The sequence below is a fragment of the Brucella lupini genome (assembly GCF_002252535.1).
GTDB classification, from domain to species: Bacteria; Pseudomonadota; Alphaproteobacteria; order Rhizobiales; family Rhizobiaceae; genus Brucella; species Brucella anthropi.
Genome location: NZ_NNRN01000046.1, coordinates 1 through 228163 on the forward strand (window position 1 = coordinate 1; position 228163 = coordinate 228163).

The window sequence follows — 228163 nt, forward strand, 5'->3', positions numbered from 1 at the left end:
CGAACCAACCTGCCGCTAGCAGCGTCGCCGCCCTCGTTGTGGAGGCGTATATAGGGGTGACACCTCATATCTGTCAACAGCGACAATGAAGTTTTTTGATGTTTTTTTGACAACTTTCCACAAGCCGTCGGATTTCCACGTATTTGCCTTATATTATAGTGCACTCATTGCACCAACCGCACTTGGGAGGGCCTTAAACCGGCCTTATTGCCCTAATAATTTCCGCGAAACTTTTGAAACCGACAATGAACCATACTTTGCAAGCGATTGTGGAAATCGTTGTCTGGCAGGCTTGTCGTTGACTTACGTTTCTTCGGCAGGCAAAACTCACATGCCCGTTTGGGAGCCTTCCGACAGAATGGAAGACACCTTAATACCGGATTGGCGGTTTGTCCGCTTTTCCGACAAACGATTTCAAGCACGTTTTGTGCGGTCAGTTATAAAGAAGGACCGGCTACAGCAGTATGAAAGAGATGGGGCCGAACAATCTCGATCCGGGTGACGAGCCCCCGCTCAGTGTAGGCGGACGGCGGCGGCCACCAGATCGTCGTGAAGTTTCTGCCCGCTGGCTCGCTGGAACCTTCCTGACCGGCGTTACGTCCTGCATGCTGATCGGCGTTGCATTGTTTGCCGCTCTGGACGGGCGCGAACAGCTGGCGACCCCGCCTGAAATCCTTGCCCGTAACGACATGCCCGGTGCGACCGACGAAGCCGCTGTTACCAAGGGCGGACGTCTTGTCAGCACCGTCTCTCAGCAAAAGGCGCGCGACCGACGCCGTTTCGATCTTTCGACGATGCAGAAAGTGGGTGAACGCGAAGTTATTCGCACGCGACCATTCGAATTTGTCCGCATGGCTCTCGCCGTCGATCACCCGACCAGCCGCAAATATCCTGCTTTCAACGCCCTCACCGTGTTTTCGGAAGGACCTGCGGCACCGCAGCCTGCCGATGCCGGTCAGATTTACGGCGCCAAGGTCGAAAGCGAAGTCAGTCTGCGTGTTGTCGATTTTCCGATGAACAGCACAACATTCGATGCATCCAGCGACCTGACAGTGGATGAGGTCGAGAAGGTTGTGCGGGATACCGGTGGTCTTCTGACCGACGGCGACGTGCAGGTTGCATCGCTCCACTATGTCGATCCTGCTCGTTTCGGCGGCACGGACTCGCCTTTCGCGCTTGGCCCAGCGCTTGGCGTGAAGATTACACAGGAGAATGTCAGTGTCGCACAGCGCGGCGATGACGAGACGGTTGGCGAAGGCTTTTCGGAAGAACTGATTCCTTTCCGCCAGACAGCCGATATCAAGCAGGCGCTCGAAGACGCCGGTTATACCGGCGACGATGCCGAAAACATGGCCGACTCGCTTGCCAAGCTGATGAACTCGCCGCGCCTCAAGGAAGGCAGCGTTTTGCGTGTCGGCACCGAGACGCAGGATGGCACGGACCGTATCGTGCGCGCCAGCATCTATAATCGCACCACGCATCTGGTGACGGTCGCCCTCAACGACAGGGGACAATATATTCCGTCCGACGAACCGGAACAGACCCCGCTTCTGCAGACGGCGTTTGATGGTAATGCCCTGCCGACGGCCATTCGGGGCAATCTGCCGAGTGTTTATGACGGGATCAGCCGGGCCGCGCTCGCTTATGGCATGTCGGAGACGATGCGCGAACAGCTCGTCAAGATGCTCGCAAGCGATGTTGACCTGCAGTCACGGCTTGCGCCGAGTGACCAGATCGACGCATTCTTCTCGCTGCCGGACGATCCCGACAAACCGGAAGCCGATTCGCAGCTTCTTTATGTTTCGGCCAATTTCGGCGGCACGACCCGAAAATTCTATCGCTATCAGGCTCCGGACGGGAGCGTCGACTACTTCAACGGCGACGGCAAAAGCGCGAAACAGTTCCTGCTCCGCAATCCGGTTCCCAATGGTGTCTTCCGCTCACCGTTCGGCATGCGCCGCCACCCGATCCTTGGCTATAGCCGCATGCATACCGGCGTGGACTGGGCCGCACCGCGCGGCACGCCGATCATCGCTTCCGGTAATGGCGTCGTGGAAAAGGCAGGCTGGACCAATGGCTATGGCAACCAGACCCTGATTCGTCATGCCAATGGTTATGTGAGCAGCTACAGCCACCAGAACGCCATCGCCCGCGGCGTTACCGCCGGTGCGCGTGTGCGGCAGGGACAGGTGATCGGTTATGTCGGATCGACGGGTCTTTCGACCGGTCCTCATCTTCACTACGAAATGATCGTGAACGGCACCAAGGTCGATCCGCTGCGCATTCGTCTGCCGGATAACAAGGCGCTTTCGGGCAAGGAGCTCGAAGCCTTCAAGCAGGAACGGGATCGCATCGACACTCTGTTGAACAGTGATGACAACGGCACCAAGCTTGCCTCGAACGGATCAACGAAGAGCTGATAAAAAGAAAGGCCGGGGGAAACGCCCCGGCCTTTCTCTTTGAATTCGCTGGAATGCTTACTCGGTAAACTCGACCGTTACGCCAGCTTTCACCAGTTTTGCCAGCTCTTCCGCATCCCAATTGGTCAATCGCACACAGCCATGGCTTGACGTCTTGCCGATTCTCGATGGCTCGGGCGTACCGTGAATGCCGTAGGTCGGCTTGGAAAGCGCGATCCAGACTGTTCCCACCGGCCCGTTTGGCCCAGGCGGAATGGTCAGCACCTTATCATTATTGCCCTGCTTGAAGTTGATCTTCGGATTGTAGGTGTAGTTCGGGTTGATCGCGATACGCTCGACCTGAACAACGCCGGAAGGTGACGGATTGTCCGACGAACCAATGGTCGAGGGATAGGCAACGACCAGCTTGCCGGCTTCGTCATAGCCACGAACCTGCTTGCGTCCCTTGTCGGCGATGATGCGGGCCACCTTGGTCCGGACAGGCTTGCCGAGGTTCGGAATCTTTACGATCGAACCCGGCTGATTGAAGTTTACGCCGGGATTGATCTCTTTCAGATAGGTCTCGTCTATATGAAATTTTTCACCGAGCATTTCGGTGACCGAGGTATACGCCATCGCCGGAAGCTGCGCCTTGTGGGCGTAATCTTCCGGGATGGAAGCAACGTATTGCCGTCCCACGTCTTCGTTGGTGATGGTGTATTCGGTGAAGGCTGGGCCACCTGTGGCTTCAAGTTCCGCATTGACCGCCGCTTCGTCTGTCGGATTGATCGATTTTCCGGTCAGCTCGCCATAGGCGGCAGCCGCCTTGTCGACATTGCTGCCCGAACGACCGTCAATGACGCCGGGCGATGCACCGGCGCGGTCGAGCAGTATCTGATAGGCTGCGATCTTTTCCTTTGCACCCTGCCCTTTCGGCATTTCGATTGCCGGAGCCATGTCGCTCGGATTGGGAACACCCCTTGGTTGTTCGTAACCCGGCTGGCCATAATCCTGCTGGCCATCATAGCCGGGATTGGCGTTGGCTGAATTGGTGTTGGTATTGTCAGGATATTGATCGCCTGCCGGAGGCAGTTCCGACCGTTGCACCTGTCCATCACGGTTGCCGCCATATTGCGGTGCCGCTGGAGCGTCCGGGTAATAGTTCGGATCTTCGGGCACGTTGCCGAAACCGTCATAGGGAGCCCCACCGTCGACTGGACCATCGAGCGTCCAATTGTCGTCTGGCTGCGGTGCGCGGCGAACCCGACGGTCATAAGCGTTCGGGTCATAATTATTGGCGTCCTCGACACTGAGAATACGCCCGCGACGATCCATGGTAACGCGGCGGCCATACTGGTCGATAAAGACCCGTACCCGGCGATCATGATAGATTTCTTCACCCGGATCATAAAGCTGTGCAAGCTGTACCGGGCGTTCGGTAGCCACTGCAGAACTGCCTTCCCCCGCGCGCGCTGTACCGTTGACGGCAGTTACCGCGACGGAAGCAAACAAAGCGAAACGAAGCATGCGTGTGTAATGCGCCATGAAGAATGCCCTGGGTGATCGAGAGACCATGGATGCCGCGAATATGGTTAACAACTGATTAGCTGATAAAGCAGATGCCAGATGAACTGGACATGAAAATGGCCAACATCGAAGGAAAGCTGGAAAACTTGTCACGCCAGACATGAAAATGGCGCCGCAACCTATCCGGTTGCGACGCCCAATGACCTCAACTCTTGAACGTTCAGGCGTTCTCGTCGATCTTCTGGCCTTCATCCTCAAGCGCACCGCGAATCGGATGGAAATTGAGCCTGTCCGAACCGGCGGTAATCTTGACGATGGAACCATCCAGAATGTCGCCCAGTAGGATGCGCTCGGCGAGCGGATCCTGAACTTCTTTCTGAATGACACGCTTCAACGGACGTGCACCATAGGCCGGGTCGTAACCCTTGTTGGCCAGCCATTCGCGTGCATCTTCTTCCAGCTGCAGCACGATCTTGCGATCGGTCAGAAGCATCTGGAGACGCTGCATCTGGATATCGACAATCGCACCCATGTCTTCACGGCGCAGCCGGTGGAACAGGATGATTTCATCGACACGATTCAGAAATTCCGGACGGAAGGCAGCCCGCACCACGCCCATTACTTCCTCACGAACCGACTCGACATCGTCCTTCTCGCCAAGATTGACGAGATATTCAGCACCGAGGTTCGAGGTCATGATGATGACCGTATTGCGGAAATCGACCGTGCGGCCCTGTCCGTCGGTCAGGCGTCCGTCGTCCAGCACCTGCAACAGCACGTTGAACACATCCGGATGCGCCTTTTCGATCTCGTCGAACAGGATCACCTGATAGGGCCTGCGCCGAACGGCTTCCGTCAGAACGCCGCCTTCTTCATAGCCGACATAGCCGGGAGGTGCGCCGATCAACCGGCTCACGGAATGCTTTTCCATGAATTCCGACATGTCGATACGAACCATGGCCGTGTCGTCCTGGAAGAGGAACGCGGCGAGCGCCTTGGTCAGCTCCGTCTTACCGACACCGGTTGGGCCGAGGAAGATGAACGAGCCGATAGGCCGGTTAGGGTCCTGAAGCCCGGCGCGCGCACGGCGAACCGCCTTCGAGATGGCCTGGACAGCTTCGCCCTGCCCGATGACCCGCTTCGCAAGTTCGTCTTCCATGCGCAACAGCTTCTCACGCTCGCCTTCCAGCATCCGGTCAACCGGAATACCGGTCCAGCGTGAGATAATCTGTGCCACGTGGTCGGGCGTAACAGTCTCTTCAAGCAGAGAGCCCTTGTTTTCATGGCTTTCGGCTTCGACAAGCTGCTTCTCCAGCTGCGGAATCTTGCCATAGGCCAGTTCGCCCGCTTTCTGGAATTCACCGCTTCGCTGTGCAATGGCGAGGGCATTGCGTGCCTCTTCAAGCTGGCGCTTGAGATCAGCAGCAAGTCCGAGCTTCTGCTTTTCAGACTGCCATTTCGACGTCAGTTCCGCCGATTCTTCTTCCAGATCGGTCAGCTCCTTTTCGAGGCGCTGGAAACGATCCTTGGAAGCAGCATCGGTTTCAACCTTCAGCGCTTCGCGCTCGATCTTCAGCTGCATGATGCGACGGTCGATTTCATCCAGCTCTTCCGGCTTGGAATCAACCTGCATGCGCAGGCGCGATGCCGCCTCATCGACAAGATCAATGGCCTTATCGGGCAGGAAACGGTCGGTGATATAACGGTTCGACAAGGTTGCCGCAGCAACCAGAGCCGAATCCGAAACACGCACCTTGTGATGCTGCTCGTATTTTTCCTTCAGGCCACGCAGGATCGAAATCGTGTCCTCGACGGTCGGTTCATCAACGAATACCGGCTGAAAACGACGGGCAAGCGCTGCGTCCTTCTCGACATATTTGCGGTATTCTTCCAGCGTCGTCGCGCCAACGCAGTGCAATTCACCGCGTGCAAGAGCAGGCTTCAAAAGGTTCGATGCATCCATCGCGCCATCAGACTTGCCTGCACCGACAAGCGTATGCATTTCATCGATGAAGAGGATGATCTGGCCGGCAGCCGTCTGCACTTCCGAAAGTACTGCTTTCAGACGCTCTTCGAACTCACCGCGATATTTGGCACCGGCAATCAGCGCGCCCATATCGAGCGCCATCAACTGCTTGTCCTTCAAGGATTCGGGCACATCGCCATTGACGATGCGAAGCGCCAGACCTTCCGCGATTGCGGTCTTGCCGACGCCCGGCTCGCCGATCAGAACCGGATTGTTCTTGGTGCGGCGCGACAGAACCTGAATCGTGCGGCGGATTTCCTCGTCGCGACCGATCACCGGATCAAGCTTGCCTGCACGCGCATCCTCGGTCAGATCGCGGGCATATTTCTTCAACGCATCATAATTGCTTTCAGCGGACGCCGAATCGGCGGTGCGGCCTTTGCGCATATCGTTTATGACCTTGTTGAGCGCCGTCGGGGTCACACCGGCAGCGGAAAGAATTTCAGACGTCTTTGCGGATTTTTCCATCGCCAGCGCCATCAGAAGGCGCTCGACGGTGACGAAACTGTCACCGGCCTTGCTGGCAAGCTCCTCGGCAAGCGAGAAGACCTTGGCAAGCGGCTGCGATAAATAAAGCTGATCGTTGCCACCCGACACTTTGGGCAGCTTTTCGAGCGCACTCTGCAAGCCGATGCGCACATCGGCAATGCGCCCGCCCGCGCGTTCGATCAGGGACGAGGCAAGTCCTTCGTCATCATCGACGAGAACCTTCAACACATGTTCGGGTGTGAATTGCTGGTTGCCGGACGACAGCGCGAAAGTCTGTGCAGACTGGATAAAGCCCCGGACGCGTTCCGTATATTTTTCGATATTCATGATGTCTCCTTTGCCTTCCGGCCCATCAAGCGGCACCAGAAGATGTATGGTGACGAAGCCCCCACACTGGGCGGACTTCTTTCCAAGACAGCATATGGGACGATGGCCGGGTTTCGGCAAGGGTTACAGACACGTGAAGAATCAAATAAAAATGGCGCGGAAACCGCGCCATTTTTAACTTGATACACAGGGACGATCAGGCGTCGGAATCCGCAGATTCCGTTACCGGCGTCTCATCACCGCTATCCTTGGCGGCGCGGCGCGGACGACCAGGACGGCGCGTGGCGCGACGTGGCGCGGCCTCATCCGCAGAAGATGCATCGGCAACAGGAGCGGCCTCGGCGGCCACTGGTGCTGCCTGCTCGACCACGGCTGCAGCCGGAGCTTCTTCAGCCACCGGCTGAGCCTGTTTTTCCTGCGGCTGTTCGTCAGAACGCTCGTCAGCGTTGAAGCGCTCACGCTGCGGACGGCGGCCACGACCCAGACGACGATCGCGGTTGTCGCGCTCGCGCGGCTGCTGGCGACCTTCACCGGACTTTACCGGCTCGCCACCATCTTCGCCATAAACGACCTCGGCAGGCGTGCCCTCGATAACCGGCTGCGGGCCGGAACCGTTGACGGGCTGTGGTTGTGCTGCGACAGGCGTGAAACCTGCTTCCTCATCATCCGCACCGTCATCGTCGAAGGTTTCCTCGCGCTGGAATGGCACCGGATTCTGCGCCATGGCCGCCATGATGATGCGGTTGTAATGTTCAGCGTGCTGAAGATAATTTTCTGCCATCACGCGATCGCCAGATGCCTGTGCGTCCCGCGCAAGTGCCGAGTATTTTTCTGCAATATGTTGCGCATTGCCGCGGATCTTCACATCCGGGCCATTGCTTTCGTAATTGCGCGACAGAGGATTGGGGCCCTTGCGGTTGTTGTTGTTATTATTGTTATTCCCCCGTCCGCGCATGCGCCTGTTCTGCTGTGCTGGCCTCATATTCATCTCTTTTCAGATTAAAGGGCGTAGAAACTCCACAGCCAAAAAGCTGCCGGTTTCACGCTATCGAGCCATGGAGGAAGTACGCCCTAAAAACTTCCCACAAATCGACTGCTCCTGAGTTAGGTACCTCTATGGGTCACCGAAACTCCGCGGTTGCATTAATGCATAACCATTCCGAAAAGCTCTGCTCTTCGAGATTATGCTTGAAAGTCGTGTACTTCCGCACAAGCCATCCCCAAAGAACCTTCGGGGAGCATGACCAAAAATCGTCATGGAGCATTTCCGCCACCGCCCATCAGCGGGCAAAACCATTCTGGCTGTATACGGTGGCCGGAAACTAAACGGCTTCGCCGCAAATTCCAAGTGTTTTTTAGCGGTTCGCCGCATCAAAATTACGTATTTGATTTGTACGCGAAAAGCATGGCCCTTCTGTGGCCGCCAAGGTCACTCGCATGTCCTGCGAGGGAAAAACCTGCGCTTTCGAACAGCGCTTCAACATCCTGGAATTGTCCGGCGCCGATCTCTACGGCAACCATTCCTTGTTTATATAGGTGATCTGCTGCCTTCTGTGCAAGGGCTCTGTAGAAATTCAGTCCATCAGACCCGCCATCGAGCGCAGCCAATGGGTCATGTTCGCGCACTTCGCGTGACAGTCCCGCAATGTCTTCATGCGGAATATAGGGCGGGTTTGAGACGATAAGATGAAACCGCCCGCTCACATTTTCAAACCAGTCGCTTTTGAGCGCTGCGAACCGGTCACCCACACCATTGGCGACAGCATTGATTCGCGCCATTGCAAGCGCCCCCTCCGCCATGTCGAGACCAATGCCGTGTGCGCGCTCGAAGCGATGCAGAAGCGAGATGATGATCGCGCCCGTTCCCGTCCCCATATCGAGGAGTTCAAGCGTGTTTTTCTGCACCGCAAGCGCTTCCAGCGCCGGAATGACCAGCTCCACCAGCACTTCCGTATCGGGACGCGGTTCAAGCGTAGCAGCGGAGAGCCGGAAAGGCAGGCCGAAGAACTCGCGAACACCCATGATCCGGTGAACCGGCTCACCCTTTTCACGGCGGTCCAGCGCATCGGAAAGCGTCTCGATTACCGCAGAATCAACCAATTGCTCAGGTGCGGATATCAGATCGAGCCGCGTCTTGCCGGTTGCCCATTCGACCAGAAGCCGTGCATCGAGGTCTGGCGTATCCAGTTCTGCCGCACGAAGCCTCGTCCGTGCATCAGCCATCAGGCGGTCGAGACGCATTTCGCTCACCCTTAGAGCGCATCCCGAAAAGTGTGAAACGATTTTCGGAAAAGATGCGCGGTTCAAAACAAATATCTAGAGCGCCGATCTGGCCAATCTGCTTGAATCAGATCGAAACGCGCTCTAATGCCCCAGTTCCGTCAGAAGTGCGGTCTGGTGATCGGAAATCAGCGCATCGACCAGTTCGTCCAGATCACCTTCCATAACCCGGTCGAGCTTATAAAGCGTCAGATTGATGCGATGATCGGTGACGCGTCCCTGCGGGAAATTATAAGTGCGGATACGCTCGGAGCGATCGCCCGAACCGACCTGGCTGCGACGTGATTCAGAACGTTCGGTGTCTGCCTTCTGGCGCTCCATGTCGTAAAGGCGTGCACGGAGAATCTGCATCGCGCGTGCGCGGTTCTGGTGCTGGGATTTTTCAGCCTGAACGACCATGATACCGGTCGGGATGTGCGTAATGCGAACCGCCGAATCGGTCGTGTTCACGTGCTGGCCACCGGCGCCCGATGCCCGCATCGTATCGATGCGGATATCCTCATTACGGATCTCAATGTCGATATCCTCGGCTTCAGGCAAAACCGCGACGGTTGCCGCCGATGTATGGATGCGTCCGCCGGCTTCCGTTTCAGGCACACGCTGCACGCGGTGCACGCCCGATTCGAACTTGAGCTTGGAGAACACACCCTTGCCGGAAACGGTGGCGATGATTTCCTTATAACCACCAGCATCGCCTTCACTGGCCGAGACCAGCTCGACCCGCCAGCCTTTTTCGGCGGCATAACGCTCATACATGCGGAACAGGTCACCGGCGAACAGTGCCGCCTCCAGCCCCCCCGTACCGGCACGAATTTCGAGAATGGCGTTCTTCTCGTCGGCAGCGTCCTTCGGCAGTAACAGAATCTGGACTTCCTGCTCCAGTCCTTCAATCCGCTTTTCCACGCCCGGCAGCTCTTCCAGCGCAAGTGCACGCATCTCTGCATCCGTGGAGGCATCGTCACGCATGGCCGCCAGATCGACAGCTTCCTTGCGGGAGTCGGTCAGTTCGCGAATCTTGCCAACCACCTCCTGCAGCTCGGAATATTCCGATGCGAGCTTCACATAGGTTTCCGAATCCGGATTGTTGGCCATCTGGCTTTCGATCATTGAGAACCGCTTCAAAAGCTGGTCCATCCGGTCCTGCGGCAATGCGATCATGTCATGTCCTAAAAATTATCAGCGGCGTGCAAGAATGCAAAACGGGACGCCGCGCAATCCTGCACCGCGACCGTTCAGTCAGTTAGAGCATTTCCTATTTTTTTGAACCGTTGGAAATGCTCCAACTATTTGTTTTGTCGCATTATCCGACGCAAAACCGCTTCGCACTTTTGCTGGAAATGCTCTAGATCTGCTTCGCTATAACGGAATATCGTTGTCTTCCGCAAATCTCATCAGCATTTCGCGCAGCGAATGCGCACTGTTCGGCTTATCCAGCTCTTCCGCCAGCAAGGCCGTAAGCTTGCTTGCGTCCAGCGCATCAAGCATGGCCTTGACCGGGCCGATTGCCGCCGCCGACATGGAGATCGACCGAAAACCGATGCCTACCAGCGCCATGGCTGGAAGCGGCCTGCTGGCCATTTCACCGCACAGGGTAACCGATTTACCGTGGCGATTGCCGGTTTCCACGATGAAGCGCAACGCCCGCAGGAATGCAGGCGAAAGCTGATCGAAGCGACCCGACATCAGCGAGTTGCCGCGATCCGTCGCCATCAGGAACTGGAACAGATCGTTGGACCCGACGGAGATGAAATCGACAAGCGACATCAGCTCCTCAAGCTGCCACAGCAGCGACGGTACCTCGATCATCGCTCCCAGTTTCAACCCCATGGGCAACTGATGAGCGAACCGCGACAAATGACGGACTTCACGATCAATGATCTCGCGCGCGGCCTTCACTTCACTGACTTCCGTGATCATCGGCAGCAGGATTTTCAACTCGCGTCCGCCCGCCGCTTTCAGAAGCGCCCGTAGCTGGGTGCGCAACAGCCCCGGACGGTCGAGCGTCAGGCGGATCGCGCGCCAGCCGAGCGCCGGATTTTCTTCCTGCACGGTCGAACTGAAGTAAGGGAGAACCTTGTCTCCACCGATATCAAGCGTCCGGAAAGTCACCGGCTTGTCGCCTGCCGCCTCGATGACCGAGCGATAAAGACGTTCCTGCTGCTCGGCACGTGGGAATGTCGAGGCCACCATAAACTGAAGTTCGGTGCGAAACAGACCGATCCCCGCCGCACCCGAAGCCGACAATTGCGGCAGATCGACGAGAAGCCCGGCATTCATCAGAAGCGAGATATCGACGCCGTCCTTCGTGACGGATGGCTTGTCCCGCAATTCCCGATAATGGGCCTGACGCCGCGCCCGGAACCGAACCTTTTCGGCATAAGCCGTTTCCAGATCGGACTGCGGGCGCAGATGCATGATGCCTTCATCGCCGTCGACGATTGCCGCATCGTTGTTTTCGGCCATGGATACAATGCCCTTGGCCTGGCCGACCACCGGGATACCCATTGCACGGGCGACAATCACGACGTGGCTCGTGGCGGCGCCGTCCTCCAGAACAACACCGCGCAAGCGCTCGCGAGGATAATCCAGAAGTTCGGCAGCCCCCATGGAACGCGCGACAATGATGGCATCCTTGACCAGCGATTCGGCGATGGTCTTGATGTCGCGTCCCATGAGCTGGCGCAGCAAACGGTTCGCGAGATCGTCAAAATCCGACAGGCGCTCGCGCATATAGGGGTCGGTCAGATGCACCATGCGCGCACGCGTGTCGCTCTGCACCTTTTCGACTGCCGCCTCGGCAGTCAGACCGTTGTGAATGGCTTCTTCCAGACGCCGCACCCAGCCGCGATCATGCGCAAACATGCGATAGGCTTCGAGCACTTCGCGATGCTCGCCCTCCACCGCCACATCGCGGCGCGAAAGCATGTCGTCGATGGATATGCGCAGGCTGCCAAGCGCTTCATCCAGCCGGTTCAGCTCCGCCTGGCTATCCTCGTTGAAAAGATTGGTGACGACGATGCGCGGCTCATGCAGCACCACATGGCCAAGGCCGATACCGTCGTTGAAAGCCTGTCCTGTCACACTCATCGGGCGACCGAGATCAAGCTCTATGCCCGGACGGGCCAGACGCAGACCGTCACCGGTCGCGATGATTTCGGCAAGGACCATAGCGGTGGTTTCAAGTGCTTCGACCTCGTCTTCCCGATATGCCCGCTTGGTCTTGTTCTGGACGACAAGAACGCCCAAAGTGCGGCCAGCGCGTAGAACGGGAACGCCGAGGAAGGAATTATAGGCTTCTTCGCCCGTTTCCGGCAGATAGGCGAAAGCTGGATGGCTTTGCGCATCGGTCAGATTGAGGGGACGGGCGCTTGCGGCAATCGTGCCGACCAGACCCTGACCGAGACGAAGCTGGGCAAGGTGGACTGCCTGCGGATTGAGACCTTCGGTAGCGTAAAGCTCAAGGACGCCGTCAGCGCGCAATATATAGAAGGAGCAGACTTCCGCGACCATATTCTGGGCGATTTCACGAACGATCCGGTCGAGGCGCGCCTGCGGTTCCAGCGGCTCTGCCATCAATTCGCGCAACCGCTTTAGCAGTACGCGGGGACCGGTTGTCAGCTCACGCATGATCGTCGGGGGCTCCTTCAAAATTGCTGACGTGCGTTCCGCCAGCCGATTCCCAATACCCGCCCGCGAAGCGTTACGCCAATCCCTTTGTGAGCATTTTTGACACCCGCGTCCAGAACAAATAGTCGCTGCTCGCAAAATGTTGCAGGGCCGCGCACCCTTTCGGCTGCGCGGCCCTGCATATAATTATGTTTCAAAATGGAATCTGAGCTGGCTGCTTACTTGTCGAGGCCATAGACCGCGTGCAGCGTACGCACGGCCAGTTCCGCATAGGGGCCGTCAATCAGGATCGAAATCTTGATTTCAGACGTTGTGATGGCGCGGATATTGATGCCCTTTTCGGCCAGTGCCTTGAAGGCAGTGGCGGCAACGCCTGCATGGCTGCGCATACCGATGCCGATCACCGAAATCTTGGCAAGGCCGGTTTCTGATTGGATATTGTCGAAGCCGATCTCGCCCTTGACCTTGTCCAGCACCTTCAGCGCCTTGTCGACATCGCCGGTCGGAATGGTGAAGGTCATGTCGGTCTTGGAGCCGTCTTCCGACACGTTCTGCACGATCATGTCGACATTGATGTGCTCTTCGGCGAGCGGCCCGAAAATGGCTGCCGAAACGCCCGGCCGGTCGGCCACGCGCCGCAGCGAAATCTGAGCTTCATCCTTCGCAAAGGCGATACCTGTGACGACCTGCTGTTCCACGATTTCATCCTCGTCGCAAATAAGGGTTCCGGGCGGGTTGATCGGATCACCCATGCCCGGCGCATCTGGGTCCGTAAAGCTCGAGCGCACGAAAGTGCGCACCTTGTGCACCATGGCGAGTTCGACCGAGCGCACCTGCAGAACCTTGGCACCAAGCGATGCCATTTCCAGCATTTCCTCGAAGGAAATCTTCGAAAGACGCTTCGCCTTCGGCTCTACGCGGGGGTCGGTGGTGTAGACGCCATCGACATCTGTATAAATATCGCAGCGATCCGCCTTCACACCGGCAGCAATGGCGACAGCAGACGTATCAGAACCGCCACGCCCAAGCGTTGCCACACGGTTGTCAGGGCCGATGCCCTGGAACCCGGCAACGACGGCAACCTGACCCATTTCCATGCGGCGGATGATTTCCGAACCGTCGATGTCCTGAATACGGGCCGCGCCATGGGCGTTGTCGGTCTTGATCGGAATCTGCCAGCCCTGCCACGAACGCGCATCAACGCCTATGGATTGAAGCGCAATCGCCAATAGGCCGCTCGTCACCTGCTCGCCGGAAGCGACGATGGTGTCATACTCGCGGGCATCATAGAAAGGCGAGCTTGCGCCGCATACTTTCGGCATGTTCTGCACCCAGCCGACCAGCTCGTTGGTCTTGCCGGACATGGCCGAAACGACAACAGCAACCTGATTGCCTGCCTCGACCTCGCGTTTGACGTGGCGCGCCACATTATAGATGCGTTCCAGATCGGCTACCGAAGTGCCGCCGAATTTCATCACGATGCGCGCCATTTAAGGTTACGTCCCGCTGTTTAGAAAAATTACACTCACACCTGCCCAAACATTATATTGTTGCGACAGGCAAACCCGGGGTCACATAGCTAAAATGCCGCGCTTCCGCAAGGCCGCGATTCGTATCGGGCCGCTTGAGAGCGAAATTGATTTGTTCCTTGACTTTGGAGTACTACCTTGAGAGCAGAACTGTACGCTTCCGCCGCTGGAGAATGAAATGACCGAGACCGCCCGCACCACGATCGACGCTTCGGAAATCGAGCATTTTTCGCGCATTGCCGCGGAATGGTGGAATCCGCAGGGCAAGTTCCGTCCCTTGCATAAATTCAATCCGACGCGGCTTGCCTATATCAAGGAAAAGATCTGCGCCAAATTCAACCGTGATCCCAATGCGCCGCGCCCCTTCGACGGTCTGCGCCTGCTCGATATCGGCTGCGGCGGCGGGCTTCTCTGCGAGCCGATGGCGCGCCTTGGCGCAACAGTGATCGGAGCGGATGCCTCCACGACCAATATCGAAGTGGCGAAAATCCATGCCGCACAAAGCGGTCTCGATATCGACTACCGCGCCACGACAGCGGAAGCGCTGGCCGAAGCCGGTGAAAAATTCGATGTCGTGCTCAACATGGAAGTGGTCGAACACGTTGCCGATGTGGACCTGTTCATGTCCGCGACCAGCGAAATGGTGAAGCCCGGCGGGCTGATGTTCGTCGCCACGATCAATCGCACGCTGAAAGCCTATGGTCTGGCAATCATCGGCGCGGAATATGTCCTGCGCTGGCTGCCGCGCGGCACGCATCAGTATGAAAAACTGGTTCGCCCGGAAGAACTGGAAGCTGCACTTGCGAAAGGCGGCCTGCGCCTCATCGACAAGCTTGGTGTGACCTATAATCCGCTGGCCGACAGCTGGAGCCGCTCCCGCGACACCGATGTGAACTATATGGTGCTTGCCGAACGGCCTGCCTGATCTCAACCTCTTTGCGCGCGTGTTGTCATGGCAACGCCTGCGCAGATGACCAGCGCGCCGATCCAGGTCAGCGGTGGATAATGTTCGCCGAGAAATAACGTCCCAGAAATAAGCCCCAGCGCCGCTGCGACATAGCCGATCTGGCTGAGATAGACCGGCCCGCCAACCGCCTGCAGCCGGAAGAACAGGGCAAACATGCCCGCCGATGCAATCGACTGGGCCAAAGCAGCCCATGGGGCGAATGCAAGTGTCTCGATCGGAAACTGGCCGGTGAATATGAGTATCCCCGCAGAAAGCATCAGCGCCGATGCGAGATGGCTTCCGGCAGCAAGCTCGGTCGGATCGGAGTTCTTCGGCCAGTCGAGCGTGCGATAGACATTGCCGATGGCGAGAAACACCGAAATGAGCAATGCCGCGGCGATCCACAATGGATCAGCAGGTTTTCCCACTTCGCCGCGCGTCATTGCCACCATTACTGCACCGATAAACCCGGCAGCGATACCGCCGATCCCAAGTGCATTGGGACGCCGCAACCCGAACCCCATCGACAGAACAAGCGTGATGACCGGCGACAGCGTGTACATGATGCCGGTAAACCCCGCGCCAAGGCGCGGAATGGCGGAAAGAATGAGGAGATTGGGCACGGCATAGGAGATAAGCGCGGTACAGATATAGTAACGCAGTCTTCCGCCTGAAAAGCCGATCTTCTTTCCCTGCAGAAGAAGAACAGCGAACAGAATGATTCCGGCACTCGCCGAGAACAAAAAGGTCCAGATGGCAGGCGGAATACCAGCCTGCGCAGCGATCTTGCCGAGTGGCAGGATGAGGCCCAGCAAGGTGCCGGTTGCGATCAGCAAAAAAGGCGCAGAATCCGTCAGTTTCATGCGCCTTGTCTCCTGTACGGCAATCAGTTCTTGTCTTCTGGAAATACCGGCAACGGCAGAACGTCGACACCGTCTTCGAGCAGCGAATGCACATCCTCGCGCGACGCTTCGCCGTAGATACCACGTGTTTCGGTCTCGCCGAAATGGATCTTCCGGGCTTCCTCGGCAAATTTGTCGCCGACATAATCCGCATTCTCGCGAACCTTGCGGCTCAATTCCCGCATTTCGTCCAATATCTGCTTTTGCGTATCGCCCAGCGCCATGGCAATCTTTTCCTTGCCACGGCTTGTCGAGACCGCCGGCGCCATCAGCGACTTCTGAACGACTTGCGAATTGCACACGGGGCAAGCGACAAGCTGCATTTCCGACTGACGGTCGAAATCAGCATTGTCGCGAAACCAGCCCTCGAATTCATGGCCCTGATCGCAATGAAGCGAAAAGCGGATCATGGAATTTACGCGTCCTCTTTCTGCTTCGCGGAAAAAGTCCGGACATCGAACTCCCGCGCATTCTTCAGGTTCGGTATCTTGCCGCGTGCAGCAGCGCTTTCCGCCACGTCGATATCAGCCAGGATGACGCCCGGCTCGTCGTGATCGGCTTCGGCGAGAATCTTGCCCCATGGTGAGACGATGATCGAATGACCGTAGGTTTCGCGGCCGTCCTCATGCAGACCGCCCTGTGCGGCAGAGATCAGGAATGCACCATTTTCGATAGCACGCGCACGCTGCAAGATGTGCCAGTGGGCCTCTCCGGTCTGTTTCGTGAAGGCGGCCGGACTGGTAATCACATTGGCACCGGCGAGAGCCTGAGCGCGGAACAATTGCGGAAAGCGGATGTCGTAACAGACAGCCATGCCGAACTTTGCGAAAGGCAGGTCGACAACGACAGTTTCCTTGCCCGGAATACAGGCATCCGATTCGCGCCAGCTCTCACCATTGTCGAGATCGACATCGAACATATGGATTTTATCGTAGGTCGAGACCTTCTCGCCCGACGGTGCAAAGATCGCGCCGCGATTATAGGATCTTCCGTCATCGCCCTTGATCAGGGTCGAGCCTATATGAAGGAAGATACCATGTTTCGAGGCGAGCTTCGCCGCAGCAGCCATGACAGGATCGTTGGCCTCATCGCGCAATGACTGTGCGAGCAATGGCCGGTCACGCTGCATGATCCCGGTCACTTCCGGCGTCTGCACATATTGCGCACCTTTGACCGCCGCTTCCGCGACCAGTTTTTCCATGGCTTCAATATTGCGGGCCACGTCTGTGCCAGACCGCATCTGGACGGCTGCTGCGCGGAACATGCTCATCGACCTCTCCCTGTCCGATCGAATTCTAAACCAGTTCGCCAGTCTTGAGCAGGCCATCCAGCTTGCCCTGATCTTCCAGCTCGAAAAGATCATCACATCCGCCGACATGAACGGAGCCGACGAATATCTGCGGGAAGGTGTTACGGCCCGAACGTTGCTGCATTTCGGCGCGCAGTTCCGGCGATGCGCCTGCATCGATTTCATTATACGCAACGCCCTTGCGGGTCAGAAGATCCTTGGCCCGGGTGCAATAAGGGCAACCGACACGCGTGTAGATCGTTACATCAACCATCATAAACTCCAATCGTTTTGGCCACTATATAAGCGGCAAAGACGTTATCTGGAAGCCCCGACGCTTTTCACGAGCCTGTGTAGCCGGTTATCCGGCTCAATCCGGTAGAACGCGGCTGAACGTCAGCACATCCACGCTTTTCGCGCCGCCACGCAGCAATGCCCGCGTTACCGCCTTGACCGTAGCGCCGGTCGTATAGACGTCATCGATGAGCAGAACCCGTCGCCCGCGCACATGAATCTCGTGTTCCTGCGGCACGCGGAACGCACCGTCCACATTGCGCTTTCGCTCCTTGATACCAAGGCCGATCTGCTGTTCGGTCCGACGCACACGCTTCACGCCTTGCGGCGCAAAGGGTTTCGATTCCAGTTTCGCCAGGGCGCGGGCAAGTTCCGCCGACTGGTTGAAACGCCGCTGCCAGAACCGCCAGCGATGCAGAGGCACCGGAAGAATGACCTCGCATTCATCCAGCAATTCGCGACCCGCGCGTTGCATCCAGCGCGCCATCCACGGGGCCAGATCGGTCCGGTCGTGAAACTTGAGCGAAACCGCCATGCGCTGCGCTGCGCCTCGATGCAGGACGGCGGATCGGAGACGCCGGAAAGGTGGCAGATCGGCAATCGCCTCAGCACTCGTGAAATTGTCGCCGAAATCATGGCTGAAAGGAATGCCCAGCACGGGGCAATAAGGCTTTTCTATAAAGCGTAGCTCCGGCCAGCATTTCGGACACAGCGTCCCCGGTTCGGATACATGCGCCCGGCAGCCAATGCATGTCGGCGGAAACAACATGTCCGCAGAGGAGCGAAAAGCCCTGCCGGCAAACCGCCGAAGCCCTTCGCCCGCGCTGCGCAAAAAGGTTTGATGCGTTCTATCGTCATCCGCCATTGCATTCGCCCCCATTCGAATGCATCTATCCCCGCAACGATTGTACTGAACCTTGCTCGAAAGAGAAGACGGATTCCATGCCTGCGCCGACCGATGATAGCGCGATTTTCGATCGCGATCTCCTGCTCTCGTTTCGCCGTCGCGCCTTTGCGCGCGCCGAACCCGGCGCGGATTTCCTGTTGCAGCGCATTGCCGACGATCTCGCTGATCGTCTCGACGCTGTGGAGCGGCGTTTTCCCGTCGCCGTCGATCTCGCTGGCCATACCGGCGTAGCTGCAGCAGCCATCGCGCAGTCTGGCAAAGCCGACCTGATTGTCCGCATCGAACGCGACAGTGATTTCCTGCGAGGTCCTTTCCCGGCTATTGTCGGTGACGAGGAAATGCTGCCGCTGAAAGCTGGCAGCACCGATCTGATCGTGTCGCTAATGGCTCTTCACGCGACCAATGATACACCGGGCACAATGGTGCAGATCGCCCGCGCCCTAAAGCCGGACGGACTTTTTCTGGCAGCCCTTAGCGGCAGTGGAACACTCGGTGAATTGCGCGAAAGTCTTCTTCAGGCGGAAATCGAACTGACAGGCGGCGCCTCGCCGCGCATTTTCCCGTTCCCGGACGTGCGCGATGTGGGCGGCCTTCTGCAACGTGCAGGTTTCGCCCTGCCCGTAACCGACGTCGACAACATCACGGTGCGCTACGATTCGCTGTTCAACCTGATGGCCGATCTGCGCGCCATGGGCATGCAGAACATCCTGCGTGACCGTTCCCGCAAGCCGGTTTCGAAACGCCTGTTCCTGCGGGCCGCTGAAATCTATGCCGAGCGGTTCTCCGATCCGGATGGACGCATCCGCGCCACTTTCTCGATCATCTGGCTATCAGGCTGGGCGCCGCATGAATCGCAGCAAAAACCATTGAAACCGGGCTCTGCAAAAGCATCGCTGGCAGAAGCGCTAAAAAAGGCTGCGAAAGACAGCTAACAGTCGCCGTGGTGGCTGCCGTTTGTCTCGATGATGCAGACGGAATTGGGGCTCGGCTGAAGCACGCTCTTGCGCACTGTATACGTCTGGCCTGTTGCATGCGGCTGGGCGCTGGCATCGCGCTTGATCGAGCCGGTCATGGTGCGGTCTATCCCGACCGGGAGTACTGACTGGGCTGCAACCTTGTTTGCCTGATCGTTGAGAACCGGCACAATGATGAGAGCCAGAGCGACAACGGCAGAGCCGAACAACAGCACAACGCGCAGGATTCCGCGACCAGCCTTCGTTAGCGGCTTGGCCGTATATTCGTTGTGATCAGCGCTAAAATAATTGTTGTCGAAACTCATGCTTCAAGACTCCGGGGCAGCTCCCAAACGAGAATGCCTCAACGGAGTGAATCATAGATTAACCAGCCAGCGGAATCGTAAGAAATTGCCAACCTTTTTCCACGGTTGTGGACAGGGGCCGGTCTACAGCAGATCAAGCAGAAACGGGATCAGCGGTTCGTCGGCTGGCGGCATCGGATAGTCGCGCATATCCTTCGGACGAACCCATTTCAGCGCCTGCCCTTCGAGCCCCCGCGCGATACCTTCATAACGGCGGCAGACATAGAGCGGCATCAGCAGGTGGAAGTCATCATAGGTATGGCTCGCAAAAGTCAGCGGTGCAAGGCAGGCCGCTTTCGTCGTGATGCCGACTTCTTCCTGCATTTCGCGGATCAGCGTTTCTTCCGGCGTTTCGCCCGGTTCCACTTTGCCACCGGGAAACTCCCACAGCCCGGCCAGCTGCTTGCCTTCCGGGCGCTGCGTCAGCAGAACCCGGCCATCCGAATCCACCAGTGCGCAAGCAGCGACCAGAAGAATGCGGCGTCCCTTTACCTCGGTCATTTCTCGTTGCTCTCCCGATAGGCATAGCGATAGGCTTCCCGAAAGCCGAAGCTCTCGTAAAGAGCAAGTCCAGCAACGTTGTCCGCCTCGATCTGCAGCCATGCCGTCTTTGCACCGAGCTTTACGGCCCATTTGAGTGCAGAACCGACAATCGCATGTCCATGCCCCTTGCGCCTTGCGTCGCGCAGGGTTCCGACATCGAATAGACCCGCCATCACGCCATCCTGTACGCAAAGCAGGTTGGATACGGCGCGTCCGCCCTCCTCCAGCACGAACATGCCCTTGTTCGGGCGAACGCTATTTAGAAGTTCGGAAAATCCGGGCCGCATATCCTCCGGTCTTTCATGGATGGAAAGCGAGGCATCCACGAAGCGCCCAATATCCTTCAGGGGTATCTGGTCGATGGCGTCCGACAAATCGAGTTCCTCGAGCTTCGCCGTCATCACGATGGTTTCGTCCCGGCGCTTCCAGCCAAGCCCTTCAAGATAATCCTCAAGCTCGCGCGGTGCGAGCGGCGAAAGCCTGAAACAGGGAACACGGCCATAGGCGCGAAAGCGCTGCGCCGCCAGTTCCACACGTGTTGGAATATCGCGCGTGTCGCCGGGATCGAGCGGATTGATCGAGTTGAGACGCCGGGATGGATGCGCTGCAGTCATGCGTATCGCCCATGTGCCGTCATAGTGAACCGACGTGGCAGGCCAGGCACGGAAGCCGACGGCTTCAAGCTGGCGAACGATGGCAAGACTTGGGGTGCTGGGCTTTTCCATTACTTCGATCAACTTCTGTAATCGCCATTGATGGCGACATATTCCTTTGTGAGGTCGCAGGTCCAGACAGTTGCCTTGCCCTTGCCTATCCCCAGATCGACGCGAATGCGAATATCCTCGCCCTGCATATAGGTGGACGTCGCTGCTTCCGAATAGGCCGGATCGCGCTCGCCTTGATGCGCAACACGAATATCGCCGAACCAGATCGCGAGCAGGTCACGATCGGCAGGTTCACCAGCCTTGCCTACGGCCATGACCACGCGGCCCCAATTGGCGTCTTCACCGGCAACAGCCGTCTTGACCAGCGGCGAATTGGCGATGGAAAGCGCGATCTTCTTGGCAGAGGCTGCGGATTTTGCGCCCGTCACTTCCACTTCCACCATTTTGCGTGCGCCCTCACCGTCGCGCACGACCTGCAGCGCCAGCGATTTCAGGAGGCGACCGAGCGCCTTCTTGAATTCGCCAAGGCGCTTGTCGGCAGGATCGGTGATTTCAGGTGCACCACGTTCTGCCGCCGTACCAGTGGCGAACAGCATCAGCGTGTCCGATGTAGAAGTGTCGCTGTCTACCGTCACAGCATTGAAGGTAGAGCCAACACCCTTGGAGAGCAGGCTCTGCAACACGTCAGCCTTGATCGGTGCATCGGTAACGACGAAGGAAAGCATCGTTGCCATATCCGGCGCGATCATGCCCGCGCCCTTGGCTATACCGTTGATCGTGACCGGCACCTGACCGAGCAGCACCGTTTCAGTCGCGACCTTCGGATAGGTATCGGTGGTCATGATCGCCTTGGCGGCTTCGGTCCAGAAATCCTCGACCGCATCCTTGTTCATGTCGCCGAGCAGATGCGCGAATTTGCTTGCATCAAGCGGTTCGCCGATCACGCCGGTTGAAGCCAGAAAGACATCTGTTGTGGCGCACCCGACCGCCTTGGCGGCAGCTTCAGCCGTTGCTTCGGTCGCTTCACGACCCTTGACGCCGGTAAAGGCATTGGCGTTGCCGGAATTGACGACGACCGCGCGGGCCTTTCCGTACACGAGATTGCGGCGGCAAAAATCGACTGGCGCCGATGGACAGAGCGAACGTGTAAAGACTCCTGCGGCTTCAGCCGGTCGGTCGAACACCATCAACATCACATCCGTTCGCCCTTTATACTTGATCCCGGCAGCAGCGGTGGCGATGCGCACGCCATGGACGACCGGCATTGTGGGGTAGTGTTTGGGAGCGAGCGGAGAAACAGACGCGGACATATGTGCCTCGATGGATGCGGTTTCGTAGAAACCCGAAAATCGTGATGCCCAGCAAACGGCGTTACGCGAATTTCGGATTCAAAATATGACGCGCGCATTGGAAAGGTTTGCGGTTTAAAATCAAGCGGGAAACGCAAGATCGGAATAAAAAACGCCCCGGCAAGCCGGGGCGTTGATATTTGAAACCAGTTTTTACTGCTGTGGAGCAGCTTCTTCCGGCGCGTCATCCTTGTCCGCACCTTCCTGAGCTGCGGCCGCATCCTTCATGGCTTTCTCGACAGCCGGATCCTTGTAGTCGATCTTCATGCCGTCACGCAGCTTCTTGACGGTTTCGACATAACGCTCGCGCATGATGATCGAACGGATCTGGTCCTTGACCTGATCGAATGCCGGTGGCTGCTTGGTGCGACGATCTTCGAGCTGGATCACATGGAAGCCGAACTGGGTCTGGACCGGCTCCTTGGTGTATTCACCCGGCTTGAGCGCAAAGGCGGCCTTTTCGAACTCCGGCACCATCTGGCCTTCGGCGAAATAGCCGAGATCGCCACCATTGGCTGCCGTGCCGTCGGTTGAGCTCTCCTTGGCGAGGTCCTCGAACTTGGCTCCGCCTTCAAGCTTCTTGATGATGGCTTCGGCTTCTTCCTTGGTCTTCACGAGGATGTGACGAGCGCGCACTTCCACCTGCGGCGGCATGGCTGCGATTTCCTTGTCGTAGCGCGCACGTACATCGTCATCGCTGATCTTGTCGACAACAGCATCCTTGAAATATTCGTTATGGAGCGCGCGTTCGCGCAGGAATTCCATGCGATTCTTGAATTCCTGGGACTGATCGAGCTTTTCCTTTTCCGCTTCACCAGCCATCGCCTTGATGTCGATCAGGGCAGCAAGCGCAGCCAGACGGCGCTGTTCGGCAGGAAGGCGCGAGAACTGCGGATCGAGATCGCCTGCAGCCTGATCGACTTCACCGACCGTGATGTCGTTGCCGTTGACGGTCGCCAGAACCTTGGACGGATCTTCCTTTTCTGCAGGGGCTGCAGCCGGTGCAGCAGCAGGCTTTCCAGCATCCTGTGCGAATGCGGCGCCTGAGTAGCTTGCCAGCGCCACCGAGGCCGCCAGAGACATGCCGACGACAGCGAGAGCCTTGCGATAAGGGGCTTTCAGAATGGCTTTCATATGGAATTCTCTCCTTCGTGGCCGCTTACCGGCCCGATGAATGCGGCGGAATTTGGCCCGGATCTCCCCAATATTGCAACAAAGGAAAGGTTTTCCAGCCCATGATGTAGCGAATCCGAAATTCGCATCACTTTGGAACAGTGTTGCTAACGAATTTCGGATTCAAAGCCACACAGCAATATATAGAATCGAGTGCGGTTTACAGATTTGAAGTTCATGAACGCAGATGCCATGCAAATGACAGGAACTTCAAATCCACCACACCGGAGCAACGTTGACATCGCCCGAAGCCCCTCTTATCTGTCCTTCGGCTTTACGTCCAGTAAGGGGCGGGGGAATTGCGCCGGAAATGCGCCGTAACGGGCAGCTTTCGCAGCGCAGTTTTCTTGCAATTGTTTCAATACGCGTGAATAAAGCATTCGACATTGCCGGAAGCGCTTCCGGCTGAACGGACAGGAAAGGACCAGTGATGGTCAGCTTTGGCGGTTTCGCCCGCAAGATATTCGGTTCATCCAATGACCGCCGCGTTAAAACCCTGCGCCAGCGGGCAAATCAAATTACTGCTATCGAGAAGAATTACGAAAATCTTACCGATGAGCAATTGCAGGCCAAGACCGCCGAATTTCGTGCGGCGCTGGCTGGAGGCAAGACGCTCGACTCTCTTCTGCCCGACGCTTTCGCTACGGCACGTGAAGCTGCGAAGCGCGTACTCGGTATGCGCCCGTTCGACGTGCAGCTGATCGGCGGCATGGTTCTGCACGAACGCGGCATCGCGGAAATGCGCACCGGTGAAGGCAAGACGCTGATGGCGACCCTGCCGGTCTACCTCAATGCGCTTGAGGGCAAGGGCGTACACGTGGTGACGGTCAACGACTACCTCGCCACCCGCGACGCCGAAACCATGGGCAAGCTCTATAACTTCCTCGGCCTGACCGTCGGCGTTATCAAGCACGGCCTCGACGACGATGAGCGCCGCGCGGCCTATGCCTGCGACATCACCTATGGCACCAACAACGAGCTGGGCTTCGACTATCTGCGCGACAACATGAAATATGAGCGCGCCCAGATGGTGCAGCGCCCGCACAATTACGCCATCGTCGATGAAGTGGACTCGATCCTCATCGACGAAGCGCGCACGCCGCTCATCATTTCCGGCCCGCTGGAAGACCGTTCGGACTTCTACAACCTCATCGACACCTTCATTCCAGCCCTTGAGCCGGAAGATTTTGAAATCGACGAGAAACAGAAGACGGCAATCTTCACCGAAGTCGGCACCGAGAAGGTTGAGCAGCTCCTGGAAGCCGCAGGCCATCTCAAGGGGGAAAGCCTCTACGACATCGAGAATGTCGCGGTCGTGCACCACCTGAACAATGCGCTTCGCGCGCACAAGCTCTTCCAGCGCGACAAGGACTATATCGTCCGCAATGACGAAATCGTCATCATCGACGAATTCACCGGCCGCATGATGCCAGGCCGCCGTTATTCGGAAGGCCTTCACCAGGCGCTGGAAGCCAAGGAACATGTGACCATCCAGCCGGAAAACCAGACGCTGGCTTCGATCACCTTCCAGAACTACTTCCGCATGTACAACAAGCTGTCGGGTATGACCGGTACGGCTGCGACGGAAGCGGAAGAATTCGGCAATATTTATGGCCTCGAAGTGCTCGAGATTCCGACCAATCTGCCGGTCCAGCGCATCGATGAAGACGACGAAGTCTATCGCTCCGTCGAGGAAAAATACCGCGCCATCGTGCGCGATATCCGCGCCTCGCACGAGAAGGGCCAGCCGATCCTCGTCGGCACGACCTCGATCGAAAAATCAGAACAGCTGGCCGAACGCCTTCGCAAGGAAGGTATCAAGGAATTCCAGGTTCTGAACGCTCGCTACCACGAGCAGGAAGCCTATATCATCGCACAGGCAGGTGTGCCCGGAACCGTCACCATCGCCACCAACATGGCTGGTCGCGGTACCGACATCCAGCTTGGCGGCAATCTGGAAATGCGCGTTCGTCAGGAACTTTCCGATATACCGGAAGGTCCCGAGCGCGATGCCAAGATCGCGGAAATCAAGGCTGACATTGCACAGCTGAAGGAAAAGGCTCTGGCCGCAGGCGGGCTTTACGTTCTCGCCACCGAGCGCCACGAAAGCCGTCGCATCGACAACCAGCTGCGCGGTCGTTCGGGCCGCCAGGGCGATCCGGGCCGTTCGAAGTTCTTCCTGTCATTGCAGGACGATCTGATGCGCATCTTCGGTTCCGACCGCATGGACAGCATGCTGCAGAAGCTCGGCCTCAAGGAAGACGAAGCCATCGTCCATCCGTGGATCAACAAGGCGCTTGAAAAGGCGCAGAAGAAGGTCGAAGCCCGCAACTTCGAAATCCGCAAGAACCTTCTGAAATACGACGATGTCATGAACGATCAGCGCAAGGTGATCTTCGAACAGCGTCTGGAAATGATGGACGAAGAGGACCTGACCGAGACTGTTGGCGAAATGCGCCATGAGGTCATCGAGGACATGGTCGCGCTGCGCATCCCCAAGGACGCCTATGCGGAAAAGTGGGATATTGCCGGCCTCAAGGAAGACATCATCTCCAAGCTCAATCTCGACCTGCCGGTCGAGGATTGGGCCAAGGAAGAAGGCATCGCGGAAGAAGAGTTCGAGAACCGCATCAAGGAAGCCGCGGACAAGGCTGCTGCCGAGAAGGCCGAACGCTTCGGCCCGCAGATCATGACTTACGTTGAAAAGTCCGTGATCATGCAGTCGCTGGACAATCTCTGGCGTGAGCATCTGGTCAATCTCGACCATCTGCGTTCGGTCGTCGGTTTCCGCGGTTACGCCCAGCGCGATCCGCTGAACGAATACAAGACCGAAGCGTTCGAACTGTTCCAGTCGATGCTTGCCAACCTGCGCGAAGTCGTTATCTCGCAGCTGATGCGCGTCGAGATCGTTCGCGAAGCACCGCCGGAACCGGAACTGCCGCCGATGACCGGCCGTCATATCGACAGCACCACCGGCGAAAACGATTTCGACGAAGCGAGCTGGTCCGACCATCAGCATGACGAACGCAATGTGCCTGCTGCCGAACGCGATCCGGCCGACCCGCGCACATGGGGTAAGGTCAGCCGCAACGAGGCTTGCCCATGCGGCTCCGGCAAGAAGTACAAGCACTGCCACGGCGCTTTCGAGTGATGTGAGCCGAGCTCATCATCGCATCTATCGAACAAACCCCGGCAAGCCATTTGCCGGGGTTTGTGTTTTCTAGCACACGATGGACATCGATATGCACCGCGAGCAGTTGTATGACTTGCTTTATTTTAGATGCTTCAAATATAGATGTCGTTTAGGAAATACTCACCATTCCTTGAAGTCTTGCGACCTTCGGCAGATTAGACTTTTTCTTTTTCTCTTTATAAAGAACTCCTGTCTAAGGTTTTCATGCGCCTCATGACCAACAAAGCATAGGCGTGAAAGCCGGGTTATCCGGTGCTAAACAAGCAGGCCCCAAGAGGCTTGCAAAGACAGGGTTGGCAAACAGTGCGGTTTTCGGCAGCTGAAACAGCGAGCCGGTTTCTACCCGGCAGGATCGCAGCCAGGCTTCGTCCCGTGACGGAGCGGCTGGATGCCGTGCTTACGGATAGCGGACCGCAGGCAAGCGCGCAGCGCTCTTCCCTCGTCGCCTTTTCCGTGCGCGTTGCGAGCGCTGCTATTGCTCTCCTGTCTCAGGTTATTCTCGCCCGTTGGATGGGGGAATTCGAGTACGGCATCTTCGTCCTCGTCTGGCTGACCATGATAATTATCGGCGATCTGGCCTGTTTCGGACTGCACACCACGATTATCCGCTTCGTACCGGAATATATGCAGCGCCAAATGTTCGGCCTCGTGCGCGGGATCATCGGGACCGGACGCGTCTTCGCTTTTGCAGCCGCTACATTTATCGCGCTTCTGGGTGCAGGCCTGCTGCTCCTGCTCAAAGACCATGTCACAAGCTATTATCTCGTGCCGTTCATCCTCGGCTTCATCTGCCTGCCAATGATTACGCTCGGCAATATGCTGGATGGCATTGCGCGCTCGCGCACCTGGGTGATGATGGCGCTGACGCCAAGCTATATCGTCCGCCCACTTCTGGTTCTCCTGTTCATGATCATCGCACATGAAGCGGGATTACCTTCCAGTGCAACTATCGCGCTGGCAGTATCGATTGCCGCAACGTGGCTGACCACCGTCGGACAATTTCTGACCGTCGACCGCTCACTGGAAAAAGATATTCCCGCCGCAACGCGTGACCAGCGTCTTGGCGAATGGATGAAAGTTGCCCTGCCGATTTTCCTCGTGGAAGGCTTTTTCTTCCTACTCATCAATGTCGATGTTCTGATGGTTGGCCACGCGCTCGACCCCGAGCATGTCGCGATCTATTTTGCGGCAACGAAGATCATGGCGCTCGCCCATTTCGTCTATTTCGCAGTAAAGGCCAGCGTCGCCCAGCGTTATTCGGACCTGCTGCACAGCGGTGATCGCGCCGAATTTGCAAGTTTTGCCGAGGCCTCCGTACGCTGGACATTCTGGCCGACGCTGTTCCTCGGCGCCGTCATTCTGCTGGCGGGCTATCCGCTTCTGCGGCTTTTCGGTCCGGCCTTCACAGCGGGCTATCCGCTTCTGTTCATCCTGATCATCGGGGTGATCGCACGTGCCAGCGTCGGCCCCGCAGAAAGCCTCCTCAACATGTCGGGAAAGCAGAATATCTGCGCGCTCCTTTATGCCGTGACACTTGCTGTCAACGTTATTCTCAATCTCGTTCTGATACCACGCTTCGGCCTGACAGGCGCCGCCATTTCGACAGCTATTGCCATGCTGATGGAAGCGGCACTTCTTTCGGCAGCCGTATCACGCACCTTGCACATAACTATGTTCATTCTCATTCCACGAGACCGTACCAAGACCTCGGAGGGGACTTTGTAATGGCCGCGAAACCTTTGCTTGAAGAATCGGCAGGCGGAAATGCAGCTCACATCGTTTCGGAACTCTCCGAGAGCGGTATGGCGCACGAAGCTGTCAAAAAGCTGGAGGAAAGCCTTCACAGCCGCGATATACCGCGCAAACTCGCAATCTACGGCGCCGCAGCAGGCTTCGAACTGCGCGACGAGCTCGATCACTTGAGCAACCGGACCGTCGAACCGAACGTGTTCTTCAATGCACGGTTTCTGGCGCCAGCCATGCCGCGCCTAGAGGATCGCGAAGTTCGCTTCATGGTCATGCGCGACGAAAACGAAATCCGCAGCCGCCTGCGCTTCGTCATGCCCTATACGATCGAACGCCCTGGCTTGCCGCTTTCAACACCGGTAATCCGTGCATGGTCGACACCGTTCGGGCCGCAGGGCACGCCACTGATCGATCACGATGACCCTGTCGGCGTGCTGGAAGACCTGTTCGACATTCTGGCGCGCAGGCATCTCAAATTGCCTGATGTGCTTGTGCTGCCGGAAATGCGGGCTAACGGCCCGGCGGCAAAACTGATCCGTTCTGTGGCGGTGGGCCGCCAATTGCCTTTGGTCGCCATAGAGCAGAAGGAGCGTCCCTTTCTCGAGAGCGATCTGGACGGCGACGCCTATATCAAGCAAGCAATCGGTGCACACCATCGCCGGGATTACAATCGCCTATGGCGCAGGCTGGCCGAAAAGGGCGAGCTTGCCTATCGCGTCGCCCGCACGCCCGACGATGTACGTCACGCGTTCGAACATTTCCTGACGCTGGAAGCGAGTGGCTGGAAAGGCAAACGCGGCACCGCCATGGCAGTCGACCGGTTTCGCGCGGCTTTCGCCCGCGAGGCAGTCAACAATCTTGCTGAACGCGACTGCGTGCGCGTGCACACGCTTGAGCTCGACGGACGGGTTATCGCCATTTTGATCGTCTTTACGGTTTCAGGAGAAGCCTGGACCTGGAAAACAGCTTATGACGAAAGCCTGAACGCCTGGTCGCCCGGCGTACTTCTCATGATCGAAGTCGTGAAGAACCATCTGAACGATCCGAACATCAACCGCACCGATTCCTGCGCCGTCCCCGATCATCCGGTCATGATGCGGCTCTTCGACAAGCGTGAGACAATCGAAACGCTGGTGATTGGCCTCAACCCGTCCACGGATAAGCTCGTCCGTCAGGCTGCCTCGCAGATTCATCTTTATCAGCGAACCCGCAATCTGGCCCGCATCGTGCGCAATCGCATCCGCAGCTTCACCGAGAGGAAGTAGGGGCAAGTTTAAGCGACCTTAAAAAAGCCCAGAAATCGCTGTCCTGAATCTCCGATGCTGGATTATCCGGCAAGAATGTTGCGATTGCAGTTTTGCGGAAGCCCTGCGAAGCTCCATCCTCAACAGCCACTTCGGAATTTTGAAGGTTCAGGAATGCGGTTTCCACGCCCGACTATCGCCAGCGGCACGCTTTGCGTCCTGACCGCATTTTATCTCCTCGCTTTCACCAATAGCTCCTTCTGGCAGCGGCTGATCGCCTACTTTTCCGACCATCCGCAAAAGCTGGTTGTTGGGGCAGCGGCCATCCTTCTCATCCATATTGCTGTGCTGATGGTCTTCTCGGCGAAATATATCATCAAGCCGGTTCTGATTTTCGCAATATGGGTTGCAGCAGGCGGGGCCTATTTTACGGACACGTTCGGCACCATCATCGACCGCAACGTGGTCGAGGCGACACTCACGACGACAAAAGCCGAGTCGGGTCATCTGATAACAACGGGCTTTCTGCTGCATATGCTGCTTTACGCCGTCATTCCCTCGCTTCTCGTCATCTGGGTCCGCGTGAGGCACCGGCCTTTGCTGCAGAAGCTTCTGGTCAATACTGTCTCGATCATCGTCTGCCTGGCCGTCGCAATCGCACTTATCGGCTCCGATTACGGCAGCTTCTCCTCCATGTACCGCGAGCACCGCTCCGACATCATGGAACGGCTGATGCCCGGCACACCGCTCAAGAGCACCGTGCAATATATCGTGCGTGACCTGAATGACAGGCAGATCGTCATGCAGCCGCTCGGCCTCGATGCAAAACAGGTGCTGCCGCCGATTGCGTCGGGCAAGAAGCTCCTGACCGTTATCGTGGTGGGCGAAACGGCACGCGCCCAGAATTTCAGCCTTTACGGCTACCCGCGTGAGACCAATCCCGAACTGAAGCAGCAGGATATCGTCACCTTCACGAACACAACAAGCTGCGGCACGGACACCTCCGTTTCCGTGCCATGTATGTTCTCGCCCTTTCCGCGCGAGGAATATTCGAGCTCCAAGTTCCATAGCTCGGAAAATCTGATGGACCTCCTCAATCATGCCGGCGTGCAGGTTGCGTGGTACGAGAATAATACCGGCAGCAAGGGCGTTTCGGACCGCATACCGACGGTCGACCTGCAGAATTCAAACAATGCGCAATATTGCGAAGGCGGCGAATGTCTTGACCAAATTCTGGTCGACCAGCTCCGTGACCACCTGAAGGACGTTAATGACAATGCCACGATTGTCCTGCACATGACAGGCAGTCACGGACCATCCTATTATCGGCGTTATCCGCCGGAATTCGCCAAGTTCAAACCAGAGTGCCGCACGAGCGAATTTTCCGATTGCACGACGGACCAGATCGTCAATGCCTACGACAATTCGATCCTCTATACTGATCATATATTATCGGAGATCATCAACGTCCTGAAGGCAAGCGAAGACCGTTTTGCCCCCGCCATGATCTATATGTCCGACCATGGCGAATCGCTGGGCGAAGATGGTCTTTATCTGCATGCAGCGCCCTATTTCATCGCGCCTGACGTCCAGACACACATCCCATTCGTCGCGTGGTTCTCGCCGGACTATGCGAACGCCACCAGGCTCGACACGGCTTGCGTCAAACAGGATGCTGCCGCCCCTTCTTCGCACGACAATCTGTTCCACACGGTCATCGGCATGATGGGCGTGAAAACATCAGCCTATGATCAGGCGCTCGACCGCTTTGCCAACTGCCGGAAAGCCAATGTCGCAACGTCGAACTAGGACATTTGGCATCGCGCGCAGATGGCTGATTATATTAGCCAAACCAATAATTTGAGCCATACGACAAAGCGTGATACACTTTGCCTTGGGAGAGCGCATGGACAGGCGGAAGAGGAGGTCCGCACCGGTGCAATCCGGCACTTTGAACAAGTGTCCGAAGCCCGGATAATTATAAAAGCTTCCGTCTGGCTCAAACGCTATCGCGCCCTCCCGGGGAAGGAGATGCGCCATGGAATATTTTCACTATGTCAGCACGCTGGATTACGTCCTGCTGGGCTTCATAGCCTTGCTGGTCTTCTGGAATCTGGTTGAAGCGAACTTGCGCAGATAGATGACGGCGGCTTATCTCAAAGCCGCGCAACCACATAAAGCCTGCTGCGCCTGACACGATCAGGAACGGGCTTGTTGACTGGAACGCTGCCGTGACGATGAGCGGTTGATTGAATCACACGTCGTTACTTCTTACCCTTTCAGCCGTCTGTCTGAAGAGGAGTGAAAGCTGCACTTTTGAGCAATTGACCTCGTTTCGTTTAGCCGGTATATCCCAACCCGCTGTCCCTTTGGACCATATCGAACTGCTTCGGCAGAAATGTGCGGGTGTGGTGGAACTGGTAGACGCGCCGGACTCAAAATCCGGTTCCGAAAGGAGTGTCGGTTCGATTCCGACCACCCGCACCATTCATTCCACCACAAATTTTCTTGTCACGCCGCTTCGAGTGCTTGCGCCAGATCGGCAATCAGATCGTCGGGATGCTCGATGCCGATGGAAAGTCGGATCGTTGATTCCAGCACACCGATACGCTCTCTTACATCGACGGGAACGCCCGAATGGGTCATCGCGGCAGGATGGCTTGCAAGCGATTCCGTACCGCCGAGACTGACAGCAAGCTTCAATATCTGAAGCGCATTCAGGAAGCGGAATGCCGCCGCCTGCCCGCCTTTGATATCGAAGGAGAAGGTCGACCCCGCACCACTGCACTGGCGTTTGAACAAAGCACCAACGTCCGAATTCTCATCCTCAAATGGGAGATAATGCAGTTTCTCCACTTTCGGATGATCGCGCAGGAATTCCGCAATTGCCTGCGCGTTGTTGTTGGCGCGTTCCATGCGAAGTCCGAGCGTTTCAAGCGAGCGACCCAGCATCCAGCATGAATGCGGGTCAAGCTGCGTGCCGATCGCACCACGCAATGCCTTGACCTGCTTTACAACAGCCTTGGCACCCAGCACTGCCCCGGCAATCAGATCCGAATGTCCGCCGACATATTTGGTCAGCGAATAGACCGAAAGATCAGCACCGTGGTCGAGAGGCTTCTGATAGACCGGGCCGAGCAGGGTATTGTCGCAGGCAATGATCGGACGATGCCCCTGCTTTTGTTCAATCTTTTCCGCGACACACCGGATGGCGGCAATATCGACAATGCTGTTGGTCGGATTGGCAGGCGTCTCGATCAGAATCACCGAAACACGTCCCTTGCGAACAGCCTCGTCAGCTGCTTGTTCTATCGAGGCTTCGTGCACGCCATCGGCGAAAGCAACGGCTTCAACGCCGAAATTGAGAAACGTTTTTGCAAGGAGCGTTTCCGTGCCGCCATAGAGCGGTTGCGAGTGCAAAATGACATCGCCCGGGCGTGCAAAAGCAAACAGCGTCGTGGCAATGGCCGACATGCCGGAAGAAAACAGCGCACAGCTCTCGGTGCCTTCATAGACCGCGAGGCGATCTTCAACGATCTCGCTGTTGGGATGGTTGAAACGGGAATAGACGAGACCAGCACCGACACCGGCAGGCGGTTCCTTGCGACCGGAAACGAAATCGAAGAAATCGCGTCCGTCTTCGGCAGTCTTGAAAACGAAAGTCGACGTCAGGAATACCGGTGGCTTGACCGCTCCTTCGGAAAGCTCCGGATCGTAGCCATAATTGAGCATCTGCGTTTCGGGATGAAGCGGATGATTGCCCAACATGGTCTTTGAAGGCCGTGGCGCAGTCATGAATACCTCCTTGAGAAAATCCTCCCGTCCGTATTCGGACAGGAGGAGCTTAACAGAGGTATTCAGGAATCTTCTTGCGTTGTTATGCCTTTTAGAGAAATCGCTGCGATGCCGGAAGAGGCGCGCATAGCCGTCGATTACTTGATGACCAGCACCGGCACGGTGCTAAGCGACAGCACCTCCGCTGCCTGACTTCCCAGCAGCAATTTGTTCACGCCGCGACGGCCATGCGATGCGATGACGATCAGATCGGCATTCTTGGCATTCGCAGCCTCGACAATGCCCTGCGCCGGAGATTGATTTTCGACATGCACGGCCTCAGCACTAACGCCGATTTCCATTGCCTTGGCTTTGGCCTTCGACAGAATTTCGGTGGCCGCTTTGGTGATGGCCTCGCGATATTCCTGAAATGCCGCCGGGCTCGACGCCCATTCAGCCGCAACCACAATGCCATAGGATGGCAGAAGCTCTGTCACGGACACGAAAATAACCTTTGCGCCTGTTTCCTTGGCCAGCGCAACGCCTTGGTCGACGCCTTTCTCAGCGAGTTCCGATCCATCGGTTGCGATCAATATGTTCTTGTACATTCATCTTCTCCTGGCTGCCTGATACCCGATGATGCGCGCCTCCCCGTCGCAACGCATTGACGCGGATCAATCAAGCTTTACCCCAAGCTAATACGCTCCCTCCCAATTATGATGGAATTTACTTCCAATTTATTCAATTATAAAGAATAAATTTCTAAACTTGATGTGCCGGGCGCACGTACCCAACTATGCTTTTGCGCAGTTTCCACTTAAACTTTGCGCGACAAATAGGGAGATCACGCCATGAACAAGCCCCTGAACGAACCACAAGCTGGTAAGACCGCAGGCCGTGGCCGCGTTTACGATTCCATCCTCGACACAATCGGCAATACACCGCTCGTGCGCATTAACAAGTTCGCCAAGGAAAAGGGCGTGGAAGCCAATCTTCTGGCCAAGCTGGAGTTCTTCAACCCTCTGGCCAGTGTGAAGGACCGTATCGGTCTGGCGCTGATCGAAGCTCTGGAACGCGACGGTCGCGCCGTGCCGGGCAAGACAGTCTTCGTCGAGCCGACTTCCGGCAATACCGGTATCGCGCTGGCTTTTGCTGCTGCGGCCAAGGGTTATCGCCTCGTTCTCACCATGCCGGAAACCATGTCGGTGGAACGCCGCAAGCTTTTGAAGCTTCTCGGTGCCGAACTGGTTCTGACCGAAGGCGCAAAAGGCATGAAGGGCGCTATCGCGGAAGCAGAAGCCATTGCAGAAGGCAACCCGAACGCAATCATCCCGCAGCAGTTCGAAAATCCGGCCAACCCGGAAATCCATCGCCTCACGACGGCTGAGGAAATCTGGAACGACACCAATGGTGAAGCAGATATCCTGATCTCCGGCATCGGCACCGGCGGCACGATTACCGGTGTCGGTCAAGTCATCAAGGGGCGCAAGCCGTCCTTCAAGGTGATCGCCGTCGAACCGAAGGATTCACCGGTACTTTCCGGTGGCGCACCCGGCCCGCACAAAATTCAGGGCATCGGCGCAGGCTTCGCCCCGAAGACGCTCGATACCAGCATCTATGATGAGGTCGTTCAGGTCTCCAATGAAGACGCTTTTGCCAATGCGCGCCTATTGGCCCGTCTCGAAGGCATTCCCGTCGGCATTTCTTCCGGCGCGGCTCTGACCGCTGCTGTTGAAATCGGCAAGCGCCCGGAAAACGCTGGCAAGAACATCGTCATCATCATTCCGTCCTTTGCCGAACGCTATCTTTCGACGGCATTGTTTGAAGGTCTGGAATAATCCGCACTCACACGCGGTGGCCAAAAACAAAAGCCAGAGCGGTGAACCGTTCTGGCTTTACTTTTTTAAATGCCGGTCCGTTCGCCAAGCAAACGGAGGCTTTAAGCGCTCATATCAATGGTGCGTGCGTGCGGCGCAAGCCGGGCCTGGCCCGCGCATATAATGGCGCTCGGGCCTGTAGCTCGGTGCAACGAACTCGCGGATGACATTAACGCTGTCACGCAGCTGAACAAGAATGCTCATCGTCTTCACCTTCGTCAAAAAACATGCTGTTCGGAATGGATGCCCGTCCTGTCCCGACTAACCGGGCTCTGAAACGTTGTTCATTTCCGAACATCTTAATGAAAACTTTAACAATCAAAGATGAATAAGCTCTGAACCCTTATGGTTAAGGGTAAGTTAATGGTAAGGATGTTGAAGCTTTTCCACAGGTCGCGAATTATCGCCACAATTGAAAAAGGCCGGTTTTAACCGGCCTTTCATGCTCAAAAATTCAAGCGCCTTACCGCGTCGGAACCGGATGCTCACCACGATAATCGTAAAAGCCGCGACCCGTCTTGCGTCCCAGCCAGCCTGCTTCGACATATTTGACCAGAAGCGGGCACGGGCGATACTTGGAATCCGCTAGCCCGTCGTGCAGAACCTGCATGATGGAGAGGCAGGTATCGAGGCCAATGAAATCGGCGAGCTGTAGCGGCCCCATCGGGTGGTTGGCGCCTAGCTTCATGGCTGTATCGATAGCTTCGACGCTGCCGACCCCTTCATAAAGCGTGTAGATGGCCTCGTTGATCATCGGCAACAGAATGCGATTGACAATAAAGGCCGGAAAATCTTCGGCAACGGTTATCGTCTTGCCAAGCGCGGTCACGAAATCGTTCGACTTGCGGAAGGTTTCCTCATCCGTTGCGATGCCGCGCACCAGTTCGACAAGCTTCATCACAGGAACGGGATTCATGAAATGAATGCCGATAAAACGCTCTGGACGGTCGGTCGTGGATGCGAGACGTGTGATCGAGATCGACGACGTGTTGGTTGCGAGAATCGCTTCGGGGTTCAGAACCGTGCAAAGCTGCGCAAAAATCTTGCGCTTGACGGTTTCGTCTTCCGTTGCCGCTTCGATGGCTAGATCGACACCCGCCAGATCCTCCATGGAATTTGCCGGACGGATAAGCTTCATCGCCGCTGCGCGTTGGTCTTCCAGCAGTTTGCCTGAGGCAACCTGACGCGCCATGTTGCCATTGATGGTGGCGATGCCCTTTTCCAGCCGGTCCGCTGCCGCATCGTGAAGAAGCACATCGAACCCGGCCAGCGCGCATACATGAGCAATACCGCTGCCCATCTGTCCTGCGCCGACCACCCCTACCGTCTTGATTGCCACAGTCATAACTCCTTCATTCAGCCGCTCCACAACAGAGCCGAGGCCGAGAGCATATGCTCTAACTTTTGTTCTTACATATTACCCCCAGCAAAACCGCTTCGCACTTTTGCTGGAAATGCTCTGTCTTTGTCTTTTCGCATTGTCCAACGCAAAACCGCTTCGCACTTTTGCTGGAGATGCTTCACTATACCAATTCTGCCCGAGACGGATACAGCCCTCATTCAGAGAAAGGCAAAACAGCGCTTTCGTATCAGAAGGCTTTCCAAATGAAAAAGCGGCGGGACTAGCCCGCCGCTTTCTGATCGATTAAAGCGCTTTTTGCAGTTCCGGCAGGATCGTAAAGAGATCGCCGACGAGGCCGTAATCGGCCACCTGGAAGATCGGCGCTTCCTCGTCCTTGTTGATCGCCACGATCACGCGACTGTCCTTCATACCGGCCAGATGCTGGATCGCACCGGAGATTCCGACGGCGATGTAGAGATCCGGGGCAACCACCTTGCCGGTCTGGCCAACCTGCCAGTCGTTCGGCGCGTAGCCCGCATCGACTGCAGCACGGCTTGCGCCGACCGCTGCACCAAGCTTGTCGGCAACCGGCAGGATCACTTCCTGGAACTTTTCGGCAGAACCGAGCGCACGACCGCCGGAGATGATGATCTTGGCCGAGGTCAGTTCCGGACGGTCCGAATCCGACAATGCATTGCCGACGAAGCTCGACAGCGCCGGATCGGCTGCTGCATTGACGCTTTCAACTGCAGCCGAACCACCTTCGCCCGTTGCCTGGAACGACGCGGTACGCACGGTGATAACCTTCTTTGCATCGGTCGACTGGACCGTCTGGATCGCATTGCCCGCATAGATCGGACGCTTGAACGTATCAGCCGACACGACTTCCATGATTTCGGACAACTGCATCACATCGAGAAGCGCTGCAACGCGCGGCAGGATGTTCTTGGCCGAGGTCGTTGCCGGAGCAATGATCGTGTCGTAATTGCCTGCCAGTTCCACGATGAGAGCGGCCGTTGGCTCGGCCAGACGGTTTTCCAGTCCATCGCTTTCAGCAAGCAGAACCTTACGCACACCCTTGAGCTTGGCGGCAGCATCGGCTGCAGCCTTCGCGCCCTTGCCTGCAACCAGAACATCCACGTCGCCGCCGATCTGGGCAGCCGCCGTCAGCGCCTTCGCCGTCTGGTCGGAAAGGGTTGCATTGTCATGTTCGGCAATAAGAAGAATAGCCATTTATATCGTCCCTTCCGATTTCTTTAGAGTACGCCGTCGGCCTTGAGCTTCTCGACCAGTTCAGAAACTGAACCGACCTTCACGCCAGCCTTGCGGCCACCCGGCTCTTCAGTCTTCAGGACCTTGAGACGCGGCGCAATGTCGGCGCCGAAATCGGCAGGCGACTTCTCGTCCAGCGGCTTCTTCTTGGCCTTCATGATGTTCGGCAGCGACGCATAGCGCGGCTGGTTCAAACGAAGATCGACCGTAACGATAGCCGGAAGCTTCACGTCGATGGTCTGGAGACCACCATCAACTTCGCGCGTTACCTTGGCCGAACCGTCGCCCAGTTCCACCTTCGAGGCGAACGTCGCCTGGCTCCAGTTGAGAAGGGCCGAAAGCATCTGGCCAGTCTGGTTGGAATCATCGTCGATTGCCTGCTTGCCGAGGAAGACGAGATCCGGCTTTTCCGCATCGACCACGCCCTTGAGAACCTTGGCAACGCCAAGCGGCTCAACCGTTTCGTCCGACTTCACCAGGATCGCACGATCGGCGCCCATGGCAAGTGCGGTACGCAGCGTTTCCTGTGCCTGTGCCGGGCCGACCGAAACCGCGACGATTTCCGTCACCTTGCCCGCTTCCTTCAGACGGATCGCTTCTTCAACCGCGATCTCATCGAAAGGGTTCATCGACATCTTGACGTTCGCAAGCTCAACGCCCGAACCGTCTCCCTTTACACGGATCTTTACGTTGTAATCGACAACCCGTTTCACTGCGACAAGGACTTTCATCCGCGATTACCTCTTCAATGACTCTTGCAGCACGACTATGCCGCCGTGAACTCCCACCCGCATGTCAAAATCCGACATGAAAGCGGCACCAGCGCAACTTGGGTTATGACGCAAATGCGCTGCCTATCCGCCGGGAACCGGCACGAAACCTAAAGGCGGTTGACGTGCACGTCAATCAGGCACAGGCCGCTATATCGATTAAAATCAATTTATTCTGACAAGAGGTCATTCCAAAACCGAGCAACCCGACACCTCCCGTTTTCATGTCGTTTACAAGCGATGCGCCATGCTTTAGGTAACGCCTCGCAATCCGGTCGCAGCCTACCCGGTCAAAACAAGGAACCCTGACTTATGAAAACGCTCGTCGTCTGCTCCGGCGGACTCGATTCCGTTTCGCTTGCTTACAGAATTGCAAGCGAACACCAACTCACCGCCCTCCTCTCCTTCGACTATGGCCAGCGCCACAAAAAGGAACTGGATTCGGCCAAAGCCTGCGCCGAAAGGCTCGGCATTCCCCACCAGATCATCGATATCACCAACATCGGCGCCAGCCTGACCGGCTCCGCACTCACTGACAATATCGATGTGCCGGACGGACACTATGCCGAAGAAACGATGAAGATCACCGTCGTTCCGAACCGCAATGCGATCATGCTGGCAATAGCATTCGGCGTGGCCGTTGCCCAAAAAGCTGAGGCGATAGCCCTTGCCGTCCATGGCGGCGATCACTTCATTTATCCCGACTGCCGCCCCGGTTTTATCGATGCCTTCCAGACGATGCAGAACCATGCATTGGACGGTTACGCGGACATAAAACTGCTCGCGCCTTATGTGCATGCATCCAAAGCCGATATCGTTATCGACGGCGCAAAATACGGTGCGCCCTTTGCCGCGACATGGTCCTGCTACAAGGGCGGCGAACATCACTGCGGACGCTGCGGCACCTGCGTCGAGCGACGCGAAGCCTTCCATCTCGCCGGCATCCAGGATCCGACCCTTTATGAAGATGCGGATTTCTGGCGCTCGGCAATCGAGAAGAGGAACGCCTGATGTTTCGCATTACCAAGGAATTTCATTTCTCCGCATCGCATCAGTTGACCGGGCTGCCGGACGATCATCAATGCGCCCGCCTGCACGGCCACAATTATATTGTTGAGGTCGAGCTCTCGGCTGACGATCTTAACCAGCACGGCTTTGTCCGTGATTATCATGAGCTGGCGCCGTTCAAGCGCCACATCGATGATTGTTTTGACCACCGCCATCTCAACGATGTTCTGGGCCACGACCAGAGCACGGCTGAAACCCTCGCCCGGCATTTTTTCGAATGGTGTTATGCGCGCTGGCCGGAAATTTCCGCCGTGCGGGTCAGTGAAACGCCCAAGACATGGGCCGAGTACAGACCGTGACGCAAATACGCATCGCAGAGATTTTCGGCCCCACGATACAGGGCGAAGGTGTGCTGATCGGTGAGCCGACCGTCTTCGTGCGAACCGGTGGCTGCGATTATCGCTGCGTCTGGTGCGATAGCCTGCATGCCGTCGAAAGCCGTTTTCGTCGCGAGTGGAAAGCGATGAGCGTGGAGGCAGTTTGGGATCAAGTGACGACACTTTCCCGAAATAAGCCACTAAAAGTGTCACTTTCTGGCGGCAATCCGGCCATTCAACCGCTGGGACCCTTGATCGAGCACGGCAAGACCGATGGCTATCGCTTTGCACTGGAAACCCAAGGATCGGTCGCGCAAGACTGGTTTTCCGCGCTCGACACACTGGTACTGAGCCCAAAGCCGCCTTCAAGCGGTATGGATGCCGATTTCGATGCGCTTGCGGTCTGTGTCGAGGCTGCAGGCAGAACGCCGCGAACGGTGCTGAAATTCGTCATCTTCGACGATGCTGATTATGCCTTCGCGAAAGATGTAGCCAGTCAATATTCCAGTCTACCGGTCTATCTCCAGCCCGGCAATCACACACCGCCGCCGCCCGAAGCACATGATGCCGCAATCGATATCGACGGCATCATGCGGCGAATGGAATGGCTGGTCGAAAAGGTAATTGCGGATGGCTGGTACGAAGCGCACGTCCTGCCCCAGCTTCACGTGCTGATCTGGGGCAACAGACGTGGCGTTTAGAGCGCGTATCGATCTGATTGAATCAGACCGGCGCTCTAAATGTTTGTCTTTTCGCATGTCTTTATCCCGAAACCGGTTCCCACTTTCGGGAGACATGCTCTAACGGTTGGCGCCGGGCACCCAGAGAACGTCCTGCGCGCCGTTATCGTTGACGGTTCGCGACGCCACGAACAGGAAATCGGAGAGGCGGTTGATATATTGCAAAGCCTCCGCCGAAACGACCTCTCCTTCGACGCGAGCAAGCGCAACCATCAGGCGTTCAGCCCGGCGTGAAACCGTGCGAGCGAGATGCAACGCGGCAGATGCCGCCGAGCCGCCCGGAAGAATGAACGAACGCAGCGGCTGCAAATCGGTATTGAGGAGGTCAATATCGGCTTCCACACGCGAAACCTGCGATGCGACGATGCGCAAAGGTTCGTAGGCGAGCGGCTTGCCATCATCCGGCGTCGAAAGATCCGCGCCAAGGTCGAAAAGATCGTTCTGGATACGGCCCAGCATGGCATCGATTTGCGCATGAGGATTATCTTCGCCGCCGGTGTGAAGGCGCGCCATGCCAATGCAGGCATTGGTTTCATCCACCGTACCATAGGCTTCGACGCGCAGGTCCGACTTCAGCCGCCGTGGTCCGCTGGCAAGTCCGGTCGTGCCCTTGTCGCCCGTCCGGGTATAGATCTTGTTGAGCTTGACCATATTTACTGGCCAGTTTTCTGGCGGGCAAAATAGATCGCACCAACGATCAGAACGATGGCAATGAACTGCAGGAAAACACGCAGCTGCATCATCTTGTTCGAGAAATTGCCGTCACCGCCGCGCATCATGTTGCGCAGACCGATGATCAGAACGACGGCCACAGCAAACATGGCCACCATTGCCGCGCCCTTGAACAGAACGTCCATTTTATTTCCTTCCCACGCGCACTGTTCCTGACCTCATGACTGGTCGGACAGCATCCGGTAGAGCCAGCGTGCCGGCATCAGGCGCCGTGCCAGTGACCCAAGTTTCGCCGGTCTCGTCACCACATAATGCGGGCGGGGACGCGGCGCCTCCAATGCATGAAGCAGTACAGCATAGACGGCTTCCGGTCCAAGCTTGTTCTTGGATTTTGTACCGCCGCCTTCCAGTTTCGCCATCTGGCGCTGGTAAAGCTCGCGATGCACCGAAGCTTCCATGTCGATATTGGCTCTGGCGTGGCTGGCGGCGTTGTAAGTGAAGCGCGAAGCAATCGGGCCAGGCTCGATCAGCGACACATCGATACCGGAGCCTTCCAGCTCCATGCGCTGCGCAAGCATCAGTCCTTCAAGCGCAAACTTTGACGCCACATAAGCACCGCGCCATTTCATCGGTACGAGGCCGAGGATCGACGAGCAATGCACGATGCGCCCATGCCCTTGCCTGCGCATGACCGGAACCACGCGTCGGGTAAGGTCGTGCCAACCGAAGAAATTGGCTTCGAACTGCTGGCGTAAGGCTTCGACCGGCAAGTCCTCTATCGCGCCGGGTTGAGCATAAGCACCATTATTGAACAGGGCATCGAGCTTGCCGTCCGTCTGGCGCAGCACCTCATCGGCTAAGACCGCGATCGACTGCGGTTCCGTATAGTCGAGATAATGCGCTTCCATTCCCTGCGCCTTGAGTGCCGCAATATCCGCATCCTTGCGGGCGGTCGCAAAGACGCGCCAGCCTTGACTGTGCAGTGCTTCGGCACAATAGGCACCGATACCGGAGGAACAGCCGGTGATGATGATATTACGCTGTCGGTTCTGACCGGTTTGTGCCGGAGCCATATGTTCGTTTCCCGCTGTCATTTCGCCAAGCTTGCTTGATTCGGCTCCGGTTTAAAACGGGTCGCGCCCTTGCAATCCGCAGACCAATGCTAGATTTAAGGCCTTGAAACACCGGCTGAACACTATCGAATACCGATCAGGGCTTTGAGGGACAAATCTGCGGATGCGAAAAATCAGACGTTTTCTCCGTCAGATCACCTATGATGTCATCGGTCATTTCAGTTCGGACGATGGCTGGGCCTTCGCTAGCCATATAGCCCTTTCCGGCCTGATGGCATTGTTTCCGTTCCTTATCTTTGCCACAACGCTTGCAAGCTTTCTCGGCACCAAGGAATTCGCCGATACGGCGGTGCATGTCATCTTCGATATGTGGCCGTCGAACATCGCAGCCCCAATTGCCAACGAAGTGATGAACGTGCTGACCGTGCAGCGCAGCGGACTTCTGACATTGAGCGTTATTGCAGCGGCCTATTTCGCCTCCAACGGCGTGGAGGCGCTGCGCATCGCGCTCAACCGAGCCTATCGCGTCACCGACCAGCGCTCGATCATTTTCTGCCGCTTGCAAAGTCTGGGCTTCGTTCTCGTCGGCACTCTGAGCCTGATGGCAATCAGCTTTCTGCTGGTTCTGGCCCCGCTTGCCGTGCGTCTTGCCGAACAATGGTTTCCCGATATAGCGCCGTTCACAGGCACGATTGCGTTCTGGCGCTATACTGTGGCAGTGGGGGTTCTGGTTCTGGCACTGTTCATGGTGCATATCTGGCTTCCAGCCGGACGCCGCAGCCTCGGTGACATACTGCCCGGCATATTGATCACGCTCATCGCCTGGCTTGCCGCCGCGATGGCCTTCGCAAAATATCTGGAAACTTTCGCCACCTATGTGACGACCTATGCGGGCCTCGCCTCCATCATGGTGGCCATCGTCTTTCTCTATATGCTCTCGGCAATTTTCATCATCGGTGCGGAAATAAACGCCGCGATCATGATTTTTCGCAAGCGCGAACAACAACCCGAGCTCATCGACGTAAAGTAGTCAGTGCAACGCCAAGCGTCGTCACCACCATACCTGCAATCTGGATTGCCGATAGCGTTTCACCAAAAATCAGATAGGCCATGATCGCGGCGGTGCCGGGCACCAGATAGAACAACGATGCGACTTTCGACATGGCGCCTTCGCGGATCATGACGAGAAGCGCCAGAATGGCACCGATAGAAATAGCAAGCGTCAGCCAGACCAGAGCAAAAATCAGCGATGGCGACCAGATCATGACGCGTGTTTCGAAAGCAAAGGCACAGATAGCAGTCAAAATGGCCGCAGCGATGTATTGCACCGCCGTCCCGGCCTTGAGATCACCAGCCGTGCCGAACCGCTTCTGCCAGACTGTGCCAGTGCTGATCGCCACCACAGCCAAAAATGCCGCCGCCAGGCTTTTCGGATCGACACCGCTGCCAGCCGAAAACTTCGGCCATACCACCATGGCGACGCCGCAGAAACCGATCAGAAGCCCCGTCCATTGCCGCCCGCTCGCTCGTTCTCCCAGAAGAATGGCCGCAATCAGCGTGGTCAACATCGGCTGAAGGCCCGCCACCAGACCTGACATTCCCGCAGGCAGGCCGTGGTGAACGGCCCAGAACAAGGCGGAAAGATAAACACCGTGGATGAGACAACCGGCAATCGCCGCATGAAGAAGCACATCGCCTTTCGGCCAGATACTCCGGCTCGCCAGCGCCCAAAGTGTCATGATGACAGCCGCGATGGAAAAACGCACCGCCATGAAAGTAAATGGTTCGGCATAAGGCATGGAAAGCCCGGCTCCGATAAAACCGGTGGCCCAAAGCAGGACAAACATGACGGGGAACAAACGGGCGGCCATGGCAGAACTCTCACTTTCGCGGCCCGCCTTATACCGCTTTGCGGCGAACGCCTATCGCATAAAACTGATCGCAGCGTTGAATTTGCCAAACAGCCGCCCGCATTTTATGAAGCGGCATGAACATTGAACCTGAAACCATCCGCATTCTCGTCGATGCTGACGCCTGCCCGGTGAAAGCTGAAATCTATCGCGTGGCGGAACGGCACAATCTGCCGGTCATGCTGGTGGCCAACAGTTTCATTGCCATTCCCCGCGATGCGGAGCGTGTGGAACGGGTTATCGTATCGGACAAGCTCGACGCCGCCGACGACTGGATCGCCGAGAATTCGCGACCGGGTGCAATCGTGATTACCGCCGACATTCCTTTGGCAAGCCGCTCGCTCGAAAAAGGCGCTTCGGTGATCGCACCGAACGGACGCGTTCACACCCAAAGCACCATCGGCAACACGCTGGCGACGCGCAATCTGATGGATAGTTTGCGTTCCGCAGGCGAAGTTACAGGCGGACCCGCTCCATTTTCGCCCAAGGACCGCTCTGCATTCCTTTCCGCACTTGATCTTGCCATCGTCCGGCTAAAACGCGCGGGTTTCGTCTCAGGTTGATCGCATTGAGGCAGTCGCGACGCCAGCACCGATCAGCAATGTTCCGCCAGCCCGATTGAAAATGCGCAGCGCGCGTTCGCTTGAGAAGAAGCGGCGTGCCCGGGTCGCCAGAAGTGCATAGGTAAAAGCATTGAGGAAAGCGAGTACGAGGAACGTGCTTTCGAAAACCAGCATCTGGGTGAGGAAATCCCGGTGCGGGCTAAGAAACTGCGGAAGAAAAGCAACGAAAAAGGTGATGCTCTTCGGATTGAGCGCTGTCACGAGCCACGCATGAACCAGCATCCGCGCCGGATGCACCTTGTCGTGTCGGGCACTGGCATGAAGTGTTCCACCAGCGCGAAACAGTTTTATGCCGAGCCAGATCAGATAAGCGGCACCTGCCCATTTAACGGCGGTGAACACGGTTGCCGACGCTGCCAGCAGCGCACCCACACCAAGCATGGAAAGCGTCATCGCGGTAAAGTCGCCAAGGGCGACACCGACAGCCATCGGGAAAGCCGCTTTCCAGCCCTGCCCCAAGGCATATGAGACGACGAGCAAGACGGTCGGCCCCGGGATGACCAGAAGCACGATGGACGCGGCGGAAAATGCAAGCCAGACTTCAAGGCTCATGGGCAGCTCTCTCTCTTAAAAAGGGAGCAAGCCACTGATTTCGTCGTTTGTCGAGGCTAAAGATTCTTTGCCGCTTCGATGAGTTTAGCCGCTTCCGGGCTATCCCATGGCGCCGGACCGTTCATGGATGCAATCTGGCAGCCGTCCTTGTCGACCAGCAGCGTCACTGGAAGGCCGAAGGCCAGATTCTTGCGCTTCAGTTCGTTGAAGCTCGACATGGAAGCGTCCCGGTGTAGCGTCAGATTCTTGATGCCGATTTCGTTCAGAAAGCCTTTGGGCTTGTCATCCGAACCAGTGTCGATGTTGATTGCGACGACTTCGAAATCGTCGCCACCCTTATCGGCTTCCAGTTTGTCGAGGGCGGGCATTTCCTCGCGGCAAGGCGCGCACCATGTTGCCCAGAGATTGACCAGCAGTGTCTTGCCCTTGAAATCGCCGAGCGTCATCTGCTTTCCATCCGGACCTGTGAAAGCAATATGCGAGACGGAAATCGGCTTTTCAGCGGCACGCATCGCCGCCACGCCCCCGGTGGCAGCTGTATCAAGTGCCTTAAGCTTATCCGCTTTCAATACGCATTGTGCCGAAGCTTCATCGCTTTCCGCTGAAACATTCGTCGAAACATTCTGGGCAACCACATTGCCAGAAGGGCGCTCCATCACGTATACCGCCCCGATACCGGCAATGACACCGGCAAGGGCGGCAAGAAGGACGATCTTGCGATTTCCCGATTTCGCCTGCTGTTCGGAATTCGCCTTTTCGTTGTCTTCTGCCATGTCGCGTTACTTCTTTCCAATATTCCGCCAAACCGTCACTCGGGGCATATGAGCATGAGCGAACAAAAATCAAGCAACCAGATGTGGGGCGGCCGTTTTGCCTCAGGGCCCGATGCGATCATGGAAGAGATCAATGCATCGATCGGCTTCGACCGCAAGCTCTATGCGCAGGATATTCAAGGCTCGCTCGCCCATGCAGCCATGCTGGCAAAGACAGGCATTATTGCGGCAGAAGACCATCGACAAATCGAAGATGGTCTGAAAACCATCCTCAAGGAAATCGAGGACGGCAAGTTCACCTTCTCGCGCAAGCTTGAAGACATTCATATGAACATCGAGGCGCGGCTTGCCGATCTGATCGGCCCGTCCGCCGGACGGCTCCACACCGCCCGTTCGCGTAACGATCAGGTGGCCGTCGACTTTCGCCTCTGGGTGAAGCAGGAACTGGAAAAGACCGCCGCCGCCCTCAAGAATCTGATCGAAGCGTTTCTGGAACGTGCCGAAGAACATGCGGCGACGGTCATGCCGGGTTTCACCCATCTCCAGACCGCGCAGCCTGTCACTTTTGGTCATCATTGCATGGCCTATGTCGAAATGTTCGGTCGCGACCTGTCGCGCGTGCGTGACGCAATCGAACGTATGGACGAATCGCCTTTGGGTGCTGCAGCCCTTGCAGGCACGGGCTTCCCGATCGACCGCCATATGACAGCCAAGGCGCTCGGCTTTCGCGAACCGACCCGCAATTCTCTCGATAGCGTTTCCGACCGCGACTATGCGCTGGAGTTTCTGTCGCTTGCTGCGATCTGCGCCGGTCATCTGTCGCGCCTTGCGGAAGAAATCGTCATCTGGTCGACGCCGCAATTCAATTTCGTGCGCCTGTCCGATGCTTTCTCCACCGGCTCGTCGATCATGCCGCAGAAGAAAAACCCGGATGCAGCAGAACTGGTTCGCGCCAAGACGGGCCGCATCAACGGTTCGCTGGTCGCGCTTTTGACCATCATGAAGGGACTGCCGCTCGCCTACTCCAAGGACATGCAAGAAGACAAGGAACAGGTTTTCGATGCAGCTGAAAACCTGGAACTCGCCATCGCCGCCATGGCCGGCATGGTGCGCGACCTGACGATCAATGTAGCGTCAATGAAAAAGGCGGCCGGTTCAGGCTATTCCACTGCGACCGATCTCGCCGACTGGCTGGTGCGTGAACTGGGGCTGCCCTTCCGTGAGGCACATCACGTCACCGGTCGCGCAGTCGCTCTGGCTGAAAGCCGCAAGGTCGATCTGGCAAAGCTTTCACTTGAGGAACTGCAGTCAATTCATCCGGGCATCACGGATGCGATTTTCGGCTATCTGACGGTCGAGAAATCAGTGAAAAGCCGTCAGTCCTTCGGTGGCACGGCCCCGCAGGAGGTGCGTCGCCAGATTCGTTACTGGAAGAAGCGCATCACCAAGGCCTGATAATCGATCAACATGACGTCATGTGGAATCATCTGTCGAACTGATGATTCCACTTTCGGGCATTATGAGTTAGACCTAGAGCATGTCTTCCAAAAGTGGGAACCGGTTTTGGAAGACATGCGTAAAGACAAAACTTAGAGCAAGATCATATATTTCGGGAACCAACGCTGATGACAGGCCGCTCCGCCATTTCTTCCGTGCTTCTGATCGCCGCGCTTGCGGCAACGCTCGCCGCTTGCGGTCGCAAGGGCCCGCTGGAGCCGCCGCCATCCGCCGTCGTGACGGACGAACAGGGCCACACCAAGCCGAAACCGAAGGAAGACAAGCCGATCATCCTCGACAAGCTGTTGTAAGTTTCTGCTGCAGGGCATTCCCGTGAACCATTTCGAACATCGCAACGGCGTTCTTCACGCCGAAAATGTCAGCCTGCCTGAAATCGCACAGGCCGTTGGCACCCCTTTTTACGTTTATTCCCGCGCGACCATCGAGCGTCATTTCCGCGTGTTCAGCGAAGCCTTCGCCGGCATGGAAACGCTCGTGACCTACGCGCTGAAAGCCAATTCGAACCTGGCCGTGCTGAAAACTCTGGCGAAGCTTGGCGCCGGCGCGGACACCGTTTCGGAAGGCGAAATCCGCCGGGCGCTTGCTGCAGGCATCCCGGCCAACAAGATCGTCTTTTCAGGCGTTGGCAAGACTCCACACGAAATGGACTTCGCGCTTGAAGCGGGCATCTATTGCTTCAATGTTGAATCCGAACCAGAGCTGGAAATTCTTTCCGCTCGCGCCGTCAAGGCAGGCAAGGTCGCATCCGTATCGCTGCGCATCAATCCCGATGTGGATGCGAAGACCCACGCCAAGATTTCAACTGGCAAATCTGAAAACAAGTTCGGCATTCCGCGCGTCAAGGCGCGTGAGGCTTATGCGCGCGCAGCGAGCCTGCCCGGTCTCGACGTGGTCGGCATCGATATGCATATCGGTAGCCAGATCATCCACCTCGAACCCTTCGACAATGCATTCGCCCTGATGGCGCAACTGGTCAAGGAACTGCAGGCCGACGGTCACAACATCCGCCACGTCGATGTTGGCGGGGGACTCGGCATTCCCTACCGCACAGACAATACACCTCCGCCGCTACCCGTCGCCTATGCGGAAATCGTCGCCAAGCACATCAAGCCGCTGGGCCTGAAAACGGTGTTCGAACCGGGCCGCCTGATCGTCGGCAATGCCGGGCTTCTGGTAACGGAAGTGATCTTCGTCAAGGAAGGCGACGCCAAGAACTTCGTCATCGTGGATGCGGCAATGAACGATTTGATTCGTCCGACGCTTTATGATGCGTTCCACGACATCAAGCCTGTCACTTTGCCGAAGGATGATGCGCCGCGTATTCGTGCCGATTTTGTCGGTCCGGTCTGCGAAACAGGCGACTATCTCGGCCTCGACCGGGAAGTGGCAAAGCCTGCTCCAGGCGATCTGATTGCCGTCTGCACGACGGGTGCATATGGCGCGGTGCTTTCCAGCACCTACAACAGCCGTCTGCTCATCCCCGAAGTGCTGGTTGACAGCGACCGTTATCATGTCGTGCGTCCGCGCCGTACCTATGAAGAACTGCTCGCGCTCGATTCCGTACCGGAATGGTTATAGGTCTCGCGACCATAATTATTCATGGCCCACATTTATCATGGCCCATAAATCTCGGGGCAAAGCCTCGCCTTTGCCATGATGCGTGTTATCCTGTCAGCCGAACCGAAATCGGCTGACGCGAAAGACGAGACCTATGACTGCCCCTAAGGCGGCCCCGCAGACAGATAGCAGCAACGACAGTAAAAACCCGCCGCGTCATGCGTGGGATGTTTTTCTGCGGCTGTTTTCAGGCGATGGCGCCAGCCTGCGCCGTCTGCGTCTGCGTGCCTTTCTTTCGATCAGCTTCGAGCGGTTCTGGCCGCTGATCCTGCCACTAATCCTCATCATCGGTCTGTTTGCCAGCCTGAGCTGGTTCGGCCTGTTCGGCATGATGCCCCGTTGGCTGCATATCGGCGTGCTGACGCTATTCGGTACTGCCAGCCTCATTGCGCTTTATCTGCCGTTCCGGTTTCGCACCCCGGCGGAAAGCGACGTCACAAGCCGTATCGAGGCGATCAACGGTCTCGTTCACGAACCCCTTTCCGTCCAGACAGGCCATATGGCAACAGGCGAACATGATCCATTCGCTGTCGCCCTGTGGCGGGAACACCAGCGCCGCATGGCGGACCGGCTCAAGAACCTGCAATCCGGCCTGCCTTATACGCGTGTTCCCGAACACGACCCCTTCGGCATTCGTGCGGTGGTCGCCCTGCTCTTCGTGACCGCCTTCGCCTACAGCCTCAGCCCAAACAGTGGGCGCATTGCCGACGCCTTTCATATCCGTCCAAGCGATGGAACCGCCGTTGCCCGCATCGATGCATGGGTAACGCCGCCGCGCTATACTGGCCGCGCTCCGGTCTTCCTGACCACGACGAACAACAGCGAACAGGCCGCAATCAATGTACCGCAAGGCAGCATTCTGTCGGTCCGCGTGATCGGTGGCGGTTCCGAGCGCCTGACTGCGACCGATGCGAAGGGCGAGCGCCGCGACGTACAGCCGGTAAACGCGAAGGAAGACCAGAAGGAGCCTGCAGAACAGGCCGTCGTCGATGGAAGCCGCAACTTCCGCTACGATTTGCAGCAGGATGAAACCATAGCGCTTTCCGGCACCGATGCCCGCTGGAAATTTGTCGTCACGCCGGATAACCCGCCAACGATCCGCTTCACGAAAGAGCCGGGACACGCGCTGAATGGCACATTGCAACTTTCCTATCAGATCGAGGACGACTACGCGCCAGTAAAGGCCGAAGGTGAGATCATCCCGCTCAACAATGATGAAGATGAGGAAGCCGCACCGCTCTACGATGCACCGGAACTGCCGCTTGCACTGCCGCGCCGCGGTGTGAAGGACGCCACGACGTCGAAAGACCTGACCGAGCATCCTTGGGCAGGTGAAAAAGTTGCGCTCACGCTCGTTGTAACCGACGCTGCCGGACAAACCGGTCGCAGCGAAACCAAGATCATCACCTTGCCCGAGCGCCCTTTCAGCAATCCACTTGCCCGCGCCGTTGCGGAACAGCGCCGTATCCTCGCGCTCGATGCGACGCAACGCGATCATGTGCTCGACATGCTGTCGGCAATCACGCTTCGCCCGGACGAAACCATCAAGAATGCAGCCCATTATCTGGGTCTGGTCACGATTGGTACACGTCTTCGTCTCGCCAGGAGCGATGACGCCTTGCGCGATGCAGCGGATTATATGTGGCAGGTGGCCCTTGGCATCGAAGATGGAAATCTGTCTGCCGCCGAAAAGCGCCTGCGTCAGGCACAGGAGGCCCTGAAAGACGCTCTCCAGAACGGCGCCTCACAAGAGGAGATCGAAAAGCTTTCGGCAGAGCTACGCAAGGCGATGCAGGATTTCCTGCGGGAATTCGCCCAGCGCCAGCAACAGAATCCCAATGCACGCCAAGCCGCTCCCGATCCCAACGCGCGAATGCTGACGGAAAAAGACCTCCAGCGCATGATGGACCAGATCGAAAATCTCGCGCGTCAGGGCTCACGCGATCAGGCGGAAGAACTGCTGTCGCAATTGCAGAACCTGATGAACAATCTGCAGATGGGACAGATGCAACAGGGTCAGCAAGGTCAGGGACAAGGTCAGCAGGGCCAACAAGGCCAGATGCAGCAGCAGATGAACAAGCTCGGCGAGCTAATGCAACGCCAGCAAAAGACGATGAACGAAACCTTCGATCTCGATCAGAAGATGCAGCGCCAATTCGGTGGCAGCGATGGTGAGGGCGAATTCGGCGACAACATGTTCCCGGGTGATGACGGTTCCATGGGCGGCGGACAGCCGGGCGGTGAAACCGAAAACGGCCAGAGCGAGAACGGTCAGGGCGGGAAAGGCGATGTGCCACCCGATATGGCGGAAACCATGCGCAAACTGCAGCAGCAGCAAAAGGACCTTCAATCCGATCTGCAAAAACTGATGGACGATTTGAAAGGCATGGGTATTGAACCCGGCAAGGATTTTTCGGATGCCGGAAAATCAATGGGCAACGCCACTGATGCGTTGGGCCGCAGCGAAGGTGCCGAAGCAAGCGACCAGCAGGGCAGCGCACTCGATGCACTGCGTCGCGGTGGACGCGACATGATGCAGAAAATGCAGCAGGCCATGGGCCAGCAAGGTCGGGGGCAAAGTGGCGCCAATGGCAGTCGGGGAAGGGATCCGCTTGGGCGCCAGCAAGGTACCGGCGACAGCGGCCTCAACGATGACGTCAAGATTCCAGGTGAAATCGATATTCAGCGCGCGCGTGAAATTCTCGATGAAATCCGCCGCAAACTTGGTAATGCCCTGACGCCGCAGATGGAAAAGGAATATCTGCAGCGTCTGCTGAAGTTCGATTGAGAAGCAGGCCGGAGCCTTAATCCATCACACGACCGACAAAAGGCAACTGGCGGAAGGCGTGCCCAACGTCCATGCCATAACCGACGACAAAATAGTCGGGGCATTCGAAAGCCACGAAATCGGCATCAAGATCGACCTTGCGGCGCACGCTCTTGTCGAGAAGAACAGCAATGCTGACGCTCCGCGCTCCGCGTTCCAGCATAAGTTCGCGAACGAATTTCAGTGTCTTTCCAGACTCCAGAATATCATCGATCAGCAGTACATCGCGGTCGCGAACATCGCTGTCGATATCGCGCAGAAGACGAACTTCGGCGCTTGTCGTGCCCTTGCCGTAGCTTGAAACCGTGATGAATTCGACATCGGGCTCCACGCCCGCATCATGCATTGCGCGGATGAGGTCGGCTGCAAAGATGAAGGAACCCTTCAGGATCGAAATCGTCAGCAGGTTGTGGAACTTGCGTTCAGCAATGGCCTTGGCGAGCTCGAGATTGCGACCGGCAATCTCGTCCGGGCTAAAGAGAACTTCGATTGTCTTGCCACCGACTTCGGGCATCTGCTGCTTCTCCTGATCGTTCGCTTTCGCGCAGACTTTGGCGCGATCAAAGGCGCCGGAAAGGCACGCTCTATAGCATGGTTTGAGGAAATTGCACCCCACCAGATGAAGATGCTCCGGCTTCTCCATTTCCCAGCGTCAAGATTTCATATAGCGTGACATTCATGCATCCAGACATCATCGAACTGCGATCATTTTACGACACCACGCTGGGCCATCTCGCGGAACGCGCCATTCGCATGGCGCTTGCCGGCCTATGGGGTCACGTGCCGGGAGAGCGGCTTGTCGGCATGGGCTACAGCCTGCCCTATCTCGACCGCTTCAGCGCCGATACGGAGCGGACATTCGCGTTCATGCCTGCCGGTCAGGGAGCCGTCGCCTGGCCCTCAGTAGAGAAAACGGCAACAGCGCTTGTTTTCGATGAGGAACTGCCGCTACCCGATTCCTCGATCGATCGGGTGCTTATGGTGCATGCGCTGGAGTATGCGGAAAATCCGACAGAAACGCTGAAAGAGATGTGGCGCGTCCTCGCCCCCAATGGGCGGCTCGTCATCGTGGTGCCGAACCGGCGCGGTGTCTGGGCCCGCTTCGAGCATACACCTTTCGGCAGCGGGCGACCTTATAGCCGCACACAGCTGACGACCTTGCTGCGTGAAGCGAATTTCACCGTGAGCACGGTGAGCGATGCCCTGCATTTTCCGCCCGCCACGCGCCGATGGATGATGCGGCCCTGTCTGGCGCTGGAAGGCATGGGGCGGAGACTGTGGCCGGTCTTTTCAGGCGTTCTGGTGGTGGAAGCGCAAAAGCGTCTTTATCAGGGACTGCCTGTCGCACAGCGCTCCTCGCGCCGTGTCTTCGTTCCGGTTCTCGCACCTCAGGGCACACCTGTTGGCGGATTACGGAAAGCACCGGCACGGACAAGCAAGACAGATCAAAAGAGTTAGGGCATTTGCGCATCATCGCCCGGGAAAACGTACAGTTGCTGCGGTCTGCAAGTATTACCGAACAAGGTTTTTCTCGACTTGGACGCAATGGCGGGATATGCCGCCATCGTAACTTTAACCCATCGTAACTTTAACATTGACCTTTTGGCGGAGCCAAAATCATGACCGATACGCAGAACCTTACCCGTCCCCAGCCCAAGGCAGGCCTGCTCGACATCGCAGCCTACGTACCCGGCAAGGAACATGTGGAAGGCGTTGCCAAGGTCTATAAGCTCTCCTCCAACGAAACGCCAATCGGGCCTAGCCCGCATGCGGTCGAAGCCTATCGACACGCAGGCGAGAAGCTGGAGCTTTATCCCGATGGACAGGCCCTGGCGCTGCGTGAGGCAATTGCCGAAACGCAGGGGCTCAACATGGCCAACATCCTGTGCGGCAATGGTTCCGACGAGCTGCTTGGCCTGATCTGCCAGACCTATCTTGCTCCGGGCGACGAAGCCATCATCACGGAGCACGGTTTTGCCGTCTACAAGATCCAGACGCTGGGTGCCGGCGCGACGCCGATCACGGTGAAGGAGAAGAACGAGCGTATCGACGTGGATGCCATTCTGGCTGGCCTGTCGCCACGCACGAAGATCGTCTTCATCGCCAATCCGGCCAATCCAACCGGAACCTATCTGCCTTTCGAGGAAGTCCGCCGCCTTCATGCCGGATTGCCGAAGCATGTGCTTCTGGTTCTCGATGCGGCCTATGCAGAATATGTTCGTCGCAATGACTATGAATCGGGCCTCGAACTCGTTTCATCCAACGAGAATGTTGTCATGACGCGCACCTTCTCAAAAATCCACGGGCTTCCGGGTCTACGTATTGGCTGGATGTATGCGCCGCTGCATGTGGTCGATGCCGTCAATCGCATCCGCGGGCCATTCAATATGAATTCGGCCGCCATTGCCGCCGGTGCTGCGGCCATCCGCGATCGCGCCCACGTCGAAAAATCGATCACCTACAACGACAAATGGCTTGGCTGGCTGACCGAAGAGTTCACCAGACTTGGTCTTCGGGTTACGCCGTCAGTCACGAACTTCCTGCTGATCCATTTTCCGGACAATGGCGCGCATTCCGCCGACAAGGCCGACGAGTGGCTCTCCGGGCGTGGCTATATACTGCGTCGCGTCGGCGGTTACGGGTTCCCCAATGCCTTGCGCATGACGGTCGGACCGGAGGAAGCCAATCGTGGCGTCGTCGTCGCCCTGACCGAATTTTTGAAGTAGTACAATGTCCACGATCCATTTCAACAAGATCGCCCTGATCGGCATCGGCCTTATTGGCTCATCGCTGGCGCGCGTCATTCGACGCGAAAAGCTCGCCGATCATATCGCCATCGCCACGCGCAGCAGTGAAACACTGAAGCGGGCCGATGAACTGGGTCTCGGTGACAGCTACACCACCGACAGTGCTGAGGCCGTCAAGGATGCCGATCTGATCGTTGTATCTGTGCCGGTCGGCTCGTCAGGAACGGTTGCACGCCAGATCGCGGCAAACCTCAAGCCCGGTGCCATCGTCACCGATGTTGGCTCCACCAAGGCTTCCGTGATTGCGCAGATGCAGCCGGAATTGCCGGACAATGTGCATTTCATTCCCGGCCACCCGCTCGCAGGCACGGAATATTCCGGCCCGGATGCCGGCTTTGCAGAGCTTTTCACCAATCGCTGGTGCATTCTGACGCCCCTGCCCGACACGAGTGAAGCAGCTCTCGAAAAGCTGAGCGAGTTCTGGGTCGCCTGCGGCTCACGACTTGATCGCATGGACCCGCAGCACCACGATCTGGTGCTGGCCATTGTCTCGCATCTGCCGCACATCATCGCCTACAATATCGTTGGCACAGCCAGTGATCTGGAACAGGTGACCAAGTCGGAAGTCATCAAATACTCGGCTTCCGGTTTCCGCGATTTCACGCGACTGGCCGCATCCGATCCGACGATGTGGCGCGATGTATGCCTGCACAACAAGGATGCCATCCTCGAAATGCTCGGGCGTTTTTCGGAAGATCTCGCCTCGCTTCAGCGCTCGATCCGCTGGGGGGATGGTGAAGCGCTGTTCGACCTTTTCACGCGCACGCGCGCTGTCCGGCGCGGCATCATCGATGCAGGTCAGGAAGTGGATGCGCCTGATTTCGGCCGTCAGGCTGCAACGCGTACCAGCGAGCAAAAATAGGGCGCATATTGCGTTACAGCGCAGGCAACCGCCCGAGCGGAATAAATCCAGCGCTGACCTTACCCTTGCGAACGGCAATCTCCATCACGGGATTGCCGTTTTCATCTTTCGGCATGGCCGAGAGAGCAAACAGAACGGTAGCGATATTGCCACCCTGCTCGGGAAACACTGTCTGACCAGCCTGCGCCAGCGATTGCGGGTTAACCAGTGTCAGCTTCACATCGGCATTGATCAGCCCGTCAGCATCGACCGAAAACGGTCCGGCTACCGAAACCATCGCTCCATTGGGCATGGACAGGAAAGCCTGATTGACGGTACCGGAATGCCCGCGCAACCGTTCATGAAAGGGAGCGTCACCCCTTGCGAGCAACGTCGCGGCATCGGACACATCGATATCCGCCACACCGTCGATTTCAGGGCTGGTGGCTGTACCAATCGCTGCCTTGGCAAGTTTCAGACCGGCAAAGCGACCATTGACCTTCAATGTGTCATCCGAGGCGCTCATGCGGAAATCCATCTGCTCAAGCGTGCTGAGTGGCACTGTCGTGGTGGCTTCGGTGCGAAGACCGACAGCTACTTCACGCGCAGCGAGCTCAATCTCGGTCGGGAACGGACGTGCCAGCCGGGTGTTGGAGGTAAACTTGCTCCAGTTGACTTCCAGCGGTTCCAGCCCCGGAAATTCGATGAAGGCGGGTCCTGTCAGATCGTTCGAGAGGGAACGTGGCGCATAGACCGGGGAACCCGAGGTGAAGCGCCCTGCGCGGAACGCCATGCCTTCAGAAGGACGCTGCCAGGAAATGCTGTCGCAGACGACATTGACGCGCAACGGATAGCCGCCCATGCGCAAGTCTTCGCATTTCACGCCGACGCCCTGAGAGGCGAGCTTGGCCATGTCGGCCTTGGCTCGTGCCTCTAGCCTGTTTGCGATATAGAACCAGCCCGCTGTATAGCCAGCGATCAAGACAAGCAGAATGACAATGAGCGCGATGGGACGCTTTCTGGACTTCGATGCGTTCATTCCAGTATGCGCCATTTCAAAAGCCTTACATTAATCAGACGGTTGTTTCGAAGAGCCTCGCTCCGGGGTCAGACTGAACATTCCAAACCCCGATATGTTTTGCTCCTCCCGACTGTTGGCCATATTATGGCAGGAATGTGCCTTGTGAAGCGATTGAGAAGAAAAATCGAGGGATATCCGTTGATTACCGGTGGAAATCGGCGTCCACTGATCCATTATGGACACCCTTCATGACCACAGCTCTCAATGACAGGCGAATGAACGATTTCTGGGTTTTCGGCTATGGCTCGCTGATGTGGCGACCGGGCTTTGCACATGTGGAGACCGTCCGGGCGCGCCTTTACGGCTACAGGCGCAGCCTGTGCATCTATTCGCATGTCCATCGCGGAACGCCGGACCGACCGGGTCTGGTCCTGGGCCTGGACACCGGTGGCTCATGTCTCGGCATCGCTTTTCGCGTGCCTGGTGACATGACTGGCGAAGTGATGACCTATCTGCGCGAACGTGAAATGTCGAACCAAGTTTATCACGAAAAGCATCTGCGCCTGCGCCTCGCTGACGGTCGCAATGTCGATGCGGTCACCTATGTCGCGGACCGGCACCACATTCAATATGCCGGATCGCTTTCACCTGAGAGTGCCGCAGCGATCGTCGCATCTGCTCGCGGCGATTCCGGTGCCAATGTGGATTATGTCGCCAATACGCTCCAGCATCTGCGCAACATGCGGGTACGCGATCATTGGTTGGAACATGTCAACGATCTCATTCACCACACTATCCAACATCAAACGGGCGGTTCCAGCGGTTAGAAACACACACCGCGCGCCTCAAAAATACCGGCGTTCAATCGCTCGGCCCTTGTTCTCGCCCGATGCAACCGCTACATCTCGGCCAATTGCCAAGGAGGCCTCCATGATCGCATTGTTCCGCACCATTGATTTGGCGCTCGATATCTACACCTATATCATTATAGCGAGTGCCATCTTCTCGTGGCTCTATGCGTTCAATGTCGTCAATTCCGGCAACCGTTTCGTGGCTTCGATCGGTGAGTTTCTCTACAAGGTGACGGAACCCGTTCTGCGGCCGATCCGCAATATCTTACCCAATCTCGGCGGCATCGATATTTCACCGATCGTCCTGCTGCTGATCATCTTCTTCATCCGCCAGTTCATGTGGACGACGCTGCTGCCGCTTTTCCTGTAAGCGCATCACTCGCAAGCCTAAAAACAAAAGCCGACCGGAGTGAAACGAGGATCGATAAGATTATGCTTAAAATAGAAAAAGTAAGAGCGCCGATCTGATCCAATCAGATCGGCGCTCTAAACGGAACGGGAAGCTGTTACTTACTTGCCCTTGGCGCGTTCGATAGCTTCGACGATGAACTTGCGTGCGTAATCTTCGTCACCCCAGTCACCGATCTTGACCCACTTGCCGGGTTCCAGATCCTTGTAGTGTTCGAAGAAGTGCGCAATCTGCTTCAGAGTGATCTCCGGCATATCGGTATAGTCGTGAATCTTCTCGTAGCGGCGCGTCAAGTGCGGCGACGGTACTGCAATAATCTTCTCGTCCTTGCCGGAATTGTCTTCCATGACCAGAACGCCGATCGGGCGAACATTGATCACGCAGCCGGGAACCAGCGGACGGGTGTTGCAGACGAGAACGTCAATCGGGTCACCGTCTTCCGAAAGCGTATGTGGCACGAAGCCGTAATTGCCCGGATAGGTCATTGGCGTATAGAGGAAGCGGTCGACGATGAGGGCGCCGGCCTTCTTGTCCATCTCGTACTTGATCGGCTGGCCGCCGACAGGCACTTCAATGATGACGTTGACGTCTTCAGGAGGATTGGAGCCGATGGAGATGGCATCAATATTCATGATGTGTCCTTTCGTGTCGGGCTCTGATAACGGGTTTCAAGGTTGCGCGCAAGAAAAACGAAAGTTCTAGAAAACGCGGCGAATTGTCGTTCTCGCAACGCAATTGAGCGTGATCAGGCCGTTAACATGCTGTGAGGGTTAGGCGCCGAGCTCGTTCAGTCTTTGAACGGCGGTCGGTGGCATGGGTGGTGGATTGGGATCGCGGCTGGCGGCGACCAGAAATTCGTCGCAGGCCGTCTCGGTCGTTTCAATCAATCTTTTGAGAAATTCATCCTTCGGAAGACCTGCCGGAATTGGCGGCAGAATACGGGCGCGAATGGTTCCCGGATAACGCAGAAATTTGCGGCGCGGCCAGTAGAGGCCTGCATTGTGCGCAATCGGCAAAACCGGCAGATTGAGCGCTTCGTAAAGATGGACGATGCCATATTTATAGTGCGGTGGAGCACCAGGCGCCCGACGCGTTCCTTCTGGATAGATCAGAATCTGGCGGCCTTCCGCGATCGCCTTTTCTGCGCCCTTGGTGATGGAATGCAGTGCCTTGACGCGAGAACCGCGATCGACCGGGATCATCTGCATTTTCGCGATATACCAGCCGAAAAGCGGAATGCGCATCAATTCCCGCTTCAGGATCAGCACGGGATCGTCAAGATAGGGCAGGAAAGCATAGGTATCCCAGGCAGACTGGTGCTTTGGCGCACAGATATAAGCGCCCTCAGGAATGTTCTCCAATCCTTCAACCACATAGTCGGTGCCGACAATATGCTTCTGGAGCCAGAGATTGACCCGTGCCCACAGCTTCGGCACGATCCAGGCCTTCTTGCGGGGCAGAAGAAAATAGAAAGGCGTATAGACGATCATCTGAACCAGTGTGCAGATATAAAACGCCGCATTGAACAAGATTGAGCGCAGATAGAGAAGCATCAGTCGGTGGAGACCCTGGCTAAAGCATTTTCGTTCCCGACTTCCGGTAAACGATCACGCACGAATTCTGGACTTTCTGCAGAAAGTGACGGCATCGATATATCAGGAAGAACGGCCATTTCCATCAGGAAATCGTAATCCGGCAGCAAGATCAATTCTCGGTCGTTACACTCTGATTGGTCTGCGTTCCGAACAGTTCGGTCGTACCCACACGGACAGCGGCGCCAAGATATTTCACATATTCGATGAAGAGCACGCGCAATGTGTCGCCTTCGGAAACCCAGCTATGTTCGCGGCGGTCCCCGTTCACGACCGGATAGGGAATGAATTCCACATCCTTCATGCGATAGGACATTTCCAGCGTGCTGCGCGGAATATGGTAGTTGTTGGTGACCAGGATCACGCGACGATAGTTGTTGGTACGAATCCAGCGTTCGCTTTCGGTCGCGTTGCCAATGGTGTTGAGCGCCGACCGGTCGAGATCGACACAGCAATCGAAGAGACTCTGGTCGGCATGGGTCGCACGCTGCAGTGCCTTTTCATTGGTCGCCGGATGAACACCACTGATCAGAAGCCGCTTTCCTCGCTTGTCCTTCAGAAGATCAACCGCAGCCTGAATTCTGGACTGGCCACCGGTGAGAACGATGATGGCATCGGCAGGCTCATCGATAGCCGGCGGCTGCATGCTGGTGACCTTTTCACCGAACGCGACGAAGCCGACGAGAAACGCCAGAAGAATAACAAATAGAACGATGGAAACGGGCTGGAGACGTCTGAACATGCGCATCATGACAGACCATAGGAAATTGCCGGAGGCAAGTGCAAGAGATTGCAGGTGAGCGCCATTCCGGCTGCGGCGCCAGACCACATCTCCTGAAGAAAACCCGTTTGCTGTCTGCCTCTGTGCCACTGCATCGTCACTCGACCGGTGCCCGCCCGATAGCGCTTGCGGGATTCGCATACCATCTCTTCTTCCATCATAGCCAGCATTGCGGCGAGAAGTCGGAGAAGCGGACGAAAATCTTGTCCGGAAAGCGCCTATATCGGAAAAGGTCTTCATTCGGAGCGCACTCCCGGACCGTCCATGGTTGCAAGCTGGCGGATCACCGTCAGGCGGCTGGTCAGCATGGTCAGGAAACTGACCAGAATAATGATGACGGCAGCGCCGATATAGCCATCGCGCCCGATGGCGAAATTGCCGAACATGGCGGCAGCCTGATCGCCTTCAGGTGTAGCCATATGGCTCGACGCCCACCAGGAAAACATCAGGAAGACTAGCATTGCCGCCGCGCCACCGCACAGTGCGCCTTTCAGTGCTGTGCGGAAGAAGTGCCATTCAAACTCGCGCGCCACGAATTTCGATTCCGCGCCGATGAAATGCAGAACCTCGATAATATGGCCATTGCCGGACATCGCACCGCGCGTGGCAAAGATAACGGTTAGAACGGTCGCAGCGATCACAAGCGAGAGAACGCCTGTGCCGACGAACACCGTCGTATGCGCCATGGAGACGAGACGGTCGACCCAGGTGCGGTGATCATCGAAGGTCGCAGCCGGAATGGCGCGGGTGATTTCAGTCCGCATGGTTTCGAAATCAGGTGGCGCATTTTCATCGATCGTAACGACGACAAGACGCGGCACAGGCAATTCATCGATGTTAAGGCCACTACCGAGCCATGGTTCGAGCAACCGGGCGGTCGCATCCTTGTCGATGATGCTGGTGCCTTTCACACCGGCAAAACCACGCGCGATTTCGCTGGCCTGAGCCAGCGCCTTTTCCATATCCTGCCCGTCGACAGGCCGGATCTGGATCGTGGCTTCGCGAGCTATCTGGCTCTGCCAGGCAGCGGCCGAGGCGCGAACGAGCGTCACGCCGCCCATCGTCAGGCAGGCAAGAAAGGTCATGATCGCGATCACGATGACAAGTGCGGTTCCCGTTACGCTGCCGTCAGGCACGATGGGACTCGGTCCCTGACGCTTCCGGCGTTTGCCGATACGAACGAGCAGCATGTCCTTGAGGTCTTCGAAACGGACCCGGATGTCATCCAACGTACGTCGCCAGGCGTTCTTTGCATCAATCATAGATGTCCAGCCGCCCATGTTCGAGGATCATGCGTCGCGCATCCACCTGCTCCATCAGGGAAAGGTCGTGGGTCGCGATAATCACAGCCGTGCCCGAACGGTTCAGCTCGGTGAAAAGGCGCAGCAGACGCTTCGCAAGCGGCGGATCGACATTGCCGGTCGGTTCGTCGGCCAGAAGAAGTTCCGGCTGATCAATGAGCGCGCGCGCAATCGCTGCGCGCTGCTTCTCACCGCCTGAAAGAACCGGCGGCAGAACATTCATGCGGTCGCCGAGCCCGACCCAATGCAGAAGTTCCTCCACCTCATGACGATAGGTTGCCTCTTCCTTTCCGCGCACGCGCAGTGGAAGCGCCACATTCTCATAGGTGGTCATATGGTCGAGCAGGCGGAAATCCTGGAACACGATGCCAATACGACGGCGCAGAAGCGGAATTTCCGCATGATTGAGCCGCGCAACATCCTTGCCGAAAATATTGATAAGACCGCGTGTCGGCTTCAGGGCCATGAAAAGAAGGCGCATGAGCGACGTCTTTCCTGCCCCGGAAGGGCCGGTCAAAAACTGGAATGAACGCGGCGGAATATGGAAACTGACATCGCGCAGGATCTCAGGACCCATTCCATATCGCAGGCCGACATTCTCGAAACGTATCACCGGGCTGTTTCTCTTCAATTGTCCGCACGTTGAACGACGCACGGATGACATCGATATCAAATCGACCTTTATCCTCTATGGTTAATGTTGCGTTAATTCCGCTCGAACGAGCCTTAAAAAATGCGTGACCGAGGCTGTGGCCATGAAGCATTAACCATTATGAGCCAGTGTGTGGCACCGGTCGAAGGGGCGAAAAACGCAAAGGAAGATGACGGCATGATGGCGAAACAACCATCGACAGCGCAGATGTCGCGCGCGCCTTCGCGTGAAAACCATCGCGCGACATGGTTTGCTTCCGATGCTGGACTGATTGAAGACGCCGAATTCGAAACCATCGTTCCGGGGTCATCACCCCGGAAATTCCTCTCGTACGGCATTCCGCAGAAGCCGCTCGCCCCACGCAAGCTGATGTCCGAAACAAGTCTTCCCAGCGGATGGCCGGGATTCGGATATTGGGTTTTCGTCGCTCTTTGCGCGACAACCGCTTTCTGGATAGCGGGCGGATATACACTGCTTGCTGGCAAACCTCTTTCCGGCGGGCAGCCAACCTTGCCGCTCATTTCGGCACTTCAGCTTACTGATCTCAAAACCAGCGTCGGAATGCATGACAAGGGCAAGATTCTGAGTGTCGGCGGCCGCATCCGGAACACCACATCCGAAGAACGCGCCACGCCGCCGCTGATCGTCATAATCACCTATAGCGACGGCAGCAAACGCGAACGCCGTCTGGCTCCTGGTGAAGCAATGCTGAAACCGGGTGCATATATCGACTTCGAAACGATGCTTCCGGCGCTGCGCGGCACCATCGAGAAAGTCGATGTGCGATTGGCCACCCCGGCCTAGCAAGGCCGATCCAAAAAACTAGCCTGGCGCCTCCGGCTACTGCCAGCAACCGAGATTGCGCCCTTTGAGATTATGCGCATCGATATCGACCACAAGGCGCGGGTCTTCGCGTAAAAGAACCAGCGTCGTGCGCTGTTTGAGATCGATCTTCTGCCAGCCCGTGCATTCGGTTGGCATTGGCGTGCTGTCGATCTTCACCTTTTCCGTCCACGCAGTTGCCGTGCAGCCGGATAGCGCCGCAACAATCGGAACGACCCTAACGACATTTAGAACAAGCCTTTGTGTTTTCGTCCCACGATGAGTGTTCAAGGCTGGCAACTCCAATCTGCCCCGCGAAATCCCTGCCAATCGATCTTGCATTGGCCAGCGTCGCCCGTTCGACATCTGCGCTTATAACGTGCCGCCGCCCTTCTCCGCAATATAGCTGAGCGGGATCGACAGCTTTTAAAAAAACCCAGCCGACCAACTCTTACTATCCATCGAAACCCAATTTAGAAGAGATATAAAAGCAAACACGAATATACGAAGAATAGCTTTTTCGTTTACTGAAATGACGGGAAAAATCCACAGAGAACAAAAGCCTCCAATCAAGTTAAACATGATTGTCCGAAGAAAAAGACGATTATATGCTTCTTGCTAAATGATTCGCATATGGCATTTTTCACTACACCAACCCTGGGGATTTCCATGCTGAACAAATTGTCGGCTGAATTTTTCGGAACATTCTGGCTTGTTTTCGGGGGCTGCGGCAGCGCAATCCTCGCCGCAGCCTTCCCTGAACTGGGCATCGGCTTTCTCGGCGTTGCTCTCGCCTTCGGTTTGACTGTCCTGACCATGGCTTATGCTGTGGGCGGCATTTCCGGCGGCCATTTCAACCCGGCTGTCTCCTTGGGCCTCATGGTGGCTGGTCGTCTTCCAGCCAAGGACCTGATCCCTTACTGGGTTGCGCAGGTTCTGGGAGCCATTGCGGCTGCAGCAGTTCTCTTCCTTATCGCCTCGGGCAAGGAAGGCTTCTCCGCCGGCGGCCTCGCTTCCAACGGCTATGGTGAACTTTCACCGGGCGGCTACAGCATGATGGCGGGCCTGCTCATCGAGGTTATCCTGACGGCCTTCTTCCTTATCATCATTCTGGGCTCCACCTCGTCGCTGGCTCCAGCTGGTTTTGCTCCGATTGCCATCGGTCTCGGTCTCACCCTGATCCATCTGATTTCGATCCCGGTCACCAATACGTCGGTAAATCCGGCCCGCTCGACCGGCGTTGCTCTCTTCGCCGATACAGCAGCACTCAGCCAGCTCTGGCTGTTCTGGGTTGCGCCGCTCGTCGGCGCGGCTATCGGCGCGATCATCTGGAAAGGCCTGCTCGGCAAGGATTGATCCAGAACGACAACAATGAAAGGCCGGTTCATTCCGGCCTTTCTTGCTTTCAGAACTCTTTTGCAATCGTCTCGAACAGAGCCGCACAAAAAATGGTTCCGATCATGGGAAGGATGCTGTAAGTAACATCTATCTTCTTGTTGTAACGCATTATCCGACGCAAAGCTGCTTCGCACTTTTGCTGGAAATGCTCCAGATGTTATGAGCAATGTCCCCCTCTACCGATGCTTCTTCTGCGGATCGTTACGCAGCTTTCCGGCACTCTGCCTTCAAAAAATACTGGGGCGCCCGTTTCCTGAGCGCATTTGCGGTGCAAATCGTGAGTGTGTCAGTGGGCTGGCAGATTTATGACCTCACCCGCGACGCCTTCAATCTGGGCATGGTCGGACTGGTGCAATTTCTACCGGCCCTGTTGCTGGTTCTCGTAACCGGTGCTGCTGCCGACCGCTTCGGCAGACGCTTCATCATGGGCTTGTCACTTATCCTGGAAAGCGTGGTGACAGCACTGCTGCTCGGTCTGACGCTCGCCGGTCTGTTCGAGCCCCTGACGGTCTTTGCCTCACTCACACTTTTCGGCGTTGCGCGCGCATTTCTCGGACCCTCCTCAGCATCGCTGGTCGTCAATCTCGTGCCGACCGAGGATTTCGCCAACGCCGTTTCGTGGAATTCATCTGCATGGCAGGTGGCAACAATCGTGGGACCTGTCGCAGGTGGTCTGCTCTATGGCGTTTCGCCGGTTGCAGCCTATTCCGTCGCCACACTGTTCTTGCTGATTGGCTCCGTGCTGATCTTTTCCATTCCAAAGCCCAAACAGCACACGCTTGCCGAGCAGCGCTCGCTGACAAGCATGCTCGCTGGCTTCCGCTACATCTGGAAGGAAAAGATCGTCCTTGGCGCCATCTCGCTCGACCTCTTTGCCGTTCTCCTTGGCGGAACGGTGGCGCTGCTGCCGATTTATGCGCGCGACATCCTCGATCTCGGTCCTTGGGGCCTCGGCCTGCTGCGATCCGCTCCCGGTATCGGCGCTGTTCTGACCGCCGTCTGGCTTGCCGGACACCCGATCCGCGACCATGCAGGTCGCGTGATGTTCATCTTCGTCGGCCTGTTCGGTCTATTCAATATTATCTTCGGTGTCTCGACCCTGACATGGCTGTCGGTCATTGCTCTGGCACTTGCAGGTGCCGCTGACATGATCAGCGTCTATATCCGTGAAACGCTTATGCAGCTCTGGACGCCCGATCACGTGCGCGGTCGTGTCAATGCCGTCAACATGGTCTTTGTCGGTGCATCGAATGAACTGGGCGAGTTTCGCGCCGGCCTGATGGCTGCGGCCATCGGCGCTGTTCCCGCTGTCGTCATCGGTGGATTGGGATCGATCGCCGTTGCTGTTGCCTGGGCGGCAATGTTCCCGCAATTGCGCAAGGCCCGTCACCTGCAGGGACGGACTTGATCTCTCAAATCAGAGGTGATCAGGAGGCGGACGTGCTACGATTCGCCTTGTCCATGCGATCCTGAATGGCATTCCGGTCGTCCTGCCGGATGCCAACGAGTTCCGCCACGCGCCACATTACGTCGGCCTCGACTTCGCTCACTTTGCCGTCGGCGTAGACCATTTCCCACATCAGTCCGATCAGGTCGAGGCGAGCCTGATAATCAAGCTGCCGCTTCAGAACCGAAGTGAAATCCGAAAGGTCAATAGCTTCCTGATCGGCCTTTTCCGCCGCCTGTATGAGTTGTTTCAGACTGTCGCCTTTAAGGCCATATTTCTGCGACAGCATCGAAGAAAGCTTCTTACGCTCGCTTTCCCGCGTTTCGCCGTCGGCATCCATGATGTGATAAAGCAAAGCGGCGGCGGCCAGTCGTGGATCATCATTGGAAAATTTTTCGCTCCGGTCACGAAAACCGTTGGCGGGAAGCTCTTTTAAAAAATCCAGAAGACGATCGAACATTCACCCTCGCTGCCATGTTTGCGACTTGCCAGCCGTTACGGCGATTCCGGCATCTTTGTTAGCAACATCGAAGGTAACGAGCTGAATGCGCCACGCAAGACGGTAAACAGTCTTGCGCGACCGTTTACCGTCCAAGAGATGGGCTGCGTTGTTTTTCGGCAACGATTTCCCGGAAGCCTGATCAGAAAAGCCTCAATCCGCTCTGGGCTTTTTGCGAAGGCTTGTTTTCGTCGACACCCGGATCGTCCACCACCAGATGCGCACGACGCGGCTCGTCCTCCATATCGTCATCAGTCGCGACCACATTTGGGACAGGCGGCTTCACCTCCTCGATCTTTTTTACCGAAGGGGCTGGCGATACCTTGACCGGCTCGGCGGCAGGCACGATGACTTCAGCCTCCTCAACATCGCGAACAGGCGACTTTCTCTCCACGACGGCTGATGCATCCACTACGCCAGCCTTGTCTTTCGGCTCTGCAAGAACCAGCGGATTGCCCGGCTTTGCTTCCACCGGGCCTTTGATTTCAGGTTTTTCCGCTTCAATGGCTGGAGCAAGTTCCACGACGGGAACCTTCCACTCGAAGCTGTTGAGGCGTCCCGTAACCGGCGATACAGGCGACCATTGTTCTGAAACATAACCGTCGGCAGTCCACGCGGGATCACGCGGCGCCTTGACGGCCCGCGCCAGCCATTCACGAACCTTGCCCTGATCACCCGTTTCAGCTTCTTCAATATCGGCAAGCAACAGATAGGCGCTTTCGCGTGGCGAAGCGCGCAGAACCTGTTCGGCATTGTCGCGGGCAAGGCGATAATCACCCGCCTCATAGGCAGCGCGTGCCAGAGCAAGACTGCCCTCGGCATTGTTGGAACGCAACGAGACGAGATGCCTTGCGCGCTTCAAACGGTCCTGAGCCGTATCACCTGACCGGGCGTAGACATACGTCGAAGCAATGTCTGGATGCGGAAACCGTTTCCATGCCGCTTCCAGAATTTTCGAACCTTTTCGCATATCGCCATCGGAAAAAAGCGCACGCGCGGCAACCACGGCAGCAGGCACCAGATCGGGTGTCAGCTTGTTTGCCTCCAGTGCCAGCGCCTTTGCCTGCGCATGATCAACATCAGCGACTGCCATCGCCTTGGCGGTCAAAAGCGCAGCGCGTTCTTTCTTCACCACATCCTTGCTATGGGCGAGTGCCTGTTTGCGTGCATCGACAAGCTTCAGCGCCGCATCCCAGTCGCCCTCGGCACAAAGCTGGCCCATCATGGCTGACGAGGCCCATTCAAGCTGCGGCGCTTGGCTCGCGGCTTCGGCGGCATAATGGCGTGCGGCATCGAGAGCGCCAACGCGCTGGGCTTCGATGTAAAGCCCGCGCAAACCGAGCAACCGTGTCTCGGGATCATCCACCATCGCTTCGAAGCCTTTGCGGGCATCTTCCGTGCGCCCTTCCAGCATAGCGGTCTGCGCTTCGAGAAGCTTTATCAGCGGCTCCTGATCGGAACTCAGCAATTTGCCGGCCTGCTTGGTCATGCGGCGCGCTGCTTCCGCATCGCCGGCCCCGGCTGCAATCAATCCGGTTGAAAGCGACTGATAACCGCGATCACGCTTGCGCGCACGAAAATGCCTGCGCAGCGTGTAAGGTGACTGGATGATGCTCTTGACCAGCCACCACAGGATCAGCATGGCCGCGACGATGGCAACGATCCCCGCAACAGCGGTTATCAGCGGCACATTGTAATGATTGCCCGCAAAAGTGACATCAAGTTCACCCGGACGGTCCGCAAGCCAGGCAAAGCCGAAACCAAGCGCGGCAACGACGACGAAATAGAACAGGACACGCAGCATCGGCCCGCCTCCTACTGACCGGAAGAGGCCGGAGCCTCGCCGGTTTCGCCCATAGTCGATTTGGGTTTCAAGCTGTCGGCAACGAGGCGCTGCACCAGTGCATCAGCGTCACGCCGCGCCCGAATCTGATCAGCGAATTCCTGCGAGGTAGCCTTGGCATCAGCAGGCAACTGTTCCCATTCGCTGAGAGCACGCTCCAGATCACCCGCCTGCAAGGCGGCCTCCATTCGGGCCGTGATCGGTCCGACACCAGTGCCGGTGACATTGCCCGCAACCGGGCGCACGCTTACCAGTCCTCTGGCGCTGGCGACAAGCTGATCCCAAATTCCGGCATCGGCAGGCAGCTTGTTTTCCGTCGCGACGATCCGGTTCGCAACAGCACCGAACCACGCATTCAGGTCGGCAACGGTCGGAACGCCCTTGTCAGCGTGGGCGCGCAGCTGTTCGATGGATGCCTCGTTCGGTGTAACCGAAGCGTAAGTGTCCAGTTCCGCTTTGAAAGAACCACCACGATCAATCGCCGTCTTCAGCGCATTGGCCGCTATAAGCGCCGTCGCATCGGGCTGGCGTGAAGCCTGGGTGACCTTCTCCTGCAAGGAGGTCAGCTTCGATTCGAGCGATGAAATCGTGCCGCTGTTTCCCGAAACTCCGGCTGTCGCCTCGTCCGCCCGGTTCTGTGTCGCTGAAAGCTTGCTTTCCAGCGCGTCCAGCCGCTCGGTCAGAGCAGTGGTATCGACTGCCGCGTCCTGCTCAGCCTCTTTCGGCAAGGCGGCAAATTGCTGCTGAAGATCGGCGAAGGAACCTGCCACCGCCTCTGCCTTGATCTCGGCTGCCTGAACATTCTTTTCCAGAGCCGCAAGCTGCGCGCGGCTTGTATCGTCAAGCGGCGCCGGTGTCGGATTGGTCCGCAAGTCGGCGATCTGCTGTTCCATATGCGCAAGCTGTTCCGCTGTCACTCTCGCGCCCGGAGAGGGGATAACATTGCCCCATTGCAGAGCCAGCAAACCGCCAAGCCCGATTACACCACCAGCAATACCGGCCAGAAGATGCGACGCGCCCGCACCGCTCTTTTGCGCAGTCTGCTGGGTTTCTGGTTTCACGCCCGAGGTAAAAGGAGGTTTGGTATAAGTCGAACTTTCCGGCGTTTCCGTCTTCACGGTCTTTTCGGCAGCCGTCGCTTCGGGTTTGGGTGATGCAGGCTTCGGGGTTTCCGGTTTTGGGTTTTCAGATTTTGAGAAATTTCCCACCGGCTCCGCATCTGGCGTCGCCTTCGCCGGTTCGTCAACCCGCTTCACATCCGATGGATCAAGATTGATTGTCACAGGATTACGGGCCGTTTTGGAATGTCGCGGAGTGCCGGGTTTCGCCATGGATCCTCTCGTAAATGCCGATTGGTTGCCTCAAACTCTAACAGATAAAATCGCCAGATGAAGGAAGGTTGCGCCGAAATGAGTCAAAGTTTGGCAAACAGCCGGAAAAGTCCGCCTTCATCCGGGTGGTCTGCGACAAGCGCATTTGCCCGCCAGAGCGACGGCAACCGGTCGGCCACACGGGCAGAAATGCATAAAAACCGCGTTTTCTCGTCAAAAGGCGGCGCGATTTCATGCATCGCTTCGACGAAGCTCGTCGCGGCAACGCCGGAATAGAGCATGACCGCGACAAAAGGCGCGCCGTCAAGCACATTCCGAAGTGCTGACGCAGAATAAGGAATTGTCTCCGTGTCATAGACATCGGCAACATGCATATCGAGTTTGGCGGCCTGTATCTCGTCCTCGAACACCGGTTGGCGCACCCGTCCGGCGAGATAAAGAACACGGGATTGTTCGGGAAGATCGCGCCGCATCGTCGCTGCAAGACGAACCGCATCACCGCCCCCGTCGATCACATGACCGAACCCGGCCTTCTGCGCTGCCTGCGCTGTTCCCTGTCCCACAGCAAAGAGCGGCAGGCCAAGAAACGGCTTCAGCCGCTCCGTGTCGATATGGTGAAAGGCATTGGCGCTCGTCACTGTCAAAGCCGCAAACGGGCCATCGGGCAGAGCAAAGGAAAGCGCAACGGTTCGGCTCAGTGGAAGGAGAACCGGCTCATAGCCCCTCGACGCCAGTTTGGCGGCGGTTTCGGAGCCAGCCGGCTGTGGCCGCGTCACCAGAACGCGACCAAGAGATGCGATTTGTGCTGGCCCCGCCAAATCTACTCCCAGCCCTCGAAGAATTGGGGACCAGCCTTCGCGCGCAGATGCTCCGCGGCTTCCGTGCCGATGGCGGCAGCATTCGATGCCGGACCTTCCGTCTTTATCTCGTGCGCTTCAGACCCGTCCGGCTTCAAAATCATGCCGTGGAAGGAAACCGTATCGCCGTTCACGGTTGCAAGACCGGCAATCGGCGTGCGGCAGGAACCGTCCAGGGCAGCCAGAAATGCCCGTTCGCAGGCAAGTGCAATACCAGTCTCGCGATGCGCAAGGGGCGCCAGCAGCGTGTCGATACGCGTATCGCCGATACGGGTCTCGATGCCGATGGCACCTTGTCCCGGCGCAGGCGGGAAGCTTTCCGGATCGGCCAGGTCGGTAATGACATCGCCTAGCCCCAAACGTCGCAATCCCGCACAGGCGAGAAACGTCCCGTCGACTTCTCCGGCTTCCAGTTTGCGAAGGCGAGTATCGACATTGCCGCGGAAAATCACCACTTGAATGTCGGGACGAAGACGGCGGATCAGGGCCTGACGGCGCAATGATGACGATCCAACAGTTGCACCCTGCGGCAAATCAAGGAGGCGGGAAGCCGTACGACCGATAAAGGCATCGCGCGGATCTTCGCGCTCAAGGAAAACAGAAAGATGCAGACCATCGGGCAGAACCGTCGGCATATCCTTGGTCGAATGGACTGCGAGATCGATTCGACCATCCGTCAGCGCCTGCTCGATCTCTTCGGTAAAAAGCCCCTTGCCGCCGATCTCGGAAAGCGCGCGATCCTGAATGCGGTCACCTGCCGTCGACATGGGAATGATTTCAATAGCTTCTTCCGGCAGACCATGTGCCTCCATAAGGCGACGACGCGTCTCGTAAGCCTGGGCGAGAGCAAGCTTGCTGCCCCGCGTGCCTATCTTCAACGTGCCATTCTTTAAGGATGCTGTTTGCATATTGCGCTGTCCATGGTACCGGATTTTTCAATGAATTATGAGACAGGCAGGGTCTAACCGCAAATGCGCATTCTTGGAATAGAAACAAGTTGCGACGAAACAGCCGCCGCAATCGTCGAACGTGACGGTCAAGGTGAAGGACGGATTCTGTCCAATGTGGTTTTGAGCCAGATCGCCGAGCACGAACCCTATGGCGGTGTGGTGCCGGAAATTGCCGCACGCGCCCATGTCGAAGCGCTAGACCGGCTGGTTGCGCGCGCGCTCGAAGATGCCGACATGAAGCTTGCCGACGTCGATGCGGTGGCCGCCACGGCAGGACCGGGGCTGATCGGCGGACTGATCGTCGGGCTGATGACCGCCAAGGCACTGGCCATGGCGGCACAGAAGCCGTTTTATGCCGTCAACCACCTGGAAGGCCATGCATTGACGGCACGTCTGACCGACGGCCTGCCGTTTCCTTATCTGCTGCTGCTCGTTTCCGGCGGTCATACGCAGATGGTGCTGATACGCGGTATTGGCGACTACGAACGCCTCGGCACCACTATTGACGACGCGCTGGGCGAAGCCTTCGACAAAACGGCAAAGCTTTTGGGTCTGCCTTATCCGGGCGGTCCAGCAGTCGAACGTATGGCGCTTCAGGGCAATCCGAAGCGATTCGCCCTGCCGCGACCGCTGAAGGGCGAAGCACGGCTCGATTTTTCCTTTTCCGGTCTCAAGACAGCGGTGCGCCAGACGGCAACAGAACTGGTTCCATTGTCGGATCAGGACGTGGCCGATATTTGCGCCTCTTTCCAGGCTGCAGTCGCCGACACGCTGTCCGACCGGGTGGGCCGGTCACTTGAACGTTTCAGAAACGAATTTCCCGATTGCGAAACACCGGCGCTTGTCGTTGCGGGCGGGGTCGCGGCCAACAAGACCTTGCGCGCCGCGCTCGAAACTCTTTGCGCCCGGCACGGTTTCAGCTTCATCGCTCCGCCGCTCGATCTATGCACCGACAATGCTGCAATGATTGCCTGGGCCGGTGCCGAACGGGCCGCAACGGAAGCTCCTGATTCGCTCGATCTTGCACCACGCTCGCGCTGGCCGCTTGACGAGAAGTCGGCTCCGCTGATCGGAACCGGACGACGTGGAGCCAAGGCATGAGCGAAAAGACTAGCAAGATTGCTATTCTGGGTGGCGGCGCCTGGGGCACGGCCCTTGCGGCTATGGCATGCAGCAGCGGCCATGATACATGGCTATATGCCCGCGACGAGGCGATGGTCGAAGCCATCAACCGGACACACCGCAATCCGCGCTATCTGGGCGAGATCGAACTTCCCGGCGCTATAAATGCAAGCACGGACGTGGCTGCTGTCGCCGAACATGCGGATGCCGTTCTAGCCGTCATTCCCGCGCAGGCCATGCGCGCCGGGCTTTCGCAGTTGAGCAGTCTTATTCCGCAAACCGCACCCGTCGTGCTCTGCGCGAAAGGGATCGAACGCAGCACCGGACGGCTGATGTCGGAAATCGTAGCTGAAGTTCTGCCGAACCATCGGATCGCAGCGCTATCCGGTCCGAGTTTTGCAACAGACGTCGCCAAAGGGCTTCCGACCGCCGTGACGGTTGCCTGCGAGGAAGCAGCAATTGCCGATCGGCTCGCAGCACTTTTGTCCGGTCCAGCCTTCCGATGCTATTCGACAACCGATCTCAAAGGGGTCGAAATCGGCGGTGCTTTGAAAAATGTCCTCGCTATTGCTGCCGGTGCTGCCGTCGGGCGCGGGTTCGGCGCAAGCGCGCAGGCCGCTCTCGTCACGCGCGGGTTTGCGGAACTCCGCCGCATCGGTCAGGCCATGGGTGCCAGACCCGAAACCATCATGGGGCTTTCCGGTCTCGGCGATCTGATGCTGACCTGCTCTTCGTCGCAGTCACGCAATTACTCCTACGGGCTGGCACTCGGACGAGGCGAAGACCTGACCAATCGACCGCTTGCCGAAGGCGTGGCGACCGCACCGATTGCCGCCGAACTATGCCGCAAACATGCTATCTCCGCACCCATCATCGATGCGACGGGTGCACTGCTTGACGGCACCATCACCATTGACGAAGCCGTGACGGCTCTGCTCAACCGACCACTCAAGACCGAGGACTAGAGCGTGATCCCGAAGGTGGGAACCGGTTTTCGGACAAGATCATGCTCGAACGGAAAGGATAATTGACAATGCTTTTTGCTCTTCTGTGCAACGACAAGCCGGACCATCTGCAAGTGCGCCTCGATACGCGCCCTGCACATCTCGACTATCTCAAGGGTCTTGGTGACGGGCTGAAGTTCGCAGGCCCCTTCCTCGGTGAAGACGGCAAGCCAAACGGCAGTCTGGTCGTTGTCGAAGCTGCCGACAAGGCCGCAGCAGAAAAGATCGCTGCCAATGATCCTTACGCACTGGCAGGCCTGTTTCAGAACGTAACCGTGCGTCCGTGGAATTGGGCGATCAACAATCCCGCCAACGCTTGAGGCTCATGACTGATGGCTTACTGGCTGTTCAAATCCGAACCGTTCAAATGGTCATGGGAAATGCAGAAAGCCCGTGGCGAAAAAGGCGAGCAATGGGACGGCGTGCGCAATTATCTGGCGCGCAACAACATGCGCGCCATGAAACTGGGCGACAAGGGCTTCTTCTATCATTCCAACGAAGGGCTGGAAGTCGTCGGCATCGTCGAGGTCTGTGCGCTGGCGCATCATGACAGCACGACGGACGATCCGCGCTGGGAATGCGTGGATATCAGAGCTGTGCGCGACATGCCGAAGCCGGTAACGCTGAAAGATGTGAAAGCCAATCCGAAGCTAGAGAAGATGGCGCTCGTCACCTCGATGCGTCTTTCGGTGCAGCCAGTGACGGAAGATGAATGGATCGAAGTCTGCCGCATGGGCGGACTGGACGCAAAGAGCGCTTTGGCATGAGCATGTCTGCATCCCCAAACCGGTTCCCGCTTTAGGGAGACATGCTCTGATGCTCGATCCGGCACATAAAAGCGCGCGTGATTTCATTCTGGCCAATACCAGCCTGCAAGCGCCGCCGCACGTGCCGGAAATTCGTCTGCATCTGGCCGATGAAGCGCACGACCTTTGGCACAAGACCGAGGAAGAGCTTGCTACAATCGGCCTGCCACCGCCCTTCTGGGCTTTCGCCTGGGCTGGTGGTCAGGGTGTGGCACGCTATATCCTTGATCATCAAGAAACGGTGAAAGACAAGACGGTACTCGATTTTGCATCCGGTTCCGGCCTTGTCGCCATTGCCGCCATGCAGGCAGGCGCGTCGAGCGTGCTGGCGTCGGACATCGACCCCTTCGCGCTTCCGGCCATCGAGATCAATGCATCGGCCAATGGCGTGTCGGTGCTCCCCTCATTGGATGACCTCATCGGGCAGGACGGTGGTTGGGATGTGATCCTGGCAGGCGATGTCTTTTATGAAAAGCCGCTCGCCGAGCGGCTTATTCCCTGGTTTTCAAAACTTGCCGAACGTGGCGCCCGTATCGTCGTCGGCGATCCGGGACGCGCCTATCTACCGAAAGACCGGCTGCAGCAACTTGCCGTCTATACCGTGCCCGTCACCCGCGCCCTTGAAGACGCTGAAGTGAAGCGAACGACCGTCTGGGCGTTTATTTAAGCAAATTTCTTCGCACCCGCCACACACACGACGACCACCGCTGCCGTCGCGACCATACCCATACTGACGGGTTCCCCCGCAATACCGGCAGCCAGCATAAGGCCAAAGAAAGGCTGGAGAAGCTGTAACTGGCCGACAGTGGCGGCACCGCCCTGCGCAAGGCCGCGATACCAGAAGAAGAAGCCGATCAGCATCGAAAACAACGAGACATAGCCGAGGCTTATCCAGGCTGGCGTACCGATGCCCGCCCATGTCTCCGGACGCGTCAAGACACTCAGCGGCAGCATGACCGGCAGCGAGAACACCAGCGCCCAGCAGATAACCTGCCAGCCGCCGAGCCTGCGCGAAAGCTGCGCGCCTTCGGCATAGCCCAGACCGCAGACGATAACGGCAGCGAGCATCAGCACGTCACCCAGAAGCGTGGACTGGCTTCCCTGCCCATAGGCATAGGAAGCGACAATGAGGCTTCCAACCACTGAAAACAGCCAGAACATCGGGCGCGGATGCTCTCCACCGCGCAGGACAGCGAAGATTGCCGTGGCGAGCGGGAGCAGCCCGATGAAGACAATCGCGTGGGCAGACGTCATGTGCTGAAGGGCAAGCCCCGTCAGAAGCGGGAAACCGACGACCACGCCAAGCGCCACCACAATCAACGAGATGGCATCGGTGCGGCGGGGAAAAGGTTCCCGAAACGCCAGCAGAAGCGCCATGCCAAGCAGTCCCGCGATAGACGCTCGCGCCATTGTCAGAAACGTCGGATCGATATCGATCACCGCCAGCCGTGTTGCCGGCAGCGAGCCGGAAAAAATCAATACGCCCAAAAACCCGTTGACCCATCCGGCGGTCTTATTCCCAACATTCTCACGCATAGTGTCTTTTCGACTTTCTCTAAAATCGTATAAGGATTCGTGAGATAATGCCGCGGAACTGCCCGAATAATCAGAGACAGTTTTGGGACAATTCTGGCAAACTGTACTGGTACAAGGGATAGTACAGATGATTTCGACGGGCCTTCTGCGCAGCCTCGAAGCTGTAGAAGCTGCTTACGCAAGCGGAGAAATCGAGCGTGGCGATGAAAACGCTACGGCCGACAGGACGCCGCTCGTTGAAAAGGTGATGGGCATTATTCGCGGACGCATTACGGCGATGAGCCTTGCGCCGGGTGCGCGACTGCCTTCCATCCGTCGCCTCGCCGAAGCGATGAATGTCTCGAAATCCACTGTCGTTGAAGCCTATGACAGGCTGGTGGCGGAAGGCATAATTCAGTCGCGCCGCGGTGCCGGTTTCTATGTTTCGGAGCGCGCTCGCCAGCCATTTTCGCTGGCCATCAACACACCGCACAAGGAGCGCCAGATCGATCCTTTCTGGGTCATGCGACAGTCACTTGAGGCAGACGACACCGCACTTAAACCGGGGTGCGGATGGCTACCCGACACGTGGCTTCCACAGGAAGCGATCCGCCGGGCGATGCGCGCGGTTGCTCGCGACGAGGGGAGCAATATTGCCACCTATGGCGAACCGCTCGGTTTCCGCCCCCTGCGCCAGCACCTTGCTCACCGACTCGGTGAACAAGGCATCGACGTTTCGAGCGGAGAAATATTGCTGGCCGATTCCGGCACGCAGGCCATCGACCTGATCTGCCGTTATCTGTTGCAACCGGGCGATACGGTTCTGGTCGATGATCCCTGCTACTTCAACTTTCAGGCCGTGCTTCTGACACACCGTGTAAAACTGGTCGGCGTGCCCTATACCCATACCGGCCCGGACCTCGAAGCCTTTGCGAGAGCAGCCAGCGAACACGCGCCGAAACTCTATATATCCAATGCCGGATTGCATAACCCGACCGGCGGTTCGATGACGCCAGCCACGGCCCACCGGCTGCTGAAGCTCGCCGAAGCGCATGGCGTCACGCTGGTCGAAGACAATATCTTCGGCGACTTCCACCCCTCGCCTACCCCGCTTCTTGCCGAACTGGACGGGTTCGACCGCGTCCTGCATGTTGGCAGTTTCTCCAAGACGCTGTCCGCCGCAGCCCGCGTCGGCTATATCGCCGGACGTCGCGACTGGATCGACGGGCTGACCGACCTGAAGCTCGCCACCAGCTTCGGGGGCAATGTGTTGTCGCAACAGATTGTGCATGCGCTTTTGACCGATGGTGCCTATCGCCGCCACGTGGACAGCCTGCGCGCCAAACTGGCCGATGCGATGACGCTCATCGCCAGCCGCCTGAAGGCAGAGGGCCTCACGCTGTGGACCGAGCCGCAAGGCGGCATGTTTCTATGGGCTGAATTGCCGGATGGGCTGGACTCCGGCCAGATTGCGCGGCATGCTCTGGACAAAGGCGTCGTGCTTGCGCCCGGCAATGTCTTCAGCCCGTCACATACGGCCAGCCGTTTCCTGCGCTTCAACGTTGCGCAATCGCTGGAGCCGTACATTTTCGCTGTGCTGCGCGATGCGATGAGAGACGCGCGCACCAAAATCGACAGCTGAAAAACTCCCTCAACATTAGCACTCCCGTATCGAAAACAATTTCAAGCAAAAGAGACACAGTCATCTAGACGGCTGCGGTTATACTCCTGCGACATGTCTTTGGAGGAGACATCGCGCATTTCGTCGTCAGTTGGGTGTCGAAAGACATGCCGTCATGACGATCCAGCGCAGGGAGAACGGAGAGAGCAGGCTGGCGTTATGTTCGCGCCTGCTGGGAGGGAGTAGCATTGAATACGCACCAGTCCGGGGCGGATACGCTTTCGCGTCCCGAAGATGAAAAACTATCTGTCGCTGCCAATCTGGCATATGGTTTTCAGCATGTGCTGACCATGTATGGGGGCATCGTGGCAGTTCCGCTGATCATCGGTCAGGCGGCTGGTCTCAGCCCAACCGAAATCGGCCTCTTGATCACAGCATCGCTTTTTGCCGGTGGCGTTGCCACCGTCCTGCAAACCGTCGGCATACCTTTTTTCGGCTGCCAGCTGCCTCTGGTCCAGGGCGTCTCTTTTTCGGGCGTCGCCACCATGGTGGCCATCGTCACATCGAGCCAGACCGGTGAAGCCGGCTTGCAGGTCGTGCTGGGAGCCGTCATTGCGGCAGCCGTCATCGGCCTTATCATCACGCCGATATTCTCACGCATCACGCGTTTCTTTCCGCCGCTCGTCACCGGTATCGTCATCACCACCATCGGCCTGACGCTGATGCCTGTTGCGGCGCGCTGGGCAATGGGCGGAGACAGCAACAGCCCCGAATTCGGCAGCATGGCCAATATCGGTCTTGCCGGCCTCACACTGGTCATCGTGCTCATTCTCAGCAAGATGGGCAATGCCACGATTTCGCGACTTTCGATCCTGCTCGCGATGGTCATCGGAACCTTTATCGCCTGGGCGCTCGGCATGACCGATTTTTCGCGGGTGAGCGAAGGTTCAATGGTGGCGCTGCCGGAAATCTTCCACTTCGGCATGCCGATATTCAGCCTCGCCGCAACGCTCTCTATGTTCATTGTGATCATGGTCACGCTCGTCGAGACTTCCGCCGATATTCTGGCGGTCGGTGAAATCCTCGGTACGAAAGTGGATTCGCGACGTCTCGCCAACGGCCTGCGCGCGGATATGCTTTCAAGCATCCTGTCGCCGGTTGTCGGTTCCTTTACGCAAAGCGCCTTCGCACAGAATGTCGGCCTTGTCGCTGTGACAGGCGTGAAGAGCCGTTATGTCGTGGCAACTGGCGGGCTGATCCTCATCACGCTCGGCCTCCTGCCGGTGATGGGTCGGGTGATTGCCTGCGTTCCTCCGGCAGTTCTGGGTGGAGCGGGTATCGTCCTGTTCGGCACGGTGGCTGCAAGCGGCATCCGCACACTCGCCAAAGTGGACTACGAGAACAATATCAATCTCATTATCGTGGCAACCTCGATCGGCTTCGGTATGATCCCGATCGCCGCACCCCAGTTCTATCATAACTTTCCGACCTGGTTTGAAACCATTTTCCACTCCGGCATCAGCTCGGCAGCGTTGATGGCCATTGCGCTCAACCTGATGTTCAATGAAATCAAATTGGGCAACAGCAACCAGATGTCAGTCTTCGCGGAAGGTACGGAACGCATCATCCGCCATCACAACATCTCGGAGCTGCATGACGGAGATTATTTCCTGAACGGCAAGCTCTACGATGCCAAAGGCAATGAAGTCAGGGTCGTTGCTGCTGCCGCCGCACACTGAGACGATTATCTCAGGACACGGATCATGGTTCGGTCCGTCAGATGAGGCAAGAGGCGCGCCATGTCGGCGCGCCTCAATGCTATGCAGCCTTCTGTGGGCGTATAGCCGGGTCGGGCAAGGTGAAAGAAGATTGCACTGCCGCATCCGCGACGGCGCGGCGCAATATTCCAGTCCATGACAATGCAGACATCGTAGAGATCATCACGCCGCCACATATCCTCGTGGCTTGCCGCATAAGGCAGCCTTACCGGGCGGTTGTAATTGGCGTCAGACGGTGCATCACACCAGCCATCCAGACGGCGGATGCGCCCGAGCGGCAACCGCGATGACGGCAGCATACCCTTGTCGCCGCGCCGGTATCCATAGAGCAGCCGCATGGTTGCCAGAGGCGTTGCTCCGTCGCCTTCACGCTTGAAAGCGCTGATTCCCCCCTTGCCAAGAGCGCATTCCAGCACCAGATTGCCGGCAACAAGCAAGCCGCGAGTCTTGTGGCCCGGTTTGGCCCGCACATCGATAATGCCAATTCCCCGGCTAATTTCGTGTCTGGCCAAGCCCCCGCCTCCGTGTCATGCATGTTTCAAACCGTTGTCGGCGAGAGCAAAAATCTCTTTCGCGTTTCGCCGCTTCAACTTGTCTCCATTAAATGTCATAAAACACCAAGAGCCATTTAAATCAAAGAGTAACGAGGACAGGCATGACAGGCCGTACGATACTGATTGTGGACGATGACGAAGATCTCCGTTCTATCCTCGTCGAACAGCTGGAGCTGTGCGAAGAATTCCAGATTTTGCAGGAAGACAATGCCACCAAGGGCATCCAGACTGCACGAAACGGCATTGTAGACCTCCTGATCATGGATGTCGGCCTGCCGGATATGGATGGACGTGAAGCCGTAAAATTGCTGCGCAAGGGTGGTTTCAAGGCACCGATCATCATGCTCACCGGCCACGATACGGAATCGGATACGATTCTCGGCCTCGAATCGGGCGCCAATGATTATGTCACCAAGCCGTTCAAATTCGCAGTGCTTCTGGCGCGCGTGCGCGCGCAGCTGCGTCAGCACGAGCAGAGCGAGGACGCGACCTTCATCGTCGGCCCTTATACGTTCAAGCCCGGCCAGAAACTCCTCATCGACGAGAAGGGCAGCAAGATTCGCCTCACCGAAAAGGAAGCGGCGATCATCAAGTATCTCTATCGCGCCGGCGACAAGGTTATCGGCCGCGATGTGCTTCTTGAAGAAGTATGGGGTTATAATTCAGGTGTGACCACGCATACGCTGGAAACCCACGTCTATCGTCTGCGCCAGAAAATCGAAAAAGATCCGTCCAATGCGGCGCTTCTGGTCACAGAAAGCGGGGGATACAAGCTTGTCCCATGATGGACAGCGCCCGATGCAGGTGTATTGACGACCCATGGCGCTTGATGACGATATTCGCATTCTCGGCACGGTAGGCCTGTTCGAGTCTTTTACGCCCGAACAGTTGCGGTTGCTTGCTTTCGGTGCGGAACGTCTCGTTCTCAGGGCCGGGCGTGAGCTTTTCCGTGAAGGGCAAAGTGCCGACTGCGCCTATATCGTCGTATCGGGCAATATCACCCTGTTTCATGAACAAGACGAAGGGCGGATTGCGATCCGCCCTGTCGGCCCTGGCGCCATGATTGGCGAAATGGCGTTGATCGCACAGACATCGCGTCTTACCGGTGCAGTCGCCGAAGCGGAAACCGAGGTTATCCGCATCAGCCGCGCAATCTTCCGCCGCATTCTGGAAGAATATCCCGAAGTTGCGGCGGCACTCCATGCGCATGTCAGTCGCAATCTGCTGGAACTGATCGGCGAAATCGAAAAGGTCGCACCCCGCCTGAATAGCGATTGACCCTTTTCAGAGTTCAATCACCCTTTCCATTCCGATGGCATTGAGAAAAGCCTGATCGTGGCTCACGATGATCAATGCTCCCTCATAGGCATTGAGAGCGGTTTCCAGTGCCTCGATGGAATCGAGATCGAGATGATTGGTCGGTTCATCAAGGATCAGAAGTTCGGGAAGCTCTGTTCCACCCAGAACGCAGGCAAGTGCCGCCCGCAACAATTCGCCTCCACTGAGACTGTTGGCAAGCCGAGAAGCCCCCTCGCCGCGAAACGAAAAACGCGCCAGTGCTGCACGGGCATCATTGTCGTTCGACCCCGGATTGAGACGCCGATAGTTTTCATAAAGGGTCTGGCCGCGATCCATCAGGCTCATCTGCTGGTCAAACATCACCATGCGCTCCGGGCGCATGACGGTTCCGGCCAAAGGTTGAAGTTCCCCCGTAATCAGCCGCAACAGGCTGGTCTTGCCTGCGCCATTCGGCCCTGCGACAACCACACGCTCGGCTCCCACGATCTTCAATGACAGGTCGCGGATCACCGGGTAGTCGGCTTGCGGTCCGCCCGAGACACTTCGCATATCGAGCATGACGCGACCGGAAGGCGGAACCGCACCAGCCACATTGAAATGCATCGGCCTTACTCGCTCGACTTTTGCTTCCGCCTCCTGCAACTGCTCGTTGGCCCGGCTAGACTGGCGTTCCGCCAGTGCATCGCCCCGGCCTTTCGATTGCTGCGCACGGTCCTCCCGGGCATCGAGCAGCATTTTGCTCATTCCTGCATCGGCGCGTGATTTGCGACCGCGCGCATCGCTGCGCGCCTGTCTTTCGGCTGCAGCCTGTGCCTTGCGCTCCACCTGCTTGACTTCACGCCGTGCCGTTACGAGATCGCGCACCGCCGTCGCGCGCTCTTCGGTCTTTTTTGCGTGATAGAAGTCCCAGTTGCCGCCATAGAGCCGAAGCCCGTCCGGAGATAATTCTGCTATCGCATCCATGGACTGCAACAGTTCGCGGTCATGGCTGACCACCACGGCTGCACCGCGCCAGGCGGTCAGCAAATCGACAACTGCCAAACGACCGGCACGATCGAGATTATTGGTCGGTTCGTCCAACAGAATGAGATCAGGTTTGCGAAATATGAGGGCTGCAAGCGCCGCGCGCGTCTGCTGACCTCCACTCAAGGCCGAAAGGGGTGTCTCGGAAGCCATATCAGGTAATCCAAGCCGCTGCAGCGCGTCGGTAAAGCGCTGCGGCAGAAGCCAGTCGGCCTCACTAAGATCGCTGTCACTGGCCAAGCCCTGTTCGACACGTACCAGTCTGTCGAAATCTGTGTGCGCATCGAAAAGATCGGCCAGCGTCTCGGAATCATCGCCGCCGACGTTCTGCCGCAACACACCGATAGTCCCGTTTACGGTCACATTTCCGCTTGTCGGAAGCATCGCGCCACTCATCATACGCAACAGCGTTGATTTACCCACGCCATTGCGCCCGATCAGACCGATGCGGCCTTCGGCTATGCTGAAATTGATGGATTCGAAGAGAGTACGGCCATCAGCCGTAACGCAGGAAACATCCTGAAGTGTAAGAAGAGCAGACATCGCGAACCATGGAAACGTTGAAAACACTGGTCATTTGAAACAGCGCAATCCGATCCATCGTTCTTCTCTCCTTGTTAAACTGCCTTCTATATAAGCCTTACGACGCGATCAATCCAGATCGAATGTCGCAATGACTGGCACATGGTCCGATGGGCGGTCCCAACCGCGCGCATCGCGAAGGATTTGCAGACCCTGCATATGCCCTTCAAGATCGGCAGAACCCCAGACGTGATCCAGCCTGCGGCCACGATCCGATTCGGCCCAATCCTTGGCGCGATAGCTCCACCAGGTGAAGATTTTCTGGTCCGCCGGAATAAGCTGTCGCATCAGGTCGCTCCAGCCACCCTTCACACGCAAATCTTCCAGCGTTTCGGTTTCGATCGGCGTATGGCTGACGATCTTGAGCAACTGCTTGTGCGACCAGACATCGTTTTCGAGCGGAGCAATGTTGAGATCACCAACGAGAACGGAAGAATGTCCGTCCTGCCGGTCGGCGACGATAGCGCGCATTTCTTCGAGAAAAGCGAGCTTATGCGCGAATTTCGGATTGATTACCGGGTCCGGCTCATCACCGCCCGCAGGAACGTAAAAGTTATGAATACGGAGCTTCTTACCGCCCGCCTCGACGACAGCGCTCAAATGGCGGCAATCGCCCATGTCGCAGAAACCGATCTTTTCCACGCCCGTCAGAGGACGCCGCGATATAGTTGCAACGCCGTGGTAGCCCTTCTGACCGCTGATCGCGATGTGTTCATAGCCGAGAGCCCGGAACCCTTTCGACGGAAACAGATTATCGGGGCACTTCGTTTCCTGAAGGCACAGAACATCCGGCTGATAATCGCGCAGAAACTGCTCTACCAGCGGCATACGCAGACGAACGGAATTGATGTTCCAGGTAGCAACGGAAAAGGCCATGAAGATAGGACTCGCAGCAACGAAAAAGATGCCGCGAACCTAATCATTTATCCGGCAAATGCAAACGGCTTGCCTATCATAAACTGACGATTACTGACCTTTGCGCTTCATTGCGATGCGCTGATAGTCGATCTTGAACATATCGTCGGTGAAACGCACGCCGCTGCGCACATTGAAGATCATGACAGTGGTATCGAGCTTCTGGGCATCGGTGATGGTCCACTGCTTCAGCTCGTACGATTTAGGGTCGAACATCATGGTGATTTTCGAATCGCCAAAGATCGACTTGTCGCCCAGCACCAGCGTGGTCATATCCGGCTCCTGCTTCACATTCTGAAGACGGCCCCCACCCAGATCAATCCGATCTGCCAGCAGAAGCTTCAAGGGCGTCTTCGAAAGCGGATAAAGGTCCCATGTATCGAGCTTGCGATTGTTGATGACGACCGATTCGCCATCCGAAATCACCCGGATTGGAGAATTATTGTAGTTGAAGCGAATCTTGCCCGGACGCTCGATATAGAAAGTGCCGCCCGTCTGTTCGCCCTTCGGGCCGAACTGCACGAACTCGCCGGTCATTGTACGTACCGATGAAAAATGATCGGCGATCTGCTGTGCCGCCGCACCGCCGCCTGCCCCCTGCGCCATCGCGGCGACCGGAGCCAGAACCAGCGACGTCATGCCAAGCCCAAGCGCTCCCATTCCCAGCACGGCGGCAAGGCGACCAGCTTTCGCGAAGGCGGAGAAACGGGAGAACATCATCGACAAACTTTCTCTTTTCATCATTCTGTTTAACTACGCCGCCAGTTGGGCGCGAGTATGGCCATCAGAAATCATCGTCGCCAGTGGGAACCAAAATTTCACGCTTGCCCGCATGGTTGGCCGGACCGACAATGCCCTCCTCTTCCATGCGTTCGATGATTGAGGCAGCCCGATTATAACCAATACCGAGACGGCGCTGGATGTAGGAAGTCGAAGCCTTCTTGTCACGCAACACCACGGCCACGGCCTGATCGTAAGGATCGTCGGAATCCTCCAAATTGCCGGTTCCAGCCGGACCCCTGCCACCTTCGTCGTCTTCGTCATCCTCGGTGATGGCGTCGAGATATTCCGGCACGCCCTGAAGCTTCAGATGCTGCACGATGCGTTCCACCTCGTCGTCACCGACGAAAGGCCCGTGCACGCGCTGGATGCGGCCACCGCCAGCCATGAAGAGCATATCACCCTGACCGAGAAGCTGCTCGGCGCCCTGCTCGCCCAGAATGGTTCGGCTATCGATCTTCGACGTCACCTGGAATGAAATGCGGGTCGGGAAGTTGGCCTTGATCGTTCCGGTGATGACGTCCACTGATGGGCGCTGGGTGGCCATGATGACATGAATACCCGCCGCACGGGCCATCTGCGCCAGACGCTGCACCGCACCTTCGATATCCTTGCCGGCAACCATCATCAGGTCGGCCATTTCGTCGATAATCACGACGATATATGGCATCGGCTCCAGATCGAGCTCCTCCGTCTCGTAAATCGCCTCGCCGGTATTGCGGTCAAAGCCGGTCTGGACCGTACGTGCAATCGGCTCGCCCTTTTTCTGCGCAAGGCCGACGCGCTGATTAAAGCCGTCAATATTGCGCACACCGACCTTCGACATCTTGCGATAACGGTCTTCCATTTCGCGCACGGTCCATTTGAGCGCGACCACGGCTTTCTTGGGATCGGTTACGACAGGCGTCAGCAGATGCGGAATGCCGTCATAGACGGAGAGTTCCAGCATCTTCGGGTCGATCATGATCAGGCGGCATTCCTGCGGCGTCATGCGATAAAGCAAGGACAGGATCATGGTGTTGATCGCCACCGACTTACCCGAACCGGTCGTACCGGCGACGAGAACGTGCGGCATCTTCGCGATATCGGCGATCACCGGCTCGCCATTGATGGTCTTGCCGAGCGCAAGCGCCAGTTTCGCCTTCGACTGTTCGAAGTCGCGACTTGCCAGCATCTCGCGCAGATAAACCATCTCACGCTTCGGGTTCGGCAGTTCGATGCCGATGGCGTTACGCCCCGGAATGACGGCCACGCGTGCTGCAATCGCGCTCATCGAGCGGGCGATATCGTCGGCAAGACCGATGACGCGCGAGGACTTGATTCCCGGTGCGGGCTCCAATTCGTAAAGCGTAACGACCGGACCGGGCTTCACATTGATGATTTCACCACGCACGCCGAAATCTTCCAGCACACCTTCCAACAGACGGGCGTTCTGTTCCAGCGCATCCTTGGAAAGCGCCGGATCGCGCTGGACGAGCTTCGGTTCGGCAAGGAAATGCAGCGATGGCATTTCAAACACGCCGTTGTCCTTGAGGAAGGACGGCTGCGCCTCGCGCTGGGCGCGTGCACCGGGTTTCGGCGACGGAGCAGCCTGTTCCACGCGAGCCTTTCGGCTACGCGGCGGCGGCGCATCGTGCCATTCCTGACCGGCGAGCGGCGCGCCGTCATCCATATCGTCCATATCGAAAGGCGGTTCGTCATCGGCAGCCGCTGGCGCCCCGAAACCGGGTTCGCGGCGCGGCGCATTGCGTGTTTCGGCGTTGCGGCGCACAACGCGCATATCGTCGAAATCTTCCGCGCGCGGGCGACGACGGCCAAGCCCCGTAAGGCGCTTGAAGTTCGCGGTCGTGGTCAGTACCAGATGGGTGAGCGCGCCCATAAGCTGGAAACCACCACCGGCTGATGTTTCATCGTCCTCGTCATCTGCTGCGAAATCATCCTCCTCCGCGCCACGGCGGCCCGAGGGCTGTGCAGGATTGACGATCCCCACACCGCGCCCAATGATACCGCTGGCGAAAAGGCAGAGCCAGAAGGCCGGTACGGCGAGGATAAGCGCAATGCCTGAAGCGATCGCGCCTTGCGGGAAACTGCCAAGAAAAAGACCCGGGAACTTCAGGATCATGTCGCCGAAGACGCCACCGAGACCAATCGGCATCGGCCAGCTTTCCGGCACAGCGAAGCAGCTGGCGATGGCTGCAAACAGGAGTGCAGCGCCGAGCCACGCGAAACTGCGCTTGGCTACGCGGCCAATGCCGCCGCGTGTCATCATCAGCAGCGACCAGACGGCGAGCGGAAGCAGAGCGGGAACACTCGCCAGACCGAAAAACTGCATGGCAATGTCAGAGAACACTGCGCCCGGATAACCCAGCGCATTCGTTACCGGATTGTCGGTCGCATGGCTGAAGCTCGGATCGGCAACATTCCAAGTTGCCAATGCGCCGACCGCCATGCCGGTGAGCGCCAGAAGCCCCAATCCGAACAGGATATAGAACTGCCTGCGGAAGAGATTGGCCAGTTTCAGCCTGTCTTCCGTAATCCGCTCGTCACGCAGCGGGTATGAGGGCGAATATCCTTGCCGCATATAGCCTGTCCCGAACCGAAATATTTGCTGGCCCCTGAGCGGAAATGCTCCGGGCACATTGAATCGGTCCGATCCTAGTCGCGGGATGGTTAATTCCTCATTAACCATGCATCAGGCCGCAGATAAATCCTGTCGACAAAATGAAAAAGGCGCAGTTTTCCGCGCCTTTTTCCTCTTGAGACAATCCCGCTCTATTGAACGGATTCGCCGTGCAAAGCGATGTCGAGGCCTTCGATCTCGGCCTGTTTGCTGGGGCGCAGGCCCATGACGGCCTTGACCACGTAAAGAATGATCGCGGTGGCGATCGCCGTATAGACAATCGTGATGGCAGCACCGAAGAACTGCTTGCCGATGGTTGCACCTTCGCTGGCCGGGTTGATCGCCGCATCGGCGAAGAGACCGGTCAGCACCGCACCGACGAAGCCGCCGACACCATGGACGCCGAACGCATCGAGCGAATCGTCATAACCGAGCGCATGCTTGATCTTTACGGCCGCCACATAGCAGACCGCACCAGCCACGATGCCGATGATGAGCGCACCCATGGGGTTGACGAAACCGGCGGCAGGCGTAACGGCAACAAGGCCGGCAACGGCGCCTGAAATGATACCGAGCACGCTCGGCTTGCCTGCAATCGCCCATTCCACAAACATCCAGGCCAGAGCCGCACCAGCAGTCGCAACCTGCGTATTGAGCATGGCGACGCCAGCAAGTGCATTGGCGCCGACAGCGGAACCGGCATTGAAGCCGAACCAGCCAACCCACAGAAGGGCAGCACCAATGACCGAAAGGACAAGATTGTGCGGCGCCATATTGGTGTGGCCGTAACCATCGCGCTTGCCGATGATGAGAGCCGCAACCAGACCGGCCACACCGGCATTGATATGGACGACCGTGCCGCCAGCAAAATCAAGCACGCCATCCGACGCCATGAAACCACCGCCCCAGACCCAATGCGCGACCGGGATATAGACGATGAACAGCCAGAGGGTCAGGAAGACAAGCATGGAGGAAAACTTCATGCGCTCGGCAAACGAACCGGCGATAAGTGCGGGCGTGATCACCGCGAAAGTCATCTGGAAGGTGATGAACACATATTCGGGGATCGTTCCCGTCAGCGATTCCATCGTGACGCCGGAGAAAAAGGCCTTGGAAAGACCGCCAATATAAGAGTTGAGCGATCCACCATCGGTAAAGGCCAGCGAATAGCCTGCAACCATCCACAGAATGGACATGAGACAAGTAATGGCGAAGCTCTGCATCACCGTGGAGAGCACGTTCTTCTTGCGCACCATGCCGCCATAGAACAGTGCGAGACCCGGTATAGTCATCATCAACACAAGCGCGGTTGAAGTCAGCATCCACGCCGTATCGCCCGTATCGAGGGTTGGTGTCGGTGCGGCGTCCTGTGCCAATGCCGTTCCCGCCATGGCGACGAACGCAGGCAGAGTAGCCAGAAGGGCCGTTTGCTTGTTTCTTCCTGTTATGAGCATCGAATTTCTCCGTCGAAGGGCGGCTTCAAACGCGGCTGCGCTGGAAAGACCGGTTCAAACAGAGAGAAACAAAAATCGTGCCAGTTGGCCCTGGCTGGCAAATTAACTGCAAATTTTCTGATATTCGGTGCGCCGGATGCGGAAATTCCGGGCCATGGAAGAGGTGGTGCCGCTACGATTTCGAACCGAATGACGCCGTAAGTGATTCATTCGATTCGGTTTTTGCACCACGGGCATTCCGCTAATCAGTAGCGAAATGCCTTATTTTTAATCGACTGATTGATGTGCGATTAAAATTTAATCACTTCTTTTTGTCATGGACACGGATCAACCCTTCCTGCGCAACCGATGCGATCAGCACGCCATCACGTGTATAAAGCGCCCCCCGGTTGAAACCGCGCGCGCCGGAGGCGCTGGGAGTGTCCTGCGTGTAGAGCAACCAGTCATCAAGCCTGCATGGCCGGTGAAACCACATGGCATGGTCGAGGCTTGCAACCTGCAGATCGCGGTCGAAAATTGTACGGCCATGCGGATGCAGGGATGTATCGAGCAAGGTCATATCGGAGAGATAGGCAAGAATGGCGGCCTGTAGCGCCCGATCATCCGGCACGATACCGCGCGCTCTGACCCAAACATGCTGGACAGGCTCAAGCTTCTCGCGCGAGAAATAATGGGTCAGCGAGACAGGCTTGATTTCGATAGGCCGTTCCCGCTCCCAGTATTTGCGCACATTGGGCGGCGCCATATGGAGATATTGCTCCTTGATGTCGCGATCGCCGACAAGCTGCTCAGGCATCGGCAGTCCTTCCGGCATGGGAAGCTGGTGATCGAGCCCACCCTCATCCACCTGAAACGAAGCCGAAAGGGAAAAAATGGCCTTGCCATGCTGCTTTGCCAGAACGCGCCGTGTGCTGAAGCTCGATCCGTCGCGGATACGGTCCACCTCATAGACAATCGGGATCGCTGGATCGCCGGGCCGCACGAAATAGGCATGCAGGGAGTGGACATGTCGCTCGGTCTCAACCGTGCGCTGCGCTGCGATCAGCGCCTGCCCAATCACCTGCCCGCCGAAAACCCGCTGCCAGCCGACCTGTGGACTGTTGCCGCGGAACAGATCCACCTCAAGAGTTTCCAGATCGAGGATGGAAAGAAGCTCACGCATTGCGTCAGTTTGAGCGTCAGCGGACTTTTCTTGATCGGTCATGGACAGCCTGTCTCCTGCAACCATATATATGCTTTGGGTTCTTGTTTGAGCCGGAGCATTGGAACCTGTCAAGAACCGTGCGCGAGAAGCTGTATCGGCAGAGGCCCGGATACCTCGCTTCGGCAGTTCGCGTTCCGACATGCACCGCGGCAAAATATCGGGTTTCTTGGACAACGATATATGCCAAAACACCGCTAGAGCGGTTCCAGTCAAACCAGAATCGTGGAACCGCACTATCTCTTTGTTTCTAAGCATTTGCCTGGCGCAAAACCGCTTCGCACTTTTGCTGGAAATGCTATCGTGAGATAGATTCTCGAAAGGAAATGACTATGGCCGCCCGGAAGAAGCAGGAAGCAGCACGCAGTAACGATGTGGTGATTGCAGGCGGCGGCTATGTCGGGCTCGTCACGGCAGTTGCGATCAAATCGGCGGCACCGCATCTTTCTGTCACCGTGATCGACGGTGCACCGGCTGGTGCCTGGAAGAACGACCCCCGCGCCTCCTCGATTGCCGCGGCTGCATCACGTATGCTTGACCAGCTCGGCTGCTGGCAGGAAATCCTTCCCGAAGCCCAGCCCATTACGGAAATGGTCATCACCGATTCGCGCACTTCCGATCCCGTGCGCCCGGTTTTTCTCACTTTCGAAGGTGAAGTCGAACCCGGCGAACCTTTTGCCCATATGGTGGAAAACCGTGTCCTCAACACCGCCCTCCATAATAAGGCCGAAGCGCTCGGAATTGTCTTCCTCGAAGCCACCAGCGTAGAGAATTTCAACACTCTCCCTGAAGGAGTAACCGTCACTCTCTCCAATGGGGATACGCTTGAAACGCGCCTGCTGATCGCCGCAGATGGTGCGCGCTCCCGCCTGCGTGATCTTGCTGGCATCAAGACGGTCAACTGGGATTACGGCCAGTCCGGCATCGTGTGCAATGTCGCCCATGAACTGCCGCATGGCGGCCGGGCTGATGAGCATTTTCTTCCAGCCGGTCCATTTGCGATCCTTCCGTTGAAGGGTAATCGCAGCTCACTGGTCTGGACCGAGCGCACATCGGATGCCGAACGCCTCATTCGCGAAGACGACTTCGTATTCGAGGCTGAACTGGAACAGCGCTTCGGGCATCGTCTGGGTGCCCTGCATGTCGAAGGCCCGCGCCGCGCCTTCCCGCTCGGCCTGACGCTGGCACGTGAATTCGTGAAGCCACGTTTCGTGCTGGTGGGCGATGCGGCGCACCGTATCCATCCCATTGCCGGTCAGGGCCTCAATCTTGGCTTCCGGGATGCCGCCGCAATTGCCGAAGTCGTGGTCGAAACGGATCGCCTCGGCCTCGACATCGGTTCATTTGCCGCTCTGGAGCGTTATCAGTCCTGGCGTCGCTTCGATACCGTGCAGATGGGTGTGACGACGGACATCCTGACCAAGCTTTTCTCCAACGACAACCCGGCCATCCGCTCTATCCGCGATATTGGTCTGGGGCTCGTAGACCGGGTACCGGCGTTGAAATCCTTCTTCATCAAGCAGGCCGCCGGTCTTTCAGGCGACACGCCGCGCTTGTTGAAGGGACAGGCTATCTGAATTCTCGCCAAGTTCTGGTTGATTGCTGGAAGCCGTGGTCAAGCGCCCTATATCGGTAGCGGAAATCCCAACCGAGAGGAGAGCTTCCCATGGACAGAAAAGCAACCGCCGTCTGGCAAGGCACGCTGAAGGAAGGCAAAGGCACCCTCAACACGCAAAGCGGTGCACTGAAAGACCTGCCTTACGATTTCAAAGCTCGTTTTCAGGACGAAAGCGGTCGCTCCGGCACCAATCCGGAAGAACTTCTGGGTGCTGCTCACGCAGGCTGCTTTGCCATGCAGCTTTCCGCACTCCTGACGGAACACGGAACACCACCGGAAAAGCTGGAAGCAACTGCGGCAGTCACTGTCGGCCCCGCAGCTGGCGGTGGCTTTGAGATCAGCCGCAGCGCGCTCACGCTCAATGCCTCTATTCCCGGCATTTCGGTCGAGGATTTCGAAGCGCTCGCCAACAAGGCCAAGCAGTCCTGCCCTCTCTCGAAAGCACTGGGCGCCATTGAGGTTACGCTGGACGCAAAGCTGGTCTGAAAAATCTCAAGACGCGGAAATGATGAGCGGGCGCAAGCCCGCTTTTTTATTCGGGCAGGTGGCAAACAGCCTCGATATTGTGCCCATCCGGATCCGTCACGAAAGCAGCGTAATAATCAGGATGGTAATCGGCACGCAAGCCGGGTTTGCCGTTGTCGGCCCCCCCGGCAGCAATTGCCGCTTCATAAAAGCGGTCAACCTCGGAGCGGGTTCCAGCCGAAAAAGCCACATGAAGCACGCCATCGAGCTTCGCGCCCTTCTGCTTGCCGATCCAGAATTCCGGCTTGCCATTGCGGCCATACCCCACCCAGTCGCCGAACTCCATGGCCCGACTTATGCCAAGGGGGGCGAGTGCCGCATCATAGAAAGCTCGCGACTTGGGCATGCTGGAAATGTTGAAACCAATATGATCGAGCATGATTGCCCTGTCTCCGATGGATCTATTCTCCAATGAGATATCGGCGCGGCTACAAAGATCAAGCCTTCTGCGATGGCAACCAGAGCTCAGATCAAGAAAAAGGGGAAGGTTTGCACCTTCCCCTCATTCAAACCGATAATGATGCCGCGATTACACGCGGCGCTCGACCATCATCTTCTTGATTTCGGCAATCGCCTTGGCAGGGTTCAAGCCCTTCGGGCAGGTCTGCGCACAATTCATGATCGTATGGCAGCGATAGAGCCGGAACGGGTCCTCGAGATTGTCGAGGCGTTCGCCCTTGGCTTCGTCGCGGCTATCGATCAGCCAGCGATAGGCCTGCAACAGCACGGCAGGACCGAGATATCGGTCGCCGTTCCACCAGTAGCTCGGGCACGAGGTCGAGCAGCAGGCGCACAGAATGCACTCGTAGAGACCGTCCAGCTTCTGACGGTCCTCATGGCTCTGCAGCCATTCCTTCTGCGGCTCCGGCGAAACCGTCTTGAGCCACGGCTCGATGGAACGATGCTGGGCGTAGAAATTGGTGAGGTCCGGCACAAGATCCTTCACCACCGGCATATGCGGCAGCGGGTAAACCTTGATGGCACCCTTGATGTCGTCCATGCCCTTGGTGCAGGCAAGCGTGTTTGCGCCGTCGATATTCATGGCGCAGGAACCGCAAATGCCTTCACGGCACGAACGGCGTAGCGTCAGGGTCGGGTCAATCTTGTTCTTGATATAGAGCAGACCGTCCAGAACCATCGGACCGCAATCGTCGCGATCGACATAATAGGTGTCGATGCTCGGATTGGCGTCGTCGTCCGGCGACCAGCGATAGATACGGAATTCGGTAACCCGCTTCGCACCGTCGGGGCGCGGCCAGGTCTTGCCCTCTTGCGGGCGCGAATTCTTGGGAAGTGCGAGTTCAACCATTGCTCTTTCCCTTGATTAGTAAACGCGCTTCTTCGGCGCAATCTTGGCGAGGCTGATGCCGCCTTCCTCTTCCGTCGTCAACGGATCGAGGTGGACAGGACGGTAGTCAAGCTTGACCTTGCCATCCGGCGACAGCCAGGACAGGGTGTGCTTGCGCCACACGGCATCGTTGCGATCCGGGAAATCCTCATGCGCATGAGCACCGCGGCTTTCCTGGCGCGCTTCGGCGGAAACAACCGTCGTCAGCGCATTCGCCATCAGGTTTTCCAGCTCGAGCGTTTCGACGAGATCGGAGTTCCAGATCATCGAACGGTCGGTAACCTTGATGGCCGGCAGTTCATGCCAGAGCTTTTCCATGCGCTCGACGCCTTGCTTGAGCGATTCCGACGTACGGAATACGGCGGCATCTTCCTGCATGGTACGCTGCATCTTCTCGCGCAGTTCTGCGGTCGGCTGGGAGCCGTTGGCAAAACGCAGACGATCGAAGCGCTCCATGATCTTGTCGCAGGCGGTAACGTCGAGGTCCGGAATCTTCGACTTGCGATCAATGACCTGCCCGGCGCGGATTGCAGCCGCACGGCCAAACACGACCAGATCGATCAGCGAGTTGGAGCCGAGACGGTTTGCGCCGTGCACCGAAGCGCAGCCCGCTTCGCCGACAGCCATCAGGCCCGGCTGTACGCGGTCTGGATCAGCCTCGGTCGGGTTCAACACTTCGCCCCAGTAATTGGTCGGAATGCCACCCATATTGTAGTGAACCGTCGGGAGAACCGGGATCGGTTCCTTGGTCACATCGACGCCTGCGAAAATCTTGGCCGATTCCGAAATACCCGGCAGGCGTTCATGCAGAACAGCCGGATCGAGATGGTCAAGATGCAGGAAGATGTGATCCTTGGCCTTGCCTACGCCACGGCCAGCACGGATTTCCATGGTCATGCAGCGCGAGACAACGTCACGCGAGGCAAGGTCCTTGGCCGAAGGGGCATAGCGCTCCATGAAGCGCTCGCCTTCGGAATTGACCAGATAACCGCCTTCGCCGCGCGCACCTTCGGTGATGAGGCAGCCTGCGCCATAGATGCCAGTTGGATGGAACTGTACGAATTCCATGTCCTGCAGTGGCAGGCCGGCACGTGCAACCATGCCGCCACCATCGCCGGTGCAGGTATGGGCAGAGGTTGCCGAGAAATAGGCACGGCCATAACCGCCTGTCGCCAAAACCACCATCTTGGCCGAGAAGCGATGGATCGTGCCGTCATCAAGGTTCCACGCCACGACGCCGGTGCAGACACCGTCAGTCATGATGAGATCGAGCGCGAAATATTCGATGAAGAACTGCGCGTTGTTCTTGAGCGACTGGCCATAGAGCGTATGCAGGATAGCGTGGCCGGTACGGTCGGCAGCAGCACAGGTGCGCTGGACCGGAGGACCGTCGCCAAAATTCTGCATGTGGCCGCCGAACGGGCGCTGATAAATCTTGCCTTCTTCCGTACGCGAGAAAGGCACACCGTAGTGTTCCAGTTCGTAGACGGCGGCAGGCGCTTCACGCGCCAGATATTCCATCGCATCGGTGTCGCCGAGCCAGTCCGATCCCTTGACGGTATCGTACATGTGCCACTGCCAGCTGTCCGGGCCCATATTCTTGAGCGAAGCGGCGATGCCACCCTGCGCTGCGACCGTATGCGAACGGGTCGGGAAAACCTTGGTGATGCAAGCCGTCTTCAGGCCTTGCTCGGCCATGCCGAGCGTTGCGCGTAGGCCCGCGCCGCCAGCTCCGACCACCACCACGTCGAACTTGTGATCGACATAGGTATATTTGCTTGCCACGACAGCATCGGCCGCGTTGTTTACTGCACTAGCCATCGGGCTATCAACCTCCGAAGCTCAGCTTGAGAATCGCAAAAATGCAGGCGAAGCCGACCACCGCCGTAAAGAAGGTGTTCAACATCACCAGCACGACCTTCATGCCTTCGCCATGCACATAATCTTCGATAATGACCTGCATACCCAGGCGCATGTGATAAACGCCAGTCAGAACGAACAGCGCCATCACGATTGCCGTGAAGGGATGCGACAGGGCAGCCCGGACTTCCGCATAGCTTGCGCCATTGAGCGAAATGACCAGACCGATGAAAAACATGACCAGCGGCACAAGAGCGGCGGCGCTCAAGCGCTGATACCAGAAATGACCGGTGCCTTCCTTGGCTGATCCCAGACCCCGAACCTTGCCGAGCGGGGTGCGCATATCATTGTTCATACCGTTCATGAAACCAGCTCCCCTTAGCGCACCGAATAGGCAACGACCCAGACGAGGATCGTGGCGATGACGGAGAAAACGACGGTCGCCCAGGCGATCTTCGAAGCTGTGTGCTTTTCAAGACCAGCGCCCGTATCCCAGATCAGGTGACGAACGCCACCGGCCAGATGGTGCAGAAGCGCCCAGGTATAGCCGAACAGGATCAGGCGACCGATCCAGGACGAGAACAATGCGTTGACGAAATTGAAGCACTCTTCGCTGACCGCAGCCGAAATCAGCCAGGCTGCCAGCAACAGGGTGCCGAAGTAAAGTGCGCCGCCCGTGATGCGATGGACGATGGACATCGTCATCGTAATGACCGGCTTGTAGATGGACAGGTGCGGCGACAAAGGACGCTGGCGCGTTACAGTCGGTTGTGTCATGGCTCTGTAGGCTTCCCTGACGTTTCTCTCCGGCCACACCCCGCTGACGAAGATCAGCGAAGCAGCCAGGTTGCGGGTTCTCCCGAACCCCAGTTCGACGTCGTCCAAAGCACATGGAACCGGACTTTACGATCCCGCGCCGGTACGACCCAATAAAATATGGCTGGACCGTGGCGTACGGCCCTATGTGGCGCTTTCTACTGCGCTTTTACCATCACGTCAAAGAAGCTTTTTCACGAAAAGACTAACAATTGGTCGCACCTGGGCGACACATTCGCGTGATTGCGGCATTCAAACGATTGAAGACCGCAATCGGCAAAAACATGTGTAATTTCATCAACTTTTGGGAAATCGATCAACTGCCGAATCGAATCACATAGCTCGACCAGTCCGCAGCCGCAGCAATCTGTTCATAGAGCTTGCGCCCGTCTTCCGGCACGCGCGGCGCATTAAGCACCAGCTTGGACCAGCTGCGCTCTTCCGCCTTGTCGGCAAGCACGTCGATCAGCGCCTTGGCTATGCCCTTTCCGCGATGATCGTGATGCACATAGATATGGTCCACCTGCCCTGCACGCAGACCCGTCACGGGTTCGGGCAGATCGTAGAAGATCACGAAGCCGACCAGATTTCCGTCGACCCTGGCCCCCAGAGTTTCAGCGGCGCGATCCTGAAGCAGGTGTTCGGCATAAAAATCGTCGGGGCGGCGTGGAGCGCCGCGCTTCAGCGCCTGCGCATAGCTTGCCAGCAGCGGCGCGAATTCATGGGCATCACGCAGATGGAGGAGCGCAATATCGACGGCATGATCTTTGGTCATTGGACGTTCCTTGGCGTTTCCAGCTCTTCCGCCTGCGACCTGCGAAGCAGTAGCGCACGAGAAGACCGGTTCGATTTTAGCCAGCACGGATGACAAAGGTAAAGAAAGAGTTAAGATAGTCCTCATTCTCTTTGGGATCATGCACGATGAGGCTCGATCAACGATGGCAAACTGCAAACGGCTGATACTTGGTCTGGTTGTCGTCTGCGCCCTTGCGCTGACCGGTCCCGCGCTTGCCGAAGAAGCGATGCGCTCCGTCGATGCGTCGGGAAACCTTGTCGTCCAGATGCCGGATAATGGCGCCAAGATCATCCGGGTCGGCGCGGCGCAGAAGCCAGTTTTGCCTTCGCCGCAACGCATGAAGGTGATTACCGCGCCGCGGGATCGCACGGTTGCCTATATCGTCGCCAAGCCCAACGGCAATTGCGAGAGCGCTGTCGTGCTGCGCGGGCGCTCTTTCATGTATGGGATCGACCGCGGGGAAACACCGGTCCTCGACCATGCGGGCTGCGGCTATCAATAGGATTCGTTCAACGCCCGGCCTTTGAGCGGAACTCCACAACGTTTTCGTCCACCAATATCGGCAGAGCGCTGCGGACGCAGTTGCGCCCGCCCTTCTTCGCTTCATAAAGCGCCCCGTCGGCCCGCTTGTAGAGATCGGAAAACACATCGTCGAATTCCATTTCCGCGATACCGAAGCTCACGGTGAATTCAATCCCGCCGTTCCTGCCCGGAATATGGATATCGCGACAGACAAGCCGGGTCTTGTCCGCAAATCTCCATGCGGACTGGATCGTATTGCCCGGCAGAATGATCGCGAATTCCTCGCCGCCAATACGCGCGGCAATCCCACCCTTGGCATTGGCTGCCTTGCGCAATTCGGCAGAGAAAGCGGCGATGACGCGATCTCCCAGCGCATGACCATGTGTATCGTTGATTGCCTTGAAGTGATCGATGTCGCACAGAACAAGCGACAGAGCCTGCCGCATACGTTTCGACTTTTCAATTGCGGCTTCGGCACGAAACTCGAAGCCGCGCCGGTTGAGCAACGTCGATAGCTGGTCCGTTTCCGAGCGGATCAACATATTGGCGATCAGCTCCCGCATCAGGCTCAAGAGCAGAAGCAGCCCGCCTGCGACGGAAAGAGCAGCACCGATTGACTGCGAGAACATTGCATAGGTCGTATCGATATAATCAGCCGGTTCAGCACCCGCGCCTCCCGACAGCACGGCGATGACCGGCTTGAACAGGAAGTGGACGGCACTGATACCAAACAGTATCGCCATCAAGGTATCGATACCGTTGCGTTCCACCCGCAGGATCAGCCACACTGCCAGAAGGAGTACGAGGAAATAGGGCGCCTGATAAAGCAGCATGCCGATCATCTGGCTGCGGGCAATGTCATATATGCTGTAGACCGCGGCGAGAGATGCAATGGTCAGCAGACCGAGCGCAATCCACGGCACCGGTCGGGCATACATCCGCGCCAGACCGACGACCAGACAGGACAATGTCAGGTAATAGGTCGAAAAGGCGAGCATATAGCCGAGGCGGGGATTGGGAATGGAAGGCATGGCAAGCTCTGTCAGGAAATAGAGCATTGCGAAAATAAAGCCGAAGGCGAAGACAGGCGCGGCCGCATTATCCCGCGCATAAACGGCAATGCCGAGAAATGCGAAAGCAAACAGACCGGAAACGGTCATGTTGATCAGGAGGATAAAGTCGGCTCCATTCATCGATGCTCTTCCCCGTGCTGGCTGTCAAAGGCTCCCAGACGCCAGCCACCCCATTCCTCCTTACAATCAAAGCGTGAAAAAGCTGCTAATATACAGCCAAAGAAAAACCGCCGGGATGAGCCGGCGGTTTGATCTTTCCAGAAGCGCTTCAAAAACGCTTCGTCAGGAGTGAAACCTCAGTTCCACTCGCGAATGTCGACGAAATGTCCGGCAATTGCCGCAGCGGCAGCCATGGCTGGCGACACGAGATGGGTGCGGCCCTTGAAACCCTGACGGCCTTCAAAATTGCGGTTCGAGGTCGAAGCGCAACGTTCACCCGGCTTAAGGCGGTCGTCGTTCATGGCAAGGCACATGGAACAACCCGGTTCGCGCCAATCGAAACCGGCTTCGATGAAGATCTTGTCGAGGCCTTCAGCTTCCGCCTGTTCCTTCACGAGACCCGAGCCCGGCACGATCATGGCGTTGACGCCAGCCGCAACCTTCTTGCCAGCGGCCATGCGTGCCGCATCGCGCAGATCTTCGATACGACCATTAGTGCAGGAACCGATGAAGACGCGATCGATCTTGATGTCGGTCATCTTGGTGCCCGGCTTCAGGCCCATATAGTCCAGAGCACGCCACTTGGATGCACGCTTGGTTTCGTCCTTGATCTCGTCCGGGTTCGGAACGATGTCGGTGACGAAAACGACGTCTTCCGGCGAAGAGCCCCAGGAGACGACCGGCGAAATCTTGGCGGCATCCAGTTCGACGATCTTGTCGAAATGTGCACCCTCATCCGAATGCAGCGTCTTCCAGTACGAAATCGCCTGTTCCAGCGCTTCGCCCTTCGGCGCGCGCGGCTTGTCCAGCACATAGGCAAAGGTCGTTTCGTCCGGTGCGATCAGACCAGCGCGCGCACCGCCTTCAATCGACATGTTGCAGACCGTCATGCGGCCTTCCATCGACAGCGAGCGAATAGCGCTGCCTGCATATTCGATCACATAACCGGTGCCGCCCGCAGTGCCGATTTCGCCGATGATGGCAAGCGTGATGTCCTTGGCGGTGACGCCGGGAGCCAGTTCGCCCTCAACACGCACGAGCATGTTCTTGGCTTTCTTCTGGATCAGCGTCTGGGTAGCCAGAACGTGTTCTACCTCGGAGGTGCCGATACCATGCGCCAGCGAACCGAAAGCGCCATGCGTGGAGGTGTGGCTATCGCCGCAGACGATGGTCATGCCCGGCAGGGTGAAGCCCTGTTCCGGTCCGACGATGTGCACGACACCCTGACGGCGATCACGCTCGGAATAATATTCAACGTTGAAATCCGCAGCATTCTTGGCCAGAGCTTCGACCTGAATGCGGCTTTCCTCGTTCTTGATACCGTTGATGCGGTCCGGTGAGGTCGGAACATTGTGATCGACCACGGCCAGCGTCTTTTCAGGATGACGCACCTTGCGGCCAGCCATGCGCAGGCCTTCAAAAGCCTGCGGACTCGTCACTTCGTGCACAAGATGGCGATCAATATAAAGGAGGCAGGTTCCGTCTTCCTGCTGATCCACTACATGGTCGTCCCAGATCTTGTCGTAAAGTGTACGCGGCGCGCTCATTGCGAGAGGTCCTTTGAATAGTTCTTAACTTTGGCTGTCATATGCACCCGCCATCACGGTTCGTCAAGAAACTGAAACCGCAACAGGGTGTCGCAGTAACAATCTTGCGAGATATGGGCGGAATTATGCAATATGTTACGCAGCCCGTCGCATTTGGCAAATAAAAAAGGCGACCCGAGGCCGCCTTTTTCAAACAGATTGCTGTGAAGCTTATTCAGCAGCAGCCTTGGCGGCTTCGGCCTTGGCGGCGGCAGCCTTGTCGGCTTCGCGCTCGGCCTTGGTACGGTTGTCTTTCTTTTCAGCAATACGGGCAGCCTTACCGGTAAGGCCACGCAGGTAGTAAAGCTTCGCGCGACGAACCTTGCCGCGGCGAACGAGTTCAACGCCTTCGACGATCGGCGAGTAAACCGGGAATACGCGCTCTACGCCTTCGCCGTACGAAATCTTGCGAACGGTGAAGTTTTCGTTGAGGCCAGCGCCGGAACGAGCAATGCAGACGCCTTCATAGGCCTGCACGCGGGTACGCGTACCTTCGGTAACGCGAACCTGAACGCGAACCGTGTCGCCCGGCTGGAAATCTGGAAGCTTGCGCTTTTCTTCGATCTTTGCTGCCTGTTCGGCTTCAAGCTGACGAATGATATCGGTCATCGTCTCTCTCCTTCTTGAATTCTTCTCAAACAGTCAGAGCGCTCTGCACTTGCCGCCAAGCAATCCTTGGCCCTGCGGCTATGCCCTCAATTTCAGGCAGGAGCGGTACACCATTTATTGGTTTAGGACGTTTCGGGCTTTGCCCGAACGAGATATTACAATGTCGGTACTAGCCCGAACTCGCGCGGCAATACACCATTGCCGCCAATGAATCAATATCAGGACAAGAAAATCGCCTCAGATACGGCCCAGATGCGTGTCCTTGAAACCGGTTCCATATTTGAGACCGAAGCCAAGCGCGCGGTCGACGCCGATATGCACGGCCCAGATCAGTGCCATAGCGATGCAGATCTGCCAGTTCATCGCCCAGCCCAGAACTGCGAGAAGCACAACGCCGATCCAGCTATGGGCGATATTATAGACCACGGCGCCGGTGCGCGGCCCCTTCATATAGCCGAAGAAAGACAGATCGGGCGCCAGAATGAGCAGGGCGAAAAGCCACCAGCTTGCACCGCTGACCCAATAGGCTCCCAGCGCCAGCAGCGCGAGGGAAAGACTTTCGAGCCGCTGGATCAGATTCATTTGCGTTTGCCCTCGCTATAGGCTTCCCAAAGATCGGGACGCCGTTCCTTCGTGATCCGTTCGGCCTGCTCATGCCGCCATTTATCGATTGCGCCATGATTGCCGGAGGTCAGGATTTCGGGGATGGGCCTATCTTCCCAAACCTGCGGACGGGTATAATGCGGATGTTCGAGCAGCCCGGTCTCAAAACTTTCGGTCTCTCCGGATTCGCGATTGCCCATCACACCCGGCAAAAGCCGCACGATTGCATCAAGCAAAACGATTGCCGCGGTTTCTCCACCCGACAGGATGTAATCGCCGATCGATACTTCCTCGAGATTGCGCGCCTCGATGACGCGCTCGTCCACACCCTCGAAGCGGCCACAAAGAATGATCGCGCCCGGTCCGTCGGCCAGTTCGCGCACGCGCTTCTGCGTCAGCGGCTTTCCGCGCGGGCTCATCAGCAGCGTCGGACGGCGACCGTCGGCAACCGAATCCAGCGCGCGGGCGATCACATCCGGCTTCATCACCATGCCAGCGCCACCACCGGATGGCGTGTCATCGACCATACGGTGCTTGCCTTCCGCAAAATCGCGAATCTGCACCGCATCGAGCTGCCATTTGGTCTCGCTGAGTGCCTTACCTGCAAGCGAAGTGCCAAGGGGACCGGGAAACATTTCCGGATAAAGCGTCAGCACCGATGCATGAAAGAAGCCGGGCTCATCATCGACCCTTGAAACGTCGGTCATGACTTCTTCGGCTTTTTCTTTTCGTTCTGCGGGCGTTCATCCTCATCGTCGGCGATCAGTCCAGCGGCATAGGGCTCGACCAGCAAAGTGCCCTTATCCAGATCGATTTCCGGTACGGCTGCCTCCGTGAAAGGAATAAGCATCGGGCGCTTGCCCTTTTCGCTGAGCTCGATGAGGTCGCCGCCACCGAAATCGAACAGGGCGCTCACCACGCCATAGGTCTTGCCTTCGGCATCCACCGCCAGCAAGCCGATCAGGTCGGTCTGGAAGAACTCGTCTTCGTCCAGTTCGTCGTCCGGCAGCTGCGAACGATCAATGAAAAGTTCGGTCCCGTTCAGCGCTTCGGCGGCATTACGGTCATTGATGCCCTTGAAGCGCACGACCACAACCGTCTTTGCTGGACGAGCTTCCAGAACCTCGTAACTCTTGCCCTGTTCGTCATAGAGCAGGCCGTATTCGGCAATTGCCAGCGGATCGCCGGTGAAGGTCTTTACTCTCACTTCGCCACGCGTGCCATGGGCGGCACCAATGACGGCAAGCTGGATCGGGTTTTCTGGACGCGGCATTGCCAACCTTGTTTCTGCTGCTCGAATAGAACTATTTTTCGTTCAATAACCCTTTCGTCAGCGCAATTCACCTCAATTCGTAAGAATAGTGCTTTTCGTCCCGCGAACAACCAGCCGGTAACCTATCGCTGGCAAACTGTCCGTCCACCCAGAATGAACGACCGGCTTGATTATGACAACGAACAGCGAATTTCTGATCCCTGCCCGCGCCGACCTCGCAGCGGCGCGTGAAGAATGGTTGAAGACGCTGAAGGATGCGCGCCGCCTGTCGGAAAACACACTCGAAGCCTATGAGCGCGACACACGTCAGTTCCTCAATTTTCTGACTGGGCATCTGGGCGAACCGCCATCGCTGAAAGATGTTGGCAATCTACGGATCGCCGACCTGCGCTCGTTTCTGGCCAGCCGTCGCAATGAAGGCGTCGGTGCCCGCACGCTGGGCCGCGGGCTTGCTGGCGTGCGCTCGCTTTTACGCCATCTGGAAAAACGCGGCCTGGCCAATGCGGCAGGCGCAAGCGCCATGCGCGCGCCACGCCAGCCGAAATCATTGCCGAAACCATTGACCGCCGAAGACGCCCGGCGCGTGGTTGCAGCCGATGGGCAAATGGCGGAGGAACCATGGATTGCCGCGCGCAACGCAGCCGTCCTGACCTTGCTCTACGGTTGCGGCCTGCGCATTTCGGAAGCGCTCGGCCTGATGGGTGATGCGCTGTCCGACAGCACTGCCCGTTCGATCACCATTACGGGCAAGGGCAACAAAGCGCGTCTCGTCCCGCTTCTGCCCATCGTGCATCGCGCCGTTGCACAATATCGAACGCTTTGTCCGTTCGACCTTTCCGCCGACAAACCGCTTTTTCGAGGCGCCAAGGGTGGTGTGCTGCATGCTGCGATCATCCAGCGCGAAATGCAGAAACTGCGTGCTGGTCTCGGCCTGCCCGACAGCGCGACGCCGCATGCGCTGCGCCATTCCTTCGCCACCCACCTTCTGGGGCGAGGCGGTGATCTCAGGACCATCCAGGAGCTGCTTGGCCACGCAAGCCTCTCGACCACACAGGTCTATACCGGCGTGGATACCGAGCGACTGCTGGAAGTCTATGACAAGGCGCATCCGCGCGCTTGAGAAGTCGCTGGCATCGGCAAAAACCGCCCCTATATTACTCTCATGAAAAAGCTGCTTCTCGTTCTTCTCTATGCCTGTCTGGCAGGCACTGTCTCGGCTCGCGCCGACGATGCACCTGCTGCTTGCGCCGTGCACGGCATCAATCTCATTGACGGGTTGGAGGCAAAAGACCCGGCAAGTTGGCAGGAAATACAGCGCGAAGCCGATGCTGTACCCAATCGCAAAGGGCTTCTTTGGAAAATCGATAAAGACGGCGTCGAACCGTCCTATCTTTTCGGCACGATCCATCTTTCCGATCCGCGTGTTTTGACATTGCCGAAAGCCGCCGACGAGGCCTATCGGTCAGCAAGCACTGTCGTCATCGAAACGACGGATATTCTGGACCCGAAGGCTTTCCTGCGCCTCAAGCTCGAACAGCCCGACCTGCTGCTCTTCACTGATGGCAGCACCTTGAAGTCGCATATTCCGCCCGAGCGGCGGGAGGAGATCGAACAGAAGCTTGCAGAACGCGGTATCGTTCTCGACGCGGTTGCAAAAATGAAGCCGTGGGTGCTGACCAGCCTGCTCGCACTTCCGAAATGCGAGAGGGAGCGCAAAAACGATGGCGAGAGATCGCTTGATGAACGGCTGGCTCTCGACGCACAGGCCGAGGGCCGCAATGTTTTGGGCCTGGAAAGTGCAGCAGAACAACTGGTCGCGATGAACCGGATGCCGCTCGACTTCCATCTCCGCAATCTGGTGGCTACCGTCGACTATGGCGACAAGGTCGAGGATGCCATGGAGACCACGACCGCGCTCTACCTCAAGGGCGAGATTGGCATGATCATGCCGTCGCTCCGAAAGATCGTTCCCGACAGCCTTTCCGAAGCAGACTATGAAATATTTCTAAAATATCTCATTTCCGACCGTAATCAGGTCATGGCGGATCGTGCCGTTCCGATCATCGACAAGGGAAATGCCTTTATTGCCGTCGGCGCCCTGCATCTGCCGGGCAAGGACGGAATAATTGAACTGTTACGCGCAAAAGGCTATCGGGTGAGCCCACTATAAAACCTCTAAGCTAGAATATTGCTAGTCGGCTTTCAGATCGGTGATGCTGTTTTCAATGGCCGTTATATTGAGCTCGAGTTCGGCAATCTGTCTCAGTATCGATTTTCCCGGAAGCGCCTCTTCCCGTGCCGCTTCGTCGAGAAGCTTGAACTGTTCATCGCGCAGAAGCGAAGAGAGCTTTTCGAAGCGCTCAATGGTTTTCAGGTTCTCTTTCGACGGCATTATGTCATTCCTCAAATTTCGGCGTGGTTTACGATCGCTCTCAACGACCCGACCTCATCAATGACTTACAGTGATAAAGCCAAGATGGCCAGTTGATCGACCATAGCCCCTATTACCGGATCGCTTCCGTGATTGAATATACATATCAATGTGCAGTTTCGCTTGGGTTAATAGAATCCTCGCCGAATTGCATTGTATAGCTAGTAATTCATAGCTCTTCTTATATTAGATTTCTTGGAACTAAGCGCTCTTTCTCGCATTGATATACACCGGGTTTGTTATCGCAACGCATGTCAACACACATTTGAGGCGGTCGGAGCACAGATTGGCTCACGTATGACCGCAAATGCCCGGCCAACCGTCATTTCCCAAACGTCGCTTCGATGACGAAAGGGACGATTGGAGGAGCCCGTTATGGTTGATCCCCTTGATCCACGAAATAGCGACCCGCGCACAACTTCCGATCCGCGCCTGTCAGACCCTTCCGGAATGCCGCCACCTCCGCCCCCGCGCGGCGGAAGTGGCTATCTGCTTGGTGCGGTGCTTCTGGCAGCGATCATTATCCTCGCTTACTTCTTCTACCGGAATGGCAGTGGAACGGATACTGCGGCTCCACCTCCCCCGCCGCCGACGACACAGAGTGAGCCTGCCACACCGGCTCCAGCCCCACCGGCACAAAATTAAGCATTAACGAAAAAGGCCCGCATCAGCGGGCCTTTTTATAATCATATGGTTGCAGCCAATTACATATGGATCGGCTTGGCAAAGGTCGCCAATGCGGATTCGCGCACAGCTTCCGACATGGTCGGGTGGGCATGGCAGGTGCGCGCCAGATCTTCCGACGAGCCGCCGAACTCCATCAGAACAGCCAGTTCGTGGATCATTTCACCGGCATTATAGCCGAGGATATGAGCGCCCAGAACGCGGTCCGTTGCCTTGTCGGCGAGGATTTTCACGAAGCCGTCGGTGTGCTGCATGGCGCGTGCGCGACCATTGGCCGTGAACGGGAACTTGCCGACCTTGTATTCGATACCGGCGGCCTTCAGTTCTTCTTCGGTCTTGCCGACCGAAGCGACTTCCGGCTGCGTGTAGACGACGCTCGGAATGACATCGAAATTCACGTGACCAGCCTGACCGGCGATGATTTCGGCAACGGCAATGCCTTCGTCTTCAGCCTTGTGCGCCAGCATCGGACCCTGCACCACGTCGCCGATGGCATAGATGCCTTCGACATTGGTGCGCCAATGGTCATCGATCGCAACGCGGCCACGATCATCGACATTCACGCCCGCTTCCTGAAGGCCGAGACCGTCCGTATAAGGACGACGACCGGTCGCGATCAGAACTGCATCAGCTTCAAGCGTTTCAGCCGCGCCACCCTTGACCGGTTCGAACGTCACTTTTGCGCCCTTACCGGCTTTCTCGACGCCCGTAACCTTGGCGCCAAGCTTGAAGGCAATACCCTGCTTTTCGAGCAAGCGCTGGAACTGCTTCGACACTTCGCCATCCATGGACCCGAGCACCTTGTCGAGATATTCGACGACCGTGACCTTCGCACCAAGACGCGCCCAGACGGAACCAAGTTCCAGACCAATCACGCCACCGCCGACAACGATCAGGCTGCCCGGAACCTTGTCGAAGGAAAGCGCGCCAGTCGAGGAAACGATGACCTTTTCGTCAATATCGACCTTGACGCCAGGAATGCCCGCGACATCGGAACCGGTAGCAATGATGATGTTCTTTGCTTCGATTTCCTCGACCTTGCCGTCTTCAGCGGTCACGGAAACCTTGCCCTTGCCAACGATCTTGCCAGTGCCGATGAAGGCCGTGATCTTGTTCTTCTTGAACAGGAATTCAACGCCCGTGACATTGGCCTTTACGGTCGTGTCCTTGTGCGCCAGCATCTTTCCCAGATTGAGCTTCGGCGTCACTTCCACGCCGAGCGTGTCGAAGGAATGACCGGCTTCGGCAAAAACTTCCGACGCATGCAGAAGTGCCTTGGAGGGAATGCAGCCGATATTCAGGCAGGTGCCACCGAAGGTCTTGCGCTTCTCCACAACAGCAACGGAAAGACCAAGCTGTGCAGCCTTGATCGCGGCGACATAACCGCCGGGGCCCGTACCGATGACAACCACATCGTATGACATTGAACTATCCTTCTTCAGTCTATCCTGAACGTTTTCGAACGCCCGGTTCATCCGGGTCCGTTCCTTCATTCGAAATTATTCACATACAAACGGTGCCTTCGGGCTACCGATCATTCCTCGTCTGGTGAGCATCCCTGAAAACGGAATGCTTCCCACTGAAGCGGCTTTTCGGGTTTTGCCGCTCCAAAATCATAACCATCGAGCGCCGTCACCAGATCGGGCAGCAGGATCGCCTGCGCAGCCGGTTCGTCCGCCTTGGGCAGAACATCGGCTTCCGCGCCTTCCTTCAGCGAATAGATGACGCTCTGCCAGATGCTGCAATCATCGAGATCTTCCGGGTTGGAACCGTCACCCTTGCAATTGAAAGTCAGCAACGCATAGGGACGCGCCACACCTTCTTCCGGCCAGATCACCATGCCGCTCAACTTGAACTCGGGCTTGTCATTGGCCGTGATGGTGAATTCATTCGTCGGTGCCGGTGACATTTTCAGGTCGTTCGGCTGCTCCGGGCGGAAGGTCAGCGTATAAGCATCGTCGCGATCGCGATAAATCGCCCGATTCTGGGTGCAGGCCGCCTGAACCGCGGTCGAGAACACGGTGAGCGCAAGCACCGAAACGGCGGCAGTCCTGAAAAGCTTGTTTGCAGCGTGCATCTGTCGGTTCTCCCTGAATGTTCCGGTTGAGTATTTCCGGCAGCGAATCTTCGGTATCCGAAGATAATGCTTACATAGCCTTTTCGGTGGCAAGTTTAAGTCCCAGCGCAATGAAGACAACGCCGCTGGTCCGATCGATCCATTTCGAGGCGCGCGAGAAGGCCACACGCATCTTCGGCGTCGTCATAAAAAGGCTGACGCCGACAAACCAGGAGATGAGCGCAGTCGCCATTACGACACCGTAGCCGAGCTTCACCTCGGTCGGCGTATGGGCATGAACGACCGTCGAGAAAATCGACAGAAAAAAGAACACGGCTTTCGGATTGAGCGCATTGGCGGCAAAGCCGAGGCCGAATGCCTTGGCGAAGCTCTGCTGTCTGCGCGGTTCCTTCGGTGCCATTTCTACATCGATCTTTGTGGTTCCAGCCCGCAGCGCCTTGATGCCGATATAGACCAGATAGGCCACACCGCACCATTTGACGATATTGAACAGATAGATCGACTTGGAAATGATTAGCCCGAGACCCAGCACCGTATAGGTGACATGCATCATCAGGGCGGCGCCAATGCCGAAGCTCGTGATGATCGCCTCGCGGCGGCCATGCAGCAGCGATTGCCGGATGACCATGGCGAGATCGGCGCCAGGGGAAACGATGGCAAAGACGAAAATCGCCATCAGGGATGCAAGTTCGAACAGATAGGGATGCATCGCGTTTCCTTCATTGCGCGTGTTTCACGCGCAGGCTGTCATTACAGAACCAAAGCCAGAAGCATGATACCGAGCCCCACCAGACTAATCAGCCAGACGAAGGAACGGAAATAGGGAATGCCCGCCAGATAAAGCGGGATATAGACGATGCGGCCGAAAAACCAGAGCCACGCGCCGACAATCCCCCATCCGGACGGATCGCCTTTCAGCACGAGCGCCAGCGCCAGACCGATGAAAGCCGGATAGGTCTCACGGAAATTGGCAGAGGCCCGCTCCGCGCGACCGGCAAATTTGCCGGAGGGTTTCAAACCCTCGTCGCGCGGACCGGCATTCCATCGAGAGCCGAGTTCCTTCGTCGCCGCAAAGCCCTGCAGGAGGATATGAACCACCAGCAGGACAACGCTCAAGCCGACCAACGGCAGAAACGGAGATGCGGAGAAGACGCCCGGCTCCATCGTTTGTCCTTAGAGATCGAGAACCAGACGTTCCGGATCTTCCAGGCTTTCCTTGACGCGCACGAGGAAGGTCACGGCTTCCTTGCCGTCCACGATGCGGTGATCGTAGGACAGGGCAAGATACATCATCGGACGGATCACGATCTGACCGCCGACGACAACCGGACGTTCCTGGATCTTGTGCATGCCAAGGATACCCGACTGCGGAGCGTTCAGGATCGGCGAGGACATCAGCGAACCGTACACGCCGCCATTGGTGATGGTGAACGTGCCGCCCTGCATGTCAGCGACCGAAAGATTACCGTCGCGTGCTGCCTTGGCAAGACGTCCCAGTTCCTTTTCAACGCCTGCAATCGAAAGCTGGTCGGCGTCACGGATGACCGGAACCACAAGGCCCTTGTCCGTGCCGACGGCCATGCCGACATGGGCGAAGTTCTTGTAGATGATGTCCGTGCCGTCGATCTCGGCGTTAACAGCCGGGATTTCCTTCAGCGCATGGGTCACGGCCTTGGTGAAGAAGCCCATGAAGCCGAGCTTCACGCCATGCTTCTTCTCGAAGACGTCCTTGTACTTGGTGCGCAGTTCCATGACCGCAGACATGTCGACTTCGTTATAGGTCGTCAGCATGGCGGCGGTGTTCTGGGCATCCTTCAGACGCTTGGCAATCGTCTGGCGCAGACGGGTCATCTTCACGCGTTCTTCGCGCGATGCATCGTCAGCCGACGAAGCCGGACGTGCAGCAACAGGAGCAGCCGCCGCAGGAGCAGTCGAAACACCCTTGGCGATCGCGTCGAGCACGTCGCCCTTCAGCACCTGACCGCGCTTGCCGGAACCGTCTACCTGATCGGCGGAGAGGTTATTTTCAGCAAGCAGCTTGGAAGCCGCCGGAGCAGGCTGCATAACCGGGCCCGACGAAGCCGAAGCGACAGGTGCTGCAGCCGGTGCAGCGGCAGCAGGCTTGGCTTCTTCCTTCTTCGCAGCAGGCGCCGCAGCGACGGCAGAGCCATCGGTGGAAATCTGGCCGAGAAGCGCATTGACCTCGACCGTGTCGCCTTCCTTGGCCGTGATTTCGGCCAATACGCCAGCAGCAGCAGCCGGAACCTCCACTGTCACCTTGTCGGTTTCCAGTTCCACCAGCGGTTCATCGATGGCGATGGCGTCGCCGACCTTCTTGAACCATTTTCCGATGGTTGCCTCAGTAACGGACTCCCCAAGCGTGGGAACGCGAATTTCGGTGGCCATGGTTTCTTCTTCCGTTGATCTTCAAACTTTAGATTTTGTGTTCAATTCAGGTTGGAGCAGTTCCGAAAAACTGCTCCAGAACTCTAACCCGGATCAGTTACCGAGCGCATCCTCAAGGAAAGCGGCGAGCTGCGCAAGATGCTTCGACATCAGACCCGTTGCAGGCGATGCTGCCGCCGGACGGCCTGCATAGCGCACGCGCTGATGCTTGGCGTCGATATGAGCCAGCACCCATTCCAGATACGGGTCGATGAACGACCATGCGCCCATGTTCTTCGGCTCTTCCTGACACCAGACCATTTCCGCATGGCGGAAGCGTGACAGCTCATTGATGAGTGCCTTGGCCGGGAACGGATAAAGCTGTTCGACACGCAGCAGGTAGACGTCATCGATGCCGCGCTTTTCACGCTCTTCGTAAAGGTCGTAATAGACCTTGCCCGAGCAGAGAACGACGCGACGGATCTTTGCATCCTTCTGAAGCTTGATGCCTTCGTCCTTGTTGTACTGCGCATCGTCCCACAGCAGACGGTGGAACGACGATTCGCCCGACAGTTCGTTGAGGGTCGAAACGGCACGCTTGTGACGCAGCAGCGACTTCGGCGTCATCATGATGAGCGGCTTGCGGAAGTCGCGCTTCATCTGGCGGCGCAGAATATGGAAGTAGTTAGCCGGCGTCGTAACGTTGGCCACCTGCATGTTGTCTTCCGCACACATCTGCAACCAGCGTTCCAGACGAGCCGAGGAGTGTTCCGGACCCTGACCTTCATAGCCGTGCGGCAGAAGGCAGACGAGACCGGACATGCGCAGCCACTTGCGTTCGCCCGACGAGATGAACTGGTCGAACACGACCTGTGCACCATTGGCGAAATCGCCGAACTGGGCTTCCCACAGAACCAGAGCGCGCGGGTCGGACAGCGAATAGCCGTATTCGTAGCCCAGCACTGCTTCTTCCGAGAGCATCGAGTTGATGGCCTCGTAGATCGCCTGACCCTTCTGGATATTGTTGAGCGGGATGTAGCGGTTCTGGGTTTCCTGATCGTAGAGAACCGTGTGACGCTGCGAGAAGGTGCCGCGTTCGACGTCCTGACCGGACAGGCGGATCGGGCTGCCTTCAGCAACCAGCGAACCGAATGCCAGCGATTCAGCCGTCGCCCAATCGATCCCTTCGCCCGTTTCCATCATCTTGGCACGGTTGTCGAGGAAGCGCTGGATCGTGCGATGGACGTGGAAGTCCTTCGGTACTTCAACCAGCTTCTTGCCGATTTCCTTGAGCGTCTTCATCGGTACGGCGGTCTTGCCGCGACGCTGTTCGTCGGCATTGTCGGCGGTGCGCAGGCCAGCCCACGCGCCGTCCAGCCAGTCGGCCTTGTTCGGCTTGTAGCTCTGTCCGGCGTCGAATTCGGTTTCCAGATTTTCGCGCCACTGCGCTTTCATCTGGTCGATTTCTTCCTGCTTGATCAGGCCTTCAGCAATCAGCTTGTCGCTGTAGAGCTGAACCGTGGTCTTGTGTGCACGGATCGCCTTGTACATCAACGGCTGGGTGAAGGACGGCTCGTCGCCTTCATTGTGACCGAAGCGGCGATAGCAGAACATGTCGATGACCACCGGCTTGTGGAAGGTCATGCGGAATTCGGTCGCAACCTTGGCAGCGAACACCACGGCTTCCGGATCGTCGCCATTGACGTGGAAGATCGGCGCCTCGATCATCTTCGCAACATCCGACGGATAAGGCGACGAACGCGAGAAGGCCGGATTGGTGGTGAAACCGATCTGGTTGTTGATGATGAAATGCAGCGTACCGGCGACGCGGTGCCCCTTCAGGCCCGAAAGGCCGAGGCACTCGGCCACAACACCCTGACCGGCAAAGGCAGCATCGCCATGCAGGAGCAGCGGCAAAACCTTGGCGCGCGTTGCAAGCGGAACCATGTCGTCACGGGTGCGACCAGCCAGCAGGTCCTGCTTGGCACGGGCCTTGCCCATCACGACGGGGTTGACGATTTCGAGGTGCGACGGGTTGGCGGTCAGCGACAGGTGGACCTTGTTGCCGTCGAATTCACGGTCCGACGAAGCGCCCAGATGGTACTTCACGTCGCCCGAGCCTTCCACGTCGTCTGGCGCATAGGAGCCGCCCTTGAACTCGTGGAAGATGGCGCGGTGCGGCTTGCCCATGACCTGGCTAAGCACGTTCAGACGGCCACGATGGGCCATGCCGAAGATGATTTCCTTGACGCCCATGGCGCCGCCGCGCTTGACGATCTGTTCCAGCGCCGGGATCAGCGATTCACCACCATCGAGGCCGAAACGCTTGGTGCCCTTGTATTTGACGTCAATGAACTGCTCGAAACCTTCCGCTTCGATGAGTTTCGACAGGATGGCCTTCTTGCCTTCCGGCGTGAAAGCAACCTTTTTATCCGGACCTTCGATGCGTTCCTGAATCCAGGCTTTTTCAGCCGGATCGGAGATATGCATGAATTCGACGCCGATCGTGCCGCAGTAGGTACGCTTCAGAATGTCGAGCATTTCCGGCACGGTCGCATATTCGAGGCCGAGCACGTTGTCGATGAAGATCTTGCGGTTGTAGTCGGCAGGCGTGAAACCGTAGTTTTCCGGCTCCAGCTCATTATAGTCGTTCGGCTTTTCGGAGAGACCGAGCGGATCGAGATTGGCGTGCAGATGGCCACGCATACGGTAGGCGCGGATCATCATGATGGCGCGAACGCTGTCGCGTGCAGCCTGCGTGATCTCTTCGCTGGTAAGAGCCGCGCCGGTAGCACCCTTCGCTTCGCCCTTTGCAGCCTTGCCTTTCAGCTTGTCGGTGACGTGCTTTTCAACTTCAGCCCAGTTGCCATCGAGCGCGGAAATCAGTTCGCCATTGGCTGCAATCGGCCAGTTCTTTCTGGTCCAGGACGCGCCTTCAGCGTTTTTCTTCACATCGTCGGCATTGTCGCCTAGCTTCGCGAAGAAATCGCGCCACTGCGGATCGACCGAATTCGGATCGTCCTCATATTTGGCGTACAGCTCCTCGATATAGTCGGCATTGCCGCCATAGAGGAATGAGGTAAGGGCGAAAACGTCGTTGGCTTGTTCTTGCCTTGCCATAGCCTATCCGGAGCAGCGCTCCGTCTCCTTGTCAGTGGCTCATCTTGCGCGGGCCGGAAGTTCGAAACTTCATCCCTCACGCCGCCGGGGAGGAACCGCTACAGACCCCGGCGTGACTAAACTCTACGCGTCGGAACGGATATCCGTCCCTCTAATCCGGATCACATGACCCGTTGTTATGCTAAACCCGGCAGCGGCTTTCGCCGCCGCCGGGATATTCAGACCGATACGCGATCTCAGCCCTTGAGGACTTCGACCAGCGTCTTGCCGAGCTGCGCCGGCGACGGCGACACGCGAATGCCGGCCGATTCCATGGCAGCAATCTTGTCTTCCGCGCCGCCCTTGCCGCCGGAGATCACGGCGCCAGCATGGCCCATGGTGCGTCCGGCAGGAGCCGTACGGCCAGCGATGAAGCCGACCATCGGCTTCTTGCGACCGCGCTTGGCTTCGTCCTTGAGGAACTGGGCCGCATCTTCTTCAGCCGAACCGCCGATTTCACCGATCATGACGATCGACTTGGTTTCGTCGTCGGCCAGGAACATTTCCAGCACGTCGATGAACTCGGTGCCCTTGACCGGATCGCCGCCGATACCGACAGCAGTGGTCTGGCCGAGGCCTTCGTTCGAGGTCTGGAACACTGCTTCATAGGTAAGCGTGCCGGAACGGGAAACAACACCCACCGAACCCTTCTTGAAGATATTGCCCGGCATGATGCCGATCTTGCATTCTTCAGGGGTCAGGATGCCTGGGCAGTTCGGTCCGAGCAGGCGCGACTTCGAGCGTTCCAGACGCTCCTTGACGCGAACCATGTCCATGACCGGAATACCTTCGGTGATGCAGACGATGAACGGGATTTCAGCTTCGATGGCTTCGATGATCGCATCGGCAGCACCTGCTGGCGGAACGTAGATCACCGATGCGTCTGCACCTGTGCGTTCCTTGGCTTCGGCAACGGTTGCGAAGATCGGAAGCTTTTCGCCCTTCTGGCCTTCCCAGGTTTCGCCACCCTTCTTCGGGTGGATACCGCCGACCATCTGCGTGCCGTAGTAGGCAAGCGCCTGTTCGGTGTGGAAGGTGCCGGTCTTGCCGGTCAGGCCCTGTACGAGAACCTTGGTGTCCTTGTTGACGAGAATGGACATGCCTTAATTCCCCTTCACTGCAGCGACGATCTTCTGCGCCGCATCGTCGAGATCGTCGGCCGAAATGACGTTCAGGCCGCTCTCGTTGATGATCTTCTTGCCGAGTTCGACATTGGTGCCTTCGAGACGGACAACCAGAGGAACCTTGAGGCCGACTTCCTTGACCGCAGCGATCACGCCTTCGGCAATGACGTCGCACTTCATGATGCCACCGAAGATGTTGACCAGAATGCCCTGGACAGCCGGATCAGCGGTGATGATCTTGAACGCAGCCGTCACCTTCTCCTTGGAAGCGCCGCCACCAACGTCGAGGAAGTTGGCAGGTTCTGCACCGTAGAGCTTGATGATGTCCATCGTTGCCATGGCAAGGCCTGCGCCGTTGACCATGCAGCCGATATTGCCGTCGAGAGCGACGTAAGCGAGATCGTACTTGGAAGCTTCGATCTCTTTTTCGTCTTCTTCCGACAGATCGCGCAGTTCCTGAATGTCAGGATGACGGAACAGCGCATTGCCGTCGAACGATACCTTGGCGTCGAGAACGCGCACGCGGCCATCGGTCATGACGATCAGCGGGTTGATCTCGAGAAGGCTCATGTCCTTTTCGGTGAACGCCTTGTAGAGGATCGGGAACAGCTTGACGCCGTCTTCACGAGCCTGACCTTCAAGCTTCAGCGCGTCGGCGAGCTTGCTGGCGTCTTCGTCCGTTACGCCCTTGGCCGGATCGATGGCGACAGTCACGATCTTTTCAGGGGTTTCTTCGGCAACGGCTTCGATGTCCATGCCGCCTTCGGTCGAAACGACAAAAGCCGGACGACCAACGGTGCGGTCGATCAGGATCGAGAGATAAAGCTCGCGATCGATGTCGGCGCCGTCTTCGATGTAAAGACGGTTGACCTGCTTGCCGGCAGGGCCGGTCTGCTTGGTGACGAGCGTGTTGCCGAGCATTTCCTTCGCATTGGCAACCACTTCCTCAACCGACTTGGCGAGGCGCACGCCGCCCTTTGCATCGGCTGGCAGTTCCTTGAACTTGCCCTTGCCGCGTCCACCAGCATGGATCTGGCTCTTGACGACATAAAGCGGTCCGGGAAGCGTCTTTGCCCATTCTTCCGCCTGTTCGACGGAATAGACAGCCACACCATTGGCGATCGGTGCGCCATAGGTGTGAAGCAGGCGCTTGGCCTGGTATTCGTGAATATTCATCTGGTTGTCCTCTACGGATTCCCGACCGATTCAGCGAGCCGGTACGGCCCGAATCTTCGACCGATAATTGACAGCCGGAAAAGGCCGGAGCCGCACAAATGCGACAACCCGGCCTTGTCTGGAATTTTACTTCAGCGACGGAGCGATGCCGATGCAGGCTTCGCAAAGACCGGCGACCGAAGCCACCGACTTGTCGAATTCAGCCTTTTCGTTCTTGTCGAGATCAATTTCAATGATGCGCTCGACGCCATTGGCACCGATCACGGTCGGCACGCCGACATACATGTCCTTGACGCCGTACTGGCCCGTAAGCTGGGCAGCAACCGGCAGGACGCGCTTCTTGTCCTTGAGGTAGGATTCAGCCATCTGGATGGCCGATGCAGCCGGAGCGTAGAAAGCCGAGCCGGTCTTGAGCAGGCCGACGATTTCCGCGCCGCCGTCACGGGTGCGCTGGATGATCTTGTCGAGCTTGTCCTGGCTGGTCCAGCCCATCTTGACGAGATCAGGGAGCGGGATGCCGGCAACGGTCGAGTAACGGGCCAGCGGAACCATGCTGTCGCCGTGGCCGCCCAGCACGAATGCCGTGACGTCTTCAACCGAAACGTTGAACTCTTCCGAGAGGAAATAACGGAAGCGGGCGCTGTCGAGAACGCCAGCCATGCCGACAACCTTGTGCGCCGGAAGACCGGAGAACTTCTGCAGCGCCCAGACCATGGCGTCCAGCGGGTTGGTGATGCAGATGACGAAAGCTTCAGGGGCGTATTTCTTGATACCTGCGCCAACCTGTTCCATCACCTTGAGGTTGATGCCCAGAAGGTCGTCGCGGCTCATGCCCGGCTTGCGCGGCACGCCTGCGGTCACGATGACAACGTCTGCGCCTTCAATTGCTGCGTAGTCGTTGGCGCCGGTGTATTTCGCATCAAAACCGTCAACCGGAGAAGATTCGGCGATATCCAGTCCCTTACCCTGCGGGATGCCTTCCGCAATGTCGAAAAGGACGACGTCGCCGAGTTCCTTCAGACCAGCCAGATGGGCGAGCGTGCCGCCGATCATGCCGGAGCCGATGAGGGCAATCTTGTTGCGTGCCATGATTGTTTCTTTCCTCACTTTTGATCCAGAGACGCATCAAGCCATCCGGAATCCTCGCCGGAAACGCTCAAGCGTTGGAACTGCGAGATAGGACTCTTTGGCGATAAACTCAACTCATTATTTTGCGACTAATGTTTTCAATCGGTTAGAATTAATGGTTCTTACGTAAACGTAAGATAATTTGTCAATATCAAGGCAAAACCACCCTCTCCTACCGCCGCGAACCATCCCCGACGAAGCGGTGAAGGAGCGACTGGCAAGCTGCCAATTCCAACAACGTTGTGCACCTGTTCAAAACCGGTTCGATTTAAAACTGATGCCTATCAGAAACCCGGCACGAACGCGCCACCGCCTTCCGCATGAATTGCGTGAGCAACATAGCCCACCGGGCTTATAAGTCCAGTCTGTGGCAGTCTGATGATGGGGCAGTCTGATGATGATAGCGGGAAGGGTCGACTTCAACCGGCCTTGCCGGGTGGCTCCGCCAGATAGTCCGCGCTCTGCATCTCGAAAAGACGGGAAGCGGTACGATCGAACTCGAAGGCCTCCGTGCCCTTGCTGGCGAGATAGAGCTTTTCCGGTTGGGCTTCAGCCGAAATGAACACCCGCGCGTGGTGATCGTAGAGTACGTCGACCAGCAGAATGAAGCGCTTGGCCTCGTTGCGGCGTGAATAGTCCAACACCGGAACATCATCGATGAACAAGGTCGGATAGTGCTTCACGATGGCGATATAATCCGAGGCACCAAGCGGCTTCGAACAGAGCGCATCGAAAGTGAAGCGCGCCGCACCATGCACGGCACGGGCGACCTCGATGTCGCGTCCCTTGATGCGGATGACATCCGGCTTTTCATGCGCACCGTCCTTTTGCGCCACCCAGGCCGCCTCCATGCGCTTGGTCGTCTCAGAACCCAGCGGTGACAGATAGACCGGCTGGCGGTCGAGCTTTTCGAGGCGGTAATCGGTGCGCGAATCGAGATTGATCACATCGACATGCTGCTTGAGAATATCGATGAAGGGCAGGAAAAGCTGCCGGTTCAGTCCGTCGCGATAAAGATTGTCCGGCGCAACGTTGGACGTCGCCACCAACACCACTCCACGCGCGAACAAGGCACTGAACAGGCGCGACAGGATCATCGCATCGGCAATATCCGTCACGGTGAACTCGTCGAAACACAGCACCCACGCCTGTTGGCTCAAGGCATCGGCGACCGGCGGGATCGGATCGTCCTGCTTGGTCTCGCCACGCTTCAACGCCTGACGATGCGCATAGATGCGCTCGTGCACATCGGCCATAAAATCATTGAAATGCGCGCGACGTTTACGCTCGACGGGCAAAAGCGAAAAGAACATGTCCATCAGCATGGTCTTGCCACGCCCGACCTCGCCGTGCACGTAAAGCCCCTTGATGACGCTCGTTGCCTCCTTGCGCTTGCCGAACAGCCAGCCGAGCGCGCTCGACTTGCGTGACAGGCGTTTGGTGCAGATTTCCTCGATCAGCCGGTCATAACGGACGGTGAGTTCGAGTTGAGCAGGATCGGCTTCCACATCACCCGCCACGACCATCGCATCGTAATGTTCGCGGACGGAGGGGAAGGCTTTCAGATTACCGTCGAAAGACATGATTGCTTCCGTTCAACCTTTCAATTGCAAAAACGGCGGACCATCTCGCGATGATCCGCCTGTCTTTAAGCGAAAGAATGTCTTAGCGCGAAAGCGACACGGCCTGCCCGCCTGAAGTCTGTCCGTCGAAGCGGCTCTGTCCCGAAGAATAGAGCGACGCGACGGTGCCGCCATTCGCATCATAGAGAACGAGCTGCTTGCCGTTGACGGCCCAGGAAGCGAGATTGCCGAGTTCGCCCGGGCAACGCAGCGGACCAGCGCGATAGCCCTGACCATACTTGGTCTGCGGCGTCGCGATCTTGCAGCTCTGGCCGCCAAGCGATGCGTTCCAGACACCGGCGACGGAGCCTGGCGTCAGATCGGGCGCGGATGCCGGCGGCAGGCTTGCAACCTGTGTGCCGGGCTGTGCATTCGGGTCCGTGGTCGGAGCCGTCGGGAACTGCGAAGCATTAGGAGAATTAAGGTTGCCCTTCTGCACCGAGCCTGCTGGAGCCGCATTCACGGGCGGCGGTGGCGGTGGTGGCGAAACCGTATCGAGATTGCCGAACCGGGAGCTCTGGCACCCGGCCAGAACAATGCCAGCCGCCGCGAGGCTGAGCAGACTTGCTTTCGAAATTCCCATCTGGTTCTCCATTTCCGCATTTCTCATCAGGGGTGGGGATGCCCCGGACTTCCTACCGAAGCCCTGCAATGTGACAATATTGGACCGATAAAATGGCTATATGGTTAAAAAAGCAACACCGGCACCTGTCATTTTTGCCCCCCAAACCCTTCAAGAATGCTTGAAACCGCTTAATAATCTTGAAACTGGGACAGGAAGGCCACAGTTTCTCCGATATTGGCGCCTGTCCTGCACGAACATCCGAGCCGCAACTTTTCGCAATCTGTCGCGGGTACTGGCAATTTGCGGGCTTTTCCGCCATATAGACGCTAATTGTCCCATAGGCTTTATCGACCAAAGCCACAGGAAAACGGAACCACGATAGTTATGGCCACCAAGGCAGCCTTCGCCAAGATGAACGGGCTCGGCAATCAGATCATCGTTGCCGACATGCGCGGTCGCGCGGACCGGATAACGCCTGAAGCTGCGATCCGTCTTGCAGGCGACAGCGAAACCGCCTTCGATCAGATCATGGCGATCCACGATCCGCGCACGGCGGGAACCGACAACTATATTGCGATCATCAATTGCGACGGCACGGAAGCGCAGGCTTGCGGCAACGGCACACGCTGCGTCGTTCAGGCGCTGGCCGCCGAGACCGGTCGGCAGGCCTTCACTTTTGAGACCCGCGCCGGAATACTGACGGCGACCGAACACGAAGACGGACTGATTTCAGTCGATATGGGCAAGCCGCGCTTCGATTGGCAGGATATTCCGCTTGCCGAGGAATTTCGCGATACGCGCATGATCGAACTGCAGGTCGGCCCCATCGACGCGCCGGTTCTGCATTCGCCGTCGGTTGCATCCATGGGTAATCCGCATGCAATCTTCTGGGTCGACCGTGATGTCTGGTCCTATGAGCTGGAAAAATTCGGACCGCTTCTGGAACATCATCCGATCTTTCCGGAGCGCGCCAATATCTCCATAGCCCATGTCACCTCGCCCGAGACAATTGATCTGCGCACGTGGGAGCGCGGTGCAGGTCTGACCCGCGCCTGCGGTTCCGCCGCCTGCGCCGCCGCCGTATCGGCAGTGCGCACGCGCCGCACCGGGCGCACAGTCACCGTCAATGTTCCCGGTGGCCCGCTCAGGATCGAATGGCGCGACGACGATCATGTCATGATGACCGGCCCCGCCGAATGGGAATTTTCAGGCACTTTCGATCCTGCGTCCGGCGAATGGAGCCGCGACGCCCAGAATGACAAGCCAACTGACAGGGGTGCAGCCTGATGTCGGTGGAAGTCGTAACATTCGGATGCCGTCTCAACACCTATGAATCAGAGGTGATGAAACGCGAAGCCGATGCCGCCGGACTTGGCGAATTGAAGGATGGCGCGATCATCTTCAACACCTGCGCCGTGACGGCAGAAGCCGTGCGACAGGCGCGTCAGGCGATCCGCAAGGCACGCCGTGAAAACCCGGAAGCGCGCATCATCGTCACCGGCTGCGCCGCACAGACCGAAGCGGACAATTTTGCCGCCATGGACGAAGTCGACCTCATTCTTGGCAATGAGGAAAAACTGAAATCCAATTCCTACCGGATGCTGCCGGATTTCGGCGTCAACCAGTTCGAAAAAGTACGCGTCAACGACATTATGGAAGTGCGCGAAACCGCAAGCCATATGGTCGATGCCATCGAAGGTCGCGCGCGCGCTTTCGTGCAGGTGCAGAATGGCTGCGATCATCGCTGCACCTTCTGCATCATTCCCTATGGTCGCGGTAATTCCCGCTCCGTTCCGATGGGCGCGGTGGTGGATCAGGTCAAGCGCCTTGTCGGCAACGGTTATGCCGAAGTGGTGCTGACTGGCGTGGACATGACCTCCTACGGTCCCGATCTTCCGGGAAGCCTGCGTCTCGGCAAGCTGGTGAAGACTGTTCTCAACCAGGTGCCGGATTTGCAGCGCCTGCGTCTTTCCTCCATCGATTCCATCGAGGCCGATGACGATCTGATGGATGCGATTGCCAATGAAAAGCGCCTGATGCCGCATCTGCATCTGTCGCTACAGGCGGGCGACGACATGATCCTGAAGCGCATGAAGCGTCGCCACTTACGCGACGATTCGATCCGCTTCTGCGAAACGGTGCGTTCTCTGCGTCCAGACATCGTCTTCGGCGCGGACATCATCGCCGGTTTCCCCACCGAAACCGAAGACATGTTCCGGAATTCGCTGAAGATCGTCGAGGAATGCGGACTGTCCCACCTGCACGTCTTCCCCTACAGCGCACGCGAAGGCACCCCCGCCGCCCGTATGCCGCAGGTGCGGCGCGAAATCGTCAAGGAACGTGCGGCACGCCTGCGCGCGGAAGGCGACCGCGCTTATGAAAAACACCTCGGCGCGCTGGATGGCACCTTGCAGCGCCTTCTCGTCGAGAAGGAAGGTATTGCGCGCACCGAAGGCTTTACGCTGGCATCGGTGGACGGTGGCGCACCGGGCGAAATCATCGAACGTATCGTGACAGGCCATGACGGTGAAAAGCTCCTCACCCGTCTGGCAGAGCCGCAAGCGGCTTAAAGCTTAAGGGCACCAGATTTCATGGCAATGGGTTTCATCAAGAAAATGTTCTCCTTCGGCAAGAAGGAGGTCGAAGAAAAACCAGTCAAACAACCGGCTCCCGATGCCGTGGAAACGGCTTTAGAAACGCAACTTCCTGAAACCGTCGAAGCGCCCAAAGAAATCGAAACAGCCGTCGTTGAAGTGGTCATTTCCGAACCGGAAGCGCCAGTGATCGCCAGCGAGCCTGAGCCGATTGAAGCGCCTGCATCTGAAACGGTTGAGGAAGAAAAGGCTGAACCGGAGCATCCGGTTGCAGAGATTGAAATCCCGATTGAACAGCCTCCGGTGATGGAACCAATCGCGGTCGAAGCACCTGCGCCAGAGCCTGCTATTGAACCCGTTGTCGAGCCTGTTGTTGAGCCCGGGCCGGAACCCGCTGTCGAACTCGAACAGCCCGAAGTCGCAAAAGCTCCTGATGCACCTGTGGTAGAGGAAGCGGTCGAACCAGCGCCTCAGCCAGAGCCGGTGAAGCCCAAGAAGGTGAAGGTCGCCAAGGCGGTCGAGGAACATAAGGAAGAAGCGCCGGTTGAGGTAGCGCCTGAGCCAAAGCTGTCCTGGTTCGAGCGTCTGCGTCGCGGCCTGCTCCGTTCATCGAATTCATTGAGTGAATCCATCGGCGGCATTTTCACCAAGCGCAAGCTTGATGACGACACGCTGCAGGATCTCGAAGACGTGCTGATCCAGGCTGATCTCGGGCTTGAAACCGCCATGCGCGTGACCGATGCGCTTGCGTCAGGTCGCTACGGCAAGGACGTGACGGGCGAGGAAGTACGCACGATCATGGGCGCGGAAATCGAAAAGGTTCTAGGCCCTGTGGCAAAGCCGCTGGAGCTTGACCTGTCGCACAAACCGCATGTCATCCTCGTGGTCGGCGTCAACGGCACCGGCAAGACCACCACCATCGGCAAGCTTGCCGCAAAGCTTACCGCAGGTGGCCTCAAGGTCATGCTGGCGGCAGGCGACACATTCCGCGCAGCAGCCATCGAGCAGTTGCACATCTGGGGCGAACGCACCGGTTCGCCGGTCGTGTCCTCCAAGCTCGGCGCCGATGCGGCAGGGCTTGCCTATGATGCATGGGAAAAGGCCAAGGAAGCCGGCAGCGACGTTCTCATCATCGATACGGCAGGGCGGTTGCAGAACAAGGCCGAACTGATGGACGAGCTTGCAAAAATCGTGCGCGTGCTGGGCAAGCATGATCCGGAAGCGCCGCATACGGTGCTGCAGACACTTGATGCCACCACCGGCCAGAATGCCCTTAATCAGGTCGAAATCTTCAAGAATATTGCCGGTGTCAACGGTCTGGTCATGACCAAGCTTGACGGCACGGCACGGGGCGGCATTCTTGTCGCCATCTCGGCCAAGCATAAACTGCCGATCTATTTCATCGGTGTCGGCGAAGGTGTCGACGATCTGGAACCCTTTGCGGCCAAGGATTTTGCCCGCGCCATCGCAGGAGTTGCCTGATGGAGCATCCCGTTTTCGAACGCGATCCGTCACAGAAAAGCGAAGCCGAACGCCGGGAAGTCCCGCCGCTGCTCAAGCTTGCGCTGGAGCTGGGGCCGCTTCTTGTCTTCTTCTTTGCCAATGCGCGTGGCGAAATGCTGATCGAGCGTTTTCCGGTGCTGGCGTCCATCGGCGCACCGATCTTTCTGGCAACGGCGCTATTCATGGGCGCGACCGTAATCGCGCTCGCCATTTCATGGACAATGACGCGCACCCTGCCCATCATGCCGCTTGTCTCCGGCATCGTCGTGCTGGTGTTCGGAGCGCTGACGCTCTGGCTGCACAACGACACCTTCATCAAGATGAAGCCCACCATCGTCAACACGCTGTTTGGTGCGATCCTGCTCGGCGGGCTCTTCTTCGGCAAGTCCCTGCTCGGCTATGTGTTTGATTCGGCCTTCCGTCTCGATGCCGAAGGCTGGCGAAAACTGACGCTGCGCTGGGGGCTGTTCTTCATCTTCCTCGCCGTGGTCAACGAGGTTGTCTGGCGGAATTTCACCACCGATGCCTGGGTATCGTTCAAGGTGTGGGGCATTATGCCCATCACCATTGTCTTCACGCTTTTACAAATGCCGCTTATCCAGAAGCATTCACTGACGGAAGACAACAAGACCGCATCATAACGGGAGGACGGACACCATGAACGGGATCGCACAACGGCTTGAAATCGAACAGTTCATCTGCCGCAGCGACAATTACGGCGTCCTGATCCACGATCCCCAAAGTGCACTGACAGCATCCATTGATGCGCCCGATGCAGCGGCGATCGAGGCCGCGCTGAAACGGCGCGGCTGGACGCTCGATTTCATCTTCACAACACATCACCATCTCGATCACGTCGAGGGCAATGATGCGCTGAAGGCGAAATACGGCGTCAGCATCATCGGCCCCAAGGCCGAAGAAACAAAGATTCCCGGCATCGACCGCACGGTGAAGGACGGGGACGAATTCACCTTCGGTCTCTTCCGGGTGAAGGTCATCGCGACGCCCGGCCATACGGCGGGCGAAGTGTCCTATTACCTTCCCGATGCGAAAGCCGTCTTCACGGGCGATACGCTGTTCGCGCTCGGCTGCGGACGGCTTTTCGAGGGAACGCCGCTCACCATGTTCCAGTCATTGCAGAAGCTGGTTGCGCTTCCCGGCGACACGGCGGTTTATTGCGGTCATGAATATACGGAAAGCAATGCCCGATTTGCGCTCACCATCGACCCGGCCAATTCCGCCCTTAAGGAACGCGCCGCCGAGATCGTACGGCTTCGCGCCGCCGATCGCATGACATTGCCGTCAAGCATTGCGCTTGAAATGGCGACCAATCCCTTCCTGCGCTGGCATGATGCAGGCATTCGCAGCCGCCTCGGCCTGCAGGATGCACCCGACGAAGCCGTGTTTGCCGAAATCCGCAAGCGCAAGGATATGTTCTGACATATGCTATTGCTATTTGAGAGCGCGAATCGTTCCACAGTTCGAGGATAGAAGAATGACGGTGTTTTCCCGTTTCAAGATTGCAGGCTGCGCCGTTTTCCTCGGCCTTTCCCTTATCGTCCTGCCCGTTTCCACCGGCGTCGCGTTTGCCGACGATCTGCTTGATGTCGCGCCGAAACAGACGCCTGCCGAAATCAACAATTTCAAGCTGAGCGAAGATTTCCTGTCGCGCATGGAAAAAGTGCAAGAACAGCTGGGCGGTATGGAACTTTCAGCGACGGAAGAGGAAGGACAGGATGCCACGCCTTCCTTCGACAAGATGGTGAAAAGCGTCGAATCCCGTCCGCAGGTCGTGGAAGTGCTCAAGGCCCAGAACATCACGCCGTCCGATTATATTCTCGGCTATTTCGCCCTGATGAGCAGCCTTGCAGCAGCTGATGCCGAAAGCGAGCCGCAGCTGGTGGACGAGTTGAAGGACATTAATCCTGAACACCTTGCTTTCGGCAAGCAATATAGTGAACGCATCCGCGTCCTGATCGGCGAGTAACACGGCTCCAAGGAAGAGACACGAACCGGCGGTTTCGCCGGTTCTTTTGTTTTATCGCACCGGTTGCCTCAGAAGCCGTAGCGCATTGATTGTCACAAGAACGGTGGCACCGGTATCGGCCAGAATTGCGGGCCAGAGGCCTGTAATACCCAGCACGGTGGTCACCAGAAAGACAGCCTTCAATCCGAGCGCTATGGTAATATTCTGATGGATATTGCGCATGGTTCGCTTGGAAAGGTCGACCATCGCTGCCACATCGCCAACCCGGCCATGCAGAACCGCAGCGTCTGCCGTTTCCAGCGCCACATCCGTACCGCCGCCCATGGCGATGCCGACATCGGCTGCAGCAAGGGCTGGCGCATCGTTGATGCCGTCACCAACCTTGGCGACGATCAGACCTTCTTTACGCAACTCGCCGACAATACGCTGCTTGTCTTCCGGCAGAAGCTCAGCCCGCACTTCGATCCCGAGATCGCGTCCGATTGCTTCCGCCGTGCGGCGATTGTCACCGGTCAGCATGACGGTGCGAATATTGGCCGCTTTCAATTCCTGCAAACCGGCAATGGCATCAGCGCGCGGTTCATCACGCATGGCGATTGCACCCGCAATCTTGCCATTGGCGACAAGGACAGAAACGGTCTTGCCTTCGTCGTTGCAGGCGGCAATGCGGCTCGCCAGTGCATCCGGAATGGCCGCAATATCATTGGCGGCGCGGCGCGACCCCAGAAACAGGTCCATTTCGCCAACCGCCCCAGACACACCCTTGCCGCCATGGGCCTTGCCCTGCGTGATGACAGACAGTTTCAGGCTGCGCTGTTCTGCAGCACCGACAATCGCCAGCGCCAGCGGATGGCTTGAGCCCGCATCCAGGGACGCGGCAAGACGCAGCACTTCATCCTCGGACAAGTCGCCTGCAAGAACATCTGTCACCTTCGGCTTGCCTTCTGTCAGCGTGCCGGTCTTGTCGAAACAGGCCGCCGTGATCTTGCCGATGGTTTCCAGCACAGCGCCCCCCTTCATGAGAAGGCCGCGCCGGGCACCCGACGACAGAGCCGCTGCAATTGCAGCAGGCGTGGAAATGACCAGCGCACAGGGGCAACCGATCAGAAGGATCGCAAGACCCTTGTAAACCCATTCATTCCAGTCACCACCCGCAACAAGCGGCGGCAGAATGGCGACGAGCGCCGCCACAACCACAACGCCCGGCGTGTAATAGGTCGAGAAACGATTGATGAAACGTTCGGTCGGCGCCTTGGCTTCCTGCGCTTCCTCGACCAGCCGCACAACCCGGGCGATGGTGTTGTCCTGCGCGGCAGCCGTGACCCGGACCCGCAACACACCATCACCATTGATCGTGCCAGCAAAAACCGTGTCGCCCTCAGCCTTCCCGACCGGAGTGCTTTCACCGGTGACCGGTGCTTCATCGACAGCGCTCTCGCCCGTCAGGATTTCACCATCCGCAGGCATACGGTCGCCGGGGCGCACGGAAATCACATCGCCGACCGCCAGACTGTCGGCGGCAACTTCCGTGGTCGCACCATTTCTCTCAAGGAAGGCAGTCTTCGGCACCAGCGCAGTCAGGGATTGAATGCTGGCACGCGCCTTACCTGCAGCAACGCCTTCCAAAAGCTCACCGACCAGAAACAGAAAAACGACGGCTGCTGCTTCCTCGGTTGCGCCGATAAACATTGCGCCGATGGCGGCAATCGTCATCAGCATCTCGATGGAGAATGGCGTGCCGTTGATGGCTGCCATATAGGCACGCTTGGCAATCGGCACGAGACCGATCAGCATCGCAGCGGTGAAGGCCCAAAGCGCGATGGACGGATAAAGATGTCCGACAATATAGGCTGCAACCAGCCCGCCGCCACAGGCCAGCATCATCTGACCCTTTTTCGAACGCCACCACGGCAGCGGCTTTGTCGGCGCGGTCGCCTTTGGTGCAGAACCGGCCCCGGGCACAACGGTTTTGGCAAGGGCAGTCTTGTAGCCCAGCGCCGTCACTTTGCCGGCGATTTCGTCGCTCTTCGCCGTTCCATCATGATTGACGGTCATTGCGCCGTTGGTCACGGAAACGGACACATCCGTCACGCCGGACAGGCGCCGCACGGCAGTATCGATCTTGGCCGCACAGGATGCACAATCCATGCCATCGACCTGAAAGCGGAAACTGTTGGACGTTACGGCAATAACCTTGTCGTGGGCTTCATGATTGTGTTCATGGGCGTGATCGTGATGATCATGATGGCCGCCGCACGCACTGTGGTCGTGGTCGTGGTCGTGGTCGTGGTCGTGGTCGTGGTGAGAATGATCGTGCGAATGCTCATGCTTCACCAGAGCTTTTTCCTTGACGGTTTTTTCGGGAGCCATCGGCTCCACACCATAGCCGAGGCTGCGCACCTTGCTTGCGATCTTGTCGAGATCGCCTGTTCCATCATGGCTGACGGTCATCGTGCCTGCCGTGACAGAGACGGACACATCCTCGATACCGCGCACGCGCCGCACGGCAGTATCGATCTTGGCTGCGCAGGATGCGCAATCCATACCGTCGATGCGAAAGCGAATCTGGTTCAATGTTTCACTCATGATCTGCTCTTTTCAGCACTGCTCTTGAATTGTGTTGAGCAAGGTCTACATCCTCTAGTGACTAGAGGAGCAAGCGGAAAATGATCATGAATGTATCGATCGGAGAAGCATCGAAAGCGAGCGGCGTCAAAGTGCCGACGATTCGTTATTACGAGCAGATCGGCCTGCTACCCTCACCGCCGCGCACTGATGGCAATCGCCGCCTCTATGACCGGCAGGATGTCCAGCGGCTGCTTTTCATTCGCCACGCACGCGATCTGGGTTTCGAGGTGGATGCGATCCGCACGCTTCTTGATCTTCAGGATAATCCCGACCAATCATGTTCGGCGGCCGACGCCATTGCACGCGCACGCTTGAGCGATGTCGAACACCGCATCGCAAAACTGCTGTCGCTTAAAACCGAATTGCAGCGCATGCTGGAATGCACTGCACATGGCCGCATCGACCAGTGCCGCGTGATCGAAATCCTCGGCAACCATGAGGAATGCGTGCACCCGAAGCATTAACTGGGACCGGCTGCCGGTCAGTTCACCTTGGAAAAACGGGTGGCTTCGATCTTGAGCGTGCCGATCTGCGTGCCGATTCGCGCCACGACGGGCGCATAGATGCCCGAATTGCCAAGCGATGCGAAGGAAATCGTGATCCGGCTGCGATTGCTCAGATAATCGATAGCCTTCTTGCCCTTCTGATATCCGGAAATCGGAACGAACTTTGCCGAGCAGACGACCGATTCGCCGGTAAAGCCGTCGGTCGTGAACGATTCGGTGCCATTGAAGGAAAGCTTGATCTCCGCGCGGGTCTGACCGTCGAAAACGCTCAGCGACCGGTCACAGACCGCCCGACCGTTCTTTGCAGGTATCATGAGCGCGCTCAGCGGATCGCTCACATTGAGAAGGTCCTGCGGTGATGTTTCCACCCACGGGTCGCGCTTTTTCACCGGAGGCTGGTTTTCCGCCGCGACGACATTGCCATTGGCGAAGCGGATCGTCGTGCTCTTGTTCTTGCGGCCATGCTTATAGGCGAGATCGAAGCTCTTCGGCACGACCTTGCCCCCAACGGCGCTCCCGGTAACGTGCACGGTGCCGTCCGTATCGTCGAACACACGCGCCAGACCGGAAGTCAGAAAACGGCCATTGAGATTGTAATTGGCGCCATTGACCGTGGTTTCTATGGCAGACCGCGCAATCGAAAGTCCGAAAATGGAAATATCGTATTCGGTCCGATAAAGATCGTTGGCCCTGGCCGGCCCGCTAGCAATCGTTAATCCCGCAAGGATCAGGCCCGCAAAGGTCAACACACCATAATGCGCCAGCCGCTGCCAGACGGGCTTCAACTCATGCGACGGTTCGATCATGCGCGCATTCCTTTCGCTAAAGCACGTCGTGGAAGAGAGAGACCGTTTTCCATAAAGACATGCGTAAAGACAAAAACTCAAAGCAAATTCGCTTTATCCTATCTTGCGACTTGTTTTTCGCCTGGTCGTCTCCTGATGGTTTTCAACCACATTGAAACGCCCAAAAGTTGCGTGGGATTCTTCGATACAGTATCTGTGTAAGCCAAGCAAAACTGGCGAAGTTATGATCGCAAGCTTTCGCGAAGACCGTGCGAAAGCCGGAAAACCGCGTCTTTGCGCGATGGATACGGAATCTCACTTGACTGCAACGGCTGCTGTCACTATAGAAACGCGACTTTCCCAATAGGCCGCCTGTCCGAGATCGCGCGCCAGCAGCATCAAACTGCGTTGATTGCTTGAATTCGGACATTCGGGTCGGGGCCTGAAGAACGTAATTGAAGGTGAGACCAAAATGTCCCGCGCTTGTGAATTGACCGGCAAGTCGGTCCAGTACGGCAACAATGTCAGCCACGCGAACAACAAGACGCGTCGCCGCTTTCTGCCGAACCTCTGCAATGTTACGCTGATGTCCGAAACGCTCGGCCAGAGCTATCGCCTGCGCGTTTCCGCCAACGCTCTGCGTTCGGTTGAACATCGCGGCGGTCTCGATGCGTTCCTCGTCAAGTCTGACGACAAGGAACTTTCGCAGCGCGCTCGCCTGCTGAAGCGTCAGATCGCAAAGAAGCAGGCTGAAGCAGCAGTCGCTGCCTAAGCTTCCGGCCAAAAATTTCGACAAAAAAGGCCGGCTTTTGTCGGCCTTTTTTGCTGGTTCCATCACCCAGGATAAAAAAATGTCAATCGAGACACCTTCTTATTCCCGGCTTATGCCTGCGATACTGGCCATGTGCGTGGCGGTTGCCGCGTCGAACATACTTGTCCAGTATCCATTCCAGCATTTCGGCCTCGGTGAAGTGCTGACCTACGGCGCCTTCACCTACCCCATCGCCTTTCTGGTCAATGACCTGACGAATCGCCGCTTCGGCCCCGCTGCTGCGCGCAAGGTCGTCTATGCCGGTTTCGTGCTTGGCGTCATCATGTCGGTCTGGCTCGCCACGCCGCGTATCGCGATTGCCTCCGGCTCCGCCTTCCTTCTCGCACAGCTGATGGACATCACAGTCTTCGACCGCCTGCGTCGCAAGACCTGGTGGAAGGCTCCCTTTGCTGCCGCCATGTTCGGTTCGGTGCTCGATACAATCCTGTTCTTCTCGATTGCCTTCGCAGCCGGTTTCGCCTGGATCGACAGGCTGACCGGAATGCCCGATTCGTCGCTTGCCGAACCTGCATCCTTCCTCGGCCTTGGCGTGCCGCTCTGGGCCTCGCTTGCTTTCGGCGACTTCTTCGTGAAGGTCATTATGGGAACGCTGATGCTGATCCCCTATGGCGCAATCCTCGCCGTCTTTGCCCCGACGCTTTACGCGCCAAACCGGACAAACGCTGGCTGATATTCTCGAGGATTCACGATCCGTTGAACGCAACGAAAACCGGTTTTCCTCAATAAATATCCCCTGTATGAACCGCTTTCCGACAGACCGCAGCTTTTTCCTGCGGTCTTTCTTTATCGGAACGGATTTCTATATTACGTATAGAAAGCAAAAGACGCCTGAAATTATTCAGGCGTCGGCTTTCCTGTTTCGGTTGACTATATTTATATTTAGGTAAGGATTGATTAGATGTCCTTGAATAAGGAAAAACTTCCACTCGTCATTATTACCGGCGCAAGCTCGGGCATTGGCCTTGCCACTGCAAAAATGTTTGCCCATCGCGGTCATCCATTGCTGCTTCTGGCGCGCCGACTGGACGCGATGGAAAAGCTCAACCTGCCAGACACGCTCTGCAAATCCGTCGACGTCACTGACCGGAAGGCGCTTGTGGCAGCCGTCCAGGAAGCCGAAGCCATGTTCGGTCCTGCCGATGCTATCATCAATAATGCCGGTGTGATGTTGCTGGGTGAAGTGAGCAAGCAGAACCCGGATGAATGGGACCGGATGCTGGAGGTCAATGTCAAAGGCCTTCTCAACGGCATTCATGCTGTCTCCGCTGGCATGGCTGCGCGCAAGCACGGCACAATCATCAACATCAGCTCGGTGGCTGGCCGCAAGACCTTCGCCAATCATGTCGCCTATGTTGGCACGAAGTTCGCCGTGCACGGCATGTCGGAAAACCTGCGCGAAGAACTTTCGCCACATAATGTCCGTGTCGTGACGATCGCGCCAGGCGCCGTGGAAACGGAACTTCTGAGCCATACCAGCGACGCCGGTATCAAGGCCGGTTACGAAGCATGGAAGAAAGAAATGGGCGCGCCTGTGCTTTCAGCCGACGATGTGGCCCGCGCCATTCTCTATGCCTATGAACAGCCCCAGGGCGTGTGCATACGCGAAATCGTTCTGGCTGCAACCAAACAGCAGGCATGAAAAAGGGCGCTTCAAGCGCCCTTTTCTATCCCTGATTTTTATCGTCCGCCAGCGCGGCGCTGTCCCCTGCCCGAGGCTGCAGCACCCTGCTCTTCGAACAGCGAGGCGAGCTGCTCCGTCATCGCGCCTGCCAGTTCTTCCGCATCAACGATGGTGACAGCACGCTGATAATAGCGCGTGACATCATGGCCGATACCGATTGCAATCAACTCCACCGGAGAGCGTGTTTCGATCTCTTCAATCACGGCGCGCAGATGGCGTTCGAGATAGTTGCCCGGATTGACGGAAAGTGTCGAATCGTCGACCGGCGCGCCGTCTGAGATCATCATCAGGATCTTGCGTTGCTCGGGACGCGCCAGCAGCCGCTGATGCGCCCAGATCAGCGCCTCACCGTCGATATTTTCCTTCAGCAGGCCTTCGCGCATCATCAGGCCGAGATTGCGCCGTGCCCGCCGCCAGGGCGCATCGGCGCTCTTGTAGACGATATGGCGCAGATCATTGAGGCGACCCGGATTGGCAGGCTTGCCGCGTCCAAGCCACGCTTCGCGTGACTGGCCACCCTTCCACGCCTTGGTGGTGAAACCGAGAATCTCCACCTTCACGCCGCAACGCTCCAGCGTGCGGGCCAGAATGTCCGCACAGGTCGCGGCGACCGTGATCGGACGACCACGCATGGAGCCGGAATTGTCCAGAACCAGCGTCACGACCGTATCGCGAAAATCCGTATCGCGCTCCTGCTTGTAGGAAAGCGGCTGCGTCGGATCAATGACGATGCGTACCAGACGGGCCGAATCGAGATAGCCCTCTTCCAGATCGAAATCCCAGGAGCGATTCTGCTGCGCCATCAGGCGGCGCTGCAAGCGGTTGGCCAGACGCCCCACCACACCTTGCAGATTGGCAAGCTGCTTGTCGAGGAAGCTGCGAAGGCGGTCTAGTTCCGCCTCGTCGCAAAGATCAACCGCTTCAACCTCTTCATCGAACTCTCGCGTGAAGACCTTGTAGTCGACATGTTCGGCAAAATTGGCGAAAGGCTGGTTCGGACGGCGTGTATCGCCCGGCGTTTCCGCGTCGATATCGTCGCTGTCGTCCATGTCGTCGGCAGAAGCATCGGCGGCATCCATTTCGCCCTGCTCGCCTTCATCGCTCGAACTGTCGGATTCTTCGCTTTCAGCGGAATCGGAACCTTCCTGGCTCTCGTCGCCACCTTCCTCGTTCTCGTCGGAATCCGGCGTCTGCTCGTCGTTCTGCTCTTCTTCGTCGCTCGGTTCTTCCTGCGACAGCTCCTCCGCCATATCCATGGAGGCGAGCATGTCACGCACCGTGCGCGCAAAGGCCTGCTGGTCTTCGATATTGTCGCCAAGCCGCGCAATGTCGGCTGCGGCCTTCTGCTCGATCCACTCGCGCCACAGCTCGAGCACCTGTCCGGCTTCGGCAGGGGCGGACCGTCCGGTCAGCTTTTCACGCAGCAGAAGCGATACGGCTTCCTCAAGCGGCGCATCTTCCTTGGCGGTAACTGCAGAGAAATTGGCTTTCGAATATTTGTCCGCAAGCATGGTGGTGAGATTATCCGCCATGCCTGCCATGGCGCGGGCGCCGATGGCTTCCACACGCGCCTGCTCGACAGCGTCGTAGATCGCGCGCGCCTGCTTTCCTTCCGGGGCAAGGGCCGCGTGAATGCGCGGATTGTGACGTGCCTGACGCAGCGCCATGGAATCGCCGAGGCCACGGGTGACGGCGATATCGTGCGCAGTCGGGCGCTTCGGCAGATCGGGAAGACGGGCGCGATTGGCGCTTAATGCCGGGCGGTCGTTGGTGAACGCCACTTCCAGCTCATGCTCACCGGAAATGGCACGGACACAAGCCGTTAGAGCGCGCTTGAACGGTTCGGAATCCACCGGCCCCGGTTTACGCTCGCGCGAATTATCGCCTATTCCTGACTTCTGGCCCGACATATGCCTATCCTGACTTCGCTTTCAAGCAAGGGCGAAGCTCATCGCCCCCGCATCAGACAGTGCGCTGCCGCCGGACACGCTCAGGCGGCAGGCTTCTTCCGCATCAAGCGAGAACGATATTCGCTGCCGATTCGGGCAGCTCAACGCCGAAAGCGCGCTGATAGAACTCGGCCACAATCGGGCGTTCCAGTTCGTCGCACTTGTTGAGGAAGGTCAGGCGGAAGGCAAAGCCGACATCGTTGAAGATCGCGGCGTTTTCGGACCATGTGATGACCGTACGCGGGCTCATGACGGTCGAGAGATCGCCATTGATGAAGGCCTGACGGGTCATGTCGGCCACGCGCACCATCTTGTTCACAATCTCGCGGCCTTCGGCATTCTGGTAATGCTTGGCCTTGGCGAGAACGATGTTCACTTCATTGTCGTGCGGCAGATAGTTCAGCGTCGTCACAATGGACCAGCGGTCCATCTGCGCCTGGTTGATCTGCTGGGTGCCGTGATAGAGGCCGGTCGTGTCACCGAGGCCAACGGTGTTGGCAGTGGCGAACAGACGGAAAGCCGGATGCGGATGGATAACGCGGCTCTGGTCGAGCAGGGTCAGACGGCCCGAAGTTTCCAGAATGCGCTGGATCACGAACATCACGTCCGGACGACCCGCATCATATTCGTCGAAAACGAGAGCCACATTGTGCTGATAGGCCCAGGGCAGGATGCCGTCCTTGAATTCGGTGACCTGCATGCCGTCTTTCACGACGATGGCATCCTTGCCGACGAGATCGATACGGCTGACATGGCTGTCGAGGTTGACGCGCACGCAAGGCCAGTTGAGGCGGGCTGCGACCTGTTCGATATGGGTCGACTTGCCGGTGCCGTGATAACCGGAAACCATCACGCGGCGGTTATAGGCAAAGCCTGCAAGGATCGCGAGCGTCGTCTGACGGTCGAAAAGATAATCCGGATCAAGCTCCGGCACATAGGAATCGCCTGCCGCATAGGCTGGCACCGTCATGTCGGAATCGATCCCGAACACTTCGCGCACCGAAACCGTTGTATCCGGCAAATTGGCTATATCCCGCTCAACCTTGTTCATCATGCCTCCAGAGCGGCAGGCAGCGACCGGCCGCGAATTAATACCGGCAAGCTACCGACCGGCAACTTTCACCCGTGGGCATGTTTTTCCGGCGAGCCGGACGGTATGCCCCTTCCGTAATTCGTTGCGGGCATCCGTGCTTGCGTCCACGCAATCGCGCGGCAGAAGAATGTCCGTCGGAGCTGTCGGCGACAGCCCCATAGTCGGCCTTTCAGACCCAAACAGGCTTTAGCAAAAACCTGCCTGCTTGAGCAATTGATAAGCCTGAATAACATCGCGAAATCTTTCTTCCGATCCGCGATCACCACCATTCGCATCGGGATGGTGCTGTTTTACCAGCTCTTTATAGCGCGCCTTGATCTTATCGCCAGTCGAATTTGGTTCAAGACCGAGTGTCGCCAGCGCCTTTATCTCGAGCGTACGCGGCTTGCGCTGCGCTTTCTGGCCCGGCGCATGTCCCTTGGCTTCCTTGAAAAGGTTGAAGGGATCGCGGATGCGGTTGTGATAGGAGGCCGAACCGGAACGCACCTTCGCCATGTCCGGCGACGTGCGCGGCTTGGCGGTGGAGTTCGCCGTCGTCGACCATGTCGGTCGATGACCCGTGATCGCATCCTTCTGGAATTTCGCGATGTCGCCATCCGAAAGACCAGAGAAGTAATTGAAATTCTTGTTATATTCCCGCACGTGATCAACACAGAAGCGGAAATATTCACCTTCGCGCATGCGTCCGACAGGCGCGCGATGCGTGCCTGGCTTGTCACACCCGTCCCACTGGCAGCAAGGCCCCGAAGCCTTCGCTTCCGCGGTCTTCTTGGGCTTGATGCGGATACTGTCGAAAAATTTTGAGTTCGTTGTCATCGAATCGAATTATGCGGATTATGAGTTGCTGAACAAGAATTGACATTTCGTCCGGTCTGGCTTTTGGCCATTTCAACTGGGCGAAATTTTGAAGCAGGTTGCTTTCCTGTGCGGATTTGCCCCACCTTTTGCTGCCGAAGCAACGTTATATGAGGCACAGCGTCTATATGGGGAGAAGTGGTCCAAATGTCCATTCACAATAGCAAACAAAGCGCGATGGAAGCGAAACTGACCACGGCTTTCGCTCCCGAACGGCTTGAAGTCATTAATGAAAGCCATCTCCACGCCGGACATCATCACGAGGAGCGCGGACATCATGAAGTCTATGACGGCACCGGCGAAACACACTTTCGCATCCGTATCGTTGCCCAAGCTTTTGCCGGAATGAGTCGCATTCAGCGCCACCGCGCCATTAATGAACTTTTGAAGGAAGAACTGGATAGCGGCGTCCATGCACTTGCACTGGAGCCTTCCGCTCCTGGCGAAGCAACGCGGCGCTGAGCAGCTTCACGACTACCCATCACTTGGCATCCGGGCTCGACATGCCGTCCCAGACGGGAACGTCTCTTCCCCTGATCAGATCCGGCGTAAACCCTGGTCTATATTACAAAGGCGCCCGAAAGGGCGCCTTTGTAATATAGACCAGATAGTTCGAACTTTGCGAAGAAAAGAAATTCCAGAATAGTATCTAGTGCAAGTACCAATAGACCAAGGCTGTATTTCTCTAATTGTAAAACAGGCCGTAGGCGATTTTCTCCGTAGTTTTCGTATCCAAACATAAGTCATATATAATGGATGCTACCGGATTATTAGTAGCCTTATTGTTGCGAAAAACAATTGTATAGAAGCGTATATTTTCAATAATTTCAAATGAATTTTTTTCTATTACCAGTAGTTGTATCCGCCATATATTAGACTAGAATAATATTATACTATAATATCGGTTTATTATTACTTATATTTAATACTGAAACGCGCACAAGAAACCGGAAAAAACAACGCCAGCCCGGCCAGATTTTCCGGCCGAAAACTGGCTTTAGTCTGGGATTAAAATATTCAGAAACAAAGTGTTAGGTGGAAACTGCTCCCGCGATAGCTTTCAGCGCGGCAGCGCCGCAACTATGGGTGCAGGCTTTCCATCGGCATCAAGCGGCACGATGCGCAGCCGTGTCAGGCGATTCTTTTCCTTCTTCAGGACGGAAAAGCGCTTCCCGTAAAAGGTGAAAGCCTGTTTCACTTCGGGAATGGTCTGGGTCTCATGAATGACCAGACCGGCAATCGTTGTCGCTTCCTCATCCGGCAAATACCAGTCAAGCGCGCGATTGATATCGCGAATCGGCAGCGATCCGTCGACAATCACCGAACCATCCGGCTGCAGGCGAACACCCTGGATTTCGATATCGTGTTCGTCGGCAATATCGCCGACGATTTCTTCCAGAATATCCTCAAGCGTCACCAGCCCCTGCACGTCACCATACTCGTCGACGACGATGGCAATATGCGCCTTGCGGCGGAGAAACGCGTCGAGCTGGTCCTGCAACGTGGTCGTGTCGGGCACGAACCACGGCTTGCGCGCAACCTTCATGATGTCGATGCGCTTGAAATCATTGTCGACGTCGTAAAGCGCGCGCAGCAGGTCCTTGGTGTGGATAATGCCGACAATATTATCGATATCGTCGCGCCAGAGCGGCATACGTGTATGCGGGCTGGCCAGAATATCGCGCACGATCTCATCCGCCGGAGCATCGGCATTGACGGTGCCCATCGAGGTCCGGTGCACCATGACGTCGCTGACTTCCAGCTCCTTGAGGTCGAGCAGGCCGCCCAGCTGGTCACGATCTTCCTTGATGAGCGACTTGTCGCGATGCAGCACCTCGACCGCACCGCGCAATTCCTCCTGCGGGCTCAACATGGACCGACCGGCGGCAAGATTGATGCCACAGAGCTTCAGGATCGCGCGCACAATGCGGTTCACCGCACTGGAAATCGGGCCGAGGATCAGGACGACCAGCGACACGCCGCGTGCAACGGCAAGCGAAAACCGGTCTGGACCGGAAATCGCCCAGGATTTCGGCAGCACTTCCGCGAAAATGACCAGAATGACCGTCATTGCCAGCGTGGCATAAGCAACGCCCGCATCGCCGAACAGGTTCAAAAAGATGCTGGTGGCAATGGAGGACGCCAGAATATTGGCGAGGTTGTTGCCGATCAGAAGCGCACCGATCAGCCGGTCGCGACGACTGATGAGGCGCTGGACCAGCCCTGCGCGCTCGTCGCCATTATGTTCGAGCGTGTGCATCCGGGCTCGAGACGCCGCCGTCAGCGCCGTTTCAGACCCGGAAAAGAATGCAGAGAGAATGACGCAGAGCAGGATGATGCCGCACATAACCCAGAGCTCGAAAGCCATCCGCCTTATCCTCTTATAGCAGGGCGCTAAGATGCTGACGCATCACGCCCTGAAGTTGCTCAATCGCCGCACGGGCTTAACCAAGTCTTGATGAGCCAAACTCACCGAGACTTGGTATTATTTCGTTTCCAGACGTTCTTTCAAAAATCCCAGCACGGCGGCTGGCGGCACGTCCTTGGCAATAAAGGACTGGCCGATGCCGCGCGTCAGGATGAAGGTGAGCGCACCACGCGCCACTTTCTTGTCCTGCGCAATATAATCCATCAGCTTTTCCGCCGGTGGCAACCCGCCCGGAACATCCGACAGCCTGTATGGCAGGCCGACCGCCTTCAGATGCGCTTCGACACGCTCCGCATCCTCGATGCCGCACAGGTTCATCTTGACCGAAAAGCGATGGGCCAGCGCCATGCCGATAGCCACACCTTCACCATGCACAAGACGGGTCGAATCGTAGCCCGTTGCCGTTTCCAGCGCGTGACCGAAAGTATGGCCGAGATTGAGAAGCGCCCGGTCACCGGTTTCGCGCTCGTCGCGCGCAACAACGGCTGCCTTGCAACGGCAGGATTCAGCGATGGCTTGCGTCCGTGCCGCCCCGCCGGAGAAGACCTCCTGCCAGTTCTGTTCCAGCCATTCGAAAAAATCCGGACGGTCGATCAGGCCGTATTTCGCAACTTCGGCATAACCGGCCCGGAATTCACGCGGGCTCAGCGTATCGAGAACCTCCGTATCCGCCAGAACCAGCTGCGGCTGATAAAAGACACCGACGAGATTTTTACCGTGTGCCGTGTTGACCCCGGTCTTGCCACCGACCGAGGAATCCACCTGCGACAGGAGCGAGGTCGGCATCTGCACGAAATTCATACCACGCCGCACGATACCGGCGACGAAGCCCGAAAGATCGCCAACCACACCGCCGCCAAATGCCACGACCGCGTCGCCACGCTCCAGACGCGCCGCCAGTACGGCATTGGTGACGGTTTCCAGCGTGCCGAAGGATTTTGACTTTTCACCCGGTGCAACAATCACCGGCGTCACATCGACACCGGCCTTGGCGAAGCTTGCTGTCAGGCGCTCCAGATGAGCCTTGGCAACATTTTCGTCCGTCACCACCGCCACGCGCACGCCTTTCAGACGCTTCGCCAACTCCTCGCCTGCACGATCCACCAGCCCCTTGCCGATCAGAATATCGTAGGAGCGGTTGCCAAGCGACACGGGAACAGTCGTAACATCCTGGGCGATGGAAGGCGCGTTCATGCGTAGTCTCCAATACATGCGGCGAAGACATCGGTGGCTTGTTCTACCGGACCGATTATGCCTCTAATCTTTCGAGATGATCCGCCAGAACATCGAGCAGTTCGGCAGCGATCACTTCCTTCTTGTCATCCCGCGTCATCAGCTGAAGGTCGGCCAACGCATAGACGGGATAACGTTCATTCATCAGCCGCAGCATGACGCCGCGCGGATCGCTGTTTTTCAGCAGCGGGCGGTTCTGGCGGCGCGATACGCGCTCCATCAGAATATCGATTTCCGCATTGAGCCAGACGGAAACACCTGCACGACCGATTGCCGCGCGTGTTTCGGCATTCATATAGGCCCCGCCGCCGGTGGCCAGAACCATCGGTCCGTCTTCGAGCAGGCGCATGATGACGCGACGTTCGAGATCGCGGAACTCGACCTCGCCATATGCTTCAAACAATTCAGGAATGGTCATGCGGGAAACCGCTTCGATCTCCGTATCGGCATCGCGAAACGGCAGGCCGAGCAAGGCTGCAGCCTTGCGTCCGACGGTGGATTTGCCTGCACCCATCAGCCCCACGAGCACCACGACTTTCGAACCGAGAAGATCGCGGATCAGCTCCGCTTTCTCATGTAGATTGTTTTGTTTTGTCGTGCTGCTCATTGACCTCGTCCATTTGCTCCGGTTCCACATGAAAAACAGGGCGGCGTCAATTGCTTTGATTGGTTTTCAGGGCGTGCATGGCCGCAAGCAAGGCTTTTTTGCATGATTGGGCTCTTGTCTCCTCTTTCATTCCTCCTCCTTGCTTTCGTCCCAATGCCACAGCATAAAAGATGAATGCCTACGCTAACGCGCCTCGTCCTCTTTCTCGCCCTTGTCGCCGCCGTCGTTTATGGCGCGATGTATGCACTTGCCAATTTCGTTGAGCCGGACACACGCGAGATCACCGTCGAAATACCGGCTTCGAAGCTGAAACCGGTCACGATTGCGCCTCCGTCAGCTCCCGCAGCCGAGCCTGCCCCTGCGGAGACCGCCGATACGGCGCCCCAATCGCCGCAGACACCGCAGGAATGACAATGCGCGCATCACTGGCGATCGAGAACTTTCTGGAAATGATGAGCGCCGAACGCGGCGCGGCGGAAAACACGCTTGAATCCTACCGGCGCGATCTTGAGGCGGTGGCAGAGACGCTGTCGGCCCGAGGCGTCAATCTTGCCGAAGCGGGAGCCGACCATATTCGCAGCGCCATCGATGCCATGGCAACGGAAGGTTTTGCCGCAACATCGCAAGCCCGACGTCTGTCGGCGCTACGCCAGTTCTTCCGCTTTCTCTATTCGGAAGGTTATCGGCAGGACGATCCAACCGGCACGGTCGATGCGCCGAAAAAGCAGAAGCCTTTGCCGAAAATCATGAGCGTTGAGAACGTCACAAAACTACTCGACCGCGCAGCACTTGAAACCAGCGAAGAAGCGGAACCGGCAGAGCGCTTCAAGGCGCTGCGTCTTCACGCTCTCATTGAAACACTTTATGCCACCGGCATGCGCGTTTCCGAACTTGTCGGCCTGCCGGTCGGCGTTGCGCGCACCGACCACCGCTTCCTGCTGGTTCGCGGCAAAGGCTCCAAAGAACGTATGGTTCCGCTTTCGCCCAAGGCACGTGAGGCGCTGCAGCGCTTTCTCGCCTTGCGGGATTCCCTGCCTGGCAGCGACGACAATCCGTGGCTGTTTCCGGCTTTTTCGGAAAGCGGCCACCTGGCGCGTCAGGTTTTTGCCCGCGAATTGAAGGGGCTTGCCGCACGGGCAGGATTATCGGCGGCAGCCGTTTCACCGCACGTGCTCCGCCATGCTTTTGCCAGCCATCTGCTGCAGAACGGTGCCGATCTGCGTACCGTGCAGCAATTGCTCGGCCACGCCGACATTTCAACGACGCAAATCTATACGCATGTGCTGGAGGAAAGACTGCATAAGCTTGTCAGCGAGCATCATCCGCTTGCCGATTAGCCTCTGTCCGGTTATGAGAAAGTCGAAAATTTGCAAGATGAGCCAGTAGTGAATATGTAAAGCGCCGTAAAACAGCCTTTTTCAGGCTCGCAATAGCGCTAATCCCTTTGGAAAACGCACGAACAGTCAGGCCCGATGTACAACTATCTCGATTTTGAAAAACCCGTCGCCGACCTCGAAGGCCAGATTCTGGAGCTGAAGAAGCTCGCACAGGAACAAGGCAGCGTCGAGATGAGCGACGAGATTCGTCGCCTCGAGAAGCGTTCGGCCGATGCGCTGAAGGACATCTATCGCAAGCTGACCCCGTGGCAGAAGACGCAGATCGCCCGCCATCCGGACCGTCCGCATTGCCTGGAATATATTGACCGGCTGTTCACCGAATTCACTCCGCTCGCCGGTGACCGCAAGTTTGCCAATGACGAAGCTCTCCAGACTGGTTTTGGCCGCTTCAACGGTCAGGCCGTTGCGATCATCGGGCAGGAAAAAGGTTCCGACACCAAGACGCGCCTGAAGCACAATTTCGGCTCGGCCCGTCCGGAAGGCTATCGCAAGGCCGTCCGCATCATGGAAATGGCGGACCGTTTCCAGCTGCCGCTCATCACTTTCGTCGACACGGCAGGCGCCTATCCGGGTGTCAGCGCCGAAGAACGCGGCCAGGCTGAAGCCATTGCGCGCTCGACTGCAGAATGCCTCCGGCTGCGCGTCCCGGTCATCTCGATCATCATCGGTGAAGGCGGTTCGGGTGGCGCAATCGCCATCGCCGTTGCAAACCGCGTCTATATGCTTGAGCATTCAATCTATTCGGTGATCTCGCCCGAAGGTGCTGCGTCGATCCTCTGGCACGATTCCACCCGCGCCAAGGATGCCGCCTCAAGCATGCGTATCACCGCACAGGACCTGTTTGACCTGAAGGTCATTGACGGTGTCATTCCTGAACCTATGGGTGGCGCGCATCGCGGCAAGGAAGCCGTCATCGATGCGGCTGGCGATATCATCACAGCATCGCTGCGCTCAATGAAGGATATCGACGGCGAAACGCTGAAGCAGGAACGCCGCCAGAAATTCCTCGAAATCGGCCGCAACATCTGATTTTCACCGCGAATTGGAGCGCATCCCGAAAAGTGTAATACGGTTTTCGGGGGTAAGATGCGCGGTTCAGAACAAAAAGAAGACCCGTCCGGGAGGCCTCGCGCCTCCCGGATTTGCATCATGCTGCAAATTCGGCCATATTGCCGACGCGCTGGATTTCAAAGCATGTCGCGGAAAAGTGGAAACCGGTTTTCCGGAACCGACATGCTCCAGAAAATAAACAGCTAAAGCGCATCGCAAAGATATGATAGAACGCGACGCGCTTTAGCTATCTGAGCAAGGATTTATAAACGATACCGTAAGGTTTCGGTTTTAAAATTCGACGTTCAGGAAATTGGCTTTTGCTCATAAAGTCTCTGGCGTAGCTCTAACAGACTCGATGCGACATGAAGATCAGAACCGCAATTCTAGGCTCCGTAATGGCAACCGCGCTCCTCGCCGGCTGTCAGGGTTCGTCCGTATCCGATCTAAGCCTCCGGGCCGAGAAGCCGCTTCCCGAGAAAGTCGTTGCCAAGATGAAGGCGAAGGGCATGACCCGCACCTCGCCAATCATGGTACGCATTTTCAAGGAAGAAGGCACACTCGAGGTCTGGAAGCAGAAGAACAACGGCAAGTACGACCAGATCGCGTCCTACGACATCTGCAAATGGTCGGGCAAGCTCGGGCCGAAATATATCGAGGGTGACCGTCAGGCGCCGGAAGGTTTCTACAACGTCCGCCCCGCCCAGATGAATCCGAATTCGAGCTATTATCTCTCGTTCAACATCGGTTTCCCCAACGCCTATGACCGCGCCAATGGCCGCACGGGCCAGCACCTGATGGTGCATGGCGCATGCTCGTCGTCGGGCTGTTACTCGATGACCGACGAACAGGTTGCCGAGATTTACGCCTTCGGTCGCGACGCCTTCAAGGGCGGCCAGCGCGATTTCCAGATTCAGGCGTTTCCGTTCCGTATGACAGCTGCCAACATGGCGCGATACAAGAGCGACCCGAATTATTCCTTCTGGAAGATGCTGAAGCAGGGCTACGACTCTTTCGAGGTCACCAAGGTGCCGCCGAAGGTCGATGTCTGCGAAAAGCGCTATGTGTTCAACGTCGCGACACCGGACGGCCAGCCTCTGTCCGCAACGGACGCCTGCCCGCCATCGGCTGGCGGCGAGGCCATGTCCTATGCGTCTTACGAAAAGACCTACCAGTCGGCATTCAGCGCCAGCCAGAAGGCACCGGCACCGTCTATTCAGGGCATCGCCGAAGCCAAGCTCGTCTCCGCCTGGAGCGCTGCGCGTGCACGCGGCGAAAAGGTAACACGGGAACCGCCGTCACTCACCGCTTCTTCCGCTGAAAAGGCGGGCGCACCGGACATTCGCCCGGCAACGCCAGCCGCACAGCCGACAGCCATTGCTGCAACGCCGCAACCGGCTGCTGTTCCGGCTCAGCCGACGACACAGACCGCAGCTGTGCCCGCACCACAGCCAAACCCGGCTGCAGCGCAGGCTGCTCAGTCCGTTTCACCCCAAGTCTCACCGATGACGACGGCCAGCACGGTGGCGCAGAATGTCGAACAGCCGGCAGCTGTCGCAGCCCCCGAACCGAAGAAGCCATGGTGGAAGATCATCGGGAACTGATGGCCTTGCAGGATGACATTCCTGTCTACGACCTGAGGGGGCTTAAATGCCCCCTTCCGGTTTTGAAAACCCGCAATCGTCTGGAAAAAATGCCGAGCGAAGCGCTTCTCTGGGTGGAAGCGACCGATCCGCTGTCCGGCATCGACATCCCGCATTTCTGCACGCAGGAAGGCCACGCCCTGGTCGCGCAGGAGCACCAAGGGACGTTGCATCGCTTCCTTATTCGCAAGAAATAAGTATCAGCTCCGAGGCGAAAAACCCGGAATAGCCAGCGGATTTTCCATCAGCGCGGCACGGTCTGGCCTATCGAGCGCAGGACGCCCCAAAAACGCATCAAAAAGCTCGCGAACATAGGTTTCCGGCAGATCCTTCACGATCATCACCAGAAGCGTTTCGCGTTTATCCTGCGGCCATTGCGGCAGGCGCGCTGGCGGATGGAATATCTTCTGCACCCCATGAATCACGACAGGGCGATCCGGGTCTTCGGCAATCTGCACGATGCCCTTCACACGCAGAAGCTTCTCGCCATGCGTCGAGCGCAAAAGATCAAGGAACATGTCGAAGGTCGATAGCGGGATCGGCGCATCGTGACGAAGCGAAAAGGACCGGATCGCATCGTCATGGTGATGATGGTCGTGATCGCAATCCGGCCCGCATACATGGTCATGCCCATGATGAGAATGCCCGTGATGGGAGTGGTCATGATAACCGGCCTCATAGGCTTCCGCCTTGAGCCAGCGCTGCACGTCCGCCGATTTCGTTTCCGGATTATAGAGACCGCATTCAAAAAGCGCCGCATAACCCGTGCGCTGTTCACCAGCTTCCAGAATGTCTGCGCCGGGATTGAGCGCATGAAGACGCGCCTTCAATGCCGCCAGTCCTGACTGCGCTTCCGGCAGATCGGTTTTGGTCAGCACGATGCGGTCGGCCATTGCCGCCTGCTTGACGGCTTCCTCGTGATTGTCGAGCGTCGCCATGCCGTTGACGGCATCCACGGTCGCCAGAACACCGTCCAGCCTGAAAGCCTGCATGAGCACCGGATGCCCCATGATCGAATGCAGCACCGGCGCCGGATCGGCGAGCCCGGTGGTTTCGATGATGACGCGCTTCAACGCCTTGATGCGCCCGGTCTGGAGCCGGTCGATCAGGTCGGCCAGCGTATCCACCAGCTCGCCGCGCACCGTGCAGCACAGGCAGCCGTCGGAAAGCTCGATCACGCCCTCGCTCGCCTGCTCAACCAGCAGATGATCAATGCTGATCTCGCCGAACTCGTTGATGATGACCGCCGTATCGCTCAGCGCCGGATCTTTCAGAAGCCGGTTGAGAAGCGTCGTCTTGCCTGAACCAAGAAAACCGGTCAGCACGGAAACGGGAATGGGATTCGGCATATCAGTTGATCGCGGTGGTTTTGGCACCGGCGGAACGCTGCGGACGCGGCATTGGCACCGGAATCTGCGAAATGTCGAGCTGGCTCGGGCGGGTCGTCGAACCCGGTTCGGAAACCAGACCGACGCGAACCGGAACCGGATCGCGATCCATCGCATGGATATAAGGCGAATTGATTTTCAGCTTACCCTCGACATCGCGACCGTCCCAGCGATCGGCCATGGCCTGCTGGCTGCAGATAGCCTTGCGCATATCGACGGCCTGATTGAGATTTCCGCCGGCTGCGGGGCGCAAGGTCGCCAATGTAGCGCCACCGCTCGCATTTGCCCTGAAAGCGTCAGTCATCAGCTGTGCTGCCTGAACCGCGCGCGCTTCCTGCCGGTCCGCACCGAGAACAATTGCCAGCACGGTCCGACCGTTGCGCGTGGCCGAACTTGCAAGATTGAAGCCGGATGCACAGACGAAGCCGGTCTTCATCCCGTCCGCCCCGTCATAGCGGCCAAGCAGGATGTTGTAATTGGCCTGAACTTTCTTGCCCGCGCCCGGATCGATCGCCTCGGTCGCAAAATAATGCGCATATTGCGGAAATTCGCGGCGCAGCTGCACGGCCAGAACCGCCAGGTCGCGAGCCGTTGTGTAGTTATTGGGATTATGCAAGCCGTTCGGATTGGCGAAATGCGAGCCGACCATACCGATACGCTGCGCTTCCGCATTCATGCGCTGCACGAAACCGGATTCCGTTCCGCCCACGGCCTCGGCAACGGCCACCGCAACATCATTGGCCGACTTAACCAGCATGATCTTCAACGCCGTATCGAGCGTCATGACCGATCCCGGCTTGTAGCCCATCTTGCTCGGCGGTTCCTTGGCGGCGTTGACCGTCATGCGCACCGGCGAATCCAGCGTCATCTGGCCCGACTGAAGCGCACGGAATGCCACATAGGCCGTCATCATCTTGGTCAGGGAAGCGGGATACCAGCGCTGAAAAGCTTCCTGCTGCTGGTAGACCTTGCCTGTTGCCACATCCACTGCGATCGAGGGATTAGCGGCGGCGGACGCCAGTGCGGTCGCGGACAAGCCAACAGCTGCAAACCAGATTTTCAATGATTTCGACATCATTCCGTAGTTCCAATCGAAATAGCCTGCAACTTCTGCGGGTTCGAATTGCTCTATAATGGGAGATTAACGCTTTCTTTATCTATGCCATGTGGCGATGAAAAGGCAAACAGGGATTGCCCGCTTTCACCGAAACGTCATATCCTGTTTCCTTCAAATCACGCCCAATCCGGGGAGCCATCAGAAAATGCCAGTGTTGAATCGTGCCGTTGAAACGCAAGCGGAAATTGCCGCATGGCGCCGAAAACTGCACCAGAATCCTGAACTTCTCTATGAAGTGCACGAAACTGCACAATTTGTCGAAGACAAGCTGAAATCCTTCGGTTGCGATCTTGTGGAAACAGGCGTCGGACGCACAGGCGTGGTTGGCATCATCAAGGGTCGCCATGGCGATGGCCCGGCAATTGGCCTGCGCGCCGACATGGATGCCCTGCCCATCACCGAAACGAGCGGTGTCGAATGGGTCTCGCAAAATCCCGGCAAGGCGCATTCCTGCGGCCATGACGGACACACCTCAATGCTGCTGGGCGCAGCGCAATATCTCGCAGAGACCCGCAATTTCCGCGGCTCGGTCGCGCTTCTGTTCCAGCCTGCCGAAGAAGGCGGCGCCGGTGGCCTCGCCATGGTCGAGGACGGCGTGATGGACCGTTTCAACATTTCGGAAGTCTACGGCATCCACAATATGCCGGGCCTGCCGGTCGGACAGTTCGCGATGCGAAAAGGCCCGATCATGGCAGCGACGGATGAATTCGATCTCTTCATCACAGGTCGCGGCGGCCACGCAGCGCAGCCGCATCGCACCATTGATCCGATTCTGGCAGGTTCCCAGCTGATGATCGCCCTTCAGGGCATTGTTTCGCGCAATGTCGATCCGCTTGATTCACTTGTGATCTCGGTGACGAAGTTCATTGCGGGCGAGGCTTATAATGTGATCCCGGAAAAGGCGACGCTGTCGGGCACGGTCCGCACGCTCAAGAAGGAAACCCGCGCCTTTGCCGAACGCCGTATCCGTGAAGCTGCCGCCGGTATCGCAGCCGCCACCGGTGTGGAAATCACCGTGCGCTACAAGAACAATTATCCGGTCACCTACAACCACGATGCGCAGACGGAGTTTGCCGCCCGCGTCGCCAGCGCTGTGGCGGGCGAAGGCAAAGTGGATGAGAGTGTCGAGCCGATGATGGCGGCGGAAGATTTTTCCTACATGCTGGAAGCGCGTCCCGGCGCCTATATCTTCCTCGGCAATGGCGATACGCCCGGCCTTCACCATCCGGCCTATGACTTCAATGACGATGCCATTCCCTATGGCGTCAGCTATTTCGTAGCGGTAGCGGAAACGGCGCTTGCCGCCTGATAGCTGAATAAATCCGCCTGCCCCGCTTTTTGCGGGGTTGGCGACCAGCATGAAAAACAGTATGTGTCTGAAAGCATTCGCAATGCTGGAATCATCAGCGAATGCTCATCGGTTGGTCCCGTAGCTCAGTAGGATAGAGCGACAGATTCCTAATCTGTAGGTCACAGGTTCGATTCCTGTCGGGATCACCATTCAATTTCCTTAGTTCGTTGAAAAGCTTTAGTGCTAGAGATCAGATACAAGTCCCTGATTTTGGTGTCTTCCGGCTTACCCCAATCCGTCGCGTTTCCTACGGTCTCTGGTCTCGCTACAGCGTATTCTACATCGTCGTCAGGCCAGCCTGCTTAATCCACAACTCTCGATAAAGCTCAGAGGATTGAATAAGATCTTCGTGTGGCCCCATTGCCACGACAGCACCATTGTCTAGAACGATGATTTTATCAAAGTCTCTGACGGTAGAAAGGCGATGCGCAACTGCGATAACAGTTGTATCTGCGTCAAGCGACGCAATTGCATTCTTAATCAAGCTTTCACTATTGGTATCGAGAGCGGAGGTGGCTTCGTCAAGAATAAGAACGGGCCGATTTTGTAGGAAGGCGCGTGCGAGTAAAATGCGTTGTTGTTGACCACCCGAAAGTCTCGCTCCCCTCTCTCCAACGACTACGTCAAAGCCCTTCCCGTCCGGGGCTAGCTCTTCAATAAACGAAGATGCATCTGCTAACTCGGCTGCACGCTTTATCGCTGCATTGTTGGAGATTTCCGCGCCAAACGCGATGTTTTCTTTTATCGACCGATGAAACAGCGCGTCGCTTTGCGCAACGACTGAAAAGACGCCTCGTAGCTCGGAAATCTTCACAGAGCGAATATCCTGCCCATCAAGCGCAATCTGTCCTGCATCAACATCGTATAGTCTCAGCACTAGATCGATAAGCGTAGATTTACCTGCTCCAGAGGGCCCAACGATACCAACCTTCTGCCCAGCCTCTATCTCAAACGAGATATTCCTCAAAGTTTGTTTTATTCCATAAGAGAAACTGACGTTATGCAATGAAATGTGTGGTGGATTGGACACCCGTAGGCGCTCACTGCTGTCTTTAACGATTGGTTTTGCCGTAACAGTCGAACGCGCATCTCTGATAGTGCCAAATGTCTGAGTTAGTCCTTCCCACACCCCTACAAACCAACCAGCATCCGCAGCCATGCCCCCGGCTAAGGTAATTCCTGCAACAAACTCACCAGGCGATATCAATCCCTGTGCTAATCCGTATAAGCCCAATGCGAGAATACTGGAAACCAGACCTGTGTTCAGCACACGAATGAACAGCCCGGCAATCGTTGTTAAACGGTTAATATCGAGGTTTGTTTTGTGTTGCTTATCAATTCTTGAAAGAACAAAACTGTTCTCTGTATCATAAGCAAATAAGGTCTTTATCGCACGAATATTTGAAAAATATTCTGTAATAGCGCCGTTTACGATGCTGGACGTCTCGGAAGTTTTTTCAGCTTGAGCATTGAACTTTGGCACAAGATAGATCGCTAACAATCCATTTAGTAAAATCCAAATCAACACTGGAACAACAAATAGAGGAGCAAGATAGGAAATAAGAACGGCAGAACCTGCGAAACGCACAAAGCCGAGTGGGAAACGACCAGCTAGAATTTCTATACCCGATTGCACTGCATTCGAGAGTTGCCCTATACGCCCGGAAATCTGGCCGGCGTGGTGCGAATGGAAATATTCCATACCATGTTGAGAAGCAGCCTTGTGCGACTGCCAAAGGGCAGATGATTTTGTCTGTGATCGAAGCGCCTGCATTCGAAGCATGTAATTGACGAGCCAGAGTGCAGGATCAGCTACCGCATAAGCGACAATCAACGAGCCAAAAAAGGTGATCGTTGCAGAAGTTAAATTAAGCTCGGGCGAATGCGCGACCATATCAACGATATACGCCACAGCCCACATTCTAAGCAGGTCAATCGCCGTAAGGGCAGCACCAGACAGCGCAGATGCCACAATCAGCCACCGAAACGGTTTTATGAGAACAAAGAAAAGTGCGAGCGCAGTACGCGACTGATGCGCCCGCAGACCGTGATGGTGAAAATCAACTAACTGTTCAAAATACTTAAAAACTCTTTGAAGCAAAATCAGTCCTCAACTATCTGACCAACAACTTTACCAGCAATGGAAGCGCTTCGCAGATATGTTCGGGTAACGGGATATTCTTCCATAGGGTTTTCAAAAATATCGCGAGCATGAAACCCGTTCGCATTATTGAGAAGGATAAGCCTCCGGCTTTCCTGCGGAATTGAATAACGGATCGGATTGGTCGAAATAGCTGTCTTGATTTCAGCGGTGACGTCTTCTGCTTGATCGACGCTAGTACCAGCCCGACCTTCAAAAGTACCATTCATAAAAGTTGTAATTGAACCGTCTAGAGCGCGGGTAAAAATTGCCGCCCTTGCGCGCCTATCTACAACCTTAACATCAGATTGGCCGTTATCATAAACAGCGGGAGTGAGACTGAAACAGTATTCCTGCGACAATCCTACCTTTTCGATGATATGAGAAAAACTCGAAATTGTGCTCGTCGGAACCCAATAAAAGTTGCCTCTATCGTGGTAGTTGATAAACACATTAAAAATGGAAATGTGGTCTGGAACTGACAGTTTGCCATCGACAATCGACCCATCAGAATGAAAATCCAGAACATCAGTAGGAGAGAGGCCGCGTATACCTACGCGATCTAGCTTCTTACTATTATCTTTTGACGCAGTAAAAATTGAAAACGGCGTTTTGTTCTCACGATCGGGTAAGCTCGGCATAATTGCTTGTGTAAGTGAGACTGCAATCAAGGAACCTACGATTGCATCAACGGTGGCATCTTCAGACACTTGCGGTACGTCAATAGCAACGATCCCGACCAATGGATGATCAAGCTGATGCCGGATTTCGGGAATTAGATCGGCAAACAAGAGGGAAGCTTGTTCGGTCAACCTGCCCATTACCAATTTGTCTCGCGTATGGGCTAGCGAGAGGGGAGCGTCATCGATCCGTAAATTTTTGCAGGCAAAATCGCGGGCATACTCGACACTTATCGAAAAAATTGGGGCCTGAGATTGAACGGCATTCATCAACATATCCTCTCCCATTAAAAACGAAAGGGGCGATAATAATCGCCCCTGTAAATAAATTTTTATACAGGCTTGTTGCCCGAACCATTTTTATCATTATACCCTAGAGTGGAGTGGCTATCCGTGCACTCTGGTCGCGTTAGCGTGATAGAAAGCCCCTTCGTCAGAGCTTCTATTGATACTTTATCTTTAAGGTCAATGTGCATTGTATTACTCCCATATTGTTTACCTTCCAATGAAGGCCAGTAAACCGTAACCAACACAAAGGATATGAAAAGCGCAATTCATTGGCAGTATTAATTGAGTATTAAGTAATTTTTCGAGATAAAATGCTAGCATTTCTGCCCATCAATAAAGCAGATGGTAGATATGATTGAGGAACGTCCAGTTGGTGCGAAAATTACAGAATACTGGCAATCCGTTACCCTTCATAAGGCCAGTTGGCCTGTGAAAACAGGCCACCATCGACCCAGATCGTCTGACCCGAAACAAATCGTGCTGCATCGGATGCCAGAAACAGCACTGGACCGGAAATGTCCTCCGCTGTTCCCACCCTGCGCAGCGGCGTGATGCGTGCCCAGGTGCCGGCATAGTCGGGCTGTTCTTCTGCTGTGCGTTCATTGAGGATCGCGCCGGGGGCCACGCAATTCACCCGGATGCCGTGCGGCCCGAGCTCCACCGCCGAAGCCTTGGTGAACTGCTCTATGCCGCCCTTCGATGCCGTGTAGGAAACCAGTTTCGGAAAGGCGAGCTTGTTGCAGCCTGATCCGATATTGACGATGGCGCCGCCCTTGTCGGCCTCCACCATGCGCTTCGCGGCAGCCTGCGTATTGAGGAAGCAGCCTTTCAGATTGGTGCGGATGACATCGTCCCAACCATCCTCGGAAAGTTCCAGCAAGGGTGCCCAGGTCTGGATGCCTGCATTGTTGACCAGCACATCGGGCGCATCACCGAACCAGTCGCAGACCTCATCGAAGAAGGCTTCGACCTCGACACGTCTTCCAACATCGCAGCCAAGTCCCAGCGCCTGACCGCCCGCCTCTTCGATGGCTTCGACGAGCGATTGTGCAGCTTCGTCATCGTGCTTGTAGCTGAAGGCCACCGTGTAGCCCGCATCGGCAAAAGCACAAACGAGATGCCTTCCGATGCCGGTGCTTCCGCCCGTGACGACTGCAAATTCACCCATGCTAAATCCCTCCCGGAAGTATTCCCGGTCACGAATTTAATAGGTTTTCAGCGATGGTAAACCGGCAAAAAACAAAATAGCTTCCGTATAAATGCGAGGAGAGAAAATGAACCCTGACATCAAGGAAGCCAATGGCGCGTGCCACTGCGGGACCGTGCGTTTTCGCGTCAAACTATCCAATGGCCTGCACACAGCACGGCGCTGCACCTGCTCCTATTGCCGGATGCGCGGGGCCGTCGCCGTTTCCGCAGAACTCAATGGGGTTGAAATACTGGAAGGCGAAGATGCGCTCACGCTTTACACGTTCAATACCGGTGCGGCTAAGCACTATTTCTGCTCGAAATGCGGGATTTACACCTTCCACCAGCGCCGATCCAATCCGCAGCAATTCGGTGTGAATACCGCCTGTCTCGAAGGCGTCTCGCCTTTCGACTTCAAGGTCATTCCGGTCAATGACGGCGTGAACCACCCATCCGACAATCCGAACCGAAAGGGCTCGGATGTCGTGGGCTATTTGCGTTTTGAACCGGTCGTTGACGGGGACTAAATCCGCGCGCGCCGCTTGTGCTCGTTCTTCTCCCATGAAAACAGAACTGGCGGCAGCGGATCAAGGCCACGAATAATATCCGCACCCTTTTCGCCGATCATGATGGTCGGCGCATTGGTGTTGCAGGATGGAACGCGTGGCATGATCGAGCTGTCGCAAACCCGCAAGCCTTCGAGCCCCCGCACTTTCAGATCAAGATCGACAACGGCCATCGCATCCGTCCCCATCCTGCAGGTGCCGACCGGATGATGATCGGTCTTGGCATTGGCACAGGCATAATCGAACAGATCGTCGTCACTGACGACCTTCGGTCCCGGCAGACGCTCGGCCATGACATAGGGCTTCAACGCATCCTGTTGCATGATTTCGCGCGCGATCTTCAGACCTTCGAGCGACATCTTGCGATCATGCGGGTCACTCCAGTAATTGGGGTCGATCAGCGGTGCCGCAGCCGGGTCACTGGAAGCGAGCCGCACGGTTCCGCGCGAACGTGGATGCAGATAGGCGGAATTGAGTGTCACGCCTGCATTTTTAAGCCTCTCCACACCTGCCTCGATGCCCGAACCAAGCCCCAGATGAAACTGAATATCGGGCGAACGCGCATCCAGGTCCGCATACCAGAAACCGCCGGTTTCAAAGAGGCTCGACGCCACCGGACCGGAGCGCAGCAGAATATATTGCAGCCCCGCGCCCAGTGTTCGGTGCAGCTTTGCCACGCCATCATAGGTGTGATCGCCTGTACATTCGGCAATGACAAAGAGATCAAGATGATCCTGCAAGTTTTCGCCCACACCCGGCAGATCATGTTTCACATTGACGCCGAGTTTTTTGAGATGATCGGCAGGGCCGATGCCCGATTGCAGCAGGAGTTTCGGCGAGCCTATCGCGCCGGACGAGACAATCACCTCGCGGTTGGCGCGCAAGACCTCACCGCTCATCAGCGTGACCCCGGTTACGCGGGTCTTTTCCAGCTCGATACTGCGTACCGGCGCATTCATGCGGATCGTCAGGTTCTTGCGATCTTTGATCGGCGCGAGATAGGCAAGCGATGCGGAGGAACGGCGGCGATTGCGTTGCGTGAGCTGATAAAAGCCGACGCCCGCCTGTTCGCGACCGTTGAAATCCGGATTATACGGAATGCCCAGTTCCTGCCCGGCACGGATATAGGCGTCGCAGATCGGCAGTGGTGCGGATGGCATCGAAACACCAAGCGGCCCGCCATAGGAATGAAAATCATCGTTGAATCGCTGGTTGTCTTCGGCGCGTTTGAAATAGGGCAGCACATGGCGATAATCCCAGCCGGTGCAACCGTCTTCGCCTGCCCAGAGATCGTAATCAGCAGCATTGCCGCGCGTATAAATCTGCGCATTGATGCTGGAGCCTCCGCCGATGACTTTCGCCTGCGTGTATCGAAGCACACGGTTTTTCAGGTGCTTCTGTGGGACGGTTTCCCAGCCCCAACTCGCCACGCCCTTGGTCATCTTGGCAAAGCCGGCAGGCATGTGAAACAGCGGATTCCAGTCGCTTCCACCGGCCTCCAGCAACAGCACTTTTACCGATGCATCTTCGCTCAGACGATTGGCGAGAACACAACCGGCAGGCCCGCCACCCACGATGATATAATCGTATTCCATCACGCTGTTCCTAAAGCTTTGCAATCGACAGGCCACCGTCAGCATTGATCGCCGAGCCCGTCGCAAAAATGAAATCGCCACCGGCAAGCCCGGCCACAATCGCGCCGACATCACCCGCCTCGCCCCAGCGTTTCATCGGCACCAGACCGGCTTCGATCAGCCCGTCATAACGCTCGGCAACTTTGGCTGTCATATCGGTGCGGATGATGCCGGGGCGCACCTCGAACACGCCGATCCGCGCTTCGGCCAGCCGCAGCGCAAGCCCCTGCACGAAGGCAGTCAATCCGGCTTTGCTGATGCAGTAATCAAGCCGCTCCGGCGAAGTCATCACGGAGGAAACCGAACTAATCGTCACGATGCTGCGTGGGAAACGCACTTCGGTTGCGGCCAGCATGACCTTCACCACGGCCTGGGTGAAAAACACCGTGCCGCGCAGATTCACATCCATGATCGTGTCGAAGTTTTCGGGCTTCAGCCCGAGGAAATCGCCGCGCTCAACCGAGCCCATGCCCGCATTGTTGACCAGACAATCGATGCCGCCAAATTCCTTCAGCACCGCGGAGACGGTTGCCTCATGCATTCCAACGGCAGCCAGATCGCTTTCAAAGAAAGCCACTCTTCCACCAAGATCGCGCAATTCATCGATGACGGCCTCATCACGCTCACGGTCGGTAATCGCCAGATCGAACCCCTTGGCAGCGAGCGTGCGGGCAATGCCAAGCCCGATCCCGCGCCGCCCGCCGGTTACCACTGCAACAGGTCTTTGACGGTTCATGCCAGCACCTCCCGGTTAAGACTGTCGGCCACGCGCAAAGCCTGCGCGGCGATGGTCAGCGCCGGATTGACCGCCGCCGATGTCGGCAGGAACGACGCATCGACCACATAGAGATTTGGATGGTCATAAGCGCGGCAATAAGGATCAAGCGGCGCGGTCGCCGGGTCGTTACCGATGCGCACCGTGCCGCATTGATGCGATGGCGTGCGCCGGTCGAAAGCCCGCGACAGCACCACCGGGAAACTTGCCTGCCTGAGCGCGGATTTGAGCTTATCGACCAGCATCAGATGCGCCTTCCAGTTGGAACGCACCCAATGCAGAATGATGCGGTCGCCATCAACTGTCACGCGGCTTTCAGGCGATGGCAGGTCTTCGCTCATCGCGTAAAAATCGATCGTATGACGCGCAACGCGAGTCAGCAGCCATTCCGGCACGCGGGGCATATTGGCTTTCAGGATTTCACCCGACACGCGGCCAAGCAGTTGCACATTGCCAAGCGGCGGTCCGCCTGCTCCATCCGACAGATAATAATCATTGAAACCGAAAGTCTTCTGGTGGATGGAATCGTTGCGATAGCGCGGGTCGAAAGCGATCACCGCGCTGGAATTGTGGTTCATGAAATTGCGGCCCACCTGATCGGAACGATTGGCAAGGCCTGAGCGCAGCAGAAGCGCAGCCGACTGCACCGCACCGGCTGAGAGAATAACGAGCTTTGGGCGCAGAATCAGCGTCTCGCCACTCTTCACATAATGAACCGCTGTGATGGTTTTGCCATCCGGTCCGGTTTCCAGCTTCGTTACCCGCGCCGAGGCTTCCAGCCGGACATTCGGATGTTTGAGCGCAAGTGCTAACGGACAGGATTCCGCATCCATCTTGCCGTCATCGCTATTGGGAAATGCATCCCATGGTGTCTTTGCCTTGGCCAACCAGCGATCAATATCAACCCCAAGCGGCAGGGAAGCCGGGTGAAGCCCCGCTTTCTTCAACCGCGCACGCACATCGGCCATTGGTCGTTCGTCACGGATCGCCGGATAGGGATAGGACTTTGAATGTTCCGGTTCGGTCGGATCATCGCCCAGTTCGCCCCGCACCTGAAACAGCTGTTCGGCACGGCTATACCACGGCTCAAGCTCGTCATAGGCAAATGGCCATGCCGGAGATACGCCTTCCAGATGCGCCATCTCGGCAAAATCCTCGCGGCGATAGCGGATCAGCACCGCGCCAAAGAACTTGGAATTGCCACCGACATTGTAATAATTACCGGGATTAAACGGCGTACCGTTGGTCTCATACCAGAACTCTTTCGGGCGAAAAAATCCACGCTGGAAAATGGCACGCGGGTCGCGGTTTTCTGGCCTGTCCGGCAAGCGCTCTCCTGCCTCAAGAATAAGAATGTCCGCACCTGATGCGGCAAGACCAGCGGCTATGCTCGCGCCGCCGATACCCGATCCGATGATGACGATATCCGGCTGTCCTCCCAAAGCCGCCTCCCTTACTTTGCTTGCGGCATCCACCAGCCGGTGCGCGCACCGATATGCATGTTGAGCGTCTTGGTTTCGGTATAGTCCTCCACCGCATGACGGCCCAGCTCGCGGCCCAGACCCGACTGACGATAACCGCCGAAAGGCAGTTCCGGCGTGCCATCCATGAAGGTGTTCATCCAGACAGTACCTGCCCGCACCTTGCGTCCGATGGTCATGCAGGTATCGAAATCGCGGCTCCAGACGCCTGCCGACAGACCGTAATCGACCGCATTGGCAATGGAGATCGCCTCATCAACCGTATCGAAGGAAAGTACCGACAGAACCGGGCCGAACACTTCGTCGCGCGCCACGGCCATATCCGCCTTCACACCTGCAATGATGGTGGGTCCCATATATTGGCCAAGGCCGAGATCCAGTACATCACCACCGAGGGCAATTGCAGCACCCGCCTTTTTGGCCTGATCGACATAGGTGCTAACCTTTGTCAGATGCTGCGGCGTGATGATCGCGCCAACCTGCGTACTCACATCCAGCGGATCACCAACGATCACCTTTTTCGACAAGTCGGCCACGCGCCCGACAATCTCATCGACAATCGAGCGGTGCACAATCAGCCGCGAACCGGCATTGCAGCACTCGCCCGCATTGAACCATGCGCCAAACACGGCAGCATCGATGAAAGCATCCATATCCGCATCCGGGAACAGGATTTGCGGGTTCTTGCCGCCAAGCTCCAGCGATACTTTTTTCAGCGTTTGCGCAGCATTGGCCATGGTCAGCTTGCCCACACCGGTAGAACCGGTGAACGAAACCATATCAACATCCGGATGCGTACTCATATGCTGGCCGACATCAGCGCCCGTTCCGGTGATGATGTTGACAACACCGTCCGGCACGCCTGCTTCGGCCAGAATTTCGCCGAGTAACAATGTCGATCCGGATGTGAGTTCCGAAGGCTTTACGACTGCCGTACAACCCGCAGCCAGCGCAAATGGCAGCTTTTGGCCCACGATCAGAAACGGGAAATTCCACGGCGTGATGATGGAAACGACACCAATTGCCTCCCGCAGCACAACGCCCAAAGTACCATCGCCCAGCGTATTATAGCTCTCGCCATGCAGATCGCGAGCAAGTGCTGCCGCATAGCGCCAGATATCGACCGACCCTGCTATCTCGCCACGCACCTGAGAAATTGGTTTGCCGGCTTCAATCGCATCGAGATAGGCCAGCTCTTCCGCCCGCGCTTCAATCAGATCGGCGGCTTTCAGCAAAATCAGCGAACGCTGCGATGCGGTTTTAGACGACCAGCGCCCATCGTCAAAAGCCTTGCGCGCAGCCGCAACAGCGCGTTCCACATCGGCCTTGTTGCCGGCCGGATAGCGGCTCACCGTCACTCCATGGCCGGGCGCCACACGTTCAATCGTTTGGCCACTTTCACTGCCCACCCATTTTCCATCGATCAGCATGGAGAATTCGCGGACTTCCAGCCCGGTCAACGGCTGCGGTTTTACGACTACGCTCATCACCATTTTCCTTCAAAATTTGCTTCGCGCTTTTCGGTAAACGAGCGCACGCCTTCTTTCAGATCATCGGTCTTGGCGACAAGGATGGACCCCAGCGTCTCGACTGCCGTGCCACTATCCTCGCCATTGGCGACCGACAGCATCAGTTTGGAAATTTCCAGCGCAGCCGGTCCGCGCTTGGCCACCCGCGCCGCATAGTCCTGCGCCGCCTGCAAGGCTGCACCCGTCTCCACCACAGCATCCACCAGCCCATGCGACAGCGCTTCGTCCGCTGTGAACATTTCACCACCCAGCACCATGCGGCGCACGATCTGCGCACCAAAACGGCGCACAAGACGCTGTGTGCCCGACCAGCCGGGGATCATGCCGAGCGAGGTTTCCGGCAGGCCGATTTTTGCCTGTCGTTCGACAATGCGAATATCGGCGGCGCCTGCCAGTTCCAGCCCGCCGCCCAAAGCATGACCGTTCATCGCGGCGATCAAGGGTACACGCAAAGTCGCCAGACGTTCGAATACACGATGCCCATAGCGCACCCAGGCATGGCCGAATTCCTGCGGTTCCATGCCGCCCCATGCCTTGATGTCACCACCGGCGGAAAAGGCTTTGCCCTCACCGGTCAGGATCGCTACCCGCACGCTGCTGTCCGCTTCCACCTGGTCACAGGCGGCAGACAATTCCTGCAAAAGCTCGATATCAAACGCATTGAGCTTTTCGGGCCGCTTGATCGTCATGACGGCGATGTGGTTCTCGATCGAGATTTCTATCCGTTGGGCCATTTAAGCCTCCAGCTTTCGAGCAGGCTTTTGCGGCAGCGTGAGGCCAATCGGCTCGTCGCGGAACAAGGCTTCATCCATGATTTTAAGCTGATCCGAAACGATCAGCGGAAACTCAGCCTGATCAAGAATATGCGTCTGCAAATCCACACCCGGCGCAATCTCGGTCAGCACAATGCCTTCTGGCGTGAGCTTCAGAACCGCACGTTCGGTGACATAGGTAATGTCCTGTCCCTGTTCGACACCGCGCGGACCGGAGAAGGTGACATGCTCAACCTCATTCACCAGCTTTTTGAGCTTGCCTTCCTTCTCGATCACCAGCTTACCGTCAGCGACCGACAATTTCGCACCTGCATTGAACATGCCGGAGAAGACAATCTTTTTGGCTCGTGCAGTAATATCGACAAACCCACCTGCTCCCGCCGTCACATGCGGACGGAATGACAGCTTCGACACATTGACTGAGCCGTCGCGTCCGATCTCAAGGAAGGACAAGAGCGAGGCGTCGAAGCCAGCGCCCTGAAAATAGGTGAACTGATAGGGTGACGGCATATAGGCATCAGCATTCGATGCACAGCCAAAGGCAAAATCGAGAAGCGGCACGCCGCCAACAGCACCCTGCTCGATCACCCATGTCACCGCGCCATGCAGGCCCTCTTCCAGCAGAATGCGCGGCACATTGGCGGAAATGCCGAAGCCAAGATTGACCGCACTTCCCGCTTGCAACTCCTGTGCGACACGCCGCGCAATCGCTTTCTGAATATTGAACTCGGCCAAGCGGAATGTATCAAGCGGACGGAAAATCTCGCCGGAAATTGCCGGATCATAAAGCGTCTGTGTGGTCTGCTTCTGATCGGGATCAACCACGATATAATCCACCAGCACGCCCGGCACGCGCACATCATGCGGTTTCAGCGTGTCTTCCTTGGCAATGCGTTTGACCTGCGCAATGACGATACCGCCATTGTTGCACGCAGCCAGCGCCTGATCCAGCCCACCAAGATAAGCACCCTCATGCTCATAGGTGAGATTGCCGCGTTCATCGGCAGTGGTGGCGCGGATGATCGTGACATGCGGCACGATATTGGGGAAATAGAGCCAGTCCTCACCTTCAAAACTGACCTGTTTGACGACGGGCTCTTCGCGCGCCTTATCGTTCATTGCCGATCCCTGACGCTTGGGATCAACGAAGGTATCAAGCCCCACTTTGGTCAGCACGCCGGGACGCTTGGCGGCCGCCTCGCGATGCATGTCAAACAGAATGCCCGACGGAATATTATAGGCCGGAATCTCATTATTGGTGATCATCTGCCAGATCAGCGGAGGCTCGGCGCTCGATGGCCCTGACGGATAAGAACCGCCGATGATCTTTTTGAGAAGCCCCTTTTTGGCGATGTAATCGACACCCTTGATGCCACTCATATCGCCCGCCGCAATCGGATGCAGCGTGGTGATATTTTGGGGATGACCGGTTTCATCAAAACGCTCGCCAATGGCCTTCAGCATCATATCTGGACAGCCGAGGCCGCTCGATGAAGAAACCGAAACGACAGCGCTGTCGGGAATGAGTGATGCTGCTTCGGCAAAGGAAATATGTTTGCTCATAATGTTCAAAGTCCTGAATGAACGGCGGTAGCCTTGCCGGTCTTTGCGGCCTCAAGCACAGCAAGCCCGGTCGCCAGCGACCAGATGCCGTCCTCCAATGTTGCCGATGGCTGGCCCTTGCCAGCGATGGCATTATGGAAAGCCTGCAAGGCAGTTTCGTAGAGATTTTTCTGATCGAGCGGCAATTCGTGCTCGCCATCCTTGTCACGCAGAATGACGGTCCCGACCGGCTTTTGCGTCATGACATTGCGTGCAATAAGCGAGCCTTCGCTGCCATGTACCTCGAAGCCGGTTTCCGCATATTTGGTGGTGAAAGCATCGTGGAACTGAGCGATGACGCCGGAGGAGAAGCGCAAAACGCCCATCACGCCATCTTCCAGTCCTTCGCCGCTGAGGCCCCCTTGCTGGCTGAAAGCCAAGGCCTCGACTGGGCTTTCACCCAGCACAAAGCGCAATGTATCGGCATCATGCACGGTAATATCGAGGACCACACCGCCGCCCGCGTCAGGGCGTTCAATGCGCCAGCCTTGCAAATGCGGCGGCAGATAAACCGCATGAAAAACCCGCGCGGCAAGCACCTTGCCGATCTTGCCTTGAGCGATAGCATCACGTATGGCGCGGTGGCTTGCAGCATTGCGCAAGTGATGGTTGGTGCCTGCCACGACGCCCGCCTCGCGCACCGCTTTCAGCATTTGATGCGCGTCAGAAAGCGTCAGTGCCAGTGGCTTTTCGCAGAGAATATGCTTGCCTGCTTTGGCGGCAGCAATCGCCTGATCGCGGTGCAGTTCATTGGTGGTGGAGATATAGACAGCGTCGATTTCAGGATCACCTAACAGCGCGTCAAGGCTTGTCACGGAGCGGGCAATCCCGTTCTCACGGGCATAGGTTTCGCCACGCGCAGCATTGGTGCTGTACACGGACGCAACTTCGCCACCGGTGGCGCGAATGGCACCGATCACCCACTCTTTTGCAATGGTGCTTGCGCCTATAAGGCCCCACTTTGCCATGCGAATTTCTCCTCATTTTTGAACGGCGCACCACAACTTGCACGCACCGCAAGACGCACCGACAAGCGCTGCGCCTCCGCCTCCACCCGTTCCGAATTGATCTGTTTCAGCAAGAGCTGCGCCGCACGTTCTCCCAAACCTTGCGGATCGACAGATACCGTCGTCAGCGCCGGAACAGCGGTCTTGGCTTCGATCACATCGTCAAAACCAACCACGCCAAAATCCCGGCCCGGCTCCAGATTTGCAGCGCGCAAACCATCGCAGACACCAAAAGCCACGGCATCGTTGAAGCACACCGCAGCGGTCGGTTTCACGCCATGCCGCAGCATCTGTTCCAGCGCTTCCACACCGCCCGCACGTGAAGGTGCTGCGGTAAAGACCAGCGCATCATCAAACAGGATATCCGCCTGCTCAAGCCCCGCACGATAGCCCGCAACTCGTTCAGCAAAAACAGCGGTATCCGCATAACCGCCCATGAAAGCGATTGAACGATGCCCCAGCGACACCAGATGCTCGACCGCCTTTGCTACGCCGCCGCGATTATCCGAAACAATCGACGACACACCCGATCCCGGCACATCACGCACCATCTGCACAACCGGCAGGCCACTTTTTGCCAGTGGTTTCAGATCATTAGCCTCGGTTCCACGCGCTGGCGAAACGATCAGCCCGGCAATGCCATGTTCACGCATCGAGGCAATCACCTCGCGCTGACGATCAATGCTTTCCGCTGTATTGGCGAGAAACTGCACATAGCCCGCCGACTGCATGACACGGTCCACGCCTACGGCCAGCTCGGCAAAGAAGCTGTTGGTCAGGTCATTGACCACAAGGCCGATTATTTTCGATTTCGCCTGACGGAGATTGGCAGCCGAACGGTTATAAACATAACCGAGTTTCTCGATTGCCTCCTGCACCTTGGCCCGGGTTTCGGCATGAACAAGCGGACTACCACGCAGCACCAGCGAGACAGTCGATTTCGACACGCCTGCCTCGCGCGCAATATCGATAACGGTGACGCTGTTCTTGCTCATGCCCTGCTCCGATTTCGATTGCTGATTTAATTGGAACGTTCCAATACTGTCAAGAGCGGAGGCGGAAGCAGCTATTTTCCTTCGCTTCGCCACAATTGAAAGCCGGTTTCTGGACGCATTTTCTGCGAAAGCGTGTACTTTTTGCCTAAAATAACGCAAATCACATTTCTGCCTTAATTTTTGGCCGGATTGTCATTTGGAACGTTCTAAACTAACAATCAGATATTCAGGCGGAGGAACGATAAGGGTATGAGCAACCATCAAGTGACATTGCCGGATAGCAAGGGAAGCCTGCATTCCTACACGCTGACCGGGACACCAACCTCACGTCCAGCAAACCCGCCGCAGTTCAATCGCATTGCCTATGCAGCAGCGCATGTGGTTTCCGATCCGCTGAAAGATGCCCGTCCATGGAACGACCCGGCGATCGACTGGGACACGACAATGGCTTTCCGGCATCATCTGTGGAGCCTCGGTTTCAAGATCGCGGAAGCGATGGATACGTCACAGCGCGGCATGGGACTGAACTGGGCAGGTGCGCAGGAACTGATCCGCCGTTCGCTGGCAGACAGCAAGACCGTAGCGGGCGCTGATCTCGCGAGCGGTGCAGGCACTGACCACCTTGATCCCGCCGATGCAAAAAACCTCGATGACGTCATCAAGGCCTATGAGACACAGGCAGGCTTCATTGAAAAACACGGCGGGCGTTTCATCCTGATGGCAAGCCGCGCCCTGGCGCGCATCGCCAGGTCCCCCGACGATTACGCCAAGGTCTATGGCCGGATTCTCGGTCAAGCCCGCGACAAAGTCGTGCTGCACTGGCTGGGCGATATGTTCGACCCGCAGCTGCTATTCTTCTAGACCCGACTCTTGCGGCTGAGCAGCTCCGCCTCGTTGTCACCAGCGCAGGCGGCAGTGTGATCGAAGGCAAAGACCCCGGCAGATTGAAAGGGTGCTGAACACAGTGTTCAGCATTTGAACCCCGTCAGAATTCGAGCCGCTTTTTGTTGCGGGCTTATCGTGTTCAATCCGGACAGGTTGCCGGACAGGCTGCCTGACAGATTACCCCACACGTTGACAGTCTATCCGGACCCGATTAAGCCTCAAATCTGGCGGATAAACCTTCAATCTGAGGTTATTGGAGAAAAGGTGTTTGCCGATAAGCAACGCACCAAAACAGGGGAGATTTTCATGCGTTCTATGCTTCTGGCCTTGCTGGCCGCAACGGCCATTGCCACCTCGGCACAGGCAAAAGACGTAACCGTCGCCGTAACCGCCATCGTTGAACATCCGGCCCTCGACGCCGCGCGCGACGGCGTGAAGGATGCGCTGGCCGAAGCGGGCTACAAGGAAGGCGAAAATCTCAAATTCGTCTATCAATCCGCACAGGGCAACCCGGCAACTGCAGCGCAGATCGCCCGCCAGTTCGTCGGCGAAGGCCCGGATGTGATCGTTCCGATCTCCACGCCATCGGCACAGGCTGTCGTTTCGGCAACCCGCGATATTCCGGTCGTGTTCACCGCTGTTTCCGATCCGCTCGGCGCGCAGCTCGTCAAGGACATGACAAAGCCGGGCGGCAACGTGACCGGTCTTTCCGACATGTCGCCAGTGGCAGAGCACATCAAGCTCATCAAGGAAGTGATGCCGAACATCAAGAAGCTCGGTTATCTCTACAATTCCGGTGAAACCAATTCCGTGTCGCTTCTGGCCGCACTGAAGGAAGCAGCTTCCGCCGAAGGCATCGAAATCGTTGAATCGGCTGCCACCAAGTCGGCTGAAGTTCAGGGTGCAGCGCGCGCCCTCGTCGGCCGTGCGGACGCCATGTATGTTCCGACCGACAACACCATCGTTTCGGCTCTGGAAAGCGCCGTCGGCGTTGCTGAAGAAAGCAAGCTGCCGCTCTTCACTGCAGACACGGATTCGGTCAAGCGCGGTGCACTCGCTGCCCTCGGCTTCAACTATTACGATGTCGGCAAGCAGACCGGTGCCGTCGTGGTGAAGATTCTCAAGGGTGAAAAGCCAGGCGATATCGCTGTCGATATCGCCAAGGGAACCGATCTCGTCATCAATCTCGGCGCTGCCAAGAAGATGGGCGTCGAATTCCCGCAGGCTGTTATCGACCGCGCGACCAGCAAGATCGACTGATAAAACTCGAAACCAAGATAAAGAAAGGCGAAGCCTCAAAAGGCTTCGCCTTTTTGCTAGTGGATTGAATTTGACGTTTGATACCCGTCCGATACAAATCTCGTCTCAAACGTCAAATTCGAAAAATCCACTAGATTCATAAAGTTATTAGTGGTCTTTTTGCTTCCGACATTTGCCCAGCGCTCATATCCAAGGGATGCAAATGTCGGAATCAGACCACTAGAGCGCATCCCGAAAAGTGGGAACCGGTTTTCGGATAAGATGCACGTTAAAAATAGATGGAACATCTCCAACGGCAGAAATCAGGCGGGAATGCCCTATGTTGCAATTGCCCCACAAAGTGGCGCATTTCGGGGCTCGCCCGGCGATATTGCTTGCACACTGGAACTTGTGGGTTGTATCCCGCCTGAGATATAAAGCCGCAAAAATGCGGTTTCGCATAAACAACCGGGGAATGGTCTGGTACAGCTCGACAGCTGGCGGACGAACTCAAAACAAAACCGGTCGTGACTGAAGCTGGCCGAGCGGAACAGTCGGAATCCCGATTTCCGCAAAGCGACGATTGACGATGCGTTGATGTGCAAGTCTTTCGTTTTGGTCACGGCGAGAAACAAGGAATGACATTGTGAGTCAGATCGCCTTCTGGGGTGCGGTCGAATTGGGCCTCGTCTTCGCATTTGTAGCCATCGGCGTCTATCTGGCGTTCCGCGTCCTCGATTTCCCCGATCTGACGGTTGACGGTTCGTTTCCGTTGGGCGCTGCCGTAACCGGCGTGCTGATCCTTGCAGGCATGAATGCCTGGCTGGCGGCGGCCATCGCCATGGTTGCGGGTGCTGCTGCCGGGCTTGTGACAGCGACGCTGAACGTGCGTTTCAAGATTCTCAATCTTCTCGCCTCCATTCTGACCATGATCGCGCTGTTCTCCGTCAATCTGCGCGTCATGGGGCGTCCCAACATCGCGCTCATCAATCAGGACACCATGCTGACACCGTTCTTCGGTCACGGCATTCCCGAATATTATGTACGTCCGCTGTTCCTTTTCGTGCTGGTCGCCATTGCGGTATTTGTCGTCTGGCGCTTTCTGGAAAGCGATATGGGTCTTGCCATGCGCGCAACCGGCGCCAATCCGAGAATGGCGCGTGCACAGGGCGTTCGTACCGACAGGCAGATCTATCTTGGCATGGCGCTGTCGAACGCACTGGTGGCGCTCGGTGGCTCGCTCTTCGCACAGACAAACGGCTTTGCCGATGTGACCTCGGGCGTCGGCACCATCGTGGTCGGCCTTGCAGCGGTCATCATCGGTGAAACGCTGTTGCGCAGCCGTTTCATTCTGGTGATCCTGATTGGCTGTGTGCTCGGCTCGATCATCTATCGTATCGCCATCCAGTTTGCGCTTTCGAATGGTGACATTCTTGGCCTGCAGGCATCCGATCTCAACATTGCCACCGCCCTTCTCGTTACCTTCGCCCTGATATTGCCGCGCCTGCGTCGCGGAGGAGCATCGGCATGATCGAACTTTCCAATCTCGATGTCGTGTTCGGTCGCGGCACTCCGCTCGAAAAGCAGGTCTTGAACAAGATCAATCTAACCATGGACCAGGGTTCCTTCGTCACGGTCATCGGGTCGAACGGTGCAGGCAAATCCACGATGCTGGGCGTTCTTGCAGGCGATGTGATCCCCACTGCTGGCAAAGTGGTCATCAGTGGCAAGGATGTGACCCGCAAGCCCACTGCCGAGCGGGCCGGTCTTGTCGCCCGCGTGTTCCAGGATCCGCTGGCAGGCAGCTGCGGTACACTGTCAATCGAGGAAAACCTCGCTCTGGCTGCTTCGCGCGGCAAGACGCGCGGCCTCACCCACGCGCTCAATTCCAAGCGTCGCGCATGGTTTCGCGAGCGTGTGGCGAGCCTCAATCTGGGGCTGGAAAACCGTATGCAGGACCGCATGGAGCTTCTCTCCGGCGGCCAGCGTCAGGCCCTGTCACTGATCATGGCGACGCTTTCCGGTTCGGAAGTACTGCTGCTCGATGAGCATACAGCAGCGCTTGATCCCGGCATGGCCGAGTTCGTGATGGAACTGACCCGGACGCTGATTGCCGAGAATAAGCTGACCGCGCTGATGGTCACCCATTCCATGCGGCAGGCGCTCGATTATGGCGACCGCACGATCATGCTGCATGGCGGCAAGATCCTGCTCGACGTGACCGGCGACAAGCGCAAGACGCTGGGTGTGGAAGACCTCATCGAAATGTTCCGCAAGGTGCGCGGCCAGACGCTCGATGACGATGCGCTGCTGATCGAATAGGAACCTCGTGTTGACGGCGCGCAGCGCAGTATTGCAACCGATACTCCGCTGCGCATCGCCGACTTCCCTTTTACATTGGGGGCCGGTGCAAAGATGCCTCGCTGCCAGCCATTATATGAATGGACTCGACGCCGGAAAGCATAAGGCTGGCGGCGGCTTCGGACTTGAAGCCGGACATGGAGCAGATGGGCTATTTGATACGACAGAGCTTATTGTCTATCTCACCTTGGTGATGGTCATGACGCCGGTCGTAAAACCGTTTCTCTGTACACCATTTTGAAAACTGTGATTAAATTGACTGCTATTGCCGACGTAAACGGGTTTTCCGTTAACGGAAAACGTCTTTCTGCTATCCAAGAGAGTTAACATGAATGCGTTAGCGTCAGGCATATCAATAGCAATAGTCCCTCTGGAGCTTGCACCAAAATCCAGAATTGCTTCTGGATACGGAGCTGCTTCATTCTGGGTCTGAAGAGGATCTCCTCCACTTGTATGAGCCAGAATATTTAACTGCGGCGAACCATCGGCAAGAGAAATCCGCCATTCCCTCTCGGGTGAGTTGCTTGCATAAATCCTATTCGTAGAGAGATTGAATTCCGATGTGTCATACAGTTTCGTCAGGCCAGTGTAAGGCGTTACGTGTTCTTCGAAGAAATTTAGTCTGGCATTGTCATAGACAGAAAACTCTCCCCCCCAGAAAATATTGAGCCCTGAGAAAGTCAGCTGTGAAGCATCATACATTTCAACCCGCACACTACCATACTCACCGCGCGATCTCGTCTCCATTTGAATACCAGGGTGTTCCAAAACCATCGAACCTTCACGCTGTAGAGTTAAGCTAAAAGGACGATCACTTCCCAGGTTTAATGCGCCACTCGTGCGCTGGGTTAACGCAAAATGGCCGGACAAAATGCCAAACTCTGTGACTGTGTCGATGAAAGCATCAGGATCATTGTCGGAGTTAGGCCAGTAAGCGTCCGAATTGGTACTCAAAGTTAATGATTTTCCTTCAGCGTCCATGATAAATCCGGCGCCGACGTTTTTACCGAAATCATTATCTGTTTCTTGATTATCTCCACACGATTGGTCATAAACTTGGGTTTCAAATGGGCTCCACGCGGTATATATTTTCATTATTTCTCTTTCTTTGAAGAAGAATTCATAATTATTGCTGTTTTAAATTGCTAAGTCGAAATCAGAAGAAGATTCTCTGCTTTTTTACGGCAGCCATCAGATAAAACTGTTTAGTCTGGAATAGGTCACTCCGACCGGAGTATATTGTTATTCCTACTCTGTACTTGGCTGGATAACCATGCAGCACCAAACCATCCAGCTTATGAGACAGATGAAAACTATTGCTCAATTTGATCATGGTTTCGAGCTGCTAAGCGTAGCAGCTCGCAATTGGGATGTGGCAAACCCGTAATCGAGGCCGATCTCGGCCTATATTAATTGCAACAGAACTTCGAAACAGACTTTAACGCCGAGCGTTTCGAAGTGACTCGACGCTGATTGCCAGCAGACATTGGCGGATGATGGGGATAGCGAGCGCCGCATTTTGGCGGCTTTCGAGAACGGCGCGCTGCAGACGCTCCATAACGCGCGCAAGGCTTTCGCCGGTCCAGCGGCTTACTGAATTCTCGACCAGTTTCTTACGGTTGAAGAAGATTGGCGGACGAGCCGCAGCCACAACGACGGACGCGCTTTTACGCTCGGTATCGGCAATGTGGCGCAAGGTCTGTACCTGCTGAAACTGGCGCATCGCCGTGTTGAGCAGCAGAAACGGCGCGGTGCCGGATTTCACGACACGGTCGAAGGAGACTTCGAAACGCGGAAGATCGCCAGCCAAAACCGCATCGATCACCTCGTCGGTGGAAAGACCGGCGACATCGCCGACTGCTTCACGCACATCGTCTATATCGATCCGCTCCTTGCCGCGCGCATAGAGGCAGAGCTTTTCGAGTTCACCCCGCGTGGCAAGACGATCGCCGCCCAGGCTTGCCCGCAGCAGCTGCCGCCCGTCGAGCGTGATCTGCATCTTCCATTCCGCCAGAACATCGTCAATGACACCATCGATACCGCGGCTGTCGTCGGAATAGCAGGGCAAGGCCATACCTGCGGAAGCATTCTCGACAGCGCTGCGCAGACCCGCGCCCTTCTTGAGATCACCGGCTTCAACCAGCACGAACGTCTCAAGCGGCGGTTCAGTCGCAAGAAGCTTGATCGCTTCCGCCAGCTTCTTCTGGCCTGCGGCATTCTTGATCCAGATCAGGCGCTGGCCACCGAACATAGAGATGGTGCGAGCTTCATCGGCGAGTTTGGCCGGGTCGGCCTCGATCTCATCCGCTTCCATGCGAATGACGGCGAACGGGTCGTCCAGCGGCAGTTTGCTTGCTTCGGCAAAACGGCGCGCACGCTCGCTCACCAGCCCCTTGTCGGGGCCGTAAAGCAGCACGACCGGAAACGAATTCGTCGGCCTTGCCAGAAAACTATCGACTTCGTTTGCTTTCTTCTGCGCCATTGCCACTCACTAGCGCAATTCGCTTCCAAACGAAACAGTCACCGGTCGAACTGACGAGCGGCTGCGAAACAAAATGGTTCATAAAGTTACGAGTTATGCTGTGGGAGCGCTGTTTGACTGTGGCCTCTGACTTGAAGCGATGACGGATCATAATTGCCTTTTGACGCGGCGGTGAATATCTATCCATGTATTTGTTGGAACGAATAGCGGTGGGCTTTGCAGCCTGACCAAGCCAGTTCTCCGCATCGCGTTACAATATAGGTGTTGTGTTGGTTTGGCTGCTGTAAATGAAAAAGCTCGCCGCAATGAAATGCAACGAGCCTTTATGTTCAAATATTCGTATAATAGATCAACTCTGAAGCCGGCGGCAAATCTCGTCGAGTTGCTCAAGAGAACTATATCGAATCTTGACCTCACCGCCGCGATCACGATGATTGATCTCAACCTTCATGCCAGTAACATCAGAAAGCAGCTTTTCGAGTGCTTTGGTGTCGGCATCTTTCTCAACAGGTCCTGCTTTACCGGGCTTGGCTTCCGCACCACCGCGTGCTTCCGCCTGCGCAAGCGCTTCCACCTGGCGTACCGACAGACCATCTTTGACAATCCGCTCAGCCAGTGCGGTCGGGTTTTCCATCGTGATGAGACTTCGAGCATGACCTGCCGAAAGCGCACCATCGACAATGAAATCCTGCACGGGTTGCGGTAGTTTCAACAGACGCAACGTGTTGGCGACATGGCTCCGGCTTTTGCCGATGACCTGTGCCAGATCATTCTGCGTATAGTCATGATTATCGATAAGCTGTTGATATCCCAAAGCTTCTTCGACCGCATTCAGGTCGGCGCGCTGCACGTTTTCGATGATCGCGATCTCAAGTGCGACACGATCGTCAACGTCACGAACAATAACCGGGATCGTATCGACACCGGCCCGCTGCGAAGCACGCCAGCGACGCTCACCGGCAATCAGTTCGAACCGGTCCGGCTGCCCTGGCGCCGGTCGCACGACGATCGGCTGCACCACGCCATGTTCCTTGATCGACTGCGCCAGATCCTCCAAGTCACCTTCTGAGAACATGCGACGCGGATTGCGCGGATTGCGCGTGACGAATTCAATCGGAACATTCCGTTCGATGGGAACAGGTGCCTTACGCTCTTCGGCAGGGCGATCAATTTCACCGATCAGCGCCGCTAATCCGCGGCCAAGGCGCTTTTTTGAAGGATCATCATTCATCGTTCGGCTTATTCCTGAATTGTTTCGTCGTCGAATCGATTGGTTTAAGCGGCCTGCAATTGTCGCTCGCGCTGGATAACTTCCGATGCGAGTTGCAAATAAGCCTGACTGCCGGCGCATTTCAAATCGTAGAGAATTGCCGGTTTACCGTGTGATGGTGCTTCCGAGACGCGCACATTACGCGGAATGACAGTACGATAGACCTTCTCACCCATGAAAGCGCGAACATCATCCACCACTTGCGCAGCGAGATTGTTGCGGCTGTCGAACATGGTCAGCACAATACCCTGGATCGAAAGCTCGGCATTGATCGACGACCGCACCTGATCGACCGTCTGCAAAAGCTGGCTCAAGCCTTCCAGAGCAAAGAACTCGCATTGCAGCGGCACCAGAACGGAATCGGCCGCAGCCATGGCGTTCAACGTCAGAAGATTGAGCGACGGTGGGCAATCGACAAGCACATAGGAGAACCGCTCCGACACGGAGGAATCGAACCGCAGAGCATCACGCAAGCGCCGTGTACGATCGGCCGACTGCGCAATCTCCATTTCAATGCCAAGAAGATCCAGCGTCGATGGTACGATATGCAGATTGGGAACATCGGTTGGCATTGCAGCATCAGGAACCGACGATTCCTGCGTCAGCACGTCATAGGAAGACAAAGGCCGGTTGCGGCGATCAATACCCAAACCGGTGCTGGCGTTGCCCTGCGGATCGAGATCGACAATCAGTACCGTCTCGCCGATAGCCGCCAATGCCGTAGCCAGATTGATGGCGGTGGTAGTTTTACCCACGCCGCCTTTCTGGTTTGCAATGGTTATGATTCTGGACATTTTGTTCATCACCGTCGCCTTGCTGCTGCCCGCCCCTTCGAAATTTCCAGCCATCAAGCGACTTTGCGCCGAAGATTGGTGATTTCGAGTATGACCGAAGCCTGATCGATAGCACTTTGATGTTGTACCAGATCGAAACTCCAACCGACACGGCTTTCGTCTATCTCACGCTGATAATCCCGACCTTTTTGGAAGAGAGCTTTGGCACCATTGGTCAGCCACAGCTCCGTCAGACCGAAAAGATCGTTCAGCGACGCCAATGCGCGTGCCGTAACCACTTGTGGTGTTTCAATTTTCTCCCACATCGCTTCAATGCGGGTGGAATGGACCCGCGCCGGTACGTGCAAATGTCCCGCTGCAGTGCGCAGGAACGCCGCCTTTTTCCCTGCGCTCTCAATCAGATCGATAGCGCCTCCTGGTTGCTCAGCGAGGAAACAGGCCGTCACAATGCCCGGAAATCCGCCGCCAGAACCAATATCCAACCAGTGCTTGGCGTCACTCGCCAAGGGAAATAGCTGTGCGCTATCCAGAATATGACGGGTCCACAACTCGTTCAGAGTAGAGGGGGACGCAAGATTGATCGCCTTCGACCATTTGCGGAACAAGTCTTCAAAGGCGATCAGGCGGTTCGCTGTTTCACGTGAAACAGCGGGAACGATTGCTTTCAGACTTTCAAAGCGAGTATCGGCGCTCATGCAGCGCCCTGCCCTTCAGACAATTCCGATGCAGCCCGCTGGCGATATCCGAACTTCTTGATCTGTGCGATAAGGAGCGCCAGTGCCGCCGGTGTCATCCCGTCAACGCGCTGCGCCTCGGCAATTGTTTCCGGCCTGCGTTGCTTGAGCTTATGCTTCAACTCATTGGAAAGACCGGATATTCCATCAATGTCCAACCCTGCTGGAATGAGCAGTTGCTCCTCGCGCTCCATCACTGCAATGTCGCTCTTCTGCCGATCCATATAGACGGCATACTGGGCCTCGATCTCCAGCGCTTCCCGCGTTGCCGGATCAACAGCTCCGAGTTCAGGCCAGATCGATTTCAACCGATCCAGATCAATCTCCGGGTAGGACAGAAGATCATAGGCCGAACGGCGCACGCCATCCTGATTGAGACGCAGATCGTAACGGCTAGCCAGATTGGGCGTAATGGTCAGTGACTGTGTCAGTGACCGCGCTTCATCCAACGCCGTTTCCCGCGCTTCAAATCGTTCCTTACGTGCGTGCCCCAATATACCGAGCTTGTCCGCTAGTGGCGTCAGGCGCTGATCGGCATTATCCGCGCGAAGCGACAGACGAAATTCTGCACGTGATGTAAACATGCGATAAGGTTCGCTGACCCCGCGTGACGTCAGATCATCAACCATGACGCCTATATAGGCTTCCGTGCGCTGGATAATGACAGGATCGCCACCAGAAGCTCGACGCGCGGCATTGATGCCCGCGAGCAAGCCTTGTGCACCCGCTTCTTCATAGCCAGTCGTGCCGTTGATCTGCCCCGCCAGAAACAGACCGGTAACTTTCCGGGTTTCAAGGCTGCGCTTCAACTCACGCGGATCGATGAAATCATATTCAATCGCATATCCGGGCTGCAGCATAGCGGATTTTTCAAGCCCCGGTATGGTCTTCAATATGTCGAGCTGCACATCCTCCGGAAGCGATGTCGAAATGCCGTTTGGATAAACGGTATCGTCGTCCAGCCCTTCCGGCTCGAGGAATATCTGGTGGCCGTCACGGTCGCCGAACTTGACAATCTTATCTTCCACCGAGGGGCAGTAACGGGGACCGATGCCCTCGATCGAACCAGAATACATAGCCGAACGATGCAGATTGGCCCGAATGACAGCGTGGGTTTCCGGCGTTGTGCGGGTAATGCCACAATCAATCTGCGGTATGGTGATCCGATCCGTCATGAGAGAGAACGGCACAGGCTCCTCATCGGCGGACTGCATATCAAGGCTTTGCCAATCAATAGTACGCCCATCCAGTCGTGGCGGCGTGCCTGTTTTGAGACGCCCAAGCGCAAAGCCGAACGAGGTCAGGCGTTCGGAAAGACCAAGCGCTGGCTTTTCGCCCATGCGGCCAGCAGGAATCTTCTTTTCCCCAATATGGATCAACCCATTCAGGAACGTGCCGGTCGTCAGCACCACAGCGCCACATGACAGGGTCCGCCCATCGGACAAAACAACCCCGGTGATGCGTCCGTGTTCTTCCCGAAGGTCGTGCGCGCCGCCTTCGACAACAAATAGATTGTCCTGGGCCGCGATCATCTTCTGCATGGCAAGCCGATAAAGCTTGCGGTCAGCCTGAGTTCGAGGTCCGCGAACAGCAGGCCCTTTTCGGCGGTTCAGTAGACGAAACTGGATACCGGCTTCATCGGCGACACGCCCCATCAAGCCATCGAGTGCATCGATCTCACGTACAAGATGCCCTTTTCCCAGCCCACCAATGGCAGGGTTGCAGGACATAACGCCAATAGTATCAAAGCGATGTGTTATAAGCGCAGTTCTGGCACCTGCGCGCGCAGCTGCAGAAGCAGCCTCGCATCCCGCGTGGCCGCCGCCGATCACAATGACATCAAAGACTGTGGCTTCGGTCGAACTCATTTGGTTCATCCTGACGCAACTCGAATCCGTTTCAGAAAGATGTCTCTTTGACACGAATAGGCTTGAAACGGAAGATCAAATTGGTCGTCGACTTGATCAAATCTCGGCGACGAGCCGACTCACGGATGGAGGAGTGAGTCAATCACCTTGGCGAGATTCCACAGATGTTTCACGTGAAACAATTTTCAGGATCAATCGGCCCGTGTTTCACGTGAATCATTTTCCGATGCAGAACTGAGAGAAAATAACGTCCAAAATTTCTTCCACATCGACATCACCAGTAATACGTCCGAGATACTGGGATGCAAGGCGCATGTTCTCTGCGCGGAGTTCAAGCGGAAGGTTTGTACCGTTTATCGCCCTATCGATCTCGGTGACAGTAGATCGCAGAAGGTTGATATGTCTCTGCCGCGTGGGCACGGCATCCTCTATCTGGCCTATCCGCTCTTCCGCGAAATTCTGAAGATTCGTGAGTAGTTGGTCCAGTCCTTCGCCAGTTTTTGTTGAAATGCGGTAGGTCCAGCAATCGGCAGATTCAGCATTCAGATCAGCTTTTGTGCCGATTTTCCATAAAGCTTCTGGTACTTCGTCGGAAGCGACAGCTATGGGATCGTTCATATCTTCAAGCAGCAGAACCAAATCGGCATCGGCCATACGCGCGCGGGCGCGTTCAATTCCGATTTTTTCGACGGAACTATCGGTCTCCCGCAAACCTGCCGTGTCTGTCACGTAAACCGGGATGCCGCCCAGATCGAGTTTGACCTCCAGAAGATCGCGGGTCGTTCCCGCCTCTTCCGAAATGATCGCTACTTCGCGCCCAGCCAGAAAGTTCAGCAAGCTGGATTTACCGGCATTCGGTGCACCAACAATCACGACATGCAGTCCGTCGCGCAACATCGAAGCGCGCTTGCCGCTCGCTATATGGTTCTCGATCTCACTCTTTAACAGTGCCAGTGACTGCCAGACCTGCTCCGATACGGAACCAGGAACATCGCTTTCATCGGCAAAGTCGAGTTCCGCTTCTATAAAGGCGCGTGCACGCAACAGACGCTGACGCCATTCCGTGTAAAGCTCACGCTGCGTACCAGAAGCGACTTGCAATGCGAGCCGCCTCTGTCCCTCGGTTTCCGCGGCGATCAGATCCGCAAGGCCTTCGGCGATCGTCAAGTCCATCTTGCCATTAGAAAAAGCACGTCGCGTAAACTCTCCAGCTTCCGCTATACGGCAACCATGCAGCTCTCCCATTTCCGACAAGAGCTTCTCAACGACTGCTTTGCCGCCATGCAAATGAAATTCAGCGCAATCTTCGCCGGTAAAACTGTTCGGTCCAGGGAAAAAAAGCGCCAGTCCACGGTCGATTGGATCACCATTTCGGCTACGGAATAGCTTGTAGGCTGCATATCGTGGTGTCGGTATGGAGCCGACTATCGTTTCGAGTACGAATCGAACTTTGGGGCCGGAAATGCGTACCACAGCAACGCCGGATGGCAGACGCCCGCTCGACAAAGCAAAAATCGTATCTTGAAGGGAAGCGATCTCGCTCATTTCATTTCCTGACCTATAATCAATAAGGACGAAAGCAACCAAACGGATGCTGATGGAATGGCATATTCATTCGTGCAGTGAAAGAAAAGCCTTATGACAGAGTTAGACCGCAATCGCCTTGCTGGCAGTAACCGCCTTGCCGAAGAACCGAGTGCCTATCTGCGCCAGCACGCCGATAATCCTGTTCACTGGCAGCCCTGGGGCAAGGAAGCACTCGATTCTGCAAAGGAACTCGACCGGCCCATTCTGCTTTCGGTCGGTTATGCGGCTTGCCACTGGTGTCACGTGATGGCGCATGAGTCCTTTGAAAATCCTGATGTGGCGGAGGTGATGAATGCCTTGTTCGTCAATGTGAAAGTGGACCGTGAGGAACGGCCCGACATAGACCAGATATATATGGCAGCGCTTGGAGCGATGGGACAACAGGGCGGCTGGCCGCTCACCATGTTTCTAAGGCCAGATGGCAAGCCCTTCTGGGGAGGAACCTACTTTCCCCCGCACAAGCGTCACAACATGCCCGGCTTTGTCGATATGCTGCATGCGGTTAATAACCTTTGGAATAAGGATAAAGAAAAAATTAACCATAATGCGCAGGCCGTGTTCGATCATCTCGAAGGCAGGCTGGCAGCGCAGATCGCGCCGGTGGTGAACGAAGTCGAACGATTTGACGAGATTGCGACACGCATCAACAGCCTGATTGATCCGGTCCGGGGCGGAATAGAAGGAGCACCTAAATTCCCCAACGCGCCTTTCATGGACAATCTGTGGCTCTCTTGGCTCTACGGGCGTAATGAGACGCATCGGGACAATTTCCTCCTGTCTCTCAAGGTGATGCTGCAGGGCGGGATTTACGACCATCTGGGTGGCGGACTTTGCCGTTACTCCACCGATGCCAATTGGCTGGTCCCGCATTTTGAAAAAATGCTCTACGACAATGCTCAATTCATTCGACACGCCAACTACGCTTTCGCCGAAACCGGAAATGATTTGTTTCGCTTACGAATCGAAGAAACTATCGATTGGTTGATCCGTGAAATGCGTTTGCCCGACGGAAGTTTTGCATCCAGCCTCGATGCCGACAGCGAAGGGGAAGAAGGACGGTTTTACGTCTGGAGCGAGCAGGAAATCGATCAGGCGCTTGGCAACGATAGCGAAGCCTTCAAGGACTATTACGGCGTTACAGCAGGTGGAAACTGGGAAGGCCAGAACATTCTGAACCGCCTTGATGCCGTCGATGGTGATGCGATCCTGCCGCCATTGATCGAAACATCGCGGCAAAAACTGCTGGCACGTCGTGAATTGCGGGTACGGCCCGGACGCGATGAAAAAGCACTGACCGACTGGAACGGATTTGCTATCCGGGCATTGGCCGAAGCAGGTCGGAGTTTTGGAAGACAGGACTGGATCGACCTCGCGGTTGATGCCTATCGCTCCATAGCGAGCAGTTTTCGTGATGGCCGCATTGCACATTGCCGCATGGAAAACTCTCTTCTCTACCCTGCCCTTTCGACCGATTATGCATCGATGATCAATGCAGCCATTGCCCTTTATGAGGCAACGGGCGAATGGGCTTGTATCGATGACGCATTGAAACTCAAAAAGGCGCTCGATGACAGCCATCGCGATGGTGCCGGTAATTATCGCCTGTCGGCGCTGGACGCTGATGACGTCATCCTGCACGCTTATGGCGATTATGATGAAGCAATACCGAGCGCGACCAGCCAGATCATCGAAGCACTGACAAGACTGTTTCTGGCGACGGGCAATATCGATCTCTATCAAAGCAATGAGAAGCTGATCGAACAGGCGCTTGGCCGAGCCTTCGCACAGCAATATGGGCAAATTGGAATATTGAATGCGGCCCGTTTTGCAGCTGAACCACTTTCTCTTGTCGTGGCCACAGACGATAACGCCGGAGAACTTGTTTCGACAGCGAATCGAAATCCAGACCCAAGACGCGTAGACAAGTTCGTGCGGTTCGAGGCTGGCAAGACAATAGAGCTACCGACCGGGGGAACTGCGGAGCCTGAGCATCCATCAGCCTGGTTCTGCAAGGGACATGTCTGTCTGCCGCCTGTCCAGAACGCCGATGCTTTGCGACTGCTCCTCGGCAAGGCATACTGAAAATAAGAAGCGCCGCAACGGTTTCTCGCGCGGCGCTTCTCAAACGGTTTGAACCGAGTAATTTTTACGTATTCATCGAATCGAAGAATTCGGAATTACTCTTGGTCTGCTTGAGCTTGTCGATAAGGAATTCGATCGCATCGGTCGTACCCATCGGCGCGAGGATACGGCGCAGAACAAAAATCTTCTGCAGATCCGCGCGCGGTACGAGCAGGTCTTCCTTGCGGGTGCCGGACTTGAGAATGTCCATCGCCGGGAAGATGCGCTTGTCGGCAACCTTGCGGTCAAGCACGATTTCCGAGTTACCGGTGCCCTTGAATTCTTCAAAGATCACTTCGTCCATACGGCTGCCCGTATCGATCAGCGCGGTTGCGATGATGGTCAGCGAACCGCCTTCTTCGATATTGCGCGCGGCACCGAAGAAGCGCTTCGGGCGCTGCAATGCATTGGCATCCACACCACCGGTCAGAACCTTGCCGGAAGACGGCACAACCGTGTTGTAAGCGCGGCCCAGACGGGTGATCGAGTCGAGCAAGATCACAACATCACGACCATGTTCGACAAGGCGCTTAGCCTTTTCGATGACCATTTCAGCCACCTGAACGTGACGCGCTGCCGGTTCATCGAAGGTCGAGGAAATCACTTCGCCCTTCACCGAGCGCTGCATGTCGGTCACTTCTTCCGGACGTTCGTCGATCAGAAGAACGATCAGATAGCATTCCGGATGATTTGCGGTGATCGAATGGGCGATGTTCTGGAGAAGAACAGTCTTACCGGTACGTGGCGGAGCGACGATCAGGCCGCGCTGGCCCTTGCCGAGCGGTGCCACCAGATCGATGACACGCGGCGAAAGATCCTTGGAAGTTGGAACTTCCAGTTCCATCTTGAAGCGCTCATTCGGGTAGAGCGGCGTCAGATTGTCGAAGTGAACCTTGTGCCGGATCTTTTCCGGATCTTCGAAATTGATCGAATTAACCTTGAGCAGCGCGAAATAACGTTCGCCTTCCTTGGGACCGCGGATCGGACCTTCGACCGTGTCACCGGTCTTGAGAGAAAAACGACGCAGCTGCGAGGGTGAAATATAAATATCGTCTGGGCCCGGCAGGTAGTTGGCATCAGCAGAGCGCAGGAAGCCAAATCCATCCTGCAGCACCTCGACGACGCCCTCGCCGATAATTTCGACGTCCTGGGCCGCCAGCTTCTTGAGGATCGCGAACATCAGTTCCTGCTTGCGCATGGCGCTCGCGTTTTCGACCTCAAGTGTTTCGGCAAAAGCCAGCAGCTCCACCGGTGTCTTGTTCTTTAGTTCTTGTAGTTTCATTTCCTGCATGGATGAGGAACTCTTTTTAAAATGTAAGGAGAAAATGCAGTTGTTCGGAAAGGTGGCCACCTGAACGTCGTGACCGGCATCGAAGGCCTGCTGTCTTGAAGGGAAGAGGCTTCCTACATACTGACTTGCAGCATGCAGAGCAAGCCTCATGTAGGGATAGCGCGAAATTTCTGCAACAGAAAAATGGCAGAAACCCGGCGAGCGGGTTTCTTTCTCGACACTGTATTCCGATTAAAACGGCTTAACGATCACCAGTATGACGATCAGAATCATCAGAATCGTCGGTACTTCATTGATGATTCGCCAGTGTTTGGCCGAGCGCATATTGCGGTCTTCAGCAAAAAGTCGGGTCGACTTCGCGAGATAGCCGTGCAGACCGGACATCAGCACGACCAGCAGCAGTTTTGCATGCAGCCAGCCACCCTGGAAACCGAAGATTTCCCAAGCCATCCAGAGACCGGCAATCCAGGTCACGATCATGGCCGGATTGATGATGAAGCGCAGCAACCGTTTCTCCATCACCTTGAAGGTCTCCGATGTTTCGGAACCGGGCTTTGCAGCGCAGTGATAGACGAAGAGGCGCGGCAGATAGAGCATCCCCGCCATCCATGCGATGACGGCAATCACATGCAGCGACTTGATCCAGAGATAGGCGTCGGCTGGATTCACGTGAAACAATGCCCAAACGCCAAGTGCGACCACAACCAGCGAAACGACAGTGCGAATGGCGACTGCCGAGCCGCGATTTTCCGGAGCTGTCTGGCTCATGATTTTTCCCCGCGAATACGGTCGATCATGCGCTGAACATTCTCAATCGGCGCTTGCGGTGTGATTCCGTGACCGAGATTGAAGATCAGCGGACCCTGGCCGAGACGTTCGAGAATGGTGTCCACGCCTTCATCCAGCGCATTGCCGCCTGCCACCACGCGCAGCGGATCGAGATTGCCCTGTATCGCGCCTTCTTCCTGAAGGGCGGCAGCAAAGGAAAAGGGAACAGACCAGTCAAGACCGAGTGCATCCACACCGGTTTTTTCGCGATAGCCTGCATAAAGCATTCCTGCCCCTTTCGGGAAGCCGATGATGCGCGCCTCCGGATAAACCGCCCTCACCTTCTGGACAATCCGGGCAACGGGCTGGATGCAGAAACGCTCAAAGCAGTCCTCATCTAAAACGCCCGACCATGAATCAAAAATCTGAACCGCATCAGCACCGGCATCCAGTTGCTCGATAAGATATTCGGCAGAAACATCGGCAAGATCGTTCAGGAGCTTTTCAAAAGCTTCGGGGAAGCGATAGGCGAAAAGACGGGCCGGTGCCTGATCCGGCGTGCCGTGTCCGGCAATCATATAGGTCGCAACGGTCCAGGGAGCGCCACAGAAGCCCAGCAGCGTGGTTTCGTCGGGCAACTGCTCGCGCAGCAGCCGAACCGTCTCGTAGACCGGCTCCAGCCTTTTGGCGACACCTTCCGTCTCAAGCCAGAAAATCTCGTCCGCATCAATCGGTGTCATCAAAGGTCCCTTGCCTTCTTCAAAGCGAAGGTCACGTCCAAGGGCGTGGGGAATGACAAGAATATCTGAAAAGAGAATGGCTGCATCAAAGCCAAACCGGCGGATCGGCTGAAGGGTCACTTCGACAGCAAGATCGGGCGAATAGCAGAGATCGAGAAAGCTCCCCGCCTTTTTCCGCGTCTCGCGATATTCGGGAAGATAGCGTCCGGCCTGGCGCATCATCCAGATGGGAGGTGGAAAGACCGTTTCACCGTCAATCACTCTCAAGACTTTGCGCTTCATCTGATTTTTATCCGCCCTGTTGGTTACCTGATCCGGTTTGGTCTGAAGTTATCCAGTCCGGCTCTCATAAAGAAAGGATGATTCAGGAATCTTTTGATTCTTAGAGTCTGTTGGAATCGGGGATTAAGGTCTGTCCCTGTTTTCCCCACAGTTCCGAATTTGCCATGTCATCCTGTGCAATCATTCACCGATAGTCTGACCAAATACAATGAAAACTCAATTCCCTCTTTTAATATAAAGGGTTACCAATTGACGCAGTTCATGAGGATTTGTGGAAAAGCTGGGAATTACGATGGGATTTCGCGTTTTCATGAGTCTTGTCCACACATGTTGATGACCACTCGCCACATGTTCGCCCGCTGTGGATGACTTGCCAAGTTTCCCACGGCCTGCCATGGCTTGTGGAAGACGTTCGGCCTTTACGCACAGCCGTCAACAGGAGGGCAACAAAACTGTGACCAGACCGCTTTCCTACTTTCATCTTCATCTTATTTCTGATGCGACGGGAGAGACTCTCCTCGCGGCGGGCCGTGCGGCAGCGGCGCAATATGCCAATGCGCGTGCCATCGAGCACATCTATCCGCTGATCCGTACCGAAAAGCAGCTGCGCAAGGTTCTTGAGGGCATCGATGCGGAACCCGGCATCGTTCTCTATACGATTGTCGACCAGAAGCTGGCGGCGATCATCGATGATTCCTGCGCGGAAATGGGCGTGCCGAGCGTTTCCGTGCTGGAGCCGGTGCTGAACACGTTTCAATCCTACCTCGGTGCGCCCGCGCATCGCCGCGCCAGCGCACAGCATGTTCTCAATGCCGATTATTTCCGGCGCATCGACGCGCTCAATTTCACGATGGAGCATGATGACGGGCAATTGCCTTATGACATTGAGGAAGCCGACGTCATTCTTGTCGGCATTTCACGCACATCCAAGACACCGACAAGCATCTATCTCGCCAATCGTGGCATCAAGGCCACCAATGTTCCGATTGTGCTGGGGATTCCCTTGCCCGAAGTCCTTTTCACGGCGAAGCGTCCATTGATCGTGGGACTGGTCGCGACGGCTGAACGGATTTCGCAAATCCGCCAGAACCGGCCACTCGGCAATGTGCCGTCGCTGGATACGGGTCTTTATACGGATCGCGTATCGATCTCGGAAGAGCTGGCCTATGCGCGTAATATATGCAACCGAAACGGCTGGCCAATCATTGATGTATCGCGCCGGTCGATCGAGGAAACCGCAGCTGCCATTCTGGCGCTGCTCCGCGCGCATAACGAAAAGGGATAAACAAGGATCCTGTCATGACGGACAAACTCGTTCTTGCCTCTAAAAGCCCCTTCCGTTCGGCGTTGCTGAAGAATGCCGGCATAGAGTTTTCAACAGCAAGCGCGGATATCGACGAGCGCGCGGTCGAAGCCCCACTTTATAAAACGGGCGCTACGCCGGAAGAAGTCGCACAGGTTCTGGCCGAGGCGAAGGCGCTCGACGTAAGCGAGAAGAACCCCGGCGCGGTGGTGATCGGCTGCGATCAGACATTGTCGCTCGGTGACGAGATTTTCCACAAGCCCGCCGATATGGAAGCGGCGCGCCGCCAGCTTCTGAAATTTTCCGGAAAGACCCATCAGCTCAACAGTGCGGTTGTGCTTGTGAAGGACGGCAAAACCCTGTGGCGCCACGTTTCGATTGCCCGCATGACCATGCGCGATCTGGATCCCGGTTTTGTCGGGCGTTATCTCGGTCGTGTGGGGGACGTCGCGCTTTCGAGCGTCGGCGCCTATCAGGTCGAAGGACCGGGCATCCAGCTTTTCGATAAGATCGAAGGCGATTATTTCACGATTGTCGGTCTGCCGCTGCTGCCGCTGCTGGCTGAACTGCGGAAGGAAAAACTGATCGATGGCTAAGAAGGCGTTTGTCACCGGCTTTCCGATAAAACATTCGCGGTCGCCGCTGATCCATGGTTTCTGGCTTGATGAACTTGGGATCGACGGTTCTTATGAGGCGATAGAAGTGAAGCCGGAAGATTTCAGCTTCTTTGCTTCGTCGCTTGCCGAAAACGGTTTTGCCGGTGGCAATGTCACCATTCCCCACAAGGAAGCAGCCTATGCTGCGGTGGAAAGTCTGGATGAGGCCGCGAAGGCTATCGGCGCGGTCAACACGCTTTGGCTTGAAAATGGCTGGCTCCATGGCGGCAATACTGATGCCTATGGTTTTGCCGCCAATCTCGATGCATCGGCTTCCGGCTGGGATAATGCCGACAGTGCCCTTGTTCTGGGCGCTGGTGGCGCAAGCCGGGCAATCGTCCACGCGCTGTTGTCGCGCGGCTTTAAGAAAGTCGCCATCGTCAATCGCACGGTGAGTCGGGCGCAAGATCTCGCAACCCATTTCGGACCGCGTGTCTCGGCGTATGGCTGGGATGCGGCGCAAAAACTGGTCTCCGACGCCGGATTGATCGTCAACACGACATCGCTTGGCATGAGCGGTCATGACGAGCAGGAGGTATTCCCGCTCGATCTTGGCAAAGCGTCGCGAAAGGCGGTTGCCACCGATATTGTTTATGTACCGCTCAAGACGCCCTTTCTGAAAAAGGCCGAAGAAGCAGGTCTGGTGACAGTGGACGGTCTTGGCATGTTGCTGCATCAGGCCGTTCCAGGTTTCGAGCGCTGGTTCGGCAAAAGGCCGCTAGTGACGAAAGCGCTGCGTGAGCATATTCTGGCGGATATGGCAAAGGCTGGCGCTCTGGTATCTGGATCAAAAAGCGTCAAGCCGCAGTGAAAATGGTGATTTTCGAGAACCGGAGCAGAGTGTACTTAAGTACATGAGCACCGGAAGCGCAGAAAAACGCCATTTGCAGCAAGGCATGGCGACTTTTGGAACAGATACTATGATCGTGCTCGGATTAACTGGCTCCATCGGAATGGGGAAAACAACGGCGGCGAACATGTTCGCCGAAGCCGGTGTGCCGATCTATAGCGCCGACGACACCGTGCACCAGCTCTATTCCGGTCGCGCGGCCCCGCTGATCGAGGCTGCGTTTCCGGGCACTGTGGAAAACGGTGCGGTCAATCGGGAAAAACTTTCCGCTGCCGTCATCGGAAAGCCCGAAGCCCTGAAGAAACTGGAAGCCATCGTTCATCCGCTTGTGCGTGAGGAAGAAGAAGCCTTTCGCCGCACTGCCGAGCAAGCTGGCGCCGCTCTGGCACTGATCGATATTCCGCTGCTTTTTGAAACCGGCGGCGACAAACGTGTGGACAAGATCGTGGTTGTCTCAGCCCCTGCCGAGATACAGCGCATTCGCGTGCTTGCGCGACCGGGCATGACGGAAGAAAAACTCGATGCCATTCTCGCCCGTCAGACGCCGGATGCCGAGAAGCGTGCAAGAGCCGATTTCATTATCGATACGAGCGGGAGTTTCGACAATCTGCGCCGTCAGATTACCGAAATTGTTGCGGAATTGAGTGGAAAGCCGGCGGTCGCGACAGAATAATCGCGGGCGCTGTGTTACAGCTGTTCGAGATATTTTCCGAGAGGTTCTTCAATGCGTGAAATCGTTTTCGATACGGAAACCACCGGTCTGGAAAGGCTCGAGGACCGTGTGATCGAAATCGGCGGCGTGGAACTGATCAACAAGTTTCCCACAGGCCGCACTTTCCATAAATACATCAACCCGCAGGGGCGTCAGGTTCATCCCGAAGCGCTCGCGGTCCACGGCATCAGCAATGAACAATTGCTGGACAAGCCGACATTCGCGGAAGTTCTGGACGAGTTTCTCGAATTTTTCGACGGGGCCAAGCTGGTGGCACACAATGCCATGTTCGACCTTGGCTTCATCAATGCTGAACTGGCAAGGCTCGGACAGGCTGAAATCCAGTCGGAGCGCATCATCGATACATTGGCGCTTGCCCGCCGCAAGCATCCGATGGGTCCGAACTCACTCGACGCCTTGTGCAAGCGCTACGGCATCGAGAATGGACACCGTACCCTGCACGGGGCATTGCTCGATTCCGAGATTTTGGCCGAAGTCTATATCGAACTGATCGGCGGCAAGCAGACAGCGCTTGGGCTCAGCATGGGCGGTGCTGTCAGCGGCAACAATGCCGGAGAGAGCGGCGCTGCCATAGTTCTTGCCGCGCGCCCGAGACCGCTGGCCCCCCGCATTTCGGATGCCGAGCGCGCCGCTCACGCAGCCCTTGTGGACAAGTTGGGCGATAAGGCCATCTGGAAGAAATACTGAACACGTCTTGGACGTGGATATGAAAAAGCCCCGGATGATCCGGGGCTTTTCTGCGATCATTGTTTGAAACGATCAGCTCTTTACAGCGGACTTGGCCTGTTCTTCGGCCATCCGCTGCTGGAACATCTGCGCGAAATCGATCGGGTCGATCATCAGCGGCGGGTAGCCACCGTTGCGCGTTGCGTCGGCAATGATCTGGCGCGCGAACGGGAACAGAAGACGCGGGCATTCGATGAACAGAAGCGGAAGCATGTGCTCCTGCGGGATGCCCTGAATGCGGAACACGCCGCCATAGACGAGCTCGGTGTTGAAAAGGACGTCCTTGCCGTCAACAGCCTTGGCTTCCAGCGTCAGCACAACGTCGAAATCCGTTTCGGAAAGCGGATTGGCGTTTACGTTCACGTTGATGTTGATGGACGGTGCCTTCTCGCGCGGACGCAGCGACAGCGGCGCGCCCGGGCTTTCGAAGGACAGGTCCTTCACATACTGCGCCAGAATGTTGAGGGACGGCTCGGCCGTCGCGCCATTGCCGTTCTTTACTTCGCCCGCGGCCTTATCGCTCATTATCGGTATGCCTTCTATCGGTGATTAAAATTTTTGCGCTTCCAGCGCAGTCTACGCAGACTGCCCCGAAAGGTCGGAATGTTTGGCTAGCATGTGCGCGGGCATGAGGCAAGAAAGGCTTTTTAGGTTAGTATTTGCGTATTCATTGATCTTTACGGTCGTCTTTCCAAGGCGAGTTTTCATTCGGCCTGGTGGTATAATCCTCTGGATCGAGATCGATGACATGGTCCTGACGTGGATTTGAACGGGGACGCTGTTGCCCGTAGCCGTCCGAATAGCGCGCGGATGTCGCAACGACCATGCGGCCGCGCATGAATTTTTCCCACATGAAATCACGGATGAACGGAATGAACAGCAGAATGCCGATGGTGCTGCTGACAAAGCCGGGCACGATCAGCAGGATCGCTGCCAGAACCAGCATGGCGCCATGCACCATTTCGCGATCCGGCACGCGTCCGGCAGCCGTTTCGGTACGGATACGCTGCAAAAGCCCGATGCCCTGCACGCGCAGCAGAAAGAAACCCAGCATTGCGCTCAGAATAACGAGGCCCAAAGTCGCGAAAACGCCGATCTTGCTGCCGATAATGACGAAACCGGCAATTTCGATGAAAGGCATCGCCAGCATGACGAGAGGGGCGAGAGAGGAGGACACGTAAGTTACGACCTTTGTTGTTTGGTTTCAGCGTTTCAATTTAACCTGAATTGTAACTTTTTCAGGTTCGGAACGAAATTGAAACTGTCTGTCATGCAATATCAAATAGGTATGCATGATCGGGATTTGAATGATGACGTAACCCGATCTATATGTATGAGATACAAACTAGGGATAAGGAAAGGCGAAATGCCTGATCCTTCAATCAGCGGCAGGCGGCATGGAATTTTTTGATTTTGGCACGATATTCTTCTTCATCGCAGCGGTGATCATCTTTCTCCAGCTGAGGAATGTTCTTGGCCGTCGTACCGGAAGTGAAAAACCGCCCTTCGATCCTTACACATCAGCCCGCAGTGCCGATGCTGCACCGGCAAGCGGTGAGACGGATAATGTCGTCTCTCTGCCACGTCGTCCGGGCGAAAAAGATTTCACCGCCATCGACAAGGCCGCTCCGGTCGGCACGCCGGTCAATGATGGCATGCGCGCGATTTACGCTGCCGATCCTTCGTTCGATCCGGCCGGTTTCGTGGAAGGCGTGAAGATCGCCTATGAAATGATTGTGATGTCCTTTGCCGATGGCGATCGCAAGGTTCTGAAAAATCTGCTTTCCAAGGATGTCTTCGAGGGCTTTGTTTCAGCTATCGACGACCGCGAAACCCGTGGCGAAAGTGTGCGTTCGTCCTTTGTGGGGATCGACAAGGCGGAAATCGCCGGTGCTGAGATGAAGGGGTCGGAAGCGCACGTAACGGTTAATATCGTCAGCCAGATGATTTCATCCACCTTTGACAAGGACGGCAAGCTGATCGACGGCGATCCGGAAAACGTGCTCGAGATCAAGGATCTCTGGACCTTTGCCCGCGACACACGATCGCGTGATCCAAATTGGAAGCTTGTCGCGACCGAAGCGGAAGATTAAGAGAAAACGTGTGAATCGGGCCGCTGATCCACCTCGGCGGCCTTTTTATTTGTGCATAGCTAGACGGATGCGGCGATGAACGACTTGGCGAGGATTTTGCGCCCAGTGGCTTTTTCCGATTGTCCGGGCTGGAACCGGGACGATCAGTCTGAAGCGTTCGCTGCGTTTCGCCGTTCTGCCGATTATGCAGCACACCAGATATACAAAAGCGGCAGTCTCGGCATCCGTTTCGAAGCGCTGGAACCGATCTTTGCCGCTGCGCGCACCCTCGACAATCCAAGCGTGGAAAAAGCGCGCGCTTTCTTCGAACAGTATTTTATCCCCTGCCGGATCGTTCCCGATCAGGGAACAGGCTTTGTGACAGCATTCTATGAACCGGAGATTGAAGCCTCCCTTGAGGCTGACACCCGGTTCAAGGTGCCCTTCCTGCGCCAGCCCGATGACCTCGTGAAAGTGACAGATGATAGCCGTCCAATCGGCCTTGATCCGTCCTTTGCCTTTGCGCGCCGGACGGAAAACGGCCTTGCCGAATATGACGACCGCCAGACAATCGAGCAGGGTAGTCTTTCCGGGCGTGGGTTGGAAATCGCTTTTGTCGCCGACCGGGTCGATGCCTTTTTCGCGCATGTGCAAGGTGCAGCACGCCTGAAACTGCGCGATGGCGGGTTGCTGCGCATTACATATGCAGCCAAATCCGGCCATCCGTTTACAGGCATCGGCCGCATTCTGGTTGCCAATGGCGAAATTCCGGCTTCAGAAATTTCCATGCAGTCGATCCGACGCTGGCTGGCCGAGCATCCGGATAAGGCTGACGATCTTATCTGGCAAAACCGATCCTACATTTTCTTCCGGGAAGCTTCTGTGGACGACCCGGATGCCGGACCTATTGCGGCTGCAAAAGTTCCGCTGACCGCCGGGCGTTCGCTTGCTGTCGATAAATTGCTTCACACATTCGGGACGCCGATCCATGTCAGCGCACCCAATGTCACGGTCTTTGACGGCGAACCCTTTGCACGCCTGATGATCGCGCAGGATACGGGAACGGCCATTGTCGGCCCTGCCCGCGGCGATCTGTTCGCGGGCTCTGGCGACACGGCAGGCGAGATCGCAGGTGGTGTAAAGGACGATGCTGACTTTTATGCGCTGGTGCCGCGCAGGCTTCTGGAGGCTTGAACGGGATGGCGCGTGACACCGACAAGCCGGAAAACGATTATCTGCGGCCCGAAGACCGCATCCTGTGGGAAACGGTCGCGAAGACCGCAAAGCCGCTGATAAAGCCAAAGGCGAGTGAGGACGAACTTCCCGATTTCAAATCCCTGATGGCGGAAGAAGAAAAGCGCCCTGCCAAGGCGAAGGTTCAGCCTGCGGTGGAAGCGAGCAAACCGAAGAAGGGCTTGTCGGCGCTCAGCGAAATGCAGATTCAATCACTCGACAAGCCGACGCATCGAAAGATCGCCAAAGGTCGTGTCGATATTGAAGCCCGCATCGATCTGCACGGTCTCACGCAGGGAGAGGCGCACGGCCTGCTCTACGGATTTCTGGTCAGCGCACATGCACGTGGCCTGCGTCACGTCATGGTTATTACCGGCAAAGGCCGTTCATTCGGCAGCGAAGGGATTTTGCGACAGGCGGTGCCGCACTGGTTTTCCACACCGCTGTTCCGGCTTCTGGTGAGTGCCTATGAGGATGCGGCGCGTCATCATGGCGGGCATGGGGCTCTCTATGTAAGGCTTCGCCGCCAGACGCAAACCATGGCACAGCAAACCGTATTGCCCGGGGGGAGCAGACCGCGATGACGCCATTTGGAATACGCTTGCGCGAGTTGCGGGAAGAACGCGGTGTGACGCAGAAGGATATGGCGGCAGCGCTTCGCGTTTCACCGGCCTATCTGTCAGCGCTGGAACATGGCCGGCGCGGCCAGCCGACCTGGGACCTGCTTCAGCGCATCATCACCTATTTCAATATCATCTGGGACGAAGCGGAAGAGTTGCAGAACCTCGCCGCCGTGTCGCATCCGCGCGTGGTGATCGATACGTCGGGCCTGTCGCCGCAGGCAACAGAACTCGCCAATCTTCTGGCGCGCAATATCCGCATCATCGACCGCGAGACGATCAGGCATCTGAGTGAGGAAATAGAGGCGGCGCGAAAGCGCCGCCGCGGTATCAAGCCTGTTCAAGTTGATTAAAGCGCGTCCCGAAAAGTGTGAAACGCCTACGCAGGGAAATCAGTCCACTGGACTGATTTCTGATCCTGCTTCGATCGGAAAAGATGCGCGTAGAAACAAATGATCAGAGCGCCGATCTGATCCAATCAGATCGAAACGCGCTCTAGTGGATTGAATTTGACGTTTGATACCCGTCCGATATTAATCCCGTTTCAAACGTCAAATTCGAAAAATCCACTAGAAAAGCGCTTTCAGCTCATCAAGCTTCGAATTGACCAGCCATCCATAGTAGTTTTCCTGCGGTAGCAAAGGTTCCTGACCGTCCGCCTTTCGCTTGGCGTTTTCGTTGGCAAGCGCTCGTGCGCGTGCTTCGGCGCCGCCCGTATTATAGAGCGTGGCGGTCAGGCCGGGATTCTTCGAAATGTCGAAGTCGGCGATCTGGCGGTAGGAGTTGATCGACTGTTTCAGCGTCGCCGCAATGTAGGGCAGCGTCAGATCGGGGTCCATGATCGTCTTGTAGACGACATTGCCGTCTTCTGCGTTGAGCTTGGGCAGACCGGAAACACGGTTCACCATGTCGGACATCTGCAATGCCGTCAGCGGATTGATCTGACCGAGGCCGAATGTCTGCCCGGCATAGAAGGGCTGGAAGAAGACCGCGCTGAAACGATTGTTGGGATAGGCGTTGCCGCCGACAGATTTGCCGCGGAAGTTCTTATTCCAGACATTCTCGCGGCAGGACCATAGCGAATAGCTGTCCTTATGTTTCAGGCAGTCGGCAAATTCCGGCCGCTTGATGAACTGGCCGATGCTTTCGCCATTGTAGCCGAAGCTCACGCCCTGGTTCACATAGGACATGGCTTTGACGTAATAGGTCTGCAGCCGGTCATAGACGTCGACATTATAGGTATGCTCGCCGACGATGGCGCCGACAATATGAATAGGATCGATGCCATAGGCGGCTGCCGTTGAGCGGATCTTGGAACGCAGCGAGGCATCCTTTTTCAGAAGATTGTAGATCTTCTGATACTTCTTCTCGTACGTCGTGCTCAGCTCACGCGTGCGCTTGGCGGATGCGCCGGGAATTGGCGGCTGTTCCGCACTGCGATTGCCCGGAGGCACGACCGTCGCTGCATAGGCGCTCTGGCTGGCAAGGCTGAGGGCCAGGACAAATCCAACAAAAATGCGTCGCGGCTTTGCGCCCATTGTTCTGATCATTGTGTGGAAACGGTCCTGATATGGTGAATATTCGGTAAAAGTTGCGGGGAAAATAAAAAACCCCCCGATGCAAGTCGAGGGGTTTTTGCAGTATTTGCGAAAGTGAACTCGCGCCGTGGCTTTATGGCCACTTTTACAAGATGAAGCGCGACAGATCGGTGTTCTTGGCAAGGCTGCCGATCTTGTCCTTTACATAGGCCGCGTCGATGACGAAAGTTGCGCCTGTCTTGTCAGGCGCGGTGTATGAAATCTCATCAAGAACACGTTCCATCACCGTCTGCAACCGGCGCGCACCGATGTTTTCAACCGTCGCATTGAGATCGACAGCGATATCGGCCAGAGCGTCGATGGCATCGTCGGTGATCTCCAGCTTCACCTCTTCCGTTTCCATCAATGCGATGTACTGCTTGATCAGGCTTGCCTCGGTCTCCGTCAGGATGCGGCGGAAATCTTCGCGTGTCAGCGCATTAAGCTCGACACGGATCGGCAGACGGCCCTGCAGTTCCGGCAGAAGATCGGACGGCTTGGATACGTGAAACGCACCGGATGCGATGAACAACACGTGGTCGGTCTTCACCGGCCCGTATTTGGTCGCAACGGTCGTGCCTTCGACCAGCGGCAGCAGATCGCGCTGCACGCCTTCGCGCGACACACCGGCACCCATACCGCCTTCCCGCGATGCGATCTTGTCGATCTCGTCGATGAACACAATGCCTTCGTCTTCGGTGACGCGAAGCGCTTCCTGAACGATCTGGTCCTGATCCAGAAGCTTGTCGGATTCATCATTGATCAGGATCGGATAGGAATCCTTCACCGTGGTCTTGCGCGTCTTGGTGCGCCCGCCCATGGCCTTGCCCAGCATGTCGGACAGGTTCATGACACCAATATTGGCGCCCGGCATGCCCGGAATTTCAAAGCTTGGGCCGGAACCGGTGTCGGCGACCTCGATTTCTATTTCCTTGTCGTCCATTTCGCCATTGCGCAGCTTCTTGCGGAAACTGTCACGCGTGGCGGGGCTGGCGGTCTTGCCGACCAGCGCATCCAGCACGCGTTCTTCCGCATTGAGATGCGCCTTGGCCTTCACATCGTCGCGACGCTTTTCACGGACGAGCGTGATGGCAACTTCGACGAGATCGCGGACGATCTGCTCGACGTCACGGCCGACATAGCCGACTTCGGTGAACTTGGTTGCTTCCACCTTGACGAAAGGCGCACCGGCCAGCTTTGCGAGGCGGCGGGAAATTTCCGTCTTGCCGACGCCGGTCGGTCCGATCATCAGGATGTTTTTCGGCATCACCTCTTCGCGCATCTGGCCTTCGAGCTGCTGGCGGCGCCAGCGATTGCGAAGGGCGATAGCGACCGCGCGCTTGGCGTCGTTCTGGCCGATGATGAAGCGGTCGAGTTCGGAGACGATTTCACGGGGAGAGAAATTACTCATAATTATAACCCACTTTGCCACTGCTTGATGAACTCGAACGGATGCAGCAGCATGATCACGTTGAGCGTAAGATTGTCGCGAATGACGATCAGCGCCAGAACTTCAAAGAACAGCGCGATGGCGACGGTTATTTTCGTTGGCAGTTTGGCTGCGATCAGAAAGCCGATCAGGGCGGCAACCGTGTCGGCAACCGAATTCACGATGCTGTCGCCGAAATAGTCCACCGAGGACGTATTGGCGCGATAGCGTTCGATGATGAAGTTCGAATTCTCGACCAGTTCCCATACGGCTTCGATGCCGACCGCAGCTGCAAGTTTCAAGCCGAGCGGGGCTTTGGGTGCGATGACCGTGAACAGCCAGTAGAACAGAAAGCCATGGATGATATGCGACAGCGTATACCAGTCGGATATATGCTGCGAATTTTCGGTCATCAGCGAACCCGACCATAATTTTATGGTCCCGCATTCGCACATGGCGATCCGCCCGTCGAAGTAAAGCCAGGAGGCTTGCACTGCGAGTATGGCGAGAACGATCAGGGCGCCCAGGCCCCAGCGTTGCGCACTCGGTTTTGAGGCCTGCGCGAGCGAACTCATTCTGCGTCCAGGCTTTCCACGATGATATTGTGGTTGGTGTAGATGCAGATATCGGCGGCGATATCCATCGCCTTGCGGGCAATTTCTTCGGCTGACTTGTCCGTATCGACCAGCGCGCGGGCAGCGGCCAGCGCATAATTGCCGCCCGAACCGATGGCCATGACGCCGTGTTCGGGTTCAAGCACGTCGCCGGTGCCCGTCAGCGCCAGCGTTACCTTGCTGTCGGCAACCAGCATCATGGCTTCCAGCTTGCGCAGATAGCGGTCGGTGCGCCAGTCCTTGGCGAGTTCGACCGAAGCGCGCATGAGCTGGTCGGGATATTGTTCCAGCTTCGCTTCGAGGCGTTCCAGAAGGGTGAAGGCGTCTGCGGTGGCTCCGGCAAAACCGGCAATCACATTGCCCTTGCCGATGCGGCGAACCTTTCGCGCATTGCCCTTCATGACGGTATTGCCGAGCGAAACCTGTCCGTCGCCGGCGATAACGACCTTGTTACCCTTGCGCACGGTGACGATGGTCGTGCCGTAAATTGTCGTGGGATGATGTTCGATCATGGATGCTCCTTTGGCGGCACATGCAATCCCGGAAGGCAATTGCAGGTGCCCCTTCATCTATTGAAGAAACAGGTTCCGTCAGCCATTGGCGGATGAATCGTGCTTCGATGAGAATATTTAAGAACGTACGGACGAATTGCAAATGCCGAATTGCAGCTTGCCAAACCGGCAAAAGGAATTGGCAAACTGGGCAAGCTGTTCTAGAACGCCTCCAAGCTATTGAATGAGGAAAGCTTATGACCGCAGAAAGCACCCGCAAGGCAAGCATCGAGCGCTCGACCAAGGAAACGAGCATTGCCGTTTCCGTCGATCTGGACGGCGTTGGCAAGTTCGACATCACCACCGGTGTCGGCTTCTTCGATCACATGCTGGAGCAGCTTTCCCGACATTCGCTCATCGATATGCGTGTCATGGCCAAGGGCGACCTGCATATCGACGATCACCACACGGTCGAGGACACCGGCATTGCGCTCGGTCAGGCCATTGCCAAAGCATTGGGCGAGCGCCGCGGTATCGTGCGCTATGCCTCGATGGACCTGGCCATGGACGATACGCTGACCGGCGCTGCCGTCGATGTATCCGGGCGTGCCTTTCTGGTCTGGAACGTCAATTTCACGACATCCAAGATCGGCACGTTCGATACCGAGCTGGTGCGCGAATTCTTCCAGGCTTTCGCGATGAATGCAGGCATCACACTCCACATCAACAATCATTATGGTGCCAACAACCACCATATTGCGGAATCGATCTTCAAGGCGGTGGCCAGGGTTCTGCGCACGGCGCTCGAAACCGATCCGCGCCAGAAGGATGCAATTCCCTCCACCAAGGGTTCGTTAAAGGGATAGGTCCCGAACGGAAGGACAGGTCATGGCGCAATATGTCGTTCTGGAACCGAGCGATAGTAAAGCAATTTCAGGAAAAGTGGACACCGGTTTTCCGTCCGAAATTGCGACTGAAAAAAGCGCTGAAAAGGCCGTCTTCGTGCGCGACGGATTCCATGTACTGGCGCTGGTCTTGCCCTTCGTCTGGCTTCTGATCCAGCGTCTGTGGTTCGAAGCTTTTGCTGTTCTGGGCATCACAATCCTGCTCGGACTTGCCGGAGCTTACTTCGGCATCGCCGATGCGGTTCCGCTTCTGACCCTGCTGGTATCGCTGTTTGTGGCGCTGGAAGGTGTCAACTGGAAGATCGCCAAGCTCAGGCGTCAGGGTTTTGTCGAAAAAGCGGTCATTGATGCCTCCGATCTGGAAGAAGCAGAGATCCGCTATTTCTACAGCCTCGAAGATGCGGCCCGGCCAGCAACCTCTCTTGCGGACAAGCCTGCTCCGGAATGGGCGCAGCAGCCCCCTCGTCCCACCTATTCCTCATTTGGCTCAACGATCGGGTTTGTCGGCCATCGCGGAGAAAACTGAAAATGCGTGTTGCAATCATCGATTACGGCTCCGGCAATCTGCGCTCGGCCACCAAGGCTTTTGAGCGCGCGGCGCATGAGAGCGGTATCGCGGCAGAAATAGAACTGACGGCGGATGCCGATCGCGTGGCGACGGCTGACCGTATCGTGCTTCCGGGCGTCGGTGCCTATGCCGATTGCCGTCGCGGCCTCCATGCCGTTCCGGGCATGGTGGAAGCACTGGAAGATGTGGTTCTGAAGAAGGCGCACCCCTTCCTTGGCATTTGCGTCGGCATGCAGCTCATGTCGGAGCGCGGCCTTGAAAAGGAAGTGACCAAGGGTCTTGGCTGGATTGCGGGCGATGTGCGTGAAATGACACCGTCCGATCCTTCGCTGAAAATTCCGCAGATCGGCTGGAACAGGATTCACGTGAAACATTCTCACCCGGTCTTCGAAGGTATCGAGACCGGCGAGAACGGCTTGCACGCCTATTTCGTGCATTCCTATATGTTCGATGCGAAGAACAAGGCTGACGTGCTGGCCGTTACTGAATATGGCGGCGATGTCACTGCAACGGTTGGCCGCGACAATATGGTGGGAACCCAGTTCCATCCTGAAAAGAGCCAGCTGCTCGGCCTTTCGCTCATTGCTAATTTCCTGAAATGGAAGCCCTGACATTATGATCCTTTTTCCCGCCATCGATTTGAAAGACGGTCAATGCGTGCGCCTGAAGCTCGGCGACATGGATCAGGCCACCGTCTATAATGAAGACCCGGCTGCACAGGCCAAAGCCTTTGAGGATCAGGGCTTTGAATGGCTTCATGTGGTTGATCTCAACGGTGCCTTTGCTGGAGAAAGCGTCAACGGCAAGGCTGTGGAAGCGATCCTGAAAGCCACGAAAAATCCGGTGCAGCTCGGGGGCGGTATCCGCACGCTCCAGCATATCGAGAACTGGCTTTCCAAGGGATTGCGCCGCGTCATTCTTGGTACGGTCGCTGTGCGCGATCCGGCATTGGTGATTGAGGCCTGCAAGGCATTTCCGGGTCAGGTTGCTGTCGGCATCGATGCCAAGGGCGGCTATGTGGCCGTTGAAGGCTGGGCAGAAGCGTCTGAACTGGGCGTGATCGAACTCGCGAAAAAGTTTGAAGGCGCAGGCGTTGCCGCCATCATCTATACCGACATCGACCGCGACGGCGTTCTGGCTGGCATCAACTGGGATTCGACGCTCGGCCTGGCAGATAGCGTTTCCATCCCGGTGATCGCATCGGGCGGCCTCGCCTCGATGGATGACATCAAACGTCTTGCCGCTCCTGATGCCCACAAGCTGGAAGGCGCGATTTCCGGTCGCGCGCTTTACGATGGCCGCATCGATCCGGCAGAAGCATTATCCCTGTTGAGGGCCGCAGCATGACTTTGAAAGCGAGAGTGATACCCTGCCTCGATGTGAAGGATGGCCGCGTCGTCAAAGGCGTAAACTTCGTCGATCTGATCGATGCGGGTGATCCGGTGGAAGCTGCCCGCGCCTATGATGCGGCGGGCGCAGACGAACTGTGCTTCCTCGACATCACGGCGTCTTCGGACAATCGCGAGACAATTTTCGATGTTATCGCCCGTACAGCGGAACAGTGCTTCATGCCGCTGACCGTTGGTGGTGGCGTGCGTCAGGTTTCTGACATTCGCAAGCTGCTTCTGGCCGGTGCCGACAAGGTCTCGATCAATACGGCTGCGGTGAAGAACCCGGAATTTGTCGCCGAAGCTGCTGACAAATTCGGTGACCAGTGCATCGTGGTTGCCATCGACGCCAAGAAGGTTTCGGACGAAGGCGAAGCCGACCGCTGGGAAATCTTCACCCATGGCGGTCGCCAGACAACCGGCATCGACGCGGTGGAGTTTGCGCAGAAGGTGGTGAGCCTCGGCGCTGGTGAAATCCTGCTGACCTCGATGGATCGCGACGGAACCAAGGCCGGTTACGATGTGGCACTGACGCGAGCCGTGGCTGACAGCGTGCGCGTTCCGGTAATAGCTTCGGGTGGTGTCGGCAATCTGGATCACATGGTTGCGGGCATTCGTGACGGTCACGCGACGGCAGTTCTCGCAGCATCCATCTTCCACTTCGGCACCTATACGATTGGCGAGGCCAAGCGCTATATGGCCGAGGCTGGCATCCCGATGCGGCTCGATCCGGTCCGTTAAAGAGTAAGATTTAAGGAAATCCGATGACTGAGTTCACACTTTCCGACCTTGAACGCATCGTCGCGGAGCGTGCCGGCATGACGGACGGCTCGTCTTATACTGCAAGCCTTGTTGCCAAGGGACAGACACGGGCCGCGAAAAAGCTCGGTGAAGAAGCCGTGGAAACGGTCATTGCCGCCGTTGAGGGCAACCGCGCGGACGTGGTCACCGAAAGCGCTGATTTACTTTATCATCTGCTGGTGGTTCTCAAGATTGCGGATGTGCCGCTCAATGAGGTTCTTGCAGAATTGCAGCGTCGCACGGCGCAGACTGGCCTTGAGGAAAAGGCCGGTCGTCCGAAAGCATAAATGCAAAGCGAATTGAAAGCTGCTAGTGCAGAATTGGCGTTGAGGGAGAGCAGCGACAATATGTGGGAAAAAGTGGACCAGCTAACGCCGTCGCGTTACTCGCCTTACCGTTTCTTTTCGGCTGAGGAATGGGCGGGATTTCGCGCCGACACGCCGCTCACTTTGACGTATGATGAGGTCAAGCGACTGCGCTCGCTGGGCGATCCTATCGATCTCGATGAGGTGCGGCGCATCTATTTGTCGCTGTCGCGATTGCTGTCGGCGCATGTGGAGGCAAGCCAGCTTCTGTTCGAGCAGCGCAAGCAGTTCCTCAATATGGAAGAGTCGTTCAAGACGCCTTTCATCATCGGCATTGCAGGCTCTGTTGCGGTTGGGAAATCCACGACTGCGCGTATCCTGAAAGAGCTTCTGGCACGCTGGCCATCGAGCCCGAAGGTCGATCTCGTGACGACCGACGGTTTTCTCTACCCCAATGCGGTCCTGCGCGAGCAGAACATGATGGAGCGCAAGGGTTTTCCCGAAAGCTACGATGTCGGTGCGGTCTTGCGCTTTCTGTCAGCGATCAAGGCAGGCATGAGCCAGGTGCGTGCGCCGCTCTATTCGCATCTGAGCTACGACGTCTTGCCGGGCGAATATCAGATCGTCGACAAGCCGGATATTCTGATCTTTGAAGGCATCAATGTGCTGCAGGTGCGCGATCTGCCGGAAGACGGCAAGATGGTGCCCTTCGTCTCCGATTTCTTCGACTTCTCGATCTATATCGATGCGGAATCGCAGCTGATCCACAAATGGTATATCGACCGCTTCATGCGGCTGCGGGAGACTGCTTTCGTCAATCCGGAATCCTTCTTCCATCGCTATTCGCAGCTTTCGGAAGATGCGGCGCGTTCGATTGGCGAAGGACTGTGGAACAATATCAACCTGAAGAATCTCAAGGATAATATCCTGCCGACGCGCCCGCGCGCCGATCTGATCCTGCGCAAGGGCAGCGATCACCTGATCGAGGAAGTTGCGCTGAGAAAAATCTAGAGCATTTCCAGCAAAAGTGCGAAGCGATTTTGCGTAGGATAATGCGACGAAACAAGTACTTAGATATGAAAAAGGGCCGGTTATCCGGCCCTTTTTGTCTTTTGGTGATTGCAGTAGGTCAGGCCGTGCAGTCGCGCATGAAGCGCTGCAGATAATCATCGAAAACAGCTGGTGTCTCGCGGAAGGGCGCATGCCCTGCCCCGTCGATGATATGGGTTCTGCCTTCCCAGAGATTGCCAAAACGGACTTTCGAGACGAAATCCAGTTCAACAAACGGCTCGTCACGACCGTTGACGACTGCAATCGGGAGCCTTGCTTCGGCAACGATATTGCGCTGGTTGCCACCGGTTCCGGCTGCAAATTTTTCGAACATGATGCGCCGCGCGCGCCCATCCGTTCGGGCGACAATCTCAAGCAACTGGTCTTCGAACGGTTCGCCGCAGGTACTGCGCGCATAGGATTCGACATCGCGGTCGGAAAATGCCTCCTGCCCGGCAAGTGCCATATCCGGGCCGCTCTTGAACCCCTGCCCCACTTCCTCACGCGCCACAGGCGGCGTGCCGGTAATCATCAGGCCGCGCATGCCGGGAAAGCGTGAAATCATCTCGATGCCGATATGGCCGCCAAGCGACCAGCCGAAAACGACTGTATCCGAAATGCCGAGCTTCGCCAGCACTTCCGTCATCGCGTCGGCATAGCCTTCCATGGAATAGCTGCGATCCGGATCAAGGGCGTCGCCGGACTGGCCATGCCCCGGCAAATCTGGCGCGATCACCCGCCAGTTTCTACCGATTTCGCCCTCAAGCTGGGGCGCAAAGATGGCGCCTGCGCTGGAGTTGCCATGGATCATCAGCAAGGGCGTTCCGTTACCCCTGCTTTCACGGATGGCAATGCGACCGTGGCTGGTCTCGATTTCATGGGATTTCATGGTCTCGCGTTTCCCTGTGTGGAGTCTTTTGGGATCAGTCGTAAGAAACCTTGCCGCGGCCCTTCTTGATGTCGGATCGTCCGGACTTGGCCTTGAGGCGGCGTTCGACGGAGCCTTTTGTCGGCCTGGTCTTCTTGCGTGGTGGCGGCGGTGGTTCGGCAGCTTTGGCAATAAGCGCGATCAGCCGTTCGCGCGCGTCCTCGCGGTTGCGCTCCTGGGTGCGGAAACGATTGGCCTCGATCAGAATATCGCCGTCCTTGGTACCTTTCTGTCCGGCAAGCTTGAAGAGCCGTGACAGGATATCTTCCGGCAGGCCTGCTCTCACGGCATGAAAGCGCAGCTGTACGGCAGTCGAAACCTTGTTGACGTTCTGACCGCCCGGCCCGGAGGCACGAATGAAGCTCTCCTCCAGATCGTCTTCACGGATCGTCAGGCGATTGGTAATGCGGATGATGTTCCGGTTCTCTTCCATGACGAGGAGATATACCGCTTTGTATCCCTTATACAAAAGAAAAACCCGGCCTTTCAGCCGGGCTCTCCCTCCTCCTCAGGATGGTAAAAGCATGTCTCCAAAAAGTGGGAACCGGTTTTTGGATAAAGACATGCGTAGAAAAAGCTATTCCGCAGCGATACGGATCGCTGGCGCTGCGTCCTTTACCTCGTGATCGACATGGCTTTCGAATTTTTCGAAATTCGTGACGAACATGTCGACAAGCTTCTTGGCCTGCGCGTCATAGGCAGCCTTGTCGGCCCAGGTCGAGCGCGGATCGAGAATGGACGTGTCCACACCCGGTACGTCGACCGGAACCGCGAAGCCGAAATTCGGATCGATGCGGAATTCGGCATCGTTCAGCGAACCGTCAAGCGCGGCGGCGAGCAGAGCGCGGGTTGCCTTGATCGGCATACGCTTGCCAACGCCGTAAGCACCACCCGTCCAGCCGGTATTGACCAGCCAGCAATCGACCTTGTGCTCGGCGATCAGCTTGCGCAGCAGGTTACCGTATTCCGACGGATGGCGCGGCATGAACGGTGCGCCGAAGCAGGTCGAGAAGGTCGCTTCCGGTTCGGTCACGCCCTTTTCGGTACCGGCGACCTTGGCCGTGTAGCCGGACAGGAAGTGGTACATGGCCTGTGCTGGCGTCAGCTTGGCAATCGGAGGCATTACGCCGAAGGCATCGGCAGTGAGCATGATGATGTTCTTCGGCTGGCCGCCCTTGCCCGACTTCGATGCATTCGGGATGAAATCGAGCGGATAGGCGCAGCGGGTGTTTTCCGTCAGCGAGCCGTCGTCGAAATCCGGCTGGCGGTTCTCATCGAGAACGACATTTTCCAGCACCGTGCCGAAACGCTGCGTCGTCGCGTAGATTTCCGGCTCCGCTTCGGCGGACAGACGAATGGTCTTGGCATAGCAGCCGCCTTCGAAGTTGAAGATGCCATGCTCGCCCCAGCCATGCTCGTCGTCGCCGATCAGCGTACGGGTCGGATCTGCCGAAAGCGTGGTCTTGCCGGTGCCGGACAGGCCGAAGAAGACGGCGGTGTCGCCGTTCGGGCCTTCATTGGCCGAGCAGTGCATCGGCATCACACCCTTCGCAGGCAGGATGTAGTTGAGTGCGGTGAAAACCGACTTCTTCATTTCACCGGCATAGGAGGTGCCGCCGATCAGCACGATCTTGCGGGTCAGGTCGACCGCGATCACGGTTTCGGTGCGCACGCCATAGCGTTCCGGATCCGCCTTGAAGGTTGGCAGGTCGATAATCGTCATTTCCGGCACGTAGGAAGCAAGCGCTTCCTGTTCCGGACGGATCAGAAGATTGCGAATGAACAGCGAATGCCAGGCATATTCGGTGATGACGCGGGCATTGATCTTGTTGTCGGCATCAGCGCCGCCGATCAGGTCCTGAACGAAAAGCTCCTTGCCCTTCGCATGGTCGATGAAATCGGCATAGAGCAGCTCGAAGGCCTCGCGGCTCATCGGCTTGTTGTTGTCCCACCAGACATGATCTTCCGTGTCGGCATCGCGCACGACGAACTTGTCTTTCGGCGAACGGCCCGTGTGTTGTCCGGTGCGTGCGACAAGCGCACCCTGCGCCGACAGTTCGGCTTCGCCCCGGCGAACGGTTTCCTCATAAAGCCGGGCGGCCCCAAGGTTGTAAAAGACTGCGGAGATTTCCTTCAGTCCTGAAGTGGCAATGGAAGCGGCCGTGTTGTGAATGCCGGTCTCTCTCATGATGTCTCCGCCATATGGTTTGACAATTGATCGGTCTCTTTCGCGCCTACCAGATTGATCGCGAAACTGAGGATGGCAGTCAGAAACAGATTAATCGTGGCAATTCAAATATTTAATCGATTTAAAATTTTTGAAATTTTTTTAAATCGTTTAATCTATGCGTTATGAGCTGTGAGTTTCGGGGAATGAAGGTCGGGCTGGCATTAACCAAAGCGCGATTCGGAGAGCGTCGTTTCGCGGCTTCTTCCGGTGCTGCCACATTTTGTACCTAATTTGTACTGCACAAGCAGGCACATTATACTAGTATCGATGTGTAATAAGGCGCTCGATCTATAACCCGCCAGTCTCTGGCGGCTGAAAGACGTCACCAGCCGGATATTCCGGTTGGCTTAGTTGAAGGAGAAAGGTTCGCATGAAGGAAGCCTCGGCAACGCAGACAATTGCGCTGGTCGACGACGACCGCAACATCCTGACCTCCGTGTCCATCGCGCTGGAATCGGAAGGCTATCGGGTCGAAACCTACACCGATGGCGCGTCCGCGCTGGACGGTCTGATGGCGCGTCCGCCCAATCTTGCGATCTTCGATATCAAGATGCCGCGCATGGACGGTATGGAGCTTCTGCGCCGTCTGCGCCAGAAATCCGACCTCCCCGTCATCTTCCTCACGTCCAAGGACGACGAGATCGACGAGCTTTTCGGCCTCAAAATGGGCGCGGATGATTTCATCACCAAGCCGTTCTCCCAGCGCCTTCTGGTCGAGCGCGTCAAGGCGGTGCTTCGCCGGGTTGCCGCACGCGACGGCACGGCCAAGCCGACCGGGCAGCAGGCCAAATCGCTTGAGCGCGGCCAGCTGGTCATGGATCAGGAGCGTCACACCTGCACCTGGAAGGGCGAGCCGGTAACGCTGACGGTCACTGAGTTCCTGATTCTTCATTCGTTGGCACAGCGTCCGGGCGTCGTGAAAAGCCGTGACGCCCTCATGGATGCGGCCTATGATGAGCAGGTCTATGTGGATGACCGTACCATCGACAGCCATATCAAGCGCCTGCGCAAGAAGTTCAAGGCGGTTGACGACGATTTCGAAATGATCGAAACGCTCTATGGCGTCGGCTATCGCTTCCGCGAGGCTTGATAGATAATTACATATCGCCAGTCCGTGAGGTCTGGCGGTAGTTTAATGAGAGCAGACAGAGCGACATGGTCGCAGAAACCGGGAACGACGGCCTTATCGGCCAGAAATCGGATTTGCGCGAACGCAGGGCCCGGCGGCAGCGCTCGGTGTTCTGGCGTCGCTTCTTTGCGCCTCTGCGCAAGTTTCTTGGCCAATATCTGTTCTCGAGTCTGACGCGCCGTATCCTGTTTCTCAATCTGGCGGCGCTGGCGGTTCTTGTTTCCGGCATTCTCTACATGAATCAGTTCCGTGAGGGGCTGATTGATGCAAAGATTGAAAGCCTGCTGACGCAAGGCAAGATCATTGCAGGCGCCATCTCGGCTTCGGCGACCATCGATACCAATTCTTTGATGATCGACCCGGAAAAGCTTCTGGAGCTTCAGGCCGGGCAAAGCCTGACGCCATCACCGGATTCGCCCGACAATTGGGAATTTCCGATCAATCCGGAAAAAGTTTCTCCCTTGCTGCGCCGGTTGATTTCGCCGACGAGCACGCGGGCGCGCATCTATGATCGCTACGCCAATATGTTGCTCGATTCGCGCGCACTCTATTCTCCAAGCTTCCCTTCGGCGGGGCCTGTACTTCGCTACGACCTGCCGCCGATCGAGGAAGAGACACCGACCATCTGGGAACGGGCCGGGACGTGGATTTCGCATCTGTTCTATGGTGGAGGCCTGCCGGTCTATCAGGAACAGCCGGGCGGTAACGGCCTTGCCTATCCGGAAATCGTCAAGGCGCTGGCCGGTTCGCCGCAAACAGCGCAGCGACGCAATGAAAAGGGCGAGCTGGTCGTTTCGGTTGCCGTCCCGATCCAGCGCTCGCGTGCAATATTGGGTGTACTCCTGCTCTCCACTGAAGGCGACGATATCGACAAGATCGTGCAGGGTGAGCGCATGGCGGTTTTCCGCGTGTTCGGCGTCGTTTCTCTGGTCATGGTCATTCTGTCGCTTTTCCTCGCATCGACGATTGCAAGCCCGCTGCGCAAGCTTTCTGCTGCGGCAGACCGCGTTCGCCATGGTGTGAAGAGTCGTGTGGAAATTCCCGATTTCTCCGAACGTCAGGATGAGGTCGGCCATCTTTCCACGTCGATTCGCGAAATGACCGATTCGCTCTACACCCGTATCGAAGCCATCGAAAGCTTTGCCGCCGATGTCAGCCATGAGTTGAAGAACCCCCTCACCTCGCTGCGCAGCGCTGTCGAAACCCTGCCGCTCGCCAAGACCGAAGAATCGCGCAAGCGGCTTCTCGATATCATCCAGCACGACGTTCGCCGCCTCGACCGCCTGATTACCGATATTTCCGACGCTTCGCGTCTCGATGCGGAACTTGCGCGCGAACATATCGACCGCGTCGACATGAAGACGCTTCTGACCAATCTCGTAACGGCAGCGCGCGAAGTGCGCCGCAACAAGGTCGGAACGGAAATCGTCTTCGATACCGGCAAACTGCCTGCCGGAAAGAAGGGTTTCTATGTTGCCGGTCACGATCTGCGTCTCGGTCAGGTGGTGAGCAATCTGATTGAAAATGCCCGTTCTTTCGTGCCGGACGATACAGGCCGCATCGTCGTGTCGCTGAGTGGCGAAGGCAGTCGCTTGCGCGTGCTTGTCGAGGATAATGGTCCAGGCATTCCGATCGAGAATATCGAGCGCATTTTCGAGCGATTCTATACGGACCGTCCGGCCTCGGAGGCTTTCGGCCAGAATTCTGGTCTCGGCCTTTCGATCAGCCGCCAGATCATAGAAGCGCATGGCGGCACGCTGACTGCAGAGAATATTGTCGATCCGGCAAGGCCCGACCAGTTCAAGGGTGCTCGCTTCATCGTCGACCTGCCTGCAAGCCCATGACACCTGAAGAGGAAAAAAGCGGGCTTCACGCAACCACGCTTCAGGTTCAAGGCCGTGGTGTCATGATCATGGGGCGTTCCGGCGCGGGCAAGACCGAACTTGCGCTGACACTTGTGGAAAGAGCCCTCCTTCGTGGAGAGGTCGCTTCACTGGTCGCTGACGACCGCACATTGCTTCATGTGGAAAGCGGCAGGCTGATCGCCAGCGTTCCAGCCGCCCTTGCTGGTGGCGTGGAGATTCGCGGCGCGGGGCTTTTCAAGGTCGCTTTTGCGGAGGCCGCTCCGCTTTATCTCGTCGTCCGGCTTGTGGATCGTGGCGAGGCTGAACGCTATCCGAGCGTTGAAATGTGGGAATTCGAGGGCATCTCACTGCCCCGACTTCTTTTGCCGGCTTTGTCGTCGAATGGCGATTCCAACGCGCTTTCGCGGGCCATCGAAGCCACCTTGTTCTATGAAAAATGGCCCTCGTCCGAGAGCTGAAACAGGCTTCGTTACGAATCGGCTAATATTTCACAGCGCTGCGGCATTTTGCTTTTTTAGTGGCAGCGTGGAAATTTTTCACTTGCTATCAAGATTTGCGCTGCCAAGATGCACAACTCGCCGGCGCTTTTCCGGCGTGGTTTCAGTGCCATCTGACACTCTGGCGGGGTGATGCGGCGGGCACGCGACGGGAGCTTTTATAGTATGATCGGACTCGTGCTTGTCACGCACGGAAGGTTGGCCGAAGAGTTTTTGCATGCTGTTGAGCATGTAGTCGGGCCGCAAGACAATTTCGAGACCGTTTGCATCGGTGCCGAAGACGATATGGAACAGCGTCGGCGGGATATCGTTGATGCGGTGGAACGCGCCGATAATGGCAGCGGGGTCATCATCCTGACCGATATGTTCGGTGGTACACCGTCCAATCTCGCCATTTCCGTCATGAAGGAAGGCAAGGTCGAAGTCATCGCAGGTGTCAATCTGCCGATGCTTATCAAGCTGTCGAGCGTCCGCATCGGGGGCGACATCAAGACAGCCCTGCGTGAGGCGCAGGATGCGGGGCGCAAATATATCAATGTTGCGAGCCAGGTCCTGACAGGAAAGTAATTCATGCACTCCAGCGTGCCCGTTACCGGTGAATACGAACCCGAAACTGCAGTTTCCCGATCCTTCGAGATCGTCAACAAGCGCGGACTTCATGCCCGCGCTTCGGCCAAGTTCGTGCAGTTGGTCGATGGTTACAATGCGCATGTCCGCGTGAGCAAGGACGGCATGACCGTTGGCGGCACGTCGATCATGGGGCTGATGATGCTCGCCGCGTCACCCGGCTGCTGCATCGACGTTAGTGCCTCCGGTGAACAGGCCGATGCCGTGTTGGAAGCCTTGCAGACACTCATCGCCGACAAGTTCGGCGAAGAATGCTGAAGAACAAGACTGTGGCCGCCGTGGGAGATCTCAACGATCCGGTGGCCGTTTTTGATGCAGGGATCGGCAGCTATGCTCTGGTTGAACTGATCAGGCGCAGCCAGCCGCAGCGCGACATCATCTATTTTGCTGATCGGGCCAGTTTCCCCTATGGCGCCAAAAGCCGCGATCAGCTGCTTTCCATCATGCGCAGCACGATCCAATACCTCACAAGCCTTGGCGCTCAAACAATTGTCCTTGCTTCCAATGCGCCCTCGGTCATGGTCCTCGACACATTGAAAAGCGAGTTCGCTGTACCGGTTTACGGCGTAGCGCCGCCGGTACGCACTGCCCTTGCGGCAAGCCACAGCGGCAAGGTTGCCGTTATGGGTGTGCGTTCGATGATCGAGAGCGAAGAACTTGCAGATTTTGTCCGAACACAGGCCGATAACCCAGGCGATGTCGCTCTGATCAATGCGTCTGCGATGGTGGAGCTGGTGGAAAATGGCGCTTTTCTTCGGCAACCGGACGAGACCGCGCAAAAGGTCGCCGCATTCTGCGATGACATTGCTGCCAGCTACCCTCTCATCGACACGCTGACACTTTCCAGCACCCATCTGCCATGGCTCAGACCGTTTTTCGAAACGGCCCGTCCCGGCTGGCAGTTTCTTGATCCGGCGGATGACGTGATCGCTGCACTCCCGCAACCCGAAGGCGGCTCTGGTCGCACAGTTGCCCTTGTCACGAAAAGCGAAACCTATCCCGTCGCCGAGTTTCGCCACATGCTCGAAATATTGCAGGTCGACCTTCCTTTGACGGTCATTGACCCCGTGTTCGACAAACCTGTCTGATATGCACGTATAAAGATTTCTTTATATTGCGTTGTGCTTCTGGCGGCGATCTGCTAGTCAAGGCGGCAGCCGGAGCGCTTTCCCGTGTGGAAAGCCGCCCCATATTGGAATGCAATCCCGGCCGCTGATTACATCTTTATCGAGCTGGAACTGCCTTTATTGGAGCACGCGATGACCGCAAGCCAAGATTTTGTCGTCAAGGATCTTAGCCTGGCCGATTGGGGCCGCAAGGAACTCGATATCGCAGAAACCGAAATGCCGGGCCTGATGGCTGCCCGCGAGGAATTCGGCAAGTCGCAGCCGCTGAAGGGCGCGCGCATTTCTGGATCGTTGCATATGACGATCCAGACCGCCGTTCTGATCGAAACGCTGCAGGCGCTGGGCGCTGAGGTCCGCTGGGCCTCCTGCAACATTTTCTCGACGCAGGATCATGCGGCTGCCGCGATTGCCGCCACCGGCACGCCGGTTTTCGCCATCAAGGGTGAAACGCTTGAAGAATACTGGACCTATACGGACCAGATCTTCCAGTGGCCGGACGGCGAACCGTCCAATATGATCCTCGACGATGGCGGCGACGCCACCATGTATATCCTCATCGGCGCGCGCGCCGAAGCAGGCGAGGACGTTCTGTCGAATCCCGGTTCGGAAGAAGAGGAAGTGCTTTTCGCGCAGATCAAGAAGCGTATGGCTGCAACGCCGGGCTTCTTCACGCGCCAGCGCGACGCCATCAAGGGCGTGACGGAAGAAACCACCACCGGCGTCAACCGTCTTTACCAGCTGCAGAAGAAGGGCCTCCTGCCCTTCCCGGCCATCAACGTCAATGACAGCGTCACCAAGTCGAAATTCGACAACAAGTACGGCTGCAAGGAATCGCTCGTCGACGGCATTCGTCGCGGCACCGATGTCATGATGGCTGGCAAGGTTGCCGTCGTGTGCGGTTATGGCGATGTCGGCAAAGGCTCCGCCCAGTCGCTCGCTGGCGCAGGCGCACGCGTGAAGGTTACCGAAGTCGATCCGATCTGCGCACTTCAGGCTGCAATGGATGGTTTCGAAGTCGTAACCCTCGACGATGCCGCTTCCACAGCCGATATCATCGTGACCACGACCGGCAACAAGGACGTGATCACCATCGACCATATGCGCAAGTTCAAGGACATGGCGATCGTCGGTAATATCGGTCACTTCGACAATGAAATTCAGGTGGCGGCACTCCGCAACCTGAAATGGACCAACGTGAAGCCGCAGGTCGATCTGATCGAATTCCCGGACGGCAAGCGCATCATCCTGCTTTCCGAAGGTCGTCTGCTCAATCTGGGCAATGCAACCGGCCATCCGAGCTTCGTCATGTCGGCTTCGTTCACCAATCAGGTTCTGGGCCAGATCGAGCTCTTTACCCGCACCGACGCTTACAAGAATGAAGTCTATGTGCTGCCGAAACATCTCGACGAGAAGGTCGCGCGCCTGCATCTCGACAAGCTCGGCGCCAAGCTGACTGTGCTTTCCGAGGAACAGGCTGCCTATATCGGCGTCACTCCACAGGGCCCGTTCAAGTCGGAACACTACAGGTATTAACCATACGTTAAGCATTGCACTACATGTTGAGACCGGGCGGTTGACAAACTGCCCGGTCTTTCTTTTTGCGTGCAAGATGCTTCACGTGGATTCGCCGGAAGGGTATTGTGTAGGCGAATCAAGGTGTTTGAGCGGGTGTTTGCGTTGTGCGTTTTTTGCCGGTTGTGGCGGGAAGCGACAGGACGATTCATCCCCTAAATGCCACGCATCGGCTTGAAAATCGAAATCGATTTTTGGAAAGCACGATGCGTAGATTTAACAGATAGAGCGTCCTTTGTGCGCCCACAAAGGCGCACGGCGCTCTAAAACGGGCTGACCTTCGTGCACTGTGGCGGCGTGCGTATGGTCGGGCTTTGATGTGTATTGAAGTGTTTTAATACGGCCGGTCTGCCTTCGTGGCGGTTTTCATGGCCGGGTGGCGGAGAAAAGGACAACATGCCAGATTTCGGCGCAACGGGGATTTTGCGGAATGTTTCCGCAATCATTACTGGCAGGCAATGGCTTCCTGCCGCCCATGTTGCAAAGCCGTTCGCATGGCTTGCTCCGAAAAAAGCCCTGATGAAGGCTTCTGTTTCTCTTTCGACGCTTTTCGCAGCAGTGCCCGCTTTCGCACAGGGCGCGGAATCGGCGCGTATCGCCCTGCCCTTCGGCGGCGGCAGTATCGGCGCTTTCGAGGTTATCCAGTTTTCCATGTTCCTAGGCGTGATGGGCGCAGCGCTACTTTCTGCGGGCTGGCTGATCCGCGAACGGTCGCGCGTTGCCGCAGAAAACAAGGAACTGCGTTCCAAATTCGCCGACCTCAATCTGGTCGCCCAGCGCAATGAAGCCCTGCTTAACCTCAAGGATCAGCGCATCGTGGTCTGGGATGGCCATAGCACGCGCGCTGAAGTCGTCGGACTGTTGCCAGACGATAGTGCGGCCCCGCAGGATCGCTCCACCTTTCTGGCATTTGGCCGCTGGTTGCGCCCGCAATCGGTCGTGGCGCTTGAGCGCGCCATTGGAATGCTACGCGAACAGGCACGGTCTTTCGATCTCACGGTTGAAACTGTCAACGGCACTCTGCTCGACGTGCGCGGACGCACATCGGGGGGCTTTGCTGTTGCCCGGTTCCTCAGCCTGCAGGGCGTGCAGGCGGAACGCGCGGCACTGCAGGCGCAGAACCGTGAATTTTCCGAGCGTATCGAGCTTTTCCGGCGTCTTCTCGACAGGATCGACCAGCCGGTATGGACCCGCGACGCCGGTGGTCGCGTCGAATGGGTCAATGCCGCCTATGCGCAGGCAGTCGATATGGCGGATGCGAGCCAGGTCATTTCAGAAGGGCGCGAGCTTTTCGGTGCGCAGGCACGCCAGCGACTGGAGCGTGATCGCTTTGCCGAGCCTGTCCTGCAGGAACAGCTGACGGCTGTGGTGCATGGTGATCGCCGTTTGTTCAACGTGACGGATGTGAGTGCTGAAACGGGTTCTGTCGGCCTCGGTTTCGACCAGACCGAAGTACAGGCGGTGCGGGAAGAACTGAACCGCACCATGAAGAGCCATGCCGAAACGCTCGACCAGCTTTCGACTGCTGTGGCGATTTTCGATCCCGAGATGAAGCTGCAATTCTTCAATCAGGCTTTTGCCAAGCTTTGGTCACTTGATACGGCTTGGCTGGAATCGCAGCCGAGCAATACGCTGATCCTCGACCGCCTGCGTTCGGAAGGCAAACTTCCAGAGCAGCCGGAATGGCGCAAATGGAAGGATTCGGTGCTTTCTGCCTATCGCGCAGTCGAGCCGCAGGAACATATGTGGCATCTGCCGGATACGCGGACGATGCGCGTCGTCGCCAATCCGCATCCGCAAGGCGGTGTGACCTGGTTCTTCGAGAACATGACCGAGAAGTTCGAGCTCGAAGGCCGTTACAACACGCTCATCAAGGTGCAGGGTGAAACGCTCGACCATCTGGCGGAAGCCGTGGCGGTGTTCGGCTCTGATGGCCGCATCCGGCTTTCCAACCCGTCCTTCGCCGATCTTTGGGCGCTGCCGATGCCGCTCATTGTCGAAGGCACGCATATTTCGTCGATTGCCAGGATTTGCGGCGAGCGCGGCGGCAACGGATTGTGGGATGATTTCGTCTCCACCGTCACTGGCTTTCTCGATACGCGTGACGGGCGCATGGGACAGGTGGAGCTGGACGACGGCACCATTCTTTCCTTCGCCGTGGTGCCGCTGCCGAAGGGGCAGACCATGCTGACCTTCATCGACGTCACCGACACCGTGCGCGTCGAACGGGCGCTCAAGGAAAAGAACGAGGCGCTGGAACTGGCCGACCAGATCAAGAACGATTTCGTCCAGCACGTTTCCTACGAACTGCGTTCGCCACTCACAAACATCATCGGCTTTACCGAGCTGTTGCAGACACCGGCTTTCGGGTCGCTCAACGAGCGCCAGATCGAATATCTCGACCATATCAGCACGTCGTCATCGGTCTTGCTGACCATCGTCAATGATATTCTTGATCTCGCAACGGTCGATGCAGGCATCATGGAATTGGAGGTCGGTGAGGTTTCCGTCGTGGAAGCGATTTCCGCTGCCGCCTCCCGTGTCGGCGAGCGTATGCGCGACCACGATATCGGGCTCGACATCGACATTGCCGACGACGTGGATGTATTCAAGGCCGATGCAAACCGCGTCCGTCAGGTACTTTTCAACCTCCTGTCCAACGCCACCAACTATGCGCCGGAAGGCTCCAGCATCCAGCTGCAGGTGGCGCGCGAGGGGTCGGAAGTGGTCTTTGCCGTCCACGATGACGGTCCCGGCATGCCCGGAGAAGTGCTCGACACGGTTTTCAAACGCTTCCAGTCCTATCCGAATGGCGGTCGCCGTCGTGGTGCCGGCCTCGGACTTGCCATCGTCAAGAGCTTTGTCGAGCTGCATGGCGGGTCGGTCGATATCGATACGGGTTCCGGTCGTGGAACAACGGTCATTTGCCGTTTTCCGTCGGAAACACGTAGCTTCCGCGTCGCTGCCGAATAAGGTAAAGGGTGCCCATGAGCGCCTCACAATCCAGTATCAGCTATTTCTTGCCCGACGAAGCTGCAACACAGCGTTTCGGCGAGGATTTCGCCCTCGCCCTGCAGAAGGGCGATCTTGTCACGCTTTCCGGCGATCTGGGGGCGGGAAAATCCTCGCTTGCCCGCGCTATCATCCGGGCAATTGCTGATGATGAAGGGCTGGACGTCCCAAGCCCGACTTTCACGCTGGTGCAAAGCTACGAGGCCCTGCGCATTGCTGTTGCCCATGCCGATCTTTACCGTATTTCACACGGTGAAGAACTGGATGAGCTGGGACTGCCGGAGTTTCTTGAGGATGGCGTGGTTCTAGCCGAATGGCCGGAGCAGGGCGAGGGTTTCCTGTCTGAACCGTCTTTTGCCGTCACGCTGAGCCACGAAGGGGCAGGGCGACGTATTAGCGTGTCGGGACCAGTGGCCGCGATCCAGCGGCTGGAACGCAGCCATGCGATACGCGCATTTCTGGACCTCCATGGCCGTGCCGATGCAACGCGCCGCTATTTGCAGGGCGATGCGTCACCACGCAAATACGAGACGATCCGCACGGCTGCCCACGGCGTCGAGATTTTGATGAATGCGCCGCAGATGCCCTATGATCCGCCGCTGCGTGACGGAAAAACCTATCGGCAGATTGCGCATCTTGCGGAAAACATCCTTGCCTTTGCTGCCATTAATGGGCTTCTGGCAGGGCAGGACTTCCGTGTACCGCAAATGCGTGCCGCCAATCTCGATGCCGGGTTCCTTATTCTTGAGAACCTCGGAACCGAGGGCGTGCGGGCATCGTCCGGTGAACCTGTCGCCGAACGCTATGAGGCCGCCGGACGCTTTCTGGCGCATCTGCATGGTGTTTCCTGGCCAGGCCATGCACCTGTGGCGGGGCATCCCGACCACATCATCGCCGGTTTCGACCGTGATGCGATGATGATCGAGGTCAGCCTCATCGGCCAGTGGTACGCGCCGCGCATGATGGGAAGGCAACTTACAGACGCAGAAAAGCAAGCTTACGAAGCCGCATGGGACCACGTGATCGCCGACATTGCCGATGTTGAGAAGAGCCTGCTCTTGCGCGACTATCATTCGCCCAACCTGTTCTGGTTTCCAGAAGCGGAAGGCAAGGACAAGATCGGTGTCATCGATTTTCAGGATGCGATGATTGGACCGGCAGCCTATGACGTGGCTTCGCTGGCCCTCGATGCGCGTGTGACGATTTCGCCGGAGCTGGAACAGGCTGTGGTCGCAGCCTATTGCGATGAGCGTTGTGCGCTCGGACATGCGTTCGACGAAGCTTTGTTCCGCAAGGCCTATGCGGCCATGGGCGCACAGCGTAACGCCAAGCTGCTCGGTCTTTTCGTGCGGCTCGATGAGCGTGATGGTAAGCCGGATTATCTAAAACATCTGCCACGCATTCATGACTATCTCGGCCGTGTGCTGAAGCATTCGGTCATGGCGCCAGTGGCGGCGTGGTTTGAGGAATTGGGATTGATGCAGCAGGAAGAGGCCGCGCAATGAAAATGTCTGAAATGGTCCCGAAGACGGCTATGGTTCTTGCCGCCGGACTTGGCAAGCGCATGCGTCCCATCACCGAAACCACTCCTAAACCGCTGGTCAAGGTGGCGGGCAAGCCCTTGATCGACTGGGGGCTCGATGCGGCGGCGCAGGCAGGTATCGGCACGGCAATCGTCAATGTGCACTATTTAGCCGGCCAACTGGAAGCGCATCTTCGTGACCGCAACGATCTTGAGATCGTGATTTCGGACGAACGCGAAATGCTGCTCGATTCCGCTGGCGGCATCGTGAAGGCGCTGCCGATACTCGGAACAGAACCGTTTGTCATATTGAATGCCGACACATTCTGGGTAGGCGACGAGAAAGCTCCTAATCTGTTGGCGCTCGCTGACGCTTGGGATGCCGACCGAATGGATATTCTCCTGATGACGGCACGTCTCGATCAGGAAACGGGTTATGAAGGCAAGGGTGATTTCGTTGCCGACGAAAACGGGCATCTGCGCCGCGCACGGGACATCTCCGGCGAGCCGGTGATCTATGCGGGAGCAGGGATCATCCATCCTCGTATCTTCGCTGGCGCGGAGCCCGGTGTGTCCTCACTCAACCGCTATTTCGACGAAGCGATTGCAGCCGGTCGCCTTTATGGTATGCCAATGACCGGACATTGGCTGACCGTCGGAACGCCGGACGCGATCGGCGAGGCGGAGGCAGCGCTTACCGCATTTGCATGAGGAGGTAGAACGCATGAGCGCAAGACGGCCCAGAGATGGGAAACAGCGCCTGTTTTCAATTCCTCCCGGCACGCCGTTTCTGCCTGCTTTTGCAAAAGCGCTTCTGGAAGGACGGCTGGTCGAAGGTTTTCCCGGCAATCCGTCCGATCCGCTGGCATTGGCCAATGCAACCATCTATGTGCCGACACGCCGTGCGGCGCGCGCGTTGAGATCGATACTCGTCGATAGGAATTCGACAAAAAGCGCTATTTTGCCGACGATAAAGCCGCTCGGCGATGTGGATGAAGATGCAGCTTTCTTCAATGCAGGCTCGTCGGGCGTCTTCGATATCAATCCACCGATCGGTACAGCGGAGCGGCTTCTGCTTCTAGCGCGATTGATCCGTCCTTGGCGGGAATCGCTGCCTTCGCATGTGCGCGCCCTTTTCGGTGTTGACGACGTTTCCGTTCCGGCAACGACTGCCGATGCGATCTGGCTCGCCCGCGATCTGGCAGGGCTGATGGATCAGGTCGAAACTGATGGGGCTAAATGGAGCGAGCTTGCTGGAATTGCTCCGGAAGACCTTGCCGACTGGTGGCAGGTCACGCTCGGCTTTCTCAACATCGTCACCAATCTGTGGCCGGATATTCTGGCGGAACGCAGGCTTTCGAATCCCGCTGCGCATCGCAACGATCTCATCTGGAGCGAAGTGAAGCGGCTGCGCGCCCATCCGCCTGCCGGACCGGTTATCGTTGCTGGTTCCACCGGTTCCATACCGGCGACGGCGGAACTGATTTCCGCCATTGCGGACTTGCCGAATGGCGCGGTGGTGCTGCCCGGGCTGGATCGCGATCTGGATGATGCAGCCTGGCAGATGCTGGCATCGGCAACCGATAATCCGTCGACCTTCGGTCATCCGCAATTCGGTTTGCGCAAGCTTCTCGATGCAATGCAGACATTGCGTGCGGATGTGGAACATCTGGACGATATGCCTGCCTCGAAACGCCTGCGCGAACGGGTGGTCAGTGAAGCGCTTCGTCCGGCGGAAACGACCGATGCGTGGGGACAGCTTGCACGCGATCCCGATATGCAGCCGACTGCGTTGCGGCAGGCGGCGCAGACTATTGACCTGATTGAAACCGCGAATGAGCGGGAAGAGGCGCTTACTGTGGCTCTCGTCTTGCGCGACGCGATCAATGATGAAGGTAAAACAGCCGCGCTTGTTACGGCAGACCGCAATCTGGCGCGGCGCGTGGTGGGTGAACTTGCCCGTTTCGGCATTGATGCCGACGATTCCGGCGGACGGCATCTGCGTGATGTCGAGACCACGACATTGCTACGGCTGCTGGTGGAGACCGTCTTCAACCCGGGCGACCCGGTTGCGTTGCTGGCGCTGGTCAAGCATCCGCTGCTGCGGCTGGAAGCTCCCCGCATCGAGCGACGCCTTGCTGCCGAAACCCTGGAACTCATCGCCTTTCGCGGTGGCACGGGCCGCGCATCCGTGCTCGATCTTCCTGCATTTTTCGACCGGCGGTTGGAGGAAAGTGCCGGCCAGCCATGGCAACCGGCATGGCACGACACGGTCACACCGGACATGATCGCCGCTGCCCGAAATCTTTGCGAAAGCCTATCGAACGCGATGGCACCATTGGTACCTTTCGTTATCGCTGGACGCAGGACCGAGATCGGTGAAATCGCGCGTGCTACGGTCGAAGCATTGGAAAATCTCGCTCGGAATGAAAAGGCCAGCATCGCTCCTTTCTATTCCGGTGAACGTGGCGAACAGCTTGCCACCTTTTTGCGTGGTCTGGTTTCGAGCGAAGCTGGGCTCGACTTTGAAGCGTCGGAATGGCCAGCCGTACTGGATGCCCTGATGGCGGGCGAGACGGTCAAGCCGCATCCGGGCGGTCATCCGCGCCTCTTCATCTGGGGTGCGCTTGAAGCACGCCTGCAAACCATGGATACGGTGGTGATCGGCGGCCTCAACGAGGGAAGCTGGCCTGCACGCACCCGCAACGACCCATTCATGTCACGTCCCATGAAGTCGATGATCGCGCTCGATCCGCCCGAACGCCGCACCGGCCTTGCCGCCCACGATTTCCAGATGGCGCTTGGCATGGATCATGTCGTGCTGACGCGCTCGCAGCGTTCCGACAATGCGCCGACGGTGCCATCGCGCTGGCTGCAGCGGCTTGAAACTGTGCTGGGCGCGGATGTGACCGCCGAAATGCGCAAGCGTGGGGCGCGTTTCATCCAGTGGTCACGCGAAATCGATCAGGCGCCCGACGTGCCTTTCGTGAAAAGGCCACAGCCTGCGCCGCCGGTCCTTGCGCGCCCGAAGCATTTTTCGGTGACGGAAATCGAAACGTTGCGCCGCGATCCCTATGCGATCTTCGCCAAGAAGATATTGAAGCTGCGGCCGCTGGAGCCGTTGATCCGCGACCCGGCTGCAGCCGAACGCGGCACTTTGTTCCACGATATTCTGGGCCATTTTACGCAGGAGGCAATCGATCCGCTGGCTCCCGACGCTGCAGAGCGGTTGATGGAGTTGGGGCGCGTCCTCTTTGCCGATATGGATTTGCCGACGGAAATAGAGGCCGTTTGGTGGCCGCGCTTCACCGCGCTCATTCCGCAGTTTCTAGCTTGGGAACGCGAGCGCGCCTACAATGTCCAGACCCGCTTTGCGGAGATTTCATCCGATAAACGCGAGGTCGAAGGGCTTGGCATTACGCTTTCCGGTCGTGCTGACCGCATCGATCTGATGCGTGACGGGACAGCGGAAATCATCGATTACAAGACCGGATCGACACCATCGCCCAAACAGGCGCATGTGCTGCTATCGCCGCAGCTGGCGCTGGAAGCCGCACTTCTGGTGCGCGGCGCGTTTCGGGAACTTGGCTCGGTCCGTGCATCCGATCTGACCTATGTGCGTCTCAAGGCGGGCGGCGAGGTGAAGCCGGAATCGATCCTCAAGATTGGACGACCGCCATCGGAAAAAACTGCACCGGCTCTTGGCGAGGAATCCTGGCAGCGGCTGGCGCAATTGCTCGTCGAATATCAAAAACCGGAAAAAGGCTACCTGTCGCGCGCATTGCCGTTTCGCGAGACGGACCTGACGGGTGATTACGATCATCTGGCGCGAGTACTGGAATGGTCTGCCGGGGGCGATGCTGGCGGGGAGGGCGGTGAATGAAAAAGGCACCCATTATCCCCGAAGAAACGCTACGGGCACAGAGCAACGCGGCAAATCCGGCGGCTTCTGTGTGGGTGTCCGCCAATGCGGGTTCCGGCAAGACCCATGTTCTGACCGAACGTGTTATCCGCCTGCTGCTGGAGGGTACTGATCCTTCCAAGATTCTCTGCCTTACCTACACCAAGGCGGCTGCGGCGGTGATGCAGAACCGCGTGTTCATGCGGCTTTCAGAATGGGCTGTCCTGCCTGACGAAGAACTCGCCGAACGTCTGAAGTCGCTTGAAGGCCGCAGACCGAACGATGCTCGTCTTGCAGCAGCGCGACGGCTGTTCGCCCGTGCGCTCGAAACACCGGGCGGGCTTAAAATCCAGACCATCCACGCTTTCTGCGAAGCGATCCTGCACCAGTTCCCGCTTGAGGCGAACATTGCCGGTCATTTCGAGATGATGGATGATTTGATGCAGGCAGCCCTTGTCGGCGAAGCACGGCGCCAACTGCTCGAAACCGCGCATGGCGGCGGCGATATTGATCTCGCAGCGGCCTTTGCTGATGTTCTGCAGGCATCGGGCGAGATGGGGCTTCAATCGCTTCTGGATGAGGCCGTAAGCAGGCGCAATGGCCTGCAGACCTATATCGCCGAACTGGGCGTAGCGGCGCATCGCAGCGAAGCTCTGCACCGGGCTTTCCGCTTCGATCCGCAAACCAGCGAAGACGATCTCATCGCCGATCTCTGGCCGATACCGGAATTTTCCGACGATGCGCTCGAGCTCATCATGTCGATCCAGAAGGGTGCGTCGCGCGCGCAGGATTTTGCGCTGCAGCTCCGGCGTTTCGAAAAGGTGACGAGCCAGCGTGACCGCGAGGCCGTGTTGCGCGCCGCGTTTCTGAAAACTACTGGCGAGCCGAAATCCGGTTCCTATGTCGGCTCGGCGGCGGTCAAGAAACTTCTGCCGGATTTCGAAGAGGATTTTGACGCGGCAGCCGCGCGTGTCGAACAGGGTCTTGATCGGCTGAAGGAATTGCGTCTGGTGCGGCTCAATCTGGCCGCGCTGACGCTGATCGACAATCTGCTGCAACGCTATCACGACCTGAAGCGTCAGCGCGGCCTGCTCGATTTCGAGGATCTCATTACCCGGACCGTGGCGCTGCTCGCCCGCAACGGGGCAGGGCAGTGGGTTCAGTACAAGCTCGATCGCGGCATCGACCATATTCTGGTCGACGAGGCGCAGGACACCAGCCCCGACCAGTGGCAGGTGATCCGAATGCTGTCGGAAGAGTTTTTCTCCGGCGTCGGCCAACGCAATATCAGCCGCACGCTTTTTGCCGTTGGTGACGAAAAACAGTCGATCTATTCGTTCCAGGGTGCCGTGCCGGAGGATTTCGCGGCGCAGGGGAGGTCGGTCAGTCTTCGTGCGGAAGATGCCGAGCTGAAGTTCGAGCGCGTCAGCCTCAATTTCTCGTTCCGATCCGCACCCGATGTCTTGCAGGCGGTGGACGAGGTTTTTGCGAGACCCGAGGCCAATCGGGGCCTTGCAGGCGCAACGGTCCATGAAGCCATTCGTTCCGATGCGCCGGGCGAGGTGGAAATATGGGATATGCTGACGCCGGAAGTGATGGAAGAGCCCGACGACTGGCGCGAGCCGGTCGATCATCTGGCAGCACCCGCTGTCCGGTTGGCGGATCAGATTGCGGCCACCATTCGCCATTGGCTGGATCGCGGCGAACCTATTCCGGGCCAGAACCGGCGGATCATGCCGCGTGACATCATGGTTCTGGTACGAAAGCGCGACCAGTTCATGCCTGCTTTGTCGCGGGCGCTGAAAAACCTGTCCGTTCCGGTAGCAGGTGCAGACCGCCTGCGGCTCACCAGCCATATTGCCATTCAGGACCTGATGGCACTCGGTCGTTTCGTGCTTCAGCCTTCGGACGATCTTTCGCTGGCATCGGTATTGAAAAGCCCGTTATTCGGCTGGGATGACGACCGGCTGTTCGAGCTTGCCCATCCGCGCGGTTCAGGCCTCACATTGTTCGAGCGGCTTTATCAGGTCTCGCGCGGCGATGTTGCACTGGCCGAGGTGCACAAGACCTTGAGCCGCTGGCGCAACATGGCTGACACGATGCCGGTGTTCGAATTCTATGCACGGATATTGAGCGCGGGCGGTGCGCGGCGAAAACTACTGGCAAGGCTGGGGCCGGAGGCGGGCGATATCATCGACGAATTCCAGAATTATGCGCTTTCAGCCGAGCGTGCCGGTCTGCCCGGCCTGCAAGCCTTCCTTGAAACACTGGAAGCGGCATCGCCGGAAATCAAGCGTGAACTGGATCAGGGGCGCAATGAAGTGCGCATCATGACTGTCCATGCCGCCAAGGGGCTGGAAGGGGCAGTGGTGTTTCTTGTTGATCCGGGAAGCGCGGTCTGGACTGGCAGTCGTGCGCCAAAGCTCATTCCTTTTGACTTTTCGAATGATAGTCCGTCGGTGAAAGGCTATCTCTGGCAACCGAATGCCGGATACCAGACCGGCTTCACGACCGCTCAGATCGAGAAGCTGAAAACGCGGACGGAGGAAGAATATCGCCGCCTGCTCTATGTCGGCATGACGCGCGCCGAAGACCGGCTCATCATCTGCGGCTATCGCGGCACGCGTGAAAGCGGCGAAACATGGCATCGCCTTGTCGAGGATGCGTTGGCCACCAAGGCCGAGACATTCGTGCACCCCGTGCTGAAAGTCGCCGCAAGGCGCTATCGCAACACACCGCGCGGAATGGTCGAGATTGCTGAGCAGGATAGAACCGAAGATCATGCGCTGCCATCATTTCCAGATGAATATAGAGAGCCGATAAAGCCGGAAATCGGACTGCCGCGACCGCTGGCGCCGTCCGGCGCTTCTGCGCTGATCGAAGCGGATGAAGAACCGCCGCTGGATACGTTTTCGCCTGTTCTGGGGCCGGGCAATGGGACGCCAGCCTTTGCGTTGCGACGCGGCACGGCGATCCATATGCTGCTGCAATATCTGCCGGATGTCCCACAGGATGGGCGTGAAACGCTGGCACGCGACTATCTTGGGCGGATCGCTGCCGACTGGCCGGAAACGGAGCGCCAGATTGCCTGGCAAAGCGTCAGGACCATTCTGGACGATCCCACCTATGCACCGGTCTTTGCGGAAGGCTCGCGCGGGGAAGTTGCCATCATGGGCACGATCGAGCTTGGTGGGCGCGATCATGCCGTGTCCGGTCAGATCGACCGCATCAGTGTTGGCGAGGATCGTGTCCTGATCGTCGATTACAAGACCAATCGACCGCCACCGAAAACCATCGAGGCGGTTCCTTTCGCCTATCGGGCGCAGCTTGCGCTTTATCGCGAGTTGCTGGCTCCGCTCTATCCGGGGCGGATTGTCGAAACGGCGCTTCTGTTCACCGAAGGTCCGTTTTTGATGCCGCTGCCGGATGTGGTTCTGGACGACGCGCTGCAGTCTCTGAAAGACTCTCAAGGAAAGGTGACGAACCAGAACTTGACGGATGGCAGCAGACGCGCCACATGATATAGCGAATGAAGAGCGGATCGTGTTGTGAGTCTGAAAAGATGTCTGCCGTTCTTGGTGAGAAAAGAGGATAGCCCTATGGCAACCGTTAAGGTCGATAACAGCAATTTTCAGTCGGACGTTCTTCAGTCGAGCGAGCCTGTCGTGGTGGATTTCTGGGCGGAATGGTGCGGTCCCTGCAAGATGATCGCGCCGGCTCTGGACGAAATCGCGACCGAAATGGCCGGTCAGGTCAAGATCGCCAAGGTTAATATCGATGAGAATCCAGAACTGGCAGCCCAGTTCGGCGTGCGTTCGATCCCGACGCTTCTGATGTTCAAGGACGGCGAACTCGCTGCCAATATGGTCGGCGCTGCTCCGAAGAGCCGTCTCGCCGACTGGATCAAGGCTTCTGCTGCATAAAGAACAGCATCATAAAAATGCAAAACCCGGCCTTCGAGCCGGGTTTTTATTTGGAGCATTTCCAGCAAAAGTGTGAAGCGGTTTTTGCGCAGGATAATGCGACGAAATAAATACTTGGAGCGGTTCCAGCGACTCTGTTTTACTGGAACCGCTCTAAAATCTGCCGTTAGGCGGGTGGTGTGCCGTTATCTCTCAAAACTTCACCCGCAAGGTAAAGCGAACCGCCAATCAGGATACGCGGTGGCGCTTCATCCGGGGGCCACGTGCCACGCAGAAGTTTCAACGCGTTGGCAACCGAATGCACAGGCTCTGCCGACAGGTTGGCTTTCTGGGCCGCGACCGCCAGCTCATCATTGGGGATACCCGCATCGCTGGACGGAACAGGCACGGTGAAAACATGCCGTGCCATACCGGCAAAGGCTTCGAAATAGCCGACCGGGTCCTTGGTGTTGATCATGCCGGTGATGAGGAACAGCGGGCGTTCATTGCGTTCTTCCAGATCGCCGAGTGCCTCCGCGATGACTGCGCCGGCGCCCGGGTTATGACCGCCATCGAGCCAGATTTCGGAGGCTGCCGGGGCCATATCCACGAGCGCGCCATGGGTCAGGCGCTGCATGCGTGCTGGCCAGTCCACCACCATCAACGCTTTTTCGACGGCTTTGTCGGTCAGGCTGAAACCAGCCATCTGCACAGCCTCGATTGCCGCTGCGGCATTGGAAATCTGGTGGCGTCCGGGCAGGCGCGGCAATGGCAGGTCGATCAGACCGTCCTCGTTCTGGAACACCATGCGACCATGCTCCTCGAAAGCGAGGAAATCCTGCCCGTAAACCGAAACCGGACAGCCAAGCCGGTCGGCAGTCGAGACGAGAACTTCCCGCGCTGCATCGAAAGGCTGGAAACCGACAACAACCGGGCAATCCTTCTTGATGATACCGGCTTTCTCGGCGGCAATCAGCTCCACGCGGTCGCCAAGATAGGCCTGATGGTCGATGGAAACCGGCATGATGAGCGAGACGGCAGGCTCGGCAATGACATTGGTGGCGTCGAAACGTCCACCAAGGCCGACTTCCATAACGACGACATCCGCCGGATGCTCGGAAAAGAGTACGAAAGCCACAGCCGTCAGAATTTCGAAAACGGTGATGTGCTGGCCGCCATTGGCTGCCGCAACGCGCTCTATGGCGTCGGCCAGAACATCGTCGCTGACCAGCCTGCCGCCGCCGGGCGCCGCCAGACGGTAGCGCTCATGCCAGTGGACGAGGTGCGGCGAAGTATGGACGTGAACGTCGAAGCCGCCCGCTTCCAGAAGCGCGCGGCAGAAAGCCGTCGCCGATCCCTTGCCGTTGGTTCCGGCAATATGGATGACCGGCGGCAATTTCAGATGCGGATTGCCGAGCTTTTCCAGAAGACCGCGGATGCGGTCTAATGAAAGATCGAAGCCTTTTGGATGCAACTGCATAAGCCGCTCGATTGCGGCGGCGGCTTTTTCTGTCACGATCAGGCTGCCTTGTCGGTTGCTTCCGTCTTTTCGTGTTCCGGCGCGTCGCTATTGCCCGGCTGCCTGGTCATGATCTTGAGAAGGCGCGCAATCGTGTCCTTCAGCTCGAGACGCGAGACGACCATGTCGACCATACCATGTTCCATGAGATAGTCGGCGCTCTGGAAGCCTTCCGGCAGCTTTTCACGGATCGTCTGTTCGATGACGCGCGGGCCGGCAAAGCCGATCAGTGCGCCGGGTTCGGCAATGTGGATATCGCCCAGCATGGCGTAGGAAGCCGTCACGCCGCCCGTAGTCGGATTGGTCAGAACGACGATATAGGGCAGGCCAGCTTCTTTCAGCATTTCCACAGCAACCGTGGTGCGCGGGAGCTGCATGAGCGACAGGATGCCCTCCTGCATGCGTGCACCACCCGAGGCGGCGAACAGAACCAGCGGACGCTTCAGCTCGATGGCCTTTTCAAAGCCTTGAATGATCGCTTCGCCGGCACCCATGCCGAGCGAACCGCCCATGAAGCCGAAATCCTGAACGGTGGCGACAATCGGCAGGCCGTCAATGGTGCCGAGGCCGTTGACGATAGCGTCATCCATGCCCGTGCGGGTGCGATAATCCTTGAGACGATCGATATATTTTTTCTCGTCGCGGAATTTCAGCGGATCGACCGGCACTTTGGGAGCTTCAAGCGTGGTGTATTCGCCATTGTCGAAGAAGAAACGCAGACGATCCTTCGCCTTGATGCGCATGTGATGACCCGAGGACGGGATCACAAACTGGTTGCTCTCAAGGTCTTTGTGAAACACCATTTCACCGGTCGACGGATCTTTGATCCAGAGGTTTTCCGGCATTTCACGACGGCCGAGCATCGAATTGATCTTCGGACGGACGTAGTTGGTGATCCAGTTCATGACGTTTGCTTCCGTTTCTTGTTCTTCGGCAAAGAGCTTCAGCCGCTTAGCACTTTTAAGATGTGCACTAAATGGACGATTTATTGGGCGGCTTCAAGGCGTGTGGCACGCACACTCTCCCCAAGGGCGTGGACAAGTCTGGTTGCAGCGGCGACAGGATCGCCCTTCGCCTTGCCGTTTTCGTCCAGTTCACCGGCAATCGCGTTGACAATCGCCGTGCCGACGACGACGCCATCGGCATGGGTGGCGATGGCTGCTGCCTGCTCCGGTGTCTTGACGCCGAAACCGACACAGATCGGCAGATCGGTGCTCTTCTTGATGTGACGCACAGCTTCACCGACCTTTGCCGTATCGGCAATGGCCGAACCGGTGATGCCGTTCATCGAGACGTAATAGACGAAGCCCGATGAATTATGCAGCACCTTCGGCAAGCGCTTGTCGTCCGTGGTTGGCGTGGTGAGGCGGATAAAATTGATACCCGCCTTCATGGCCGGAATGCAAAGCTCAGCATCCATTTCAGACGGAAGATCGACGACGATCAGCCCGTCCACGCCGGAAGCCTTGGCATCGGCCAGAAAGCGTTCCACGCCGTAAATATAGATCGGGTTGTAATAGCCCATCATGACGATCGGGGTCGTGTTGTCTTCCTTGCGGAATTCTGCTGCCATGTGCAACGTCTTGGCAAGCGTCTGACCGGCGTTGAGGGCGCGCAGGCCAGCGGCCTGAATGGCGGGTCCGTCTGCCATCGGATCGGAGAAGGGCATACCGAGTTCGATCACGTCGGCACCAGCCTTTGGCAAGGCCTTCATCACCTTGAGCGAGGTTTCCAGATCGGGATCGCCACCCATGAAATAGGTAACGAGCGCCGGACGGCCCTCGGCCTTCAGTTCAGCGAATTTGGTGTCGATGCGAGTAGTCATACCGTGCCCCGTGGCAAAGTGCGTGCCAGATAGTCGGCAACGGGCTTGCCCGCCATTGCCGTTTCCATCCATGCACGCCGTTCAAAGTCTATAATTCCGAGTTCCCACACGCAGGCCATCAGCAGCGGCTGTGCGGGCATGAAGTCCACCTCGTCGCCGAGTTCCGACTGCCAGAGGATTTCCGTAGCGATGCCGCCCTCCAGCCACCAGTGCAGCAGCAGCCAGAGGCCCTCCTCGCCCTGATGAAGAACGGCGAAACCGACGCCCAGATGCGGCAATGCGGTGAGCTTTTCAGCGGCAGTTTCAATCTGTCTGCGGGCGAGGCCGACAGCAGCCTCCGCGACAGGATTGGTTGGATCGGCTTCAATGATGTTGAGCTTGATCGTCGCCGGACCGCACGTCGTCAGGCCGTCGAACCATGCGGCACGCGGCTTGTAGGCGGAGATTTCGGCGACGTTATTACCCATGTCAGATGTCCATGCCGAGAAGCTTGCCGACCGTGTGGACATCCTTGTCGCCACGACCGGACAGATTGACGATCATGACCTGATCCTTGCCCATGGTCGGTGCCATTTTCACGGCCTGCGCGATGGCATGGGCGGATTCGAGGGCAGGGATGATGCCCTCGGTACGGGTGCAAAGCTGAAATGCATCCAGCGCCTCATCATCGAGGATCGGCACATAGTCGACGCGCCCGCTGTCTTTCAGCCATGAATGTTCAGGCCCGACGCCTGGATAGTCGAGACCGGCAGAAACGGAATGACCTTCGAGAATCTGACCGTCATCGTTCTGGAGGAGGTAGGTGCGGTTGCCATGCAGAACGCCGGGACGACCTGCGCTCATCGAAGCGCAATGTTCTTCACCGTCGAGACCGCGTCCGCCCGCTTCGACACCGACGATCTTCACCGAGGCGTCGTCAAGGAACGGATGGAACAGACCGATGGCATTGGAACCGCCGCCGACCGCTGCCACGATCACATCCGGCAGGCGTCCTTCCTGTTCCAGAATCTGTTGGCGCGCTTCGTTGCCGATCACCGACTGGAAGTCGCGCACCAGTTCCGGATAGGGATGCGGACCGGCAGCTGTACCGATCAGGTAATAGGTGTCTTCGACATTTGTCACCCAGTCACGCAGGGCTTCGTTCATCGCGTCCTTGAGCGTGCCGTTGCCTGCAGAAACCGAGATCACTTCGGCACCAAGCAGCTTCATGCGGAACACATTCGGCTTCTGACGTTCGACGTCGGTTGCGCCCATATAGACCACGCAGGGCAGGCCGAAACGCGCGGCAACGGTGGCCGAAGCCACACCATGCTGTCCGGCGCCGGTTTCAGCGATGATACGGGTCTTGCCCATGCGTTTGGCAAGCAGAATCTGGCCGAGGCAATTGTTGATCTTGTGACTGCCGGTGTGATTGAGGTCTTCGCGCTTGAAGTAGATTTTCGCGCCGCCCAAATGCTTGGTCAGGCCTTCGGCATAATAGAGCTTGGAAGGACGACCTGCATAATAGGTGGAAAGCGCGTTTAGCTCCGCCTTGAACTCAGGGTCGTTCTTCGCCGTTTCATAGGCTTCCTGCAATTCAAGGATCAGCGGCATCAGCGTTTCGGCGACGAAGCGTCCGCCGAAAATACCGAACATGCCCTCTTCATCGGGGCCTGTCTTATAGGAATTGGGTGCAACCGGCTTGTTCAACGCTTCCGCTCCGTCAGTTCAGGCTGTCTACAGGGCATCGGCGCGCATCGGCGACAGCCCGGAAAAAATTCTCGATGAGACGCACATCCTTTTCGCCGGGCGCGCGCTCGACGCCGGACGATATATCGATGCCCGGCGCCTGGGTCTTGTGCAGCGCTTCGGCGATATTGTCCGCATTCAATCCACCGGAAAGCATGTAATCGATACCCGCGTCAAGCGCCGCCAGAAGTTCCCAGTCGAATGACACGCCATTGCCGCCGGGCAGCTCAGAGCCCCTTGGCGGTTTGGCATCGAACAGGAAACGGTCGGCTATGCCTTTATAGGCTGCAATCGCGGCAAGATCGCTGGCTTCGCGCACCGAAAAAGCCTTCATAACCGGCAGGCCATGACGCGCCTTGATGAAGGCCACGCGTTCCGGCGTCTCATGGCCGTGAAGCTGCAGAATATCGGGCTTCACGGTTTTCACGATATCATCCAGCGTTTCATCGTCCGCATCGACTGTAACGGCAACGACAAGCGCACGTCCCTTGACCGCATCGCGCAGGCCTGCCGCTGCCTGCGGGGTTATATGGCGCGGGCTTTTTGAAAAGAAGATGAAACCGATATGCGTCGCACCGCCGTCGAGAGCGGCGGCAATGGCATCAGGGGTTTTAAGCCCGCATATCTTGATATCGAGAACCATGGTTTTCCGTCGCATAAATCCGGGGTCTACTCAAGTTATTCCGTCCATTGTCGACCTATTCGGAGACGGGATGGCCGTCAAAACCCTGTGCGATCAGAAAATCATACGCCTCCATGACCTCAAGGGGAACAGCCTGCGCGATCTGATAGCCCCTGGCGGGATATTCCAGAATGCGTTGAAGATCGCCGGTCATCTCGCTGATAAGCATTTCGACCGGATGATCTGCCGTTGGCTGGTCCTCGAAGGATACGAGCGGCGCGGTGATGCTTGCGCGTGCTTCCGGCCATTGCCGGGCCACGGTCGCCAGAACGCGGCGTTGGGTCTGCGGCTTGGTCACAAGGATGGCGCTGATTGCACCGGGTGCAAGCCGTTCGCGACTGAACCTTATATTTTCGCCGATATTGGTGGCATTGGGTTCGATGGTGATCGCTTTTTCAGGCACGCCGCGCCTGATTGCGATTTCAGCAAAAGTTTCTGCTTCACTTGCCTTGTAGAGCTTGTCCGTCCAGTGACCGCTTTTGCCGGTGAACACCAGCCACGTCGCCATGCCGGCCAGAAACAGATCGGCTGCCCTCTCGGCAACGCGTGGATCGTAGCTGCCGAGCCCGATAATGACATCGGCGGTTTCCAGCGGATCATAGATGCAGTGATAATCCCACAGCACCTTGGCGGCGGTCAGTATGGATGCGGTCATGTGAAGTCGATAGCCTGTAATGCGCTGCCATTGCGCTTCAGCCAAGCCTTGCAGCGCTCCGTGTCGGGGCAAAGCTCATGGCAGAGTTTCCAGAATTTCGGCCCATGGTTCATCTCGATGAGATGGGCCACCTCATGGGCAACGAGATAATTGATCACCGGGGCAGGGGCCATGCCGATGCGCCAGGAGAAAGAAAGGATGCCGTCCGAGGTACACGACCCCCAGCGGCTCTTCGTATCCTTGAAACGCACTGCCTTGGCCTTGCGGCCGACAGCCGCGGTGTGACGGACGACAAGCGCCTCGATCTCGCGCTTCACTTCGCGCTTGATGTGATCGGCAACGCGGCGCGGCAGATGTGCCGGGTCGCCATGGACGAGCAGAATATTGCCTTCGAGAAGCTGTGTGGTGCCGCGCCCGGGCTGGTGCACGATCTTGTGTGGCACGCCACGCAAGGGGATTTTGATACCGGCGCGCACGCCTGGCTGGTCGGGCAGTTTTGCAATGCGGCTTTCGATCCAGCCTTCATGGCGGTTGAGGAAGCTCAGCACCTCGCGCTCGGGAAGGCCGGGCGGAACCGTAATGCGCAGTCCCCTGCCGCCTGCTTCGATACGCAGGGTCAGTCGTTTGGCACGCGGATTCTCGAAAACACGTAAAGGAAGTTCGCGTCCGGCGACCGCATGGATACGTTCGCTGCGAACGGTTGTCGTTCCAGCGGATGCCCCTTTACCGCTGATTTGCCGAAGAAAGGATAAGCCCATCGCTTAAGAATAAGCGATTCGCTTAAAAAGCCAGAAAAAATTGCTGTTTTGACCGAAACGGCGCAGCCAAACCGCGCCGTTTCGAGAGATTTCAGGGTGTTATACCTTATCAAAGATCGGTGATGTCGTCCTTGCCGCCTTTCGCGCGCGGGGCAGGCGTCTTCTTCGAGGCCGCACGGCGTTCAGCCATGAAGCGGTCGAATTCTTCCTTGTCGCGAGCGCGGCGAAGTTCTGCAGCGTAGGCCTCGAATTCGGCGCGTGCTTCCTCAAGCTTGCGGCGTTCTTCGGCCAGTCGTTCCAGCTCGGCGCGGCGCCAGTCGTCAAAAGCCTCGTTGCCGGTGGTG

Annotated in this window: 215 protein-coding genes, 2 tRNA genes and 1 pseudogene (1 of these 218 cut by a window edge); 94 read left to right on the forward strand and 124 right to left on the reverse strand. The window is 57.1% G+C overall.

Annotated elements, in window-relative coordinates; genetic code table 11:
* Positions 1 to 464 precede the first annotated feature (464 nt).
* Positions 465 to 2420, forward strand: a complete 1956-nt coding sequence (locus CES86_RS11510) for a M23 family metallopeptidase (RefSeq protein WP_012091212.1) — start codon at positions 465 to 467, stop codon at positions 2418 to 2420.
* A 57-nt stretch (positions 2421 to 2477) separates the two neighbouring features.
* Here the strand turns inward: CES86_RS11510 and CES86_RS11515 are convergent, their stop codons facing one another.
* The 7 genes from CES86_RS11515 to CES86_RS11545 all read right to left on the reverse strand — a co-directional run bounded on the left by CES86_RS11515 (position 2478) and on the right by CES86_RS11545 (position 14165).
* Positions 2478 to 3944, reverse strand: coding sequence for a L,D-transpeptidase (locus CES86_RS11515; protein WP_094514429.1), 1467 nt, complete (start codon positions 3942 to 3944; stop codon positions 2478 to 2480).
* A 202-nt stretch (positions 3945 to 4146) separates the two neighbouring features.
* Positions 4147 to 6768, reverse strand: coding sequence for an ATP-dependent chaperone ClpB (gene clpB, locus CES86_RS11520; RefSeq protein ID WP_094514431.1), 2622 nt, complete (start codon positions 6766 to 6768; stop codon positions 4147 to 4149).
* 196 nt (positions 6769 to 6964) lie between these two features.
* Positions 6965 to 7750: a DUF4167 domain-containing protein gene (locus CES86_RS11525; protein ID WP_029375796.1), complete on the reverse strand. Its 786-nt coding sequence runs from the start codon at positions 7748 to 7750 to the stop codon at positions 6965 to 6967.
* Between the two features lie 395 nt (positions 7751 to 8145).
* Positions 8146 to 9009: a peptide chain release factor N(5)-glutamine methyltransferase gene (gene prmC / locus CES86_RS11530; RefSeq protein WP_036563219.1), complete on the reverse strand. Its 864-nt coding sequence runs from the start codon at positions 9007 to 9009 to the stop codon at positions 8146 to 8148.
* 123 nt (positions 9010 to 9132) lie between these two features.
* Positions 9133 to 10206 (reverse strand): peptide chain release factor 1, encoded by a 1074-nt coding sequence (prfA, locus tag CES86_RS11535; protein WP_012091207.1) that lies wholly within the window; start codon positions 10204 to 10206, stop codon positions 9133 to 9135.
* A gap of 198 nt (positions 10207 to 10404) precedes the next feature.
* Positions 10405 to 12675, reverse strand: coding sequence for a phosphoenolpyruvate--protein phosphotransferase (gene ptsP, locus CES86_RS11540; protein ID WP_012091206.1), 2271 nt, complete (start codon positions 12673 to 12675; stop codon positions 10405 to 10407).
* Positions 12676 to 12893: 218 nt separating this feature from the next.
* Positions 12894 to 14165 (reverse strand): aspartate kinase, encoded by a 1272-nt coding sequence (locus tag CES86_RS11545; RefSeq protein WP_010657494.1) that lies wholly within the window; start codon positions 14163 to 14165, stop codon positions 12894 to 12896.
* 217 nt (positions 14166 to 14382) lie between these two features.
* Between CES86_RS11545 and ubiG the strand changes: the two genes are divergently transcribed.
* On the forward strand, positions 14383 to 15129 hold the full coding sequence (gene ubiG, locus CES86_RS11550) for a bifunctional 2-polyprenyl-6-hydroxyphenol methylase/3-demethylubiquinol 3-O-methyltransferase UbiG (RefSeq protein ID WP_012091205.1): 747 nt from the start codon (positions 14383 to 14385) through the stop codon (positions 15127 to 15129).
* Between the two features lie 2 nt (positions 15130 to 15131).
* Here ubiG and CES86_RS11555 read toward each other — a convergent pair whose 3' ends face one another.
* The 5 genes from CES86_RS11555 to CES86_RS11575 all read right to left on the reverse strand — a co-directional run bounded on the left by CES86_RS11555 (position 15132) and on the right by CES86_RS11575 (position 18499).
* Positions 15132 to 16013, reverse strand: coding sequence for a DMT family transporter (locus tag CES86_RS11555; protein WP_094514433.1), 882 nt, complete (start codon positions 16011 to 16013; stop codon positions 15132 to 15134).
* 23 nt (positions 16014 to 16036) lie between these two features.
* The gene (locus CES86_RS11560) at positions 16037 to 16462 is read right to left on the reverse strand and encodes a DUF1178 family protein (protein WP_010657497.1); all 426 of its coding nucleotides are present in this window, start codon (positions 16460 to 16462) and stop codon (positions 16037 to 16039) included.
* Between the two features lie 5 nt (positions 16463 to 16467).
* On the reverse strand, positions 16468 to 17322 hold the full coding sequence (locus CES86_RS11565; RefSeq protein WP_094514435.1) for a carbon-nitrogen hydrolase family protein: 855 nt from the start codon (positions 17320 to 17322) through the stop codon (positions 16468 to 16470).
* A gap of 25 nt (positions 17323 to 17347) precedes the next feature.
* Positions 17348 to 17614 (reverse strand): glutaredoxin 3, encoded by a 267-nt coding sequence (gene grxC / locus CES86_RS11570; protein WP_029929749.1) that lies wholly within the window; start codon positions 17612 to 17614, stop codon positions 17348 to 17350.
* 96 nt (positions 17615 to 17710) lie between these two features.
* Positions 17711 to 18499: a ComF family protein gene (locus CES86_RS11575; protein ID WP_094514437.1), complete on the reverse strand. Its 789-nt coding sequence runs from the start codon at positions 18497 to 18499 to the stop codon at positions 17711 to 17713.
* Between the two features lie 77 nt (positions 18500 to 18576).
* Here CES86_RS11575 and CES86_RS11580 point away from each other — a divergent pair, with 77 nt between their 5' ends.
* Positions 18577 to 19473 carry a methyltransferase domain-containing protein gene (locus tag CES86_RS11580; protein ID WP_012091199.1) on the forward strand — a complete coding sequence of 299 codons (897 nt, stop codon included), beginning with the start codon at positions 18577 to 18579 and terminating at the stop codon, positions 19471 to 19473.
* Here the strand turns inward: CES86_RS11580 and CES86_RS11585 are convergent.
* The 5 genes from CES86_RS11585 to CES86_RS11605 form a co-directional block, all read right to left on the reverse strand.
* Complete coding sequence (locus CES86_RS11585; RefSeq protein WP_010657502.1) at positions 19470 to 19820, reverse strand: hypothetical protein; 351 nt, start codon at positions 19818 to 19820, stop codon at positions 19470 to 19472. The two genes, CES86_RS11580 and CES86_RS11585, sit on opposite strands and share 4 nt — an antisense overlap.
* Positions 19821 to 19943: 123 nt before the next feature.
* Complete coding sequence (gene mutT, locus CES86_RS11590; RefSeq protein WP_012091198.1) at positions 19944 to 20360, reverse strand: 8-oxo-dGTP diphosphatase MutT; 417 nt, start codon at positions 20358 to 20360, stop codon at positions 19944 to 19946.
* The gene (locus tag CES86_RS11595) at positions 20357 to 21127 is read right to left on the reverse strand and encodes a GNAT family N-acetyltransferase (protein ID WP_094514659.1); all 771 of its coding nucleotides are present in this window, start codon (positions 21125 to 21127) and stop codon (positions 20357 to 20359) included. The genes mutT and CES86_RS11595 overlap by 4 nt, the downstream gene beginning before the upstream one ends.
* Before the next feature lie 8 nt (positions 21128 to 21135).
* Positions 21136 to 22377 carry a bifunctional glutamate N-acetyltransferase/amino-acid acetyltransferase ArgJ gene (gene argJ / locus CES86_RS11600; RefSeq protein ID WP_094514439.1) on the reverse strand — a complete coding sequence of 414 codons (1242 nt, stop codon included), beginning with the start codon at positions 22375 to 22377 and terminating at the stop codon, positions 21136 to 21138.
* A gap of 192 nt (positions 22378 to 22569) precedes the next feature.
* A complete protein-coding gene (locus tag CES86_RS11605) occupies positions 22570 to 23550 on the reverse strand; it encodes a peptidylprolyl isomerase (protein ID WP_012091196.1) in 981 nt (326 codons plus the stop codon).
* Between the two features lie 469 nt (positions 23551 to 24019).
* Here CES86_RS11605 and secA point away from each other — a divergent pair, with 469 nt between their 5' ends.
* From secA to CES86_RS11635, 5 genes are all read left to right on the forward strand, one after another.
* Positions 24020 to 26740 carry a preprotein translocase subunit SecA gene (secA, locus tag CES86_RS11615; protein ID WP_012091195.1) on the forward strand — a complete coding sequence of 907 codons (2721 nt, stop codon included), beginning with the start codon at positions 24020 to 24022 and terminating at the stop codon, positions 26738 to 26740.
* 345 nt (positions 26741 to 27085) lie between these two features.
* Positions 27086 to 28507: a lipopolysaccharide biosynthesis protein gene (locus CES86_RS11620; RefSeq protein WP_167387115.1), complete on the forward strand. Its 1422-nt coding sequence runs from the start codon at positions 27086 to 27088 to the stop codon at positions 28505 to 28507.
* A complete protein-coding gene (gene bspF / locus CES86_RS11625) occupies positions 28507 to 29793 on the forward strand; it encodes a type IV secretion system effector crotonyl transferase BspF (protein WP_010657510.1) in 1287 nt (428 codons plus the stop codon). Before CES86_RS11620 ends, bspF begins: the two co-directional genes overlap by 1 nt.
* Positions 29794 to 29946: 153 nt before the next feature.
* Positions 29947 to 31581, forward strand: a complete 1635-nt coding sequence (locus CES86_RS11630; protein ID WP_094514441.1) for a phosphoethanolamine transferase — start codon at positions 29947 to 29949, stop codon at positions 31579 to 31581.
* A 593-nt stretch (positions 31582 to 32174) separates the two neighbouring features.
* A tRNA-Leu gene (locus CES86_RS11635) sits at positions 32175 to 32259 on the forward strand.
* 24 nt (positions 32260 to 32283) lie between these two features.
* On the opposite strand, the gene CES86_RS11640 is transcribed toward CES86_RS11635, so the two are convergent.
* Both CES86_RS11640 and CES86_RS11645 read right to left on the reverse strand, forming a co-directional pair.
* The gene (locus tag CES86_RS11640) at positions 32284 to 33567 is read right to left on the reverse strand and encodes a cystathionine gamma-synthase family protein (RefSeq protein ID WP_012091191.1); all 1284 of its coding nucleotides are present in this window, start codon (positions 33565 to 33567) and stop codon (positions 32284 to 32286) included.
* Between the two features lie 137 nt (positions 33568 to 33704).
* Positions 33705 to 34154, reverse strand: a complete 450-nt coding sequence (locus CES86_RS11645; protein ID WP_010657513.1) for a universal stress protein — start codon at positions 34152 to 34154, stop codon at positions 33705 to 33707.
* A gap of 243 nt (positions 34155 to 34397) precedes the next feature.
* On the opposite strand from CES86_RS11645, the gene cysK reads away from it, so the two are divergent.
* The gene (cysK, locus tag CES86_RS11650; protein WP_094514443.1) at positions 34398 to 35384 is read left to right on the forward strand and encodes a cysteine synthase A; all 987 of its coding nucleotides are present in this window, start codon (positions 34398 to 34400) and stop codon (positions 35382 to 35384) included.
* A 114-nt stretch (positions 35385 to 35498) separates the two neighbouring features.
* On the opposite strand, the gene CES86_RS28120 is transcribed toward cysK, so the two are convergent.
* The 4 genes from CES86_RS28120 to CES86_RS11665 all read right to left on the reverse strand — a co-directional run bounded on the left by CES86_RS28120 (position 35499) and on the right by CES86_RS11665 (position 38768).
* A complete protein-coding gene (locus tag CES86_RS28120) occupies positions 35499 to 35627 on the reverse strand; it encodes a hypothetical protein (protein ID WP_255362115.1) in 129 nt (42 codons plus the stop codon).
* A 259-nt stretch (positions 35628 to 35886) separates the two neighbouring features.
* Positions 35887 to 36762: a 3-hydroxybutyryl-CoA dehydrogenase gene (locus CES86_RS11655; RefSeq protein ID WP_012091188.1), complete on the reverse strand. Its 876-nt coding sequence runs from the start codon at positions 36760 to 36762 to the stop codon at positions 35887 to 35889.
* Positions 36763 to 37068: 306 nt separating this feature from the next.
* Positions 37069 to 37998, reverse strand: a complete 930-nt coding sequence (locus CES86_RS11660) for an electron transfer flavoprotein subunit alpha/FixB family protein (RefSeq protein WP_012091187.1) — start codon at positions 37996 to 37998, stop codon at positions 37069 to 37071.
* Positions 37999 to 38021: 23 nt separating this feature from the next.
* The gene (locus CES86_RS11665; RefSeq protein ID WP_010657517.1) at positions 38022 to 38768 is read right to left on the reverse strand and encodes an electron transfer flavoprotein subunit beta/FixA family protein; all 747 of its coding nucleotides are present in this window, start codon (positions 38766 to 38768) and stop codon (positions 38022 to 38024) included.
* 351 nt (positions 38769 to 39119) lie between these two features.
* On the opposite strand from CES86_RS11665, the gene queC reads away from it, so the two are divergent.
* Genes queC through queE form a run of 3 tightly spaced genes read left to right on the forward strand, consistent with a single transcriptional unit; the run spans position 39120 to position 40893 of the window.
* On the forward strand, positions 39120 to 39818 hold the full coding sequence (gene queC, locus CES86_RS11670) for a 7-cyano-7-deazaguanine synthase QueC (protein WP_094514444.1): 699 nt from the start codon (positions 39120 to 39122) through the stop codon (positions 39816 to 39818).
* The gene (queD, locus tag CES86_RS11675; protein WP_094514446.1) at positions 39818 to 40174 is read left to right on the forward strand and encodes a 6-carboxytetrahydropterin synthase QueD; all 357 of its coding nucleotides are present in this window, start codon (positions 39818 to 39820) and stop codon (positions 40172 to 40174) included. Before queC ends, queD begins: the two co-directional genes overlap by 1 nt.
* On the forward strand, positions 40153 to 40893 hold the full coding sequence (gene queE, locus CES86_RS11680) for a 7-carboxy-7-deazaguanine synthase QueE (protein ID WP_094514448.1): 741 nt from the start codon (positions 40153 to 40155) through the stop codon (positions 40891 to 40893). The genes queD and queE overlap by 22 nt, the downstream gene beginning before the upstream one ends.
* Before the next feature lie 99 nt (positions 40894 to 40992).
* On the opposite strand, the gene CES86_RS11685 is transcribed toward queE, so the two are convergent.
* Genes CES86_RS11685 through CES86_RS11695 form a run of 3 tightly spaced genes read right to left on the reverse strand, consistent with a single transcriptional unit; the run spans position 40993 to position 42677 of the window.
* Positions 40993 to 41583: a cob(I)yrinic acid a,c-diamide adenosyltransferase gene (locus CES86_RS11685; RefSeq protein WP_012091184.1), complete on the reverse strand. Its 591-nt coding sequence runs from the start codon at positions 41581 to 41583 to the stop codon at positions 40993 to 40995.
* 2 nt (positions 41584 to 41585) lie between these two features.
* Complete coding sequence (locus CES86_RS11690) at positions 41586 to 41789, reverse strand: twin transmembrane helix small protein (protein ID WP_010657522.1); 204 nt, start codon at positions 41787 to 41789, stop codon at positions 41586 to 41588.
* A 33-nt stretch (positions 41790 to 41822) separates the two neighbouring features.
* The gene (locus tag CES86_RS11695; protein ID WP_012091183.1) at positions 41823 to 42677 is read right to left on the reverse strand and encodes an SDR family oxidoreductase; all 855 of its coding nucleotides are present in this window, start codon (positions 42675 to 42677) and stop codon (positions 41823 to 41825) included.
* Positions 42678 to 42840: 163 nt separating this feature from the next.
* On the opposite strand from CES86_RS11695, the gene CES86_RS11700 reads away from it, so the two are divergent.
* The gene (locus tag CES86_RS11700; protein ID WP_012091182.1) at positions 42841 to 43707 is read left to right on the forward strand and encodes a YihY/virulence factor BrkB family protein; all 867 of its coding nucleotides are present in this window, start codon (positions 42841 to 42843) and stop codon (positions 43705 to 43707) included.
* On the opposite strand, the gene CES86_RS11705 is transcribed toward CES86_RS11700, so the two are convergent.
* Complete coding sequence (locus tag CES86_RS11705) at positions 43691 to 44548, reverse strand: DMT family transporter (RefSeq protein WP_010657525.1); 858 nt, start codon at positions 44546 to 44548, stop codon at positions 43691 to 43693. The genes CES86_RS11700 and CES86_RS11705 overlap by 17 nt on opposite strands.
* Positions 44549 to 44664: 116 nt before the next feature.
* Between CES86_RS11705 and CES86_RS11710 the strand changes: the two genes are divergently transcribed.
* On the forward strand, positions 44665 to 45150 hold the full coding sequence (locus CES86_RS11710) for a YaiI/YqxD family protein (protein WP_012091181.1): 486 nt from the start codon (positions 44665 to 44667) through the stop codon (positions 45148 to 45150).
* On the opposite strand, the gene CES86_RS11715 is transcribed toward CES86_RS11710, so the two are convergent.
* Positions 45142 to 45762, reverse strand: coding sequence for a LysE family translocator (locus tag CES86_RS11715; RefSeq protein WP_012091180.1), 621 nt, complete (start codon positions 45760 to 45762; stop codon positions 45142 to 45144). The two genes, CES86_RS11710 and CES86_RS11715, sit on opposite strands and share 9 nt — an antisense overlap.
* Positions 45763 to 45818: 56 nt before the next feature.
* Positions 45819 to 46535 carry a thiol:disulfide interchange protein TlpA gene (tlpA, locus tag CES86_RS11720; RefSeq protein ID WP_094514449.1) on the reverse strand — a complete coding sequence of 239 codons (717 nt, stop codon included), beginning with the start codon at positions 46533 to 46535 and terminating at the stop codon, positions 45819 to 45821.
* A 54-nt stretch (positions 46536 to 46589) separates the two neighbouring features.
* Here tlpA and argH point away from each other — a divergent pair, with 54 nt between their 5' ends.
* The 4 genes from argH to CES86_RS11740 all read left to right on the forward strand — a co-directional run bounded on the left by argH (position 46590) and on the right by CES86_RS11740 (position 52458).
* Positions 46590 to 47990, forward strand: a complete 1401-nt coding sequence (argH, locus tag CES86_RS11725) for an argininosuccinate lyase (RefSeq protein WP_012091178.1) — start codon at positions 46590 to 46592, stop codon at positions 47988 to 47990.
* 170 nt (positions 47991 to 48160) lie between these two features.
* Complete coding sequence (gene lptM / locus CES86_RS11730) at positions 48161 to 48343, forward strand: LPS translocon maturation chaperone LptM (RefSeq protein WP_006467922.1); 183 nt, start codon at positions 48161 to 48163, stop codon at positions 48341 to 48343.
* Positions 48344 to 48365: 22 nt separating this feature from the next.
* Positions 48366 to 49631, forward strand: coding sequence for a diaminopimelate decarboxylase (lysA, locus tag CES86_RS11735; protein ID WP_094514451.1), 1266 nt, complete (start codon positions 48366 to 48368; stop codon positions 49629 to 49631).
* Positions 49632 to 49764: 133 nt separating this feature from the next.
* Positions 49765 to 52458, forward strand: a complete 2694-nt coding sequence (locus CES86_RS11740; protein ID WP_094514452.1) for a TIGR02302 family protein — start codon at positions 49765 to 49767, stop codon at positions 52456 to 52458.
* A gap of 16 nt (positions 52459 to 52474) precedes the next feature.
* Here CES86_RS11740 and hpt read toward each other — a convergent pair whose 3' ends face one another.
* Complete coding sequence (hpt, locus tag CES86_RS11745; protein WP_010657532.1) at positions 52475 to 53011, reverse strand: hypoxanthine phosphoribosyltransferase; 537 nt, start codon at positions 53009 to 53011, stop codon at positions 52475 to 52477.
* 164 nt (positions 53012 to 53175) lie between these two features.
* Between hpt and CES86_RS11750 the strand changes: the two genes are divergently transcribed.
* The 3 genes from CES86_RS11750 (at position 53176) to CES86_RS11760 (ending at position 56166) form a co-directional block, all read left to right on the forward strand.
* Positions 53176 to 53955: a class I SAM-dependent methyltransferase gene (locus CES86_RS11750; protein WP_012091175.1), complete on the forward strand. Its 780-nt coding sequence runs from the start codon at positions 53176 to 53178 to the stop codon at positions 53953 to 53955.
* Positions 53956 to 54116: 161 nt separating this feature from the next.
* Positions 54117 to 55223 (forward strand): histidinol-phosphate transaminase, encoded by a 1107-nt coding sequence (gene hisC, locus CES86_RS11755; protein WP_012091174.1) that lies wholly within the window; start codon positions 54117 to 54119, stop codon positions 55221 to 55223.
* A gap of 4 nt (positions 55224 to 55227) precedes the next feature.
* Positions 55228 to 56166, forward strand: a complete 939-nt coding sequence (locus CES86_RS11760; RefSeq protein ID WP_012091173.1) for a prephenate/arogenate dehydrogenase family protein — start codon at positions 55228 to 55230, stop codon at positions 56164 to 56166.
* A gap of 13 nt (positions 56167 to 56179) precedes the next feature.
* Here the strand turns inward: CES86_RS11760 and CES86_RS11765 are convergent, their stop codons facing one another.
* Positions 56180 to 57199, reverse strand: coding sequence for a DUF2125 domain-containing protein (locus CES86_RS11765; protein ID WP_012091172.1), 1020 nt, complete (start codon positions 57197 to 57199; stop codon positions 56180 to 56182).
* A gap of 215 nt (positions 57200 to 57414) precedes the next feature.
* Between CES86_RS11765 and CES86_RS11770 the strand changes: the two genes are divergently transcribed.
* Together CES86_RS11770 and CES86_RS11775 are read left to right on the forward strand one after the other, a co-directional pair.
* Positions 57415 to 57993 carry a gamma-glutamylcyclotransferase gene (locus CES86_RS11770; RefSeq protein ID WP_012091171.1) on the forward strand — a complete coding sequence of 193 codons (579 nt, stop codon included), beginning with the start codon at positions 57415 to 57417 and terminating at the stop codon, positions 57991 to 57993.
* A gap of 103 nt (positions 57994 to 58096) precedes the next feature.
* Positions 58097 to 58387 (forward strand): YggT family protein, encoded by a 291-nt coding sequence (locus tag CES86_RS11775; RefSeq protein ID WP_010657538.1) that lies wholly within the window; start codon positions 58097 to 58099, stop codon positions 58385 to 58387.
* Positions 58388 to 58527: 140 nt separating this feature from the next.
* Here the strand turns inward: CES86_RS11775 and ppa are convergent, their stop codons facing one another.
* The 5 genes from ppa to ftsE all read right to left on the reverse strand — a co-directional run bounded on the left by ppa (position 58528) and on the right by ftsE (position 62677).
* Positions 58528 to 59058, reverse strand: coding sequence for an inorganic diphosphatase (ppa, locus tag CES86_RS11780; protein ID WP_010657539.1), 531 nt, complete (start codon positions 59056 to 59058; stop codon positions 58528 to 58530).
* A gap of 138 nt (positions 59059 to 59196) precedes the next feature.
* A complete protein-coding gene (locus CES86_RS11785; protein WP_010657540.1) occupies positions 59197 to 59979 on the reverse strand; it encodes a lysophospholipid acyltransferase family protein in 783 nt (260 codons plus the stop codon).
* A 151-nt stretch (positions 59980 to 60130) separates the two neighbouring features.
* Positions 60131 to 60889: a YdcF family protein gene (locus CES86_RS11790; protein WP_373366453.1), complete on the reverse strand. Its 759-nt coding sequence runs from the start codon at positions 60887 to 60889 to the stop codon at positions 60131 to 60133.
* 146 nt (positions 60890 to 61035) lie between these two features.
* A complete protein-coding gene (locus tag CES86_RS11795) occupies positions 61036 to 62061 on the reverse strand; it encodes a cell division protein FtsX (protein ID WP_040130045.1) in 1026 nt (341 codons plus the stop codon).
* On the reverse strand, positions 62054 to 62677 hold the full coding sequence (gene ftsE / locus CES86_RS11800; protein ID WP_029375806.1) for a cell division ATP-binding protein FtsE: 624 nt from the start codon (positions 62675 to 62677) through the stop codon (positions 62054 to 62056). Before ftsE ends, CES86_RS11795 begins: the two co-directional genes overlap by 8 nt.
* 252 nt (positions 62678 to 62929) lie before the next feature.
* On the opposite strand from ftsE, the gene CES86_RS11805 reads away from it, so the two are divergent.
* On the forward strand, positions 62930 to 63556 hold the full coding sequence (locus tag CES86_RS11805; RefSeq protein WP_094514662.1) for a hypothetical protein: 627 nt from the start codon (positions 62930 to 62932) through the stop codon (positions 63554 to 63556).
* 36 nt (positions 63557 to 63592) lie between these two features.
* Here the strand turns inward: CES86_RS11805 and CES86_RS11810 are convergent, their stop codons facing one another.
* The gene (locus CES86_RS11810; protein WP_094514453.1) at positions 63593 to 63865 is read right to left on the reverse strand and encodes a hypothetical protein; all 273 of its coding nucleotides are present in this window, start codon (positions 63863 to 63865) and stop codon (positions 63593 to 63595) included.
* Positions 63866 to 64243: 378 nt separating this feature from the next.
* Between CES86_RS11810 and aqpZ the strand changes: the two genes are divergently transcribed.
* Together aqpZ and CES86_RS11820 are read left to right on the forward strand one after the other, a co-directional pair.
* Positions 64244 to 64930, forward strand: a complete 687-nt coding sequence (gene aqpZ, locus CES86_RS11815; RefSeq protein ID WP_010657546.1) for an aquaporin Z — start codon at positions 64244 to 64246, stop codon at positions 64928 to 64930.
* Between the two features lie 208 nt (positions 64931 to 65138).
* Positions 65139 to 66380, forward strand: a complete 1242-nt coding sequence (locus CES86_RS11820) for an MFS transporter (protein WP_012091164.1) — start codon at positions 65139 to 65141, stop codon at positions 66378 to 66380.
* A gap of 19 nt (positions 66381 to 66399) precedes the next feature.
* Here CES86_RS11820 and CES86_RS11825 read toward each other — a convergent pair whose 3' ends face one another.
* From CES86_RS11825 to hemC, 5 genes are all read right to left on the reverse strand, one after another.
* Entirely contained in the window at positions 66400 to 66879 is a 480-nt protein-coding gene (locus CES86_RS11825) for a tellurite resistance TerB family protein (protein ID WP_012091163.1), read from the reverse strand.
* Positions 66880 to 67060: 181 nt separating this feature from the next.
* The gene (locus CES86_RS11830) at positions 67061 to 68722 is read right to left on the reverse strand and encodes a heme biosynthesis protein HemY (protein WP_094514455.1); all 1662 of its coding nucleotides are present in this window, start codon (positions 68720 to 68722) and stop codon (positions 67061 to 67063) included.
* An 11-nt stretch (positions 68723 to 68733) separates the two neighbouring features.
* On the reverse strand, positions 68734 to 70092 hold the full coding sequence (locus CES86_RS11835; protein WP_094514457.1) for a COG4223 family protein: 1359 nt from the start codon (positions 70090 to 70092) through the stop codon (positions 68734 to 68736).
* An 83-nt stretch (positions 70093 to 70175) separates the two neighbouring features.
* Positions 70176 to 70910, reverse strand: a complete 735-nt coding sequence (locus tag CES86_RS11840) for a uroporphyrinogen-III synthase (RefSeq protein ID WP_012091160.1) — start codon at positions 70908 to 70910, stop codon at positions 70176 to 70178.
* A gap of 2 nt (positions 70911 to 70912) precedes the next feature.
* On the reverse strand, positions 70913 to 71857 hold the full coding sequence (gene hemC / locus CES86_RS11845) for a hydroxymethylbilane synthase (RefSeq protein ID WP_012091159.1): 945 nt from the start codon (positions 71855 to 71857) through the stop codon (positions 70913 to 70915).
* 63 nt (positions 71858 to 71920) lie between these two features.
* Between hemC and tsaD the strand changes: the two genes are divergently transcribed.
* From tsaD to CES86_RS11870, 5 genes are all read left to right on the forward strand, one after another.
* Positions 71921 to 73000, forward strand: a complete 1080-nt coding sequence (gene tsaD / locus CES86_RS11850; protein ID WP_012091158.1) for a tRNA (adenosine(37)-N6)-threonylcarbamoyltransferase complex transferase subunit TsaD — start codon at positions 71921 to 71923, stop codon at positions 72998 to 73000.
* A complete protein-coding gene (locus CES86_RS11855) occupies positions 72997 to 73986 on the forward strand; it encodes an NAD(P)H-dependent glycerol-3-phosphate dehydrogenase (protein WP_094514459.1) in 990 nt (329 codons plus the stop codon). Before tsaD ends, CES86_RS11855 begins: the two co-directional genes overlap by 4 nt.
* Before the next feature lie 68 nt (positions 73987 to 74054).
* A complete protein-coding gene (locus tag CES86_RS11860; protein ID WP_010657555.1) occupies positions 74055 to 74345 on the forward strand; it encodes a YciI-like protein in 291 nt (96 codons plus the stop codon).
* Between the two features lie 12 nt (positions 74346 to 74357).
* On the forward strand, positions 74358 to 74792 hold the full coding sequence (locus tag CES86_RS11865; protein ID WP_010657556.1) for an EVE domain-containing protein: 435 nt from the start codon (positions 74358 to 74360) through the stop codon (positions 74790 to 74792).
* Between the two features lie 49 nt (positions 74793 to 74841).
* Complete coding sequence (locus CES86_RS11870; RefSeq protein ID WP_012091156.1) at positions 74842 to 75498, forward strand: class I SAM-dependent methyltransferase; 657 nt, start codon at positions 74842 to 74844, stop codon at positions 75496 to 75498.
* Here CES86_RS11870 and CES86_RS11875 read toward each other — a convergent pair.
* On the reverse strand, positions 75495 to 76367 hold the full coding sequence (locus CES86_RS11875; protein ID WP_012091155.1) for a DMT family transporter: 873 nt from the start codon (positions 76365 to 76367) through the stop codon (positions 75495 to 75497). The genes CES86_RS11870 and CES86_RS11875 overlap by 4 nt on opposite strands.
* 127 nt (positions 76368 to 76494) lie before the next feature.
* Here CES86_RS11875 and CES86_RS11880 point away from each other — a divergent pair, with 127 nt between their 5' ends.
* Both CES86_RS11880 and CES86_RS11885 read left to right on the forward strand, forming a co-directional pair.
* Positions 76495 to 77988, forward strand: coding sequence for an aminotransferase-like domain-containing protein (locus tag CES86_RS11880; RefSeq protein ID WP_094514461.1), 1494 nt, complete (start codon positions 76495 to 76497; stop codon positions 77986 to 77988).
* Between the two features lie 227 nt (positions 77989 to 78215).
* On the forward strand, positions 78216 to 79706 hold the full coding sequence (locus CES86_RS11885) for a nucleobase:cation symporter-2 family protein (RefSeq protein ID WP_012091153.1): 1491 nt from the start codon (positions 78216 to 78218) through the stop codon (positions 79704 to 79706).
* A gap of 5 nt (positions 79707 to 79711) precedes the next feature.
* Here CES86_RS11885 and CES86_RS11890 read toward each other — a convergent pair whose 3' ends face one another.
* A complete protein-coding gene (locus tag CES86_RS11890; protein WP_094514463.1) occupies positions 79712 to 80257 on the reverse strand; it encodes a L,D-transpeptidase family protein in 546 nt (181 codons plus the stop codon).
* Positions 80258 to 80400: 143 nt separating this feature from the next.
* Here CES86_RS11890 and CES86_RS11895 point away from each other — a divergent pair, with 143 nt between their 5' ends.
* Both CES86_RS11895 and CES86_RS11900 read left to right on the forward strand, forming a co-directional pair.
* Positions 80401 to 81084, forward strand: a complete 684-nt coding sequence (locus CES86_RS11895; protein WP_006467959.1) for a response regulator transcription factor — start codon at positions 80401 to 80403, stop codon at positions 81082 to 81084.
* A gap of 34 nt (positions 81085 to 81118) precedes the next feature.
* Positions 81119 to 81577, forward strand: coding sequence for a cyclic nucleotide-binding domain-containing protein (locus tag CES86_RS11900; protein ID WP_071632642.1), 459 nt, complete (start codon positions 81119 to 81121; stop codon positions 81575 to 81577).
* 6 nt (positions 81578 to 81583) lie between these two features.
* Here CES86_RS11900 and CES86_RS11905 read toward each other — a convergent pair whose 3' ends face one another.
* From CES86_RS11905 to tesB, 6 genes are all read right to left on the reverse strand, one after another.
* The gene (locus tag CES86_RS11905) at positions 81584 to 83164 is read right to left on the reverse strand and encodes an ABC-F family ATP-binding cassette domain-containing protein (RefSeq protein ID WP_094514465.1); all 1581 of its coding nucleotides are present in this window, start codon (positions 83162 to 83164) and stop codon (positions 81584 to 81586) included.
* A 108-nt stretch (positions 83165 to 83272) separates the two neighbouring features.
* Entirely contained in the window at positions 83273 to 84079 is an 807-nt protein-coding gene (locus CES86_RS11910) for an exodeoxyribonuclease III (RefSeq protein ID WP_094514467.1), read from the reverse strand.
* A 90-nt stretch (positions 84080 to 84169) separates the two neighbouring features.
* Positions 84170 to 84838, reverse strand: a complete 669-nt coding sequence (locus CES86_RS11915; RefSeq protein WP_029375810.1) for an outer membrane lipoprotein carrier protein LolA — start codon at positions 84836 to 84838, stop codon at positions 84170 to 84172.
* Positions 84839 to 84902: 64 nt separating this feature from the next.
* Positions 84903 to 87479: a DNA translocase FtsK gene (locus CES86_RS11920; protein ID WP_094514469.1), complete on the reverse strand. Its 2577-nt coding sequence runs from the start codon at positions 87477 to 87479 to the stop codon at positions 84903 to 84905.
* A gap of 191 nt (positions 87480 to 87670) precedes the next feature.
* Entirely contained in the window at positions 87671 to 88972 is a 1302-nt protein-coding gene (locus tag CES86_RS11925) for an ammonium transporter (protein ID WP_094514470.1), read from the reverse strand.
* 301 nt (positions 88973 to 89273) lie between these two features.
* Positions 89274 to 90176, reverse strand: a complete 903-nt coding sequence (tesB, locus tag CES86_RS11935) for an acyl-CoA thioesterase II (protein WP_094514472.1) — start codon at positions 90174 to 90176, stop codon at positions 89274 to 89276.
* Positions 90177 to 90505: 329 nt separating this feature from the next.
* On the opposite strand from tesB, the gene CES86_RS11940 reads away from it, so the two are divergent.
* Positions 90506 to 91750: a ubiquinone biosynthesis hydroxylase gene (locus CES86_RS11940; RefSeq protein WP_094514474.1), complete on the forward strand. Its 1245-nt coding sequence runs from the start codon at positions 90506 to 90508 to the stop codon at positions 91748 to 91750.
* Between the two features lie 89 nt (positions 91751 to 91839).
* Positions 91840 to 92277, forward strand: a complete 438-nt coding sequence (locus CES86_RS11945; protein WP_010657570.1) for an OsmC family protein — start codon at positions 91840 to 91842, stop codon at positions 92275 to 92277.
* Between the two features lie 46 nt (positions 92278 to 92323).
* On the opposite strand, the gene CES86_RS11950 is transcribed toward CES86_RS11945, so the two are convergent.
* The 6 genes from CES86_RS11950 to CES86_RS11975 all read right to left on the reverse strand — a co-directional run bounded on the left by CES86_RS11950 (position 92324) and on the right by CES86_RS11975 (position 97115).
* On the reverse strand, positions 92324 to 92695 hold the full coding sequence (locus CES86_RS11950; protein ID WP_012091144.1) for a VOC family protein: 372 nt from the start codon (positions 92693 to 92695) through the stop codon (positions 92324 to 92326).
* A 150-nt stretch (positions 92696 to 92845) separates the two neighbouring features.
* Entirely contained in the window at positions 92846 to 93625 is a 780-nt protein-coding gene (locus CES86_RS11955; RefSeq protein WP_010657572.1) for a succinate dehydrogenase iron-sulfur subunit, read from the reverse strand.
* Between the two features lie 15 nt (positions 93626 to 93640).
* Complete coding sequence (gene sdhA / locus CES86_RS11960; protein WP_094514476.1) at positions 93641 to 95485, reverse strand: succinate dehydrogenase flavoprotein subunit; 1845 nt, start codon at positions 95483 to 95485, stop codon at positions 93641 to 93643.
* A gap of 7 nt (positions 95486 to 95492) precedes the next feature.
* Entirely contained in the window at positions 95493 to 95888 is a 396-nt protein-coding gene (sdhD, locus tag CES86_RS11965) for a succinate dehydrogenase, hydrophobic membrane anchor protein (RefSeq protein WP_010657574.1), read from the reverse strand.
* A 14-nt stretch (positions 95889 to 95902) separates the two neighbouring features.
* Positions 95903 to 96301, reverse strand: coding sequence for a succinate dehydrogenase, cytochrome b556 subunit (sdhC, locus tag CES86_RS11970; RefSeq protein WP_010657575.1), 399 nt, complete (start codon positions 96299 to 96301; stop codon positions 95903 to 95905).
* 355 nt (positions 96302 to 96656) lie between these two features.
* Positions 96657 to 97115: a GNAT family N-acetyltransferase gene (locus CES86_RS11975; RefSeq protein ID WP_094514477.1), complete on the reverse strand. Its 459-nt coding sequence runs from the start codon at positions 97113 to 97115 to the stop codon at positions 96657 to 96659.
* A gap of 163 nt (positions 97116 to 97278) precedes the next feature.
* On the opposite strand from CES86_RS11975, the gene CES86_RS11980 reads away from it, so the two are divergent.
* On the forward strand, positions 97279 to 97638 hold the full coding sequence (locus CES86_RS11980) for a hypothetical protein (protein WP_012091142.1): 360 nt from the start codon (positions 97279 to 97281) through the stop codon (positions 97636 to 97638).
* Between the two features lie 7 nt (positions 97639 to 97645).
* On the opposite strand, the gene CES86_RS11985 is transcribed toward CES86_RS11980, so the two are convergent.
* From CES86_RS11985 to rimM, 6 genes are all read right to left on the reverse strand, one after another.
* Positions 97646 to 98851, reverse strand: coding sequence for a GGDEF domain-containing protein (locus CES86_RS11985; protein WP_012091141.1), 1206 nt, complete (start codon positions 98849 to 98851; stop codon positions 97646 to 97648).
* A gap of 176 nt (positions 98852 to 99027) precedes the next feature.
* A complete protein-coding gene (gene leuC, locus CES86_RS11990) occupies positions 99028 to 100437 on the reverse strand; it encodes a 3-isopropylmalate dehydratase large subunit (RefSeq protein WP_094514479.1) in 1410 nt (469 codons plus the stop codon).
* Between the two features lie 210 nt (positions 100438 to 100647).
* Positions 100648 to 101085, reverse strand: a complete 438-nt coding sequence (rplS, locus tag CES86_RS12000) for a 50S ribosomal protein L19 (RefSeq protein WP_006467977.1) — start codon at positions 101083 to 101085, stop codon at positions 100648 to 100650.
* Positions 101086 to 101322: 237 nt separating this feature from the next.
* Positions 101323 to 101667, reverse strand: a complete 345-nt coding sequence (locus CES86_RS12005) for a DUF4260 domain-containing protein (RefSeq protein ID WP_012091140.1) — start codon at positions 101665 to 101667, stop codon at positions 101323 to 101325.
* Positions 101664 to 102395 (reverse strand): tRNA (guanosine(37)-N1)-methyltransferase TrmD, encoded by a 732-nt coding sequence (gene trmD, locus CES86_RS12010; RefSeq protein ID WP_012091139.1) that lies wholly within the window; start codon positions 102393 to 102395, stop codon positions 101664 to 101666. Before trmD ends, CES86_RS12005 begins: the two co-directional genes overlap by 4 nt.
* Positions 102392 to 102961, reverse strand: a complete 570-nt coding sequence (gene rimM / locus CES86_RS12015) for a ribosome maturation factor RimM (protein ID WP_010657582.1) — start codon at positions 102959 to 102961, stop codon at positions 102392 to 102394. The genes trmD and rimM overlap by 4 nt, the downstream gene beginning before the upstream one ends.
* 172 nt (positions 102962 to 103133) lie before the next feature.
* Here rimM and CES86_RS12020 point away from each other — a divergent pair, with 172 nt between their 5' ends.
* Both CES86_RS12020 and CES86_RS12025 read left to right on the forward strand, forming a co-directional pair.
* The gene (locus tag CES86_RS12020; RefSeq protein ID WP_012091138.1) at positions 103134 to 104081 is read left to right on the forward strand and encodes a tyrosine recombinase XerC; all 948 of its coding nucleotides are present in this window, start codon (positions 103134 to 103136) and stop codon (positions 104079 to 104081) included.
* A gap of 42 nt (positions 104082 to 104123) precedes the next feature.
* Positions 104124 to 105131 (forward strand): TraB/GumN family protein, encoded by a 1008-nt coding sequence (locus CES86_RS12025; RefSeq protein ID WP_094514480.1) that lies wholly within the window; start codon positions 104124 to 104126, stop codon positions 105129 to 105131.
* 21 nt (positions 105132 to 105152) lie between these two features.
* Here the strand turns inward: CES86_RS12025 and CES86_RS12030 are convergent, their stop codons facing one another.
* Complete coding sequence (locus CES86_RS12030; RefSeq protein ID WP_010657585.1) at positions 105153 to 105353, reverse strand: hypothetical protein; 201 nt, start codon at positions 105351 to 105353, stop codon at positions 105153 to 105155.
* Between the two features lie 414 nt (positions 105354 to 105767).
* Here CES86_RS12030 and CES86_RS12035 point away from each other — a divergent pair, with 414 nt between their 5' ends.
* A complete protein-coding gene (locus CES86_RS12035) occupies positions 105768 to 106037 on the forward strand; it encodes a hypothetical protein (RefSeq protein ID WP_010657586.1) in 270 nt (89 codons plus the stop codon).
* Positions 106038 to 106096: 59 nt separating this feature from the next.
* On the opposite strand, the gene lpdA is transcribed toward CES86_RS12035, so the two are convergent.
* From lpdA to CES86_RS12090, 11 genes are all read right to left on the reverse strand, one after another.
* Positions 106097 to 107500 (reverse strand): dihydrolipoyl dehydrogenase, encoded by a 1404-nt coding sequence (gene lpdA, locus CES86_RS12040; protein WP_094514663.1) that lies wholly within the window; start codon positions 107498 to 107500, stop codon positions 106097 to 106099.
* 110 nt (positions 107501 to 107610) lie between these two features.
* Complete coding sequence (locus CES86_RS12045) at positions 107611 to 108153, reverse strand: hypothetical protein (protein WP_061344536.1); 543 nt, start codon at positions 108151 to 108153, stop codon at positions 107611 to 107613.
* Positions 108154 to 108223: 70 nt separating this feature from the next.
* On the reverse strand, positions 108224 to 108862 hold the full coding sequence (locus CES86_RS12050; protein WP_094514482.1) for a LysE family translocator: 639 nt from the start codon (positions 108860 to 108862) through the stop codon (positions 108224 to 108226).
* A 41-nt stretch (positions 108863 to 108903) separates the two neighbouring features.
* Positions 108904 to 109317, reverse strand: a complete 414-nt coding sequence (locus CES86_RS12055) for an MAPEG family protein (RefSeq protein WP_012091131.1) — start codon at positions 109315 to 109317, stop codon at positions 108904 to 108906.
* A gap of 9 nt (positions 109318 to 109326) precedes the next feature.
* The gene (odhB, locus tag CES86_RS12060) at positions 109327 to 110559 is read right to left on the reverse strand and encodes a 2-oxoglutarate dehydrogenase complex dihydrolipoyllysine-residue succinyltransferase (protein WP_094514483.1); all 1233 of its coding nucleotides are present in this window, start codon (positions 110557 to 110559) and stop codon (positions 109327 to 109329) included.
* Positions 110560 to 110652: 93 nt separating this feature from the next.
* Positions 110653 to 113658 carry a 2-oxoglutarate dehydrogenase E1 component gene (locus tag CES86_RS12065; RefSeq protein WP_010657592.1) on the reverse strand — a complete coding sequence of 1002 codons (3006 nt, stop codon included), beginning with the start codon at positions 113656 to 113658 and terminating at the stop codon, positions 110653 to 110655.
* Between the two features lie 236 nt (positions 113659 to 113894).
* Positions 113895 to 114797, reverse strand: a complete 903-nt coding sequence (sucD, locus tag CES86_RS12070) for a succinate--CoA ligase subunit alpha (protein ID WP_010657593.1) — start codon at positions 114795 to 114797, stop codon at positions 113895 to 113897.
* 3 nt (positions 114798 to 114800) lie between these two features.
* Positions 114801 to 115997: an ADP-forming succinate--CoA ligase subunit beta gene (gene sucC, locus CES86_RS12075; protein ID WP_010657594.1), complete on the reverse strand. Its 1197-nt coding sequence runs from the start codon at positions 115995 to 115997 to the stop codon at positions 114801 to 114803.
* A gap of 126 nt (positions 115998 to 116123) precedes the next feature.
* A complete protein-coding gene (gene mdh / locus CES86_RS12080; protein WP_010657595.1) occupies positions 116124 to 117086 on the reverse strand; it encodes a malate dehydrogenase in 963 nt (320 codons plus the stop codon).
* Positions 117087 to 117544: 458 nt separating this feature from the next.
* The gene (gene zapE, locus CES86_RS12085) at positions 117545 to 118708 is read right to left on the reverse strand and encodes a cell division protein ZapE (RefSeq protein WP_012091129.1); all 1164 of its coding nucleotides are present in this window, start codon (positions 118706 to 118708) and stop codon (positions 117545 to 117547) included.
* Positions 118709 to 118790: 82 nt separating this feature from the next.
* Positions 118791 to 119330 carry a protease inhibitor Inh/omp19 family protein gene (locus tag CES86_RS12090; RefSeq protein WP_010657597.1) on the reverse strand — a complete coding sequence of 180 codons (540 nt, stop codon included), beginning with the start codon at positions 119328 to 119330 and terminating at the stop codon, positions 118791 to 118793.
* A gap of 366 nt (positions 119331 to 119696) precedes the next feature.
* Here CES86_RS12090 and dapF point away from each other — a divergent pair, with 366 nt between their 5' ends.
* The 6 genes from dapF to CES86_RS12120 are packed head-to-tail and all read left to right on the forward strand — an operon-like array spanning position 119697 to position 125396.
* Entirely contained in the window at positions 119697 to 120599 is a 903-nt protein-coding gene (gene dapF, locus CES86_RS12095; RefSeq protein WP_010657598.1) for a diaminopimelate epimerase, read from the forward strand.
* A complete protein-coding gene (gene mtaB, locus CES86_RS12100) occupies positions 120599 to 121882 on the forward strand; it encodes a tRNA (N(6)-L-threonylcarbamoyladenosine(37)-C(2))-methylthiotransferase MtaB (RefSeq protein WP_094514484.1) in 1284 nt (427 codons plus the stop codon). Before dapF ends, mtaB begins: the two co-directional genes overlap by 1 nt.
* Before the next feature lie 21 nt (positions 121883 to 121903).
* Positions 121904 to 123388 (forward strand): signal recognition particle-docking protein FtsY, encoded by a 1485-nt coding sequence (gene ftsY, locus CES86_RS12105; RefSeq protein WP_094514486.1) that lies wholly within the window; start codon positions 121904 to 121906, stop codon positions 123386 to 123388.
* The gene (locus CES86_RS12110; protein WP_010657601.1) at positions 123388 to 124050 is read left to right on the forward strand and encodes a septation protein A; all 663 of its coding nucleotides are present in this window, start codon (positions 123388 to 123390) and stop codon (positions 124048 to 124050) included. The genes ftsY and CES86_RS12110 overlap by 1 nt, the downstream gene beginning before the upstream one ends.
* 16 nt (positions 124051 to 124066) lie before the next feature.
* Positions 124067 to 124849: a hydroxyacylglutathione hydrolase gene (gene gloB / locus CES86_RS12115; protein ID WP_094514487.1), complete on the forward strand. Its 783-nt coding sequence runs from the start codon at positions 124067 to 124069 to the stop codon at positions 124847 to 124849.
* A gap of 55 nt (positions 124850 to 124904) precedes the next feature.
* Complete coding sequence (locus CES86_RS12120) at positions 124905 to 125396, forward strand: hypothetical protein (protein ID WP_094514488.1); 492 nt, start codon at positions 124905 to 124907, stop codon at positions 125394 to 125396.
* A 51-nt stretch (positions 125397 to 125447) separates the two neighbouring features.
* Here the strand turns inward: CES86_RS12120 and CES86_RS12125 are convergent, their stop codons facing one another.
* Entirely contained in the window at positions 125448 to 127982 is a 2535-nt protein-coding gene (locus CES86_RS12125) for a heavy metal translocating P-type ATPase (RefSeq protein ID WP_094514490.1), read from the reverse strand.
* 80 nt (positions 127983 to 128062) lie between these two features.
* Here CES86_RS12125 and CES86_RS12130 point away from each other — a divergent pair, with 80 nt between their 5' ends.
* Positions 128063 to 128488: a MerR family transcriptional regulator gene (locus tag CES86_RS12130; RefSeq protein ID WP_012091121.1), complete on the forward strand. Its 426-nt coding sequence runs from the start codon at positions 128063 to 128065 to the stop codon at positions 128486 to 128488.
* A 17-nt stretch (positions 128489 to 128505) separates the two neighbouring features.
* On the opposite strand, the gene CES86_RS12135 is transcribed toward CES86_RS12130, so the two are convergent.
* On the reverse strand, positions 128506 to 129336 hold the full coding sequence (locus CES86_RS12135; protein ID WP_012091120.1) for a DUF3108 domain-containing protein: 831 nt from the start codon (positions 129334 to 129336) through the stop codon (positions 128506 to 128508).
* Between the two features lie 451 nt (positions 129337 to 129787).
* Here CES86_RS12135 and rpmB point away from each other — a divergent pair, with 451 nt between their 5' ends.
* The 3 genes from rpmB to CES86_RS12150 all read left to right on the forward strand — a co-directional run bounded on the left by rpmB (position 129788) and on the right by CES86_RS12150 (position 131786).
* Positions 129788 to 130087: a 50S ribosomal protein L28 gene (gene rpmB / locus CES86_RS12140; RefSeq protein WP_010657607.1), complete on the forward strand. Its 300-nt coding sequence runs from the start codon at positions 129788 to 129790 to the stop codon at positions 130085 to 130087.
* Positions 130088 to 130166: 79 nt separating this feature from the next.
* Positions 130167 to 130817 carry a queuosine precursor transporter gene (locus CES86_RS12145; RefSeq protein WP_012091119.1) on the forward strand — a complete coding sequence of 217 codons (651 nt, stop codon included), beginning with the start codon at positions 130167 to 130169 and terminating at the stop codon, positions 130815 to 130817.
* A 228-nt stretch (positions 130818 to 131045) separates the two neighbouring features.
* Positions 131046 to 131786 (forward strand): SDR family oxidoreductase, encoded by a 741-nt coding sequence (locus CES86_RS12150; protein ID WP_012091118.1) that lies wholly within the window; start codon positions 131046 to 131048, stop codon positions 131784 to 131786.
* A gap of 38 nt (positions 131787 to 131824) precedes the next feature.
* Here CES86_RS12150 and cobT read toward each other — a convergent pair whose 3' ends face one another.
* From cobT to CES86_RS28170, 4 genes are all read right to left on the reverse strand, one after another.
* Positions 131825 to 133738 carry a cobaltochelatase subunit CobT gene (gene cobT, locus CES86_RS12155; RefSeq protein ID WP_094514491.1) on the reverse strand — a complete coding sequence of 638 codons (1914 nt, stop codon included), beginning with the start codon at positions 133736 to 133738 and terminating at the stop codon, positions 131825 to 131827.
* A gap of 103 nt (positions 133739 to 133841) precedes the next feature.
* Positions 133842 to 134828: a cobaltochelatase subunit CobS gene (cobS, locus tag CES86_RS12160; protein WP_010657611.1), complete on the reverse strand. Its 987-nt coding sequence runs from the start codon at positions 134826 to 134828 to the stop codon at positions 133842 to 133844.
* Positions 134829 to 135056: 228 nt separating this feature from the next.
* The gene (locus CES86_RS12165) at positions 135057 to 135686 is read right to left on the reverse strand and encodes a J domain-containing protein (protein ID WP_010657612.1); all 630 of its coding nucleotides are present in this window, start codon (positions 135684 to 135686) and stop codon (positions 135057 to 135059) included.
* Positions 135683 to 135880: a hypothetical protein gene (locus tag CES86_RS28170; RefSeq protein WP_080514313.1), complete on the reverse strand. Its 198-nt coding sequence runs from the start codon at positions 135878 to 135880 to the stop codon at positions 135683 to 135685. Before CES86_RS28170 ends, CES86_RS12165 begins: the two co-directional genes overlap by 4 nt.
* On the opposite strand from CES86_RS28170, the gene CES86_RS12175 reads away from it, so the two are divergent.
* On the forward strand, positions 135873 to 136187 hold the full coding sequence (locus CES86_RS12175; RefSeq protein WP_010657613.1) for a BolA family protein: 315 nt from the start codon (positions 135873 to 135875) through the stop codon (positions 136185 to 136187). The genes CES86_RS28170 and CES86_RS12175 overlap by 8 nt on opposite strands.
* A 598-nt stretch (positions 136188 to 136785) precedes the next feature.
* Here CES86_RS12175 and CES86_RS12180 read toward each other — a convergent pair.
* From CES86_RS12180 to CES86_RS12190, 3 genes are all read right to left on the reverse strand, one after another.
* The gene (locus tag CES86_RS12180; protein ID WP_094514493.1) at positions 136786 to 138093 is read right to left on the reverse strand and encodes an HlyC/CorC family transporter; all 1308 of its coding nucleotides are present in this window, start codon (positions 138091 to 138093) and stop codon (positions 136786 to 136788) included.
* A gap of 117 nt (positions 138094 to 138210) precedes the next feature.
* A complete protein-coding gene (aroB, locus tag CES86_RS12185) occupies positions 138211 to 139347 on the reverse strand; it encodes a 3-dehydroquinate synthase (RefSeq protein WP_012091116.1) in 1137 nt (378 codons plus the stop codon).
* A gap of 55 nt (positions 139348 to 139402) precedes the next feature.
* Entirely contained in the window at positions 139403 to 139993 is a 591-nt protein-coding gene (locus CES86_RS12190; protein WP_010657616.1) for a shikimate kinase, read from the reverse strand.
* A 174-nt stretch (positions 139994 to 140167) separates the two neighbouring features.
* Between CES86_RS12190 and CES86_RS12195 the strand changes: the two genes are divergently transcribed.
* The 5 genes from CES86_RS12195 to CES86_RS12215 all read left to right on the forward strand — a co-directional run bounded on the left by CES86_RS12195 (position 140168) and on the right by CES86_RS12215 (position 144280).
* Positions 140168 to 140404 (forward strand): hypothetical protein, encoded by a 237-nt coding sequence (locus CES86_RS12195; RefSeq protein ID WP_012091114.1) that lies wholly within the window; start codon positions 140168 to 140170, stop codon positions 140402 to 140404.
* A gap of 2 nt (positions 140405 to 140406) precedes the next feature.
* Positions 140407 to 141330: a site-specific tyrosine recombinase XerD gene (xerD, locus tag CES86_RS12200; protein ID WP_094514494.1), complete on the forward strand. Its 924-nt coding sequence runs from the start codon at positions 140407 to 140409 to the stop codon at positions 141328 to 141330.
* Positions 141331 to 141465: 135 nt separating this feature from the next.
* Complete coding sequence (locus CES86_RS12205; protein WP_010657619.1) at positions 141466 to 142419, forward strand: acetyl-CoA carboxylase carboxyltransferase subunit alpha; 954 nt, start codon at positions 141466 to 141468, stop codon at positions 142417 to 142419.
* Positions 142420 to 142805: 386 nt separating this feature from the next.
* Positions 142806 to 144044, forward strand: a complete 1239-nt coding sequence (locus tag CES86_RS12210) for a L,D-transpeptidase family protein (protein WP_010657620.1) — start codon at positions 142806 to 142808, stop codon at positions 144042 to 144044.
* Entirely contained in the window at positions 144023 to 144280 is a 258-nt protein-coding gene (locus CES86_RS12215; protein WP_036596460.1) for a sulfurtransferase TusA family protein, read from the forward strand. Before CES86_RS12210 ends, CES86_RS12215 begins: the two co-directional genes overlap by 22 nt.
* A gap of 3 nt (positions 144281 to 144283) precedes the next feature.
* On the opposite strand, the gene CES86_RS12220 is transcribed toward CES86_RS12215, so the two are convergent.
* Positions 144284 to 145432: a CobW family GTP-binding protein gene (locus tag CES86_RS12220; protein ID WP_094514495.1), complete on the reverse strand. Its 1149-nt coding sequence runs from the start codon at positions 145430 to 145432 to the stop codon at positions 144284 to 144286.
* 1 nt (position 145433) lies between these two features.
* A complete protein-coding gene (locus CES86_RS12225; RefSeq protein WP_094514497.1) occupies positions 145434 to 146549 on the reverse strand; it encodes a D-alanyl-D-alanine carboxypeptidase family protein in 1116 nt (371 codons plus the stop codon).
* A 184-nt stretch (positions 146550 to 146733) separates the two neighbouring features.
* Between CES86_RS12225 and CES86_RS12230 the strand changes: the two genes are divergently transcribed.
* Entirely contained in the window at positions 146734 to 147897 is a 1164-nt protein-coding gene (locus tag CES86_RS12230) for a M20 aminoacylase family protein (protein ID WP_094514498.1), read from the forward strand.
* Positions 147898 to 148011: 114 nt separating this feature from the next.
* Positions 148012 to 148088 (forward strand) — tRNA-Arg (locus CES86_RS12235).
* Between the two features lie 128 nt (positions 148089 to 148216).
* Here CES86_RS12235 and CES86_RS12240 read toward each other — a convergent pair.
* The 3 genes from CES86_RS12240 to CES86_RS12250 form a co-directional block, all read right to left on the reverse strand.
* Positions 148217 to 150040 (reverse strand): ABC transporter ATP-binding protein, encoded by a 1824-nt coding sequence (locus CES86_RS12240; protein ID WP_094514500.1) that lies wholly within the window; start codon positions 150038 to 150040, stop codon positions 148217 to 148219.
* Positions 150041 to 150042: 2 nt separating this feature from the next.
* On the reverse strand, positions 150043 to 151035 hold the full coding sequence (locus CES86_RS12245; protein WP_040129068.1) for a hypothetical protein: 993 nt from the start codon (positions 151033 to 151035) through the stop codon (positions 150043 to 150045).
* Positions 151036 to 151450: 415 nt separating this feature from the next.
* Entirely contained in the window at positions 151451 to 152215 is a 765-nt protein-coding gene (locus tag CES86_RS12250; protein WP_012091091.1) for an SDR family NAD(P)-dependent oxidoreductase, read from the reverse strand.
* Positions 152216 to 152321: 106 nt separating this feature from the next.
* Between CES86_RS12250 and CES86_RS12255 the strand changes: the two genes are divergently transcribed.
* Positions 152322 to 152762 (forward strand): GFA family protein, encoded by a 441-nt coding sequence (locus tag CES86_RS12255; protein WP_012091090.1) that lies wholly within the window; start codon positions 152322 to 152324, stop codon positions 152760 to 152762.
* On the opposite strand, the gene CES86_RS12260 is transcribed toward CES86_RS12255, so the two are convergent.
* The 8 genes from CES86_RS12260 to CES86_RS12295 are packed head-to-tail and all read right to left on the reverse strand — an operon-like array spanning position 152759 to position 162597.
* Positions 152759 to 154396, reverse strand: a complete 1638-nt coding sequence (locus tag CES86_RS12260; protein WP_094514501.1) for a GMC family oxidoreductase — start codon at positions 154394 to 154396, stop codon at positions 152759 to 152761. The two genes, CES86_RS12255 and CES86_RS12260, sit on opposite strands and share 4 nt — an antisense overlap.
* 10 nt (positions 154397 to 154406) lie before the next feature.
* Positions 154407 to 155171 carry a 3-ketoacyl-ACP reductase gene (locus CES86_RS12265; RefSeq protein WP_012091088.1) on the reverse strand — a complete coding sequence of 255 codons (765 nt, stop codon included), beginning with the start codon at positions 155169 to 155171 and terminating at the stop codon, positions 154407 to 154409.
* Positions 155168 to 156652 carry a GMC oxidoreductase gene (locus CES86_RS12270; RefSeq protein ID WP_094514502.1) on the reverse strand — a complete coding sequence of 495 codons (1485 nt, stop codon included), beginning with the start codon at positions 156650 to 156652 and terminating at the stop codon, positions 155168 to 155170. The genes CES86_RS12265 and CES86_RS12270 overlap by 4 nt, the downstream gene beginning before the upstream one ends.
* 11 nt (positions 156653 to 156663) lie before the next feature.
* On the reverse strand, positions 156664 to 158184 hold the full coding sequence (locus CES86_RS12275) for an aldehyde dehydrogenase family protein (RefSeq protein ID WP_094514504.1): 1521 nt from the start codon (positions 158182 to 158184) through the stop codon (positions 156664 to 156666).
* Positions 158178 to 158954: an enoyl-CoA hydratase/isomerase family protein gene (locus tag CES86_RS12280; RefSeq protein ID WP_012091085.1), complete on the reverse strand. Its 777-nt coding sequence runs from the start codon at positions 158952 to 158954 to the stop codon at positions 158178 to 158180. The genes CES86_RS12275 and CES86_RS12280 overlap by 7 nt, the downstream gene beginning before the upstream one ends.
* Positions 158955 to 160556 (reverse strand): acyl CoA:acetate/3-ketoacid CoA transferase, encoded by a 1602-nt coding sequence (locus CES86_RS12285; RefSeq protein WP_094514505.1) that lies wholly within the window; start codon positions 160554 to 160556, stop codon positions 158955 to 158957.
* Between the two features lie 5 nt (positions 160557 to 160561).
* Complete coding sequence (locus tag CES86_RS12290; RefSeq protein WP_094514506.1) at positions 160562 to 161563, reverse strand: Gfo/Idh/MocA family protein; 1002 nt, start codon at positions 161561 to 161563, stop codon at positions 160562 to 160564.
* Positions 161542 to 162597, reverse strand: a complete 1056-nt coding sequence (locus CES86_RS12295) for a LacI family DNA-binding transcriptional regulator (protein WP_094514507.1) — start codon at positions 162595 to 162597, stop codon at positions 161542 to 161544. The genes CES86_RS12290 and CES86_RS12295 overlap by 22 nt, the downstream gene beginning before the upstream one ends.
* A 249-nt stretch (positions 162598 to 162846) precedes the next feature.
* On the opposite strand from CES86_RS12295, the pseudogene CES86_RS12300 reads away from it, so the two are divergent.
* From CES86_RS12300 to CES86_RS12315, 4 genes and pseudogenes are all read left to right on the forward strand, one after another.
* A pseudogene (locus CES86_RS12300) lies at positions 162847 to 163446 on the forward strand (DUF993 family protein); the annotation flags it as partial.
* Between the two features lie 342 nt (positions 163447 to 163788).
* Positions 163789 to 164742 carry an ABC transporter substrate-binding protein gene (locus CES86_RS12305; RefSeq protein WP_010657637.1) on the forward strand — a complete coding sequence of 318 codons (954 nt, stop codon included), beginning with the start codon at positions 163789 to 163791 and terminating at the stop codon, positions 164740 to 164742.
* A gap of 625 nt (positions 164743 to 165367) precedes the next feature.
* On the forward strand, positions 165368 to 166252 hold the full coding sequence (locus CES86_RS12310; protein WP_012091079.1) for an ABC transporter permease: 885 nt from the start codon (positions 165368 to 165370) through the stop codon (positions 166250 to 166252).
* Positions 166249 to 167043 (forward strand): ABC transporter ATP-binding protein, encoded by a 795-nt coding sequence (locus CES86_RS12315; RefSeq protein WP_012091078.1) that lies wholly within the window; start codon positions 166249 to 166251, stop codon positions 167041 to 167043. Before CES86_RS12310 ends, CES86_RS12315 begins: the two co-directional genes overlap by 4 nt.
* A 216-nt stretch (positions 167044 to 167259) precedes the next feature.
* Here CES86_RS12315 and CES86_RS12320 read toward each other — a convergent pair whose 3' ends face one another.
* The 7 genes from CES86_RS12320 to mnmE all read right to left on the reverse strand — a co-directional run bounded on the left by CES86_RS12320 (position 167260) and on the right by mnmE (position 175775).
* On the reverse strand, positions 167260 to 168177 hold the full coding sequence (locus tag CES86_RS12320) for a hypothetical protein (protein WP_094514509.1): 918 nt from the start codon (positions 168175 to 168177) through the stop codon (positions 167260 to 167262).
* A gap of 343 nt (positions 168178 to 168520) precedes the next feature.
* On the reverse strand, positions 168521 to 169564 hold the full coding sequence (gene holA / locus CES86_RS12325; protein WP_094514510.1) for a DNA polymerase III subunit delta: 1044 nt from the start codon (positions 169562 to 169564) through the stop codon (positions 168521 to 168523).
* A 349-nt stretch (positions 169565 to 169913) separates the two neighbouring features.
* Entirely contained in the window at positions 169914 to 170795 is an 882-nt protein-coding gene (locus CES86_RS12330) for a ParB/RepB/Spo0J family partition protein (protein ID WP_010657644.1), read from the reverse strand.
* 44 nt (positions 170796 to 170839) lie between these two features.
* Positions 170840 to 171637 carry a ParA family protein gene (locus CES86_RS12335; protein WP_010657645.1) on the reverse strand — a complete coding sequence of 266 codons (798 nt, stop codon included), beginning with the start codon at positions 171635 to 171637 and terminating at the stop codon, positions 170840 to 170842.
* A 44-nt stretch (positions 171638 to 171681) separates the two neighbouring features.
* Positions 171682 to 172323 carry a 16S rRNA (guanine(527)-N(7))-methyltransferase RsmG gene (rsmG, locus tag CES86_RS12340; RefSeq protein ID WP_012091074.1) on the reverse strand — a complete coding sequence of 214 codons (642 nt, stop codon included), beginning with the start codon at positions 172321 to 172323 and terminating at the stop codon, positions 171682 to 171684.
* Complete coding sequence (mnmG, locus tag CES86_RS12345; RefSeq protein WP_094514511.1) at positions 172320 to 174230, reverse strand: tRNA uridine-5-carboxymethylaminomethyl(34) synthesis enzyme MnmG; 1911 nt, start codon at positions 174228 to 174230, stop codon at positions 172320 to 172322. Before mnmG ends, rsmG begins: the two co-directional genes overlap by 4 nt.
* A 216-nt stretch (positions 174231 to 174446) precedes the next feature.
* Positions 174447 to 175775 (reverse strand): tRNA uridine-5-carboxymethylaminomethyl(34) synthesis GTPase MnmE, encoded by a 1329-nt coding sequence (mnmE, locus tag CES86_RS12350; protein ID WP_094514512.1) that lies wholly within the window; start codon positions 175773 to 175775, stop codon positions 174447 to 174449.
* Positions 175776 to 175868: 93 nt separating this feature from the next.
* Here mnmE and CES86_RS12355 point away from each other — a divergent pair, with 93 nt between their 5' ends.
* Positions 175869 to 177899, forward strand: coding sequence for a thioredoxin domain-containing protein (locus CES86_RS12355; protein WP_094514513.1), 2031 nt, complete (start codon positions 175869 to 175871; stop codon positions 177897 to 177899).
* Positions 177900 to 177963: 64 nt separating this feature from the next.
* Here CES86_RS12355 and rho read toward each other — a convergent pair whose 3' ends face one another.
* From rho to hemE, 3 genes are all read right to left on the reverse strand, one after another.
* Positions 177964 to 179229 carry a transcription termination factor Rho gene (rho, locus tag CES86_RS12360; protein WP_012091070.1) on the reverse strand — a complete coding sequence of 422 codons (1266 nt, stop codon included), beginning with the start codon at positions 179227 to 179229 and terminating at the stop codon, positions 177964 to 177966.
* 231 nt (positions 179230 to 179460) lie between these two features.
* On the reverse strand, positions 179461 to 179997 hold the full coding sequence (gene hemJ / locus CES86_RS12365; protein ID WP_010657651.1) for a protoporphyrinogen oxidase HemJ: 537 nt from the start codon (positions 179995 to 179997) through the stop codon (positions 179461 to 179463).
* On the reverse strand, positions 179994 to 181019 hold the full coding sequence (gene hemE, locus CES86_RS12370) for a uroporphyrinogen decarboxylase (RefSeq protein WP_061344590.1): 1026 nt from the start codon (positions 181017 to 181019) through the stop codon (positions 179994 to 179996). Before hemE ends, hemJ begins: the two co-directional genes overlap by 4 nt.
* A gap of 454 nt (positions 181020 to 181473) precedes the next feature.
* Between hemE and CES86_RS12380 the strand changes: the two genes are divergently transcribed.
* The 5 genes from CES86_RS12380 (at position 181474) to dnaQ (ending at position 185248) form a co-directional block, all read left to right on the forward strand.
* Complete coding sequence (locus CES86_RS12380; protein ID WP_012091069.1) at positions 181474 to 182304, forward strand: pyruvate, water dikinase regulatory protein; 831 nt, start codon at positions 181474 to 181476, stop codon at positions 182302 to 182304.
* A gap of 14 nt (positions 182305 to 182318) precedes the next feature.
* Positions 182319 to 182918, forward strand: coding sequence for a Maf-like protein (locus CES86_RS12385; protein WP_012091068.1), 600 nt, complete (start codon positions 182319 to 182321; stop codon positions 182916 to 182918).
* Entirely contained in the window at positions 182911 to 183789 is an 879-nt protein-coding gene (locus CES86_RS12390) for a shikimate dehydrogenase (protein WP_094514515.1), read from the forward strand. The genes CES86_RS12385 and CES86_RS12390 overlap by 8 nt, the downstream gene beginning before the upstream one ends.
* 109 nt (positions 183790 to 183898) lie before the next feature.
* The gene (gene coaE, locus CES86_RS12395; protein ID WP_040130036.1) at positions 183899 to 184501 is read left to right on the forward strand and encodes a dephospho-CoA kinase; all 603 of its coding nucleotides are present in this window, start codon (positions 183899 to 183901) and stop codon (positions 184499 to 184501) included.
* A 51-nt stretch (positions 184502 to 184552) separates the two neighbouring features.
* A complete protein-coding gene (gene dnaQ / locus CES86_RS12400) occupies positions 184553 to 185248 on the forward strand; it encodes a DNA polymerase III subunit epsilon (RefSeq protein WP_012091065.1) in 696 nt (231 codons plus the stop codon).
* Positions 185249 to 185320: 72 nt separating this feature from the next.
* Here dnaQ and secB read toward each other — a convergent pair whose 3' ends face one another.
* Together secB and CES86_RS12410 are read right to left on the reverse strand one after the other, a co-directional pair.
* Positions 185321 to 185812, reverse strand: a complete 492-nt coding sequence (gene secB / locus CES86_RS12405; protein WP_010657658.1) for a protein-export chaperone SecB — start codon at positions 185810 to 185812, stop codon at positions 185321 to 185323.
* Positions 185813 to 185954: 142 nt separating this feature from the next.
* A complete protein-coding gene (locus CES86_RS12410) occupies positions 185955 to 186464 on the reverse strand; it encodes an FxsA family protein (protein ID WP_094514517.1) in 510 nt (169 codons plus the stop codon).
* 220 nt (positions 186465 to 186684) lie between these two features.
* Between CES86_RS12410 and CES86_RS12415 the strand changes: the two genes are divergently transcribed.
* The 4 genes from CES86_RS12415 to CES86_RS12430 all read left to right on the forward strand — a co-directional run bounded on the left by CES86_RS12415 (position 186685) and on the right by CES86_RS12430 (position 189565).
* Positions 186685 to 187380, forward strand: a complete 696-nt coding sequence (locus tag CES86_RS12415) for a Tim44/TimA family putative adaptor protein (protein WP_010657660.1) — start codon at positions 186685 to 186687, stop codon at positions 187378 to 187380.
* 75 nt (positions 187381 to 187455) lie between these two features.
* The gene (gene mltA / locus CES86_RS12420; protein WP_094514518.1) at positions 187456 to 188553 is read left to right on the forward strand and encodes a murein transglycosylase A; all 1098 of its coding nucleotides are present in this window, start codon (positions 187456 to 187458) and stop codon (positions 188551 to 188553) included.
* 5 nt (positions 188554 to 188558) lie between these two features.
* On the forward strand, positions 188559 to 189176 hold the full coding sequence (locus CES86_RS12425; protein ID WP_012091063.1) for a Smr/MutS family protein: 618 nt from the start codon (positions 188559 to 188561) through the stop codon (positions 189174 to 189176).
* Positions 189173 to 189565 (forward strand): helix-turn-helix transcriptional regulator, encoded by a 393-nt coding sequence (locus tag CES86_RS12430; protein WP_010657663.1) that lies wholly within the window; start codon positions 189173 to 189175, stop codon positions 189563 to 189565. Before CES86_RS12425 ends, CES86_RS12430 begins: the two co-directional genes overlap by 4 nt.
* 216 nt (positions 189566 to 189781) lie before the next feature.
* Here the strand turns inward: CES86_RS12430 and CES86_RS12435 are convergent, their stop codons facing one another.
* The 4 genes from CES86_RS12435 to hslV all read right to left on the reverse strand — a co-directional run bounded on the left by CES86_RS12435 (position 189782) and on the right by hslV (position 193344).
* A complete protein-coding gene (locus CES86_RS12435) occupies positions 189782 to 190762 on the reverse strand; it encodes a DUF1402 family protein (RefSeq protein WP_373418735.1) in 981 nt (326 codons plus the stop codon).
* 133 nt (positions 190763 to 190895) lie between these two features.
* Complete coding sequence (gene hslU / locus CES86_RS12440) at positions 190896 to 192200, reverse strand: ATP-dependent protease ATPase subunit HslU (RefSeq protein ID WP_010657665.1); 1305 nt, start codon at positions 192198 to 192200, stop codon at positions 190896 to 190898.
* A gap of 2 nt (positions 192201 to 192202) precedes the next feature.
* Positions 192203 to 192793: a DUF2585 domain-containing protein gene (locus CES86_RS12445; RefSeq protein ID WP_094514520.1), complete on the reverse strand. Its 591-nt coding sequence runs from the start codon at positions 192791 to 192793 to the stop codon at positions 192203 to 192205.
* Positions 192790 to 193344: an ATP-dependent protease subunit HslV gene (gene hslV, locus CES86_RS12450; RefSeq protein ID WP_010657667.1), complete on the reverse strand. Its 555-nt coding sequence runs from the start codon at positions 193342 to 193344 to the stop codon at positions 192790 to 192792. Before hslV ends, CES86_RS12445 begins: the two co-directional genes overlap by 4 nt.
* A 236-nt stretch (positions 193345 to 193580) precedes the next feature.
* On the opposite strand from hslV, the gene hisB reads away from it, so the two are divergent.
* Genes hisB through coaA form a run of 7 tightly spaced genes read left to right on the forward strand, consistent with a single transcriptional unit; the run spans position 193581 to position 198301 of the window.
* Positions 193581 to 194189 (forward strand): imidazoleglycerol-phosphate dehydratase HisB, encoded by a 609-nt coding sequence (gene hisB, locus CES86_RS12455; RefSeq protein ID WP_012091061.1) that lies wholly within the window; start codon positions 193581 to 193583, stop codon positions 194187 to 194189.
* A 22-nt stretch (positions 194190 to 194211) separates the two neighbouring features.
* The gene (locus tag CES86_RS12460) at positions 194212 to 194754 is read left to right on the forward strand and encodes a DUF2628 domain-containing protein (protein ID WP_012091060.1); all 543 of its coding nucleotides are present in this window, start codon (positions 194212 to 194214) and stop codon (positions 194752 to 194754) included.
* A gap of 2 nt (positions 194755 to 194756) precedes the next feature.
* Positions 194757 to 195407, forward strand: coding sequence for an imidazole glycerol phosphate synthase subunit HisH (gene hisH, locus CES86_RS12465; RefSeq protein WP_012091059.1), 651 nt, complete (start codon positions 194757 to 194759; stop codon positions 195405 to 195407).
* Between the two features lie 4 nt (positions 195408 to 195411).
* Positions 195412 to 196143, forward strand: a complete 732-nt coding sequence (gene hisA / locus CES86_RS12470; RefSeq protein WP_094514521.1) for a 1-(5-phosphoribosyl)-5-[(5-phosphoribosylamino)methylideneamino]imidazole-4-carboxamide isomerase — start codon at positions 195412 to 195414, stop codon at positions 196141 to 196143.
* Positions 196140 to 196925 carry an imidazole glycerol phosphate synthase subunit HisF gene (hisF, locus tag CES86_RS12475; protein ID WP_094514523.1) on the forward strand — a complete coding sequence of 262 codons (786 nt, stop codon included), beginning with the start codon at positions 196140 to 196142 and terminating at the stop codon, positions 196923 to 196925. The genes hisA and hisF overlap by 4 nt, the downstream gene beginning before the upstream one ends.
* Before the next feature lie 23 nt (positions 196926 to 196948).
* A complete protein-coding gene (locus CES86_RS12480; RefSeq protein ID WP_012091056.1) occupies positions 196949 to 197272 on the forward strand; it encodes a phosphoribosyl-ATP diphosphatase in 324 nt (107 codons plus the stop codon).
* 60 nt (positions 197273 to 197332) lie between these two features.
* Entirely contained in the window at positions 197333 to 198301 is a 969-nt protein-coding gene (coaA, locus tag CES86_RS12485; protein ID WP_010657674.1) for a type I pantothenate kinase, read from the forward strand.
* Between the two features lie 118 nt (positions 198302 to 198419).
* Here coaA and CES86_RS12490 read toward each other — a convergent pair whose 3' ends face one another.
* The 3 genes from CES86_RS12490 to CES86_RS12500 all read right to left on the reverse strand — a co-directional run bounded on the left by CES86_RS12490 (position 198420) and on the right by CES86_RS12500 (position 201456).
* Complete coding sequence (locus CES86_RS12490) at positions 198420 to 199229, reverse strand: alpha/beta fold hydrolase (RefSeq protein ID WP_094514524.1); 810 nt, start codon at positions 199227 to 199229, stop codon at positions 198420 to 198422.
* Between the two features lie 34 nt (positions 199230 to 199263).
* Positions 199264 to 199701 (reverse strand): alternative ribosome rescue aminoacyl-tRNA hydrolase ArfB, encoded by a 438-nt coding sequence (gene arfB / locus CES86_RS12495; protein ID WP_010657676.1) that lies wholly within the window; start codon positions 199699 to 199701, stop codon positions 199264 to 199266.
* Between the two features lie 144 nt (positions 199702 to 199845).
* Positions 199846 to 201456, reverse strand: a complete 1611-nt coding sequence (locus CES86_RS12500) for a phosphoenolpyruvate carboxykinase (RefSeq protein ID WP_012091053.1) — start codon at positions 201454 to 201456, stop codon at positions 199846 to 199848.
* Between the two features lie 412 nt (positions 201457 to 201868).
* Here CES86_RS12500 and CES86_RS12505 point away from each other — a divergent pair, with 412 nt between their 5' ends.
* From CES86_RS12505 to trxA, 13 genes are all read left to right on the forward strand, one after another.
* Entirely contained in the window at positions 201869 to 202588 is a 720-nt protein-coding gene (locus CES86_RS12505; RefSeq protein ID WP_006468074.1) for a response regulator transcription factor, read from the forward strand.
* 65 nt (positions 202589 to 202653) lie between these two features.
* Positions 202654 to 204471: a stimulus-sensing domain-containing protein gene (locus CES86_RS12510; RefSeq protein WP_010657678.1), complete on the forward strand. Its 1818-nt coding sequence runs from the start codon at positions 202654 to 202656 to the stop codon at positions 204469 to 204471.
* Positions 204468 to 204950, forward strand: a complete 483-nt coding sequence (locus CES86_RS12515) for an HPr kinase/phosphorylase (protein ID WP_094514526.1) — start codon at positions 204468 to 204470, stop codon at positions 204948 to 204950. The genes CES86_RS12510 and CES86_RS12515 overlap by 4 nt, the downstream gene beginning before the upstream one ends.
* Before the next feature lie 204 nt (positions 204951 to 205154).
* A complete protein-coding gene (locus CES86_RS12520; protein WP_006472522.1) occupies positions 205155 to 205556 on the forward strand; it encodes a PTS sugar transporter subunit IIA in 402 nt (133 codons plus the stop codon).
* A gap of 3 nt (positions 205557 to 205559) precedes the next feature.
* Positions 205560 to 205874, forward strand: coding sequence for an HPr family phosphocarrier protein (locus CES86_RS12525; RefSeq protein WP_010657680.1), 315 nt, complete (start codon positions 205560 to 205562; stop codon positions 205872 to 205874).
* On the forward strand, positions 205868 to 206704 hold the full coding sequence (locus tag CES86_RS12530; protein ID WP_012091051.1) for a glutamate racemase: 837 nt from the start codon (positions 205868 to 205870) through the stop codon (positions 206702 to 206704). The genes CES86_RS12525 and CES86_RS12530 overlap by 7 nt, the downstream gene beginning before the upstream one ends.
* A gap of 171 nt (positions 206705 to 206875) precedes the next feature.
* A complete protein-coding gene (gene ahcY, locus CES86_RS12535) occupies positions 206876 to 208276 on the forward strand; it encodes an adenosylhomocysteinase (protein ID WP_012091050.1) in 1401 nt (466 codons plus the stop codon).
* Positions 208277 to 208834: 558 nt separating this feature from the next.
* Complete coding sequence (locus CES86_RS12540) at positions 208835 to 211288, forward strand: sensor histidine kinase (protein WP_235819918.1); 2454 nt, start codon at positions 208835 to 208837, stop codon at positions 211286 to 211288.
* Positions 211289 to 211302: 14 nt separating this feature from the next.
* Positions 211303 to 212832, forward strand: coding sequence for a tRNA (adenosine(37)-N6)-threonylcarbamoyltransferase complex ATPase subunit type 1 TsaE (tsaE, locus tag CES86_RS12545; protein WP_040129065.1), 1530 nt, complete (start codon positions 211303 to 211305; stop codon positions 212830 to 212832).
* Positions 212829 to 213560, forward strand: coding sequence for a nucleotidyltransferase family protein (locus CES86_RS12550; RefSeq protein WP_094514529.1), 732 nt, complete (start codon positions 212829 to 212831; stop codon positions 213558 to 213560). The genes tsaE and CES86_RS12550 overlap by 4 nt, the downstream gene beginning before the upstream one ends.
* Before the next feature lie 13 nt (positions 213561 to 213573).
* Complete coding sequence (addB, locus tag CES86_RS12555; protein WP_094514530.1) at positions 213574 to 216732, forward strand: double-strand break repair protein AddB; 3159 nt, start codon at positions 213574 to 213576, stop codon at positions 216730 to 216732.
* Positions 216729 to 220271 (forward strand): double-strand break repair helicase AddA, encoded by a 3543-nt coding sequence (gene addA / locus CES86_RS12560; RefSeq protein ID WP_094514531.1) that lies wholly within the window; start codon positions 216729 to 216731, stop codon positions 220269 to 220271. Before addB ends, addA begins: the two co-directional genes overlap by 4 nt.
* A 78-nt stretch (positions 220272 to 220349) precedes the next feature.
* On the forward strand, positions 220350 to 220673 hold the full coding sequence (gene trxA, locus CES86_RS12565; RefSeq protein ID WP_006473274.1) for a thioredoxin: 324 nt from the start codon (positions 220350 to 220352) through the stop codon (positions 220671 to 220673).
* Positions 220674 to 220839: 166 nt separating this feature from the next.
* Here the strand turns inward: trxA and CES86_RS12570 are convergent, their stop codons facing one another.
* The 9 genes from CES86_RS12570 to CES86_RS12610 form a co-directional block, all read right to left on the reverse strand.
* Positions 220840 to 222132: a bifunctional folylpolyglutamate synthase/dihydrofolate synthase gene (locus tag CES86_RS12570; RefSeq protein WP_167387116.1), complete on the reverse strand. Its 1293-nt coding sequence runs from the start codon at positions 222130 to 222132 to the stop codon at positions 220840 to 220842.
* A gap of 38 nt (positions 222133 to 222170) precedes the next feature.
* Entirely contained in the window at positions 222171 to 223076 is a 906-nt protein-coding gene (gene accD, locus CES86_RS12575) for an acetyl-CoA carboxylase, carboxyltransferase subunit beta (protein ID WP_012091042.1), read from the reverse strand.
* A gap of 80 nt (positions 223077 to 223156) precedes the next feature.
* Positions 223157 to 223996, reverse strand: coding sequence for a tryptophan synthase subunit alpha (gene trpA / locus CES86_RS12580; protein ID WP_094514534.1), 840 nt, complete (start codon positions 223994 to 223996; stop codon positions 223157 to 223159).
* Positions 223993 to 224463, reverse strand: coding sequence for a hypothetical protein (locus tag CES86_RS12585; RefSeq protein WP_012091040.1), 471 nt, complete (start codon positions 224461 to 224463; stop codon positions 223993 to 223995). Before CES86_RS12585 ends, trpA begins: the two co-directional genes overlap by 4 nt.
* Position 224464: 1 nt before the next feature.
* Complete coding sequence (gene trpB / locus CES86_RS12590; RefSeq protein ID WP_094514536.1) at positions 224465 to 225685, reverse strand: tryptophan synthase subunit beta; 1221 nt, start codon at positions 225683 to 225685, stop codon at positions 224465 to 224467.
* A 13-nt stretch (positions 225686 to 225698) separates the two neighbouring features.
* Entirely contained in the window at positions 225699 to 226367 is a 669-nt protein-coding gene (locus CES86_RS12595; protein WP_094514537.1) for a phosphoribosylanthranilate isomerase, read from the reverse strand.
* Between the two features lie 55 nt (positions 226368 to 226422).
* Positions 226423 to 227061: a YdcF family protein gene (locus CES86_RS12600; protein ID WP_094514538.1), complete on the reverse strand. Its 639-nt coding sequence runs from the start codon at positions 227059 to 227061 to the stop codon at positions 226423 to 226425.
* Entirely contained in the window at positions 227058 to 227819 is a 762-nt protein-coding gene (locus tag CES86_RS12605; protein ID WP_010657695.1) for a M48 family metallopeptidase, read from the reverse strand. The genes CES86_RS12600 and CES86_RS12605 overlap by 4 nt, the downstream gene beginning before the upstream one ends.
* 109 nt (positions 227820 to 227928) lie before the next feature.
* Positions 227929 to 228163 carry the 3' portion of a DUF2852 domain-containing protein gene (locus CES86_RS12610; RefSeq protein WP_094514665.1) on the reverse strand. The gene runs 221 nt beyond the window's last position, so 235 of the gene's 456 nt are visible here — the last part of the coding sequence; its start codon lies beyond the right edge, outside the window — the gene reads right to left on this strand; its stop codon occupies positions 227929 to 227931.

Excerpts from the sequence above, each read along its gene's own strand:
- CES86_RS11510 (WP_012091212.1), top strand. The coding sequence starts at position 465 with ATGAAAGAGATGGGGCCGAACAATCTCGATCCGGGTGACGAGCCCCCG.
- CES86_RS11515 (WP_094514429.1), bottom strand. The coding sequence starts at position 3,944 with ATGGCGCATTACACACGCATGCTTCGTTTCGCTTTGTTTGCTTCCGTC.
- clpB (WP_094514431.1), bottom strand. The coding sequence starts at position 6,768 with ATGAATATCGAAAAATATACGGAACGCGTCCGGGGCTTTATCCAGTCT.
- CES86_RS11525 (WP_029375796.1), bottom strand. The coding sequence starts at position 7,750 with ATGAGGCCAGCACAGCAGAACAGGCGCATGCGCGGACGGGGGAATAAC.
- prmC (WP_036563219.1), bottom strand. The coding sequence starts at position 9,009 with ATGCGTCTCGACCGCCTGATGGCTGATGCACGGACGAGGCTTCGTGCG.
- prfA (WP_012091207.1), bottom strand. The coding sequence starts at position 10,206 with ATGATCGCATTGCCGCAGGACCGGATGGACCAGCTTTTGAAGCGGTTC.
- ptsP (WP_012091206.1), bottom strand. The coding sequence starts at position 12,675 with ATGCGTGAGCTGACAACCGGTCCCCGCGTACTGCTAAAGCGGTTGCGC.
- CES86_RS11545 (WP_010657494.1), bottom strand. The coding sequence starts at position 14,165 with ATGGCGCGCATCGTGATGAAATTCGGCGGCACTTCGGTAGCCGATCTG.
- ubiG (WP_012091205.1), top strand. The coding sequence starts at position 14,383 with ATGACCGAGACCGCCCGCACCACGATCGACGCTTCGGAAATCGAGCAT.
- CES86_RS11555 (WP_094514433.1), bottom strand. The coding sequence starts at position 16,013 with ATGAAACTGACGGATTCTGCGCCTTTTTTGCTGATCGCAACCGGCACC.
- CES86_RS11560 (WP_010657497.1), bottom strand. The coding sequence starts at position 16,462 with ATGATCCGCTTTTCGCTTCATTGCGATCAGGGCCATGAATTCGAGGGC.
- CES86_RS11565 (WP_094514435.1), bottom strand. The coding sequence starts at position 17,322 with ATGAGCATGTTCCGCGCAGCAGCCGTCCAGATGCGGTCTGGCACAGAC.
- grxC (WP_029929749.1), bottom strand. The coding sequence starts at position 17,614 with ATGGTTGATGTAACGATCTACACGCGTGTCGGTTGCCCTTATTGCACC.
- CES86_RS11575 (WP_094514437.1), bottom strand. The coding sequence starts at position 18,499 with ATGGCGGATGACGATAGAACGCATCAAACCTTTTTGCGCAGCGCGGGC.
- CES86_RS11580 (WP_012091199.1), top strand. The coding sequence starts at position 18,577 with ATGCCTGCGCCGACCGATGATAGCGCGATTTTCGATCGCGATCTCCTG.
- CES86_RS11585 (WP_010657502.1), bottom strand. The coding sequence starts at position 19,820 with ATGAGTTTCGACAACAATTATTTTAGCGCTGATCACAACGAATATACG.
- mutT (WP_012091198.1), bottom strand. The coding sequence starts at position 20,360 with ATGACCGAGGTAAAGGGACGCCGCATTCTTCTGGTCGCTGCTTGCGCA.
- CES86_RS11595 (WP_094514659.1), bottom strand. The coding sequence starts at position 21,127 with ATGGAAAAGCCCAGCACCCCAAGTCTTGCCATCGTTCGCCAGCTTGAA.
- argJ (WP_094514439.1), bottom strand. The coding sequence starts at position 22,377 with ATGTCCGCGTCTGTTTCTCCGCTCGCTCCCAAACACTACCCCACAATG.
- CES86_RS11605 (WP_012091196.1), bottom strand. The coding sequence starts at position 23,550 with ATGAAAGCCATTCTGAAAGCCCCTTATCGCAAGGCTCTCGCTGTCGTC.
- secA (WP_012091195.1), top strand. The coding sequence starts at position 24,020 with ATGGTCAGCTTTGGCGGTTTCGCCCGCAAGATATTCGGTTCATCCAAT.
- bspF (WP_010657510.1), top strand. The coding sequence starts at position 28,507 with ATGGCCGCGAAACCTTTGCTTGAAGAATCGGCAGGCGGAAATGCAGCT.
- CES86_RS11630 (WP_094514441.1), top strand. The coding sequence starts at position 29,947 with ATGCGGTTTCCACGCCCGACTATCGCCAGCGGCACGCTTTGCGTCCTG.
- CES86_RS11640 (WP_012091191.1), bottom strand. The coding sequence starts at position 33,567 with ATGACTGCGCCACGGCCTTCAAAGACCATGTTGGGCAATCATCCGCTT.
- CES86_RS11645 (WP_010657513.1), bottom strand. The coding sequence starts at position 34,154 with ATGTACAAGAACATATTGATCGCAACCGATGGATCGGAACTCGCTGAG.
- cysK (WP_094514443.1), top strand. The coding sequence starts at position 34,398 with ATGAACAAGCCCCTGAACGAACCACAAGCTGGTAAGACCGCAGGCCGT.
- CES86_RS28120 (WP_255362115.1), bottom strand. The coding sequence starts at position 35,627 with ATGAGCATTCTTGTTCAGCTGCGTGACAGCGTTAATGTCATCCGCGAG.
- CES86_RS11660 (WP_012091187.1), bottom strand. The coding sequence starts at position 37,998 with ATGGCTATTCTTCTTATTGCCGAACATGACAATGCAACCCTTTCCGAC.
- CES86_RS11665 (WP_010657517.1), bottom strand. The coding sequence starts at position 38,768 with ATGAAAGTCCTTGTCGCAGTGAAACGGGTTGTCGATTACAACGTAAAG.
- queC (WP_094514444.1), top strand. The coding sequence starts at position 39,120 with ATGAAAACGCTCGTCGTCTGCTCCGGCGGACTCGATTCCGTTTCGCTT.
- queD (WP_094514446.1), top strand. The coding sequence starts at position 39,818 with ATGTTTCGCATTACCAAGGAATTTCATTTCTCCGCATCGCATCAGTTG.
- queE (WP_094514448.1), top strand. The coding sequence starts at position 40,153 with ATGGGCCGAGTACAGACCGTGACGCAAATACGCATCGCAGAGATTTTC.
- CES86_RS11685 (WP_012091184.1), bottom strand. The coding sequence starts at position 41,583 with ATGGTCAAGCTCAACAAGATCTATACCCGGACGGGCGACAAGGGCACG.
- CES86_RS11690 (WP_010657522.1), bottom strand. The coding sequence starts at position 41,789 with ATGGACGTTCTGTTCAAGGGCGCGGCAATGGTGGCCATGTTTGCTGTG.
- CES86_RS11695 (WP_012091183.1), bottom strand. The coding sequence starts at position 42,677 with ATGGCTCCGGCACAAACCGGTCAGAACCGACAGCGTAATATCATCATC.
- CES86_RS11700 (WP_012091182.1), top strand. The coding sequence starts at position 42,841 with ATGCGAAAAATCAGACGTTTTCTCCGTCAGATCACCTATGATGTCATC.
- CES86_RS11705 (WP_010657525.1), bottom strand. The coding sequence starts at position 44,548 with ATGGCCGCCCGTTTGTTCCCCGTCATGTTTGTCCTGCTTTGGGCCACC.
- CES86_RS11710 (WP_012091181.1), top strand. The coding sequence starts at position 44,665 with ATGAACATTGAACCTGAAACCATCCGCATTCTCGTCGATGCTGACGCC.
- CES86_RS11715 (WP_012091180.1), bottom strand. The coding sequence starts at position 45,762 with ATGAGCCTTGAAGTCTGGCTTGCATTTTCCGCCGCGTCCATCGTGCTT.
- tlpA (WP_094514449.1), bottom strand. The coding sequence starts at position 46,535 with ATGGCAGAAGACAACGAAAAGGCGAATTCCGAACAGCAGGCGAAATCG.
- argH (WP_012091178.1), top strand. The coding sequence starts at position 46,590 with ATGAGCGAACAAAAATCAAGCAACCAGATGTGGGGCGGCCGTTTTGCC.
- lptM (WP_006467922.1), top strand. The coding sequence starts at position 48,161 with ATGACAGGCCGCTCCGCCATTTCTTCCGTGCTTCTGATCGCCGCGCTT.
- CES86_RS11740 (WP_094514452.1), top strand. The coding sequence starts at position 49,765 with ATGACTGCCCCTAAGGCGGCCCCGCAGACAGATAGCAGCAACGACAGT.
- hpt (WP_010657532.1), bottom strand. The coding sequence starts at position 53,011 with ATGCCCGAAGTCGGTGGCAAGACAATCGAAGTTCTCTTTAGCCCGGAC.
- CES86_RS11750 (WP_012091175.1), top strand. The coding sequence starts at position 53,176 with ATGCATCCAGACATCATCGAACTGCGATCATTTTACGACACCACGCTG.
- hisC (WP_012091174.1), top strand. The coding sequence starts at position 54,117 with ATGACCGATACGCAGAACCTTACCCGTCCCCAGCCCAAGGCAGGCCTG.
- CES86_RS11760 (WP_012091173.1), top strand. The coding sequence starts at position 55,228 with ATGTCCACGATCCATTTCAACAAGATCGCCCTGATCGGCATCGGCCTT.
- CES86_RS11765 (WP_012091172.1), bottom strand. The coding sequence starts at position 57,199 with ATGGCGCATACTGGAATGAACGCATCGAAGTCCAGAAAGCGTCCCATC.
- CES86_RS11770 (WP_012091171.1), top strand. The coding sequence starts at position 57,415 with ATGACCACAGCTCTCAATGACAGGCGAATGAACGATTTCTGGGTTTTC.
- CES86_RS11775 (WP_010657538.1), top strand. The coding sequence starts at position 58,097 with ATGATCGCATTGTTCCGCACCATTGATTTGGCGCTCGATATCTACACC.
- ppa (WP_010657539.1), bottom strand. The coding sequence starts at position 59,058 with ATGAATATTGATGCCATCTCCATCGGCTCCAATCCTCCTGAAGACGTC.
- CES86_RS11785 (WP_010657540.1), bottom strand. The coding sequence starts at position 59,979 with ATGCTTCTCTATCTGCGCTCAATCTTGTTCAATGCGGCGTTTTATATC.
- CES86_RS11795 (WP_040130045.1), bottom strand. The coding sequence starts at position 62,061 with ATGATTGATGCAAAGAACGCCTGGCGACGTACGTTGGATGACATCCGG.
- ftsE (WP_029375806.1), bottom strand. The coding sequence starts at position 62,677 with ATGGGTCCTGAGATCCTGCGCGATGTCAGTTTCCATATTCCGCCGCGT.
- CES86_RS11805 (WP_094514662.1), top strand. The coding sequence starts at position 62,930 with ATGATGGCGAAACAACCATCGACAGCGCAGATGTCGCGCGCGCCTTCG.
- aqpZ (WP_010657546.1), top strand. The coding sequence starts at position 64,244 with ATGCTGAACAAATTGTCGGCTGAATTTTTCGGAACATTCTGGCTTGTT.
- CES86_RS11820 (WP_012091164.1), top strand. The coding sequence starts at position 65,139 with ATGTCCCCCTCTACCGATGCTTCTTCTGCGGATCGTTACGCAGCTTTC.
- CES86_RS11825 (WP_012091163.1), bottom strand. The coding sequence starts at position 66,879 with ATGTTCGATCGTCTTCTGGATTTTTTAAAAGAGCTTCCCGCCAACGGT.
- CES86_RS11830 (WP_094514455.1), bottom strand. The coding sequence starts at position 68,722 with ATGCTGCGTGTCCTGTTCTATTTCGTCGTCGTTGCCGCGCTTGGTTTC.
- CES86_RS11835 (WP_094514457.1), bottom strand. The coding sequence starts at position 70,092 with ATGGCGAAACCCGGCACTCCGCGACATTCCAAAACGGCCCGTAATCCT.
- hemC (WP_012091159.1), bottom strand. The coding sequence starts at position 71,857 with ATGCAAACAGCATCCTTAAAGAATGGCACGTTGAAGATAGGCACGCGG.
- tsaD (WP_012091158.1), top strand. The coding sequence starts at position 71,921 with ATGCGCATTCTTGGAATAGAAACAAGTTGCGACGAAACAGCCGCCGCA.
- CES86_RS11855 (WP_094514459.1), top strand. The coding sequence starts at position 72,997 with ATGAGCGAAAAGACTAGCAAGATTGCTATTCTGGGTGGCGGCGCCTGG.
- CES86_RS11860 (WP_010657555.1), top strand. The coding sequence starts at position 74,055 with ATGCTTTTTGCTCTTCTGTGCAACGACAAGCCGGACCATCTGCAAGTG.
- CES86_RS11865 (WP_010657556.1), top strand. The coding sequence starts at position 74,358 with ATGGCTTACTGGCTGTTCAAATCCGAACCGTTCAAATGGTCATGGGAA.
- CES86_RS11870 (WP_012091156.1), top strand. The coding sequence starts at position 74,842 with ATGCTCGATCCGGCACATAAAAGCGCGCGTGATTTCATTCTGGCCAAT.
- CES86_RS11875 (WP_012091155.1), bottom strand. The coding sequence starts at position 76,367 with ATGCGTGAGAATGTTGGGAATAAGACCGCCGGATGGGTCAACGGGTTT.
- CES86_RS11880 (WP_094514461.1), top strand. The coding sequence starts at position 76,495 with ATGATTTCGACGGGCCTTCTGCGCAGCCTCGAAGCTGTAGAAGCTGCT.
- CES86_RS11895 (WP_006467959.1), top strand. The coding sequence starts at position 80,401 with ATGACAGGCCGTACGATACTGATTGTGGACGATGACGAAGATCTCCGT.
- CES86_RS11900 (WP_071632642.1), top strand. The coding sequence starts at position 81,119 with ATGGCGCTTGATGACGATATTCGCATTCTCGGCACGGTAGGCCTGTTC.
- CES86_RS11905 (WP_094514465.1), bottom strand. The coding sequence starts at position 83,164 with ATGTCTGCTCTTCTTACACTTCAGGATGTTTCCTGCGTTACGGCTGAT.
- CES86_RS11910 (WP_094514467.1), bottom strand. The coding sequence starts at position 84,079 with ATGGCCTTTTCCGTTGCTACCTGGAACATCAATTCCGTTCGTCTGCGT.
- CES86_RS11915 (WP_029375810.1), bottom strand. The coding sequence starts at position 84,838 with ATGATGTTCTCCCGTTTCTCCGCCTTCGCGAAAGCTGGTCGCCTTGCC.
- CES86_RS11920 (WP_094514469.1), bottom strand. The coding sequence starts at position 87,479 with ATGCGGCAAGGATATTCGCCCTCATACCCGCTGCGTGACGAGCGGATT.
- CES86_RS11925 (WP_094514470.1), bottom strand. The coding sequence starts at position 88,972 with ATGCTCATAACAGGAAGAAACAAGCAAACGGCCCTTCTGGCTACTCTG.
- tesB (WP_094514472.1), bottom strand. The coding sequence starts at position 90,176 with ATGACCGATCAAGAAAAGTCCGCTGACGCTCAAACTGACGCAATGCGT.
- CES86_RS11940 (WP_094514474.1), top strand. The coding sequence starts at position 90,506 with ATGGCCGCCCGGAAGAAGCAGGAAGCAGCACGCAGTAACGATGTGGTG.
- CES86_RS11945 (WP_010657570.1), top strand. The coding sequence starts at position 91,840 with ATGGACAGAAAAGCAACCGCCGTCTGGCAAGGCACGCTGAAGGAAGGC.
- CES86_RS11950 (WP_012091144.1), bottom strand. The coding sequence starts at position 92,695 with ATGCTCGATCATATTGGTTTCAACATTTCCAGCATGCCCAAGTCGCGA.
- CES86_RS11955 (WP_010657572.1), bottom strand. The coding sequence starts at position 93,625 with ATGGTTGAACTCGCACTTCCCAAGAATTCGCGCCCGCAAGAGGGCAAG.
- sdhA (WP_094514476.1), bottom strand. The coding sequence starts at position 95,485 with ATGGCTAGTGCAGTAAACAACGCGGCCGATGCTGTCGTGGCAAGCAAA.
- sdhD (WP_010657574.1), bottom strand. The coding sequence starts at position 95,888 with ATGAACGGTATGAACAATGATATGCGCACCCCGCTCGGCAAGGTTCGG.
- sdhC (WP_010657575.1), bottom strand. The coding sequence starts at position 96,301 with ATGACACAACCGACTGTAACGCGCCAGCGTCCTTTGTCGCCGCACCTG.
- CES86_RS11975 (WP_094514477.1), bottom strand. The coding sequence starts at position 97,115 with ATGACCAAAGATCATGCCGTCGATATTGCGCTCCTCCATCTGCGTGAT.
- CES86_RS11980 (WP_012091142.1), top strand. The coding sequence starts at position 97,279 with ATGGCAAACTGCAAACGGCTGATACTTGGTCTGGTTGTCGTCTGCGCC.
- CES86_RS11985 (WP_012091141.1), bottom strand. The coding sequence starts at position 98,851 with ATGAATGGAGCCGACTTTATCCTCCTGATCAACATGACCGTTTCCGGT.
- leuC (WP_094514479.1), bottom strand. The coding sequence starts at position 100,437 with ATGAGCGCGCCGCGTACACTTTACGACAAGATCTGGGACGACCATGTA.
- rplS (WP_006467977.1), bottom strand. The coding sequence starts at position 101,085 with ATGACCGATATCATTCGTCAGCTTGAAGCCGAACAGGCAGCAAAGATC.
- CES86_RS12005 (WP_012091140.1), bottom strand. The coding sequence starts at position 101,667 with ATGAATCTGATCCAGCGGCTCGAAAGTCTTTCCCTCGCGCTGCTGGCG.
- trmD (WP_012091139.1), bottom strand. The coding sequence starts at position 102,395 with ATGACCGACGTTTCAAGGGTCGATGATGAGCCCGGCTTCTTTCATGCA.
- rimM (WP_010657582.1), bottom strand. The coding sequence starts at position 102,961 with ATGCCGCGTCCAGAAAACCCGATCCAGCTTGCCGTCATTGGTGCCGCC.
- CES86_RS12020 (WP_012091138.1), top strand. The coding sequence starts at position 103,134 with ATGACAACGAACAGCGAATTTCTGATCCCTGCCCGCGCCGACCTCGCA.
- CES86_RS12025 (WP_094514480.1), top strand. The coding sequence starts at position 104,124 with ATGAAAAAGCTGCTTCTCGTTCTTCTCTATGCCTGTCTGGCAGGCACT.
- CES86_RS12030 (WP_010657585.1), bottom strand. The coding sequence starts at position 105,353 with ATGCCGTCGAAAGAGAACCTGAAAACCATTGAGCGCTTCGAAAAGCTC.
- CES86_RS12035 (WP_010657586.1), top strand. The coding sequence starts at position 105,768 with ATGGTTGATCCCCTTGATCCACGAAATAGCGACCCGCGCACAACTTCC.
- lpdA (WP_094514663.1), bottom strand. The coding sequence starts at position 107,500 with ATGTCATACGATGTGGTTGTCATCGGTACGGGCCCCGGCGGTTATGTC.
- CES86_RS12045 (WP_061344536.1), bottom strand. The coding sequence starts at position 108,153 with ATGCACGCTGCAAACAAGCTTTTCAGGACTGCCGCCGTTTCGGTGCTT.
- CES86_RS12050 (WP_094514482.1), bottom strand. The coding sequence starts at position 108,862 with ATGCATCCCTATCTGTTCGAACTTGCATCCCTGATGGCGATTTTCGTC.
- CES86_RS12055 (WP_012091131.1), bottom strand. The coding sequence starts at position 109,317 with ATGGAGCCGGGCGTCTTCTCCGCATCTCCGTTTCTGCCGTTGGTCGGC.
- odhB (WP_094514483.1), bottom strand. The coding sequence starts at position 110,559 with ATGGCCACCGAAATTCGCGTTCCCACGCTTGGGGAGTCCGTTACTGAG.
- CES86_RS12065 (WP_010657592.1), bottom strand. The coding sequence starts at position 113,658 with ATGGCAAGGCAAGAACAAGCCAACGACGTTTTCGCCCTTACCTCATTC.
- sucD (WP_010657593.1), bottom strand. The coding sequence starts at position 114,797 with ATGTCCATTCTCGTCAACAAGGACACCAAGGTTCTCGTACAGGGCCTG.
- sucC (WP_010657594.1), bottom strand. The coding sequence starts at position 115,997 with ATGAATATTCACGAATACCAGGCCAAGCGCCTGCTTCACACCTATGGC.
- mdh (WP_010657595.1), bottom strand. The coding sequence starts at position 117,086 with ATGGCACGCAACAAGATTGCCCTCATCGGCTCCGGCATGATCGGCGGC.
- zapE (WP_012091129.1), bottom strand. The coding sequence starts at position 118,708 with ATGTCTTTCGACGGTAATCTGAAAGCCTTCCCCTCCGTCCGCGAACAT.
- CES86_RS12090 (WP_010657597.1), bottom strand. The coding sequence starts at position 119,330 with ATGGGAATTTCGAAAGCAAGTCTGCTCAGCCTCGCGGCGGCTGGCATT.
- dapF (WP_010657598.1), top strand. The coding sequence starts at position 119,697 with ATGGCCACCAAGGCAGCCTTCGCCAAGATGAACGGGCTCGGCAATCAG.
- mtaB (WP_094514484.1), top strand. The coding sequence starts at position 120,599 with ATGTCGGTGGAAGTCGTAACATTCGGATGCCGTCTCAACACCTATGAA.
- ftsY (WP_094514486.1), top strand. The coding sequence starts at position 121,904 with ATGGCAATGGGTTTCATCAAGAAAATGTTCTCCTTCGGCAAGAAGGAG.
- CES86_RS12110 (WP_010657601.1), top strand. The coding sequence starts at position 123,388 with ATGGAGCATCCCGTTTTCGAACGCGATCCGTCACAGAAAAGCGAAGCC.
- gloB (WP_094514487.1), top strand. The coding sequence starts at position 124,067 with ATGAACGGGATCGCACAACGGCTTGAAATCGAACAGTTCATCTGCCGC.
- CES86_RS12120 (WP_094514488.1), top strand. The coding sequence starts at position 124,905 with ATGACGGTGTTTTCCCGTTTCAAGATTGCAGGCTGCGCCGTTTTCCTC.
- CES86_RS12125 (WP_094514490.1), bottom strand. The coding sequence starts at position 127,982 with ATGAGTGAAACATTGAACCAGATTCGCTTTCGCATCGACGGTATGGAT.
- CES86_RS12130 (WP_012091121.1), top strand. The coding sequence starts at position 128,063 with ATGATCATGAATGTATCGATCGGAGAAGCATCGAAAGCGAGCGGCGTC.
- CES86_RS12135 (WP_012091120.1), bottom strand. The coding sequence starts at position 129,336 with ATGATCGAACCGTCGCATGAGTTGAAGCCCGTCTGGCAGCGGCTGGCG.
- rpmB (WP_010657607.1), top strand. The coding sequence starts at position 129,788 with ATGTCCCGCGCTTGTGAATTGACCGGCAAGTCGGTCCAGTACGGCAAC.
- CES86_RS12145 (WP_012091119.1), top strand. The coding sequence starts at position 130,167 with ATGTCAATCGAGACACCTTCTTATTCCCGGCTTATGCCTGCGATACTG.
- CES86_RS12150 (WP_012091118.1), top strand. The coding sequence starts at position 131,046 with ATGTCCTTGAATAAGGAAAAACTTCCACTCGTCATTATTACCGGCGCA.
- cobT (WP_094514491.1), bottom strand. The coding sequence starts at position 133,738 with ATGTCGGGCCAGAAGTCAGGAATAGGCGATAATTCGCGCGAGCGTAAA.
- cobS (WP_010657611.1), bottom strand. The coding sequence starts at position 134,828 with ATGAACAAGGTTGAGCGGGATATAGCCAATTTGCCGGATACAACGGTT.
- CES86_RS12165 (WP_010657612.1), bottom strand. The coding sequence starts at position 135,686 with ATGACAACGAACTCAAAATTTTTCGACAGTATCCGCATCAAGCCCAAG.
- CES86_RS12175 (WP_010657613.1), top strand. The coding sequence starts at position 135,873 with ATGTCCATTCACAATAGCAAACAAAGCGCGATGGAAGCGAAACTGACC.
- CES86_RS28170 (WP_080514313.1), bottom strand. The coding sequence starts at position 135,880 with ATGGACATTTGGACCACTTCTCCCCATATAGACGCTGTGCCTCATATA.
- CES86_RS12180 (WP_094514493.1), bottom strand. The coding sequence starts at position 138,093 with ATGGCTTTCGAGCTCTGGGTTATGTGCGGCATCATCCTGCTCTGCGTC.
- aroB (WP_012091116.1), bottom strand. The coding sequence starts at position 139,347 with ATGAACGCGCCTTCCATCGCCCAGGATGTTACGACTGTTCCCGTGTCG.
- CES86_RS12190 (WP_010657616.1), bottom strand. The coding sequence starts at position 139,993 with ATGAGCAGCACGACAAAACAAAACAATCTACATGAGAAAGCGGAGCTG.
- CES86_RS12195 (WP_012091114.1), top strand. The coding sequence starts at position 140,168 with ATGCCTACGCTAACGCGCCTCGTCCTCTTTCTCGCCCTTGTCGCCGCC.
- xerD (WP_094514494.1), top strand. The coding sequence starts at position 140,407 with ATGCGCGCATCACTGGCGATCGAGAACTTTCTGGAAATGATGAGCGCC.
- CES86_RS12205 (WP_010657619.1), top strand. The coding sequence starts at position 141,466 with ATGTACAACTATCTCGATTTTGAAAAACCCGTCGCCGACCTCGAAGGC.
- CES86_RS12210 (WP_010657620.1), top strand. The coding sequence starts at position 142,806 with ATGAAGATCAGAACCGCAATTCTAGGCTCCGTAATGGCAACCGCGCTC.
- CES86_RS12220 (WP_094514495.1), bottom strand. The coding sequence starts at position 145,432 with ATGCCGAATCCCATTCCCGTTTCCGTGCTGACCGGTTTTCTTGGTTCA.
- CES86_RS12225 (WP_094514497.1), bottom strand. The coding sequence starts at position 146,549 with ATGATGTCGAAATCATTGAAAATCTGGTTTGCAGCTGTTGGCTTGTCC.
- CES86_RS12230 (WP_094514498.1), top strand. The coding sequence starts at position 146,734 with ATGCCAGTGTTGAATCGTGCCGTTGAAACGCAAGCGGAAATTGCCGCA.
- CES86_RS12245 (WP_040129068.1), bottom strand. The coding sequence starts at position 151,035 with ATGTTGATGAATGCCGTTCAATCTCAGGCCCCAATTTTTTCGATAAGT.
- CES86_RS12250 (WP_012091091.1), bottom strand. The coding sequence starts at position 152,215 with ATGGGTGAATTTGCAGTCGTCACGGGCGGAAGCACCGGCATCGGAAGG.
- CES86_RS12255 (WP_012091090.1), top strand. The coding sequence starts at position 152,322 with ATGAACCCTGACATCAAGGAAGCCAATGGCGCGTGCCACTGCGGGACC.
- CES86_RS12260 (WP_094514501.1), bottom strand. The coding sequence starts at position 154,396 with ATGGAATACGATTATATCATCGTGGGTGGCGGGCCTGCCGGTTGTGTT.
- CES86_RS12265 (WP_012091088.1), bottom strand. The coding sequence starts at position 155,171 with ATGAACCGTCAAAGACCTGTTGCAGTGGTAACCGGCGGGCGGCGCGGG.
- CES86_RS12275 (WP_094514504.1), bottom strand. The coding sequence starts at position 158,184 with ATGGTGATGAGCGTAGTCGTAAAACCGCAGCCGTTGACCGGGCTGGAA.
- CES86_RS12280 (WP_012091085.1), bottom strand. The coding sequence starts at position 158,954 with ATGGCCCAACGGATAGAAATCTCGATCGAGAACCACATCGCCGTCATG.
- CES86_RS12285 (WP_094514505.1), bottom strand. The coding sequence starts at position 160,556 with ATGAGCAAACATATTTCCTTTGCCGAAGCAGCATCACTCATTCCCGAC.
- CES86_RS12290 (WP_094514506.1), bottom strand. The coding sequence starts at position 161,563 with ATGGCAAAGTGGGGCCTTATAGGCGCAAGCACCATTGCAAAAGAGTGG.
- CES86_RS12295 (WP_094514507.1), bottom strand. The coding sequence starts at position 162,597 with ATGAGCAAGAACAGCGTCACCGTTATCGATATTGCGCGCGAGGCAGGC.
- CES86_RS12305 (WP_010657637.1), top strand. The coding sequence starts at position 163,789 with ATGCGTTCTATGCTTCTGGCCTTGCTGGCCGCAACGGCCATTGCCACC.
- CES86_RS12315 (WP_012091078.1), top strand. The coding sequence starts at position 166,249 with ATGATCGAACTTTCCAATCTCGATGTCGTGTTCGGTCGCGGCACTCCG.
- CES86_RS12320 (WP_094514509.1), bottom strand. The coding sequence starts at position 168,177 with ATGAAAATATATACCGCGTGGAGCCCATTTGAAACCCAAGTTTATGAC.
- holA (WP_094514510.1), bottom strand. The coding sequence starts at position 169,564 with ATGGCGCAGAAGAAAGCAAACGAAGTCGATAGTTTTCTGGCAAGGCCG.
- CES86_RS12330 (WP_010657644.1), bottom strand. The coding sequence starts at position 170,795 with ATGAATGATGATCCTTCAAAAAAGCGCCTTGGCCGCGGATTAGCGGCG.
- CES86_RS12335 (WP_010657645.1), bottom strand. The coding sequence starts at position 171,637 with ATGAACAAAATGTCCAGAATCATAACCATTGCAAACCAGAAAGGCGGC.
- rsmG (WP_012091074.1), bottom strand. The coding sequence starts at position 172,323 with ATGAGCGCCGATACTCGCTTTGAAAGTCTGAAAGCAATCGTTCCCGCT.
- mnmG (WP_094514511.1), bottom strand. The coding sequence starts at position 174,230 with ATGAGTTCGACCGAAGCCACAGTCTTTGATGTCATTGTGATCGGCGGC.
- mnmE (WP_094514512.1), bottom strand. The coding sequence starts at position 175,775 with ATGAGCGAGATCGCTTCCCTTCAAGATACGATTTTTGCTTTGTCGAGC.
- CES86_RS12355 (WP_094514513.1), top strand. The coding sequence starts at position 175,869 with ATGACAGAGTTAGACCGCAATCGCCTTGCTGGCAGTAACCGCCTTGCC.
- rho (WP_012091070.1), bottom strand. The coding sequence starts at position 179,229 with ATGCAGGAAATGAAACTACAAGAACTAAAGAACAAGACACCGGTGGAG.
- hemJ (WP_010657651.1), bottom strand. The coding sequence starts at position 179,997 with ATGAGCCAGACAGCTCCGGAAAATCGCGGCTCGGCAGTCGCCATTCGC.
- hemE (WP_061344590.1), bottom strand. The coding sequence starts at position 181,019 with ATGAAGCGCAAAGTCTTGAGAGTGATTGACGGTGAAACGGTCTTTCCA.
- CES86_RS12385 (WP_012091068.1), top strand. The coding sequence starts at position 182,319 with ATGACGGACAAACTCGTTCTTGCCTCTAAAAGCCCCTTCCGTTCGGCG.
- CES86_RS12390 (WP_094514515.1), top strand. The coding sequence starts at position 182,911 with ATGGCTAAGAAGGCGTTTGTCACCGGCTTTCCGATAAAACATTCGCGG.
- coaE (WP_040130036.1), top strand. The coding sequence starts at position 183,899 with ATGATCGTGCTCGGATTAACTGGCTCCATCGGAATGGGGAAAACAACG.
- dnaQ (WP_012091065.1), top strand. The coding sequence starts at position 184,553 with ATGCGTGAAATCGTTTTCGATACGGAAACCACCGGTCTGGAAAGGCTC.
- secB (WP_010657658.1), bottom strand. The coding sequence starts at position 185,812 with ATGAGCGATAAGGCCGCGGGCGAAGTAAAGAACGGCAATGGCGCGACG.
- CES86_RS12415 (WP_010657660.1), top strand. The coding sequence starts at position 186,685 with ATGGAATTTTTTGATTTTGGCACGATATTCTTCTTCATCGCAGCGGTG.
- mltA (WP_094514518.1), top strand. The coding sequence starts at position 187,456 with ATGAACGACTTGGCGAGGATTTTGCGCCCAGTGGCTTTTTCCGATTGT.
- CES86_RS12425 (WP_012091063.1), top strand. The coding sequence starts at position 188,559 with ATGGCGCGTGACACCGACAAGCCGGAAAACGATTATCTGCGGCCCGAA.
- CES86_RS12430 (WP_010657663.1), top strand. The coding sequence starts at position 189,173 with ATGACGCCATTTGGAATACGCTTGCGCGAGTTGCGGGAAGAACGCGGT.
- CES86_RS12435 (WP_373418735.1), bottom strand. The coding sequence starts at position 190,762 with ATGATCAGAACAATGGGCGCAAAGCCGCGACGCATTTTTGTTGGATTT.
- hslU (WP_010657665.1), bottom strand. The coding sequence starts at position 192,200 with ATGAGTAATTTCTCTCCCCGTGAAATCGTCTCCGAACTCGACCGCTTC.
- CES86_RS12445 (WP_094514520.1), bottom strand. The coding sequence starts at position 192,793 with ATGAGTTCGCTCGCGCAGGCCTCAAAACCGAGTGCGCAACGCTGGGGC.
- hslV (WP_010657667.1), bottom strand. The coding sequence starts at position 193,344 with ATGATCGAACATCATCCCACGACAATTTACGGCACGACCATCGTCACC.
- hisB (WP_012091061.1), top strand. The coding sequence starts at position 193,581 with ATGACCGCAGAAAGCACCCGCAAGGCAAGCATCGAGCGCTCGACCAAG.
- CES86_RS12460 (WP_012091060.1), top strand. The coding sequence starts at position 194,212 with ATGGCGCAATATGTCGTTCTGGAACCGAGCGATAGTAAAGCAATTTCA.
- hisH (WP_012091059.1), top strand. The coding sequence starts at position 194,757 with ATGCGTGTTGCAATCATCGATTACGGCTCCGGCAATCTGCGCTCGGCC.
- hisA (WP_094514521.1), top strand. The coding sequence starts at position 195,412 with ATGATCCTTTTTCCCGCCATCGATTTGAAAGACGGTCAATGCGTGCGC.
- hisF (WP_094514523.1), top strand. The coding sequence starts at position 196,140 with ATGACTTTGAAAGCGAGAGTGATACCCTGCCTCGATGTGAAGGATGGC.
- CES86_RS12480 (WP_012091056.1), top strand. The coding sequence starts at position 196,949 with ATGACTGAGTTCACACTTTCCGACCTTGAACGCATCGTCGCGGAGCGT.
- coaA (WP_010657674.1), top strand. The coding sequence starts at position 197,333 with ATGTGGGAAAAAGTGGACCAGCTAACGCCGTCGCGTTACTCGCCTTAC.
- CES86_RS12490 (WP_094514524.1), bottom strand. The coding sequence starts at position 199,229 with ATGAAATCCCATGAAATCGAGACCAGCCACGGTCGCATTGCCATCCGT.
- arfB (WP_010657676.1), bottom strand. The coding sequence starts at position 199,701 with ATGGAAGAGAACCGGAACATCATCCGCATTACCAATCGCCTGACGATC.
- CES86_RS12500 (WP_012091053.1), bottom strand. The coding sequence starts at position 201,456 with ATGAGAGAGACCGGCATTCACAACACGGCCGCTTCCATTGCCACTTCA.
- CES86_RS12505 (WP_006468074.1), top strand. The coding sequence starts at position 201,869 with ATGAAGGAAGCCTCGGCAACGCAGACAATTGCGCTGGTCGACGACGAC.
- CES86_RS12510 (WP_010657678.1), top strand. The coding sequence starts at position 202,654 with ATGGTCGCAGAAACCGGGAACGACGGCCTTATCGGCCAGAAATCGGAT.
- CES86_RS12515 (WP_094514526.1), top strand. The coding sequence starts at position 204,468 with ATGACACCTGAAGAGGAAAAAAGCGGGCTTCACGCAACCACGCTTCAG.
- CES86_RS12520 (WP_006472522.1), top strand. The coding sequence starts at position 205,155 with ATGATCGGACTCGTGCTTGTCACGCACGGAAGGTTGGCCGAAGAGTTT.
- CES86_RS12525 (WP_010657680.1), top strand. The coding sequence starts at position 205,560 with ATGCACTCCAGCGTGCCCGTTACCGGTGAATACGAACCCGAAACTGCA.
- CES86_RS12530 (WP_012091051.1), top strand. The coding sequence starts at position 205,868 with ATGCTGAAGAACAAGACTGTGGCCGCCGTGGGAGATCTCAACGATCCG.
- ahcY (WP_012091050.1), top strand. The coding sequence starts at position 206,876 with ATGACCGCAAGCCAAGATTTTGTCGTCAAGGATCTTAGCCTGGCCGAT.
- CES86_RS12540 (WP_235819918.1), top strand. The coding sequence starts at position 208,835 with ATGAAGGCTTCTGTTTCTCTTTCGACGCTTTTCGCAGCAGTGCCCGCT.
- tsaE (WP_040129065.1), top strand. The coding sequence starts at position 211,303 with ATGAGCGCCTCACAATCCAGTATCAGCTATTTCTTGCCCGACGAAGCT.
- CES86_RS12550 (WP_094514529.1), top strand. The coding sequence starts at position 212,829 with ATGAAAATGTCTGAAATGGTCCCGAAGACGGCTATGGTTCTTGCCGCC.
- addB (WP_094514530.1), top strand. The coding sequence starts at position 213,574 with ATGAGCGCAAGACGGCCCAGAGATGGGAAACAGCGCCTGTTTTCAATT.
- addA (WP_094514531.1), top strand. The coding sequence starts at position 216,729 with ATGAAAAAGGCACCCATTATCCCCGAAGAAACGCTACGGGCACAGAGC.
- trxA (WP_006473274.1), top strand. The coding sequence starts at position 220,350 with ATGGCAACCGTTAAGGTCGATAACAGCAATTTTCAGTCGGACGTTCTT.
- CES86_RS12570 (WP_167387116.1), bottom strand. The coding sequence starts at position 222,132 with ATGCAGTTGCATCCAAAAGGCTTCGATCTTTCATTAGACCGCATCCGC.
- accD (WP_012091042.1), bottom strand. The coding sequence starts at position 223,076 with ATGAACTGGATCACCAACTACGTCCGTCCGAAGATCAATTCGATGCTC.
- trpA (WP_094514534.1), bottom strand. The coding sequence starts at position 223,996 with ATGACTACTCGCATCGACACCAAATTCGCTGAACTGAAGGCCGAGGGC.
- CES86_RS12585 (WP_012091040.1), bottom strand. The coding sequence starts at position 224,463 with ATGGGTAATAACGTCGCCGAAATCTCCGCCTACAAGCCGCGTGCCGCA.
- CES86_RS12595 (WP_094514537.1), bottom strand. The coding sequence starts at position 226,367 with ATGGTTCTCGATATCAAGATATGCGGGCTTAAAACCCCTGATGCCATT.
- CES86_RS12600 (WP_094514538.1), bottom strand. The coding sequence starts at position 227,061 with ATGACCGCATCCATACTGACCGCCGCCAAGGTGCTGTGGGATTATCAC.
- CES86_RS12605 (WP_010657695.1), bottom strand. The coding sequence starts at position 227,819 with ATGGGCTTATCCTTTCTTCGGCAAATCAGCGGTAAAGGGGCATCCGCT.